The 230,686-nt window shown below is 71.8% G+C and carries 215 protein-coding genes and 6 tRNA genes (1 of these 221 cut by a window edge); 174 read left to right on the top strand and 47 right to left on the bottom strand.

Annotation, left to right across the window (positions count from 1 at the left end):
- The 4 genes from B207_RS0121305 to B207_RS0121290 all read left to right on the top strand — a co-directional run.
- Window positions 1-554, top strand: partial view of a bifunctional DNA primase/polymerase gene (locus B207_RS0121305; protein ID WP_018638622.1) — the 3' portion only. The gene continues 388 nt to the left of window position 1, outside the view; the window shows 554 of its 942 coding nt (coding positions 389-942); the start codon falls outside the window, past its left edge; the stop codon is at window positions 552-554.
- Complete coding sequence (locus B207_RS0121300) at window positions 551-1,810, top strand: DUF3631 domain-containing protein (RefSeq protein ID WP_026311291.1); 1,260 nt, start codon at window positions 551-553, stop codon at window positions 1,808-1,810. The genes B207_RS0121305 and B207_RS0121300 overlap by 4 nt, the downstream gene beginning before the upstream one ends.
- A gap of 88 nt (window positions 1,811-1,898) precedes the next feature.
- Window positions 1,899-2,081 (top strand): helix-turn-helix domain-containing protein, encoded by a 183-nt coding sequence (locus B207_RS0121295; RefSeq protein ID WP_018638621.1) that lies wholly within the window; start codon window positions 1,899-1,901, stop codon window positions 2,079-2,081.
- A 79-nt stretch (window positions 2,082-2,160) separates the two neighbouring features.
- Window positions 2,161-3,456 carry a tyrosine-type recombinase/integrase gene (locus tag B207_RS0121290; protein WP_018638620.1) on the top strand — a complete coding sequence of 432 codons (1,296 nt, stop codon included), beginning with the start codon at window positions 2,161-2,163 and terminating at the stop codon, window positions 3,454-3,456.
- Window positions 3,457-3,616: 160 nt separating this feature from the next.
- Here the strand turns inward: B207_RS0121290 and B207_RS0121285 are convergent.
- Both B207_RS0121285 and B207_RS0121280 read right to left on the bottom strand, forming a co-directional pair.
- Window positions 3,617-3,689, bottom strand: a tRNA-Arg gene (locus B207_RS0121285).
- Window positions 3,690-3,955: 266 nt separating this feature from the next.
- Window positions 3,956-4,180, bottom strand: a complete 225-nt coding sequence (locus B207_RS0121280) for a DUF3039 domain-containing protein (protein WP_018638619.1) — start codon at window positions 4,178-4,180, stop codon at window positions 3,956-3,958.
- Window positions 4,181-4,610: 430 nt separating this feature from the next.
- On the opposite strand from B207_RS0121280, the gene B207_RS0121275 reads away from it, so the two are divergent.
- Window positions 4,611-5,294, top strand: a complete 684-nt coding sequence (locus tag B207_RS0121275; protein ID WP_018638618.1) for a metal-dependent transcriptional regulator — start codon at window positions 4,611-4,613, stop codon at window positions 5,292-5,294.
- Window positions 5,295-5,645: 351 nt separating this feature from the next.
- Here the strand turns inward: B207_RS0121275 and B207_RS0121270 are convergent, their stop codons facing one another.
- Window positions 5,646-6,899: a C40 family peptidase gene (locus tag B207_RS0121270; RefSeq protein WP_018638617.1), complete on the bottom strand. Its 1,254-nt coding sequence runs from the start codon at window positions 6,897-6,899 to the stop codon at window positions 5,646-5,648.
- A 471-nt stretch (window positions 6,900-7,370) separates the two neighbouring features.
- Here B207_RS0121270 and B207_RS0121265 point away from each other — a divergent pair, with 471 nt between their 5' ends.
- From B207_RS0121265 to B207_RS0121245, 5 genes are all read left to right on the top strand, one after another.
- The gene (locus B207_RS0121265) at window positions 7,371-8,657 is read left to right on the top strand and encodes an ammonium transporter (protein ID WP_018638616.1); all 1,287 of its coding nucleotides are present in this window, start codon (window positions 7,371-7,373) and stop codon (window positions 8,655-8,657) included.
- Window positions 8,654-8,992 carry a P-II family nitrogen regulator gene (locus B207_RS0121260; protein WP_018638615.1) on the top strand — a complete coding sequence of 113 codons (339 nt, stop codon included), beginning with the start codon at window positions 8,654-8,656 and terminating at the stop codon, window positions 8,990-8,992. The genes B207_RS0121265 and B207_RS0121260 overlap by 4 nt, the downstream gene beginning before the upstream one ends.
- A gap of 247 nt (window positions 8,993-9,239) precedes the next feature.
- Entirely contained in the window at window positions 9,240-11,633 is a 2,394-nt protein-coding gene (locus B207_RS0121255) for a [protein-PII] uridylyltransferase (RefSeq protein ID WP_018638614.1), read from the top strand.
- Window positions 11,634-11,859: 226 nt separating this feature from the next.
- A tRNA-Ser gene (locus tag B207_RS0121250) sits at window positions 11,860-11,949 on the top strand.
- 799 nt (window positions 11,950-12,748) lie between these two features.
- Window positions 12,749-13,801, top strand: a complete 1,053-nt coding sequence (locus B207_RS0121245; protein ID WP_230205146.1) for a septum formation family protein — start codon at window positions 12,749-12,751, stop codon at window positions 13,799-13,801.
- Window positions 13,802-14,182: 381 nt separating this feature from the next.
- Here B207_RS0121245 and B207_RS0121240 read toward each other — a convergent pair whose 3' ends face one another.
- Window positions 14,183-14,842 carry a nucleotidyltransferase family protein gene (locus B207_RS0121240; protein WP_018638612.1) on the bottom strand — a complete coding sequence of 220 codons (660 nt, stop codon included), beginning with the start codon at window positions 14,840-14,842 and terminating at the stop codon, window positions 14,183-14,185.
- 149 nt (window positions 14,843-14,991) lie between these two features.
- Between B207_RS0121240 and B207_RS0121235 the strand changes: the two genes are divergently transcribed.
- Window positions 14,992-15,963, top strand: coding sequence for an LLM class flavin-dependent oxidoreductase (locus tag B207_RS0121235; RefSeq protein ID WP_026311290.1), 972 nt, complete (start codon window positions 14,992-14,994; stop codon window positions 15,961-15,963).
- 189 nt (window positions 15,964-16,152) lie between these two features.
- Here the strand turns inward: B207_RS0121235 and B207_RS39960 are convergent, their stop codons facing one another.
- Together B207_RS39960 and B207_RS39955 are read right to left on the bottom strand one after the other, a co-directional pair.
- Window positions 16,153-16,311: a hypothetical protein gene (locus B207_RS39960; protein ID WP_154675513.1), complete on the bottom strand. Its 159-nt coding sequence runs from the start codon at window positions 16,309-16,311 to the stop codon at window positions 16,153-16,155.
- A gap of 167 nt (window positions 16,312-16,478) precedes the next feature.
- On the bottom strand, window positions 16,479-16,718 hold the full coding sequence (locus B207_RS39955) for a hypothetical protein (RefSeq protein ID WP_026311289.1): 240 nt from the start codon (window positions 16,716-16,718) through the stop codon (window positions 16,479-16,481).
- A 413-nt stretch (window positions 16,719-17,131) separates the two neighbouring features.
- Between B207_RS39955 and B207_RS0121220 the strand changes: the two genes are divergently transcribed.
- A complete protein-coding gene (locus tag B207_RS0121220; RefSeq protein WP_230205145.1) occupies window positions 17,132-17,980 on the top strand; it encodes a helix-turn-helix domain-containing protein in 849 nt (282 codons plus the stop codon).
- 120 nt (window positions 17,981-18,100) lie between these two features.
- Here B207_RS0121220 and hpnH read toward each other — a convergent pair whose 3' ends face one another.
- The 3 genes from hpnH to B207_RS0121205 form a co-directional block, all read right to left on the bottom strand.
- Window positions 18,101-19,099 (bottom strand): adenosyl-hopene transferase HpnH, encoded by a 999-nt coding sequence (gene hpnH / locus B207_RS0121215; RefSeq protein ID WP_018638608.1) that lies wholly within the window; start codon window positions 19,097-19,099, stop codon window positions 18,101-18,103.
- A gap of 745 nt (window positions 19,100-19,844) precedes the next feature.
- Window positions 19,845-20,216 carry a hypothetical protein gene (locus B207_RS0121210; RefSeq protein ID WP_018638607.1) on the bottom strand — a complete coding sequence of 124 codons (372 nt, stop codon included), beginning with the start codon at window positions 20,214-20,216 and terminating at the stop codon, window positions 19,845-19,847.
- Window positions 20,217-21,780: 1,564 nt separating this feature from the next.
- Entirely contained in the window at window positions 21,781-23,430 is a 1,650-nt protein-coding gene (locus B207_RS0121205; RefSeq protein WP_018638606.1) for an NAD(P)/FAD-dependent oxidoreductase, read from the bottom strand.
- A gap of 480 nt (window positions 23,431-23,910) precedes the next feature.
- Between B207_RS0121205 and B207_RS0121200 the strand changes: the two genes are divergently transcribed.
- Together B207_RS0121200 and B207_RS0121195 are read left to right on the top strand one after the other, a co-directional pair.
- Entirely contained in the window at window positions 23,911-25,665 is a 1,755-nt protein-coding gene (locus B207_RS0121200) for a hydantoinase B/oxoprolinase family protein (protein WP_018638605.1), read from the top strand.
- Window positions 25,666-25,784: 119 nt separating this feature from the next.
- Complete coding sequence (locus B207_RS0121195; RefSeq protein ID WP_035741607.1) at window positions 25,785-26,444, top strand: HD domain-containing protein; 660 nt, start codon at window positions 25,785-25,787, stop codon at window positions 26,442-26,444.
- Here B207_RS0121195 and B207_RS0121190 read toward each other — a convergent pair.
- Window positions 26,410-27,048, bottom strand: a complete 639-nt coding sequence (locus tag B207_RS0121190; RefSeq protein ID WP_018638603.1) for a hypothetical protein — start codon at window positions 27,046-27,048, stop codon at window positions 26,410-26,412. The genes B207_RS0121195 and B207_RS0121190 overlap by 35 nt on opposite strands.
- 82 nt (window positions 27,049-27,130) lie before the next feature.
- A complete protein-coding gene (gene selA / locus B207_RS0121185) occupies window positions 27,131-28,759 on the bottom strand; it encodes an L-seryl-tRNA(Sec) selenium transferase (RefSeq protein ID WP_230205144.1) in 1,629 nt (542 codons plus the stop codon).
- Between the two features lie 470 nt (window positions 28,760-29,229).
- On the opposite strand from selA, the gene B207_RS0121180 reads away from it, so the two are divergent.
- The 3 genes from B207_RS0121180 (at window position 29,230) to B207_RS0121170 (ending at window position 31,438) form a co-directional block, all read left to right on the top strand.
- Window positions 29,230-29,937 carry a TMEM165/GDT1 family protein gene (locus tag B207_RS0121180; protein ID WP_018638601.1) on the top strand — a complete coding sequence of 236 codons (708 nt, stop codon included), beginning with the start codon at window positions 29,230-29,232 and terminating at the stop codon, window positions 29,935-29,937.
- A gap of 249 nt (window positions 29,938-30,186) precedes the next feature.
- Window positions 30,187-30,765, top strand: coding sequence for a pentapeptide repeat-containing protein (locus tag B207_RS0121175; RefSeq protein WP_018638600.1), 579 nt, complete (start codon window positions 30,187-30,189; stop codon window positions 30,763-30,765).
- A 298-nt stretch (window positions 30,766-31,063) separates the two neighbouring features.
- Window positions 31,064-31,438: a hypothetical protein gene (locus B207_RS0121170; RefSeq protein ID WP_018638599.1), complete on the top strand. Its 375-nt coding sequence runs from the start codon at window positions 31,064-31,066 to the stop codon at window positions 31,436-31,438.
- A 33-nt stretch (window positions 31,439-31,471) separates the two neighbouring features.
- On the opposite strand, the gene B207_RS37060 is transcribed toward B207_RS0121170, so the two are convergent.
- Window positions 31,472-32,326, bottom strand: coding sequence for a hypothetical protein (locus tag B207_RS37060; protein ID WP_230205143.1), 855 nt, complete (start codon window positions 32,324-32,326; stop codon window positions 31,472-31,474).
- 536 nt (window positions 32,327-32,862) lie between these two features.
- Here B207_RS37060 and B207_RS34810 point away from each other — a divergent pair.
- Window positions 32,863-33,252: an STAS domain-containing protein gene (locus B207_RS34810; protein ID WP_051102601.1), complete on the top strand. Its 390-nt coding sequence runs from the start codon at window positions 32,863-32,865 to the stop codon at window positions 33,250-33,252.
- On the opposite strand, the gene mshD is transcribed toward B207_RS34810, so the two are convergent.
- Together mshD and B207_RS0121150 are read right to left on the bottom strand one after the other, a co-directional pair.
- Window positions 33,216-34,223, bottom strand: a complete 1,008-nt coding sequence (gene mshD / locus B207_RS0121155; RefSeq protein WP_018638596.1) for a mycothiol synthase — start codon at window positions 34,221-34,223, stop codon at window positions 33,216-33,218. The genes B207_RS34810 and mshD overlap by 37 nt on opposite strands.
- Before the next feature lie 474 nt (window positions 34,224-34,697).
- Window positions 34,698-35,438, bottom strand: a complete 741-nt coding sequence (locus B207_RS0121150; RefSeq protein ID WP_026311287.1) for a response regulator transcription factor — start codon at window positions 35,436-35,438, stop codon at window positions 34,698-34,700.
- 85 nt (window positions 35,439-35,523) lie between these two features.
- Between B207_RS0121150 and B207_RS0121145 the strand changes: the two genes are divergently transcribed.
- From B207_RS0121145 to shc, 9 genes are all read left to right on the top strand, one after another.
- A complete protein-coding gene (locus B207_RS0121145; RefSeq protein ID WP_326828702.1) occupies window positions 35,524-36,522 on the top strand; it encodes an alpha/beta hydrolase in 999 nt (332 codons plus the stop codon).
- A 9-nt stretch (window positions 36,523-36,531) separates the two neighbouring features.
- Window positions 36,532-36,786, top strand: a complete 255-nt coding sequence (locus B207_RS0121140; RefSeq protein WP_018638593.1) for a MoaD/ThiS family protein — start codon at window positions 36,532-36,534, stop codon at window positions 36,784-36,786.
- A gap of 105 nt (window positions 36,787-36,891) precedes the next feature.
- Entirely contained in the window at window positions 36,892-38,148 is a 1,257-nt protein-coding gene (locus B207_RS0121135) for a hypothetical protein (RefSeq protein ID WP_026311286.1), read from the top strand.
- Entirely contained in the window at window positions 38,145-38,912 is a 768-nt protein-coding gene (locus tag B207_RS0121130) for an LmeA family phospholipid-binding protein (protein WP_018638591.1), read from the top strand. The genes B207_RS0121135 and B207_RS0121130 overlap by 4 nt, the downstream gene beginning before the upstream one ends.
- Before the next feature lie 67 nt (window positions 38,913-38,979).
- Complete coding sequence (locus tag B207_RS0121125) at window positions 38,980-39,375, top strand: TlpA family protein disulfide reductase (protein ID WP_018638590.1); 396 nt, start codon at window positions 38,980-38,982, stop codon at window positions 39,373-39,375.
- A gap of 254 nt (window positions 39,376-39,629) precedes the next feature.
- On the top strand, window positions 39,630-40,463 hold the full coding sequence (locus tag B207_RS0121120) for a sulfurtransferase (RefSeq protein ID WP_018638589.1): 834 nt from the start codon (window positions 39,630-39,632) through the stop codon (window positions 40,461-40,463).
- Between the two features lie 2 nt (window positions 40,464-40,465).
- Window positions 40,466-40,765 (top strand): DUF1416 domain-containing protein, encoded by a 300-nt coding sequence (locus tag B207_RS0121115; RefSeq protein ID WP_026311285.1) that lies wholly within the window; start codon window positions 40,466-40,468, stop codon window positions 40,763-40,765.
- Between the two features lie 338 nt (window positions 40,766-41,103).
- Window positions 41,104-41,832, top strand: coding sequence for a TetR/AcrR family transcriptional regulator (locus B207_RS0121110; RefSeq protein WP_018638587.1), 729 nt, complete (start codon window positions 41,104-41,106; stop codon window positions 41,830-41,832).
- Window positions 41,833-42,000: 168 nt separating this feature from the next.
- A complete protein-coding gene (gene shc / locus B207_RS34805) occupies window positions 42,001-44,094 on the top strand; it encodes a squalene--hopene cyclase (RefSeq protein WP_018638586.1) in 2,094 nt (697 codons plus the stop codon).
- Between the two features lie 18 nt (window positions 44,095-44,112).
- Here the strand turns inward: shc and B207_RS0121100 are convergent, their stop codons facing one another.
- Both B207_RS0121100 and B207_RS0121095 read right to left on the bottom strand, forming a co-directional pair.
- Window positions 44,113-44,361: a hypothetical protein gene (locus B207_RS0121100; RefSeq protein ID WP_018638585.1), complete on the bottom strand. Its 249-nt coding sequence runs from the start codon at window positions 44,359-44,361 to the stop codon at window positions 44,113-44,115.
- Between the two features lie 183 nt (window positions 44,362-44,544).
- Window positions 44,545-44,907, bottom strand: coding sequence for a DsrE family protein (locus tag B207_RS0121095; protein ID WP_018638584.1), 363 nt, complete (start codon window positions 44,905-44,907; stop codon window positions 44,545-44,547).
- A gap of 252 nt (window positions 44,908-45,159) precedes the next feature.
- Between B207_RS0121095 and B207_RS0121085 the strand changes: the two genes are divergently transcribed.
- Complete coding sequence (locus B207_RS0121085; RefSeq protein ID WP_018638582.1) at window positions 45,160-45,744, top strand: nitrobindin family protein; 585 nt, start codon at window positions 45,160-45,162, stop codon at window positions 45,742-45,744.
- Window positions 45,745-45,757: 13 nt separating this feature from the next.
- On the opposite strand, the gene B207_RS0121080 is transcribed toward B207_RS0121085, so the two are convergent.
- A complete protein-coding gene (locus B207_RS0121080) occupies window positions 45,758-46,252 on the bottom strand; it encodes a type III secretion system chaperone family protein (protein WP_018638581.1) in 495 nt (164 codons plus the stop codon).
- Window positions 46,253-46,338: 86 nt separating this feature from the next.
- The gene (locus B207_RS0121075; protein ID WP_026311283.1) at window positions 46,339-47,718 is read right to left on the bottom strand and encodes a glycosyltransferase; all 1,380 of its coding nucleotides are present in this window, start codon (window positions 47,716-47,718) and stop codon (window positions 46,339-46,341) included.
- Window positions 47,719-47,932: 214 nt separating this feature from the next.
- Here B207_RS0121075 and B207_RS0121070 point away from each other — a divergent pair, with 214 nt between their 5' ends.
- On the top strand, window positions 47,933-48,751 hold the full coding sequence (locus B207_RS0121070) for a class I SAM-dependent methyltransferase (protein ID WP_154675522.1): 819 nt from the start codon (window positions 47,933-47,935) through the stop codon (window positions 48,749-48,751).
- On the opposite strand, the gene B207_RS0121065 is transcribed toward B207_RS0121070, so the two are convergent.
- Entirely contained in the window at window positions 48,720-49,241 is a 522-nt protein-coding gene (locus tag B207_RS0121065) for an O-acetyl-ADP-ribose deacetylase (protein WP_018638578.1), read from the bottom strand. The genes B207_RS0121070 and B207_RS0121065 overlap by 32 nt on opposite strands.
- A 129-nt stretch (window positions 49,242-49,370) precedes the next feature.
- On the opposite strand from B207_RS0121065, the gene B207_RS34800 reads away from it, so the two are divergent.
- A complete protein-coding gene (locus B207_RS34800; protein ID WP_018638577.1) occupies window positions 49,371-50,015 on the top strand; it encodes a DUF1269 domain-containing protein in 645 nt (214 codons plus the stop codon).
- Here B207_RS34800 and B207_RS0121055 read toward each other — a convergent pair.
- From B207_RS0121055 to B207_RS0121040, 4 genes are all read right to left on the bottom strand, one after another.
- Entirely contained in the window at window positions 49,969-50,889 is a 921-nt protein-coding gene (locus tag B207_RS0121055) for an aldo/keto reductase (protein WP_018638576.1), read from the bottom strand. The genes B207_RS34800 and B207_RS0121055 overlap by 47 nt on opposite strands.
- Window positions 50,890-51,018: 129 nt before the next feature.
- A complete protein-coding gene (locus tag B207_RS0121050) occupies window positions 51,019-51,486 on the bottom strand; it encodes a hypothetical protein (RefSeq protein WP_018638575.1) in 468 nt (155 codons plus the stop codon).
- A gap of 41 nt (window positions 51,487-51,527) precedes the next feature.
- Window positions 51,528-52,385 carry a helix-turn-helix domain-containing protein gene (locus B207_RS42595; protein ID WP_154675510.1) on the bottom strand — a complete coding sequence of 286 codons (858 nt, stop codon included), beginning with the start codon at window positions 52,383-52,385 and terminating at the stop codon, window positions 51,528-51,530.
- Between the two features lie 107 nt (window positions 52,386-52,492).
- Window positions 52,493-53,851 (bottom strand): DUF349 domain-containing protein, encoded by a 1,359-nt coding sequence (locus tag B207_RS0121040; protein WP_018638573.1) that lies wholly within the window; start codon window positions 53,849-53,851, stop codon window positions 52,493-52,495.
- A 320-nt stretch (window positions 53,852-54,171) separates the two neighbouring features.
- Here B207_RS0121040 and B207_RS34790 point away from each other — a divergent pair, with 320 nt between their 5' ends.
- From B207_RS34790 to B207_RS0121015, 5 genes are all read left to right on the top strand, one after another.
- Window positions 54,172-55,149, top strand: coding sequence for a carbohydrate ABC transporter permease (locus B207_RS34790; protein WP_051102600.1), 978 nt, complete (start codon window positions 54,172-54,174; stop codon window positions 55,147-55,149).
- Window positions 55,146-56,036 carry a carbohydrate ABC transporter permease gene (locus B207_RS0121030; RefSeq protein ID WP_018638571.1) on the top strand — a complete coding sequence of 297 codons (891 nt, stop codon included), beginning with the start codon at window positions 55,146-55,148 and terminating at the stop codon, window positions 56,034-56,036. The genes B207_RS34790 and B207_RS0121030 overlap by 4 nt, the downstream gene beginning before the upstream one ends.
- 105 nt (window positions 56,037-56,141) lie before the next feature.
- Window positions 56,142-57,491: an extracellular solute-binding protein gene (locus B207_RS0121025; RefSeq protein WP_026311281.1), complete on the top strand. Its 1,350-nt coding sequence runs from the start codon at window positions 56,142-56,144 to the stop codon at window positions 57,489-57,491.
- Between the two features lie 40 nt (window positions 57,492-57,531).
- On the top strand, window positions 57,532-58,647 hold the full coding sequence (locus B207_RS0121020) for an ABC transporter ATP-binding protein (RefSeq protein WP_018638569.1): 1,116 nt from the start codon (window positions 57,532-57,534) through the stop codon (window positions 58,645-58,647).
- A gap of 420 nt (window positions 58,648-59,067) precedes the next feature.
- Window positions 59,068-60,417 carry a hypothetical protein gene (locus tag B207_RS0121015; RefSeq protein ID WP_018638568.1) on the top strand — a complete coding sequence of 450 codons (1,350 nt, stop codon included), beginning with the start codon at window positions 59,068-59,070 and terminating at the stop codon, window positions 60,415-60,417.
- Window positions 60,418-60,606: 189 nt separating this feature from the next.
- Here the strand turns inward: B207_RS0121015 and ygfZ are convergent, their stop codons facing one another.
- Together ygfZ and B207_RS0121005 are read right to left on the bottom strand one after the other, a co-directional pair.
- The gene (ygfZ, locus tag B207_RS0121010; RefSeq protein WP_026311280.1) at window positions 60,607-61,785 is read right to left on the bottom strand and encodes a CAF17-like 4Fe-4S cluster assembly/insertion protein YgfZ; all 1,179 of its coding nucleotides are present in this window, start codon (window positions 61,783-61,785) and stop codon (window positions 60,607-60,609) included.
- A gap of 7 nt (window positions 61,786-61,792) precedes the next feature.
- Window positions 61,793-62,227: a Fur family transcriptional regulator gene (locus B207_RS0121005; protein ID WP_018638566.1), complete on the bottom strand. Its 435-nt coding sequence runs from the start codon at window positions 62,225-62,227 to the stop codon at window positions 61,793-61,795.
- 429 nt (window positions 62,228-62,656) lie between these two features.
- Here B207_RS0121005 and B207_RS0121000 point away from each other — a divergent pair, with 429 nt between their 5' ends.
- Window positions 62,657-63,394, top strand: coding sequence for a phosphoglyceromutase (locus B207_RS0121000; RefSeq protein ID WP_018638565.1), 738 nt, complete (start codon window positions 62,657-62,659; stop codon window positions 63,392-63,394).
- 104 nt (window positions 63,395-63,498) lie between these two features.
- Here the strand turns inward: B207_RS0121000 and phoU are convergent, their stop codons facing one another.
- Entirely contained in the window at window positions 63,499-64,143 is a 645-nt protein-coding gene (gene phoU, locus B207_RS0120995) for a phosphate signaling complex protein PhoU (RefSeq protein WP_018638564.1), read from the bottom strand.
- A gap of 423 nt (window positions 64,144-64,566) precedes the next feature.
- Here phoU and B207_RS0120990 point away from each other — a divergent pair, with 423 nt between their 5' ends.
- The 11 genes from B207_RS0120990 (at window position 64,567) to B207_RS0120940 (ending at window position 77,505) form a co-directional block, all read left to right on the top strand.
- A complete protein-coding gene (locus B207_RS0120990; protein ID WP_407671441.1) occupies window positions 64,567-65,931 on the top strand; it encodes a sensor histidine kinase in 1,365 nt (454 codons plus the stop codon).
- A gap of 160 nt (window positions 65,932-66,091) precedes the next feature.
- Complete coding sequence (locus B207_RS0120985) at window positions 66,092-66,772, top strand: response regulator transcription factor (protein WP_026311279.1); 681 nt, start codon at window positions 66,092-66,094, stop codon at window positions 66,770-66,772.
- 278 nt (window positions 66,773-67,050) lie between these two features.
- Window positions 67,051-68,298 carry a Ppx/GppA phosphatase family protein gene (locus tag B207_RS34785; RefSeq protein ID WP_018638561.1) on the top strand — a complete coding sequence of 416 codons (1,248 nt, stop codon included), beginning with the start codon at window positions 67,051-67,053 and terminating at the stop codon, window positions 68,296-68,298.
- Window positions 68,299-68,599: 301 nt separating this feature from the next.
- Entirely contained in the window at window positions 68,600-69,475 is an 876-nt protein-coding gene (locus B207_RS0120975) for a sugar phosphate isomerase/epimerase family protein (protein ID WP_407671440.1), read from the top strand.
- Between the two features lie 32 nt (window positions 69,476-69,507).
- Window positions 69,508-70,257, top strand: a complete 750-nt coding sequence (locus B207_RS0120970; protein ID WP_018638559.1) for a class I SAM-dependent methyltransferase — start codon at window positions 69,508-69,510, stop codon at window positions 70,255-70,257.
- Window positions 70,258-70,709: 452 nt separating this feature from the next.
- Complete coding sequence (locus B207_RS0120965; RefSeq protein WP_230205139.1) at window positions 70,710-72,638, top strand: acyltransferase family protein; 1,929 nt, start codon at window positions 70,710-70,712, stop codon at window positions 72,636-72,638.
- A 101-nt stretch (window positions 72,639-72,739) separates the two neighbouring features.
- Complete coding sequence (proC, locus tag B207_RS0120960) at window positions 72,740-73,636, top strand: pyrroline-5-carboxylate reductase (RefSeq protein WP_018638557.1); 897 nt, start codon at window positions 72,740-72,742, stop codon at window positions 73,634-73,636.
- Between the two features lie 113 nt (window positions 73,637-73,749).
- Window positions 73,750-73,848, top strand: coding sequence for a 30S ribosomal protein bS22 (locus tag B207_RS38625; protein WP_003948845.1), 99 nt, complete (start codon window positions 73,750-73,752; stop codon window positions 73,846-73,848).
- A gap of 276 nt (window positions 73,849-74,124) precedes the next feature.
- Window positions 74,125-74,994: an SAM hydrolase/SAM-dependent halogenase family protein gene (locus B207_RS0120955; protein WP_018638556.1), complete on the top strand. Its 870-nt coding sequence runs from the start codon at window positions 74,125-74,127 to the stop codon at window positions 74,992-74,994.
- Between the two features lie 175 nt (window positions 74,995-75,169).
- Complete coding sequence (locus B207_RS0120950; protein ID WP_026311278.1) at window positions 75,170-76,210, top strand: NAD-dependent epimerase/dehydratase family protein; 1,041 nt, start codon at window positions 75,170-75,172, stop codon at window positions 76,208-76,210.
- 257 nt (window positions 76,211-76,467) lie between these two features.
- Window positions 76,468-77,505, top strand: coding sequence for a lysophospholipid acyltransferase family protein (locus tag B207_RS0120940; RefSeq protein ID WP_018638554.1), 1,038 nt, complete (start codon window positions 76,468-76,470; stop codon window positions 77,503-77,505).
- 1,174 nt (window positions 77,506-78,679) lie between these two features.
- Here the strand turns inward: B207_RS0120940 and B207_RS0120935 are convergent.
- Entirely contained in the window at window positions 78,680-79,564 is an 885-nt protein-coding gene (locus B207_RS0120935) for an HAD family hydrolase (RefSeq protein WP_026311276.1), read from the bottom strand.
- Window positions 79,565-79,768: 204 nt separating this feature from the next.
- The gene (locus B207_RS0120930) at window positions 79,769-80,704 is read right to left on the bottom strand and encodes a sigma-70 family RNA polymerase sigma factor (RefSeq protein ID WP_230205138.1); all 936 of its coding nucleotides are present in this window, start codon (window positions 80,702-80,704) and stop codon (window positions 79,769-79,771) included.
- Between the two features lie 389 nt (window positions 80,705-81,093).
- On the opposite strand from B207_RS0120930, the gene B207_RS34780 reads away from it, so the two are divergent.
- From B207_RS34780 to ccsB, 14 genes are all read left to right on the top strand, one after another.
- Window positions 81,094-81,492: a glutaredoxin family protein gene (locus tag B207_RS34780; RefSeq protein ID WP_018638552.1), complete on the top strand. Its 399-nt coding sequence runs from the start codon at window positions 81,094-81,096 to the stop codon at window positions 81,490-81,492.
- Window positions 81,493-81,842: 350 nt separating this feature from the next.
- Window positions 81,843-82,634 (top strand): redox-sensing transcriptional repressor Rex, encoded by a 792-nt coding sequence (locus tag B207_RS0120920; protein ID WP_018638551.1) that lies wholly within the window; start codon window positions 81,843-81,845, stop codon window positions 82,632-82,634.
- Window positions 82,631-84,064, top strand: coding sequence for a glutamyl-tRNA reductase (locus B207_RS0120915; protein WP_018638550.1), 1,434 nt, complete (start codon window positions 82,631-82,633; stop codon window positions 84,062-84,064). The genes B207_RS0120920 and B207_RS0120915 overlap by 4 nt, the downstream gene beginning before the upstream one ends.
- Window positions 84,061-85,134 carry a hydroxymethylbilane synthase gene (hemC, locus tag B207_RS0120910; protein WP_018638549.1) on the top strand — a complete coding sequence of 358 codons (1,074 nt, stop codon included), beginning with the start codon at window positions 84,061-84,063 and terminating at the stop codon, window positions 85,132-85,134. Before B207_RS0120915 ends, hemC begins: the two co-directional genes overlap by 4 nt.
- 2 nt (window positions 85,135-85,136) lie before the next feature.
- On the top strand, window positions 85,137-86,951 hold the full coding sequence (locus B207_RS0120905) for a bifunctional uroporphyrinogen-III C-methyltransferase/uroporphyrinogen-III synthase (protein ID WP_018638548.1): 1,815 nt from the start codon (window positions 85,137-85,139) through the stop codon (window positions 86,949-86,951).
- Window positions 86,948-88,012 (top strand): porphobilinogen synthase, encoded by a 1,065-nt coding sequence (gene hemB, locus B207_RS0120900; protein WP_018638547.1) that lies wholly within the window; start codon window positions 86,948-86,950, stop codon window positions 88,010-88,012. The genes B207_RS0120905 and hemB overlap by 4 nt, the downstream gene beginning before the upstream one ends.
- A gap of 227 nt (window positions 88,013-88,239) precedes the next feature.
- Complete coding sequence (locus tag B207_RS0120895) at window positions 88,240-88,464, top strand: heavy-metal-associated domain-containing protein (protein WP_018638546.1); 225 nt, start codon at window positions 88,240-88,242, stop codon at window positions 88,462-88,464.
- 672 nt (window positions 88,465-89,136) lie between these two features.
- Complete coding sequence (hemL, locus tag B207_RS0120890) at window positions 89,137-90,489, top strand: glutamate-1-semialdehyde 2,1-aminomutase (RefSeq protein ID WP_018638545.1); 1,353 nt, start codon at window positions 89,137-89,139, stop codon at window positions 90,487-90,489.
- Entirely contained in the window at window positions 90,486-91,130 is a 645-nt protein-coding gene (locus B207_RS0120885) for a histidine phosphatase family protein (RefSeq protein WP_018638544.1), read from the top strand. The genes hemL and B207_RS0120885 overlap by 4 nt, the downstream gene beginning before the upstream one ends.
- A gap of 23 nt (window positions 91,131-91,153) precedes the next feature.
- Window positions 91,154-92,095 (top strand): methyltransferase domain-containing protein, encoded by a 942-nt coding sequence (locus B207_RS0120880; protein ID WP_018638543.1) that lies wholly within the window; start codon window positions 91,154-91,156, stop codon window positions 92,093-92,095.
- A 290-nt stretch (window positions 92,096-92,385) separates the two neighbouring features.
- Complete coding sequence (locus tag B207_RS0120875) at window positions 92,386-92,976, top strand: TlpA family protein disulfide reductase (protein WP_063820951.1); 591 nt, start codon at window positions 92,386-92,388, stop codon at window positions 92,974-92,976.
- A gap of 7 nt (window positions 92,977-92,983) precedes the next feature.
- The gene (locus tag B207_RS0120870) at window positions 92,984-93,994 is read left to right on the top strand and encodes a cytochrome c biogenesis CcdA family protein (RefSeq protein WP_018638541.1); all 1,011 of its coding nucleotides are present in this window, start codon (window positions 92,984-92,986) and stop codon (window positions 93,992-93,994) included.
- Window positions 93,991-96,132: a cytochrome c biogenesis protein ResB gene (resB, locus tag B207_RS0120865; protein ID WP_026311273.1), complete on the top strand. Its 2,142-nt coding sequence runs from the start codon at window positions 93,991-93,993 to the stop codon at window positions 96,130-96,132. The genes B207_RS0120870 and resB overlap by 4 nt, the downstream gene beginning before the upstream one ends.
- On the top strand, window positions 96,132-97,289 hold the full coding sequence (ccsB, locus tag B207_RS0120860) for a c-type cytochrome biogenesis protein CcsB (protein WP_018638540.1): 1,158 nt from the start codon (window positions 96,132-96,134) through the stop codon (window positions 97,287-97,289). The genes resB and ccsB overlap by 1 nt, the downstream gene beginning before the upstream one ends.
- 72 nt (window positions 97,290-97,361) lie before the next feature.
- Here ccsB and B207_RS0120855 read toward each other — a convergent pair whose 3' ends face one another.
- Complete coding sequence (locus B207_RS0120855; protein WP_018638539.1) at window positions 97,362-97,781, bottom strand: PLD nuclease N-terminal domain-containing protein; 420 nt, start codon at window positions 97,779-97,781, stop codon at window positions 97,362-97,364.
- Between the two features lie 349 nt (window positions 97,782-98,130).
- Here B207_RS0120855 and B207_RS0120850 point away from each other — a divergent pair, with 349 nt between their 5' ends.
- The 8 genes from B207_RS0120850 to B207_RS0120815 all read left to right on the top strand — a co-directional run bounded on the left by B207_RS0120850 (window position 98,131) and on the right by B207_RS0120815 (window position 104,987).
- Window positions 98,131-99,582, top strand: a complete 1,452-nt coding sequence (locus tag B207_RS0120850) for a menaquinone biosynthesis decarboxylase (protein WP_026311272.1) — start codon at window positions 98,131-98,133, stop codon at window positions 99,580-99,582.
- Window positions 99,579-100,508 carry a menaquinone biosynthesis prenyltransferase MqnP gene (gene mqnP / locus B207_RS0120845; protein ID WP_018638537.1) on the top strand — a complete coding sequence of 310 codons (930 nt, stop codon included), beginning with the start codon at window positions 99,579-99,581 and terminating at the stop codon, window positions 100,506-100,508. The genes B207_RS0120850 and mqnP overlap by 4 nt, the downstream gene beginning before the upstream one ends.
- A gap of 31 nt (window positions 100,509-100,539) precedes the next feature.
- Complete coding sequence (locus B207_RS0120840) at window positions 100,540-101,328, top strand: UbiX family flavin prenyltransferase (protein WP_018638536.1); 789 nt, start codon at window positions 100,540-100,542, stop codon at window positions 101,326-101,328.
- Window positions 101,316-101,894, top strand: a complete 579-nt coding sequence (locus B207_RS41720; RefSeq protein WP_230205137.1) for a hypothetical protein — start codon at window positions 101,316-101,318, stop codon at window positions 101,892-101,894. Before B207_RS0120840 ends, B207_RS41720 begins: the two co-directional genes overlap by 13 nt.
- A 70-nt stretch (window positions 101,895-101,964) precedes the next feature.
- Window positions 101,965-103,113: an aminofutalosine synthase MqnE gene (gene mqnE / locus B207_RS0120830; protein ID WP_018638534.1), complete on the top strand. Its 1,149-nt coding sequence runs from the start codon at window positions 101,965-101,967 to the stop codon at window positions 103,111-103,113.
- A gap of 13 nt (window positions 103,114-103,126) precedes the next feature.
- A complete protein-coding gene (locus tag B207_RS41715) occupies window positions 103,127-103,630 on the top strand; it encodes a hypothetical protein (RefSeq protein WP_230205136.1) in 504 nt (167 codons plus the stop codon).
- Entirely contained in the window at window positions 103,630-103,938 is a 309-nt protein-coding gene (locus B207_RS0120820) for a hypothetical protein (RefSeq protein WP_018638532.1), read from the top strand. Before B207_RS41715 ends, B207_RS0120820 begins: the two co-directional genes overlap by 1 nt.
- Before the next feature lie 179 nt (window positions 103,939-104,117).
- Window positions 104,118-104,987, top strand: a complete 870-nt coding sequence (locus B207_RS0120815; RefSeq protein WP_018638531.1) for a menaquinone biosynthetic enzyme MqnA/MqnD family protein — start codon at window positions 104,118-104,120, stop codon at window positions 104,985-104,987.
- Between the two features lie 38 nt (window positions 104,988-105,025).
- On the opposite strand, the gene B207_RS0120810 is transcribed toward B207_RS0120815, so the two are convergent.
- Window positions 105,026-106,195 carry a helix-turn-helix domain-containing protein gene (locus tag B207_RS0120810; protein WP_026311270.1) on the bottom strand — a complete coding sequence of 390 codons (1,170 nt, stop codon included), beginning with the start codon at window positions 106,193-106,195 and terminating at the stop codon, window positions 105,026-105,028.
- 757 nt (window positions 106,196-106,952) lie between these two features.
- Between B207_RS0120810 and B207_RS34770 the strand changes: the two genes are divergently transcribed.
- From B207_RS34770 to cobA, 5 genes are all read left to right on the top strand, one after another.
- On the top strand, window positions 106,953-107,540 hold the full coding sequence (locus B207_RS34770; protein WP_018638529.1) for a response regulator transcription factor: 588 nt from the start codon (window positions 106,953-106,955) through the stop codon (window positions 107,538-107,540).
- Between the two features lie 452 nt (window positions 107,541-107,992).
- Complete coding sequence (locus tag B207_RS34765; RefSeq protein WP_035741536.1) at window positions 107,993-109,729, top strand: nitrite/sulfite reductase; 1,737 nt, start codon at window positions 107,993-107,995, stop codon at window positions 109,727-109,729.
- Window positions 109,726-110,052 (top strand): hypothetical protein, encoded by a 327-nt coding sequence (locus tag B207_RS38615; protein ID WP_035741533.1) that lies wholly within the window; start codon window positions 109,726-109,728, stop codon window positions 110,050-110,052. The genes B207_RS34765 and B207_RS38615 overlap by 4 nt, the downstream gene beginning before the upstream one ends.
- Window positions 110,052-110,723, top strand: coding sequence for a phosphoadenylyl-sulfate reductase (locus B207_RS0120795; RefSeq protein ID WP_018638526.1), 672 nt, complete (start codon window positions 110,052-110,054; stop codon window positions 110,721-110,723). The genes B207_RS38615 and B207_RS0120795 overlap by 1 nt, the downstream gene beginning before the upstream one ends.
- A 177-nt stretch (window positions 110,724-110,900) precedes the next feature.
- Entirely contained in the window at window positions 110,901-112,556 is a 1,656-nt protein-coding gene (cobA, locus tag B207_RS0120790) for a uroporphyrinogen-III C-methyltransferase (RefSeq protein WP_018638525.1), read from the top strand.
- On the opposite strand, the gene B207_RS34755 is transcribed toward cobA, so the two are convergent.
- Window positions 112,496-113,002: a sirohydrochlorin chelatase gene (locus tag B207_RS34755; protein ID WP_018638524.1), complete on the bottom strand. Its 507-nt coding sequence runs from the start codon at window positions 113,000-113,002 to the stop codon at window positions 112,496-112,498. The two genes, cobA and B207_RS34755, sit on opposite strands and share 61 nt — an antisense overlap.
- A gap of 549 nt (window positions 113,003-113,551) precedes the next feature.
- Between B207_RS34755 and B207_RS0120780 the strand changes: the two genes are divergently transcribed.
- The 5 genes from B207_RS0120780 (at window position 113,552) to B207_RS0120760 (ending at window position 119,142) form a co-directional block, all read left to right on the top strand.
- A complete protein-coding gene (locus B207_RS0120780) occupies window positions 113,552-115,459 on the top strand; it encodes a serine/threonine-protein kinase (RefSeq protein WP_018638523.1) in 1,908 nt (635 codons plus the stop codon).
- Window positions 115,460-115,509: 50 nt separating this feature from the next.
- Window positions 115,510-115,860, top strand: coding sequence for a hypothetical protein (locus B207_RS40735; RefSeq protein ID WP_195905328.1), 351 nt, complete (start codon window positions 115,510-115,512; stop codon window positions 115,858-115,860).
- A 150-nt stretch (window positions 115,861-116,010) separates the two neighbouring features.
- Window positions 116,011-117,216 carry a cyclic dehypoxanthinyl futalosine synthase gene (gene mqnC, locus B207_RS0120770; protein WP_018638521.1) on the top strand — a complete coding sequence of 402 codons (1,206 nt, stop codon included), beginning with the start codon at window positions 116,011-116,013 and terminating at the stop codon, window positions 117,214-117,216.
- Between the two features lie 71 nt (window positions 117,217-117,287).
- Window positions 117,288-118,358, top strand: a complete 1,071-nt coding sequence (gene add / locus B207_RS0120765) for an adenosine deaminase (protein WP_018638520.1) — start codon at window positions 117,288-117,290, stop codon at window positions 118,356-118,358.
- Window positions 118,359-118,362: 4 nt separating this feature from the next.
- Window positions 118,363-119,142: a demethylmenaquinone methyltransferase gene (locus tag B207_RS0120760; RefSeq protein ID WP_018638519.1), complete on the top strand. Its 780-nt coding sequence runs from the start codon at window positions 118,363-118,365 to the stop codon at window positions 119,140-119,142.
- Window positions 119,143-119,188: 46 nt separating this feature from the next.
- Here the strand turns inward: B207_RS0120760 and B207_RS0120755 are convergent, their stop codons facing one another.
- Complete coding sequence (locus B207_RS0120755; protein ID WP_035741528.1) at window positions 119,189-119,926, bottom strand: dienelactone hydrolase family protein; 738 nt, start codon at window positions 119,924-119,926, stop codon at window positions 119,189-119,191.
- Window positions 119,927-120,364: 438 nt separating this feature from the next.
- Between B207_RS0120755 and B207_RS0120750 the strand changes: the two genes are divergently transcribed.
- The 16 genes from B207_RS0120750 (at window position 120,365) to B207_RS0120675 (ending at window position 139,757) form a co-directional block, all read left to right on the top strand.
- On the top strand, window positions 120,365-121,663 hold the full coding sequence (locus B207_RS0120750) for a geranylgeranyl reductase family protein (protein WP_018638517.1): 1,299 nt from the start codon (window positions 120,365-120,367) through the stop codon (window positions 121,661-121,663).
- A gap of 377 nt (window positions 121,664-122,040) precedes the next feature.
- On the top strand, window positions 122,041-122,403 hold the full coding sequence (locus B207_RS0120745) for an NADH-quinone oxidoreductase subunit A (protein ID WP_018638516.1): 363 nt from the start codon (window positions 122,041-122,043) through the stop codon (window positions 122,401-122,403).
- Entirely contained in the window at window positions 122,394-123,188 is a 795-nt protein-coding gene (locus tag B207_RS42940) for a NuoB/complex I 20 kDa subunit family protein (RefSeq protein WP_018638515.1), read from the top strand. Before B207_RS0120745 ends, B207_RS42940 begins: the two co-directional genes overlap by 10 nt.
- Window positions 123,181-123,870, top strand: a complete 690-nt coding sequence (locus tag B207_RS0120735) for an NADH-quinone oxidoreductase subunit C (protein ID WP_018638514.1) — start codon at window positions 123,181-123,183, stop codon at window positions 123,868-123,870. Before B207_RS42940 ends, B207_RS0120735 begins: the two co-directional genes overlap by 8 nt.
- Window positions 123,871-123,976: 106 nt before the next feature.
- Window positions 123,977-125,374, top strand: a complete 1,398-nt coding sequence (locus tag B207_RS0120730) for an NADH-quinone oxidoreductase subunit D (protein ID WP_018638513.1) — start codon at window positions 123,977-123,979, stop codon at window positions 125,372-125,374.
- Window positions 125,374-126,159, top strand: a complete 786-nt coding sequence (gene nuoE / locus B207_RS0120725) for an NADH-quinone oxidoreductase subunit NuoE (RefSeq protein ID WP_018638512.1) — start codon at window positions 125,374-125,376, stop codon at window positions 126,157-126,159. The genes B207_RS0120730 and nuoE overlap by 1 nt, the downstream gene beginning before the upstream one ends.
- A gap of 2 nt (window positions 126,160-126,161) precedes the next feature.
- Window positions 126,162-127,505, top strand: a complete 1,344-nt coding sequence (gene nuoF / locus B207_RS0120720; RefSeq protein WP_018638511.1) for an NADH-quinone oxidoreductase subunit NuoF — start codon at window positions 126,162-126,164, stop codon at window positions 127,503-127,505.
- A gap of 1 nt (window position 127,506) precedes the next feature.
- Window positions 127,507-130,086 carry an NADH-quinone oxidoreductase subunit G gene (locus B207_RS0120715; protein WP_035741525.1) on the top strand — a complete coding sequence of 860 codons (2,580 nt, stop codon included), beginning with the start codon at window positions 127,507-127,509 and terminating at the stop codon, window positions 130,084-130,086.
- Window positions 130,083-131,420: an NADH-quinone oxidoreductase subunit NuoH gene (nuoH, locus tag B207_RS0120710; protein ID WP_018638509.1), complete on the top strand. Its 1,338-nt coding sequence runs from the start codon at window positions 130,083-130,085 to the stop codon at window positions 131,418-131,420. Before B207_RS0120715 ends, nuoH begins: the two co-directional genes overlap by 4 nt.
- A gap of 3 nt (window positions 131,421-131,423) precedes the next feature.
- The gene (nuoI, locus tag B207_RS0120705; RefSeq protein ID WP_018638508.1) at window positions 131,424-132,083 is read left to right on the top strand and encodes an NADH-quinone oxidoreductase subunit NuoI; all 660 of its coding nucleotides are present in this window, start codon (window positions 131,424-131,426) and stop codon (window positions 132,081-132,083) included.
- On the top strand, window positions 132,080-133,042 hold the full coding sequence (locus B207_RS0120700) for an NADH-quinone oxidoreductase subunit J (protein WP_018638507.1): 963 nt from the start codon (window positions 132,080-132,082) through the stop codon (window positions 133,040-133,042). Before nuoI ends, B207_RS0120700 begins: the two co-directional genes overlap by 4 nt.
- Window positions 133,039-133,338: an NADH-quinone oxidoreductase subunit NuoK gene (gene nuoK / locus B207_RS0120695; RefSeq protein ID WP_018638506.1), complete on the top strand. Its 300-nt coding sequence runs from the start codon at window positions 133,039-133,041 to the stop codon at window positions 133,336-133,338. The genes B207_RS0120700 and nuoK overlap by 4 nt, the downstream gene beginning before the upstream one ends.
- A gap of 256 nt (window positions 133,339-133,594) precedes the next feature.
- A complete protein-coding gene (nuoL, locus tag B207_RS0120690) occupies window positions 133,595-135,580 on the top strand; it encodes an NADH-quinone oxidoreductase subunit L (protein WP_018638505.1) in 1,986 nt (661 codons plus the stop codon).
- 1 nt (window position 135,581) lies between these two features.
- The gene (locus B207_RS0120685) at window positions 135,582-137,141 is read left to right on the top strand and encodes an NADH-quinone oxidoreductase subunit M (RefSeq protein WP_018638504.1); all 1,560 of its coding nucleotides are present in this window, start codon (window positions 135,582-135,584) and stop codon (window positions 137,139-137,141) included.
- Window positions 137,142-137,155: 14 nt separating this feature from the next.
- Window positions 137,156-138,733, top strand: a complete 1,578-nt coding sequence (gene nuoN, locus B207_RS0120680; protein ID WP_018638503.1) for an NADH-quinone oxidoreductase subunit NuoN — start codon at window positions 137,156-137,158, stop codon at window positions 138,731-138,733.
- A gap of 7 nt (window positions 138,734-138,740) precedes the next feature.
- Window positions 138,741-139,757: a polyprenyl synthetase family protein gene (locus B207_RS0120675; RefSeq protein ID WP_026311265.1), complete on the top strand. Its 1,017-nt coding sequence runs from the start codon at window positions 138,741-138,743 to the stop codon at window positions 139,755-139,757.
- Window positions 139,758-139,856: 99 nt separating this feature from the next.
- On the opposite strand, the gene B207_RS34750 is transcribed toward B207_RS0120675, so the two are convergent.
- From B207_RS34750 to B207_RS0120660, 3 genes are all read right to left on the bottom strand, one after another.
- Window positions 139,857-141,368, bottom strand: coding sequence for a hypothetical protein (locus B207_RS34750; protein ID WP_084692237.1), 1,512 nt, complete (start codon window positions 141,366-141,368; stop codon window positions 139,857-139,859).
- A 403-nt stretch (window positions 141,369-141,771) separates the two neighbouring features.
- Window positions 141,772-142,833, bottom strand: coding sequence for a 2-oxoacid:ferredoxin oxidoreductase subunit beta (locus B207_RS0120665; RefSeq protein WP_018638500.1), 1,062 nt, complete (start codon window positions 142,831-142,833; stop codon window positions 141,772-141,774).
- Window positions 142,830-144,716, bottom strand: a complete 1,887-nt coding sequence (locus tag B207_RS0120660) for a 2-oxoacid:acceptor oxidoreductase subunit alpha (protein ID WP_018638499.1) — start codon at window positions 144,714-144,716, stop codon at window positions 142,830-142,832. Before B207_RS0120660 ends, B207_RS0120665 begins: the two co-directional genes overlap by 4 nt.
- A 1,055-nt stretch (window positions 144,717-145,771) precedes the next feature.
- On the opposite strand from B207_RS0120660, the gene B207_RS0120655 reads away from it, so the two are divergent.
- The gene (locus B207_RS0120655; RefSeq protein ID WP_230205135.1) at window positions 145,772-146,761 is read left to right on the top strand and encodes a Rossmann-like and DUF2520 domain-containing protein; all 990 of its coding nucleotides are present in this window, start codon (window positions 145,772-145,774) and stop codon (window positions 146,759-146,761) included.
- 83 nt (window positions 146,762-146,844) lie between these two features.
- A complete protein-coding gene (htpX, locus tag B207_RS0120650) occupies window positions 146,845-147,717 on the top strand; it encodes a zinc metalloprotease HtpX (protein WP_018638497.1) in 873 nt (290 codons plus the stop codon).
- Between the two features lie 542 nt (window positions 147,718-148,259).
- On the opposite strand, the gene B207_RS0120645 is transcribed toward htpX, so the two are convergent.
- Complete coding sequence (locus tag B207_RS0120645; protein WP_018638496.1) at window positions 148,260-148,748, bottom strand: YajQ family cyclic di-GMP-binding protein; 489 nt, start codon at window positions 148,746-148,748, stop codon at window positions 148,260-148,262.
- Between the two features lie 132 nt (window positions 148,749-148,880).
- Here B207_RS0120645 and B207_RS0120640 point away from each other — a divergent pair.
- From B207_RS0120640 to B207_RS0120630, 3 genes are all read left to right on the top strand, one after another.
- Window positions 148,881-148,965: transfer RNA gene (locus B207_RS0120640), tRNA-Tyr, on the top strand.
- Between the two features lie 217 nt (window positions 148,966-149,182).
- On the top strand, window positions 149,183-149,710 hold the full coding sequence (gene pyrE, locus B207_RS0120635) for an orotate phosphoribosyltransferase (protein WP_026311264.1): 528 nt from the start codon (window positions 149,183-149,185) through the stop codon (window positions 149,708-149,710).
- A gap of 2 nt (window positions 149,711-149,712) precedes the next feature.
- On the top strand, window positions 149,713-150,171 hold the full coding sequence (locus B207_RS0120630; protein ID WP_018638494.1) for a gamma-glutamylcyclotransferase family protein: 459 nt from the start codon (window positions 149,713-149,715) through the stop codon (window positions 150,169-150,171).
- A 34-nt stretch (window positions 150,172-150,205) separates the two neighbouring features.
- Here the strand turns inward: B207_RS0120630 and B207_RS34745 are convergent, their stop codons facing one another.
- Together B207_RS34745 and B207_RS0120620 are read right to left on the bottom strand one after the other, a co-directional pair.
- Window positions 150,206-151,066, bottom strand: coding sequence for a DUF7144 family membrane protein (locus tag B207_RS34745; RefSeq protein WP_018638493.1), 861 nt, complete (start codon window positions 151,064-151,066; stop codon window positions 150,206-150,208).
- 111 nt (window positions 151,067-151,177) lie between these two features.
- Window positions 151,178-152,872 (bottom strand): GH25 family lysozyme, encoded by a 1,695-nt coding sequence (locus B207_RS0120620; protein WP_230205134.1) that lies wholly within the window; start codon window positions 152,870-152,872, stop codon window positions 151,178-151,180.
- Window positions 152,873-153,413: 541 nt separating this feature from the next.
- On the opposite strand from B207_RS0120620, the gene B207_RS0120615 reads away from it, so the two are divergent.
- The 5 genes from B207_RS0120615 to B207_RS0120595 all read left to right on the top strand — a co-directional run bounded on the left by B207_RS0120615 (window position 153,414) and on the right by B207_RS0120595 (window position 155,075).
- A tRNA-Thr gene (locus tag B207_RS0120615) sits at window positions 153,414-153,486 on the top strand.
- A gap of 95 nt (window positions 153,487-153,581) precedes the next feature.
- Window positions 153,582-153,658 (top strand) — tRNA-Met (locus B207_RS0120610).
- Between the two features lie 95 nt (window positions 153,659-153,753).
- Window positions 153,754-153,918: a 50S ribosomal protein L33 gene (gene rpmG, locus B207_RS0120605; RefSeq protein ID WP_018638491.1), complete on the top strand. Its 165-nt coding sequence runs from the start codon at window positions 153,754-153,756 to the stop codon at window positions 153,916-153,918.
- Window positions 153,919-154,169: 251 nt separating this feature from the next.
- Window positions 154,170-154,625, top strand: coding sequence for a MaoC family dehydratase N-terminal domain-containing protein (locus B207_RS0120600; RefSeq protein ID WP_018638490.1), 456 nt, complete (start codon window positions 154,170-154,172; stop codon window positions 154,623-154,625).
- A 21-nt stretch (window positions 154,626-154,646) separates the two neighbouring features.
- Complete coding sequence (locus B207_RS0120595; RefSeq protein WP_018638489.1) at window positions 154,647-155,075, top strand: MaoC/PaaZ C-terminal domain-containing protein; 429 nt, start codon at window positions 154,647-154,649, stop codon at window positions 155,073-155,075.
- Between the two features lie 178 nt (window positions 155,076-155,253).
- On the opposite strand, the gene B207_RS0120590 is transcribed toward B207_RS0120595, so the two are convergent.
- Window positions 155,254-156,462: a pyridoxal phosphate-dependent aminotransferase gene (locus B207_RS0120590; protein WP_018638488.1), complete on the bottom strand. Its 1,209-nt coding sequence runs from the start codon at window positions 156,460-156,462 to the stop codon at window positions 155,254-155,256.
- A gap of 261 nt (window positions 156,463-156,723) precedes the next feature.
- Here B207_RS0120590 and B207_RS0120585 point away from each other — a divergent pair.
- From B207_RS0120585 to B207_RS0120535, 11 genes are all read left to right on the top strand, one after another.
- Window positions 156,724-156,796, top strand: a tRNA-Trp gene (locus B207_RS0120585).
- 32 nt (window positions 156,797-156,828) lie between these two features.
- Window positions 156,829-157,092: a preprotein translocase subunit SecE gene (gene secE / locus B207_RS0120580; RefSeq protein WP_018638487.1), complete on the top strand. Its 264-nt coding sequence runs from the start codon at window positions 156,829-156,831 to the stop codon at window positions 157,090-157,092.
- A 248-nt stretch (window positions 157,093-157,340) separates the two neighbouring features.
- Window positions 157,341-158,120: a transcription termination/antitermination protein NusG gene (gene nusG / locus B207_RS0120575; RefSeq protein ID WP_018638486.1), complete on the top strand. Its 780-nt coding sequence runs from the start codon at window positions 157,341-157,343 to the stop codon at window positions 158,118-158,120.
- 35 nt (window positions 158,121-158,155) lie between these two features.
- Entirely contained in the window at window positions 158,156-158,590 is a 435-nt protein-coding gene (gene rplK, locus B207_RS0120570; RefSeq protein WP_018638485.1) for a 50S ribosomal protein L11, read from the top strand.
- 161 nt (window positions 158,591-158,751) lie between these two features.
- Window positions 158,752-159,465, top strand: a complete 714-nt coding sequence (rplA, locus tag B207_RS0120565; RefSeq protein WP_018638484.1) for a 50S ribosomal protein L1 — start codon at window positions 158,752-158,754, stop codon at window positions 159,463-159,465.
- A 477-nt stretch (window positions 159,466-159,942) separates the two neighbouring features.
- Window positions 159,943-160,509: a 50S ribosomal protein L10 gene (gene rplJ / locus B207_RS0120560; protein ID WP_018638483.1), complete on the top strand. Its 567-nt coding sequence runs from the start codon at window positions 159,943-159,945 to the stop codon at window positions 160,507-160,509.
- Window positions 160,510-160,689: 180 nt separating this feature from the next.
- Window positions 160,690-161,082 carry a 50S ribosomal protein L7/L12 gene (rplL, locus tag B207_RS0120555; RefSeq protein WP_018638482.1) on the top strand — a complete coding sequence of 131 codons (393 nt, stop codon included), beginning with the start codon at window positions 160,690-160,692 and terminating at the stop codon, window positions 161,080-161,082.
- A 1,223-nt stretch (window positions 161,083-162,305) separates the two neighbouring features.
- Entirely contained in the window at window positions 162,306-165,731 is a 3,426-nt protein-coding gene (rpoB, locus tag B207_RS0120550; protein ID WP_018638481.1) for a DNA-directed RNA polymerase subunit beta, read from the top strand.
- 129 nt (window positions 165,732-165,860) lie between these two features.
- Window positions 165,861-169,751: a DNA-directed RNA polymerase subunit beta' gene (locus B207_RS0120545; RefSeq protein ID WP_018638480.1), complete on the top strand. Its 3,891-nt coding sequence runs from the start codon at window positions 165,861-165,863 to the stop codon at window positions 169,749-169,751.
- Between the two features lie 174 nt (window positions 169,752-169,925).
- Complete coding sequence (locus tag B207_RS0120540; protein WP_018638479.1) at window positions 169,926-170,225, top strand: type II toxin-antitoxin system CcdA family antitoxin; 300 nt, start codon at window positions 169,926-169,928, stop codon at window positions 170,223-170,225.
- A gap of 5 nt (window positions 170,226-170,230) precedes the next feature.
- Complete coding sequence (locus B207_RS0120535; protein ID WP_230205133.1) at window positions 170,231-170,659, top strand: PIN domain-containing protein; 429 nt, start codon at window positions 170,231-170,233, stop codon at window positions 170,657-170,659.
- 92 nt (window positions 170,660-170,751) lie between these two features.
- Here the strand turns inward: B207_RS0120535 and mug are convergent, their stop codons facing one another.
- A complete protein-coding gene (mug, locus tag B207_RS0120530) occupies window positions 170,752-171,474 on the bottom strand; it encodes a G/U mismatch-specific DNA glycosylase (protein ID WP_018638477.1) in 723 nt (240 codons plus the stop codon).
- Window positions 171,475-172,111: 637 nt separating this feature from the next.
- On the opposite strand from mug, the gene rpsL reads away from it, so the two are divergent.
- The 36 genes from rpsL (at window position 172,112) to truA (ending at window position 195,533) form a co-directional block, all read left to right on the top strand.
- Window positions 172,112-172,486, top strand: a complete 375-nt coding sequence (rpsL, locus tag B207_RS0120525; protein ID WP_009740532.1) for a 30S ribosomal protein S12 — start codon at window positions 172,112-172,114, stop codon at window positions 172,484-172,486.
- Window positions 172,486-172,956 (top strand): 30S ribosomal protein S7, encoded by a 471-nt coding sequence (gene rpsG / locus B207_RS0120520; protein WP_018638476.1) that lies wholly within the window; start codon window positions 172,486-172,488, stop codon window positions 172,954-172,956. Before rpsL ends, rpsG begins: the two co-directional genes overlap by 1 nt.
- Before the next feature lie 6 nt (window positions 172,957-172,962).
- Window positions 172,963-175,059, top strand: coding sequence for an elongation factor G (gene fusA / locus B207_RS0120515; RefSeq protein ID WP_018638475.1), 2,097 nt, complete (start codon window positions 172,963-172,965; stop codon window positions 175,057-175,059).
- 101 nt (window positions 175,060-175,160) lie between these two features.
- Window positions 175,161-176,354, top strand: a complete 1,194-nt coding sequence (gene tuf, locus B207_RS0120510; protein WP_018505133.1) for an elongation factor Tu — start codon at window positions 175,161-175,163, stop codon at window positions 176,352-176,354.
- A gap of 300 nt (window positions 176,355-176,654) precedes the next feature.
- Window positions 176,655-176,963, top strand: coding sequence for a 30S ribosomal protein S10 (gene rpsJ, locus B207_RS0120505; protein WP_006539131.1), 309 nt, complete (start codon window positions 176,655-176,657; stop codon window positions 176,961-176,963).
- Between the two features lie 18 nt (window positions 176,964-176,981).
- Window positions 176,982-177,695: a 50S ribosomal protein L3 gene (gene rplC / locus B207_RS0120500; RefSeq protein ID WP_018638474.1), complete on the top strand. Its 714-nt coding sequence runs from the start codon at window positions 176,982-176,984 to the stop codon at window positions 177,693-177,695.
- A complete protein-coding gene (gene rplD / locus B207_RS0120495) occupies window positions 177,692-178,423 on the top strand; it encodes a 50S ribosomal protein L4 (RefSeq protein ID WP_035741518.1) in 732 nt (243 codons plus the stop codon). Before rplC ends, rplD begins: the two co-directional genes overlap by 4 nt.
- Window positions 178,420-178,716, top strand: a complete 297-nt coding sequence (rplW, locus tag B207_RS0120490) for a 50S ribosomal protein L23 (protein WP_018505130.1) — start codon at window positions 178,420-178,422, stop codon at window positions 178,714-178,716. Before rplD ends, rplW begins: the two co-directional genes overlap by 4 nt.
- Before the next feature lie 58 nt (window positions 178,717-178,774).
- Window positions 178,775-179,608: a 50S ribosomal protein L2 gene (gene rplB / locus B207_RS0120485; protein WP_018638472.1), complete on the top strand. Its 834-nt coding sequence runs from the start codon at window positions 178,775-178,777 to the stop codon at window positions 179,606-179,608.
- 75 nt (window positions 179,609-179,683) lie between these two features.
- Window positions 179,684-179,965, top strand: a complete 282-nt coding sequence (rpsS, locus tag B207_RS0120480) for a 30S ribosomal protein S19 (protein ID WP_018505128.1) — start codon at window positions 179,684-179,686, stop codon at window positions 179,963-179,965.
- Window positions 179,958-180,380 carry a 50S ribosomal protein L22 gene (gene rplV, locus B207_RS0120475; protein WP_018638471.1) on the top strand — a complete coding sequence of 141 codons (423 nt, stop codon included), beginning with the start codon at window positions 179,958-179,960 and terminating at the stop codon, window positions 180,378-180,380. The genes rpsS and rplV overlap by 8 nt, the downstream gene beginning before the upstream one ends.
- The gene (rpsC, locus tag B207_RS0120470; RefSeq protein WP_018638470.1) at window positions 180,380-181,333 is read left to right on the top strand and encodes a 30S ribosomal protein S3; all 954 of its coding nucleotides are present in this window, start codon (window positions 180,380-180,382) and stop codon (window positions 181,331-181,333) included. The genes rplV and rpsC overlap by 1 nt, the downstream gene beginning before the upstream one ends.
- A 5-nt stretch (window positions 181,334-181,338) precedes the next feature.
- The gene (gene rplP, locus B207_RS0120465) at window positions 181,339-181,755 is read left to right on the top strand and encodes a 50S ribosomal protein L16 (protein WP_018638469.1); all 417 of its coding nucleotides are present in this window, start codon (window positions 181,339-181,341) and stop codon (window positions 181,753-181,755) included.
- Window positions 181,755-182,003 (top strand): 50S ribosomal protein L29, encoded by a 249-nt coding sequence (gene rpmC / locus B207_RS0120460; protein WP_018638468.1) that lies wholly within the window; start codon window positions 181,755-181,757, stop codon window positions 182,001-182,003. Before rplP ends, rpmC begins: the two co-directional genes overlap by 1 nt.
- A gap of 20 nt (window positions 182,004-182,023) precedes the next feature.
- The gene (gene rpsQ, locus B207_RS0120455; protein ID WP_018638467.1) at window positions 182,024-182,332 is read left to right on the top strand and encodes a 30S ribosomal protein S17; all 309 of its coding nucleotides are present in this window, start codon (window positions 182,024-182,026) and stop codon (window positions 182,330-182,332) included.
- A gap of 139 nt (window positions 182,333-182,471) precedes the next feature.
- Window positions 182,472-182,840, top strand: a complete 369-nt coding sequence (rplN, locus tag B207_RS0120450) for a 50S ribosomal protein L14 (RefSeq protein WP_006539142.1) — start codon at window positions 182,472-182,474, stop codon at window positions 182,838-182,840.
- Between the two features lie 12 nt (window positions 182,841-182,852).
- Window positions 182,853-183,170: a 50S ribosomal protein L24 gene (gene rplX, locus B207_RS0120445; protein ID WP_026311263.1), complete on the top strand. Its 318-nt coding sequence runs from the start codon at window positions 182,853-182,855 to the stop codon at window positions 183,168-183,170.
- 30 nt (window positions 183,171-183,200) lie between these two features.
- Window positions 183,201-183,770, top strand: coding sequence for a 50S ribosomal protein L5 (rplE, locus tag B207_RS0120440; protein ID WP_018638465.1), 570 nt, complete (start codon window positions 183,201-183,203; stop codon window positions 183,768-183,770).
- Window positions 183,771-183,773: 3 nt separating this feature from the next.
- Entirely contained in the window at window positions 183,774-183,959 is a 186-nt protein-coding gene (locus B207_RS0120435) for a type Z 30S ribosomal protein S14 (RefSeq protein ID WP_006539145.1), read from the top strand.
- Window positions 183,960-184,054: 95 nt separating this feature from the next.
- Complete coding sequence (gene rpsH, locus B207_RS0120430) at window positions 184,055-184,462, top strand: 30S ribosomal protein S8 (protein ID WP_018638464.1); 408 nt, start codon at window positions 184,055-184,057, stop codon at window positions 184,460-184,462.
- Window positions 184,463-184,475: 13 nt separating this feature from the next.
- On the top strand, window positions 184,476-185,012 hold the full coding sequence (rplF, locus tag B207_RS0120425) for a 50S ribosomal protein L6 (protein WP_018638463.1): 537 nt from the start codon (window positions 184,476-184,478) through the stop codon (window positions 185,010-185,012).
- A 10-nt stretch (window positions 185,013-185,022) separates the two neighbouring features.
- On the top strand, window positions 185,023-185,397 hold the full coding sequence (gene rplR / locus B207_RS0120420) for a 50S ribosomal protein L18 (protein ID WP_018638462.1): 375 nt from the start codon (window positions 185,023-185,025) through the stop codon (window positions 185,395-185,397).
- A gap of 29 nt (window positions 185,398-185,426) precedes the next feature.
- On the top strand, window positions 185,427-186,035 hold the full coding sequence (gene rpsE / locus B207_RS0120415; RefSeq protein WP_006539149.1) for a 30S ribosomal protein S5: 609 nt from the start codon (window positions 185,427-185,429) through the stop codon (window positions 186,033-186,035).
- The gene (gene rpmD, locus B207_RS0120410) at window positions 186,035-186,220 is read left to right on the top strand and encodes a 50S ribosomal protein L30 (RefSeq protein WP_018638461.1); all 186 of its coding nucleotides are present in this window, start codon (window positions 186,035-186,037) and stop codon (window positions 186,218-186,220) included. Before rpsE ends, rpmD begins: the two co-directional genes overlap by 1 nt.
- A complete protein-coding gene (rplO, locus tag B207_RS0120405) occupies window positions 186,220-186,717 on the top strand; it encodes a 50S ribosomal protein L15 (RefSeq protein WP_018638460.1) in 498 nt (165 codons plus the stop codon). The genes rpmD and rplO overlap by 1 nt, the downstream gene beginning before the upstream one ends.
- Window positions 186,718-187,070: 353 nt before the next feature.
- Complete coding sequence (gene secY / locus B207_RS0120400) at window positions 187,071-188,363, top strand: preprotein translocase subunit SecY (RefSeq protein ID WP_018638459.1); 1,293 nt, start codon at window positions 187,071-187,073, stop codon at window positions 188,361-188,363.
- A complete protein-coding gene (locus B207_RS0120395; protein ID WP_018638458.1) occupies window positions 188,363-189,016 on the top strand; it encodes an adenylate kinase in 654 nt (217 codons plus the stop codon). The genes secY and B207_RS0120395 overlap by 1 nt, the downstream gene beginning before the upstream one ends.
- 255 nt (window positions 189,017-189,271) lie before the next feature.
- A complete protein-coding gene (gene map / locus B207_RS0120390) occupies window positions 189,272-190,114 on the top strand; it encodes a type I methionyl aminopeptidase (protein WP_018638457.1) in 843 nt (280 codons plus the stop codon).
- A 217-nt stretch (window positions 190,115-190,331) separates the two neighbouring features.
- Complete coding sequence (gene infA, locus B207_RS0120385) at window positions 190,332-190,553, top strand: translation initiation factor IF-1 (RefSeq protein ID WP_006541558.1); 222 nt, start codon at window positions 190,332-190,334, stop codon at window positions 190,551-190,553.
- A 55-nt stretch (window positions 190,554-190,608) separates the two neighbouring features.
- Window positions 190,609-190,722: a 50S ribosomal protein L36 gene (gene rpmJ / locus B207_RS0120380; RefSeq protein ID WP_003956441.1), complete on the top strand. Its 114-nt coding sequence runs from the start codon at window positions 190,609-190,611 to the stop codon at window positions 190,720-190,722.
- Window positions 190,723-190,940: 218 nt separating this feature from the next.
- Window positions 190,941-191,321: a 30S ribosomal protein S13 gene (gene rpsM / locus B207_RS0120375; RefSeq protein WP_018638456.1), complete on the top strand. Its 381-nt coding sequence runs from the start codon at window positions 190,941-190,943 to the stop codon at window positions 191,319-191,321.
- Window positions 191,322-191,399: 78 nt separating this feature from the next.
- On the top strand, window positions 191,400-191,804 hold the full coding sequence (rpsK, locus tag B207_RS0120370) for a 30S ribosomal protein S11 (RefSeq protein ID WP_018638455.1): 405 nt from the start codon (window positions 191,400-191,402) through the stop codon (window positions 191,802-191,804).
- Between the two features lie 35 nt (window positions 191,805-191,839).
- Complete coding sequence (gene rpsD / locus B207_RS0120365) at window positions 191,840-192,469, top strand: 30S ribosomal protein S4 (RefSeq protein ID WP_018638454.1); 630 nt, start codon at window positions 191,840-191,842, stop codon at window positions 192,467-192,469.
- Window positions 192,470-192,651: 182 nt separating this feature from the next.
- Window positions 192,652-193,689, top strand: a complete 1,038-nt coding sequence (locus B207_RS0120360; protein ID WP_018638453.1) for a DNA-directed RNA polymerase subunit alpha — start codon at window positions 192,652-192,654, stop codon at window positions 193,687-193,689.
- A gap of 120 nt (window positions 193,690-193,809) precedes the next feature.
- Entirely contained in the window at window positions 193,810-194,430 is a 621-nt protein-coding gene (gene rplQ, locus B207_RS0120355; RefSeq protein ID WP_018638452.1) for a 50S ribosomal protein L17, read from the top strand.
- A gap of 242 nt (window positions 194,431-194,672) precedes the next feature.
- Window positions 194,673-195,533 carry a tRNA pseudouridine(38-40) synthase TruA gene (gene truA / locus B207_RS0120350; RefSeq protein WP_230205132.1) on the top strand — a complete coding sequence of 287 codons (861 nt, stop codon included), beginning with the start codon at window positions 194,673-194,675 and terminating at the stop codon, window positions 195,531-195,533.
- Between the two features lie 63 nt (window positions 195,534-195,596).
- Here truA and B207_RS42370 read toward each other — a convergent pair whose 3' ends face one another.
- Window positions 195,597-197,177, bottom strand: coding sequence for a hypothetical protein (locus B207_RS42370; RefSeq protein ID WP_018638450.1), 1,581 nt, complete (start codon window positions 197,175-197,177; stop codon window positions 195,597-195,599).
- A 636-nt stretch (window positions 197,178-197,813) separates the two neighbouring features.
- On the opposite strand from B207_RS42370, the gene rplM reads away from it, so the two are divergent.
- The 4 genes from rplM (at window position 197,814) to glmS (ending at window position 202,510) form a co-directional block, all read left to right on the top strand.
- Window positions 197,814-198,257: a 50S ribosomal protein L13 gene (gene rplM / locus B207_RS0120340; protein WP_018638449.1), complete on the top strand. Its 444-nt coding sequence runs from the start codon at window positions 197,814-197,816 to the stop codon at window positions 198,255-198,257.
- 132 nt (window positions 198,258-198,389) lie between these two features.
- On the top strand, window positions 198,390-198,797 hold the full coding sequence (gene rpsI, locus B207_RS0120335; protein ID WP_018638448.1) for a 30S ribosomal protein S9: 408 nt from the start codon (window positions 198,390-198,392) through the stop codon (window positions 198,795-198,797).
- 141 nt (window positions 198,798-198,938) lie between these two features.
- Window positions 198,939-200,345: a phosphoglucosamine mutase gene (gene glmM, locus B207_RS0120330; protein WP_018638447.1), complete on the top strand. Its 1,407-nt coding sequence runs from the start codon at window positions 198,939-198,941 to the stop codon at window positions 200,343-200,345.
- A gap of 122 nt (window positions 200,346-200,467) precedes the next feature.
- Entirely contained in the window at window positions 200,468-202,510 is a 2,043-nt protein-coding gene (gene glmS, locus B207_RS0120325; RefSeq protein WP_026311261.1) for a glutamine--fructose-6-phosphate transaminase (isomerizing), read from the top strand.
- Between the two features lie 111 nt (window positions 202,511-202,621).
- Here the strand turns inward: glmS and B207_RS0120320 are convergent, their stop codons facing one another.
- Window positions 202,622-203,527 (bottom strand): PadR family transcriptional regulator, encoded by a 906-nt coding sequence (locus B207_RS0120320; RefSeq protein ID WP_018638445.1) that lies wholly within the window; start codon window positions 203,525-203,527, stop codon window positions 202,622-202,624.
- 128 nt (window positions 203,528-203,655) lie between these two features.
- Here B207_RS0120320 and B207_RS0120315 point away from each other — a divergent pair, with 128 nt between their 5' ends.
- The 3 genes from B207_RS0120315 (at window position 203,656) to alr (ending at window position 206,994) form a co-directional block, all read left to right on the top strand.
- On the top strand, window positions 203,656-204,201 hold the full coding sequence (locus B207_RS0120315; protein ID WP_018638444.1) for an SWIM zinc finger family protein: 546 nt from the start codon (window positions 203,656-203,658) through the stop codon (window positions 204,199-204,201).
- Between the two features lie 85 nt (window positions 204,202-204,286).
- Window positions 204,287-205,864, top strand: a complete 1,578-nt coding sequence (locus tag B207_RS0120310) for an NAD(P)H-hydrate dehydratase (RefSeq protein WP_018638443.1) — start codon at window positions 204,287-204,289, stop codon at window positions 205,862-205,864.
- Window positions 205,861-206,994: an alanine racemase gene (gene alr / locus B207_RS0120305; RefSeq protein ID WP_018638442.1), complete on the top strand. Its 1,134-nt coding sequence runs from the start codon at window positions 205,861-205,863 to the stop codon at window positions 206,992-206,994. The genes B207_RS0120310 and alr overlap by 4 nt, the downstream gene beginning before the upstream one ends.
- Window positions 206,995-207,059: 65 nt before the next feature.
- Here the strand turns inward: alr and B207_RS0120300 are convergent, their stop codons facing one another.
- The gene (locus B207_RS0120300; RefSeq protein WP_018638441.1) at window positions 207,060-207,395 is read right to left on the bottom strand and encodes a hypothetical protein; all 336 of its coding nucleotides are present in this window, start codon (window positions 207,393-207,395) and stop codon (window positions 207,060-207,062) included.
- A 414-nt stretch (window positions 207,396-207,809) separates the two neighbouring features.
- Here B207_RS0120300 and B207_RS0120295 point away from each other — a divergent pair, with 414 nt between their 5' ends.
- The 3 genes from B207_RS0120295 (at window position 207,810) to B207_RS0120285 (ending at window position 211,265) form a co-directional block, all read left to right on the top strand.
- A complete protein-coding gene (locus B207_RS0120295) occupies window positions 207,810-209,060 on the top strand; it encodes an alpha/beta fold hydrolase (protein WP_018638440.1) in 1,251 nt (416 codons plus the stop codon).
- Window positions 209,061-209,079: 19 nt separating this feature from the next.
- A complete protein-coding gene (gene tsaE, locus B207_RS0120290; RefSeq protein ID WP_018638439.1) occupies window positions 209,080-209,571 on the top strand; it encodes a tRNA (adenosine(37)-N6)-threonylcarbamoyltransferase complex ATPase subunit type 1 TsaE in 492 nt (163 codons plus the stop codon).
- Between the two features lie 797 nt (window positions 209,572-210,368).
- Window positions 210,369-211,265, top strand: coding sequence for a TetR/AcrR family transcriptional regulator (locus tag B207_RS0120285; protein WP_018638438.1), 897 nt, complete (start codon window positions 210,369-210,371; stop codon window positions 211,263-211,265).
- On the opposite strand, the gene B207_RS0120280 is transcribed toward B207_RS0120285, so the two are convergent.
- Window positions 211,262-211,462 carry a hypothetical protein gene (locus B207_RS0120280; RefSeq protein ID WP_018638437.1) on the bottom strand — a complete coding sequence of 67 codons (201 nt, stop codon included), beginning with the start codon at window positions 211,460-211,462 and terminating at the stop codon, window positions 211,262-211,264. The genes B207_RS0120285 and B207_RS0120280 overlap by 4 nt on opposite strands.
- 329 nt (window positions 211,463-211,791) lie before the next feature.
- Here B207_RS0120280 and tsaB point away from each other — a divergent pair, with 329 nt between their 5' ends.
- From tsaB to tsaD, 3 genes are all read left to right on the top strand, one after another.
- A complete protein-coding gene (gene tsaB / locus B207_RS0120275) occupies window positions 211,792-212,613 on the top strand; it encodes a tRNA (adenosine(37)-N6)-threonylcarbamoyltransferase complex dimerization subunit type 1 TsaB (protein ID WP_018638436.1) in 822 nt (273 codons plus the stop codon).
- A 58-nt stretch (window positions 212,614-212,671) separates the two neighbouring features.
- A complete protein-coding gene (rimI, locus tag B207_RS0120270; protein ID WP_051102603.1) occupies window positions 212,672-213,172 on the top strand; it encodes a ribosomal protein S18-alanine N-acetyltransferase in 501 nt (166 codons plus the stop codon).
- Between the two features lie 93 nt (window positions 213,173-213,265).
- Window positions 213,266-214,282 (top strand): tRNA (adenosine(37)-N6)-threonylcarbamoyltransferase complex transferase subunit TsaD, encoded by a 1,017-nt coding sequence (gene tsaD, locus B207_RS0120265; protein ID WP_018638434.1) that lies wholly within the window; start codon window positions 213,266-213,268, stop codon window positions 214,280-214,282.
- Window positions 214,283-214,367: 85 nt separating this feature from the next.
- Here the strand turns inward: tsaD and B207_RS0120260 are convergent, their stop codons facing one another.
- Window positions 214,368-215,003 carry an FMN-dependent NADH-azoreductase gene (locus B207_RS0120260; protein WP_018638433.1) on the bottom strand — a complete coding sequence of 212 codons (636 nt, stop codon included), beginning with the start codon at window positions 215,001-215,003 and terminating at the stop codon, window positions 214,368-214,370.
- A gap of 178 nt (window positions 215,004-215,181) precedes the next feature.
- Here B207_RS0120260 and B207_RS0120255 point away from each other — a divergent pair, with 178 nt between their 5' ends.
- The 4 genes from B207_RS0120255 to groL all read left to right on the top strand — a co-directional run bounded on the left by B207_RS0120255 (window position 215,182) and on the right by groL (window position 218,527).
- Entirely contained in the window at window positions 215,182-216,006 is an 825-nt protein-coding gene (locus B207_RS0120255; RefSeq protein WP_018638432.1) for a MarR family winged helix-turn-helix transcriptional regulator, read from the top strand.
- A gap of 20 nt (window positions 216,007-216,026) precedes the next feature.
- The gene (locus tag B207_RS0120250) at window positions 216,027-216,317 is read left to right on the top strand and encodes a hypothetical protein (RefSeq protein WP_018638431.1); all 291 of its coding nucleotides are present in this window, start codon (window positions 216,027-216,029) and stop codon (window positions 216,315-216,317) included.
- A 127-nt stretch (window positions 216,318-216,444) separates the two neighbouring features.
- Entirely contained in the window at window positions 216,445-216,753 is a 309-nt protein-coding gene (gene groES / locus B207_RS0120245; RefSeq protein WP_018638430.1) for a co-chaperone GroES, read from the top strand.
- 124 nt (window positions 216,754-216,877) lie between these two features.
- Window positions 216,878-218,527, top strand: a complete 1,650-nt coding sequence (gene groL / locus B207_RS0120240) for a chaperonin GroEL (RefSeq protein WP_018638429.1) — start codon at window positions 216,878-216,880, stop codon at window positions 218,525-218,527.
- 439 nt (window positions 218,528-218,966) lie between these two features.
- Here the strand turns inward: groL and B207_RS38610 are convergent, their stop codons facing one another.
- Window positions 218,967-219,299: a WhiB family transcriptional regulator gene (locus B207_RS38610; protein WP_035741549.1), complete on the bottom strand. Its 333-nt coding sequence runs from the start codon at window positions 219,297-219,299 to the stop codon at window positions 218,967-218,969.
- A 606-nt stretch (window positions 219,300-219,905) separates the two neighbouring features.
- Entirely contained in the window at window positions 219,906-220,322 is a 417-nt protein-coding gene (locus B207_RS0120235; RefSeq protein ID WP_018638427.1) for a DUF5319 domain-containing protein, read from the bottom strand.
- A 732-nt stretch (window positions 220,323-221,054) separates the two neighbouring features.
- Between B207_RS0120235 and guaB the strand changes: the two genes are divergently transcribed.
- The 5 genes from guaB (at window position 221,055) to B207_RS0120210 (ending at window position 230,470) form a co-directional block, all read left to right on the top strand.
- Window positions 221,055-222,536 (top strand): IMP dehydrogenase, encoded by a 1,482-nt coding sequence (guaB, locus tag B207_RS0120230; protein ID WP_230205147.1) that lies wholly within the window; start codon window positions 221,055-221,057, stop codon window positions 222,534-222,536.
- Between the two features lie 90 nt (window positions 222,537-222,626).
- Window positions 222,627-223,757, top strand: a complete 1,131-nt coding sequence (locus B207_RS0120225; protein ID WP_018638425.1) for a GuaB3 family IMP dehydrogenase-related protein — start codon at window positions 222,627-222,629, stop codon at window positions 223,755-223,757.
- A 119-nt stretch (window positions 223,758-223,876) separates the two neighbouring features.
- Window positions 223,877-225,427: a hypothetical protein gene (locus tag B207_RS0120220; protein WP_026311258.1), complete on the top strand. Its 1,551-nt coding sequence runs from the start codon at window positions 223,877-223,879 to the stop codon at window positions 225,425-225,427.
- 2,248 nt (window positions 225,428-227,675) lie between these two features.
- Entirely contained in the window at window positions 227,676-228,971 is a 1,296-nt protein-coding gene (locus B207_RS40730) for a hypothetical protein (protein WP_195905327.1), read from the top strand.
- A gap of 344 nt (window positions 228,972-229,315) precedes the next feature.
- On the top strand, window positions 229,316-230,470 hold the full coding sequence (locus B207_RS0120210) for an ABC transporter substrate-binding protein (protein ID WP_018638424.1): 1,155 nt from the start codon (window positions 229,316-229,318) through the stop codon (window positions 230,468-230,470).
- Window positions 230,471-230,686 lie beyond the last annotated feature (216 nt).

Raw genomic sequence — 230,686 nt, 5'->3', positions numbered from 1 at the left:
CGTACATGGTGCGCACCGGCCGCGGGGGCTGGCACCTGTACTACGCCGCCCCGGCCGGCGCCCGGATCGGCAACACCAGCCGGACTCTCGGCCCGTGGATCGACACCCGCGGATGGGGCGGACAGGTCGTCGCCGCCGGCACGGCCGTGGCCGGACGCACCTACACGACCGTCCGGGACCTTCCCATCGCCCCGCTGCCCCCCGCCCTGTTTCAGCCCTTGGTCACCCCGCCCCGACCCGCGCCTCGGCCGGTACGGGTGGCCCTGCCCGCCGGGCGCCGTACTGCCTATCTCCGGGCCGCGGTCGGCCGCCAACTCGCCTACATCACCGACGCCAGCACCGGCACCCGGAACACCGCCCTCTACCGCTCCGCCGTGGCCCTGGGCCAACTCGCCGCCGGTGGCGCGCTCACCGACACCGAGGTCACCGACATGCTGAAACAGGCTGCCGAAATCCACATCGGCACCGACGGATTCACCTGGGCCAGCGCCGACGCGACGATCCGTTCCGGTCTGCGCGCCGGTGCGGCCCGACCCCGGCGGATACCCGCATGACCCCCCGCCCGCCGGCCGACGGTGCCGCCATCCTCGACGCGCTCCGGGCCGCGCTCGTGCGGTACGTCGTCCTGCCCTCGCTGCAGGCCACCGATGCCGTGGTGCTGTGGATTGCCGCCACCCATGCCCAACCCGCGTGGGCGCACGCGCCCCGCCTGGTCATCCGGGCACCGGAGAAGCGGTGCGGGAAATCCCGGCTGCTCGACGTCGTCGAAGCCACCTGCCACAACCCGCTCATCACCGTGAACGCCTCCACTGCCGCCATCTACCGGTCGATCGACGACGACCCACCGACGCTGCTCGTGGACGAAGCCGACACGGTTTTCGGCGGGAAGTCCGCGGACACCAACGAGGATCTGCGTGGACTGCTCAATGCCGGTCACCAGCGCAACCGGCCCGCTCTGCGGTGGGACAACGTCGGCCGCCAACTGGAACGCTGCCCGACGTTCGCCATGGCCGCACTCGCCGGAATCGGCGCCATGCCCGACACCATCGAAGACCGCGCCGTCGTCATCCGCATGCGCCGCCGCATGCCTGGAGAGACCGTCTCCCCCTACCGGCACCGCCGCGACCGGCCGACCCTGCGCACCATCGCCGAAAGCCTCTCCGCCTGGCTCCGCCCCGACCTCGCCGCACTGGAACAAGCCGAACCCGCCATGCCCGTTGAGGACCGGGCCGCCGACACCTGGGAACCACTGTTCGCCGTCGCCGAGCACGCCGGTGGCCCCTGGCCCGACCGGGCACGCCGCGCGGTCGACGTCCTGACCGCCGAAGCGGACGAGGGGGAGGAGACCTCCCTACGGGTCCGGCTCCTGCTCGACTGCCGCCGCGCGTTCGGCCCGGACACCGAACTGCCCACCGCCCGACTACTCCAGCGGCTCAACGGCGACCCGGAAGCGCCCTGGGCGGAACAGGGCCCGGCCGGTCTGACCGGCCGCCGGTTGGCTGTCCTGCTCCGCGACTACGGCATCCGCTCCGCGAACATCCGCTTCCCGGACGGCAGTCAGGCCAAGGGCTACGAACGCGCCGCGTTCATCGACGCATGGGCCCGCTACTGCCCACCCGAAGACCTCCCGGCGGACGTCACGTCCCATCCGTCCCAAGCGTCCCCGCGCTGGTCAGGCCGGGACGGATACCCGCCCTGGGACGGATCGATCCGTCCCACCACCGCCATCCGTCCCGGCCTGACCAGCGTCGGGACGCTTGGGACGAGTGGGACGGATACCCCGCCGGCACCCACCACGGCGCCGGTATGACCGGCCACCCGATCCCGGCGCGCGCTCCGCCTGACGGCAGGCCAGACCCGCCGCCCTCCGTCGCCGCTCTGCCCCGGGAGCCCAGACCATGCCCGCCGCCCCGACCACGGTCCTCCTCACCGTCGAACAGGCCGCCGCACAGCTCACGATCGGCCGCACCACCCTCTACGCCCTCATCCGCACCGGCGCGATCACGTCCGTCCGGATCGGCAAGCTCCGCCGCCTGCGCCCCGCCGACCTCGCCGCCTACACCGCCCGACTCAGCGCCTGACCCGACCCCGGGGCGCGGTGACCGTCTCGCCAACGCCACCCGCCGCGCCCCGGGGCCTCACCCCAAGGAGCCACCCGCCATGCCCCGCAAGCGCAAGGAAGGCACCCGCGCGCCGAACGGCGCCGCATCCATCTACCTCGGAACGGACGGCCGCTGGCACGGCAGGGTCACGATGGGTGTCCGCGACGACGGGCGCCCCGACCGCCGGCACGTGAACGCCAAGACCGAAGCCGAGGTTCGCCGCAAGGTCCGCGACCTGGAGAACGACCGCGACACCGGCCGCACCAACCGCCCCGGCCGGAAGCCGACGGTGGAGTCGTGGCTGTCGCACTGGCTGGAGAACATCGCCGCGCCGTCCGTCCGGCCGAAGACCTACGCCGGGTACCGGACCGCCGTCCGCCAGTACCTCATTCCCGGGTTGGGGGCACACCGCCTTGACCGGCTGGAGCCGGAGCACATCGAGAAGCTGTGGGCCAAGCTGCTGGGCAGGCTCAAGCCCGCGACCGTCCACCAGGCCCACCGGACTCTCCGTACCGCGCTGGACGAAGCGCTCAGGCGGGGACAGATCGTCAAGAATCCGGCCACGCTCGCCAAAGCGCCACGGCTGGTCGAAGAGGAGATCGAGCCGTTCACGGTGGACGAGGCGAAGCGCATCCTCGCCGTCGCGGCGGACCGCCGGAACGGCGTGCGCTTCGCGCTGGCTCTCGCACTCGGTATCCGTCAGGGCGAGGCACTCGGTCTCCAGTGGCGCGACCTCGACGCCGCGGCGGGCACGATCACCATCCGCCGGGCGATCCAGCGTCACACCTGGCGGCACGGCTGCGAAACGGCCTGCGGCAGGAAGCGGGGGGCCGACTGCCCGATGCGGCGTGGTGGCGGTCTGGTCGTGGTGGAGACGAAGTCGCGTTCCGGTCGCCGCACCATCGGCCTTCCGGCGCCGCTGGTGGCCTGGCTCAAGCTGCACCGGCAGAAACAGCAGGTGGAGCAGGAGACGGCCGCCGATCTGTGGGCCGGCGGGGGTTGGATCTTCGCTCAGCCGACCGGCCGCCCCATCGATCCGCGCGCCGACTACCAGGAATGGCGCGACCTGCTCACCGTCGCGGAGGTCCGCGCGGCGCGGTTGCACGACGCGCGACACACCGCGGCGACCATGTTGCTCGTCTTGAAGGTGCCCACCCGCGCCGTCATGGACGTCATGGGCTGGTCGCAGGCGAGCATGGCCACCCGCTACCAACACGTGCCCGCCGAGGTCCTGACCGGCATCGCCGATCTGGTCGGCGGACTGCTCTGGCTCCCGTCCGACTTGGACCGGGACGAGGGGGGCCAGGGCGAGGGAGACGACGGGCCCGGCGGAGTGCCCGTTCCGGCGCGGTAGGGAGGTACAACGAGACCAGGACTGAGACCACGTGGGCCGTCGGACATCCGGCGGCCCGCGAGGTTCGGCGTGGGGTCCGGGGCTCGGCCCCGGGGCAATATGGCGCGGGAGCTGGGGAGTAGATCCAAAAGGATCTACGAACAGGAAGATCCCGATCGCGTGCCCCCGGTAGGAATCGAACCTACGACCTACCGCTTAGGAGGCGGTCGCTCTATCCACTGAGCTACGGGGGCGTCGCCCGGCGATGTTACAAGGGCGCGGGGTGGGGTCTGACGCCAGGTGGGCGAGCCTCGACGGGCGCACGAGATCGCTCCGTGGGCCCCGGGGCCGCCCAGAAGCGGATCACGGAACCACGCAAGCCTACGCATCGGGACGCCCCGGCGGAAGTGCCATCGGCCCCCAAGGCCGGCGGGGCTGCTGGTCGGTGGCCCGGACGAGGTGAGGCGTACCAGCTGACCCGCCCGGGCGCTGCGGCTCGGGGTGGTGCGGCCGGGGGTGTTCAGCCGATCTGCTCGGCCATCTCCACGAGCTCCTTGCAGCGGGGGCAGATCGGGTAGCGCTGCGGGTCCCGCACCGGCTCGAACTTGTACCCGCACAGGGCAGTCACGCGACCCCCTTCGATGGAGGCGCGGACGATCTCCTCGCGGCGCGCGTAATGGGAGTGGTCGTCCCCCTCGTCAGTGCGGGTGTCCGACGTCTCCGGCGCGATCTGAGTGGTGCTCATACTCTTGAGTGTAGGTAATCGCTCCGGTCTCGCCGACGCACCCGCGTGGTGGAGGCCGGGCGCCGCGGGAGCGCGCGGCGCCCCGTATCGACTGGCGCCGCGGTGGCGGCACCGGGTGGCGATGCGGCGATGATGTTGGCGATGCCTGATGATGCTCGCTGTACCCCGCAGGGGGCTGGTCGTGTGCTGCTTTGGGACGGATGTCGGCTACATCACTGGTAGGTGTTGCCCGGCTACAACCCGAAGGGCCAGGTCAGAGCCTTGGTCAACAGTAGGTGCCCGAGCGGGTACCCTGGGTCGATGAGGAGTGGTTGGGCCCGTTGGTGACGGCGGGGATCAGCCATACCACACACCGACACCAGGACGCAGAGGAATGTGGCTCCTCCTGTAGGGCGTTACAGCGTACTCTGGTTGCGGACGAAGGAGACCGGTGACTGGACTGATCGACAGTACCGAGATGTACCTCCGGACCCTGTACGAGCTACGGGAGGAGGGCATCACCCCGCTGCGCGCGCGCCTGGTCGAGCGCCTTCATGTGAGTGCGCCGGCGGCCAGTGAATCGACCGCGCGGCTGGCGAACGAGGGGCTCGTGGCCCTCGCGGATGACCGGACCGTGCAGTTCACGGAGAAGGGCCTGGTCAGGGCGACCGCCGTCATGCGTAAGCACCGCCTCGCGGAGCTGCTGCTGACGAAGATCATTGGCCTTGACTGGGCACTGGTTCACAACGAGGCGTGTCGCTGGGAGCATGTGATCTCGGACGAGGTCGAGGCCCGACTGACCGTCCTTCTGGGTGATCCGAAGCGGTGCCCGTTCGGCAACGAGATCCCCACCTCGCTGGAGACGGCGGAGCCGCCAGGCGCGGCCCCGGTGAGCATGCTCACCTCCGCCGAGCGGAACGGGGGCGGTCGCAAGGCCGTCAAGGTGAGCTGGATCTCCGAGCGCCTTCAGACTGACGAGAACGCGATGCGCACGCTTCGCGACGCGTCGGTTGTTCCCGGCGCCGAGCTCTCGCTGGACGCCCGAGGTGACCGGCTGTACATCGCCAGGCCGGGCGGTGAGGCGGAGGCGGAGATCACGCGGAACACCGCGGCCCTCGTCTACGTCGACCGCTGACCTGACGGCAGGGCCCTGGCGCGCGTCTCCTCACAGCGGCCGCGCCAGGTGGCAAGTGATGTGATCACTGGTTCTGCGTCGCCGAGGTGGCCACAGCATCGTCGATCGTCAGTCGTCCTCTCAGCCTTCGCAGTCAGCTCCACCATCGGGCCGGGCCTTCGGGTTCGGCCCGATGGTTTTTCCGCAGAGGACCGTGAGATGCAGGATCTGCCTACGGAGCTCCCAGACCAGCCGGGCGCCCGGCGCGCCGGGCCCTGACCGCGAGGGTTTCCTGGGCCCGGCAGCCCGGCAGCCCGGCAGCGGCCCCTGGCACACCCGGACCGGGTGTGCCAGGGGCCGCTGCGGAGGGGATCAGGCTCCGGGGCGTACGCCGCCCTGGAAGGACGACCACCAGACGTCCTCGATGCGGATGACCTCACCGGTCCGCGGCGCGTGGATCATCTGGCCGCCGCCGATGTAGAGGCCCACGTGGTACAGGTCCGCGCCGAAGAAGACCAGGTCGCCGGGGATCAGCTCGGCGCGGGAGACGCGGCGGCCGGCCGTCCACTGGTCGCCGGTGTAGTGCGGGATCCCGACGCCGGCCTTGCCCCAGACCCACTGGGTGAGGCCGGAGCAGTCGAAGCTGTTCGGGCCTTCGCCGCCCCAGACGTAGGGCTTCCCGAGCTGGGCGTGCGCTTCCTGGACCGCGCGGGCGGCACCGCCGCTGCCCCCGGTGGGGGGTGGTGCGGCGGGCAGGACGGGGGCCGCGGCGAAGGCGGAACCTGCTGTCGCGACGAGGCCGGCCTCGCGGGTGAGACGTTCCCGTTCGGCGGCCGCCTCGCGGGCGGCCTGGGCGGCGGCGGCGGCTTCGGCGGCCTGGCGGGCCCGCAGCGCGGCCGCCTCCCGTTCGCGGGCCTCGCGTTCCAGTTCGGCATGCCGGTCGATCAGCGTGTCCAACAGGCCGTGCTGCTCGGCCGCGGAGGCCTCGAGGGCCCGGCGCTGCCCGGCCAGTGAGTCGACGAGGCGCTGGCGGCTGGCGCGGGTCTCGTCGGCGGTGTCCTTCGCTTCGGTCTGGTCGTGGCGGGCGAGGCGCAGATCGGCCTGGGCGGCCCGCTGCCGCCGGGACAGCGCGTCGACGGCGCCGGCGCGGTCGAGGGCGGTGCGGGGATCACCGGTGAGCAGGATGGAGAGCTGCTCGAGGCCGCGTGAGCGGTAGGCGGAGGTTGCGAGCCCGCGGTGCCGGGCGGCCGCGGTGCGGACGGCCGTGTCGGCGGCTTCGAGGCGTTCGCGGGCCGCGGCGGCGGCGCGGTCAGCCTCGGCGAGGCGGATGCGTTCGGCGTTGTAGCGCTCGGCGGCCACGGACATCTGGTGGCCGAGTTCGTCGATGCGTTCCCGGGTCGCCGCGATCTGCGCGGTGACGGCTCCGAGGTCGTCGTCCTGGCCACCGCTGCCCCCGCCCCCGCCGTTGCCGCTGTCGCCGCTGTCGCCACTGTCGCCGCGGGGCTGCGGGCCGGGCTCGGCCCGGGCGATTCCTGCCCCGAGCCCGGGGGCGGGCCCGGGGCCGATCCCGGTCAGGGAGGGCCCGACGGCCAGGATGCCGACCAGAGCGACGAGCGCCGGGCGCACGCTCCGTGAACCCCCGGCCGGTGTTACGGGCGCGCCGCGAGGATTCCTGCCGGTCGTAGGATTGTGCGCACTCCCGTCCTCAATACCCGATATGCCACCTGACATGGATGAATCAGGTGTAGATATACCCGATTGGGGGATAGTGCTGGTCTCGTGGGGCGGGCTGCCGGCGCTATGCCAGCCCTCCGCCGGAACACCCGTCACGACGCCGCACCGTAACTCTGTGCAGTTGTACAGTCACGGAAGCACGCCGAACGACACGGAGGGTCTCGGAACGCCCACTGGGAGCCCATGCCTGGCGCGCATGAACCGCCCAATTAATCGATTTCACATGTCGGAAACAGGATAGACACTAGGACGGAACAGATCTTATCGACCCTTCGGCCGGAGGGTCCGGGACGAGCGCAGCGTGGCCGGGGACCGGGTAGCGCAGGTCCGCGCGGTGGGCGCGGGGGGAATGACAGGAGAGACATGGACGAATTGAGCTCGGGCGATACCGCGTGGGTGCTGATCAGTGCCGCGATCGTGCTCTTCATGACGCCCGGCCTGGCGTTCTTCTACGGCGGCATGGTCCGTGCGAAGAATGTGCTCGGCATGCTGATGCAGAACTTCTTCTGCATGGGCATGATCAGCCTGGTGTGGTCGGTCATCGGCTTCAGTCTCGCCTTCGGCGAGGGTAACGGCTTCTGGGGCGGTTTCGACTTCTTCGCGCTCCAGGACCTGTCGGCCGGTGACGGCGCGATCCCCTACGTCGCGTTCGTCGCCTTCCAGATGATGTTCGCGATCATCACCCCGGCGCTGATCACCGGGTCGAGCGCGGACCGGATGAAGTTCAGCGCCTTCGCCGCCTTCGTGACGCTGTGGTCGATCTTCGTCTACTCGCCGATCGCGCACTGGGTGTGGGCCGGCTCCGGCTGGCTGTTCGAGCGGGGCGCACTCGACTTCGCCGGCGGCACCGTCGTCCACGCGAACGCCGGTATCGCCGCGATCGTGCTCGCGGTGTTCCTCGGCAAGCGGCGCGGCTGGCCGGGCGGTGACTTCCGTCCGCACAACGTGCCGTTCGTGCTGCTGGGCACCGGCATCCTGTGGGTCGGCTGGTTCGGGTTCAACGCCGGCTCGGCGCTCGGCGCGAACAAGGTCGCGGCCTACGCGCTGATCAACACCCAGATCGCGGCGGGCGTGGCCATCCTCGGCTGGATCGCGATCGAGGTGCTGCGGGACGGCAAGGCCACCACCCTCGGCGCTGCCTCGGGCGCGGTCGCCGGCCTCGTGGCCATCACCCCTGCCTGCGGTTTCGTCTCCCCGATGGGCTCGATCGCCATCGGTCTGATCGCCGGCGCGGTCTGTGCTCTGGCCACCTCGATCAAGGGCAGGGTCGGCATCGACGACTCGCTCGACGTCGGCGCCGTCCACCTCGTCGGCGGTGTGCTCGGTGCGCTGCTCACGGGCTTCTTCGCCACCCTCGACACCAACGAGGCGGGCAAGGACGGCGTCTTCTACGGCGGCCCCTGGAGCGTCGTCGGCGAGCAGGCGCTGGCCATCGGCGCGACTCTCGGCTACTCCGCGGTCGTGACCGCGCTGATCGCCCTGGCCATCAAGTACACGATCGGCCTGCGGATCTCCGAGGAAGAGGAGGAGCAGGGCCTCGACGAGGCGCTACACGGCGAGACGGCCTACCGGCTCACCTCCATCGGCGGCAGCAGCAGCGGCCACAAGACCGTCGCCGCGGCCCGGGTCCCTGAGGAGGTCCAGGCATGAAACTCGTCACCGCAGTGATCAAGCCGTTCAAGGTCGACGACGTGAAGACCGCGCTGGAGGGTCTCGGCGTCCATGGCCTGACCATCTCCGAGGTGCAGGGATACGGGCGGCAGAAGGGCCACACCGAGGTCTACCGCGGTGCGGAGTACAAGGTCGATTTCGTCCCGAAAATCAAGATCGAGGTTGTCGTGGACGACGAGGCCGTGGACGACCTCGTCCGCGCGATCACGACGTCCGCGCAGACCGGCAAGATCGGTGACGGGAAAGTCTGGGTGGTACCCGTCGAGGCAGTTGTCCGCGTACGGACCGGTGAACGGGGCTCGGACGCTCTGTAAACCGTCGAAAACAATCTGGGGGCGCGCCTGTCACGGCGCGCCCCCTTTTGTTTCGGCGCAGTCACCAGAGGCCGCGCCCGACCGTTCGCTGGTCGTGGCGACGGTCCTGTCGTCAGGATCGGCTTCGGCTGGTCTCAGCCGGGAGTTCTCGGCTGCATATCTGCGGACAGCGCGCCGGAAAGCGTGCGGGAGTGCCAGGCTGGGGGCCGGGGGGCGACCAGAGGACCAGAACGGACAGGGGTGGCCGGTGGACGCGAGACTCCAGGCCCTGCGGGGCCGCGCGGATGCCCTTCCCGGAGTGACCGGGCCGGCGCTGCGGGCCGGCCTGACCGACCTCGCCGACGCCGCGCTCGCCGAGCTCGTCGGTGAACCAGGTCCCGGAACCGCTCTGATCGCCGTCGGCGGCTACGGGAGGTGCGAGCCCGCGTTCGGCAGCGACCTCGACCTCGTGCTCCTCCACGATGGCCGCCGGCGGGACATCTCGGCGCTCGCCGACGCCATCTGGTACCCCCTGTGGGACGCCGGAGTCGGCCTGGACCACAGCGTTCGCACCGTCGACGAGGCGGTGTCCGTCGCCGACTCCGATCTGAAGGCGGCGATGGGCCTGCTCGACGCCCGCCTGGTCCGCGGTGACGCGGCCCTCGCCGAGAAGCTTGTCGAACGGGTTCGGTCCCGCTGGCGGTCCCGGGCGCCGCGCCGGCTGCCCGAGCTCGCCGCATCGGTCGCGGAGCGCGCCCGCCGCAACGGGGAGGTCGCCTTCCTTCTCGAGCCGGACCTGAAGGACTCCCGGGGCGGCATGCGTGACGTCCACGCGCTGCACGCGCTCGCCGCCGCCTGGGTCGCCGAGGAACCGCCGGAGCGGGTGCGGGAGGCCTACCGGGTGCTGCTCGACGTCCGGGGGGAGGTGCGCCGGCTCGGCCAGGGCCGCGGGCAGGATCGGCTTCTCCTCCAGGACGGCGAGACGATCGCCGCCGCACTGGGCTACCCGGACTCCGTCGCGCTCTCCCGGGCCGTCGCCGAGGCGGGCCGCGCGATCTCCTGGACCTGGGACACGACGTGGTACCGGGTGGCGTCGGCGCAGCGGTCGAAGATCGGGGCGCGGCTGCGCAGACCGGTCCGCCGCCCGCTGGACGAGGGCGTCGTCGAGCAGGACGGGGAGATCCAGCTGGCCCGGGACGCCGACCCCGCCAGTGACCCCGGCCTCGTACTGCGCGCGGCGGCCGCCGCGGCGCGCACCGGCATCCCGTTCGGCCGCTACGCGATCGACCGGCTCGGTCAGGAAGCACCCCAGATGCCGGTGCCGTGGCCGGAGGCGGCGCGGGACGACCTGGTCAGCCTGCTGGCGACCGGTGACGCGGCGATCGGGGTGCTGGAGTCCCTCGACCAGGTCGGGCTGCTCGTCCGGCTGATCCCCGAGTGGGCGGCGGTGCGCAGCCGGCCGCAGCGCAATCCCTACCACCGCTACACCGTCGACCGGCACCTGATCGAGGCCGCCGCGCGGGCCGCCACCCACACCCGGGACGTCGACCGCCCGGACCTCCTGCTGCTCGGCGCCCTCCTGCACGATATCGGCAAGGGATACCCGGGAGACCACACCGACGCCGGCATCGTGGTCGTGCGGGAGCTGGCACCCCGGCTGGGCCTCCCCCCGGAGGACACCGAGGTCCTCCTCGCGATGATCCGCCACCACCTGCTGCTCACCGAGGCCGCCACCCGGCGGGACATCGACGACCCCGTCACGATCGAATCAGTCGCCACCGCGGCGGGCAGCGTCCGCGTCCTCACGCTGCTGCACCGGCTCACCGAAGCCGACGCGCAGGCCACCGGCCCGACCGCCTGGAACGCCTGGAAGGCGCGCCTCGTCTCCGATCTCGTGCACCGCGCCACCGCTGTGCTCGATGGCCGGGAACCACCCTGCCCGCCGGCGCTCAGCGAGCGCCAGGCCGCCCTGCTCGCCCTCCCGGGGGACCTCACGGTGCAGGTCAACCCACTCCCGGACGACGCCATGTTCGAGATCGTGGTCGTCACCGCCGACGACCGGGTCGGCCTCCTGGCCACCACCGCCGGCGTGCTCGCGCTCAGCCGGCTGGACGTCCGCCGCGCCTCGGCCCGAAGCTCCGGCGGGCGTTCCCTGCTCCAGGCGGCCGTCGCCGCGCCGCACGGGGAGCGTCCGGACCAGCGGCGCCTCCAGGAGGACCTGCGCAGCGCCCTCACCGGCGGCCTCGACGTCACGGCGCGCCTCGCGGGACGGGAACAGGACTATGCCGCGGCTCGCCGGAGGAACACACCCGGCCCACCGCAGGTCATCTTCGACGACTCGGGCTCGGTGACCGTCGTCGAGGTGCGGGCCCCTGACCGCGCGGGCGTGCTGCACCGGATCGCCCGTGCGCTCGCAGAGGTCGGCCTGGACGTCCGCACCGCCATCGTCGCCACCCTCGGGCTGGACGTCGTCGACGCCTTCTACATTGAGGACCCGGCTACCGCGGCGGGCCAACCGGCAGGGCCGGATCTCGTCACCGGAACAGGCCCCGCCACCCGAACGGGCCAGTCGGCGTCGAGGCTGAGCATCGAGCGGCGGGCCGAGGTGTCGTCCGCGATCCTGGTCGCCCTCACGGCGAACGAGGCCAGCGTGGCCTCGTAGCCCAGCGTGGCCTCGTAGCACGGTCGGGGCACGCCGTGGAGGCCGGAACGGGCACTGACCGACGACCGTGCAGACTGCCGTTGGCCAGCGAGGATGGCCGGCGTGCCCCGAGGCGAGTGGGTCGACGGCCGCCCCTGGCCGCCCTCGGCCAGGTGTGTCGCGCTCGGCACGGGAGGGCTGGGGTCAGGTCCGCTGGCCGGGGCGCTATGATTGGGACGCACCTTCAGGAGGCTTCGCCTAGTCCGGTCTATGGCGCCGCACTGCTAATGCGGTTTGGGTCTACAGCCCATCCGGGGTTCAAATCCCCGAGCCTCCGCCCTTCGCGGTCGGGCCCGTCCACGTCGGACGGGCCGCCGACCAGACACTCCTCTTACGCCCGCTGAGATGCGAGCTGGTGGCCCTCACGTCACGTCGGCGACCATCCACAATGCCGGGAGATGGCCGCGGCGGCCCGCCGGCGGGCGCTGTTGAGCATGTACGCGATCATGCCGACCGGCTGGGCGTCAGCAGCAGAAAGCCGCCCTCGACGGCTGCACCCCGTCAGCACCGCGCTCCCGCGGCTGTAGGGCACGGGGACGTCCGCGACTCGCGAACCCGCAGTCCCCCCTCAAAGCGAGCGGCCTGATCCAACCGGTGGTCCCGCTCAGGTGGCGACGGCGCCGCGGCCTCGTCGTCACCGCGGAAGGCCGTCGGCACCCCGACCGAGCCGATCGTGATCGTGGGAAGACCGGGAGATGCCTGGCCCAGCCGGCAGGAGTGCGCGGTGAGCCGTCGAACGCGGGCAGCCAGTAACAGCGGCTCGAGACGTGGAGCGCGGTGATCCCGGCGGCGGTGAGCGAAGTGAGCGGCGCGTCGAGGCCAGCCCGGTGAGAACTGGCGGGTCAGGGGCGCCATCACGAACCGGTTGGCCACCTCGCCGTTCCGGTGCGGACGACCGTGACTGCCTGCCGAATTGGGAATTTCTTTGCAGTTCGCCATAAGGTAGCCAGCTGCGCATTTCTTGGTAGCCGACTCGTCGCGTTGTGTGAAAATCGAGTCGAGTGTCCGGATTGTTGTGGGCGTCCGTGACCAGTTGGGACGTATTCCGATTCTGTGTGTCCGAAGGAGTAACCGGCGTGCCCGGAAGCAACAACCGCAACAGGTTCACTCGCGCAGGCAGGCGGGTGCCCCGGCTCGGCCGGCGGCTCGCACGGATGCGGGCGGCCGAGTGGCGTGATCACCTCACGACCGTCGCGATCAACGCCGTCCTTCTCGCCGCCGTGATCTACGGGCTGGTCGCGCTGCTCGGCGAGCGCGCCGCGGACGACGGGTCCGGCGACTCGGAGCAGCCCGTTTCGGGAGCCGCCGACCCTGCCGACCCTGCCGGGCCGTCGAGGACGGCCTCTCCGAGCACCGGCGCAGTCGTCGAGTTCCCGCAGGAGGACTACCAGCCTGGCCGGTGCTACTCCTGGCGGCAGCACGTCGACTCGACCTCGACCCAGGTCGTTCCCTGCGCGGGTGTCCACTACTTCGAGGCGGTCGGCGACACCGATATCCGGCCGGATGACGTGAGGGCCGGCGCCTATCCCACTCCCGAGCAGTGGGATGCCCTCACGCAGCAGTACTGCCTGCCCATGATCGAAAAATTTCTGGGTCACCCGCTCGACCCCGCCGGGCGCTTCTCCGCCGGACTGATCCGGCCTCAGGAACCCGGCTGGGATATCGGTCAGCGTGCGATCACCTGCGGCATCACCGCCGGTATGATCGAGTTCGATCCGCCTGCGTTCCGGCCGTTCGAAGGCAGTGCCCGTGGCGCTGACCAGGCCGTCATACACACGGCCGGAACCTGTTTTCGTCAGACCGACGAAGGCAGGCTCGTCGAGGTTCCCTGCGACACGCCTCATCACACGCAGAGCATGGGAGCCGTGAGCGCGCCGGAGACCCCGGACGGCTCGGTGCCGTCCGACGCATGGCTCGACGAGGTGCTCGGAACGCAGTGCGCCGACCTCGTCGAGCCCTACCTGAAGATCGGCCGTTTCGGCGACGCACTTGTGGAGCCGCAGTGGAACCCGATCGCGCCGGAGAGCTGGCGTGCGGGAAGTCGCCGCACGACCTGCTTCATCGGATTCGCTGACAAGACCGGCTCCCCCATGGCGGTCAACGGAGCCATGACCGCGCCGGCCACCTGAGACGCCGTGCCGTCTCAGATCCGAGGCTCCGAAACCAACGTCGGCCTACCCGAAACCAACGCCGGCCTACCTGAAACCAACGTCGGCTTACCCGGAGACGGCGGCCGACCTCATGTGGTGGTGCATTCCGGCCCTGGGTACCAGTTCAGTCTCGACAGCTTGGAGAAAGCGTGACGGGGCTCGTCGCGGATCCCTGGAAGAGGCCGGTCCGAGTCGGCCGGCCCTCGGGCCCAGGCCGCCCCAGCAGACGCTGGCAGGCCAGCGGGCGACCCCGCCTCCCCGACAAGGGAAACCCCTGTCACAACCCGTTCTCCGAGGCCCGGGACGGCGGTGGCACGGTGGCGGAAGGACGTGGTGACAGGCAGCCATCACTTTCGCGCCTCATACGGACGTCCAACGGGCGAGATCGTCGGGGGTGTCCAGGTCGGCTGGGTCACCGCGGACGGGTACGGCGTCGACCAGGTCGGTGTGGGCGTCGAGGAAGCGGCGGGCACCCTCGTCAGGGCTGGCGAGGGCGATGGCCGCGTGCCACTGGTCCGATGCCATGACGATCGGGTGGCCGCGGCGGTCGCCATACCGGCCGATGGCGATGCGGCCGGGCCGCCAGGCGGCGGCGACGGCACGGATCGCGTCGCCGCTGACGCCGGGCATGTCGACCAGGAGGAGGGCGATCGCGTCGAACGGGGGCGGGTGGGGGTCGGTGGCGGCGGCGAGTTCCAGCGCCAGGGCGAGGGAGCTGCGCAGCCCGCGCTCGGGGGCCGGGTTCACGACGCACTCGGCGCCCGGCACCGCCGTCCCGGCGCGGACGACCGCGATGATCCGTGCGCAACCTGCGTCCCGGGCTGCCTCGACGGCCCGGTCCACCAACCGCGCGCCGCCGATCCGCAGCTCCGCCTTGGGCGTGCCCATCCGGCTGCCGCTGCCCGCCGCGAGCACGGCCGCGACGACCCGGGCGCCGGTGCGTGGGCCGCTGCGTGGCCCGGCACCTGGGCCGGGACGGGGCGGCCCGGATCCGGCGACGCCGGGAAGGTGGCCGGTCATGCCGGCAGGGTAGCGCTGTGACGCCAGGCGGCGCCGGCTGCGGGCGGCTGCGGGTGGCTGGCGGGCCGATCCGCCACGGCACGGTTGAGCTGCTGCTGCGGTCCGGTGATCTTCAATCGTGTGGACCTGATTCCTGTTAGTCTCCGGCCGTGCTGTTCGCCTTACGCTTTGACTTCCGTAATCCGGATCTAGCCGGTACATCCATGGCCGACCGTTACGCGGCGGCCCTTGACATGGCCGAGTGGGCAGACCAGCTCGGCTGCGTGACCATCGCGGTCTCGGAGCACCACTCCTCGCCGGACGGCTATCTCCCGAGCCCGATCCCGATGCTCGCCGCGATGGCCGCCCGCACGAAGAACGTCCGCTTCCTCGTCGCGGCACTGATCGCGCCCTTCTACGACCCGCTGCGGCTCGCCGAGGACCTGATTGTTCTCGACAACATCAGCAAGGGCCGGGTGGACCTCATTGTCGGAGCGGGGTACGTCCGCGAGGAGTTCGCGATGTACGACGTTCCGATGAACGAGCGCGCGAAGCGTGTGACAGAGACGATCAAAACGCTGAAGGCTGCCTTCAGCGGGGAGCCGTTCGAGCACCGCGGCCGGACCGTCCACGTCACGCCCTCGCCGCACCGCCCCGGCGGCCCGTCCCTCCTGCTCGGTGGCAGCAGTGAGGCGGCGGCCCGCCGCGCCGCGCGTATCGCCGACGGTTTCATCCCGGCGCTTCCGGAGATCTGGGAGTTCTACCGCGACGAGGTCCAGAAACTCGGCCGTCCGGATCCTGGTACGTCTCCGGTCGGGATGAACAAGGTGGTGGCGCTGGCCGAGGATCCGGAGGACGGCTGGCAGCAGATGGCGCCGTACTTCTTCCATGAGACGAACGCGTACGGCGCCTGGCAGGCCGAGAACAACGTCGCCTCGCCCTTCCACTCGAAGTCCGGGCTGGAGCAGCTGCGTGCCAGCGGGCAGTACCGGGTGCTCACTCCTGACCAGCTGGTAGCCGAACAGAAGGAGGCGCCGTTCCCCTTCGTGCAGTTCCATCCGCTCTGCGGCGGTATACCGCCGGAAGCCGCCTGGTCGAGCCTGCGCCTTTTCGAGCGTGAGGTTCTGCCGAAGTTCTCCTAGAAGTTCTCCCGGCGTCGCCGCGCCGGGTTTCGTGCCCCGAAACCCGGCGGCCGGTCGGACGACATCGGTTCCGTCGTGCCGCATGCCATCGCCGTGGGGGCTTACCCGCGGCTGGCGCCGGTCGCGGTCATGACGGGCCGGGCCGGCGCCGGGGCCGGGGCGCGGCACCCGGCCCGGCTCGGTGTCGCGTCACTCGGCGCCGTGCTTCCTGGCGTCGGGCTGGTCGCTGTCGCGCGTCCCGGTGCCGTCTCGCTCGGCGTCGGCGTCGGCACTCAGGTGAGTGGCCGCGTCGATGTCCGAGCGGCAGCCGTGGTTGTGGCCTCTGTCGTGGCCCGAGAGGTCGGGCATGGCGTCAGGCCCCGTCCGGGCGCAGCGCACCTCGCCGGGGTGGGCCACCCGGCCTCTCGCCCGGTTCCGCCGGGCCGGGCTCCGCCCGACCTCACCCCGGGTCACGCGCGGGTCGGACAGGCCACGTAGCCGTCCTGCCTGGTAGGAGTGGCACAGGTCGCGGCGGCTCACAGCGGCGCGCCCGCCGGTGTCACGCGGACGACCCGGAAATCGTTTCCGACGATCCGCCCGTACATCTCCGCCGACATCGGCCCGGGGAAGGTTCCCACCACGGATGTGGGAGCGCCCGCCTCGTCGAGCAGAACGACCGCGTAGGCGACCGGCGTCGACCATCTCACCCGTGGGTCGTGTCGGGCCTCGCTCCAGCTTTCCTCGGACGGCGGATGAAGTGGGCTCGGCGTGGTCACTTCCGCCTCGCCAGGGCGAGAAATGATTCAGCTTCTTTGGAGAAATCAAGCCGTTTCTTGTCGACGTTGCCGGCGGGGCCGGCGACCTGCCTGTTCCCTGTCATGTCCTGTGCTCCGGTTCGGCGCGGTGACTGCTGGACGACGTCCTCCCTCCCTGCGTTGACGGTCCCTGAAGACCGACCGAAAAGGGAGGGTGTGAGAGGCGTCATACTGCGGAGGGAAGATGCGACACAGAGCCACAGGAAGGCCGAATGCGGCTCAGGCGACGGAACCGGGTCGCATGGCACCATCAAAGCAGGAGATCAGCGGACGAACGGCGGCGGAGCGGGGGCTCGGTGTTGCGGATGCAGGGGTGTGACAGCAGTCAGACCGGTTGGACACAGTCGGCGGCGAACCAGAACCGGGGATCCCGGGTGGACGATGTGAGGGACATGCAACCTCGTCTCGCCAGCCTGCTGGACGCCATCGTCCAGTACAGGAAGGCTGCTGGGCTCAGCCAGGCCCAGCTCGCCAACCGGGTGCGTTACCAACCGAGTTACCTCTCGAAGGCCGAGCGCGGCCTGCTGGGCGTGCCGTCTCAGTCGCTCGTGAGCGCGATTGACGCGGAGCTGAAGGCAGGCGGCGCGCTCGTCGAGCTGCGGCGGCACGCCTGGCTGGAGGACAAGGGAGGTCAGGCGGGCGTGACCTGGATGGAGGTCTCCAAGGAGGTGGACATCACGGATCGCCGACAACTCATCGTCGGAGGCAGCGCCGCGGCGGTGGTGCCCGTCGCCGTCGCGTCCGCGACGATGTCGAGCGCGTCGGCCGTGCCTGCCCCCCAGCCCGCGGCCCCGGTGGCTCCCGGAGCCCAGGCGCGGGTGCGCAACGAGCTGGCCGGGCGGTGGTGGACGTCCTGGCAGACCTTCCGGGACGGCGAGGAGATCCACTCCTCGCAGGAGGTCGCGGTGAGCCACACCGGCGACCATCTCACCATCGAGGCGGTCTCCCGCGGGCTGGCCCTGGAGTCCGGCGGGTATCTGTGGTCGGGGGAGCTGAGGCTCTTCGACAACGAGATCCTCATGGGCTGGTACGCCGCCGCGGACGGGCCGGTGCGGTCGAAGGGCACGCTGTTCCTGTCGCTGCACCCGCACGGCGACCGACTGACCGGGCGCTGGGTGGGGCTCAGCTACGACGGGTTGTTCATCGAGGGCTGGGGAACGATGGCGCGCTCGGAGGAGGTCTCGATCTCCCTGCTCGAACGCCTGCGGAAGCAGCACTCGTGACTGTCCCGGCGCGGTCGCACCGGGTGCGGACGGGCCTCGGTGCGACGGCTGCCGGTCTCCGGGGGAGGAGCCGGGCCGCCGTCACCGAGGTCGTCCGGCCACAGCCGTCCGCCGGGCGGCTCAGCGTGACGCGCGGATCGACTCCCGCAGCGAGCTCAGTGTCGCCGCAATCGCCGTGGGCTCGTAGCCACAGTGCGCCATGCAGTTGTCGCAGCGTGGGTCACGACCCCGGCCGTACGACTCCCAGTCGGTCGTTTCCAGCAGCTCCTTGTAGGAGCTGGCGTAGCCGTCACCCATCAGATAGCACGGCTTCTGCCAGCCGTACAGGGAGTACGAGGGAATCCCCCAGGCGGTGCAGGCAAAGTCGACCTTGCCCTCGAGGAAGTCCAGGAAAAGCGGCGAGTGACTGATGTTCCAGCGCTCGCGCCGTCCGTCGGCGAACGCCTTGCGGAAAAGCTCCTGGGTCTCCTTGACCCCGAGGAACCTGTCCTGCTCGGGCGCCTTCTCGTAGGCGTAGGCGGGCGAGAGCATCATCCCGTCGACGTTGAGGTCGTTGTTCAGGAAGTCCAGCACCTCGATGACGGTCTGCGGGGTGTCGGTGTTGAAGAAGGTGGTGTTGGTGGTCACCCGGAAGCCGCGGCGCTGCGCATCCTTGATGGCGTCCACCGCCTGGGCGAACACGCCCTTCTTCGCCACGGACTCGTCGTGCCGCTCCTCGAGGCCGTCGATGTGGACGGCGAGCGACAGGTACGGCGACGGGGTCAGCTTGTCGATCTTGCGTGGCAGCAGCAGCGCGTTGGTGCAGAGGTAGATGAACTTCTTGCGCTTGACCAGGCCTTCCACGATTTTTTCGATCTCTGGGTGCATGAGCGGCTCGCCGCCAGCCAGGCAGACGACGGGGGCTCCGCACTCGTCGGCGGCGGCGAGTGCCTGCTCGACCGGCATCCGCTGCCGGAGGACATCCGCAGGGTGCTGGATCTTGCCGCAACCCTCGCAGGAGAGGTTGCACGCGAAGAGCGGCTCCAGCTCCAGGGAAATCGGGAACTTGTCCCGACGTGCGATTTTCTGCTTCAGCAGATACATGCCGACCTTGATCGCCTGACGCCGCGGAATGCTCATGTTCACCCTTCCGGTGTTGATCTATGTTCGCCTTGTGGGTGGAGTCGCGATGCCGTGCCGCTCCCTGTCAGTGTAAGTAGCCGACTTATCTGATCCAGGAAAAATCCTTCGATGAGACTTACTTAACCGGCCGGCGAAGGATCTTCTTTCCGTCCTGTTATCCCGCAAGCCGCCCGGTCATCGGTTCGAGGCATCACGTACATCCACCCGGCAGGCGTCACGGCTGTATTTCGTCTCGGGTCGCGGCCCGCCGGAAGTCGGTCAGGAGCGTCGAGCCCGTCGAATCGACGGACGTCCGACCTGCCTGCGTGCGGACCGGTGGAAGACCGTTTCCCGGCCGACCGGGCCGCCCGAAGCATGTCGCCTGCAACGACCGTAACAAGGCGATGGAGAAGCGGTGGCGCTCGATGGTGCCGGGTCATCGGGCCGAGGGGGCACCGTGCCATCCGGCGGCGGGTCGCGGGCGGGCGATCGTCCGGTGCCGCTGGTCTGAAGTGCCCGGTCACAAGGCGCGTGGGTCACCGTCGGGGCAGAGGCGTCCGGCTGTGGACCGGTGCTGTCCAACCAGCCAGCGCGGCCGTCGTCGATACCTTTCCAGGGGGGCCCGACAGAGCAGGCTCAGGCGACGGCGAGAGGGCTGCGGGGTGTATGCAGTTCGGCCCCGCAAATGCGACGGCTGCCGTCGGGGCGGGCCCTCGTGTGGGCCGTCCCGACGGCAGCCGGCCGTCACAGGGATGCGGTGGCGTCACATGTCGAGGCGGGACTCGATGGAGCGCAGGCGGTGGCGAGCCATCGCGAGGTTCGCGCGGCCCTTGTCGAGCACCAGGTAGATGAACAGGCCGCGGCCGGTGTGGCTGCTGAGCAGCCTGATCAGGTGATACTGCCGGCCGAGCGTGATGAGGATGTCCTCGATGGTGTCCTGCAGGCCCAGGTTCTCCATGGTGCGGATCTTCGACCGGATGACCTCGGTGTTGCCCGCGGCCGCGATCTCCAGGTCGAAGTTGTGGATGTTGCTGAGCTTGCCGAGGGTCATCCCGCTGGTGAAGTCGACGAGCGCGACCCCGGTCGCCCCCTCGATCTCCAGTGATTCCTTCAGCGCGATGTCAACGCTGTTCATGTCGCCTCCTGCTTGGTCGCTGGCTTCGTCCTTGGCGGTCTTTCCGCTGTCCCCGTTGTCTTCGGCAGGTCGGTCCTCTCGTGCGAACCACCAGGTCCCGAGCCTTCTTCGCATTTCGCCCCACTTGAAAATGGGAGCACTCTCCGGGTCCTCGAGCGCCATGACGTGACGGCCCTCTCTCCCGGCAATGCCAACGCGCTGGTACCTGTCAGTGCCATCTCACCAGGATTCGGGCGGATCCGACCTGTGCAGTTATGGAGCACTTCGCACAGTAGTCGTTGGCTGGGTTGACCAGGTAACACGAGTGTGCATATTGAGAGCTCTGTGGGATTGCTGTCCGAGATTCATAAGCGCAGGTCAGAGCAGTACCCGGATGTCGCTGGGCCTTCTGTTGAACCGCTGGTCCAGGCCTGCTCCGGGCCGGCGGGTCCTTCCGTATGACGCCCGGCGGGGCAGGTTCGGTGACATCCCGCCACGGGCTGTCGGGCGTATGGGCCGTGGGCGGTCGATGAGGACCACGTGCGGCCCACATCGTTCCAGAACGCGGCGAGCTGCGCGGCGATCGTGTCGACACCGGAATAGGCGACGCCGATGAGTCCGACCTGTTTCCAGCGGGTGAGGCCCTCATGGTCGTCCAGATCCTGCGGGCGGATTCCCCGCACCGGTGCACCGAGGCCGCGAAACATCTCGATGTCGGCGGCACAGGAGCACGGCTGCTTCCTGCGTACACCGGAGTGTCGTCACCGGGGTGGAAGGCCCGGGCCGCCGGGTGGCCCCGTGCCGGGGAGAGTACGAAGCCGGAGCGGGCTGCCGTTCCGTCGGCCAGGGTCAGGCCGGTCAGTGGCCGGGCGGATCCGATCGGCCGGGGATCCGGGAGGTCCGGCGGAGACCGCCCACAGACATGACATCTTGCTCCTTACAGGTTGCGCTGCGCCCGGATCCGCCGTGCTGCGGCCGTGGACATTCTGCCGGGGGCGGGTCGGGATACCCGCCGCGGGGCCGACATTGTCCTCCAGTTGGGGGACCAAAGGCCCGGTGGTCGCGGCGAATGTCCCCGGTCTGACCACGGAGATGCGGTCCGACTCATGTTTCTGAAAGAATCGCTGGTCGGCCTTCATCCGGCGCGCCTGCAGGCCCCGAAGCCGGCGGGATTCGGCGCCTGCAGGAAGGCGGAGACACCGGCACCGGAGAGCGGCAACCGGCCCATCGTATTCAGGTCATGTTTCCGGGCCGACCTGGGTGACCGCGGCCTTCGGCCGCCGCCGTTCTGGTTCAGTGCTTTCCCGGCGGTGGGATCTCAGCCGGTTGCGATGGTGTGCGAGTGTTCCGCGTCACGGCGTGCCCGTGCCCGTGCGCGTCGGCAGAGGCGTCGGGTTTCGGTGCTCCGGCCCCGGTCGAGTGCGGCCTCCGGGGCCGGAGAGATCTGTCGCGTTTCTGGATTCGCGGCGATGCGGGTGATATCCGCCGCAGCGGCCGAAGCCGCTGGAGGCGCCAGTGGCACACCGAACCGGGCACCACTGGCGCTACTTTCCGTCACAGAAGGTGGTGGTCGTTCCCGCCTGGCTCAGCGCGCGGCCGGCTCCGGCACGCCGCCGGTGCGGCTCAGGAGAGCGTCGAGATCGTAGTCGTACCAGCGGCGCAGCGGCGCCGGTGAGGTCGAGCGGCCCCACTCGTACATCCGGCGCTGTGCCTCGAACGAGCCGTCGTGCCACCGGCGCAGGACGTCGCCGAGCCGCAGCGGCGCGGGCAGGAAGGCCGCCGAGCCGAGGAGCCGCGCCAGCTGGTCCACAGCCTGGCCGGGCGCCGTCCGGCCGCCGTCGACCTGCTCCATGATGGTGCCGAGCTGACGGAACAGGTCCTGGAACTCGGGCAGGTCCGGGCAGAAGGTCCCCGGGAAGGGCGCGTCGGACAGCTGCTCGAACAGCGCCGGGTCGCCGCTCTCCTCGAAGGTGAAGTAGGTGCCGACGATGCGCGAGATCCCCAGGTTCCAGGCCATGAACCACACCTTCGACCAGGCCCGCCACAGGTCGAAGTCCCGGAACGAGACGTAGGAGCCGGCCACCAGCTGGTCGTTGACATCCAGAATGGTCTGGTTGAGCTGCTCGATGGGCGCGAAGCGCTCGGCGGAGAGGTCGCCGTCGGCGAGCGCCTCCATGAGCAGCGGTGCGAAGGCGTAGATGACCTGCATCGTGTTGGCCATGCCGCGGGAGAACAGCGCGTCGACAGCGCCGGCGGCATGGCTCATCATCGCCCAGCGGTCGCCCACCGTCCGGGTGCTGGAGTACTGGGTGCGCCCGGTGGAGACCCACTCCCAGGTCGGCCGCGCGCCCTCGAACTGACGGGCCACGCTGGGGAACCGGTCGAGGAACGCCTGCCACTCCTCGTCCGCGCGGGCCCCCGGCTGCTTCGGGAACCGGCGGGTGTCGAGGTTGAGCCCGACACTGCACAGCGGGTTGGTGGCGCGCTGGTGGTTGTCGAAGGGAATCACCCACAGCCAGCCACCGTCGAACAGGTGGTGCAGGGTGCCCTGATACCAGGGCGACGGCTGCCCGCTGGGTCGGGTGACCTCGTCGAACGGGGTGACGCCGACCATGTGGGTGAACAGCGTCCGCGAGTGCGTCCGGAACCGGCAGGGGTCGTCGCGCAGGCCGTACTGGTTCGCCAGCACGGAGTTCCGCCCGGACGCGTCGACGACGTAGCGGACGCGTATCCGTTCGTTGCTCTTCGTCACCAGGGTGGCCGCGGTGTCGGTGAACTCGACGTGGTCCACGAAGGTCCGCTGCCGCGGGTGCGCGCCGTGGCGGACGGCGGAGTAGAAGAGGTACGAGTCGATGTCCTGGCGGTGCATGTGCATCTCGGGTCCGTTCGGGAACTCCGAGACGCTACACTGCGTCACCTCGTCAGGGTTCTGGATCTCGCCCTCGCGGTGGTAGACGAAGCCGAAGTTGCGTTTCACACCACAGGCCGAGGAGACGTGCTCACGCACTCCGTCGAAGCTGCTCACATGACCGAGCTCCGGTACGTCGAAGCGTTTGGACAGTAGTTTGAGGAGATAGGTCGTCTCCCCGATCGTCGATTCCCCCAGGGCGAATCTCGGGTGGGTGCCGCTGTCGACGAGTACCACGCTGTGGCCATGGCGGGCGAGGATGTTCGCCAGCGTCGAGCCGGCGATACCGCTGCCAAGAATGGCGACCGAAAAGTCGTACTCGCTCATTGCGCTACTCCCTGGACGCAGCCATTCGGAGATGATCAGGCATCTCGTTCCGTCTGCGGGTGGAACGAGGGCCCGATCCCTTCATGATTGCGTACTGAACCACTCATCCGTCCGTTGGTCTAGATAAATGGGATATCAACACCAGGTTGTCGGATGCCTTGCGGCTTTTGTGTAAAAATATGGCGATTTGCACTTGAAGGGTAAATTATTGAACTCTGTCAGGATGTTGTCCTTTCTCTGTCCTTTCTCTGTCCTTTCCCTGCCCTGGATCTGTCCGCCTGGCGCCGGCTGTCCTCACCCGCCGCTGGTTCGCGGCTGACCGGCCGCTGACCCGCCGCCGACCGGCCGTCGACCGGCCACGGGCCTGGCGCCCCGGCTGGCTGCGGCGTTGTGCGCTCGCTGCCTGCCTCGCTGTGCGGGGCCCGGACGGCCTCTCCCGGACAACTCCGCCCGGCAGGGGGTGAGTGGGAAAGTGGAGGGATGGATCCGGTGACCCTTGCGGTGCTGTCGAGCGCGATCGGGGGCGTGGCCGAGGAGATGGGGACCCTGCTGGTCCGCAGTGCCTACTCGTCCAACATCAAGGAACGTCGGGACTGCTCGGCGGCGCTGTTCGACCTCGACGGCCTGATGATCGCCCAGGCGGCCCATGTGCCCGTGCACCTCGGCGCGATGTACGAGTCGGTACGGGTCGTCGCCGCTCGCGGCCCGGTACCCGGCGACGTCTGGGTGCTCAACGACCCCTTCTCCGGCGGGAACCACCTGCCGGACGTCACCCTGATCTCCCCGCTCGCTCTCGACGGTGAGGTGATCGGCTACGCGGCGACCCGCGCACACCACTCCGACATGGGTGGGATGCGCCCGGGCTCGATGCCGGCGGACTCGACCGAGATCTTCGCCGAAGGTCTGATCATTCCCCCGATCCGTCTGGTCCGCGCAGGGGAGTGGCAGGCGGACATCCTCGATCTCATCTGCGCCAACTCGCGGACGCCGGATCTGCGCCGTGGGGATCTGCGTGCGCAGGCGGCCGCGGGCGGCCTGGCCGCCACCCGGCTGACTGAACTCGCCCGCCGGCACGGGGCGTCGGTGGTGCTGGAATCGTTCGCCGAGGTGCTCCGCTACGGCGAACGGCGCAGCCGTGCGGTGATCGCGAGCCTGCCCGACGGCGTGTACCGGGTGGACAGCGAGCTGGAGGGGGACGGCGTCGATGACCGGGACATCCCCCTGCGGGTCGCGGTCGTCATCGTCGGCGACAGCATGACCGTGGACTTCACGGGCACCTCCCCGGCGGTGCGTGGCAACGTCAACTGCCCGCGTGCCGTGACCCGCTCGGCCTGCTGCTTCGCGCTGCGGGTGCTGCTGCCCGACGACGTCCCGAGTGGGGACGGCACCTATGCGCCGCTGTCCGTGCTGACCGAGCCCGGGTCGCTGGTGGACGCCCGCCGCCCCTCCGCCGTGGTGGCGGGCAACGTCGAGACGTCCCAGCGGATCGCCGACACCGTCCTCGCCGCCCTGCGTCTGGCCGTCGGCGCCGGACAGGCCGGGCAGGCCGGACAGGAGGGACAGGAGGGCCCGCCCCTCGTCGGGGAGCGGCCGGGCGCAATGGCGGAGATGATCCTGCCGGCGCCCGGGCAGGGAACCATGAACAACCTGATCATCGGCGGGGCCACCTGGACCTACTACGAGACGCTGGGGGGCGGCCAGGGTGCGTCAGCCCGCGGGCCCGGCTCCTCCGGGGTGCACGTGGGGATGACGAACACGCTGAACACGCCGATCGAGGCGCTGGAACTGGAGTACCCGATGCGGGTCGAGCGGTACGAGCTCGCCGACGGCACGGGTGGGCGTGGTAGGCACCCGGGCGGTGCGGGGCTCGTGCGTTCGGTGCGGGTTCTGGAAGCGGCGACACTGTCCGTCCTGACGGACCGGCGTCGGCATGCGCCCGGCGGGGTCGAGGGAGGGGATGCAGGCGCGGTCGGCCACAACGACGTCGACGGGGCCCCGCTCCCGCCGAAGGCGAGCCGTGACCTGCCCGCCGGTGCGGTGGTCACTCTCCGTACCCCCGGTGGTGGGGGGTGGGGATCGCCGCCGGTGCCGACATCGCCCGGTGCCGGCGATGTCGTCCGCAGTGGAATCGACGCCTTCCGTGACGCTGGTGGTGCCCGAGGTGGTGGTACCGACCTGGACGAAACGGACGGCTCGCCAGCTGGCGAGGGGCCGCTGCCCGCCCGCGGGAGGTAGCTGCCCGACCTCGCAAGGTGTGATCGATAGATCCGTGCAATCGGCTGCGCAAGAGGCACACAGCGTTCACGATCGAGGGTGTGACCGACTCCGTCGCGGCCGGCGCCATCGCGGGTGGGATGGCGTCCGTGCGCTCGCCACTCGCCCGGGCGTTCGACGGCGCGCTGGTCGCTGCCGGCGCCACAGCCGACGCCGGGGACCGGGTGGCGGCCTTCGTGGATCTCGTCCGGCGCTACCGGGAACCCGGCCGCCACTACCACACGCTCCGTCACGTGGCGGAGACGACCGCCGCCTTCCATCTGCTGATCGCCGCCGACCGGGCGCCGGCCGCCGGTGTGAACGTGCCGGTCTGCCTGCTCGCGGTGCACTTCCACGACGCGGTGTACGACTCACGTGCGCGCGACAACGAGAGTAGATCCGCGGACCTGGCCGGTGATGTCCTCGGCGGTCTCGGCTGCCCGGCGGCTGTGATCGCCGACGTGCGCCGGCTGGTGGAGGCCACAGCCGGCCACCACTCCCAGGCAGCAGACGAGACCTTCGTGAACGATGCCGACCTGCGGGTGCTGGCCCGCCCGGCGCCGTCCTACGACAGGTACGTCCGCCGGGTGCGCCTCGAGTACGCCTGGGTCGGCGGCGGCACCTGGGCCGCCGGGCGGGGTGCCGTCCTCCGGAACCTTCTGGACGGGCCGATCTACGCGACGGCCTGGGCTCGCAGGCTCTGGGAGCCGGCCGCCCGGGCCAACCTCAACCGTGAGCTGTCGGCCCTGTCTCTGGCCTGAGCAGTGTCCCTGGCCTGGACGGCGTTGTCCCTGGCCTGGACGGCGTTCCTGAGCCGGACGGACTCCCCGACCGCACGGTGTCCCCGGCCTGATGGTGGTCCTGGTCGTCCTGGCCTGGTGGATCTGCGCCCCCCGGTCCGGCGGGGCAGCCCGGGTCTGCCGGGGAGCTGGAACGGCGCCTCCATCTGCGCGCCAGCAGGGTGAGACAGACCCCGGCGAGCAGTGCCGCGCTCAGGACCGCCCCGGCGGTGAACTCGGCGGGGTCCGGTTCGAGGCCCGGCCAGCTCAGTGCGAACAGCAGCAGTGAGCAGACGGCGCCGGTGCCGGCGGCCGACAGGGGGAACCGGCGTGCCACCGGCAGTCCGAGCAGGGCGAGACCACCGAAGAGGCAACTGAGAACGGTAGCGGCGAGCAGCGTCCCGCCCACGGCACTGACCGCCGCGGGCGGCATCCAGCCCGGTACCCAGGACCAGGACGTGCCGTTCCAGCGCAGCCGGGTGGCGCCGCCGGACGTCCCGAGGGGCGCACCCGGCCAGATCAGCAGGTGCACCAGGCCGTGGGTGCCGAGGACGAACCCACCGGCCCAACGCAGGCCGCGGGTCACCGCGGTGGCTGCACGGCCGGCCGCACCGTCGGTCTCGCCGCCGAGGTCGCCGCCGACCTCACTGCTGAGGTCGCCGCCGATCTCACTGCAGCGTTACCTCGTCGACGTCCGCCGGTGTCCAGCCCGCGGACGGGGAGCGGTCGGTGGGCCGCGCCCAGCCCGGCGCATGCGCCCAGCCCGTCGGTTCAGCACCACTGGCTCCGGGCCCTCTGGGCCCACCGGGGTACTCGGGCGTGTCGGTGGGTTCGGGCGTGTCGGTGGGTTCGGGCGGTGCGGCCGGGATGTCGCCGGCGCCGGGTCCTGCTCCGGTGGCGGCCGCGAGGACCGTCGCGGCGAGAACCGGATCCAGATCCGGCGGCACCGATCGCAGGTCGAGCAGGCAGCAACCCTGCTCGACCCGTCCCAGTACGGACGGGCGGCCCTGGCGCAGCAGCGCGGCGAGGCTGGCGTCGAGCGCGACGGCCGCGCTGGGCAGGCCAGCGCCGTGACCGCCGAGGCCCGTCCCCGTCCCGGCCGTGGCCGTGGCCGTGGCCCGGCGGGCGGCACCGGGGGATCGGTTGGTGTCGTCGACGCCGTCCGAGCTGACCACCGCCCGGCTGCTCACCGCCGACGCGGGGACCCCGGACCCGCGCAGCCAGGACGCCAGGCGCTCGGCGCGGCTCCGCAGTGCAGCGGCGTCCGCGTGCAGGAAGTGGCGCACGGGACTGTCGCCGAAGCGCAGGGTTGCTTCCAGCGCGGCCAGTGTCAGCTTGTCGACCCGCAGGGCCCGGGCCATCGGATGGCGGCGCATCCGGTCGACGAGGTCGGCCCGGCCGAGAACGAGACCGCACTGCGGACCGCCGAGCAGCTTGTCGCCGCAGGTGGTCACGAGGCTGACGCCGTCGCGCAGCCAGGTCGAGGCGTCCGGTTCGCCGGGGAGCGCCTGGTCCGGGGTCAGCAGCCCCGAGCCGGGATCCCCGATCAGGGGCACGCCCCGGCGGGCGCACAGCTCGGCGAGATCGGTCAGCGTCGGTGCGGCGGTGAGCCCGACCATCTGGAAACTGGGCGGGTGCATCCGGAGCACGAAGCCGGTACGTGGTCCGATGGCGTCCGCGTAGTCGCCCAGGGTCGTCCGGTTGGTGGTCCCCACCTCCCGCAGCCGGGCGCCGGTGGACGTCAGCAGCTCGGGCAGCCGGAACCCGTCGGCGGTCTCGACGATCTCGCCACGGCTGACGACGATCTCCCGGCCGCCGGCCAGGGCCAGGGCCGCGAGCATGAGGGCACCGGCGTTGTTGTTGACGACATGGACGGAACGGGCAGCCGGCACTGTCGCGGCGAGCACCGTCAGCGCGGCGCTTCCGCGGCGACCGCGCCGGCCGGTCGCCAGGTCGAGCTCGAGGTCGCAGGTCGCCGCGGCCGCGTCGACCGCTGCCCGTGCCGCGGGCGAGAGCGGTGCCCGACCCAGACCGTCATGCAGCAGGATCCCCGTCGCGTTGATCACTGGGCGCAGGCGGGCCGGGACCCGGCCCGCTGTGGTGAGGGCGGCGCCGGGGACGGAACCGCTCGCGCGTGCCGCTGTGGTGCCGGGAAGCCCGCCGGACCTGCCGGGAAGCCCGCCGGACCGCCCGGCGGGTCCGGTCTGCTCGGTGGGTCTCGGGCGGTTCGGGGCTGGTTCTCTCGGGGCGAGGCGGCCAGCGGTCGGGTCACCTGGGACCGCGCGCGCCGTGATCACCCTGCTCGGTGTGGCGGGAAGGGTGAGGAACCGTGTGGGTTCGACGGACGGTCGGCCAGGATCGGCGATCACCTTGAGTGATGCTAGTCGTATCTGTCTGTAAATGAATGATGGCGCTCCGTGGGGGGTGGGTCAGGTGTGGCCTGGTTGTTGTCCTCTGGACGGTTGCGAATCCGACGTCACGGACGGGTGCGGGGTACTGTCCGAAGAGAAGGGGAGTAGCCCCGCCGTGGCACCCGGGTGTTCCCCGGTCGAGGTGTACCGCCGCCCAGTGATGGGCGGGTGGGCCTGGGCCGGTGATGATCCCGGGTCGTGCACGGTCCGGCGTGTCGACATACTGGCCCGTTTTTCGGGCCCGGCCGTCGGGCCCGACCTCTGTCGGGTGGGCGAGACCTTCGATCTGGCTGTCATGCCGGGTCGAAGGTGGTTCCCGTCACCGGCCCGGCCTCTGAGGAGAGGGATCCGAGCCCGTGAGTCTCACCGCCGTCCTCGTCACCTTCGCAGTGATCTTCCTTGCAGAGCTCCCGGACAAGACGATGGTGGCGAGTCTCGTCCTGGGCAGCCGCTTCCGTCCGCTGTATGTCTGGGTCGGTGTCGCCGCGGCCTTCGCCGTGCAGGTGACGCTGGCCGTGGCGGCGGGAAGCGCGCTGTCGCTGCTGCCGTCCCGGGCCGTCGACGGGGTCGCGGCGCTGCTCTTCGCCCTCGGCGCCGTGCTCGTCCTGCGGGAGGGCCGGGAGAGCGGGGGAGACGGCCCTGGTGCTGAGCCGGACCAGCCGGAGGCGTCCCGAGAGCCCGGTGCCGGTGTCGGTGCGGGCGCGAGGGCCGAGGTCGGCGAGGCTGCCGTGGGTTCGAAGGCGAAGGGCGTCGCCGGATCCGTGGGCGGCGGCGCTGACCGCTCGGGGTTCCTGCGCGTGGCCGCGACATCGTTCGCGGTGGTGTTCATCGCGGAACTCGGTGACCTCACCCAGTTCTCGACCGCGAACCTCGCTGCCCGCTACTCCGCGCCGGTGGCGGTGTGGCTTGGCGCCGTCCTCGCGCTGTGGACCGTCGCGGCCATGGCCATCGCCGGCGGGCGTGGGCTCCTTCGTGTCCTGTCAGTGCGCCTGATCACGCGGATCGCGGCGGTTGCCTTCACGGTGCTGGCGTTGATCTCGCTGGTCGACGCCATCCGAGGCTGACAGGGCTGGGGCAGGGCTGGGCAGAGCTGGCAGGGGTAGGCAGGGCTGACCCGGCGTCGCTCTGACCCGGCGTCGCTCTGAGCCGGCTGCGGGCCTGTCGGCAGAATCGGGCCATGACCCCGCGCAGACGAATCGGCCCGTGGCAGCCGGCGACACCGGATTTCGACATGTCGGTGCTGGCGATCGATCAGTCCGGCCGGGGCACCGGCGGCCGGCGGCCGGCGGCCGGCGGGTCGGCAGCCACGGGTCGTGCGCGGAACCGTCGAGGACCTGAGCGCGGCCCTCGCCGCCGGCGATCCGGACGGGGGCGGCCTGGCCGGTGCGACGATCGATTCCACCGTTCTCGCCGGCACGCGCGTCCTGGGAGGTGAAGCCGCGGGCCTGCGCCTGCGGGACATCCTGATCGATCAGGGGGTTCTGGCCGGTGTCGTGATCGACGGCGGCGGTGGCACCCGCATTCAGATCACGGGCGGCCGGGTGTCCGGCACGGTGTGGATCCGGGGCGAGTTCCACGACCTCGTCCTGGACCAGGTCCGCGCGGACGGAGTCACCCTCCGGTCGTGCCGGCTGCACCGGGCCCGCTTCACCGGCTGCGATCTGTCCGGTCTCGACCTGACCGGGACACGGCTGGATCACGTCCGGTTCGAGGGCTGCAACCTCAACGGGGCGGTGTTCACGGGGGTCACGATCACGGCGGCCGCCTTCCACGGCTGTCGCTTCGACGGTGCCGTGGGGGTGGCCGGGCTCGCCGGCGCGGAGGTCGATGCGGACAGCGTGATGACTCTCGTCGGGCCGATGGCGGCCGCCCTGGCAATTTCCGTGGTCTGACTGTTACCGGCCATACCTGCGCGGGGGCGCAGGATGCCCGCCGCCGTGCCGCCGTGCCGCCGCCGGGGTGGCAGCACGGAAACGGGCGGTGTACCAGGAAAGTAGAACGGAGCAACGGAGCGTCTCCGTAGAAAAGGGATGATTCCTCCCTGCTGGGAGGCCTCCCGACGGTCCGTGCTTATATCGGTGCGTCGATCGCGCATGTGACGATGCGGACACGAACAGTGTCTATCTTGCCCCTTTTTGGGTGAGTGGTGACGGGTCCGTCGGTGGCGACAGTGGAGGGAACGGCAACGGAATGATCATGGAGGAGGGTGGCTGCGGGGCCTGGCAGCGCGTGCCCGAGGACATTGTCATGCGGCTCGACGATGTGCCGGGAGCCGCGTACGAGGTGCCCAGTGAGGTGACCTGCGGGCTGCAGGAGGGTCACCCTGACAGCCACATGGCCGTCCTGCAGGGCTGGGGGAACGAGGAGGTGTGGCTGTCCTGGTCCGCCCCGAGGACGGTCACGGCCCCCGGATGCCGGGCGGAGGGGATGACCTGCCTCCTGCCCGCCGGGCACCAGGGACATCACCACGTGATCATGACGGACATGGTGGAGGACGAGGGGCCCTACTGGGTCGCCGACCGGGCCGATCTGGATGCTCGGCGGGCCGGTGTGGCGAAGGGCTGACCGGTCGGGCCCGCCTCCGGAGCGGCCGCTGCGCTACGAAGGCTCGTCGAACACGAGGACGACCTCCGTGTCGCTGGTGAAGTCCCGCAGGCGGGCGTCGGCCGGCACGGAGGCGAGGGCATGCCGGAGGCCGCCCGCCGTGGTCCCCTCGGCGGTGATGACCGTGATCCGCGTTCCGTCCGCGCCCCCGGGCCGGGCTGGCGGCCTGAACGGGCCGCTCTCGTCGCCGGGGCCAGCAGGGTCAGCCTGGCCGGCGAAGCCTGCTTCGGCGTCGAGGAGCGCTGATCGCCGGGCGGCGTCGAGTGTGAACAGGTGTTCGATGATCCGGTGGACCTCGTCCGCGCCGAGATCGGTGGCGGCGGAGATCCCGGGCCCGGCCGGGGTGATCCGGAGCCGTACCACCGGCCCTTCCTCCAATCCGTCCGCCCGCTCCGCCCGCTCCGCCCGCTCCGCCCGCTCCGCCCGCTCCTCCCGCTCACCCGGCCCGGCTGGCTCGTCCAGCCGGTCTGGCTCGTTCGGACCGTAGGTGGCGAAAGCGCGGTGAGGACTGTTCTCCGGCTCGCTGCGCAGCAGGTCGTCCGTGGTGTGGATGTCATGCGCGTTGCGGGTGGCGCCGCCGTACGTGTCGGATCGTCCGGCGCGGTACCACTCCGCGTCGGGCTGTCCCCCGGTCGGTGCCTCGCGAGCGTGGGGCTGCCCGGTCGAGGGGGTGTGCATGGCCCAGTGCCGCTCGTGGCCGGGGGGGCGGGGAGCGGCGGCAACGGTGACGGCAGCGCCGTCCACGCGCCCGACGAAGATCGTTACCTCGCGGGGCAGGGGCGCCGGGTGACGCGGGGCCAGGTCGGCAAGATCGTCACTCGGTGTGGTGTCCGGGGTCGGTCGGGACATCGCGTGGTCCTCCTCCGCGGCGGGGAGATTGCTCGATCGCTGTTTGCGGGATGACGGTCTCACGGTGATTCCGGAGGTAACACCCCGCGCGGCGGGGAGTTTCTCGTCGAAGAGCTCCTTCATTCCTCCGGGTATGTCGTGGTGATCCGGCCCGACGGTGGAGAAGAAGCTGGGCAGAATTCGACCCGGGCACGGTTTCGACCACCTGGTTCGGCTATCCCGTCGCCCCACGTAAACCAGGCTGCTGCAGGTGGCGGGTCCGCGCCATTGCGTCGGCCGCGGAGCCCGATTGCGCAGGAGCGACCCGCCGCCGAGCGCCGCCTGTCGTGCGCGGTCTGAGACGGCGCATGATCGGGGAAGGGTCGGCGGGCGGGCGGAAAGCCCGATGCCGGAAAAACCGTGACCTGGGTTCGGTGTGAGTTCGATACCCCCTGGGTAGAGGCTGCATTACCGCGCTTGTCCGGAGCGCGTGGCGCCGCGGGAGGCAGGCCGGCCGGGCTTCCCGCCTCGCACCGTCGTCGCGGCCGACCGGAGCCATGGTCCCCAGCGTGCGTGTGGAAGTGACAGGTCGAGACGCCGTCGTCGTGCACCCGGAAGGCGAGATCGACTACTCGTCCCTGGAGCCGCTGCGGGAGGCGTTGCTTGATGCGCGGATCGCCGGAGTCCGCGAGATCATCGTCGATCTCCGGCAGGTCAGCTTCCTCGACTCACAGGGGCTGGCCGTGATCCTTTACGCGCATCAGCGGCAGCGGTCCGCCGGCGGGCGGCTGGTGCTGCGCAACCTCAACGAGAACGCCTACCGCCTGCTCGACGTGACGAACCTGACCACCGTGATCGATATCGACCACGGTTCGGTCGCGCCCGTCCAGGCCCGCGGAGATCTCACGGGTCAGGCAGGTCCGCGGCCCGGGGTCGCCCGCCGGTAGGAGACGTCGGTGATGTGCCGGTGGAAGCCCAGGCCGGTGTACAGCCGGACGGCGGGCGCGTTGTCCTCGTCCACGAAGAGCATCACCGTGCCGAGGCCGCGCCCGCGCAGGTGTCGCAGGCCGGCGACGGTGAGAAGCCGGCCCAGGCCGGTTCCCGTCGCGCCCGGGGCCACTCCGACCACGTAGACCTCGCCGATCGGGCCGGTGGATCCCTGCCCGGCCCCGGGCGGCTGGTCACCGGGCACCGGCGTCGGGTCGTCGGGGTGCACCTTCGTCCAGTGGAACCCGACCAGCTCTCCGTCCCGCTCCGCGAGGAAGAAGCCGGCTGGGTCGAACCACGGCTCCGCCTCGCGCGCACGCAGGTCATCGGGCGTCCAGCGGCCCTGCTCGGGGTGGGTGGCGAACGCCGCGGCGTTGACCGCCAGCCAGGCCGCCTCGTCCCGGCCCACCTCGAATGTGCGAAGCGTCACCCCAGCCGGCAGGACCGGTTCGGGGAGATCATCTTCCCTGGCCAGGGCCTCGTGCCCCGCTCCCGGGGCGGCGGTCGGGAGCAGGGGCCGGCGCAGCTGGAGGAGTACCCGCGCCCGCTCGAAACCGGTACGCCCGGCCAGCGCGGCGGCGGCCGGCGAGTCCCCGTGGGCCCAGATGTTCAGGTGGGACGGGCCATCCGTCGCCCGGGAAAGCTCGCGGACGAGCGCCGTCCCGACTCCGGCACGCCGGTGGTCCGGGTGGACGACCACTTCGGCCTGGCGCTCCGCCGCCTCACCGACCACGGCGGCGAACCCCACCACGGACGATCCCTCCCACGCGACCAGATGCCCCGCGCCACTGTTCGCCGCCCCCGGGCGGAGGGTGAGCCGGACATCCTCGGAGACGCCGTTCCCGTCCGCGCGCTCGGCGGCGGCCAGCAGGTCGTTGATGGCGGCCACATCGTTCGCGTCGAGTGCGCGGAGCCAGCTCAGCGAGGTCATCCGTCGACGTTAGTGCGTCCGGTGGGGTCGTTCGGCGCGGTTCGGGGACGTCCGCGTGCGCTCATCTGACGCGGCGGGCATCCGGGCGCGGCTCCGGGGCCGCGCCAGCCATCAGCCCCCGCCCCCCGCACAGCCCTGCGGACGGACGTCAAGGTGACGAGCGCGGGCGAGGGGTTGCCCCGGAGATGCCGTGGGACCTGCGTGCCCAGGGCCGGATCGATCTCGCCAGGTGACCGGCAGGTTTCGCGGCGGCCGGCGCCCCGGCGCGTGTCGCTGTGCGTGACGGACACGTGGGTCCCGGGCGGCCGGCCCGTCCAGGCCCGGACATGCCGGGAGGGCCCGGCAACCGTTCTCGACGGCCACCGGACCCTCCAGGTACGCGCATCCGGGGGGAAACCTCGGATACGCCGCCGTACTGTCCGTGCGGGGTGCGCGCCGCGTGTGGTGGGAACCGCGACGCGAGGTGCGGACCGGTCAGACGCGCTCGGGGGAGCGGATGTCGTCGCGGTCCATGCGGCTGGCGGACTCGGGCAGCGGCGAGATCGGCGGAGCCACGAACTTGTAGCCGACGTGGCGGACGGTTCCGATCATCGCCTCGTGCTCGGGGCCCAGCTTCGCGCGCAGCCGGCGGACGTGCACGTCCACCGTCCGCGTGCCTCCGTAGTAGTCGTAGCCCCAGACCTCCTGCAGGAGCTGCGCCCGGGTGAAGACCCGCCCCGGGTGCTGCGCGAGGTACTTGAGCAGCTCGAACTCCTTGAAGGTGAGCTCGAGGGGACGCCCCCGCAGCTTGGCGGAGTAGGTGGTCTCGTCGACGGAGAGGTCACCCGACCGGATCACTCCGGCCTCGGCGGTGCCGCCCGCCGCCGCGACCCGGCCGATGGCCAGCCGCAGCCGGGCCTCGACCTCGGCCGGCCCGGCACTGTCGAGCACCACGTCGTCGACGCCCCAGTCCGCGGAGACCGCGGCGAGGCCGCCCTCGGTGACGAGGGCGAGCAGCGGCGTGGTGAGCCCGGTGGTGCGCAGCAGGCGGCACAGGCCCCGCGCGATGACGAGCTCGCGGCGGCCGTCGACGACGATCACATCGACCGGGGGTGCGTCGAGCAGTGCACTTGCCTCCAGCGGCGCGACACGGACCGTGTGTGTGAGGAGGCCAAGGGACGGGAAGGACTCGGCCGACGGACCGGGGGCGTTGGTGAGCAAAAGGACGACGCTCAAGACGGCTCCTCCAGGTGCGGTGTGTGTTGGGGCAGCGTCGACCCAGGCGATCCTTGTCTCCGGTGTCCCACGTTCCACGACCGTCATGGGCATGAAACGAGTACCGGTCTGTGGGGAGGATAGCGGAGTGCCCTACTCCGCTCCTACTGTCTATCGACTTCTTCCCACCGCAGACGCTGAGATCCTGGCCACGGAGCTGCGGAATCGTGTTCCTGTGGTGACAGACCCGGACGCCGTCTGCGCCGTCGTCGCCCACGGCTTCTCCGGATCGATCGGGCGGCCGGCGCCGCGTGCTGTAACAGAGGAATTGCGTCGGCACGTGAGTGTGCTGTCGATGGACCTGCGTGGTCACGGTCGATCGACCGGCACGTGCACTTTCGGGGACCGTGAGGTCCTCGACGTGGATGCTGCGGTGGGTGAGGCACGTCGCCTCGGCTACCGGAAGGTGGTCACTCTCGGGTGGTCCATGGGTGGTGCCGCGGTGGTCCGGCATGCCGGATTGGCCTGCGCCGGGGCGGCGGTGCACGGGCATCGGCTCCGGCATCGTCCTGACGCGGTTGTCTCCGTCAGCGCGGCCAGCCGGTGGTTCGTCCGCGACACGGCGCCGATGCGGCGGGTGCACTGGTTCGCCGAGACGGCGTCCGGACGGGTCGCCGCCCGCCTCGCCCTCGGGGTCCGCATCGCGGCGCGGGCGTGGCCGGCCGTCCCGCCCTCGCCCGTCGAGGTGATCGGGCGGATCGCACCGACTCCTCTCCTCATCGTGCACGGTGACCGGGATACGTACTTCACTGAGGAACACCCGCGTGCGCTCGCCGCGGCGGCGGGCCCGTCCGCGCAGCTGTGGCTGGTTCCCGGCTTCGGGCACGCCGAGGCCGGGGTCGTCCCGGGCCTGGTCGACCGGATCGGGGCGCACCTGCCCGATCTGCTCGCCGGACGTCCGGAATGGGCCGACTGCGCGCGGCGGTGGGCGGGGGAGACCCGGTGGGCGGGGGAGACAGGGCTCCCGCCGGCCGGGCGGGGCAGGCCGGCGCCGGGCCGGGTGCTCCAGGCGGGGCACGAGGAGCACGACGAACGCGAGGAGTGAGGTCGGGCCGTGGCACGCGTGGTGGTCAGGTACTGGGCCGGGGCCCGTGAGGCGGCCGGTGTCGAACAGGAGCCGGTGGACGCCGCCACCCTCGCCGGCGCACTGGACGAGGTCACCCACCGGCGTGGCGAGAGGCTCGCCACGGTGCTGCGCAGGTGCGCGTTCCTGCTGGACGACGAGCCGGTGGGCCGCCGTGACCCGGCCACCGTGCCGCTGCGGGAGGGCGCGGTGGTCGAGGTCCTGCCCCCCTTCGCGGGGGGATGACCATGAGGTGCCGGCGGACGCCGGCGCGAAGCGGTCGACGACGGGACACGTGCGGGTACACCGGGCCCTGGTTCCGCGGACGATCGCCCGTGGCAGCATGGTGCCGTGCCTAGACCCGAGCCCGGTTCGCCCGGAGTGTCCGGCCCGCCGGACACGGCCCGGCCGGCCGGCGCGGCCACGCCCCCGGTCCCTGGTGGGCCCGGTCCCGCGTTGCCGGGCTCGGCGGCGGTGGGTGCGGCGGCGGTGGGTGCGGCGATCGCCGCGCTCGTCACCGGCGCTTCGTTCGCCGCGGTCGCGGGCCCGTGGGCGCTTGCGGGTGTGCTGCTCGCGGCCCAGTCCTCGCTCGCCTGGGCCTGGGCGCGGGCGCTCGGGGCCTCGGCGGGCACCGTGGTCCTCGTGGCGGCGAGCGCGCTCGCGGGCGATCTCGCGGTGCTCTGGCCCGGTGGCGATGACGACGGGCGCGGCGGCCACGGCTACGACGACAACGGCATCGGCACGGTGGCCGGGGTGGTCGGGGTGTCCCTCGCGGTCACCGTGCTCTACCAGCTGGCCCGGCGCCAGCGCCCGGGCGGGGCTGGTCCGCCCGGCGGGAGCGCCGCCGCGGTGCCGGCGCACCGTGGCACGGTTCCGGCGCATCCGACCCTCGTGCCTCCGCATCCGGCCGCGCAGGCGGCCATCCGGCCCCTGCGGGCGGCTGACCGGGTGAGCGGCGACATGGCGGCCGCCCTGGGCGGAGTCACCATCGCCGCGTTCCTCACCGGCTTCCTCGTGCTGCGGGCCGAGGCGGGTGCCGAGCATCCGCCCGACAGCATGGTGATCGCGGGTCTGCTCGGTGCCGGCACCGCTGTCCTGGTCGGCCGCGCGGTGATCGCCCTCCTCGGCCCCGTCGCCTCCGAGCCCGTTGCCTCCGAGCCCGTTGCCTCCGGACCTGCCACGTCCGGACCTGCCACGTCCGTGGGCCGGTTCCGGTTCCGCGCTCTGGCGGGCGCGATGCTCGGGGCGGTGGCAGGCACCGGTGCGGGCGCCGTCTTCGGCGGCCTGACAGATCTCGGCGCCCCCGCCGCCGCCGCGCTCGCCGCGGCCGGAGCGGTCGCGGCCGCCTGTGCGATCCCGGTCGGGCCGGTGTTGCCGGCCGGGTCCCCGCCCGTCGTGCCGGCGGCCGTTTCGTTGTCCGTGTCCGCGTCGGGTGCGTCGGCCTCGGCAGCCGGTCTGCCGGCCGGTTTCCCGGCGGGTTCCGGGGCGGTCGGTGTCCCCGCCGGGCGTTGGTCGGGTGCCGGGGCGGGGCTGCTGCTCGGCGTCCTGATCCCGCTCGCGTTGGCCGCGCCGATGGTGTACCTCGTCGGCCGGCAGCTCCCCGGATGAGCCGGGGTGCACGGCGCGGCCTCGTGATCTTCCTCGTGACCATCCTTCTGGCGCTGATCGTGTTCGGGGTCCTCGACCGGGTGGCGGCCCGGGTGGTCGCCGACCAGATCGCGACCCGGGCGCAGACCTCGCAGAACCTGGCCGAGCGCCCGGATGTGTCCCTGGGGGGCTTCCCGTTCCTGACCCAGGTCGCCGCCGGCCGGTACCGCGACGTCGACATCGAGGTCCGCGGCTACGAGCAGGACGGCGTCCGCATCGACCGTGTCGGCGCCCAGCTCGCCGGCGTGCGGCTCCCGCTGTCGGACGTCCTGCGTGACCAGGTGGATCAGGTGCCGGTCGACCGGGTCGACGCCCAGGTCGACCTGACCTTCGCCGACCTGAACGCCTACCTGGCGACCCAGGAGCCCCAGGTCCAGGTCAGCGCGGCCGACCAGGGGATCCAGGTCGCCGGGACGGCGGAGGTGCTGGGCACGAGGTACCCGGTGTCCGGCACCGCCGACATCGGCGTCGCGGCGGACTCGGTCACCTTCACCCCGCGGGACCTCACCGCGAGCCTCGGGGTGGTGATCCCGCCGCAGCTGCTGGAGCCCGTCCGCGCCCTGCTGACCATTCGCGTGCCGATCACCGGGTTGCCGTTCAACATGGCGCTGCGGTCCGCCGTGGTCGGGCCCGACCGGCTCACCTTCACGGCGGGCGGCCGTGACGTCCTGCTCGACCCCGACCTGGCGACGGGCGTGACAACCGGCGGGTCCGTCGCACCCTGACGTCCCGGCGGGCGATCCGCTGTCACGTCTTCTTCCCTGGCGGCGCGGTGCGGCGGAGGATGATCCCATGAGTGCGGACGGGCGGGACCTCACCGGCGAACTGGCCGCGCTCGGCGAGGTGCCCGGCGAGGTCGCGACGCTGCTGCAGTTCTCCACGGCTTTCTGCGCACCGTGCCGGAGCACCCGGCGCATGCTGGCGGAGGTCGCCGCGGTCGTACCCGGGGTACGGCATGTGGAGGTGGACGCGGAGTCGCACCTGGAACTGGTGCGGCGCCTCGCGGTCCGCAGCACGCCGACGGTGCTCGTCCTCGACAGCTCGGGCACCGAGGTGCGCCGGGCAAGCGGCGCGCCGCCGACGCGGGCGGCGGTGATCGCCACCCTGGCCTCGTTGGGCGAGATCTTTCCCGGAGATCCACAGTCGGGTCCGGATGGTGATTCGGTGGATCTGTCGCGTAAGGGTTAACACGGCTGTGACGTTCGCTGCTACCGTGACACGCATCATGTGCGACACCCAGCTGGTCAGACGCCGCGCGGTCGATCTCTGCCGCGTCCGCAGCTGCCTGTGTTGCGTTTCCTGACCGTGTGCTGACGTAGGTCCCCGCCCTCGTCCACCGTGTCCACAGCCGTTCCGGGGCGTGCCCGGTCCCGTCCGGCTGCCCGAAACCGCCGCAGGCCCGATCTCGTCCCACGTTCCATCACCGCGAAGGGAGTACGCGCATGAGCCGCGAGACCGCGCTGGTCAACGCGACCTGGGTGGAAGAGCACGCAGGCGACCCCAAGGTCGTCCTCGTCGAGGTCGACGAGGACGTGTCGGCCTACGACCGGGGCCATATCCCCGGCGCCGTGCGGCTGGACTGGAAGTCCGAGCTGCAGGATCCGGTGATCCGTGACTTCGTGAACAAGGAGCAGTTCGAGAAGCTCCTGTCCGGCAAGGGCATCGCGAACGACGACACCGTCGTGCTGTACGGCGGCAACAACAACTGGTTCGCCGCCTACGCCTACTGGTACTTCGTCCTGTACGGCCACGAGCAGGTGCGGCTGCTGGACGGTGGCCGCAAGAAGTGGGAGCTGGACGGCCGCGAGCTGACCGCCGAGGTCACCCCGCGCCCGGCGACCAGCTACGCCGCCGCGGAGGCGCGCACCGACATCCGAGCGTTCCGCGACGAGGTCATCTCCGCCATCGGCGAGAAGAACCTGGTGGACGTCCGCTCGCCCGACGAGTTCTCCGGCCGTCTGCTCGCCCCGGCGCACCTGCCGCAGGAGCAGTCGCAGCGGCCCGGGCACGTACCGACGGCGAAGAACATCCCGTGGGCGAGGACGGCGAACGAGGACGGCACCTTCCGCTCGAACGACGAGCTGACAGCCCTCTACTCCGGGGCCGGCGTGGACCTCGAGAAGGACACCATCGCCTACTGCCGGATCGGGGAGCGTTCCGCCCACACCTGGTTCGCGCTGCACGAGCTGCTGGGCCTGGCGAACGTCAAGAACTACGACGGTTCGTGGACGGAGTACGGCTCGCTCGTCGGCGTGCCGATCGAGAAGGGCGCCTGATCATGTGTGGTGCTACCCGTGGTGGACCATCGGTGGAGGGAATCGACATGGCCAGGGAGACCGTGATCCAGGGGGTCGTCGTCCGGGACGGTGAGCCGGTGTCGACCGGTTACGCCCGCCTGCTCGACTCCGGCGGTGACTTCACCGCCGAGGTGCCGCTGTCGGCCACCGGCCAGTTCCGGTTCTTCGCGCGTCCCGGCGAGTGGACGGTGCGCGCGCTCGTTCCCGGCGCGACCGGGGAGCGCAGGGTCGTCGCCCGCCAGGGTGAGCCGGTCGACACCCAGGTCGACGTGGCCGCCTGATCAGCACGCGGGCCTGAGCGCCCGACGACGGCCGGGTTCCGGGGAGAGCGCTCTCCCTGGAACCCGGCCGTTTCGCTCTCCCGCCCCACCTGGTCTCCGCTCCGCCCCACCTCCGTCGCGGGACCGTCTCCAACGCCCAGGACTCGTCGCCTCCGGGCTGCCGGATCGCTGGGTCGCCCGGCAGCCGGGTCACAGTCGGGAAACTGTCACAAGGTGACATTTGTCCATCGCAGGCGTATATTCGTCCTGGACGGAGATGTCCGGATGGTCGTAATCCTCCCGATATCAGACAGGTGTCGGGAGGGGGGCTGTCCGGACCGGCCTGAGGGGAAGGCGGCGTGGTGGCGGATCGGGCTGAGGGTCTGCGCGAACGGAAGAAACGGCGCACCCGCCAGACGATCATCGAGGTGGCGCACGAGTTGTTCCACGCGAAGGGCTTCGAGGCCACGACCCTGGAGGAGATCGCCGCCGGCGCGGACGTGTCGGTGCGCACGCTGTTCCGCTACTTCACCGGGAAGGAAGCGATCGCGCTCGCACCGCTGGACGAGATGGGCGATCTGACGGTCGCGGCACTGCGCCGCCGGCCGGCGGACGAACCACCTCTGGCCGCCCTGCGCGCCGCGGCCATGAGCGCCTGGGCGCTGATGTCCCCCGACGGCCAGGCGCTGCGGCACTACGCCGACCAGCTTCTGCCGAGCGAGCAGGCCTCACCGCTCGCCGGTGCGGTGCTGAGCAGGCTCATCGTCATCGGTGACCGACTGGCGATGGAGCTCGTCGACAACGACGAGGCGGTCGACGAGCCCCGTGCCTGTGTCGAGCCGCCGCCTGACATACCTGACATACCTGACATACCTGACACGCCCGAAGCGCTCGCCGCGTCCGCGACGGGGCCGGCGGCGCGGTTTCCGGCGCCCATCGCCGAGCTGGACGCTCAGCTGACCGTCGTCCGCTTTCTCAGTGCCATCCAGGTCGCCATCCGTTTCTGGTGCGGCTCGGGCAGTACGGATCTGTCGGTGCTTCTCGTCGTCGTCGAGACATGTCTCGACCGGATCTGTTCGAGCCCCTGAGTCTCCCGTAGCCGACCCCTCCTTATCGATCCGTTTCGAGGCGGCCACGAACCGAGGCGGACGTGCCGTCGTCCGGGTCGGTGGGCCCGCCGGGCGGCGCCGGCGTTCAACTCAAGATGCAGGCTGGTTCCGCAGCCGCATTCACAGGAAAGGGTGCGCGAACTTCCCATGTCCATTTCCGTGCCAGCGTCCGAGTCCGCCACGAGGTCCCGGCACTCCATTCCCGCGCAGGCTGTCGGCGGCACCGCCCCCAGGCGCGCCGCCGCGGGCACCGAGGCCCACGGCAGCGGGGATCCGTTGGTCGGAACCCTGCATCGGGCCGTTGACCACCTGCTTTCCCGCCAGGACGAGGCGGGCTGGTGGAAGTTCGACCTGGAAAGCAACACCACGATGGACGCCGAGGACCTGCTGTTGCGCGAGTTCCTCGGTATCCGCACGGAGTCGGTCACCGACGCCTCAGCCCGTTTCATCCGTTCCCGTCAGCTGCCGGACGGCACGTGGCCGCAGTATTTCGGCGGCCCCGGTGAGCTTTCCATCACGGTTGAGTCCTACATAGCGCTGCGCCTGGCCGGTGACGAACCGTCCGCCCCGCATATGGAACGTTGCGCGGACTGGATTCGCCAGCACGGCGGAATTCCCGCGACGCGGGTCTTCACCCGGGTCTGGCTGGCGCTTTTCGGCTGGTGGCGCTGGGAGGATCTGCCGGTGCTGCCGCCCGAGATGCTGCTCCTGCCGGCCCGTGCGCCGCTCAGCATCTACGCGTTCGGGTCCTGGGCCCGGCAGACGATCGTTCCGCTCACGGTCGTGTTCGCGCTGCGCCCCGTGCGTCCGGCACCGTTCGACCTGGCGGAGCTCTACCTCGAGGAGGCCGCGCCCGACCGGCCGGGGACCGTTCCGACGCCGTCCACCGCGTCCTCCACCGCGTCCTCCACCGCGTCCTCCACCCCGTCATCCACCACGCCGACCCGGGCGCGGATCGGGAGAATCGGCTGGAAGGACGTCTTCCGCTGGGTCGACGCCGGGCTGCACCGCTACCACCACCGGCCGATCGGCCCGCTGCGCCGGCACGCGTTGCGGACAGCCGAACGCTGGATCATCGAGCGCCAGGAGGCGGACGGCTGCTTCGGGGGAATCCAGCCGCCGGCCGTGTACTCGATCATCGCGCTGCGGCTGCTCGGCTATGACCTGACACACCCGGTGCTGGCGGCCGCGCTCGACGCGCTGGAGGCCTACACGGTCACCCTGCCCGACGGCGCGCGGATGGTCGAGGCCTCGCAGTCCCCGGTCTGGGACACGGCGCTGGCCGTGAACGCGCTCGCGGAGGCGGGCGCCGTGGCGGGGATCGGGGCGGACGACCCGGCCCTGCTCCGCTCGGTCGACTGGCTGCTCGGCCAGGAGATCCGGGAGCGGCGCGGCGACTGGCGGGTCAACCACCCGGATCTGCCCGCGGGCGGCTGGGCGTTCGAGTTCGAGAACGACACCTACCCGGACACCGACGACACGGCCGAGGTGCTCCTCGCCCTGCGCCGGGTGAGCCATCCCGAGCCGGAGCGGGTCGAGGCCGCCGCCGACCGCACCGTGGCCTGGCTGTTCGGTCTGCAGTCCGGCGACGGGGGCTGGGGGGCCTACGACTCGGACAACACCGGCACGCTCGTCTACCAGATCCCGTTCGGTGACTTCGGCGCGCTGACCGATCCGCCGTCGGCGGATGTGACCGCGCACATCGTCGAGGCCCTCGCCGACCTGGGCCTCGCCGACGACCCCCGGACCCAGCGTGGGGTGGCCTGGCTGCTGGATCACCAGGAAGCGGGTGGGTCGTGGTTCGGCCGCTGGGGGGTGAACCACCTTTACGGCACCGGTGCGGTGCTGCCCGCGCTGGTCGCCGCCGGTGTGGCCCCGGCCCACCCGGCCGTGCGCCGGGGGGCGCGATGGCTGCTGTCCCACCAGAACCCCGACGGCGGCTGGGGCGAGGACCTGCTGTCCTATGGTGATCCGGAGTGGGTCGGCCGGGGGACGTCCACCGCCTCGCAGACGGCGTGGGCGATGCTCGGGCTCCTCGCGGCGGAACCGGGTGCCGAGATCTCCGCGGCACTCGGCCGGGCGGCCGGCTGGCTCTCCGACCGGCAGCGGCCGGACGGCAGCTGGGACGAGGACGAGTTCACCGGCACCGGCTTCCCGGGGGACTTCTACCTCAACTACAACGGCTACCGGCTGCTCTGGCCGGTTCTCGCCCTCGGCCGTTACCTGCGCACGAGCCGGTAGGGGCCCCAGGGCCCGGATCTACCGCGGTGCCTCCCGGGGGGCGGGCAGGTCGCCGGCGGGGGCGGCGCCGGCCGCCACGTCGAACGGAATGCTGGTGGGGACAGCGAAGGCCATCGGGCCCACGGTGAAGTGCCGCAGGTCGTTGTCGGTGGCGTAGGTCGCCGCGGCGCTGCGGTCCGGAAACGGTGCGACCACCCGGCGGACCGTGCGCCGGCCCGCTCCCTCGAACTGCACCACGGCGAAGAGCATCTCGGACTCCGGCATCATGCGATCATGAAAGCGCATCCCGATGGCCGGGAGAACGTGCCAGGTCGTGTGCTGTCAGTGGTCCGCTGTGTACGTGCAGCAGGACGTCCCGCGCTTCGCGCATGTGCGTCGGGTGTGTGCAACCCGGAGTGATGTCCGGGTGACCGGAGTGATGTCCGGGTGAAGTGTGGTGTCCGGCTGATGTCAGTACACGAGTGCCTGGGCGCCGTCGGCTAGTGCCTCGCTGACGAACACCGCCGCACCGGCGATGCGCACGCCCTCGATCACGTCGTCCGGGCCGATCGAGCGCCGCGCGGCGCACTGCGTGCAGAGCGTGACCCGGCCGCCGGCCAGGACGGCGTCGAGCAGGTCGGTGAGCGGGGCCGACTCCGGCAGCGTGAACTCGGCGGCCCGGCCGGGGAGAGCGAACCAGGCGGATTCGCCGGTGAGCCACAGGGAGACGTCCACCCCCGAGGCCACGGCGATGGAGGCCACGGTGAAGGCCTGGGAGCAGCGCTCCGGGGCGTCGGAGCCGGCGGTCACCTTGACGACAAGCGATCGTGTCACGCGCCCAGTGTGCCCGTCCCACGCGCGTCGTGCGGCCGGGCCCACCCGCGACGGACCTGCCCGGCCGGGCACTTCCGGGACGGTGGCGGCAGAACGCGGCCGTGGTCGTCCTAGGCTGTGCTCCGTGCTGCACTACTTCATGAGCGGCCTGCTGGTGGCAATGGCGATGCTCATCGCCTGGTTCTCCGGCTACGCGGTCTACAAGTTGTACGGGGGCCGGCGCTGAGCCGGCGGGCGAGGAGCGGAGCACCGATGGGAACGGACCGGAGCGGCGACACGGGCACGGTTGCGGCGGCGCCCCCGCCCGACCTGCACGCGAGCCTGCTGCCGCTGGCTTTCCTGGTCGGCACCTGGCGTGGCGAGGGCGTCGGAGGCTACGAGGGCCTGGAGTCGTTCCGCTACGGGCAGGAGATCACCTTCGCCGCCGACGGGCGTCCGGCGCTGGGCTACGTGTCGCACACCTGGTGGGCCGACGAGCCGCGGGACGGGCGCGAGCCGGGCAGCCCGCTCGCCACCGAGACCGGGTTCTGGCGGGTGCAGCCGCCGTCCGGCGATCCCGGACCGGACGGCGGCGCCGATCGCCGCCCGGTCGTCGAGGTGACGCTGGCGCACCCGTTCGGCATCGCCGAGCTCTATGTCGGAACGGTCGCCGGCACCCGGATCGACCTTGACTCGAACGTCCTGATCAGGACGGCCACCGCTCGGGAGGTCACCCGGTCGGTACGGCTGTACGGCCTGGTCGAGGGTGGTGACCTGGCCTACGCGATCGACATGGAGGCCGGCGGCAGGCCGCTGCAGTCGCACCTGTCGGCCCGCCTGCAGCGGGTCAAGGGCTGAGCGCGGCCCGGACTCAGGTGGGGCGGGCGGCGCTGCCCGCGTCGGCGGCGAGCTTGGCCCGCCACGCCCGCTCACGCTCGATGGCGCCGGCGAAGCCGAGCGCGATGGCCGGGTCGAAGTTGTCGTCGGCGTACGAGCCGACGCAGCCCAGCAGCCGGTCGATCTCCTCGGCGCTGACCGCCGTGAGCGGGACCTGCCCGGTCAGGAAGATGTCGCCCACCCGGTCGATGGAGAAGTGCACTCCGTAGGTGCGCGCGTTGCGGCCCAGCAGGAAGCCGTAGGTGCCGGCGGCGTTCTCCGCCGGGGCCCGCATGAAGAACGCCTCCACGAGCAGGGTGTGGTCCTGCACCACCAGCCAGGTCATGGTGCGCAGCTTGTGCTCGCCCTCCAGGGCCACCAGGAAGGCACCGGTGTCGGCGTGCTCGTAGGACACGCCGAGATCGTCCAGCGCGGCCCTGATCACGTCGTCGAGCCGGGTACGTTCGGAAACGTCTATGGGTGCCGTCATGGGCAGGGATCTCCCCGGATGCGGTGCGGGTCAAGCCGGCGGGTGGCGGGCAGCGGGCGGTGGGGCCGGCGGCCCCATCGCTGACGTTAGCCGGCCAGCGCCCTCGGCACAGCCGTGGCCGCCGCCTGGTAGCTCGCGAGGACGCCCCGGGCGGTGGCGCTCCAACCGAAACCGGCGGCCCGTGCCCGGGCACCGGCTGACAGGTGCCGCCGCCACCGCTCCTCGGTGAGGATGCGTTCCAGCGCGTCGGCGTAGTCCGCCGGGTTCCAGCCGTGGACGAGGACACCGGACGTCCCGTGCTCGACGGCGGTGCACAGCCCGCCGACAGCGGCGGCGACAACCGGGGTGCCGCAAGCCTGAGCCTCCACCGCGACCAGGCCGAAGCTCTCGCTGTGGCTGGGCACGACGACCGCGGTGGCCGCCCGGTACCAGTCGGCGAGCTGCTCCTGCGGGACCGGGGGCTGGAAGTGGACGATGTCGGCGATGCCGAGTTCCGCGGCGAGCTTGACCAGGGAGTCGGGGCGTTCGAGGCCGGAGCCGCTGGGCCCGCCCACGACGACGACCGCGAGCCGCCCGCGGCGGCGCGGGTCGCGGCGGACGAGGTCGGCCGCGGCGGCGAGCAGGACGTCCGGTGCCTTCAGCGGCTGGATCCGCCCGACGAACAGCAGGATCTGGGTGTCGGGGTCGAAACCCAGCCGCGCGCGGGCGGCCCGCGCTCCACCGTCCGGCTCGCGGTCGGGCCCGCCGTCCGACGAGCCCCTGTCGTCTCCGCCGGGCGGCCGGGGCCCGTCGGGGCGGAAGACGTCCAGGTCGACGCCGGGGGCGACGACGTCCACCTGGCTCGGCGCGGCGCCGTAGAGATCGGTCAGGTGCCGGCGCTCGGTCTGCGTCGAGGCGATGAGGCGGCTGGCGCTGTCGATCACCGCCTGCTCGCCGCGAAGCCGCAGGTCGGGTTCCGGGCGGTCGCCGTCCGCGAGCGAGGCGTTCTTGACCTTCGCCAGGGTGTGCGAGGTGTGCACCAGCGGGACGCCCCACCGCCGGGCCACCGAACGGCCGACCTGCCCGGAAAGCCAGTAGTGCGAGTGGACGACGTCGAACCAGCCGGCCTCGTACCCGGCCTCGGTGCGCAGGACGTCCGCCGTGAACGCGCACAGCCAGGCGGGGAGCTCGGCGCGGCCGATGTCCTCGTACGGGCCGGCCGGGACGTGGCGTACCGTCACACCAGGAACGATCTCCGCGGTGGGTGGGAGACGGCTGCTCACGGCACGGGTGAACACCTCGACCTCGGTACCGAGAGCGGCGAGCTGGCGCGCGAGTTCGATGATGTAGACGTTCATTCCGCCCGCATCACCGGTTCCCGGCTGTTCCAGCGGTGACGTGTGCATCGAGAGCATCGCCACCCGCGACGGCCTCCTCGGCCGGACGCCCTCACCACGGGCCGGCGGCATGCCATCGACCAGGTGCACCAACCACCTCCAGAACGGGACCGACGCGACAGACCAATATGAACCGGACGTGACAGTCGTCGCCAACGTCGACAACGTCGGGCGGTGTCCGTCCTATGCCCGCCCGGCACACTCGACACCAGCTGTTTGTGCCCGCGCCGAGTGGGTGCCATTCCGACCGACCCTGCGTGACCAGGGGATTCGCGGCCGGTGTTTTGCGGAGGGTGTGAGCGGAGTGACAGTGGCGCGGCGTCGACCCCGCCTTGCCGCCGGCCGGGCGCGGGCGCTGGGGGTGCCCACCAGGGGCACCACGGCACCCAACCGGCTGCGGCGGGTCGACCGGTGGCTGGCCGCCGCAGCCTGGTCGCCGCTGCGCCGCGCCGCCGACCCGCTGGTCGTGGACGTCGGCTTCGGGGCATCACCGGTCACCACGGTCGAGATGTACGAACGGCTGCGCCCGGTGCGGCCCGACGTGCGGGTCGTCGGCCTCGAGCTCGCCCCCGAACGGGTCGTCGTCGCGCAGGCTGCCGCCCGCCCGCCCGGGCTGCTGTTCGCCCTCGGCGGGTTCGAGCTGGCCGGGCACCGCCCGGTCGTGATCCGGGCGATGAACGTGCTGCGTCAGTACGACGAGCGGGCTGTGGGATCGGCCTGGGCGGCCATGGCGGGACGGCTGTCGACCGGCGGGATGCTGGTCGAGGGCACCTGCGACGAGATCGGCCGCCGGGCCTGCTGGTTCGCCCTCGGGGCGGGCGGGGTCCCGGCGACCCTGACGTTCTCGGCGCACCTGCCGAGCCTGCTCCGCCCCTCCGACCTGGCGCCGCGGCTGCCCAAGGCGCTGATCGCCCGCAACGTGCCCGGTGAGGACGTCCACGCGCTGCTCGCCGCGTTCGACCTGGCCTGGGAGCGAGCGGCACCGCGGGGGACGTTCGGACCGCGCCAGCGCTGGATCGCCGCCGCCGCGCTGCTGCGGCGGGAGGGTTGGCCCGTCCTCGACGGCCCGCGCCGGTGGCGGCTGGGGGAGCTCACCGTCGCCTGGCCACCAGGGCCTCGGTGAAGACGTCCAGCATGCGCCGGTCGAACAGGACGAACCTGGCCTCCGTGACGGCGGTGGTGGTGGTCAGGACGGCGTCGAGCGCGAGGTCGGCGGCGTCGCGGGCCGGCCAGCCGTAGACGCCGGCGCTGACCGCGGGCAGGGCGAGGCTTCGGGCACCCAGCTCGTCCGCCACCGCGAGGGCCCGCGTGTAGCACGAGCGGAGCAGCCCGGACCGGCCCTCCCCGGTGGTGTACACCGGACCGACGACGTGGATCACGTGGCGGGCCCGCAGGCGCCCGGCCGTGGTGGCGACCGCCTCGCCGGTCGGCAGGCCACCGGGGAGCGTGGTGGCGCGCAGTTCGCGGCAGGCCGCGAGGATCTCCGGACCACCGGCGGCGTGGATCGCGCCGTCGACCCCGCCCCCGCTGAGCAGCGACGAGTTCGCGGCGTTGACGACGGCGTCCACCTCCTGGTCGGTGATGTCACCCTGGACGAGCCGGACGGTGATCATGCGGCCACTGTACCGAGGGGCCCGCGGGGCGCGTGGCCGTTCGGCCTGGCCTGCCGGCCTGGCCTGTCGGTGTGGCCTGTCGGTCGGTGTGGCCTGTCGGTTTGCCAGCGGTCAGCTGTCTGCGATGCGATGGGGGACGTGGCAGAACTTGTCGTGCTCGGGTTCGGCAGCAGGAACCAGGCGGAGCGGGTCCGGCAGCTGGGCCGCAGGCTGTCGCGGGCGGGCATGATCGAGCTCGCGGACGAGGCCGTCGCCTGGCGCGACGAGGCGGGCCGGGTCCGGGTGCGGCATCCGGCCAGCCGGTTGAGACCCGCGGCCGTCAGCGGAGCGGTCTGTGGCGCCGCGGTCGGCGCCGCCTTCCTGGCGCCGGTGGCGGGCCTGCTGGTCGGCGCGGCGGGCGGCGCCGTCACCGGCCGCCTGGTCGCGGGCGAGACGATGGACACCGCCATGGTGCGGCGCGTCGCTGGATGTCTGCAGCCCGGTCGTGCCGCCGTCTTCGTCCTGGTCAGCGGGTCACAGCCGGGTGTCGTCGAAGCCCTGCGGCACTACCAGCCGATGGTGATCAGAACCTCGATGCCCCGGGACCGTGAGGAGGCGCTGATCCGCGCGCTGCGCGGCCAGGAACTCCGGACCGAGCGCGGACCCGAAGCCGAGCGCCGGACCGAGGCCGAGCGTCGAGCCGGGACCCCGGGACCCCGGGACCCCGGGAGCCAGACCGCCGCGGGAGTCAGGCGAGCGGGCGGCGGGTGGGGGCGATCTTGTCGAGGACGCTGAGGTCGTCCGGGCGCGGCTGCCACTGACCGGCGGCCGCGTTCGCCCGCACCTGCGCCGCGCTCGTCGCGCCGGCGATCACCGAGGCCACCGCGGGCTGGGCGGCGAGCCCGCCGATCGCGACGTCGAGCAGTGAGCGGTCCCGCTCCCGGGCGAAGGTCTCGAGCGTCTCGATCCGGTCGAACAGCTCGTCGGTGAGCTCGTCCTGCCGTCCGGCGAGCCGCGTGCCGGGCGGGGGGACCTCGTCGCGCTGGTACTTGCCGCTCAGGACACCGTTGGCCAGCGGGAAGTACGGGATCACCCCGATGCCGTACTTGAGCGTGGCGGGGACGAGCTCGGCCTCGACGTCCCGGGTGAGCAGGTTGTAGTGGTTCTGGGCCGAGATGAAGCGGGTCGTCCCGGACGCGCGGGCGGTCCACTCGGCGTCCGACACCTGCCAGGCGTCGAGGTTGCACGAGCCGACGTAGCGGACCTTGCCCTCCTGGACGAGCTCGCCGAGCGCCTCCAGCGTCTCCTCGATCGGGGTGAACGCGTCGAGGTTGTGTAGCTGGTAGAGATCGAGGTAGTCGGTCTGCAGGCGGCTGAGCGACCCCTCGACGGCCTTGCGGATGTAGCGGCGCGAGGCGCGCGCGTTGAAGTCCTGGCCGTACATGCCGCCCATGTCGTTACCCACCTTGGTGGCGAGGACGACCTCGTCGCGGCGGCCGCGCAGCACATGCCCCAGCAGGGTCTCCGAGCCGCCCTTGTTCCCGTAGGTGTCGGCGGTGTCGAAGAAGTTGATGCCGGCGTCCAGGGCGGCGTCGACGACGGAGCGGGTACCGGCCAGGTCCACCCGCGAGCCGAAGTTGTTGCAGCCGAGCCCGACGACGGAGACCATCAGACCCGAAGATCCCAGGGGGCGATAACGCATGCCCTGATAACAACACGCGCGTCGCGGGCCGGTTCCTGCCAGGGGCCCGGCCCGCGACGCGCGGAGTCGGCGCGTTGTTTCGTTGTCGCTCCGTCGTCAGCGGGGTGTTGTCGCGTCGCTGACGGCGCGGGCGGTGGCACTGGCCGCCTTGCGGGTCGAGGTGCGCGCGGCCCGCGTCTTGCTGGTCGCGGTGCGCGTCTGCTTCACGGCCTCCTCCGTCGCCGGGCTGCGCCGGATGCCCGCCACCCGCTTCTCCCCGCGGCTCGCGAAGGAGTTGTACAGGTCGGTCGCGCGGCCCTGCAGATCCGAGATCTGCGAGCCCACCGTGACCGGCAGCGCGAGAACTGCCGAGCTGACCTGGACGGGGACCCGTGCGGCCTGCGCCGGGATCTGGCTGACCCGGTCCGAGATGCGGCGGACCTCCGTCCCGTAGGCCGCGGGGATCGTCAGGAGCTTCTCGACCGCGAGGTCGGCGGCGCCCACGGAGGCGTACAGCGGCTTGCGGACGTCGGACGTGGACGCGGCTTCGCTCTTCGCCTTCGCGCTGGTTCGGGCGGTGGCCATGTGATCTCCTAGTGATCTCCGGTGGTTGTGGCGGTGTTGGGTCAGGTGGTGCCGTCGTCGGCGGACGGTGGCTGCGCCGGCGCGGCCGGCCCTGCCGTGCCGTCGCCGGGCTCCGTGGCGGCCTTCGTACCGCTGCTACGCGGCGCCCGGCGCCCGTCCCCCGACTTGCGGGCGGTGCGCCTGGGCGCGGCGGTCGTGCCGCCTCCGCCCGCGGTCGCCCCGGCTGTGCCGTTGGGCGTTCCGCCGGTGCTGGTGGACGTGGTCCTCGACGGTGAACGCGTGGACCTGGTGGCACGCCGGGTGCCGGTGGCCCGCGGCCGCGCACCCGCCCCGCCCGGGGAACCCGCGGCGGCGGCTGGGGCAGTCGGGGCGGTGGTGACATCGGGAACCGCATCCGCCTCGGCGGCGGGCTCCGCGGCAGTGGCGGGCTCCGCAGCAGCGGGAGGTTCCGTGGCAGCGGGAGGTTCCGCGTCGATGACGGGATGCTCGTCGGCGTGCCCGGCGTCGGTGCCCGCGGGCCGCATCGCGGCCGGGCGTGCCGACAAGCCCGCTCCGGCGAGCGCGTTCTCCCGGCGGAAGGCGTCGTAGATGTCGACGATGACCTGCTTCTGACGCTCGGTCAGGGTGTCGTCGGCGTGGACGGCGGCGAGGAGGTCCTCGCCGCCCTCACGTTCCTCCAGAATGCCGGCCTGCACGTAGAGGACCTCCGCGGAGATCCGCAGCGCCTTCGCGATCTGCTGGAGGATCTCGGCCGACGGCCGGCGCAGCCCGCGCTCGATCTGGCTCAGGTACGGGTTGCTCACCCCGGCCTGCCGGGCGAGCTGACGCAGCGAGATCTGGGCGCCGCGACGCTGCTCCCGGATGAAGTCGCCGACATCCCGCACATGAATAGCTGCCACCCGTTACCGACCTCCGCAGGTACGCCGCATCACCAGACGAACGTACGACGCAATGCTAGCTTCGGCAAGCGGGCAGTTAGCACACCGGGCGTTCCGGGCGTGCCCGGTCAGCCCTGTTTCTCGGCCTGGGCCAGCCACGCCCGCTGGGTCGCCAGCGCCGTCTCGGTCTCCGCGATCTCGCGGGCCCGCCCGTTCGACCGGGCCCGCTCCAGCTTCGTCTCCAGCTTCGCGATCGATTCCCGCAGTCGGCGCAGGAACGGCGACTCGTTGATCTCGCGCTGGTCCCAGCGGGCGTCCGAGGCCTCGCGCAGCTTGTCGCCGATCGAGCTGAGCTGACGCTCCAGGCTGTTCACGACCTCACGGGGCACGTGCCCGATGGCGTCCCACCGGCCCTGGATCTCGCGGTAGCGGCGCAGCGACCGCTCGACGTCCGCCGGGTCGAGCGCGGTGGCTTCGGCGAGCAGTTCCTCCTTGCGGGCCTGGTTCTCCCGCAGCTCCGCGTCGCGCTCGGCGTTCACGGCGTTGCGCCGGCTGAAGAAGGCGTCCTGCGCGGCACGGAAACGGGCCCACAGCTCGTCGTCGACGTCCTTCGCGGCCCGGCCGGCCGACTTCCACTCGGTCATGAGCGCCCGGTAACGCGCGGTCGTCGGGCCCCAGTCGGACGAGTCCGACAGAGTGACGGCCTCGGCGATGATCGCTTCCTTGCGCTCCCGGGAACGGGAGCGCTGGGTGTCGAGGGCGGCGAAGTGGGCGGTACGCCGGCGGGTGAACTCGTCCCGCGCCGCGGCGATCCGCCGCCACAGCGCCGAGTCGGTCCGCTTGTCGACCCCGGTGATCGCGCGGAACTCGTCGCCGATCGTGCGGAAGCGCTCGCTGGTCGCCTTCCACTCGGAGCTGCGGGTGAGCTGCTCCGCCTCGGTGACCAGCTCCTCCTTGGCAGCGACCGCGACGGCCACCCGGCGGGCGCGCTCGGCCGCCAGCTCGGTGCGGCGGGTGTCCGTCGCGGCCATGACGGCGTCGAGACGGGTGGCGAGTGCCTCCACATCACCGACGACCGCGGCCTGGGAGAGGCCCTCACGCAGTCGGCGTGCGCTGCCGGCGATGCCGGACGGGTCCACACCGCTGACGGTAAGCCGCCGTTCCAGCAGCTCGACCTCGGCGGCCAGATCGTCGTACCGGCGCCGGAAGTGGGCGAGGCCCTCCTCCGGGCCGCCCGCGCGCCAGGAGCCGACGGCCCGCTCGCCGTCAGCGGTACGCAGATACACCGTGCCGTCGGAGGAGACCCGGCCCCAGGGGGGCTGGTCGTCGCTCTCCCGGCCGGCGCTGCGCGCGCTGGGAGGCCCGCTCCCGTCGGGGCGGGGGGCAGACCCGCCAGGTCCGGTGCCCAGGCGTGCGCTGTCGTCGCGTCCGCCGTCGCTGCGGTCACTCATCGCGTTCCCGAAGATCGACATCAAGATGCCTGCCATTGTTGCAGGCATCGGCCCGGAAGGGGACCGTCCGCGGGTATCGGATCTGGTGGGAAGTCCGCGGCCCCCCGGTGGGTGCCCGGTGCGCCGATGTGGCCCGTCCGTCGGCGCGGCGCCCGGCAGCGCAGCCCACTGTCCGACGGCCTGGCTGTACCGGCCCGGCGGTGCGGGCCGGAGGGGGGCACAGTCGCGAGAAGCGTCACGTCGTCGGCACCTCGCCGGACGGTCACCAGCAATTGGTTCGGAAATGACCCGCCTGGTCACCTTTTCCCGCACCCGGTGCGTGCGTACGCGTCCCTGCGGGGCCAAGATGCGTAACCGTGGCGGAGCGTACGAGGGCCGGGCGTGACGGCTGGCGCGCAGCCGCTCTGGTGACCCCGGCTCTGGTCGGGTTGTGCGTGTTCGTCATCGGGCCGGCTGCGGTGTCGGCCTTTGTCGCGGGAACGGACAAGAAGCTCACCGGTGTCGACTTTCACTGGGTGGGCACCGCGAACCTGCGGGAGGCGCTGTCCGACCCGGATCTCGGCCGGGCCGTCCGCAACACGCTCGTCTACTGCCTGTTGACGGTCATTCCGTCCGTTGTGCTCGGCCTGCTGCTCGCGCTGGCCGCGAACAGCGTCACCCGCGGCCGGCCTGCGGTCCGCTTCGCGTTGTTCCTGCCGGCAAGCGCGAACATCGTGGCCATGGCGGTCGTCTTCCGGTACATCTTCGACGCCAGCCCGGACGGCCTGGCGAACACCCTGGTCGGAGTCGTGGGTGTCGACCCGCAGAACTGGCTGGGCGACAGTGACACGGCGCTGCCGGTCGTCGCGCTGGTCGGGGGTTGGCGGCTGACGAGCTTCGTGTTCGTGGTCTACCTCGCCGGGCTCACCGCCATCCCGCCCTCCGTCTACGAGGCGGCGGAGGTCGACGGCGTCCGCGGGCTGGCGCGGCTGCGCCACATCACGCTGCCGCTGCTGGGCCCGACGACCGTCTTCCTCGCCGTCTTCGTCACGGTTCTGACGCTGCAGACCTTCGAGACGGTCGCGGTGCTGACCGACGGCGGCCCGCTCGACTCCAGCACGACGATCATCTACTACATCTACCAGGTCGGCTTCACCGGTTCCTTCCGGATCGGCTACGCATCCATGATCGCTTTGCTGCTGCTGGTCACCGTGGTGCTCATCGGTGCCGCCGGTGCGCTGCTCGGCCGGCGCCTGCGGGTGGCCCGCGAGGACGCGGACGCGCCTGCCGGGGCAACGCCTGCCAACGAGGTGCCTGCCGGGGGAGCACCCGCGCTGGAAGGAGCCCGGCGGTGACGGGGGCGGCGGAGAGCGTGCCGCCGGTGGCCTCCGGTGGAGCCCGGGCAGGCCTGCGGCCGGCCCGGGCCCTGTCCGGGACGGTGCGTTTCGCGTTTCTCGCAGTGGGTGTCACCACGGCACTTCTGCCGTTCGTCTGGATGCTGCGCACGGCCCTCGGGCCGCCGCAGAACGCGCTCGGGATGTCGGCCAGCCCGCTCCCCTCCTCGGTGAGCTTCCAGGCCTTCGAAAGCGCCTGGCGGGCGGCCGATCTCGGGCCGGCGCTGCTGACCGGTGTGGCTGTCAGTCTCGCGATCCTGGCGCTCCAGCTGCTCACGGCGATCCCGGCGGCCTACGCGTTCGCCTGGGTGCCGTTCCGCGGGCGGTCGGTGCTCTTCGGGGTGGTGCTTGCCACGCTGCTCGTCCCGCCGCAGGTCACGGCGGTGCCGAACTACGTGACGATCTCGGCGCTCGGGCTTGCCGACACCCGCGTCGGCCTGGTGCTGCCGTTCATGACCCACGCGGCGATGATCTTTCTGCTGCGTCAGTACATGACCACGATCCCGGCGTCGGTGCTGGAGGCGGCGCGGATGGACGGTCTCGGGACGCCGCGCACCCTGCGCCGGGTCGTCGTCCCGCTGTGCGCCCCGGCGATCGCGACCGTGAGCGTGTTCAGCTTCCTGCTCTCGTTCAACGAGTACCTGTGGCCGCTGCTCGTGGCGCGGTCGCCGGACATCGCCACCCCGCCGCTCGCCCTGGCCGGGCTGACCAGCAGGAGCTCCGCCCTGCCCGACTTCGCCCAGCTCGCCGCGGGATCACTCATCATCAGCCTGCCGACCCTGCTCGTGTTCATCGTGGCCCAGCGCCGGCTGGCAGCCGGCATCTCGGGCACCGGTCAGGGGGACTGACGGGACGATGAGTGAGTGCGCAGGTCCGGTCTGTCGGGAGGAAAAACCGTGATCCGTATCCGGTGGGCAGTGTCCGTCCGGCAGGCAGTGTCCGCCCGGCGGGCAGTGTCCGTCCGGCGGGCAGTGCCCGCGGCCCTCGCGGCAGCCCTGGTCACCCTGGCAGGGTGCAGTGGGGGCGGTTCGACGCCCGACCCGTCCGAGAGCCTGCGCCCGACCGCCCGGCCGGCCACCGCCGGTGTCGACGACGTCGCCGGGGCGATGGCCTCGCCCCGGTGCGCCGCCCAGGTGAAGACACTGCGGATGTACGCGGTGGCGAATCTGAACGACGTGGCCCGGTCCGGCAAGGCCTACCTGGAGAAGGCGCATCCCGGCCTCAGCGTGGAGATCGTCGCCACCGCGCCCACCTACACGGCGCTGGTCCAGCAGCTGAGTGCGGACCGGTCCGCCGGCCAGCAGGCCGACGTCGCCGTCGCCGGCTTCGACGTGCTGCCGACCTTCGCCACCCAGCTCGGCGCCCAGGAGCTGTCCCCGCGCCTGCTGCGGGCGTCCTACGACCAGCGGATGACACCGCTCGGCCAGGTCGGCGGGCGTCAGATCGGCATCCCCCAGCAGGTCTCGACGCTCGCGCTCGCCTACAACCTCGACGTCCTGGAGGCGGCCGGGGTCGACCCGGCGACGCTGACCACGACCGACGGTGTGATCGCCGCGGCGGAGAAGATCCGCGCCTCCGGGCAGGACATCCAGCCGATCGACATTCCGACCGGCCAGGGGTTCGCGCAGTGGGCGCTGAACAACCTCGCCTCGTCGGGGGGCGCGCCCCTCCAGGACGACGCCGGCCGGCCGCGGCTGAACACCCCGCAGGCCCGGGCTGCCGCGCAGTTCCTGGCTCGGGTCGCGAGCTTCGGGCCACAGTCGGACAACCCGACCAGCCAGGGGCTGCCCCGGTTCGGGATCCGCAAGGAGACCGCGATGACGATGGTGACGGTGGCGACGCTCGCCGGCGGCCTGCGGTTCATCCAGGACCAGGGCGAGAGCGGGTTCCGTGCCGGTGCGGTGCCGTTCCCCACCCTGGCGGGCGGCACCCAGGCGCCGGTCGCCGGCGGGAACGCGCTGACCGTGCTCGCCGAGGACCAGTGCCAGCGGGAGATGGCGACCGAGCTGGTCGTCTCCCTGCTGGCACCGGACGTCATCGTGGCGAGCACCGAATCGCTGAGCTACCTGCCCGTCGACACCGAGGCGTTGGCCCGACTGGAGCCGCTGTACCGGCAGTACCCTCAGCTCCGGGCGTTCAACGACCTCGCACCGTCGCTGGTGGCGCCCCCCTCCTGGGGCGGCGCGCGTGGCGGCGAGCTGCCGCAGGCCATGTCCGACCAGGTGGTGCGGATCATGGGTGGCGCTGACATCGACCAGACCCTGGCCGCGGCCCAGGCCGAGGCGGAGGCACTGACCCGATGAGCTCCGATGACGGGCGTGGCCCGATGACGGGCGTGGCCCGGTGACGGCGGGCGAGGTCACCGCGGTCGCGGGGGCGCGGATCGAGGCCGTGGGCATCGGGCGGACCTTCGGCCCGGTGCACGCCCTCGCCGGGGTCGATCTCACCATCGCCGCGGGCGAGATCGTCGCGCTGCTGGGGCCGTCCGGTTCGGGAAAGTCGACGCTGCTGCGCATCGTCGCCGGCCTCGACCAGCCGACCGCCGGCGACCTGCGGTTCGACGATCGCAGCCAGGTGGGCGTCCCACCGCACCGGCGGGACGTCTCCATGGTCTTCCAGCACTTCGCCCTCTACCCGCACCTGTCCGCGACGGACAACCTGGTGCTGGCCCTGCGGTACGGGCGCGGGATGTCCCGGGCGGACGCGCGCGACCGCGCCGCCGAGACCCTGCGGATGCTCGGCATCGCCGACCTGGCCCGGCGGCGGCCGGCCCAGATGTCCGGCGGGCAGCGCCAGCGGGTGGCCATCGGCCGGGCGATCGCGACCCGCGCCCGGGTCGTGCTCCTCGACGAGCCGATGTCCGGGCTGGACGCGAAGCTGCGGGTCGAGCTGCGGGTGGAGATCGTCGACCTGCTCCGCCGGCTCGGCACCACCGCGGTGTTCGTGACGCACGACCAGGCCGAGGCGATGGCGGTCGGCGACCGGGTCGCCGTCATGAACCACGGGGCCATCGAACAGATCGGGACCCCGGACGCGATCTACGACCTGCCGGCGACCCGCTTCGTGGCGACCTTCGTCGGCAGCCCGCCGATGAACGTCTTCGAGGGCGTCTGGTCGGACGGCCGGCTGCGCGGCCCCGGCTTCGCCGCCCCGGCGCCGGCCACCGCCACCGCCGTCGGTGTCCGGCCGGAGCACCTGCGCCTCGTCCGTGGCACGGGCGGCTCCTCCGCGGGCGGCGAGTTCAGCCTGCAGGGGCACGTGGTCGTCGCCGAGCGCCTCGGGGCCGAGCGGACCATGTACGTGCGAACGGCCGCGGGAATGATCGGCGTCCGGGTGGACGCGGCCGTCCCGGTGGTGCCCGACGAACCGGTGACGGTGACGGCGCCCGCGACGGCGCTGCTCTGCTTCGGCCCGGACGGCCGGGCGCTCACTGTCCCGCGGGCCCGCCAGCCCTCCTGACCGCAGGCCCGGCGTCCGGTCTCGGTCCGGAGGTGTGCTGTTGGCTTCGGCGTCTGCTCATGGGCGCAGCGATGGACCTTGGTCCCTGGTCGGGCGTGCCTCCGATGGTGAATGCTCATTCCAGGGCATTCGCGGCGTAACCCGGACGGGGTTCCCGCTGGCGGTCTGCGTCGGCCGACCGCGTGACACTGCCGGGCTTGCCCCTTCCTGTGCCGCATCTGGCTTCTGCGGGGCAATGCCGGGGATGGTCGCACGCGCGTAGGTGCGCGAACCGTGCAATCAGCGCTGTGAAGTGGTCCGTGCGTTACCTCTCCGCACACATCGCACTCTCCTCTTGCCTGGGACACGAAGATGTCGCGACATAGCGTTGCGAGCTGGTCACGCAATCGACTGTGTCAGCGACTCAGAGGAGATACGCCGATGCTGACGGACAATGCCCACGCCTGCACCCACCCACTCGCCTTCGTCCGCGCCCAGCGGGGGTGGTCCTACCAACGGCTGGCACGCGTCGTCGCGCGGCGTGCCCGAGACCTCGGCGTCGCGAACATGGCCGCGGAACGGCAGAAGGTCTGGCGCTGGGAACACCGCGGGGTGGTGCCGGACCGGGTCTCCCAGCTGGCCCTCGCCGCCGAGCTCGGCGTCCCGGCCGACCGGCTCGAGTCGCATCCCTGGCCGGCGTGGCTCCCGACGGGCGACGCCGTCCGCACCGAGTACCCGTGGTCGTCCACCGGCAGCGTCACCGCGCTGATGGACGTCGTCGAGGACGCGCTGACCGACCGGCGCGGCTTCCTGACCATCACCGGGCCGGGCGTCGCCGCGCTGTCGTCGGAGTGGCTCAGCCTGGAGCCGGCACGACTGCACGCGGCCCTCGCCGGCGGGCGGGTGGACGAGCAGATCGTCAACCGGATCGAGCACAACATCCCGGGCCTGCGGGTGATGGACGAGCGCCTCGGCGGCGAGAGTGTCCGCCGCCTCGTCGACGCCGAGCTGGGCGTCGTCGCCGAGCTGCTCGCGCGCGGCTCCTACACCGAGGCGATCGGCCGCCACCTGCACCTGGTGGCCGCCGAGCTTGCCCGCTTCGCCGGCTGGGTCTCCTTCGACTCCGGCTACCAGACGGCGGCGCAGCGGTACTGGGTGACCGCCCTGCACGCCGCGCACGCGGCCGGTGACCGGATGCTCGGCGCCAACGTCCTGAAGAACATGTCCCTGCAGTGCGTCGACTTCGCCCGCCCGCGGGAGGCCGTCGACCTGGCGGAGGCCGCCGTCGCCAGCGCCCGGCGCGCGGGCGGGCGGGTCGCGGCGATGCTGCAGATGCGCCGCGCCCGCGCCCACGCGGCGCTCGGCGAGTCCAGCCTGTGCGCGCAGGCCCTGGCCTGTGCCGAGGCGGCGTTCGTCGAGGCCCGCTCCGAGGACCCGGCCTGGTCGGCCTACTTCGACGACGCGGAGTACCAGGCGCAGGTCGGCAGCTGCTACATCGACCTCGGCCATCTCGTGCAGGCCGACCGGTGGCTGGAGCGGTCGCTGGCGATCCGCACCAACGAGCGGACCCGTGACCGGGCCACCTACATGCTGCGGCGGGCGGCTGTCCAGATGGACCTCGGCAACCTCGACGCCGGCTGCTCGATCGCCCGGGAGGCCCTGCCGATGCTGGAGTCGACCCGGTCGAAGCGCAACAGCCGGCGGGCCGACGAGCTCCGGCGCCGGCTGCGCCGACACTCGTCGGCCTCGTTCGCCCGGGAGCTGGACCAGGCCCTCGCCCGGATCGCCTGAGCGGTCCAGGCCCGGACGACCCGACCGTGGACGGGTCGTCCGCTGGCCCTGGCCGCCCTTCCCACTGGCCCGGCCGGCCTGTCCGCGGGCCCGGCTGGCCTGTCCGCGGGCCCGGCTGGCCTGTCCGCGGGCCCGGCTGGCCTGTCCGCGGGCCCGGCTGGCCTGTCCGCGGGCCCGGCTGGCCCGAGGTCAGCCCTCGGTGCCCGGGCGGTGCAGTCGACCGGCGGGCCGGGCCGGCGCGGCCAGTTCCGCCTCGGGGTCGATCGTCGCCGCGACCTGCGCCCCGTCCGGATCCGTCACGACCAGTGGGACGCCCGCGTCGGTCGACCGCTTCACCATGGCCAGCGCGATCGGGCCCAGCTCGTGGTGCATCTCGGACGAGCCGACGAAGCCGACGGCCCGCCCGCCCGCGGTGACCGCGCAGCCCGGGGCCGCGACCATGCCGTCCAGGTGCAGGAGCACCAGGCGGCGGGGCGGGCGGCCGAGGTTGTGCACCCGTGCCACGGTCTCCTGGCCGCGGTAGCAGCCCTTGTCGAGGTGAACGGCGTTCGTCAGCCAGCCGACCTCGTGCGGGATCGTGCGGTGGTCGGTCTCCCGGTTCAGCCGGGGCCGCCGGTCGGCTATCCGCAGCGCATCGAAGGCGCCCAGGCCGGCGGGGGTGGTGCCGGCGGCCCGCAGCCGGTCGGCGGTGGCGGCGAGGTCGGCACGGGGCACGAGCAGGTCCAGGCCGTACGGCATCCGCCGCAGCAGCGGGCGCTGGCCCTCGCCCGCGGCCCCGGCCTGGCCGACCGGGTAGGGGCCGGTGGTCACCGCACCGGCACCCGTGGCCGTGCCGGCTCCGCCCCCGGCAGCGGGGACGGCACCGGCGCCGAACACGGCGGCGGCGACCTCGTCCGCCCGCGGCCCGACCAGCGAGAGCACGGCGACGCCGTCGGTCACCTCGATCGGCTCGACGCGGAGCATGAACTGCATCGACCTCAGGAACGACAGCAGCCGCCCGGAGGTGGTGGGCTCGACGTCGATCCAGACGGCCGCGCCGTCGTCCGCGAGCACGAGGTGGTGTTCGACGTGGCCGTGCGGGGAGAGCACCAGCGCCTCGGTACCGCGCATCGGGGCGAGCTGGGACAGGTGCTGGGAGGTGATGCTGTGCAGCCAGCTCAGCCGGTCCGGGCCGGTGATCCGCACCACCTCGCGGTTGGAACGGTCGACCAGCGCGGCCCCGGTCGTGGCCAGGCGCTGCTCGCGCAGCGGGTCGCCGTAATGGGCCGCGACCGGGGCATCCGGCTCGGCGGCGGCGACGGCGCCCGGCCACCCGAGCAGCGGGGAGGGGGCCGGAGCGGTGCGGAGGGCCTCGGTGTCGGTGCTCATGACCGGTTCAACGCCGGCCGAGGGCCAGGCACTCCGCACACCGGCCCGCCAGTGTCAGGTGGTCCATGTCGACCACGAAGCCGAGCTCGGCGCGCAGCTCGCCGACGATGCCGGCGAGCCGCTCCGGCGAGATCTCCTGGATTGCGCCGCACGCGCCGCAGACCAGGTGCACATGGGGATCAACTCCGGTGACATGGTAGGTCGGCGCGCCGTGCCCGAGATGTGCGTGGGAGACAAGCTCGAGCTCCTCGAGCAGGTCGAGGGTGCGGTACACGGTGGAGATGTTCACCGCGCTCGCCGTCTGCCGGACCTCGTGGACGATCGCCTCCGGAGTGGCGTGCCCGAGTTTCGCGACGGCCTCCAGCACGAGCTGCCGTTGCGGCGTGAGCCGGTGCCCGCTCGCGCGCAGCCGGGTGTGCCAGTTGTCGACGTCGGCCGCCATGAAGTGAGTCTAGGCCGTGCCGCGCGGTTGCCGTGCCATGCGGCTGCCGTTCGACCGGGCCACAACGGGCGACCGCGAACAGGCCGTGACGAGTGACGCGGGTGGCCCGCCGAAAAACAGATTGCGGCGCCCCCCATGGCGCGCGTAGCGTTCCCAGTACACGAGAAGGGAGGTGGTCCGCGCTTTGTATGCACATAGGACTCGTGAGGTGACTGTCCGCTAGCCGGTCTCGTGGTCCTCACCCTTGCCGGGTGGCCCTCGGGCACCGGCGCCGGCGAGAACCAGGCAGTTACCGGGCCCCCGGGTGCCGTCGATCAGTCCCGACGGCCCACTCCGCCTACCAGGCAGAGTGGAAACCCGGGGGTTTTGCGTTGCGGGACGACGCCGTGACACTGGCCGAGGACCGGCCCGAGCGGGCAGGATTCACCTATGCCGACGCTCGTCCTGCTCCGCCACGGCGAGAGCACGTGGAACCGTGAGAACCTGTTCACCGGCTGGGTGGACGTCGATCTTTCCGAGAAGGGCCTCAAGGAGGCGACGCGGGGCGGTGAGCTGCTCCGGGAGGTTGGGGTGCTGCCGGATGTCGTGCACACCTCACTGCTCACCCGGGCGATCCGCACCGCCTGGCTCGCCCTCGACGCCGCCGGGCGCGGCTGGGTGCCGGTGCGGCGCCACTGGCGGTTGAACGAACGGCACTACGGCGGCCTGCAGGGGCTGAACAAGGCCGAGACGCTGGAGAAGTTCGGCGAGGAGCAGTTCACGCTCTGGCGCCGCTCCTACGACACCCCGCCCCCGCCCATCGAGCCGGGCCAGGCCAGCGGCGTGGACGAGCGCTACGCCGACCTGGCTCCCGACGTCATCCCGCTGACCGAGTGCCTGCGGGACGTTGTGATCCGGATGTTGCCCTACTGGTATGACGCCATCGTCCCGGACCTGCGGGCCGGCCGGACGGTGCTGGTCGCCGCGCACGGCAACTCGCTGCGTGCGCTGGTCAAGCACCTGGACGGGATCTCCGACACGGACATCGCCGGCCTGAACATCCCGACCGGCATCCCGCTGCGCTACGAGCTCGGCGACGATCTGAAGGTGGTGGACTCGGGCTATCTGGACCCTGACGCGGCCGAGGCCGCCGCCGCCGCGGTCGCGGCGCAGGGAAAGAAGAAGTAGCGAACAGCAGAAGACAGAAGGCATCGGAGGGTTACGGAGCTGGCCCGCCCCTGGCTGGTCAGCTCAGCCTCGCTGACGGCCGGTTTCGGGTAGGCCGGTTTCGGTCAGGCCGGCTTCTCTCCGGTGACCAGGTAGATGACCCGGCGGGCCACCGACACGGCGTGGTCGGCGTACCGCTCGTAGTAGCGCCCGCAGAGGGTGATGTCGATCGCCGCCTCCATGCCGTGTGTCCAGGGCTTCTCGATCAGCACGTGGAACAGGGCGCGGTGCAGGCTGTCCATCGCGTCGTCGTCGGCCTCGAGCTCCTTGGCGAGCTCGGCGTCGCTGCTGGCGATCACCGATCCGGCCTTGGCGACGATGCGCTGGGCGACCTGGCCCATCTGCAGGATCGTGGAGTGCAGCTCCGGCGGGACCGCACGCCCGGGGTAGCGGCGGCGCGCGACCTTGGCCACGTGGAGGGCGAGGTCGCCCATCCGCTCCAGATCAGCCACGATGCGCAGAGTGGTGACCATCATCCGCAGGTCGGTCGCGACCGGCGCCTGGCGCGCCATCACATCGAACGCGCGCTCCTCGATCTCGTTGCGGAGCAGGTCGACGGTCTCGTCCGCGCTGATCACGTTCTCGGCCAGCTGCAGATCGGCGTCGAGGAGTGAGGTCGTGGCGCGGGCCATGGCGGAGGCAACCATGTTGGTCATCTCTATGAGTGACCGGTTGATGCTCTCCAGTTCTTCCTGAAAGACGTCCCGCACAGACAGCTCCTTACATCTCGGGGAGGTTCGGAGCACCATTCGATCACAGTCGTTCGGTGGTCCTCGGGGGTTGACGTCCGACGATGAAGCGCAGCCGTCGCCGCCCGGTGAACATCGACGATAGGCCGGATGAACAGCTGGCGACCATCGGCGGTGAAACATTGCGTGGCAAAGCGCGGACGACCTGGTGGGGCCTAGCATTCGGCACGTGGCGGACAGGTCGGGTGTTGTGCTGACTCCTGGTCATCTTTCGTTTCCCGGTGGTTGTGCTGCCGGTGACCGGTCGGGCACCCCCCATAGTGCTGCCCGTCACTGTGAAACGGTCGTGGCGTGGGGTGGCGCAGCGGCGAGGCAGGCCGGCACGGCGAAACGGACCGGCACGGATCGGACCGGCACGGATCTGGCCGGCGGGGAGCGGACACGGTGACCGCGCAGCGGCCTGACCAGGACCTGCATGACGACCAGGCGGAGGGGAGCGGCTCGGCTCCGGCATCGGGGCGCCGTATGGCGGCGGGGATGACCGGCCCGCACTCGCTGCCACCCGCGCTTGTCCGGCAGGTCATCGCGGGGCTGCCCTCCGGGCTGGTCGTGGTGGACACCGAGGACGTCGTCGTGCTGGTCAACTCGGCCGCGCGACGGATGGGCGTCGTGGACGGGGACCGGCTCGGCGTCATGGAGGTGGCGGACCTCGTCATCGCCTGCCGTCTGGCCGGTGCGGAGCGCAACCGCCAGCTCGATCTGCCGCCGGTGCCGGAACCGCCACTCACCAGGGCGCGACCGGACCAGACCACGCTCGCGGTGTGGGCCTACGCGCGGCCGCTCGGCGACAGTGGGTACGTCTCGGTGCTCCTCGACGACATCACCGACTCCCGGCGGGTCGAGGCCGTGCGGCGTGATTTCGTCGCCAATGTGAGCCACGAGCTCAAGACGCCCGTCGGAGCACTCCACATCCTCGCGGAGGCGGTGGGCGCGGCCAGCGAGGACCCTGTCGCGGTCCGCCGCTTCGCCTCGCGGATGACGCACGAGTCGGCCCGGCTGGCCCGCCTGGTCCAGGAGATCATCGACCTGTCCCGGCTGCAGGGCGCCGACCCCATGCCGGAGCTCGCGCCGGTGCCGGTGTCCGTCGTCCTCGCCGAGGCTGTCGACCGGAACCGCTTCAACGCCCAGGCCCAGGAGATCTCCGTAGCCGTCATCGGCGCAGGTGGGCTGCGGGTGCGCGGCGACGAGGGCCAGCTGGTGACCGCGGTCGCCAACCTGCTCGACAACGCGATCAGCTACTCACCCCGCGGTACCCGCGTCGTGCTCGGTGTCCGGCGGGTGGCGGAAACAATCGAGATCTCCGTCGCCGACGAAGGCATCGGCATTGCCGAGAAGGATCTCGAAAGGGTTTTCGAGCGTTTCTATCGGGCCGACCCGGCCCGTTCCCGGGCGACCGGCGGAACCGGTCTCGGTCTGGCGATCGTCAAGCACATCGCGACCAATCACGGTGGTTCGGTGAGTGTGTGGAGCGCGGAGGGCCGCGGCTCGACCTTCACGCTCCGGCTGCCGTCCGGCGTGGACGAGCCCGTGACCCGCGGCGGCGGCTCCGACCGTGCGGTGCGCGCTGACCGCTTCGGTAACGCTGATCGCGTCGGTAACAGTGATCGTGCTGATTCGGGGTACAGCGGCGCCGCGGTGCTGGACACTGTGCGCGGACCGTCCGGGAGCAACCGGACGTCACAGACAGGTCGGCCGGCGGCGCCGGACGTCTCCTCGGCCGGTCGCGGCGGCGGCAGCAACGCGGGCTGACCTGACTGCCGGTTCCGGCCGGCCTTCTCGCGGTGGCCCCTGTTCCCGGCGCCGAGCCGTTCCGACGGCTGACGCCGCGCGGCGTGACACCGCGTGGCACGTCGATGTCGTCCCCGGAGATCCCGGTGGGCGAGGGAAAGCAAAGACAGGGAGCGTGACGGTGACCAGGCTGCTCGTGGTCGAGGACGAGGAGTCCTTCTCCGATGCGTTGTCGTTCATGTTGGAGCGGGAGGGCTTCGAGGTCGCGGTCGTCGGCGACGGGCCGAGCGCGCTGGCCGAGTTCGACCGCCGTGGTGCCGACCTCATCCTGCTCGACCTGATGCTGCCGGGCCTTTCCGGTACCGAGGTCTGCCGGACCCTGCGGGCCCGCTCGACCGTCCCGGTGATCATGCTCACCGCGCGGGACAGCGAGATCGACAAGGTGGTCGGCCTCGAGCTGGGCGCGGACGACTACGTCACCAAGCCGTTCTCGGCGCGCGAGCTCGTCGCGCGGATCCGCGCGGTGCTGCGACGCCGGGTCGAGACCGAGGAGGTCTCCGACACCACGCTGGAGGTCGGCCGGGTGCGGATGGACGTCGAGCGCCACGTCGTGACGGTCGACGGCGACCAGGTGGCGCTGCCGCTCAAGGAGTTCGAGCTGCTGGAGATGTTCCTGCGCAACGCCGGCCGGGTCCTCACCCGCGGACAGCTGATCGACCGGGTCTGGGGGTCGGACTACGTGGGAGACACCAAGACGCTGGACGTCCACGTGAAGCGGCTACGGACCAAGATCGAGGCGGAGCCGGGGGTGCCGCGCCATCTGGTGACCGTACGTGGGCTTGGTTACAAGTTCGAGCCCTGATCCCCTCCCTCTCCCGGGCGGTCGCGGCAGCGGCACTACCGTCGACGGATGCCCCGGAGCGGTCGGGATTCCGGGGCTGACCCGCTGCGCGGCGTACTGGTCACGGGACGCCGGCAAGGGCATACACAGGGGGTGACCAGCTCGGTGGCACAGGGTCGTGGGGCAGCAGGTCGTGGGGTGACGGGTCGAGGGGCAGCGGGTCGAGGGGCAGCGGATCGCAGCGGCGCCGCAGGTTGCAGCGGCGCCGCGGCCATGGCTGTCCGGGCAGGTGGTCGGCAGTGCGGTTGAGGCCCACCCTGATCCGCCGGGGTTCCGGCGCCGGTGACATCGACCTGCCCGAGCCCCCGGAACCGCGCTGGGGCGCGCCCGCGGCGGACGCCGAGATCCCGGCCGCGGCCGCGGTTCCGGCTGTGGTTCCGGTCGCGGTTCCGGTCGACTTTCCGGCCACGGCCCCCAAGCAGCCCGACGCGGTCGAGGCGGTCGAGGCGGGGCAGGTGGGGGAGTTGGACAGGACCAGCACGCGGGGGGCGTCCGCGCACACCCATGGCCCGATGCGACTCGGCGTCATCGACATCGGCTCGAACACCGTCCACCTGCTGGTGGTCGACGCGCACCGTGGTGGCCAGCCGCAGCCGGCCGCGAGCGTGCGGGTGCCGTTGCGGCTCGTCGAGCTGCTCGACAGCGAAGGCCGTCTGTCGGACAACGGTGAACGCGCGCTGACCGACTGCATCCACGAGCTGCGGACGCACGCCCAGGACCTGAATGTGGTCGACCTTGTGGCGTTCGCCACGTCGGCGGTCCGCGAGGCGCCGGACGGGGACGCCGTCCTCGCCCGCCTGCGGGCCGACACCGGGCTGTCGGTCACGGTGCTGCCGGGCGAGGCCGAGGCGCGCCTCACCTTCCTGGCGGTCCGCCGGTGGTTGGGCTGGAGCGCGGGACGCCTGCTCGCCCTCGACATCGGCGGCGGCTCGCTGGAGATCGGCGCCGGCATGCACGAGGACCCGGACGTCGTCGCCTCCCTACCGCTCGGCGCGAGCCGGCTGGCCAGGAACTGGCTGGGGGAGAACGACCCACCCAAACGGGCCGAGCTGAGCGAGCTGCGGCGCTACGTCCGCGCGCAGATCGCCCCGGTCGTCGGCTCGCTCTACAGCGTCGGGGAGCCGACCCGGGCCGTGGCGACGTCGAAGACGTTCCGCTCGCTGGCCCGGATCGCCGGCGCGGAGCCGTACGGGCGGGGCCCGTACGTGCGGCGGGTGCTGCGCCGGGCCGACCTGGTGGACGTCACCGCCCGGGTGTGCCGGATGTCGGTGGCGGAACGCGCGGCCCTGCCCGGGGTGTCGGTGTCGCGGGCCGGCCAGCTGATCGCCGGTGCCGTCGTCGCCTCCGAGGCCCTTGACCTGCTCAACCTGGACGAGGTGGAGATCTGCCCCTGGGCCCTGCGCGAGGGGGTGATCCTGCGTCGGCTCGACCTGCTGACGTCCGGCCTGGACGGCCCGCGAGCGCTCCCGCCGGTCGCGGGGGGATGACTCTCACCGACGGCGGTCCGCGGGGTATGGCCTAGCCTGGATGGAGGGACCGGTTCCTCACCGGTCCGGGGCGGGCCCCGTGCGGCGAGCCGTCCGGCAGCCTGCGCCCAGGTTCTGACAGGGAGTCGACGTGCAGCCACGCGGTGCCAGGAGGCGGTCGGCGCCGGTGGCACCGACGGCGGAGACAACCCCGCCGCCGGCGCCACCAGCCGGCCTCGTCACGCCACGGCAGGAGACCACGCCAGGTGTGACATCAGGTCCGACGCCAGGTGTTCCGACGCCAGGTGTTCCGACGTCAGGCATGTGGACGCCAGGTGGGCCACCAGGTGTGAGATCGGGTCCGGTGCCCGGCGGGTCGGCCGCCCGGCCGGGGCCCGGTGGGCTGATCGCGCTGTCCACGGCGTCCACGTACCCGGAGTCGACGGCCACCTCGTTCGAGATGGCGGCCCGGCTCGGCTACGACGGCGTCGAGATCATGGTCTGGACGGACCCGGTCAGCCAGGACCCGCAGGCGCTGCGGCGGCTCCGTGATTACCATGGCATCCCGATCCTGGCGATACACGCCCCGTGTCTGCTGTTGACGCAGCGGGTGTGGGGTACCGACCCGTGGGCCAAGCTGCAGCGTGCGCGCACCGTGGCGGAGGCCCTCGAGGCGCCCACGGTCGTCGTGCACCCGCCGTTCCGCTGGCAGCGGGACTACGCCCGCGAGTTCATCGCGGGCATCGAGCGGATGGCGGGGGAGACCGACGTCCGCTTCGCGGTGGAGAACATGTTCCCGCTGCGCGCGCGGGGCCGCGAGGTCTCGGCCTACGCGCCCGACTGGTCCCCCGTCGACGACGACTACCGCCACGTCACGCTCGACCTCTCCCACACCAGCGTCTCCCGGTCGGATGCGATCGCGATGGCGGACCACCTCGGCGACCGGCTCGCCCACATCCACATGGCCGACGGCACCGGGCTGGCCAAGGACGAGCACCTGGTCCCCGGCCGCGGCACGCAGCCGTGCGCCGCGCTGCTGGAGCGGCTCGCCGTGAACGGTTTCGACGGCACCGTCGTCGTCGAGATCAACACCCGCCGGGCGGAGTCGCGTGACCAGCGGGAGGCCGACCTCGCGGAGGCACTGGCCTTCACCCGGCTCAACCTGGCCGCCCCGGCCGGCGTCCCGTCGGCGACGTGACGCGGGCCGCCGGATAGGTCCACTATCGGTGCGTGAGTCCCGGATCACTCTTCGACCCGCTGGCCGACGCCTATGACCAGGCTCGGCCGAGCTATCCCGACCAGCTCTTCGTCGACCTGGAGATGCTGGCCGGGCGTCCCGTCGCCGGGGCCGGCGTCGTCGACGTCGGCGCCGGGACGGGGATAGCCACCCGTGCGATGCTCGCCCGCGGCGCCCAGGTCCTGCCCGTCGACCTGGGCCCGGTGATGCTCGACCGGCTGCGGCGGCACAGCCCCGATCTGCCCGTGGTCCGGGGGGACGGGGAGGCGCTGCCGCTGCGTGCCGCCTGCGCCGACCTGGTCACCTACGCCCAGGCCTGGCACTGGGTGGGGGTGCCCGCCGCCGCGGCGGAGGCGGCCCGGGTGCTGCGTCCGGGCGGCTCGCTCGCCGTGTGGTGGAACGACGTCGACGCCGAGGACTTCCACTGGTACCAGCGCCAGCAGGACAGGCTGGAGGCGATGAGCCCCGGCTACACCCGGGACTACCGCAGCCGTCCCTTCGCCGAGGAGCTGCGCTGGACCGGGCTGTTCGCCGAGGTTGTCACCGTGACCTGCCGGTGGTACCGGGAGATCGACCTCGACCGGTACGAGACGTGGCTGCGCTCGAAGTCGTTCGTCGCCGCGATCGGTGACCGGGTCGAGGACTTCCTCGCCGCCGAGCGCCGTTCGCTGCTGCGCTCCTTCCCGGACGGCCTGATCATCGAGCCCTTCCGCACGGTGCTGGTGGTCGCCCGGCTCCCCTGACGGCCGCGCTGCCTGCACTCGCCCGCCCGTGTCCGCCCGTGTCTGCCCGTGCCTGTGCCCGCCCGCGCCCGACCGCTGGTGGCCGCCAGATGTCGAGGTCCTGGCGTTCCGGTGTGGCGGTCTGGCAGGCACGTAGGTGAATGTCTGATAAAGGGCATCCGCTATCGTTTTGTGGGTTCGTGGGTTTCTGGCCGACTTGTCGGTCGTGACCTTGTCCGCGGATGGCGGGGCGGTCGACTCCTCCCCGGCCGTGGACGGACGACGGTCCAGGGATGGCCGGGTGCCCATGCCCGGTTCGCCGCGGTCTCCCTGGCTGGACGAGGAGACACGCGATCGTGAGAGCCGGTTCCCGGTCTGTGACCGACGGCCCGCCGGGCTCTGGGCGTCCTGGTGGCCGGCGCCGCGCTGTGCCCGAAATGTCTGGAGTATCCGGAGTGTCGCGGGTTCCCGGGGTGCCGGCGGCGAGGCGCGCGAGCGCCGCGGAGGCGACCGCCGCGGCGAAGTTCGCCTACAACCCGGCGCTCGACGGCCTGCGCGTCGTCTGCATCTTCATCATCCTCGCCGGCCACATGGGCGCGATCCGCGCCAGCAACGTCGCCGTGGACATGTTCTGCGTGCTGAGCGGCTTCCTGATCACCACCCTGCTGGTGGCCGAGCGGGCCCGGACGGGCACCGTCTCGATCGGGCGCTTCCTGGTGCGGCGGGCGTTCCGGCTGATGCCGGGGATGTGGTTCTACCTGCTCGTCGGCCTCGCCGTGACGGTCGTCTTCAAGTGGGACGACATCGCCTACCGCGACGAGTACGTCAAAAGCGCGCTGAGCGCCTTCTTCAACGTCAACAACTGGTACAAGGTCGCCCACCCGGAGGGCGGCGGCCGCTGGCTGGCCCACGTCTGGTCGCTGTCGATGGAGGAGCAGTTCTACCTGGTCTGGCCGTTCGCGTTCGTGCTGTTCGCACGGTCGGCACGACTGCGGCCCTACCTGCTCGTGTTCCTGATCGCGTCGATCGGCCTCGTCCTGGGCTGGACGTACGTCCTCGCCGTGAACGGCGCCCCGCGCACCCGGATCTACCTGGCGGCCGACACCCACATCGCGCCGCTGCTCATCGGTGCCCTGCTCGCGGTCTGGCGGGACAACCGCCTGCGGGCCCTTGCCGGCCCGGCCAGCCGGGACGACCCCGCCGCAGGGAAGCCCGGTACGGACGGGCAGAGCGCGGCGGCCGACCGCTCCGGTGGCGACCGGAGCCGCGGTGCCTCCTCCGCGGCCACCCGCGCCGCGGTCGGGCGCTGGACGACGGGCCGCCGGCTCGGCGCCCTCGGCCTGCCGGCCGCGATCGTGATGCTGCTCCTCTGTTTCCTTGGGCCGACCAAGGATGCGCACGACCCGAACTGGATCGACTACACCGCCTACGTGCCGACCGCCGTACTCGGCGCCATCCTGATCATCGGCGCCGACGTGAACCGGGACGCCACCTGGGTGCGCCTGCTCGGCCATCCGAAGATGGCCTGGCTCGGGAAGATGACCTACACCATCTACCTGTGGCACTACCCCTTCATCTCGGCCGCGGCCGGCCAGCTCGTGCCCCGGATCGGGCTGTGGCCAGCGGTTTTCGTCGCCGCCGTGGCCACCACCATCACCGCCTACGTGGTGAACCGCTTCGTCGAGAAGCCCATCCAGGCCCGCCGGCCGAAGTGGTCGGACACCCCGCGCGGCCCGGTGCGTCCCGCCGCCGACGAGGCTGCCCGCCCGCCCGTCAGCCTCGGTGACGGCGACCGGCCGGGCCGGGACGACCTGCCGGACCTGCCGGACCTGCCGGACCTGTCAGACCTGCCGGATCAGAGGGAGCCGCGCCAACCGGAGCCGGTGGGCACGCAGTCCTGGGCCGAGGCGGACGTCGACTGGGTGGATGAGGGCTACCCCCTGCGCGATCGGGATCCCCGCCAGGTGCCGCCGCAGGCCGACCGCCGCGACCGGGTGGGCGCGCCCGGTGCCACCGGCTTCGGCGGGCCGCGTCCCGGCTCGGTCACCTACGACCGCCCGGACGGTCCACCGGTGTACGAGCACGGGCCCGCCGTGGGCTCCGGTCGCCCGGGCAGCTGGAGTGAGCCGACACCCGTGCCGGACTGGGCCGCCTACCCGGCGCTGCACCGCGGGCCGGACACCCGCGTCGGCGTCGGCGCGACCCCGGCTCCGGCCGACCCGCGGGCGGCCGGAGCCACCATGGTCGGCGAGACCATGAACCTGCGCCTGCCCGCGATCGCCGACCCCGGCGCCGAGGCAGGGCGCCGCCCGAGCCCGCCTCCCGGGCACGAGCCCGGCCGCCCGGCAGCCGAGTCCGACCCGCTGTTCGGGCCGATGCCCGGCGCGGGCGAGAGCTGGTAGGGACGCTGGAGGAACGCGCGGGTCGGGGAGGTCGTAACCTGCACCGGCGGCGCCGCTGCCCGGCTGGCAGGTGGCGGGCGGTGGAGCTGAGGGAGTGATCTGTGCAGGGCAGGAGCGTTCTCGCGATCGTCGGGGTGGGTCGGCTCGGCGGCGCGCTGCTGTCCGGCCTGCTGCGGGCCGGGCGGACGCCGTCCGACGTGCTTGCGGCGGAGCGGGACGAGCGGCGGGCCGCCCAGATCGCCGCGTCGTTCGGGGTGAAGGTGGTCGACCCGCCGGCCGCGGTGGCCGAGGCCGAGGTCGTCGTCCTGGCCGTCAAGCCGCAGGACATGGGTTCCGTGCTGGCGGAGATCCGCGACCATGTGCGGCCCGGGGCGCTGGTCGTCTCGGTGGCCGCCGGCGTGACGTCCGCCTTCGTCGCCGAGCGGATGCCGCCGGGGACCGCCGTCGTGCGGGTCATGACGAACACCCCGCTGCTCGTGGACGAGGCGATGTCGGCCCTGTGCGCCGGCCCGGGGGCCGGCGACGAGCACCTCGCCACCGTCGAGGAGATGCTGCGCCCGGTCGGGCGGGTCGTGCGGGTGAGCGAGGCCCAGCTCGACGCGGTCACGGCACTCTCCGGCAGCGGCCCGGCCTACTTCTTCTACCTGATCGAGGCGATGATCGAGGGCGGGGTGCTGCTGGGACTCCCGCGGGCACTCGCGGCCGAGCTGGTGGTGCAGACCGCCGCCGGCTCCGCGCGGATGCTGCGCGACGCGCCCGGTCCCAGCGGTGCGGGTGGTCCCGGTGGTCCCGGTGGTCCCGGTGGTGCGGGCGGTGCGGGCGGTGCCGGTGGTGCTGGTGGGGGCGAGCATCCGTCCCTGCTGCGCGAGGCGGTCACCTCGCCGGGCGGCACCACGATCGCGGCGCTGCGCCAGCTGGACCGGGGCGGTGTCCGGGCGGCGGTCCTGGACGCGGTGGAGGCGGCGTGCGCCCGCTCCCGCGAGCTCGGCGCCTCCTGACATGTGCCAGCTCGGCATCGACGTCCGCTGCGAAGGTGCACCGGTTGCCGGGCAGCAGGGTTCCGGCGGGTAGGCTCGCTCGGAAAAACTTCGTCAACAGATCGGTCGGGTTCGTGGGTTCAGTAATCAAGAAGCGTCGCAAGCGTATGGCCAAGAAGAAGCACCGCAAGCTGCTCAAGCGCACACGGGTTCAGCGCCGCAACAAGAAGTAGCGGGCCGCGGGCGGCGGGGGCGGGCGAGTACCGGGTGCCGGGTGATGCCGGGTGCCGGTCACCGCCGACGCCGCCGGCCGCTGCTGCGCGGAATGTTCTGATCGTCGGGCTCGACCTCGTCCTGCGGGTGCCCGCGCACCCTCCATGTAACATCTCCGTTTCACTCTGTGTGCTCCTTCGTGCTTGCTCCGTGACTGTATGGCACGCTGGTCGGGTGGCCGGCAACGGCGCCGGCCAGGCACAGGGGGTTCGATGGCCAGCGCGTGGATCACATTCATGTCGGACTACGGGGTGGACGGCGCCTGCGTCGGCGTCTGCCACGGCATCATCGCCAGGCACGCGCCGGAGGCCAGGGTCCTCGACCTGTGCCACTCGATCGAGCCGCAGGACGTCGGCCAGGCCGCGGTGACCCTCGTCGGTGCCATCGGCTACCTCCCGTCCGGCATTCATCTGGTCGTGGTCGAGCAGCTCGACGCCAGCGGCTACACCCGCGGCATCGTCGTCCGCTCCGCGGACGGATCGCTGTTCGTCGTGCCGGACAACGGCGTCGCCTCGCTCGGCTGGGAGCTTCTCGGCGGGACCGAGGAGGCCTACGAGATCTCCAACCCGGACCTGTGGCTGCCGCTGCCGACCGCGGTGTTCCGCGGCCGCGACGTGTACGCGCCGGTCGCCGCACGGCTCGCCACCGGGCTCTCCCCGGCGGACGTCGGCCCGCGGCTCGACGTCGCCGAGCTCGTCTCGGTCGAGCCGCGCACCTGCCGGGTGGACGACGACCACGTCCACGGCGAGGTGGTGTCGGTGGACCACTTCGGGAATCTTTCCCTGAACATGACCCGCGCCGAGCTCGAGGCGGCCGGCATCCTGCTCGGCGACCGCGTCGAGGTGCGGGCCGACGCGCGGCTCAACACGATGCCCTTCGCCCACACCTACGGCGAGGTCGGCGCCGGCGAGCTGGCGCTCTGCGAGGACGCCCTGCGCCAGGTCATGATCGCGGTGAACTGCGGGCGGGCGGCGGAGGTGCTCCGGCTGCGGCGCGGAGACGCCGTCGTGGTCGCGCAGGTGCCCCGCACCGGCCCGCGGACGGCCACCGCCGTCGCCGGCGGCGCGAGGCCTGCGGTGAGGTCCCAGGCGGTCCAGCGGTTCTGACATCCGTGGGTGCAGGGGGGTGGTTCGGGCACCTCGATCGGCCTTCGGCTACGCTAAGTAGCGCTTCGGGTGGTTGGATGTGACGCTGTGCAGCTAAGAGGGTCGCGCGCGGCGTACGATGACCCGCAGGGCCAGCCGCTGGCCGACCTCGGAGAGTTCTGCGCGGGAGGTGTCCATGAGGCCACGTCGCGTGCTTGTGACGGGGGTGTCGCGTCCCCTGGGAGCTCAGGTCGCGGCGGCGCTCGCCGCTGACCCGGAGATCGTCGACATCGTCGGGGTCGACACGATCGCCCCGACGGAGGATCTCGGGCGCACCCAGTTCGTCCGGGTGGACATCCGCAACCCGCTGATCGCGAAGGTGGTCTCGACCGCGGAGATCGACACCGTGCTGCACCTGAGCGTGCTGGCGACACCGCTCGGCGCCGGCGGGCGGACGGCGATGAAGGAGATCAACGTCATCGGGACGATGCAGCTCCTCGCCGCCTGCCAGAAGGCCCCCGGGGTCCGCAAGCTGGTGGTCAAGTCGACGACGTCCATCTACGGCTCGTCGCCGCGGGACCCGGCGCTGTTCACCGAGGAGATGGAGCCGCGCGGACTCCCCGGCGGTGGGTACGCGAAGGACGCCGTCGAGGTCGAGGGGTACGTCCGTGGCTTCGGGCGGCGGCGTCCCGACATCGCGGTGACAGTGCTGCGGCTGGCGAACGTGCTGGGCCCCGGCGTCGACACACCGCTTGCCCGGTATCTCGACCTGCCGGTGGTGCCCACCGTTCTCGGATTCGACCCGCGCATCCAGCTTCTGCACGCCGACGATGCGATGGCCGTCCTGCTGAAGGCCGCCGGCGAGGACCATGCCGGGACATTCAACGTGGCGGGCGACGGTGTCCTGCTGTTGTCCCAGGCGATCCGGCGGGCCGGTCGACCGCCGCTGCCGGTCCCCTTCCCGGCCGTCGGCTCGCTGGGCAACATCGCGCGCCGGCTGCGGCTTGTCGACTTCTCCTCCGAACAGCTGGGCTTCCTCGCGCACGGGCGCGCGGTGGACACCACCAGGCTCAAGGAGGTTTTCGGGTACGTTCCGCGGTATTCGACCGTCGCGACGTTCGACAGTTTCGTGCGGCACCGGCAGTTGCGGTTCACCATTGACCACGACCTGGTCACACGGGTGGAGCACGGCCTGCGCGGCGCGCTCGCCGGTCGCCGGTCCGCCGGGGCGTCCTGATGGGCGGCCAGCCCGGAGGGCCGGGGAGAGAGGCCGATGTGCCGATGCCGCCGCAGGGACGTACCGGCCCGGCGACGCCGGGGAGCCCCGGCCCGCCCGCCGGTGGCGCGGGCCAGTCGGACCAGCCCAGATCGCCGAGATCGAACGGGTCGGCCGGGTCGGCCGGGTCGGCCGGGTCGAACGGCTCGCGTCGGGCCAACGGCTCCCGCATCGCACGCGGTGGGAAGGGCAGGACCACGGCCCGGCCCGCTGCCGCGGTGACGGCGGAGCCACCGCCCCGCCCTGCACCCGAGCTCGGGTCGGAGTTCGAGTTCGGGACGGAGAGCGGTGTCGGTGCCGAGGACGGATTCGACACCGGCACCGGCACCGACACCGGCACCGGCGCCGATATCGCCGCGGCTGGCGGATTCGAGGCCGAGGCCGATGCTGACGCCGAGGAACGGGCCGCCGGTCCCGGGGATCTGGAGCGGGCGCTGGCCGAAATGCTGGCCTTCCTCCGCCGCCGCATCACCGGCGAGTACACCGTGGACGAGCACGGCTTCGACGTCGATCTGACCGAGCATGTCGTGGCGCCGCTGCTGCGGCCGATCTACCGCAGCTACTTCCGGGTCGAGACCCGGGGGCTGGAGAACATTCCGGACCAGGGCGGGGCACTCGTGGTCTCGAACCACTCCGGCGCGATCCCGATGGACGCGCTGATGACCGCCGTGGCCATCCTCGACCACCATCCGGCCCACCGACACCTGCGGATGCTCGCCGCCGATCTGGTCTTCGCGGTGCCGTTCCTCGCGCCGCTGGCCCGCAAGACCGGCAACACCCTGGCCTGTCAGGCGGACGCCGAGCGGCTGCTCGGTGCCGGCCATCTCGTCGGGGTGTGGCCGGAGGGCTTCAAGGGCATCGGCAAGCCGTTCAGTGAACGGTACAAACTGCAGCGGTTCGGCCGCGGCGGTTTCGTCTCGGCTGCGCTGCGGGCCGGGGCGCCGATCGTGCCGTGCACCGTGGTGGGCGCGGAGGAGATCTACCCGATGATCGGCAACTCCCGGACACTGGCGCGGGTGCTGGGGCTGCCGTACCTGCCGATCACGCCGACGTTCCCGTGGCTGGGCCTGCTCGGCCTTGTCCCGCTGCCGAGCAAGTGGATCATCGAGTTCGGTGAGCCGGTGGACACGGCTGGCTACACGCCGGCCGCGGCCGACGACCCGATGCTCGTCTTCGAGCTGACCGACCGCATCCGGGAGACGATCCAGCACACGTTGTACGGCCTGCTGATGCAGCGCCGCTCGGTGTTCTTCTGAACCACTCGCCCGGCGGGGCCGGGCGGAGGCCGTGCCGGCGGACCCCAGGCGGTGTCGGCAAAGGTGGCAACCGTGTTGGAAAACGGCTCCACGCTGCCTGCCGGACGTGCCGCCGAAAGTCATGATCGCTGGGCTGGGGAGCGGTCCGGGCGCTGGTCGCCCCGCCGCCGAAGCCGGTGGATGTCGTTCGGACCGCGACGGTGGTGGACGGCGCGTCGGCGACCCGTCGAGACGTGCCGTCCACTCGTGACCGTGGGCTCCGGTAGCGCCGTCAAGCCGCTGAACAGCCATTCTCCGATGCGCGACCGAGATTCCCACGGCGTGGGCGGCGGCGGGCAGATGTGTCGACGATGGAAACTAAAGACCTTTCCGTGGCCTTTCACTCTTGAGGCCTTGCAAAACATCGACCTTGGTCGACGTCAAGACATTCTCGGGAAAGGCCACGCGAAGGAAGTCGATCATTTGAGGGGAGGGCCTGAACTCGAGGCGAAAGGTGTCAGTGGTGCCAGATTCTCGCGTGCCGATCCCCGGTTTCGGGTCGCCCAGCCGAAGGTGGAACCCGATGGTCTGGCCTGGTGATGCGGCGGCGCCGATCCGGTGACGGCTGGGATCTGACATCGCTGGACACAATAGCGGAGGGGTCGGGCGGACCGTTTGCCTGGCGAAATGACCTTCCTGTGGTCTTTCTGGGGGATACCTTGACGGCGGCTGAGGTGGGAATTCTGCAAGCCCTCGGAAAGTAGAGGCCACGGCGAGCCCTTTAGTTTCCATCGTCAATACAACTGCCCGCCACCGCCGATGCTCGGCGCGACCCTGCTCCGGAGTGTGGAGAACGGCTGGTCAGTCGTCTGGCGGCATCCCTGAGGGCCGCCGCCGACGCGGTGGGACCGGTTCGGCGGGCCGCCGTCCGTCCGGCAGGTGGGTGCGGACGTTCCGTTGACGGCTGCCGGTGCGCGCCAGATGCGTTCGCCGTGTCCGGGAGCAGTTCTGGTCCGGCTGGCGTGACGGTCGTCGGGACGTCCCGGTCGATGGCTGGGGCTGGTTTCCGACACTGGTGTCACCCACATTGGTGTTACCCATCGGCCGGACACCCATCGTAAGTGGCCAGCTCGAGCGCCAGCCCCGGCCCGGCCCGAGCCCCGGCTTCGCCCGAGCCGCCCGGCGGGCAGCCCCGTCAGGTTCCGCCGTAGCGGCGGCGTAGTGCCATACCGGCGGCCACGCCGCCGCCGAGGGCGCCGAGCCCGGCGGCCGTCGGGATGCCGATCCTGGCCGCCTTGCGGGCGGTGCGGAAGTCCTTGATCAGCCAGCCCCGCTCCCTGGCGACCGCGCGCAGGTCGGGATCCGGGTTGATGGCCACCGGATGCCCGACAAGCGAGAGCATCGGCAGATCGTTGATCGAGTCCGAGTAGGCCCAGCACCGGGCCAGGTCGAGTCCCTCGCGTTCGGCCAGTGCCTGCACGGCCGCGCCCTTGGCCGGCCCGTGCAGCGGCTCGCCGACGAGGCGCCCGGTGTAACAGCCGTCCGCGACCTCGCTGACGGTGCCCAGCGCGCCGGTGAGGTTCAGCCGCCGGGCGACGATGGACGCCAGCTCGACGGGGGTCGCGGTGACGAGCCAGACCCGCTGCCCGGCATCGAGGTGCTGCTGGGCCAGGGCGTGCGTGCCCGAGTAGATCTGCTGTGCCATCCGCTCGTCGTAGATCTCCTCGCCGTAGCGGACGATGTCGGTGACGTTGCGCCCGGCGACGAAGGCGAGCGCGGCCTCACGGGCGTCCCGCATGCCGTTCGGGTCCTCGAGGCCACGTACCCGGTAGCTGATGTGCTGCCAGCCGAACTTGAGCAGGTCCCGGGAGTCGAAGAAGTCGCGGGCGGCCAGGCCGCGGGCGAAGTAGAAGATCGAGGCGCCGGCCATCATGGTGTTGTCGACGTCGAAGAAGGCCGCGGCGGACTCGTCCGGCGGGGGCTTCGCCACCTCTTCGGCGGCAACTTTCAGCGCGGCGGTGGCAGCCGCCTCCGCCGCCTCGCGGCCGTGCAGATGGTCCTTGCGCCGTCGCACCCTCATGTCATCGGGCTCGCGGCATGGAGGCCCCGGCGTTCAGGCCGGGAAGGAGACGGCGTTCGACGCTGGAACGCATGTTCGATCCTTTCGGTGGAATCGTGGCATGCCCGCCCGCGGGCGCCGGAGGAGATCCGGCTGCCCGGGCCCGTGGGCGGCGCCGTCAGCCTACGACCCCGGCGGCCCCGGGAAGCCGGCACCGGCCCGCCGTCAGTCTCCACGTGACGTGGGCAGGCTGCGGGCAAGGGCACGCACGGCCCGTAGCTGCAGTGCCCGCACCGCCCCCTCCTTCTTGTTCATCGCCTGTGCGGTCTCGCGCACCGACAACCCCTCGAGGAACCGCAGCGTGACGCATTCCCGCTGCTCCGAGCCCAGTGAGCTGACGGCCTGGAGCAGGTCGCGCAGGCTGAGCGCGGACAGGACGGTGTCCTCCGGACCCGGGACGGACGTGCGCAGGCCCACACCACTCTCGGCGGTGGTGAACAGGTCGGCGGCCGGGAACTCCAGCCGGGCCCGGCCCGAGCGGGCGAGGTCGACGATGTGGTTGCGGGCGATGGTGACCAGCCACGCGCCGATGTCCCGGCCCTGCCATTCGAAGGTCGAGATCCTGGTCAGCGCGCGCAGGAACGTCTCGGAGACCACGTCCTCGGCGACCGCGCGGTTGCCGCCGACACGGTAGAAGGCAAAGCGGTAGACGAAGTCGGCGTAGCGGTCGTAGATCTGACCGAACGCCTCCCGCTCCCCGCGGCGGGCCCGCTGGACGAGGTCGGCGTCCACCCGTGGATCCGGCGGGCGCGCCACGGCCGCCGGCTGCGGCCGGTCCATCAGGTCCGGCAGTCCCCGCAGGCCCGGCCGATCAGACCGGTTCGACCGGTCAGTCGGCTCCGGCGGGTGCTGCGGCTCCGACGCGTCGATGCGGGTGGCATTCCCGGCGGTTGCGCGGGACATGACAGCGGCGGTACCGAGCAGCGGTAGCAGGGCGAGGAGGCGTCCCAGGACGGGTGTGGCGCGTGGGACGTGGCCGCCGACGCCACCGGCGATCCCGCCGCGCGCGCTCGCCGGTGTGATCAGCAGGCGCACGGTGTCCCCGCCGGCCGGATGCCCACGTGCCCGGCCGGTCGCGCCGCCGTCCGTCGGGCGGCCCACCCGCCCGTGGGCGCCGCGGTGACGGTTCCGGCAGGGACAGCTCCGGCGGGATCGGTTCCGGCGGGATCGGTTCCGGTGGGATCGGTTCCGGTGGGAGGGGTTCCGGTGGGATCGGTTTCCGGGGAAGCAGCCCTGGCAGGAACGATGCCGGTTGCGCCGTGCCGCGACCGTCGACGAGTGGGGCGCGTCGTGGTGCGCATACGGGCTCCCGGCAAGGACGTCGCGGGCGGTGATGGGCGCCACCACCATAGCCGTCGGGTAGCTGAGTGTAGCCAGGAGGCCCGTCCAGGGAGACCAGGTACCGTAACCCGCCGCCAGTCGCCGACGGACAGTGGGTTGTCACCCGATGGTAGGTATCCGCTCGCCGCGGAAGCATTATCGTCGCTGGGGTGATCGACGCCCGCGCAGCGAACTCCGAACGGCAGCACCCTCCCGGGTCCGGTGATCCCGCCCCGGGCGCCGGGCCGAGCCACCGCGGCGCCGGTTCCGGCACCGGTTCCGGCGACGAGGCGGCCGCGACCCGGATCGAGCTGGTGACCAGGGCCGGCTGTCACCTGTGCGACGACGCGCGGCAGGTGATCGCGCGGGTCGGTGCGGAGCTGGGTGTCAGCTGGCGGGAGACCGATGTCGATGCCGACCCGGCCGCCGTCGATGCCTACGGGGACCGGGTGCCGGTCATTCTCGTGGACGGTCGGGAGCACGGCTACTGGCGGGTCGAGGAGGAGCGGCTGCGCCGGGCGCTGGCCGGCGACCGGTGGTCCTGGCGGTCGGGGCGTTCCGCCCGGTAGGGGGCGACCTGGGCTGCCGGCCGGGGTGGGGGTCGCACGGGCCTCAGTACTTCGTGAATCCCTTCACGAAGTCGTAGACTCTGTGGGTCCGCAGATCTGTGGGTCCGCAGACGCAGACGCGGTCGTCGGCCGCACGGAGCGCCGGGCCGGCCGCGCCCGCTGCTCGGGCGTGACCACCGGGCCGGGCGTGACCGCGCGGAGCAGACCCGTGCAGGCCGGCGGGGCCGTCTCGCATGGCACGGCCACCGGTCCACGGGGCCGAGTAGCCGGCCCGCACTGTCGAACGATGTCGGGAGCCGCGGATGCGTCAACCACGGCGGGGGGCCGGGCGGCTGTCGGGCAGATCGTCGATGCCCGAGGCCACGGTCGCCAGGCTGCCCCTCTACCTACGTGTGCTGACCGCGCTCGGCGAGAGTGGGGTGCACACCGTGTCCTCGGACACTCTGGCCGCCGCCGCCGGGGTGACCTCGGCGAAGGTCCGCAAGGACCTCTCGCAGCTCGGCTCGTTCGGGACGCGTGGGGTCGGGTACGAGGTGGGCATCCTGCTGGAGTGCATTTCGGCCGAGCTCGGCCTGACCGAAGACCGTTCGGTGGTGCTTGTGGGGGTGGGTAACCTCGGGCATGCACTTGCCGGGTACGGCGGTTTCCACGCCCGTGGGTTCCGCATCGCGGCGCTGGTCGACGCGGATCCGTCCCGTGTGGGTGAGCGGGTCGGCGAGGTGGTCGTCCGCCCGGTCGACGAGCTGGAAGCGGTCATCGAGGACTGTCAGGTGACCATCGGCGTGATCTGCACGCCGGCGGCGGCGGCCCAGCATGTCTGCGACCGTCTCGTCGCAGCGGGCGTGACCAGCATCCTGAACTTCGCCCCCACGGTGCTTTCGGTGCCGGAGGGAGTAGATGTGCGTAAGGTCGACCTTGCCCTGGAACTGCAGATTCTCTCCTTTCACGAGGCTCGCAAACGTCCGTCGCCCGGCCCGCCCGCCGGAGCCGTGGCGGGCGGTCGCGGGCCGGGGCCGGGCGCAACCGTGGATGACGAGGCTGGTGAGGTCGTGCGGATGACCCGTCGGGTGGTGCCACCGCCGTCACGGGTGGCGCCGGATGTGCCGCTACCCGCGGTGGCGCGTGGGGGTGACTCCGAGTGAGCCTGCTGGCGGTGGGGCTCAACCACCGGACCGCACCGACCTCGCTGCTGGAGCTCGCCGCGGTCTCCGCGGACGAGACGACGAAGGTCCTCCACGATCTGGTGGCGGCCGACCAGATCAGCGAGGCGGTGGTCCTCTCGACCTGCAACCGCACCGAGATCTACGCCGAGGTGGAGACCTTCCACGGCGGGCTGGCCGATATCTCCGACCAGCTCAGCCGGGTGTGCGGGGTGCCGCTGAACGACCTCGCGAACCACCTCTACGTGCACCACGAGGCGCGGGCGGTCAGCCACCTGTTCTCGGTGGTGTGCGGTCTGGACTCGATGCTGGTCGGCGAGTCGCAGATCCTCGGCCAGGTGCGGGTGGCGTTCCGGGCGGCCCAGGCGGCCGAGGTGACCAGCGGGATCCTCGGCGGGCTGTTCCAGACCGCCCTGCGGGTCGGTAAGCGTGCGCACACCGAGACGTCCATCGACGCGGCGGGAGCCTCGATCGTCGCGGTCGGCGTGCGGATGGCGGCCTTCGACCTGCAGGCCCGCAGCCCGGACGCGCTGGCCGTGCCCGTCGCGGGTCCGGGAACCGACCCGGCGGACGCGGTCGAGGAGATGCTGCGCCCCGGTCTCACCGCACCGGCCGCCCCGGGTGATGACGCAGCCCCCCTCGCCGGCGCCCGTGTGCTGATCATCGGTGCGGGCGCGGTGGGCTCGCTGGCGGCCCAGACCGTGCGCCGGGCCGGTGCCGGCGAGGTCGTCGTCGCGAACCGGACGCCGGCCCACGCGGCCCGCGTCGCGCAGACCCACGACGCTCGGGCGGTCGGCCTGGCCGACGTCGCCCACGAGATCGGCCGGGCTGATCTGGTCCTCTCCTCGACCGGTGCGTCCGGTCTCGTGGTGGGTCACGATGTGGTCCGGTCGGCCATGGCGGGCCGTGGCGGCCGCCCACTGGTCTTTCTCGACCTCGCGCTCCCGCGTGACATCGATCCCGCCGTGCGGGAGTTGCCCGGGGTCACTCTGATCGACATCGAGGCCCTCCGGGTCGCCCTGGACGGGGCACAGGTGTCCCACGACGTGGAGGCCGTCCGGTCGCTGGTCGCCGCTGAGGTGGCCGGCTTCCTCGACCGGCGGCGCGCGGAGCGGGTCGCCCCGACCGTGGTGGCTCTGCGGGCGCACGCGGCGGCGGTGGTGCGCGACGAGCTCGACCGGCTGCGCAGCCGCATGCCCGATCTTGACAACCGTGAGTGGGACATGGTCTCCGGCACGGTCCGCAGGGTGGTCGACAAGCTGCTGCACGCACCGACGGTGCGGGTGCAGCAGCTCGCGGAGGCGCCGGGCGGTGATTCCTATGCGGAGGCCCTTCGCGAACTGTTCGACCTGCCCCGGGACGTGCCAGCCATCGTCTCCGCCCCTGACCTGGATCTGGTGGAGAGAACGTGACTGAGACCCGAGGGCAGACCCCAGCGCCCGACGCGCCGGAGCACGCCTGGCTGGCGCGCCGGCCACTGCGGCTGGGCACACGTCGCTCGGCGCTGGCACTGGCGCAGTCGGGGCAGATCGCCGAGACGCTGCGGGCCCGGCTCGGCCGGCCGGTGGAGCTCGTCGAGATCGTCACCGAGGGCGACCGGTCCCAGGTGGCGATCAGTCAGATCGGCGGTACGGGTGTCTTCGTGAGCGCCCTGCGCGACGCGCTGCTGGCCGGTGAGATCGACCTCGCCGTCCACTCGCTCAAGGACCTCCCCACCGCCACGCCGGACGGGCTGGTGATCGCCGCCGTCCCGCCCCGGGCCGACACCCGGGATGTCCTGGTGTCGCCCGGCGGGCGCACGCTGGCGGAGCTCGGCCCCGACGCGCGGGTGGGCACCGGGTCGCCGCGGCGGGCGGCGCAGCTGCGCGCGCTCGGCCACGGCTTCGAGGTCGTGCCGATCCGGGGCAACGTGGACACCCGGATCAAGAAGGCGATCGACGGCGAGGTGGACGCCGTCGTCCTCGCACACGCGGGCTTGGCGCGCCTCGACCGGCTCGACGCCGTGACCGAGGTGATCCCGCCCGAGGTGATCCTGCCCGCTCCCGGTCAGGGCGCGCTGGCGATCGAGTGTGCCCGGACGCCGGCCGCCGGACCGGCATCCGATCAGGCCGGACCAGATCGGGGCCGGGGCGTCGATGGAGGACTCGCCGAGCTGCTACGGTTTGTGCTCGACGACGCATCGTCCTCTGTCGCGGTCAGAGCCGAGCGTGCTTTCCTGGCAGGAATCGAAGCCGGTTGCACCGCTCCGGTGGGTGCCTTGGCCCAGGTCCTTCCAGGAGCCGGCTCGCATCCGGACACGCGCGGCGACGGTGCGCCCGCCGTGGGTGGCATCCGCCTGCGGGCGGTGGTCTCGGCGCCGGATGGAGGCAGGGTCCTGCGGCGCGAACTCACCGGTTCTGCCGTCGACCCGGAGGCGCTCGGGCAGCGCCTCGCGGACGAGCTGTTGTCCGCCGGAGCACACACGCTGATGGGAACAAGCTGAGCATGGCCACCCGACGTACCAAGAAGCCCGTGTCCCCGGTTGCGCTGGTGGGCGCCGGACCCCGTGATCCGGGGCTGCTGACCGTCCTCGCCGTGGAGACCCTCGCCGCCGCGGACGTCGTCGTCGCCGATCCGGACGTCCCGCCCGCCGTGGTCGAGTCGCTGTCGGCGGAGGTGCTGCGGATCGGTGACCTCGACGCCCCGAAGCCGGTCCGCGACGCCGAGGCCGCGACCGCCGCGGTCGTCAGCCGGGCTCGGGCCGGGGAGAAGGTCGTCCGCCTCTACGCGTCGGACCCGTGGCTGACCCGGATCGGAGCCGCGGACGCCCAGTCGCTGGCGAAGGCCCGGATCCCCTACCGGGTGGTGCCCGGTGTCTCCACGTCGGCCGCCGTGGCCACCTACGCCGGCGTGGCCCCCGGCTCCCCGGTCACCTTCGCGAGCACGTCGGGTGTCTTCTCGTCCTCGGGTTCGGTCAACAGCGGGTCGCCGTTCGGCGCCGGCGACCCGGTCGGCCCGCTCACCGCGCCGCCGTTCGGCGCGCCGCGGCTCGGCAGCCGGTCGATGTCCGGCCTGGGCACCGGCCCGCTGGGGGTCGGCGGCGGCTTCGGCGCGCCGCTGGGCCTGGGCAACCCGACCGGCTTCGGCGGGCTCGGCCTGCCCACCACGCACGGGGACGTCGACTGGGGCGCCCTGGCCCAGGCGCCCGGCACCCTGATCATCACCGCTGGTCCCACCGAGATCGGCAAGGTGGCCACCGCGCTGGTCGAGCACGGCCGCCCCGGTGACACCCCGATCGCGGTCACGGTCGACGGCACCACCACCGACCAGCGCACCGTCACCTCGACGCTGGACCGGATCGAGGCCGACGCCGCCCCCATGCTCGGCGCGACCGCCACCCCGCCGCACGAGGTCGTCATCTCGGTCGGCCAGGTCGTCGGGACCCGCTCCAAGCTGTCCTGGTGGGAGACCCGCGCCCTGTTCGGCTGGACGGTGCTGGTGCCGCGGACGAAGGAGCAGGCCGCGATCCTCTCCGACTCCCTGCGCGCGCACGGGGCGAGCCCGCTGGAGGTGCCCACGATCGCTGTGGAGCCGCCCCGCACCGCCGCCCCGATGGAGCGGGCCATCACCGGCCTGGTCTCCGGGCGGTACCAGTGGGTCGCGTTCACCTCGGTGAACGCGGTGAAGGCGGTGCAGGAGAAGGTCGAGGAGCGCAGCCTTGACGCCCGCGCCTTCGCCGGGGTCAAGGTCGCCGCGATCGGCGAGGCCACCGCGGACGCGCTGCGCGCCTTCGGTATCCGGCCCGACCTGGTGCCCGCCGGCCAGCAGTCCAGCGAGGGCCTGCTGGAGGAGTGGCCCGAGTTCGACGACTCGCTCGACCTGCTCGACCGCGTCCTGCTGCCGCGGGCCGACATCGCCACCGACACGCTCGTCGCCGGGGTGAAGGACCGCGGCTGGCAGGTCGACGACGTCACCGCCTACCGCACGGTGCGGGCGGCCCCGCCGCCCGCGCCGATCCGCGAGGCACTCAAGGGCGGGCGGGTCGACGCGGTCGTCTTCACGTCCTCCTCCACCGTGCGCAACCTGGTCGGCATCGCCGGCAAGCCACACGAGACGACCGTCATCGCGGTGATCGGCCCGGCGACCGCGGCCACCGCGGTCGAACTCGGGCTGCGGGTGGACGTCCAGGCCACCGAGGCGTCGATCCCGTCGCTGGTGACGGCGCTGGCCGAGTTCGCCGCCGAGCACCGCGAGGAGCTCGGCAAGGTCGGCCCGCTGGCCGCCCGGCTACCCAAGCCGCGACGGGGCTCCCGGCGGTGACCGGGACGCCCGGCCGCCCCGCCGGCAGCACCACGGCCGGCTCGCCGGCGGCGGCGCGGCCGGCGGCCCAGCCGGGGTTCCCGCTGGCGCGCCCGCGGCGGCTGCGTCGCGGTGCGCCGCTGCGCCGGCTGGTGGCCGACGTGCGGCTGCACCCGGCTGACCTCGTCCTGCCGATGTTCGTCCGGGAGGGTGTGACCGACCCGGTGCCGATCTCGTCGATGCCGGGAGTCGTCCAGCACACACGGTCGACGCTGCGCAAGGCCGCGGCCGAGGCCGCGGCGGCCGGTGTCGGCGGGATCATCCTGTTCGGCGTGCCCGAGCACAAGGACAGCCGCGGCTCGGCTGCCGACGACCCGGCCGGCATCGTCCAGCTCGCCCTCGCGGACCTGGCGTCCGAGGTCGGCGGCGACGTGGTGATCATGGCCGATCTCTGCCTTGACGAGTACACCGACCACGGTCACTGTGGCCTGCTGACCCCCGCGGGCGACGTTGACAACGACGCCACGCTCGGGCGCTACGCGCAGATCGCGTTGGCCCAGGCCGCCGCCGGCGTCGAGGTGATCGCCCCCAGTGGCATGATGGACGGGCAGGTCGCGGCCATCCGGGCCGCGCTCGACAGCGCCGGCCACACCGAGCTGCCTGTCCTCGCCTACTCCGCCAAGTACGCCTCGGCCTTCTACGGGCCGTTCCGGGAGGCGGCGCTGTGCGCGCCGCAGTTCGGTGACCGGGCCGGCTACCAGCAGGACCCGGCCCGGTCGGTGGGGGAGGCGCTGCGCGAGGTGGCGCTCGACCTCGCCGAGGGCGCCGACGCGGTGATGGTGAAGCCGGCGCTGGCCTACCTGGACATCCTGCGCGCGGTCGCCGACAGCGTGGACGTCCCGGTCGCGGCCTACCAGGTCTCCGGCGAGTACGCGATGGTCGAGGCGGCGGCGGCCAACGGGTGGCTCGACCGGGACAGGATCATCCTGGAGACACTGACGGCCGTCCGGCGGGCCGGCGCGGACATCATCCTCACGTACTGGGCGGCCGAGGTCGCCGAACTCCTGCGCTCCCGCGGCTGACCTGCGCCGACCGTGGCTGTCGAGGCAGCCGCGGGCTGCCTCCGACCCGCTCGCGTCCTCGGGGCCCTGCCAGCGCCGTGTCTCGTTGTGGCCCATGTGGCCGGGTCGACCCCGGGACGGAACCCTACGGGGGGAGGGTATGGGCGTAGGGTGCTGACCGTCGGAATCTTCGGGCTCCGCGCGCAGTTCGCCCCGGGGCCCATGATCACATCACGGGAGGCGTCGTCATGTCCGTCACCAGCATCGTGACCACCTTCAGCGTCACCGGGATGACCTGCGGCCACTGCGCCGCGGCCGTCAGCGAGGAGATCTCGCGGCTGCCCGCCGTGAGCGCGGTCGACGTCGACGCCGCGACCGGGCGGGTCACCGTGACGAGCGCCAGCGAGATCGACGACGCCGCCGTCGACGAGGCCGTCAAAGAGGCCGGTTACACCCTCGCCGGCCGCCTCTGACGACCGGCTGACCGGTTGACTGGCTGGTCGGCTGGTCGGCTGGTCGGCTGTCGGCCTGCGCTGGGTCCGGCCCGGCCGGACCCGCGGTTCCGTGAGCTTCCGGGCCCGCGGGACCGCGGAGTCCGGAGCGCTGGAGCGCGCGAAACGCCGGCCTCCGGACTGCCCTCGAGGGCGAGCCGGCCGTCCCGGATGATCGCGATTCTGGCCGCGAGGCGATCGCGGCGGGACCGGGCGGACCGGAGGGGGAGTTGTGCGCAGGACAACTGCGCCTATTGATCATGGTCTTTCGGGTGGTCTCCCAGAAGGAGATGCGCTCTGCCAGCATGTCCGTCGGGTAAGGGACCACGGGCGGGACTGTGCCGGTGGGCGGCCGGCTTGCGGCGGCGGCATATCATCGACATGGCAGCCAGGCAAGACCCCGGGTGGCGGCGAGACGCGGGAGCGTGACAGGGCCCCGCGGGCCGGCGTCGGCCATCCGCGGGCGGCGAGCGCCTGGTGGCCGTGAGCCGCCGCCGGTGGGCGGCCGGGGCAGACCCCCGTCCGCCGGCGGCCTTCGTCGTGTCAGGTACGTCACGGGCCCGGCGGGCCGGCCGGGCGGCCCCGAGCGGCGGTACCGGATCCGGGTGGCCGCGCCGGGCGCCGGCCCCGGGCGAGACCTGCAAGGATCGGGGCATGGTGGTTCCGTCTGCCGCACCGGCGTCCGAGGATCTTTTCCAGCGCGCCCAGCGGGTTGTTCCGGGCGGAGTGAACTCTCCGGTGCGCGCGTTCCGCGCCGTCGGCGGCACTCCCCGTTTCATGGTCGGCGGTGAGGGGCCGCGGCTCGTCGACGCCGACGGCCGTTCCTACGTCGATCTCGTCTGCTCCTGGGGCCCGATGATCCTCGGGCACGCGCATCCGGACGTCGTCGCGGCGATCACGGCCGCCGCGGCCCGGGGGACGAGCTTCGGTACCCCGACTCCCGGCGAGGTGGAGCTGGCCGAGCTCATCGTCGATCGGATCCGCCCGGTGGAGCAGGTGCGCCTGGTCAACTCCGGCACCGAGGCGACGATGAGCGCGATCCGGCTGGCCCGTGGGTTCACCGGCCGCTCCACGGTGGTGAAGTTCGCCGGCTGCTACCACGGGCATGTCGACGCGCTGCTCGCCTCGGCCGGTTCCGGCGTGGCGACCCTCGGGCTGCCCGACACCCCCGGTGTGACCGGTGCGGCCACCGCCGACACCATCGTCCTGCCCTACAACGATCTTGATCTGGTGGAGGCGACCTTCGCCGAGCGCGGCGACAGCATCGCGGCGGTCATCACCGAGGCCGTCGCGGCGAACATGGGCGTCGTCCCGCCGCTGCCCGGCTTCAACGCCGGCCTGCGGCGCCTGTGCGACTCCTACGGCGCGCTGCTGGTGTTCGACGAGGTGATGACCGGCTTCCGCGTCTCCTCGACCGGCTGGTGGGGCCTGGAGGGCGCGGAGGAGGGCTGGGCGCCGGACCTGTTCACCTTCGGCAAGGTGATGGGCGGCGGCCTGCCCGCCGCGGCGTTCGGCGGCCGCGCCGACGTGATGGCCCGGCTGGCCCCCGCGGGCCCGGTTTACCAGGCCGGCACCCTCTCCGGGAACCCGCTCGCGGTCGCCGCCGGACTGGCCACCCTGCGCGCCTGCACCGACGAGGTCTACGCGACCGTCGACGCGCGGGCGGCGGACGTCGCCGGCATCGTCTCCACCGCGCTCACCGAGCAGGGCGTGCCGCACCTGCTGAACAGCGCCGGGTCGCTGTTCAGCGTGTTCTTCACCGAGGCCGCGGCGGTCGTCGACTACGCCGGAGCGAAGCAGCAGACCAGCGAGCGGTACGCGGCGTTCTTCCACACCATGCTCGACGGCGGCGTCTACCTGCCGCCGTCGGCGTTCGAGGCCTGGTTCGTCTCGGCGGCGCACGACGACGAGGCGGTCGAGCGGATCGCCGCCGTCGCGCCGGCGGCGGCTCGGGCGGCCGCGGCGGTCGAGGCCGGCTCCGAGCTGGTCGGTGGGGGCGCGGCGTGACCGGGGCGGACCTGACCACGGTGCACCTCGTCCGGCACGGGGAGGTCTTCAATCCCGAGAAGGTGCTGTACGGCCGGCTGCCCGGCTACCGGCTCTCCGAGACCGGCGAGCGGCAGGCGAAGGTCACCGCCGAGTACCTCGCCGGGCTGGACGTCGCCGCGGTCGTCTCCAGCCCGCTGGACCGCGCCCGGCAGACGGCCACCCCGATCGCCGAGGCCCACGGCGTGGAGCTCCAGGTCGACCCGCGGCTGATCGAGAGCCGCAACGCCTTCGAGGGGCGGCCGTTCGAGGCCGGGCCGGCCGTCCTGCGCTACCCGCGGATGTGGAAGCTGCTGCGCAACCCGCTGACCCCGTCCTGGGGAGAGCCGTACGTCGAGATCGCGAACCGGATGCTCACCAGCGTCGCGGAGTGGCGGGACACCTTCCCCGGGCGGCATGTCGTCCTGGTCAGCCACCAGCTCCCGGTCTGGACCGCCCGGCGGGCGCTGGAGGGGCAGCATCTGTGGCACCGCCCGGACCGGCGGCAGTGCTCCCTCGCCAGCGTCACCTCCGCGGTCTACCGGGGCGACCGGCTGGTCCGGGTGGACTACGCCGAGCCCAACGGGCCGACCGCGAACGCGGCCGGCTCCGTCGGCGCCTGACCCGGCGCACGCCCGAGCTGGCCGTGGCTGTGATCCACCCGGCGCTGCGGCTGCTGCGGTGCCCGGTGTGCGCGGCGCCGCTGGACAGGCCCGCCGGGCCCGCCGGGCCACCCGGGCCAGGGTCCGCCGGCCTGCGCTGTGGCGGTGGGCACGCGTTCGACGTCGAGCGTTCCGGCTACCTGAACCTGCGGACGGGGCAGGCCCGGCGGGTGACCGGTGACACCGCGGAGATGGTCCAGGCCCGGGTCGACTTCCTCGGGCGCGGCCACTACGCACCGCTCACCGCCCGCCTCGCCCGGCTGGCCGGCCTCGCCCTGGCCCGCCCGGGGGGTGCCGGCCCGGCAGTGGCCGAAGCGGCGGAGCCTGAGCTGGTGCTGGAGATCGGGGCCGGTACGGCCCATTACCTGTCCGCCGTGGTCGACGCCCGGCCGCGGGCACTCGGCCTCGCGGTCGACGTGTCGAAGCCGGCGCTGCGCCGGGCGGCCCGGTCGCATGCCCGGGTCGGCGCGGTGGCCTTCGACGTCGCCCGGCCCTGGCCGCTGCCCGACAGGTCGGTGGACGTCCTGCTCGACGTTTTCGCCCCGCGCAACCTGCCGGAGATGCGCCGCCTGCTCCGGCCGGGCGGGGTGCTGCTGCTGGTGACCCCGGGCGATGACCACCTGGCGGAGCTGCGGGGGCCGCTCGGTCTGGTCGGTATTCACCCGGGCAAGCGGGCACGGCTCGCCGAGGAGCTGGCCGGCCGGTTCACCCGGCTGTCGTCGGAGACCCTGACCCGCACCCTCCGGCTGGGGGTGGACGAGCTGGTCGAACTGGCCCTGATGGGCCCCACCGGCCACCACACCGGCGCGGCCGAGCTCCGGCGGCGGCTGGAGGCGGTGCTGCCGGCCGGGGGTACCGCGATGGAGGTCACAGCGTCCTTCGTCATCGACCGTGCCCAGGGGGCGGCGGAGCTGGCGGTGGACTGACCTGCGCCACCGCCGGACCCGCCGGACCTGCTGCGACCGCGCGGCGGACGCACGCCACGGCCGAGGTCGCGCTCCTGCCCGCGACGGGCCGGCACGGGGGCGGTGCCCGCCGCGCCGCGGGAGTGCGGCGAAGCCTCAGGGCCGGACGTCCCAGGGCCGAACGGCCCAGCCCCGGCGCACACGACTCTCGGGGCACCTACTCTGGAGGTCGTAGTTCTACAGTTGGTCGTAGACGGCCACTGCGGCAGGGGCACGGCAGCATCGAAGGGAGCGGGCTCATCCTGGGCGCGATGCGGGACAGAGGGCGGACTCGCGGCGCGGTGGCCGGAGTCGCCGCCGCCATGCTGCTGGCCGGGGGCGGGCTCGCGGCCTGCTCCGCCGACGCGAACAGCGTGGACGCCACCGGTGGCGGGGGCTATGGCTTCGTCCAACAGGCGCCCGGGCAGGACTTCGTGGAGCCCGCGAACCGTCGGGAACCGCCCAGGATGGCGGGGGAGACCCTGGACGGTGAGCAGCTGGACGTGGCCTCCCTGCGGGGCCGCCCGGTCGTGCTGAACTTCTGGGCCTCCTGGTGCGCCCCGTGCCGCGCCGAGACCGACGGCCTGGTCACCCTGGCGAAGGACAACCCGGACGTCGCCTTCGTCGGCGTGAACGAGAAGGACGAGCCGTCCAGCGCCCGGGCGTTCGTCCGCACCTATGCGGTCACCTACCCCAGCATCATTGACGAGACCGGCGTCCTGGCCGCCGGCTGGCCGATCTCCATCGGGCTCCCGTCGACCGTCGTCCTGGACGACCAGGGGCGGCTCGCCGCCCGCTTCACCGGCGGTGTCGTGCCCGAGGAGCTCACCGCCGTTCTCGGCAGGCTCCGGACGGAGGCCTGAGCTCCCGATGGGTGTCGTGGACGTCGTCACGGACGGCCCGTTGCTGCTCGCCGCACCCGTGGCCGCCGCGGCCGGGCTGTTGTCCTTTCTGTCGCCCTGCGTCCTGCCGCTGGTTCCCGGCTACCTGTCCTTCATCACCGGCCTGTCCGGCGAGGACCTCCAGCGGCGTGCCGAGCAGCCCGAGCCGGTCGCCGCCGCGCCCGAGCAGGCGCCGGTACCGGTTCCTGCCGCGGTCGGCGGGCCGGTCACGTCCCTGGCCGTTCCGGACGTGGCGGGCGTTCCCGACGCGCTGGCGCCAACCGCGGACGCCGTGGCTGCCGCCCCCGCAACCGGTCCACAGCCGGCCGTCGGCGAGCCCGGAGCCGGAGCCGGAGCCGGTGAGCGTGCCGGGCGGGCCTGGTGGGGCGAGCGGCTGGGTGACATCCGCCGGGCGGGGCGGGTGACCGCCGGCACCGGCCTGTTCATCCTCGGGTTCACCGTCGTGTTCGTCTCCTACGGGGCGGCGTTCGGCGGGCTGGGCCAGTGGCTGCGGGTTCACCAGGTGGGGCTGAGTCAGGTACTGGGCGCGGTGACCATCCTGATGGGGCTCAGCTTCGCCGGTGTGTTCTCCCGGACGTCCTGGGCCAACCGCGAATGGCGGTTCCACCGGCTGCCGTCCCCGGGCCTGCTCGGCGCCCCCGCCCTCGGGGTGCTCTTCGGCATCGGCTGGACGCCCTGTATCGGCCCGACCCTGACCGCCGTGCTCGGGCTCGCGACCCAGAGCGCCACCGTCGGCCGTGGCGCGTTCCTGTCCGCCGTGTACTGCCTGGGCCTGGGACTGCCGTTCCTCGTCGTCGGGCTGGCGTTCCGCCGCGTCGCGGGCGCGCTGCTCGCGGTGCGCCGTCACGCGAGGCTCCTGGCGCTCACGGGCGGCGCCCTGCTGGTGGTCGTCGGCGTCCTGCAGCTCACCGGTGCCTGGACGGATCTCATCGCCGAGCTCCGCCCGTACGCGCCCGGATTCTCGGAGACCCCGCTGTGACCACACGCCCCACCGCCCCGTCCGGCCATGTCGACGGGCTGATGCCGGACGATCCGACGATCCTGGAGGATCCGGAGGCGTTCGACCCGCCGGCTCCGCGGCGCGCGACGGACCGGACCGACCAGACCGAGCGCCCGGAGCGGCAGAGCGAGAAGGGCCGGACGTCCACGACCGGGGCTGCCGGCGGCAGCGCCAGCCCCGGCGGAATCGGGAGCCCCGGCGGAACCGCCAGCACCGCCGCCGCGGAGACCTCCGGAGCGGGCGCCGCCGGCGCGGGAGACGGCCGCGCAGAAGCGGGTGAAGCTGCGGCTGACGGGAGTTCGGCGGCTGACGGGAGTTCGGCGGCTGACGGGAGTTCGGCGGCTGACGGGAGTTCGGCCGGCGGTGGCAGCCCCCACGCCCCGTCCTCCGGCCCGACCCGGCCCGCCGGTGCCGGGGGCCGCGCCGGCGCGCTGGCGCTGATCGCCCGGTCGTGGCGGCAGCTCACCAGCATGCGGACGGCCCTCGTGCTGCTCTTCATGCTGGCCGTGGCGGCTGTGCCGGGGTCCCTCCTCCCGCAGCGCAACGTCAACCCCATGAAGGTCGAGGAGTACCTCGCCGACCATGGTTCGCTCGCCTCCTGGCTGGATCGGTTCTCCTTCTTCGACGTCTTCGGCGCCCCCTGGTTCGCCGCGATCTACCTGCTGCTGTTCATCTCGCTGATCGGCTGCCTGTGGTCGCGGGTCCGCTGGCACGCGCGCGCCCTGTTCACCGCGCCGCCGAAGGCACCGTCGCGGCCGGGCCGACTGCCCGGCGGCAGCACCTGGACCAGCCCGTTCGAGGCCGACGAGGCGGTGCTCCGGGCCCGCGGCGTGCTGCGCGGACGGCGGTTCCGGGTCGCGGTCGCGCCCGCCGACGCCCGCCGGCCGGACGGCACCCCCGACCACTCCGCCGCCGCCGAGAAGGGCTACCTGCGCGAGACCGGCAACCTGGTGTTCCATCTCGCGCTGGTCGCGCTGCTCGCCGGCATGGGGTTCGGCTCCTGGTTCGGCTACCAGGGCACGGTGCTGGTGATCACCGGCAACGGTTTCGCGAACACCCTGATCTCCTATGACCAGTACAACGGCGGCGAGCTCGTCGACCCGGTGGACCTGCCGCCGTTCTCGGTGATGCTGGACCGGTTCGAGGCGACCTACCAGGACAACGGCCAGCCCGCCGACTTCCGGGCCGACGTCCGGTACGCCGAGGATCGTGACGCGCCGACCAGGACCGAGACGGTGCGGGTCAACCATCCGCTGGCGATCGGCAACGCCAAGATCTATCTGATCGGGCACGGCTACGCCCCGCACTTCGTGCTGCGCGACCCGGCCGGGGAGATCGTCTGGGAGTCGTACGTCCCCTGCACCCCCCGCGACGGCATGTTCACCTCGACCTGCACCGTGAAGATCCCGGACACCGGCCTGCCGCCGCTCGGCGAACTCCGGGCGCCGCAGCAGCTCGCGTTCAGCGGGGTGTTCACCCCGACGACGGTGCTCGACCCGGGGCACGGCTACGTCTCGGTCTTCCCGGCGGCTCGCGCGCCGGGCCTCACCCTCACCGGGTTCGTCGGCAACCTGCACCTCAACGAGGGCATCCCGCAGAACGTCTACACCGTCGACACCCGCGACATGACCCAGTTCACGATGACCGGGCCGGCTGGCGCGGACCGGATCGCCCAGGTCGTCGCGCCGAACAACCCGCGGCAGCGGACGCTGACCGGCCTGCCGGGCGGCCTGTCGCTCGAGGTCGACGGGGTCCGCGAGTTCGCGACCTTCCAGACGAAGTCCGATCCCTTCAAGGGGTTGGTGCTCGTCGCCTCGGTGGTGATCATCGCGGGACTGATCGCGAGCCTGCGGGTGCGGCGCCGGCGGGTGTGGGTCCGGGCGACGCCGCTCGACGGCGGCGGGAGCACCGTCGAGATCGGCGGCCTCTCCCGCTCCGACGCCCAGGGCTTCGCCGCCGAGCTGACCGCCCTCACCCGCCGGATCAGGGACGACACGGCACCGGAGGACGTCCCCCCGGGTGCCGAGACCCCGGGTGCCGCCATCCCGACCACCCCGACCACCACGTCCAGCAGCACCTCCAGCACCACCAGCGCCACCAGCGAACGGGAGCCTTGATGCCGGTCAACGAAGGCATGGCAGAACTGTCCGATCTGCTGTTCAGGACCTCGATCGGCGTCTACGCCGTGAGCATGCTCGGCTTCGGCGCCGAGTTCGCGTTCAGCCGGCTCGGCCGGGTCGCGGGCAGCGCCTCGGCGGTCGACGAGGCAGCAGCCGAGGCAGAGGCCGTGGACGCCGCGGGCGAGACCGCCGCGAAGCAGGCCGTGCTGGTCGGCGCGGCTCCGGCCATCGGCGGGGAGGCCGGGATCACCGGCCCCTCCGGCGGCGTGCCGGGGCGGACCGACGCCGGCACCGGCCCGGCCGGTGACGGCTCCCCGCGGAAGGGGGCCGGTTCCGCCGGCGCGGACGGAATGACGCCGCGCACCTCGGTCTGGATCGGCCGCCTCGCGGTCGTGCTGACCATCGTCGGCTGGGCGACCCATGTGGGATCGGTCGTGACGCGGGCGATCGCGGCCGACCGCGTCCCCTGGGGCAACATGTACGAGTTCTCGTCCATGATCTGCCTCATCGCGGTCACGACGTTCCTCGTCCTGATCACGAGGCAGCCACTCCGGTGGCTCGGGGTCTTCGTGATGGTCCCCGTCGTGCTCTCGATGGGGTTCGCCGGGACGGTGCTCTACGTCGCCGCGGGGCCGCTGGTCCCGGCGCTGGACTCGTACTGGCTCAAGATCCACGTGGCCGGTGCGATCATCTCGAGCGGTGTCTTCCTGGTCTCCGCCGTCACGACGGTGCTGTTCCTGCTCAAGGACAGGTGGGAGAGCAGGCTGGCCGAGGTGGCGTCGGGCCGGGCGGAGGCTTCCCGGGCGATGCGCAGCCGCGGCGGCATCGTGATGCGGCTGCCCTCCTCCGCGACGCTTGACACGATCACCTACCGGATCATCGCGTTCGCGTTCCCGATCTGGACCTTCGCCATCATCGCCGGAGCGATCTGGGCCGAGGCGGCCTGGGGCCGCTACTGGGGGTGGGACCCGAAGGAGACCTGGTCGTTCATCACCTGGGTCATCTACGCGGCCTACCTGCACGCGCGGGCGACGGCCGGCTGGCGGGGGCGGCGGGCGGCAGCGGTCTCGCTGCTGGCGTTCAGCGCCCTGTTCATCGACTACTACCTGGTGAATCTGGTGATCAACGGCCTGCACTCGTACGCGGGGATCTGAGTCGGCTCGGCGGGCCGCTCGCGTGGACGGTGCCGCGGAAGGCGGTGCGGCGGAAACCGGTGCCGCGGAAGGTCAGTCGCGCGCGGCGGGGGGCTCGGTCTCCCCGCCGCGGATGCGGTCGGTCAGCTGGCGCAGGAACTCGGGGTCGTCGTCCGGCCCGACGGGGCGCACGGCCTGGCGGCGCATCCCTGCCCGGGGCGCACTCGAGCGGCTGTAACCGGCGGTGCGTCGCTCGGTGCCCCACTGGCCGCGACCGCCGAAGGCGGGATGGTCCGACGCGTGGTGGCGCTCGTAGCCAGCGGTGCCGTAGACCGTCCGCGGGCGCCCGAAGACGAACCAGCAGATGGATCCGAGGAAGAAGAAGACGATCAGGACGATGAGCCAGATCGGCTTCGGCGCGACCTTCACCGCGTCCGCAGGTGTGCCGATCACATCGATGACCGAGAACACCCAGACACCGATGATCAGGAATGTCAGCGCGAGACCCAGCAAGGCCGACCGCTCCTCTCTGCTCGCCGTGAGCGGCGTACCGCGGCGCGGCCGCCATGAGCACCCCGGGTTGGCGTGCCCTTGGTCGAAGACCACCAGCCTGCCGCGCGACCGCCGGTGCCGGCACCGGCCGCCCCCGTCGTTTCCGATCCGCCCGTGTTCCGGGGCAGATCCGCGCAGTCTGGGTCGGACGTCTGATGTGCCCCTAGTCTGCCTCTCCCACGGACGGCGTGTCCCGGCGGTCCGTGAAGGGGATGTTCACTGGTCGCGAAGATGAGGCGGCGGGTGGTTCACGTGCCTCCAACCAGGGTACGTCCGGCGGCCGCCACCGGACGCTGCAAAGATGGACGTCATGGCCTGGGCCGATCTCCGCGCGTTTCTGACGCACCTCGACCGCGCTGGTGACCTGCACCGGGTGCGGGTCCCTGTCGACCCCCGCCTGGAGGTGACGGAAATCGTCACCCGGGTGGTCCGCGCCGGCGGGCCCGCGCTGCTGTTCGAGCGGCCCGAAGGGGCCGACATGCCGCTGGCCATCAACGTCTTCGGCACCGAGGCGCGGATGGCGGCCGCGCTCGGCGTCGAGCGCCTCGACGACATCGGCACCCGGATCGGCGAGATGCTGCGCCCCGAGCTGCCCGTCGGCTTCGGTGGCGTCCGCTCCGCGCTCGGCAAGGCGGCGCAGCTCACCTCGCTGCCGCCGCGGCGCGTCCGCACCGCGCCCTGCCAGGACGTCGTCCTGAAGGGTTCGGACGTCGACCTGAACCTGCTCCCCGGCGTGCACGCCTGGCCCCACGACGGCGGGAAGTTCCTGAACCTGGGGCTCACCCACACGAAGCACCCGGAGACCGGCGCCCGCAACCTGGGGATGTACCGGCTGCAGCAGCACGACGCGCGCACCGTGGGCATGCACTGGCAGATCCACAAGGACTCCAACGCCCACCACGCGGTCGCCGAGCGGCGCGGTGAGCGGCTGCCGGTCGCCATCGCCTTCGGCTGCGACCCCGCCGTGACCTACGCGTCGTCGGCGCCGCTGCCCGCCGAGATCGACGAGTACCTGTTCGCCGGTTTCCTGCGCCGGGAACGGGTCGAGATGGTCGACTGCCTCACCGTGCCGCTGCAGGTCCCGGCGAACGCCCAGGTCGTGCTGGAGGGCTGGCTGGAGCCGGGGGAGCGGATCCCGGAGGGCCCGTTCGGCGACCACACCGGCTTCTACACCCCGGTCGAGCCGTTCCCCGCCCTGCACATCGACGTGATGACCATGCAGCGCGACCCGGTCTTCCAGGGCATCGTCGTCGGGCGTCCCCCGCAGGAGGACGGGCCGATGGGCAAGGCGACCGAGCGCATCTTCCTGCCGCTGATCCGGATGATGATCCCGGAGATCGTCGACTACGACCTTCCCGAGGCCGGCGTCTTCCACAACTGCGCGATCGTCTCGATCGAGAAGCGCTTCCCCAAACACGCGCAGAAGGTCATGAACGCCGTCTGGGGCGCGGGCCTGCTCTCGCTGTCGAAACTGATCATCGTCGTGGACGCCGACTGTGACGTCCACGACTACCACGAGGTCGCCTGGCGGGCGTTCGGCAATGTGGACTACGCACACGACCTGGTCACCATGATCGGCCCGGTGGACCACCTCGACCACGCCTCCTACGAGCAGTTCTACGGCGGCAAGGTCGGGGTCGACGCGACCCGCAAGCTGCCGACCGAGGGGTACCGCCGCGAGGGCGGCTGGCCCGAGGAGATCGTGATGGACCCCGACATCCGGGACAGGGTGACCCGGCGTTGGAAGGAGTACGGCCTTTGAGCGGCGCCGCCGTCGCCCCCGGGATGCCCGGCCGGGCATCCGGCGAGCCCGCGCACGGCCGGGTGCGCGCCTTCCTGCGGCTCGTCGTCATCGAGCACTCGGTGTTCGCGCTGCCCTTCGCCTACGTCGCGGCGCTCGCCGCCTGCTTCGACGTCTCGCGGACGACGCACTGGCGCGACCTCGCGCTGATCACGGTGGCGATGGTGGCGGCCCGCACGTTCGCGATGGCGACCAACCGCATCATCGACCGGGCGATCGACGCCCGGAACCCGCGGACGGCCGGCCGGGAGCTCGTCACCGGGGTGGTGTCGGTCCGCACCGCGGTCGTCGGCTCGATCGTCGCGCTCGCGGTGTTCCTCGGCTCGGCCGCGGTGCTGGGCTGGCTGTGTCTGGTACTGGCCCCGGTCGCGGTCGCGCCCCTGATCGTCTACTCCTACGCCAAGCGGTTCACCGACTTCCCGCACGCGGTGCTCGCGTTCGCGCAGGCGGTCGCACCGGTCGGCGCGTGGATCGCGATCACCGGGGAGTGGTCCTGGGCGGCGGTCGTGCTCGGCCTGGCGGTGGGCACCTGGATCGGCGGCTTCGACCTGATCTACTCCTGCCAGGACGCCGAGGTCGACCGCCGGATCGGGGTGCGCTCCGTCCCCGCCCGCTTCGGGGTCCGGGCGGCACTCGCGGCCTCGATCGTCACCCACGTCGTGACGTTCGCGTTGTTCGTCCTCTTCGGTCTGCTCGAGGACTTCGGCGCCTGGTGGTGGGCCGGCCTCGCCCTCACCGCCGCCGCCTTCTGCTACGAGCACGCCATCGTCTCGCCGACCGACCTCTCCCGGGTGAACCGCGCGTTCCTCACCGCGAACGGGTTCGTCGGCATCGCGCTGTTCGCGTTCGCCCTGATCGACCTGATCAACCGCGGCCTCGGCGCCTGAGCGCCCGAGCGCCCGAGTCCGAGTCCACGCCGTGCCCGACGATCCCGCGCCCCAGCCCCAGCCCCGGCCGGAGTCGGCCGAGCCGCGGGTGCCCTGGGTCGTCGGGGTCAGCGGTGCCAGCGGCACTCCGTACGCCGCGTCGGTGCTGCGCGGGCTGCTCGCCGCGGACCTGCCGGTCGATCTGGTGGTCTCCCGCGCCGCCCGCCTCACCCTGCTGGACGAGACCGGTGTCGGCTGGCGCGACGGGGCGTGGCGCGAACCGCTGACGTCCTGGCTGACGACCCGGGCCGACGGGCGTCGCCGCGCCGACGCGGACGACCTGGCCGACCGGATCGGCCGCCTCGTCACCGTGTATCCCCCCGCGGACCTGGGCGCGCGCCCCAGCAGCGGCTCCTATCCGACCCGGGGCATGATCGTCGTGCCGGCCAGCACCGCGTCGGTCGCGGGCATCACTCTCGGGCTGTCCAAGGACCTGCTCCAGCGCGCCGCGGACGTCACCCTCAAGGAGGGGCGGCGCCTCGTCGTGGTCCCTCGCGAGATGCCCTACACCCGGGCGACCCTGCGCCACATGCTCGACCTGGACGCCGCCGGCGCCGTGGTCGCCGCGGCCAGCCCCGGGTTCTACGCCGGCGCGCACGACGTCGAGGATCTCGCCGACTTCGTCGCCGGCCGGGTCCTGGACGCCGCGGGCGTCCCCAACGCTCTCTTCCGGCGGTGGACGGGAACCCTCGGCGACGCCCGTGGGGCCCGTGCTGCCGACGCTGTGGGCGGGCCGGGCGGCGGTCGGGATGCCGAACGGGATGCCGAATGGGAGCTGTGACGAGGCGGCTCGCGGGTGCGGCGCGTACAACAGACCTGGTGGACGAGCAGGCAGACCTGGTGGACGAGCAGGCGGGACCTGCTCGAAAGGCGGGCGGCGCGGTCCGGCGGCGGGCCGGTGCCCGCCGTGGTGAGGGGCGGGCGGACGGCATGGCGCGGAAGCGGAACCGGAGCTCGTCGAGCACGCCGTCGACAGGCCAGGACGCCCCGACGGCGGCGACCGGCCACGGCGGGCAGCCTGGGCCGCCACGCCGGACCGGGCGGCCAGGAGAACCAGGAGAACCAGGGGCGCCGGGTCGGGCCCGGCGGCCGGGCCGACCGCCGGAGACAGCCCCTGATCTGCGGGTGCAGCTGCCGTACTTCCTCGCACGGCTCGCCGTCCTGGTGATCCTCACGGTGGTCCTGGTGGTGGTTGACGTTCCGCTGCTGCTCGCCCTGCTCATCGGCTTCGCGGCCGCGGGCCTGGCCACCTGGCCGATCGGCCGTATGCAGCGCCGGGCCGCGGCGCGCTCCCGGGCGGCGGGCTCCGCGGCGGCGGACGCCCCGCCGAAAGCACCCGGCCCCTGAGTGGAGTCCGGGTGCGGTGTGACGGATGTGACCGGCCTGGCTCGGCCGTCCGCGGGTCTAATCTGGACGCATGGATGCCGGCCTCAAGCGCGAGATCGAAGCCAAGGTCCACGACGGCGTCCGGCTGAGCCGGGCCGACGGCGAGGCGCTCTACGCCAGCGATGACCTCGTCTGGCTCGGCGAGCTCGCCCACGAGGTGCGCACCCGCAAGAACGGCGACCGGACCTTCTTCAACGTGAACCGGCACCTGAACCTCACGAACGTCTGCTCGGCGTCGTGCGCCTACTGTTCGTTCCAGCGCAAGCCCGGCGAGCAGGACGCCTACACGATGCGCATCGAGGAGGCCGTCCGGCTGGCGAAGGAGATGGAGCCGGCGGGGATCACCGAGCTGCACATCGTCAACGGCCTGCACCCGACACTGCCGTGGCGCTACTACCCGCGGTCGTTGCGGGAGCTGGGCAAGGCCCTGCCGGGAGTGGCGCTCAAGGCGTTCACCGCCACCGAGATCCACTGGTTCGAGAAGATCAGCGGGCTGCCCGCCGACGAGATCCTGGACGAGCTGATCGACGCCGGGCTGGAGTCGCTGACCGGCGGCGGCGCGGAGATCTTCGACTGGGAGGTCCGCCAGCAGATCGTCGGCCACGAAACCCACTGGGAGGACTGGTCGCGGATCCACCGGTTGGCGCACAGCAAGGGCCTGCGGACGCCGTGCACCATGCTCTACGGGCACGTCGAGGAGCCCCGGCACCGCGTCGACCATGTGCTGCGCCTGCGCGAGCTGCAGGACGAGACCGGCGGTTTCTCGGTGTTCATCCCGCTGCGGTTCCAGCACGACTCGGTCGGGGATCCGCGTAACCGCCTGATGAACCAGCCGATGGCGACCGGCGCCGAGGCGCTGAAGACCTTCGCGGTCTCGCGCCTGCTGTTCGACAACGTCGACCACATCAAGTGCTTCTGGGTGATGCACGGCCTGACCACCGCCCAGCTCTCGCTGAACTTCGGCGTGGACGACCTCGACGGCTCGGTCGTCGAGTACAAGATCACGCACGATGCGGACGGGTTCGGCACTCCCGGCACGATGACCCGAGATGATCTCCTGGCCGTGATCCGGGACGCCGGGTTCCGCCCTGTCGAGCGGGACACCCGCTACCGGACGATCCGTACCTACGACGGCCCGGACACCACCCGGCGGGACATCCCCGCCGCGATCGACGCCTAGGCCGGGCGCTGTCATGGCAACTGACGAGACCACTCCTCGGGTGACGTCCGGGGCTGTCGGCGGTGTTCCGCGGCCCGGCCCCGAGACGGGAGTCGCGGGCAGCCCCGCCCTCGGTGCCGGGCAGCCCTCTGCCTCGGGCACGCCGGGCGGCGATGCTGCTCCGGGTACGCCAACCGCCTCCGCCTCGGGCGCGGTCCCGGCGGGCGCGGTCCCGGCGGGCGCGGTCCCGGCGGGCGCGGCCCCGGTGGGTGCGGCCCCGGTGGGTGCCGGCCGGCCGGTCCGCCCACCGGGCGCACCCGGGATGGGCTCGATCTTCGTGCTCGCGTTTCTGGTGATCCTGGTCCCGGGGCTCGTCGCCTACAGTCTGCTGCGGTGGGCCGGCCTCGCGATCGGCCCGGCAGGGCTGCTGGGCCTGCTGATCATCATGGTCGGGCTGGGTATCTATCCGTCACTGCTGCAACGTCTCGGTTGGGTACGCCGCCGCGGGCGCCGTCCCGCCAGAAACCGGAGTGCATGATGTCCGCTGGCGATGTCCCGCCGGCCGGTGGAGGCTTCCGACCGGCACGCCGCGGCCGGCTGCGGGTGAGCGCCGCGGGCGAGACCGGTGACCCAGGCCTGATGGGGCTGAACCTGCGGTACTTCGCGATCCGGGCTGTCCTCTTCGGCGGGGTCCTCGCAGTGCTGCTGCTGCTCGGCCTCGACGGGCTGTTCGGCTTCGCGCTCGCGCTCGTCATCAGTGGGCTGCTCAGCTACCCGTTGGCGTTGCGGCAGCGCCGCGCGGTGCTGAACACCATCGCCGTGCGCCGCGCCGGCGAGCACCGGTGACGGCGGCGGGCGGCGAGGCCGGGCAGGAGCGCCCGTCGTCACCCGGGCCGGCATCCGCGCCGGCCCCGTCGCCCCCGGCCGGGACCGGCACAGCCGGCGTTCCCGCCGCCCGATCCGGTCGTCCCGGAGAGCTTGGCGGTCCCGGGTGGCCCGGCGTTGTCGGCACTCCCGCTGCCTGCGTGCCGGGCGTGCCCGAGCAGCCCACCCGGCAGGGGCGGCCCAGGGTCGGGCACATCCAGTTTCTGAACTGCCTGCCGCTGTACTGGGGCCTGGTCCACTCCGGGGCGCTGCTCGACCTGGAACTGACCAAGGACTCCCCGGACCGGCTCAACGAGGCGCTGATCGCCGGCGATCTCGACATCGGCCCGATCAGCCTGGTCGAGTACCTGCGCCATGCCGACGAGCTGGCGGTCCTGCCGGACCTCGCGGTCGGGTCGGACGGCCCGGTGCTGTCCGTCGTCGTCACGAGCGCCGTGCCGTTCGAGCAGATCCGCACTGTCGCGCTCGGGTCGACGTCCCGGACGAGCGTGCTGCTGGCCCGGATGCTGTTCGAGCAGCGCTGGGGCCTGCGGCCGGACTACGTCACGATGCCGCCCGAGATTCCGCTGATGCTGCGGGAGGCCGACGCGGCGGTGACCATCGGCGACGTGGCGCTGCGAGCGACCTACGACGCCGAGCGGGCCGGTGACGGCCATCCGCTGCGGATCGCCGATCTGGGCTCCGAGTGGCGTGACTGGACGGGTCTGCCGATGGTGTTCGCCGTCTGGGCCGCGCGGCGTTCCTTCGCTGCCGCACACCCCGGTGTGGTCAAGGAGGTGCACGGGGCCTTCAGGTCCAGCCTCGACGCGGCACTGCGTGAGGTGGACGAGGTTGCCCGGCGGGCGGCGAGGTTCGAGGTGTTCGATCCCGCGACGCTCGCGCGCTACTTCAGGACATTGGACTTCCGGCTGGGCCCGCGACAGCAGGCGGGGATACTCGAGTTCGCCCGGCGGGCGGCGGCCCGTGGGGACGCGCCGCCGCTGAGCGAGATCGTCTTCGCCGCTGTGTAACCCGGCCGCGAGGTGCCGAGCGTTGCGCGGCAGGGACTTCAGACCGGCGGGCGGAATGCCTGGGAGATACCTACCGGAGGCGTCGCCCGCTGCGCGGAGGCCGTCGCGAAGCGCGCAATCCGTCGTTTGACGAGAGCCACCAGCCGGGGCGGGGTGGCCCGGCCGCCCGGGGCGATCAGAATCTCGTCCAGGCCGGGGGCGGCTTCGGCCTGGCCGCCGCCCGAGCTGGATGCGGACAGTGACGAGAAGCCGTCCGTCGACCGGTGCTGCAGACCCGGACGGGGATCGATTCCTCCACTCGTAGGTGTGGTTTCAGGGCCGCGAACCTGGTCTTCCGTATACCCAGCGTGATGGAGCGCCGCGTCAAGGGCGAGCTCGAAGGCGTCATCACCGGAGCCCGGCGCGGGGCGGCCCGGGCGCTCTCCGGCCGGGATCTCGGGGTTCGGGATGGAACGTACCGGTGCCAGGCGCTTCCCGGACCGCGCCGGGCCACTGGCGGCCGTGCCCACGGGGCGCCTGGCATCTGCCTGGCGGGCAGCGGCGTCGATGAGGCTGTTGACGGCGAGAGTCCAGGCCCGCAGGCCCTCGTGGCCGGTCAGCTCGGTGAACACGGCTGCTTCGAGGCAGCAGGTGCTCGCCTTCGCCAGTTCGTCCATGTCGAGCATGGAGATGGCGAGCAGGCCGGCGAGATGACCGGCGATCATGAAGAGCCGGAACTGCTGGTGCGGCAGCATCGGCGTGCGCAGGAGCTGGTCGACGAAGGTCTGCTGGTCGAGGACCCGGGCCGTGACGTCGGCGGGCTCCAGCGTGTCCGCGGCGGCGATGAGGTCGGCGGCGAGCCGGTCGAGGTAGTCCAGCTCCCGGTCGGACCGGCGATGGTCGAGCAGCTCACCGATCCGCCGCCGGGACTCGGCCTCCGCGTCGGGCTGCCGGCCGCGCCGCTCGGCACGTTCCGCGATGGCTGTCTCCCGCAGGTCGACGAGCGCCCCACCGGCCTCGAGAGCCGCGTCTACGGCGGCCAGGACCGGTCGCGCGGGAATGCCGCGGCTCGGCTGCTCCAACTGGCTGATGTACTGACGGCTGTAGCCGGTACGTACGGCGAGGTCCGCACGGCTGAGCCCGCTCTCACAGCGGCGCCGCCGGATCTCTGCTGGAAGCATGTCCTCAGCAGTGCTCAGACCCTGCCGGCCCCGGCTCCGTTGCCGCATGCGCGCCGATCCTTCCGCTGCCCGGAGGCTCCCGAGGGTGACCGATCGACCCCGCTCCGTGGGAGGGTGGGCGGGGGTTGGATCTTCGGTCGCGTGCACCATCGGCTGCCTGTTCACTGTCGTGGGGGCGTGGTTGCACCGTTGTGCCGAGGGTGTGGAGTGCGCCTGGGCTGGTCACGCGCCCACCCTCGTCGCCTCGGTGCCTGCCACCGTGTGCGTGCTGGGTTTCCAAGGGTGCGGTCTGCCCGCGTTGCGAGCGTCGAGCATCACCTGGAGTGATGACCATACTCCTCCTGGCACAAGGTACGCCTGGGGTCAAAGGTCCCGGACACGGAGAGTTGTCGGCGCCGCGTAAGCGTGTGGTAGCGGTGTGGTGTTGAAGTCGATTACTCTTCGTGTTCAAAGGGTTGTTCTGTGGCGGGGGGCCTTGCCTCGCCCACCCGGTTGCCGCTCTCCGCGGCGGAGCGGGTCGCCTGTGCGGCCAAGCTTCGGCGCGGTGGGTGAAAAGCGCTCAGTCCGTGGGTCGCGGTTGTGTGTCCGGCGATTTGTTTGGTGGATCGGAAATGGCGCGGGAAATGCGGTGAGTGTCGTCGGGTCGCCATAATTCACCGCACCGGCGACTATCCGGCGGGGATAGTCCCGGTGGCCCTCCGAGCGGGGGCGAACGGGGGGTGTCCAGCGCGTTTGGGTCATACCGCGAAACCATCCCGAATGACGATGGGCGGGGATCCCGCGCGGCGCGTACAAATGACGGGTGATGGACCGCTGGCCGTCGACGGATGAGGATGTCGGCGTCGTTGGCGCCGACACCGGCATCTCCGGTGCGGGCGTCGTCGGCGTCACGGGTACGGGTGTCACCGGTGCTCCTGGCGTCAGTGCTCCCGGCATCGGCGCGGCGGGGGTCGGTGTGGCGGGGGTCGGCGTCGCCGAGCGCGCCTCGCCCGCCCGCGGCCGAGGCCGGCCCGGCCCGTATCGGGTGGTCGTCGCGGACGATGCCGACGGGCTGCGTGAGCTGCTCTGCCTGCTCTTCGACACCGAGCCCGACTTCACCGTGGTAGGCCGTGCCACCAACGGGGCGGAGGCCGTCGAGGTCGTGAGCCGGACGGGGCCCGACCTCGTCCTGCTCGACGTGGCGATGCCCGTCCTCGACGGGATCGGCGCGCTGCCCCGGGTGCGCAGAGCCGCTCCCGAGGCCCATGTCGTGATCTTCACCGGGTTCTCGGGTGGGAGTCTGCGGGAGCAGGTCCTGGCGCTCGGCGCCGACGAGCTGATGGAGAAGGACCTTTCCACCGGAGTGCTGCTCGACCGGCTGCGCCAGATGTGTCGGCGTCCGCGCCCGCTCTGAACCCGCCCGGCGCGGCCTGCTCCGGCTGGTTCGTTCTGGTTCGGCCTGACATGGCCCGTTCCGTGGTTTGTCGCGTGTTGTGATCGTGCCGTGACCGGGATGGGGTGTGACGACGCATCCACGACGTCGGCGGCAGATCTGTGGGAACATGGCCAGCGTGACTGCCCGGGCCCACCTGTTGGAGCCGTCGGGCGGGCGTCTGATCGTCGCCCGCCGTCGGCGCGCTGAGGTGTTCCCATCGGCCAAGTCGTCACGTTCCGGGGCCCCGGTGGCCTCGCCGGGTACGCCCGTCGCACGGCCAACTGACGTGAGCCCCGTCGACCCCTGCCTGGTCGCGCGTCTGCACGTCGACCTGTTGCGCGTCTCCAGCGCCGGCTGTCGCCGCTCCCGCTGACTCCGCCCACCTTCCGGCCGTACGACGCCGCGGTGGACCCTGCTCACCGAGAGATCCGATGACTTCTCCTGCTCGAAACCCGCGTGCCGCGCGCCCGCAGAGCCCGTCCCGACCCAAGGGACAGGGCCAATGGGCGCTGGGCCACTCCGAACCGCTCAACGCCAACGAGCGGATGAAGAAGGATCAGAACGGTCTCGCCGTGCGAGACCGCATCCTGAACCAGTACCCGCACACGGGTTTCGACAGCATCGACCCGCAGGACCTGCGCGGTCGGTTCCGCTGGTGGGGCCTCTACACACAGCGCCGGCCGGGGATCAGCGGTGGCCGCACGGCCGTGCTGGAGCCCGAGGAGCTCGACGACAGCTACTTCATGCAGCGGATTCGCCTCGACGGCGGCCGGATGACATCGGACCAGCTGCGGGTGATCGCCGACATCTCCACCCGGTACGGGCGGGACGTCGCCGACGTGACCGACCGGCAGAACATCCAGCTGCACTGGATCCGCATCGAGGACGTCCCCGCCATCTGGGGGGCGCTCGAGGCGGCGGGCATGACCACCGCCGAGGCGTGCGGGGACACGCCGCGGGTCATCCTCGGCTGCCCGCTGGCGGGGGTGGACGCCGACGAGGTCCTCGACGCCACCGGTGTGATCGACGAGGTCGTCGAGCGGTTCGTCGGGGACCCGGAGCTGGCGAACCTGCCCCGCAAGTTCAAGAGCGCGATGTCCGGCTGCGCGGACCAGTGCACCCTGCACGAGATCAACGACATCGCCTTCGTCGGTGTGGTGCACCCCGATCTCGGCCCGGGCTACGACCTGTGGGTCGGGGGCGGCCTGTCGACGAACCCGAAGCTCGGTGTGCGCCTCGGTGCCTTCGTGCCGCCCGAGCGGGTCGCCGAGGTGTGGCACGGCGTCATCCAGCTGTTCCGTGACTACGGCTACCGGCGGATGCGCACCCGTGCCCGGCTGAAGTTCCTCGTGGCGGACATGGGCGTCGAGTGGGTCCGCTCGACGCTGGAGAAGGAGTACCTCTCGGCGGCCCTGCCGGACGGCCCGGCGCCGCTCCCGCCCCGCAACGAGGGGCGGGACCACATCGGAGTGCACCAGCAGCGGGACGGCAGCTTCGCGGTCGGGTTCGCGCCGCGCGCCGGCCGGCTGACCGGGACGACACTGGCCGCCGTCGCGAACCTCGCGGACCGCCACGGCCAGGGCCGGATCCGGGCGACCACGATGCAGAAGCTCGTGATCCTCGACGTCCCGGGCAGCGAGCTCGACGCGCTGGAGGCGGAGCTGGCGAAGCTCGACCTCGTCGTGAAGCCCAGCGTGTTCCGCCGCGGCACGATGGCCTGCACCGGGATCGAGTTCTGCAAGCTCGCGATCGTCGAGACCAAGGGCAACGCCCGCGATCTCATCACCGAGCTGGAGAGCCGGCTGCCGGACTTCACGGAGCCGATCGGCATCAACATCAACGGGTGCCCGAACGCCTGCGCCCGTTTCCAGGTGGCGGACATCGGCCTGAAGGGCTCGCTCGTCCCGGACGACAGCGGCGCGATGGTCGAGGGGTTCCAGGTCCACCTCGGCGGGCACCTGGGGACGCGTTCCCGGCTCGGGCGCAAGTCACGCGGGCTCAAGGTCACCGCCGACGGCCTCGTCGACTATGTCGTCGGGCTCCTGGAGACGTACCAGGCGAACCGGGCCGACGGCGACACCTTCGCCGACTGGGCGGAACGCGCCGACGAGTCGCTGCTCATCGGCGCCGCGCCGGCGGCGGACGCGGATGGGGGCGGGGCGACGTGAGCGCCCGCGCCGTCCCCTTCTACTGCCCGTACTGCGGCGACGAGGACCTGGTACCCGAGCCCGCTCCGGGCGGGTCGGGGGAGGGCCACGGGCACTGGGCCTGCCGGGCGTGCCAGCGGGCCTTCCGGCTCAGCCTCACAGCGCTCGTCGCAGCGACAGAACCAGACGCCGCAGGACCAGGCGCCGCAGGACCAGGCGCCGCGGCATCGGTGGCCAGTGGGGTGGAGTCCTCCGGGGGGGTCCGCGCCGGGACGACGCCAGGGGTATCGGGTTCGGCGAACGGCACCGCCGTCGCGCCGTTGGACGTGGAGGAGAGCGACTGATGGATGCCGCGCTGAAGGCCCGGGCACTGCGGGCCGGTGACGAGCTCGAGGGCGCACCGGCGGAGGAGATCCTCCGCTGGGCGGCCGAGGAGTTCGGTACCGGGCTTGCTGTCGCGGCGTCCATGGCCGAGGCGGTGCTCGTCGACATGCTGTCGCGGATCCGCACGGACATCCCGGTCGTCTTCATCGACACCGGTTACCACTTCGCCGAGACCATCGGCACGCGGGACGCGGTCGCGCACACCTACTCACTGCCCATCATCAGTGCGAGCCCGCAGCTCACCGTGGCCGGACAGGACGCCGTGCACGGTCCGCGGCTGTACGAGACCGACCCGGACCTGTGCTGCCGGATGCGCAAGATCGTTCCGCTGGACCGGGCGCTGGCGCCCTACCGGGCCTGGGCCGCCGGCTCCCGGCGCGCCGAGTCGGCCGGGCGGCGCAACCTGCCCGTGGTCGGCTGGGACCAGCGCCGCGGCAAGGTGAAGGTGCACCCGCTGGCCACCTGGACGGACGAGGACGTCGAGCGTTACGTCCAGGAGCACAACGTGATCGTCAACCCGTTGCTCTCGGACGGCTACGACTCGGTCGGCTGCTGGCCGTGCACTCGCCGCGGCGCCGGCCGGGAGGGCCGCTGGGCCGGCACGAGCAAGTCCGAGTGCGGCATTCACTGACTCGGGCCTGACTACGGCCTGTCCTCGGCCCGGCACCGGCCCGGCAGTCGGCCACCGCCGGCGTGGCTCCCGGCCCGCGCCGGCCTGGCCAGGGCTGTCACCAGCAACGGGCTCCCGGCCGGGGGCGATGCCGACGCCGCCACGAACCAGGGCAGGCTGCGCTCACCAGGCTGTACCGTGCACGCCGTGGTAGTCGCGACGACCGGGCCCGGCAGCCGGCGGCCCGAGCCTGACCCGGCTCCGGTGGCCCTCGGCCGCAGCGGAACCGGCGAGGTATGGCTGGTGGGGGCTGGTCCCGGTGATCCCGGGCTGCTGACGGTGCGCGGGCGGGAGCTGCTTGCCCGGGCCGACGTGGTCGTCACCGACCGCCTGGCCGCGGCGGTGCTGCTTGACGCGGCGCGGCCGGAGGCGCGGGTGATCCACGTCGGCAAGAGCCCGACGCTGTCGCGCAGCCAGGAGGAAGTGAACCAGATCCTGGTCGAGGAGGCCCGCGCCGGGGCGATGGTGGTGCGTCTCAAGGGCGGGGACCCGTTCCTGTTCGGCCGCGGCGGCGAGGAGGCCGAGGCCTGCGCCGCCGCCGGGATTCCCTGCACCGTGGTCCCCGGTGTGAGCTCTGCGATCGCCGCCCCCGCCTACGCGGGCATCCCCGTCACCCACCGCGGGGTGGCGCAGGACATCGCGATCGTCTCCGGCCACCTGCCACCCGGCCACCCGCAGTCGACGGTGGACTGGGCGGCCCTCGCGGCCAGCCGGGCCACGATCGTCGTGCTCATGGGCGTCGCCCGGCTGATCGACATCGTCGAGGCGCTGATGCGCGGCGGCCGCCCGCCGACGACGCCGGCCGCGGTCATCGAGCGCGGCACCACCCCCGCGCAGCGGGTGCTCCGCACCACCCTCGACGCTCTCGCCGTCGACGCCGTCGCGTTCCAGCTGCGTTCGCCCGCGGTGCTGGTGGTCGGCGCGGTCGCCGCCCGCCGCGACGCCGCCGTCCTCCCCGACCTGGCACCCGACCTCACACCCGACCCGGCGTCTGCCGGGCAGGACCCGGCCGGGGCCGTGGGGCAGGCCGGGGCCGTGGGGCAGGTCGGGAGCGCGGCCGCGCCGCTTGCCGGGCTCCGGGTCCTCGTGCCGCGGACCAGGGCGCGCCAGGGCCTGCTGGCTCGCCGGCTGCGTGAGCTCGGCGCGGAGGTCGTCGAGACGGTGGTCAGCCAGCTCGTCCCGGTCGCCGACGGCTCGGCCCTGCGTGCGGCGCTGCCCGGTGCGGACGGGCTGGTGCTGGCCGATGCGGACGAGGTCGCCGCCACCGTCACGCTCCTGCGTGCCCAGGGCACGGACGTCCGCGCGCTGGCCGGTCTGACGCTGGTCGCGGCGTCCGACTCCGCGGCGGCGGCGCTGGCCGGGCTCGGGCTGACGGCGGTCCGCTCGTCGGCCGAGGTCCAGGTCGCGAACCGGATGGTCACCGAGGTACCGGTGTCAGGGCTGCGGGTGGTGGTCTGCGGGGACGCGCCGCCGCCGGCCGGCATCCGGACGATGCGCCGGGTCCGGCTGCTGACCGACGCGGCGACCGAGGCCGACCCGCGGATCGCGCAGGAGCTGCGCCACGGTGACATCGACGCCGTCGCGCTCGCCTCGTCAACCGCGGCCCGCTGCCTGGCCGAGCTGTACGGGCCGCTGCCCGAGTCCGTCCTCGTGGCAGCGATGGGGCGGCGCACCGTCCAGGCCTGTGAGGCCGCGGGCCTGCGGGTGGACGCCGTCCCGCCCGAGCCGGGGATCTACCCGCTCGCCGCGGTGGTCGCCGAGCTGGTGGCCGCCCGCCGCGCACCGACCGCCTGAGCCTCGCCCCTGCTTCCGCCCGCGCTCCCACCGTCGGCCGCGGTGTCCGGCCCGGGGTGCTCTGGCCCGGGGTGCTCCAGCGCGTCCTCGATGCGGGCCCGGACCGCGTGGACGACTCCCGGGTGCAGGCCGAGCGGCAGGGTGATCGTCCACCGCGTACCGGGGTGCGCGGACTGCGCCGCCGCCAGCGCGTCGGGGATGTCACGGGCGGTGTGGTTTCCCTCGAACAGGAAGAAGGGGTGCGCGATGATCTCCGAGCAGCCGGCGTCGACCAGCGCGGCATAGCCCTGGGCGATGTCCGGGTGGGCGAGGTCGAGGAAGGCCGGCTCCACGGCGTCCCATTCCGGCAGGTCCACGCAGGGCGCGAGCGCGCGGGAGAGCTCGACCACCATGGCGTTCGCCTCATCCCGACGGGAGCCGTGTCCGATCACCAGCAGACCGCGCATGTGTCCAGTCTGCCGCCGCCCGCACCTTCCCGCCGGCAGCACCCCCATGGCCCCGGCAGCACAGGCACCCCATACACGACCGCCGGGGTGGCTGGCACGCCCGTGCGGCACGCTCGGGTGGTCCTGCCGCCCCGGGGCCGTCCGCGGCCGGCATGACCCCCCGATGGTGTGAACAGGCGTTCGACATCAGGTCCGTGGCGATGGTGTGCTGTGTCGCGTACCTGCAACCGCCGGCCCTGACCCGTCGGCGGTCGCAGGTGAGTTCCCCTCCTCCACCCTGGCTGACCGCCGGCAGTGCCCTCGGCTGATCGTCGGCAGCCCGCCCCGCCCCGACGGCGGACCCTCCCGCAGGCCGTCGGAAGGCGGACACGACGCGGCCCCCGGACCCCGGGCGCGTTAGCGTCACATTCGGCGCCGCTGTTGTCGATCTGGACGTCTGGTCTGTCGCGGCCGCCGCCGAAGCGTGATGATGGAGGTGCCCGCGGGCTCGCGGGCACGCAGGTGGTGTGTCCCGGCGGCCGCCGGGACAGGCGGGAGAGCGGGCGAGACGTGGCGGACCGATCGGCACGCCGGACGCACGGGGAACCTCTGCACCCGGACGATCCGACGTCGATCGGGCGCTACGAGGTCATCGGCCGCCTCGGCGCGGGCGGTATGGGCCGGGTGTACCTCGCCCTCGACTCCCAGGGCCGGCAGGTCGCGATCAAGGTGATCCGGTCGGATCTCGCGATCGACCCCGAGTTCCGCGACCGGTTCGCCGACGAGGTCGCCGCCGCGCGCCGGGTGGCGCCGTTCTGCACCGCCCAGGTCCTGGACGCGGACCCGCACGCACGGCGTCCCTACCTGGTCACCGAGTTCATCGACGGCGCCCGGCTCGACGAGGTCGTCGCGGAGTCGGGCCCGCTGCCGCTGTCCACCCTGCAGGGGGTGGCGGTCGGGGTCGCCTCGGCGCTGACCGCGATCCACGGCGCCGGGATCGTGCACCGTGACCTCAAGCCGAGCAACGTCCTGCTGTCGTACTCCGGCCCGCGGGTGATCGACTTCGGGATCGCCCGGGCGCTGGACGCGGTGGGCGGGCGCACCCAGTCCGGCCTGGTGCTGGGCTCCGTCGGCTGGATGGCGCCGGAACAGATGGAGGGCACCGCGCCGGTGGGCCCGGCGACCGACATCTACGCCTGGGGCCTGCTCGTGGCCTTCGCCGCGGCGGGGGAGCACCCGTACGGCGACGGCACCTACCTCGAGATGTCGGAGCGGATGCTCCTGCACGAGCCCGATCTGCGGCAGGTCCCGGCACCGCTGCTCGACATCGTCGTCGCCGCGCTGCAACGGGATCCGCGGCGCCGGCCGTCGGCCGAGCAGCTGCTGCTGCGCCTGCTCGGCGACCGCGGCCGGGAGGGCGCCGGCAGCACCCGCGCCGTTGCCAGTGAGGTCCTGGACACCACGTGGCCGCGCGGCCGGTCCGCCGCCGCCGCCGCGGCGGCCGGGTTCGGCCTGGGGGCGGCGGCGGGTGCCGGGGCGGCGGGTGCCGCGGCGGGCGGTTCCGCCGGTGCCGGTGCGCGCGCCGGAGCCGAGGCGGGCCTGCCCCGCACCCGGCTCGACAGGCCGCCCGGCGGCGCTGCTGGTGCTGGCGCAGGTGGCGCAGGCCCGGCCGGGCGGCCCGCGCCGACCCGGGTCGCGGGCCCGGCCGATGCCGGCAACCACTGGTGGGAGGCCCCGCCGGGCGCCCGGCAGGCTCCCTCTCCGTCGCGGCCACCAGGGCCCGTGGGGCCGCAGGGCCCGGGTGGCCCGCAACCCGCGCGACGGCGCCGCAAGGGCGGATTCGTCCAGTACGGCGACGAGCCGGAGCCGGTGCGCGCCGGCCCTGATCCCCGGGGATACGGCGGTCCTCCGCCGGGGCCGGTGCCCGCCGCACCCGCTCCGGCCCCGCGGCGCCCCGCTGCCCGGCAGGCCCCACCGCCCATGCCAGCCGCGCCGCCCGCGCCGTACTACGGCGACCCGCGCCAGCGCCCGCAGGGCGGCGCGCGCCGCCCCGCCGCACCTCCGCCGGCACCGCCGGCACCGCCCGTGCCGCCGGCACCGGCGCCCTATCGGCCTGAGCGCCGGCCCCGCCCCCGGCGCCGCTGGCGGTTGCGGATCCCGTTCAAGCGGACGATCATCTTCGTCCTGCTCGTGCTGTTCCTGCTCTCCGCCGCCGACCAGATCGCGACGATGGTCGACGAGCAGCGCCAGCAGATCTGGAACCGGATCGTCACCTCGGTGCAGGATTCGATCGACAACCAGGTCGACCGGCTGCGCGGCGGCGCTGACGACCTGCGCGAGCAGGTCCCGGACCTGGGGGGCCAGGGTGCGGACCAGAACGGCGCCCAGGATCCCGCCAGCGGGGATTCGAGCCTGCCCGGGCGGATCGAAAACCTGCCGGATGATCTCAACGACCTGCTGGGCAGCCCGAACAGCTGACCGGAGGGGCCGCGCCCGCCTGCCCGCCGCGCGCCCCCGCGGACCGGGCCATGATCGTCGGCATGAACGAGCCCCGACCCAGGTACACCAGGGTTATGGCGAACTTCACCAGCAAGGTTCAGGAGCTGCTGCACAGCCCCAAGGCCCGCGAGATGGTCGACAAGGCGAAAATGGCCGCGAACAAGCCGGAGAACCGGGAGAAGTTCCGGCATCTGTCCAGCAAGTTCACCAGCCGCGGCCGTGGGCCCGGCGGTGGCCACACCCCGCACGCCTCCACGACGTCCAGCACCTCGAGCACGTCCGGGGTCGGCGGAGCACCCGGCTCCCCGACATCCGGCTCCTTCGGCGGGGACAGCCGCAGTGATGCCGAGCGCGAGCGGTCGGACTACGGCCCCTTCTGAGGCTCCCCTCGCCGCTGTCCCGCTGTCCCGCTGTCCCGCTGTCCCGCTGTCCCGCTGTCCCGCGGTCCCGCGGTCCCGCGGTGCCCTCGTCCCGGTCGCCGTGACGCGTACGGGCCGGGGGTCGGGGGCGCAGGTCGTACGATCTGACGGGTGAGCCTTCTTGATGCGGACGGCGAGCCCCCGGCCGGTTCGGCCCGGGTGGCCGATGCCGAGATGCGCACGCTGCTGGACCGTGCGGCCGAGGGCGGGCGGATCTCGCCGGAAGAGGCCCTCCTGCTCTACACCTCCGCGCCCCTGCACGCCCTCGGCCGGGCGGCGGACCTGGTGCGCCGCCGCAGATACCCGGACGGCATCGCCACCTACATCATCGATCGGAACATCAACTACACGAACGTCTGCGTGACGGCGTGCCGTTTCTGTGCCTTCTACCGGTCGCCCAAGCACCCCGAGGGCTGGGTGCGTGACGTCGACGACATCGTGGCCAGGTGCGGCGAGGCCGTGGAACTGGGCGCGACGCAGATCATGCTCCAGGGCGGCCACCATCCCGAGTTCGGGATCGAGTGGTACGAGGGCACCTTCGCGGCCATCAAGGCGGCGTACCCCCAGCTCGCGCTGCACTCGCTCGGTGCCAGTGAGGTCGTGCACATCGGGCGGACGTCGGGCCTGGGCCATGCCGAGGTCATCACCCGCCTGCGCGACGCCGGGCTGGACAGCTTCGCCGGCGCCGGCGCCGAGATCCTCACCGAGCGGCCGCGCCACGCCATCGCCCCGCTCAAGGAGCCCGGCCACGTCTGGCTGTCGGTGATGGAGACCGCCCACGGCCTCGGCCTGGAGTCGACGGCGACGTTCATGATGGGCACCGGGGAGACGAACGCCGAGCGCATCGAGCACATGCGCATGATCCGCGACGTCCAGGACCGCACCGGGGGCTTCCGGTCGTTCATCCCGTGGACGTACCAGCCGGAGAACAACCACCTCGGCGGCCGGACGCAGGCGACCACCCTGGAGTACCTGCGGCTGGTCGCCGTCGCGCGGCTGTTCTTCGACAACGTCGCGCACCTGCAGGGCTCGTGGCTGACGACCGGCAAGGAGGTCGGCCAGCTCACCCTGCACATGGGCGCCGACGACCTCGGCTCGGTCATGCTCGAGGAGAACGTCGTCTCCTCCGCCGGGGCCCGGCACCGAACGAACCGCACCGAGCTGATCCACCTGATCCGCGCGGCCGGCCGGATCCCCGCCCAGCGCGACACCCTGTACCGGCACCTGGTGGTGCACCGTGATCCGGCGCAGGACCCGGTCGACGAGCGGGTGGCCTCCCACTTCTCCTCGACAGCGCTGCCGCTGGTGACGACCTGAGCGGTGACGATCTGAGCCGCGAGCCCACGCCGGTACCCGCTTCGCCGACCGGTCCGAAGATCGAGCTGCATGTGCACCTCGAAGGGACGGTACGGCCCGAGATCCTGCTCGACATGGCCCGCCGCAACGACGAGGCGCTGCCTGCCCGCACCGTGGAGGGCCTCCGCGACCTGTACCGGTTCCGGGACTTCGACCACTTCATCAAGGTCTGGGTGCTCACCACCCACGTGATGCGCACCGCGGAGGACTTCCGCGAGGTTGTCGTCGACTACGCGAGCCGCGCCGCCGCGGACGGAGCCGTCTACCTGGAGGGGATCTTCTCGCCCTGGTACCGCGTGCACCGCGGCGTCCCGTGGCAGGAGATCTTCACCGGTTACACCGAGGGCGCCGTGGAGGCCCGGGAGCGTTTCGGTGTCGAGATCCGGCTCACCCCGGACATCGACCGGGTGCTCCCCCCGGAGGTCGCGATGGACGTCGTGGGCTGGTCGTCGCACTTCGCCGACCGTGGGGTCGTCGGGATCGGGCTGGGCGGCCCCGAGGTGGGTCACCCGCCGGAGCCGTACGCGCAGGTCTTCGCGGCCGCGGCGGACGCCGGCCTGGCCGCTGTGCCGCATGCGGGGGAGACATCCGGGCCGGCGTCGGTGCGTGGAGCGCTGGACGCGCTCGGCGCCCGGCGGATCCGGCACGGCATCCGCGCGCTGGAGGACCCTGAACTGGTCGCCGAGCTGGTCGAGCGGAACATCGTGCTGGACGTTTGCCCGGTGTCCAACCTGCGGACCGGAGTGATCCGGGAGCTGGCCGCGCACCCGTTGGCGGCAATGCTCGCGGCCGGCCTGCGCTGCTCACTCGGGACGGACGACCCGGCGATGTTCGGCACCGACCTGGCGCGGGAGTACGCGATCGCGGCAGGCCTGGGCGCACCGCTGCGGGACCTGTTCGCCGCCGGTGTCGACGGCGCGTTGTGCGACGACGGCACGAGGGCCCGGCTGGCGGCGATCGGCGCCGGCGCCGACTGGGACGCCGCCCAGGCCAACGCCTTCGCCGAGGCCGCGACCGCAACGGCAACCGCAACCGCAACCGCAACGGCAACCGCGACCGCAACTGCCACCGCGACCGCCGCCGGCACGAACGCAGAAGGATGATCTGGTGAGCCGAGCGGGTCTCGACAAGAAGCCCGAGCAGGTCGCAGCGATGTTCGATCAGGTCGCGCGCCGCTACGACGTGACGAACGCGATCCTGTCCGCCGGCCTGGACCGCACCTGGCGGACCGCCACCGCGCGGGCGCTCGACCTGGCGCCGGGCCTGCGTGTCCTCGACGTCGCCGCCGGCACGGCGACGTCCTCGCGCGCGTTCGCCGCCAGTGGCGCTGACGTCGTGGCCTGCGACTTCTCGCTCGGCATGCTGGAGGTCGGCCGCCACCGGCTCGCCGGCACCACCGGCGTCGGCGCGCCCCGCGGCGGTACCGGGGGCGTGCCGGGACGGGTGCTGCTCACCGCCGGGGACGCCCTGCGGCTGCCCTTCGTCGACGCCTCCTTCGACCGGGTGACGATCTCGTTCGGGCTCCGCAACGTCGCCGCCGTGGATGTCTGCCTCGGCGAGCTGCTGCGGGTGACCCGGCCGGGCGGCGTACTCGCGATCTGTGAGTTCAGCCGGCCGGTGTGGGGGCCGGTCCGCACGGTCTACCTGGAGTACCTGATGCGTGCGCTGCCGGCCGTGGCCCGCGGGGTCAGCAGCAGCCCCGACTCGTACGTGTACCTGGCGGAATCCATCCGCGCCTGGCCGGGGCAGGCGGAGCTGGCCGATCTCGTCCGCGGGGCCGGCTGGACGCGGGTGAACTGGCGCAACCTCAGCGGCGGCATCGTGGCGGTGCACCGGGCTGTGCGCCCCTTGGAGCAGGAACCCGGTGCGGTGGGAACCGCGCGGTAGGGGCGGCCTCGCGGCAGGAACGCCGCGTGGGGGGACAGGCGCGTTCCTACGTGGCGGGGACGTGCGACTCGAGCCAGGCGACGGTGCGGGCCCATGCGTCGCGGGCCGCCTGCGGGTCGTACGAGTCGGGGCGCGCGTCGTTGTGGAACGCATGGCCGGCCCCGGGGTAGCGCACGATCTCGGTGTCGACGTCGGCGCGGGCGGCGGCGGCCCGCAGGTGCTCCACCTGCTCGACCGGCGCCGCCGGGTCGAGGTCGCCGTACAGGCCGAGCCACGGACTCTGCAGGCGGGCGGCGACCTCCAGCTGGGAGGGCTCACCGAACCGGCCGTCCTCGATGCCGCCGCCGTAGAACGTGACCGCGGCACCCAGCGGCCGCCGGACGGCGGCGTGGAAGGCGATGCTGCCGCCCATGCAGAAACCGACGACCGCGCAGCGGTCGACCGCCGTTCCCGACTCGGCCAGCACCATCAGCCCGGAGTCCAGGTCATCGAGGAGGTCGTCGCCGGCGAGCCAGCCGTGTACGGCGAGGGCGGCCGGGGCGTCCCCGTAGTCGAAGACGGGCGAGCCGACCCGGTGGTAGAGGTCGGGCGCGACGGCCCGCCAGCCGAGATCCGCGAAGCGGCGGCAGACGTCGGTGATGTGGTCGGTGAGGCCGAACGCCTCGTGGACCACCAGCACACCGCCGCGGGCGGTCCGGCGCGGTTCGGCGATGACGGCGGGTGTCGGGCCGTCCGCCGTGGTGAGGACCACGGTCTCTGATGTCGTGACAGTGTCTGAGCTCATGGCCGTCGATCTCCGAGGTCGGGGGGGCCGGAGGTCGATCCGGGTCGGAGACGATCGGCCGGCTCCAGGTCAGCTGGGGGGCGTCAGCTGCGGCGCGCCCGCCACCTACCGGTCGGCCCGCCTCGTACCCGGTCGGGATGTACCCGGCTCGGGCGGCCATGTCACCTCATCGGGCACCCGGACCGGCACCGGCCGCCCGGACGGGCCACCACGGTGGTGCCATGGGTTGCCGAGGGATAGCGCTGAGTTGCTCCTCCAGGGGCTGGGTTGACTCGTCTTCGGTTCTGGAGGTCCTGGTTGGTGCCTCCGGCGCGGCCAAGGCCTACACTTCGGCGTGGCGCTCGTGAAGAATTTCACGAGCGCGCAAGCAGGGGTCTGGAATGGGGCCGGCGATCGGCCGACAGCGTGGGGAATCCGGAGCAGCGCGTGACCACAGGGATGACGGAACGAGACGGCGCCCGCACGGACGACCGTCCCGATGCCGACGTCATCGTGGTGGGCGCCGGGCCCGGCGGCTCGGCGACCGCCTACCACCTGGCGCGAACGGGCCTGGACGTCCTGCTGCTGGAGAAGAGCACCTTCCCGCGCGAGAAGGTCTGCGGCGACGGGCTGACCCCCCGGGCGGTGCGAAGCCTGGTCGAGATGGGTATCGACACCTCGGCGGAGGCCGGCTGGCTGCGCAACAGGGGGCTGCGCATCATCGGCGGCGGCCTGCGGCTCGAGCTGCCCTGGCCGGAGCTGGCGAGCTGGCCGGACTACGGGCTGGTCCGCCCGCGCGCCGACTTCGACGAGATGCTCGCCCGGCACGCGGTCAAGGCCGGAGCACGGCTGCGCGAGGGCACCACGGTTACCGGGCCGCTGCGTGACGACCGCACCGGGCGGGTCGTGGGCGTGACCGCGCGGGCCGGGGTCGACCGGGCGCCGGTCGACTTCCGCGCCCCGGTGGTCGTCGCGGCAGACGGGAACAGCGCGCGGATCGCGCTGGCGCTGGGGATCCGCCGGCGGGAGGACCGCCCGCTCGGCGTCGCGGTGCGGCGCTACTACCGCAGCCCCCGCTCGGGCGACGACTTCCTGGAGTCGCATCTGGAGCTGTGGGAGGGTCCGCCCCGGCAGAGCCGGCTGCTGCCCGGGTACGGCTGGATCTTCGGTATGGGCGACGGCACGAGCAATGTCGGCCTCGGGATGCTGAACACCACCAGCGCCTTCCAGAACACCGACTACCGGGATCTTCTGCACCGGTGGCTGGCGGCGCTGCCGCCGGAGTGGGGATACGCCGAGGAGAACGCGCTCGGCCCGGTCCGGGGGAGCGCGCTGCCGATGGCGTTCAACCGCACCCCGCACTACCAGGACGGGGTTCTCCTCGTCGGCGATGCCGGCGGGATGGTGAACCCGTTCAATGGTGAGGGCATCGCGTATGCGATGGAATCGGGCCGGATTGCCGCGGAGGCGATCGTGCTCGCGCTCGCCCGCGGCTCCGGGCCGGCGCGGGAGCGTGCGCTGGAGCGTTATCCGGAGATCATCCGAGAGACATACGGCGGGTATTACACCCTGGGTCGCCTGTTCGTACAGCTGATCGGGAATCCGACCGTGATGGGTCTGGGCACGCGGTACGGGCTGCCCCGGCCCATGCTGATGCGTTTCGTCCTGAAGATCATGGCGAACCTGACCGACCCGCGGGGAGGTGATGCCTCGGACCGGCTGATCAACGCGTTGACCCGGCTGGCGCCCACCACCTGACCGGCAGGCCCCGCGGGCCCGGCATGGCCGAGACCCGGTTCCGGGGGTGGACGACGCACCGTCCGGCGGCGAACGATCGGGACATCGGCGCACCTGCCCGTGCGGCGCGGATATTCGTCCGGTCACCCGTACCGGCAGCGAAAGAACGTTTCGGCGTCCTTCGGCCGGCCAACAGGCAGCCGCCTGGTGACGGGCCGGAGCGAACAATCCCGGTGCGACCGGGAAAACAGCGGTCGCGTAGGCTGCATGCGCGCTCCGCCCCGTCCGGGGGCCGGGGCGGGAAGTACACCGGTTGGCCCGGGCGGGCGGTAACGGTCGCCCCCGGCGAACCGCCACCAAGACGTCCGCACCAAACATTCGAAGGAGAGGAGTTCGGCATGCTTGACAGTTATGTGCCGATCCTCGTTCTGCTCGCGATCGCGATGCTGTTCGCGGTCGGTTCCGTGGCGGTGAGCGCGCTGGTCGGCCCGAAACGGTTCAACCGTGCCAAGGTCGACATCTACGAGTGCGGTATCGAACCCGAGCCGGTGCCGGCCGGGCCGCATCGCTTCCCGGTGAAGTACTACAACACCGCGATGCTCTTCATCGTCTTCGACATCGAGATCATCTTCCTGTTCCCGTGGGCGGTCGCGTTCGACAGTCTCGCGGTTTTCGGTCTCGGCGCGATGGCGTTGTTCATGGCGACGATCTTCGTCGCCTACGCCTACGAGTGGCGCCGGGGGGGTCTGGAATGGGACTAGAGGAAAAGCTGCCCGGCGGGGTCCTGCTGACCACCGTCGAGAAGCTGGCGAACTGGTCGCGGCGCTCCTCGCTGTGGCCGGCCACGTTCGGCCTGGCCTGCTGCGCCATCGAGATGATGTCCACCGGTGCCGGCCGCTACGACCTCTCCCGCTTCGGGATGGAGGTCTTCCGCGCCAGCCCGCGCCAGGCCGACCTCATGATCGTCGCTGGCCGGGTGAGCCAGAAGATGGCCCCGGTGCTGCGCCAGATCTACGACCAGATGCCCGAGCCCAAGTGGGTGCTGTCGATGGGCGTCTGCGCGAGCAGCGGCGGCATGTTCAACAACTACGCCATCGTGCAGGGCGTCGACCACATCGTCCCGGTCGACATGTACCTGCCCGGCTGTCCGCCGCGTCCGGAGATGCTGATGGACGCGATCATCAAGCTGCACGAGAAGATCCTCGCCGGTCCGGTGTCGGGCAAGACCGAGCACACCGAGGTCGGCGCCGCGCCGTACGCGAAGCCCATCGAGGTGGCCACGGCGTGGTCCGGCCTGCCGGCCGGGGCGGTCGACACCCGCACCCTGTCGGTCAACGACCGCAAGCGCTTCAGCCTCCCGGAGGGGGCGCCGGCTCCGGCTGGTCGCGGTGCCGTCGAGCCGTCGCTGGACACCCGCCGCCCGGCCGCGATCGCCCCGCCGTCGGTGTTCGGGCGCGGCAAGCGGGTGCCGGTCGACGCCAAGCCGACCGACGAGTCCCGGGCCGGCGGCCCCGGACCGAGCACGGAGACGCTGACCGATGACTGACCTGGTACCGGGTAACGCCGGGGTCCCGGGCGGCCCGGGTGGCCGCCGCCGCGACGCGTTCGGCGCCCGCGGCAGCGGCGACACCTCCGGCTTCGGCGGGCTGGTGCCGCCGGTCCCGACACTGGAGTCGAGCTCCCGGCCGTTCGGAGACGAGGCGGCGGACTCGGTGTACGACACCCTGGAGCGGGTCTTCCCGGAGCTGGGTGACGCCGTCGAGCGGGTCGTGTTCGCCTACGGCGAGCTGACGATCCACGTCCGCCGCGAGCGGCTGCTCGAGGTCGCCTGGAAGCTGCGCGACGACCCGGGCCTGCGGTTCGAGCTGCTGTCCTCCTCGTCCGGGGTCGACTACCCCGACGATCTGACGGGCCGGCGCCTGCACACGGTCATCCACCTGACGTCGATGACCCACCGCCGCCGCCTGCGTGTCGAGGTCTCGGTGCCGGACGCCGACCCGCACCTGCCGAGCCTGACGCCGGTCTGGCCGACCGCCGACTGGCACGAGCGGGAGACCTACGACCTGTTCGGCATCGTCTACGACGGCCACCCGGGCCTCGCGCGGATCATGATGCCGGACGACTGGGTCGGGCATCCGCAGCGCAAGGACTATCCGCTGGGCGGCATCGCCGTCGAGTACAAGGGCGCGCAGATCCCGCCCCCCGACACGCGCCGGAGCTACTCGTGACGGCCCGTCGTCGCGCTGTCGGGGCGCGCCAGACCGCCGGGACTGTCGGTACCGCCGCGTACAACAGTGCCGCCGCGTACATCCGAGCAGACCTCCGAGGTTCGCTATGAGCACGCACACCGAGACCCCTGTCGACGCCGCGGGTGGCACGGCGGCCGGCGATCCGGCCGAGACCGTCACCGGTGCCCAGCCCTATGAGGCCGGCTTCACCGAGTCGTCCGCCGGCCGGGTCTACACCGTCACCGGGGGGGACTGGGAGCAGGTCCTCGGTTCCGGTGAGGACGACGGCGAGCGCATCGTCGTCAACATGGGCCCGCAGCACCCGTCCACCCACGGGGTGCTCCGGCTGGTGCTGGAGATCGAGGGCGAGACGGTCACCGAGACCCGTCTCGTCATCGGCTACCTGCACACCGGCATCGAGAAGAGCTGCGAGTACCGCACCTGGACGCAGGCGGTCACCTTCCTCACCCGGGCGGATTACCTCTCCCCGCTGTACAACGAGGCGGCCTACTGCCTGTCGGTGGAGAAGCTGCTGGGCATCACCGACGAGGTGCCCGAGCGGGCGACCGTCATCCGGGTGCTGGTCATGGAGCTGCAGCGGATCGCCTCGCACCTGGTGTGGCTGGCGACCGGCGGCATGGAGCTCGGCGCGACGACCGGCATGATCTTCGGCTTCCGTGAGCGGGAGAAGATCCTCGACCTGCTCGAGCTGATCACCGGCCTGCGGATGAACCACGCCTACATCCGCCCCGGCGGCCTCGCCCAGGATCTCCCGGACGAGGCGGTGCCGAGGATCCGCGAGTTCCTCGTCGACATGCCGAAGCGGATCCGCGAGTACCACGCGCTGCTGACCGGCCAGCCGATCTGGAAGGCGCGGATGGTCGACGTCAACTTCCTCGACGCGGCCGCCTGCATCGCGCTGGGCACGACCGGCCCGGTGCTCCGCGCCGCCGGCCTGCCCTGGGACCTGCGCAAGACCATGCCGTACTGCGGCTACGAGACCTACGAGTTCGACGTCCCGACGGCACTGGAGGCCGACTCCTACGCCCGGTACCTGGTGCGGCTGGAGGAGATGGGCGAGTCCCTCAAGATCATCGAGCAGTGCCTGGACCGGCTGCGCCCCGGCCCGGTCATGGTCGCCGACAAGAAGATCGCCTGGCCGTCGCAGCTGTCGATCGGGTCGGACGGCATGGGCAACTCGCTCGAGCACATCCGCAAGATCATGGGCACCTCGATGGAGGCCCTGATCCACCACTTCAAGCTCGTCACCGAGGGCTTCCGGGTGCCGGCCGGCCAGGTGTACACGCAGATCGAGTCGCCCCGCGGCGAGCTCGGCTACCACGTCGTCAGCGACGGCGGCACCAGGCCGTTCCGCGTCCACGTGCGCGACCCAAGCTTCGTCAACCTGCAGGCCGTGCCCGCGATGACGGAGGGCGGGCAGGTGGCGGACGTGATCGTCGGAGTAGCCTCCGTGGACCCGGTGCTCGGGGGAGTTGACCGCTGATGGCACTGACCGAACAGACACGGGATGCCGCCCGCGAGATCATCGCGCGTTACCCGGCGGGACATTCCCGCTCGGCGCTGCTGCCGATGCTGCACCTGGTGCAGTCGGCCGAGGGCGCCGTCACCGCGGAGGGTGTCGAGTTCTGCGCCGAACAGCTCGGCATCACCCACGCCGAGGTCGGCGCGGTCGCGACCTTCTACACGATGTACAAGCGCCGCCCGGTCGGGGACTGGCTGGTCTCGGTGTGCACGAACCTCTCCTGCCTGCTCCGTGGCGGTGAGGACGTCTACCAGCGGCTGTCGGGCACGCTCGGGGTCGGGCATGATCAGACCACCGAGGACGGCACGATCACGCTGGAGCACGCCGAGTGCCTCGCGGCCTGCGACTACGCCCCGGTCATGACCGTGAACTACGAGTTCTACGACCAGGTGACCCCGGACTCCGCCGAGGAGATCGTCGACGCCCTCCGGCGCGGCGAGCGCCCGGCCCCCACCCGCGGTGGTCCGCTGTGCACGTTCGGTGAGACCTCCTTCCAGCTTGCCGGGTTCGCCGACCCGCGGCCGGAGGGCGTCGCGGGCCCGGGGGTGGGCGACCCGTCGCTCGCCGGCGTGCTGATCGCGGAGGCCGGCGGCTGGAAGCCGGAGGACGGTGTCGCCGGCGCCCCGCCGCTGACGCCGCTCCCGTCGACCGCGCCGCCGTCCGCCCCCGCGGGCGCGACCGGCGCGGCGGACCAGGCACCGCCGCCCGCCTCGGCGACCGGCGCCACGCAGACGAAGGTGAACTGACCATGCCTGTCACCCCGGTCCTCACCCGGCGCTGGAGCGCGCCCGAGTCGTGGACACTGGCGACCTACGAGCGCCTCGACGGTTACCAGGGCCTGCGCCGGGCGCTCGCCCAGGGCCCCGATGACCTCATCAAACTGATCAAGGACTCCGGCCTGCGCGGCCGTGGCGGAGCCGGCTTCCCCACCGGCATGAAGTGGGGCTTCATCCCGCAGGGCGACGGCAAGCCGCACTACCTCGTCATCAACGCCGACGAGGGCGAGCCGGGCACGTGCAAGGACGCCCCGCTGATGAAGGCGGACCCGCACTCGCTCATCGAGGGCATCGTCATCGCCGCCTACGCGGTGCGGGCCAGCCGGGCCTTCGTCTACCTGCGCGGCGAGCTGATCCACGCCGCGCGACGGCTGCGCGCCGCCGTCGCCGAGGCCTACCAGGCCGGCTACCTGGGGCGGGACATCCTCGGGAGCGGCTTCGACCTCGACCTGGTGATCCACTCGGGGGCCGGTGCCTATATCTGCGGCGAGGAGACGGCCCTGCTCGACTCGCTGGAGGGCCGCCGCGGCCAGCCGCGGCTGCGCCCGCCGTTCCCGGCGACGCACGGCCTGTACGCATCCCCCACGGTCGTGAACAACGTCGAGACGATCGCCACGGTTCCCTTCATCGTCAACTACGGCGTCGACTGGTTCCGCTCGATGGGCCGGGAGCGCTCGCCGGGCCCGAAGATCTACAGCCTCTCCGGGCACGTGACCCGCCCCGGGCAGTACGAGGCCCCGATGGGCACCACCCTGCGCGAGCTGCTGGACCTGGCCGGCGGCGTGCTCGGCGGCCGCAAGCTGAAGGCGTGGACGCCGGGCGGCTCCTCCACCCCGCTGCTGACCGCCGACCACCTGGACGCCCCGCTGGACTTCGAGGGCGTGCAGGAGGCCGGCTCGCTGCTCGGCACGGCCGCGCTCATGATCATGGACGAGACCGTGGACATGCTGCCGGTCGTCCGCCGGCTCACCCAGTTCTACGCACACGAGTCGTGCGGCAAGTGCACCCCCTGCCGGGAGGGCACCACCTGGATGGTGCAGATCCTCTCCCGGATGGAGCGCGGCCAGGGCGACCCGGACGACGTCGACACCCTCGTCGACGCCTGCGACAACATCTTCGGACGCGCCTTCTGCGCGCTCGCGGACGGCGCCACCTCGCCGATCGTCTCCGGGATCAAGTTCTTCCGGAACGAGTTCCTCCCGATCACCCCGGCGAACCCGTCGGGCTCCACCACGTCGGTAGCCGGCTCGGCGAACGGCGCGACCGCGGGTGGCGCGGCCGCGGGCACGCCGGGCGCCTACGCGGGAGCGCACTGACATGACCGTCGCCCCAGAGAAGCCGGCCGCGCCGGCCGCCCCCGACCACGTCACGCTCACCATCGACGGCGTGGCGGTGAGCGTGCCGAAGGGCACCCTGATCATCCGGGCCGCGGAGCAGCTGGGCATCGAGATCCCGCGCTTCTGCGACCACCCGCTGCTGGACCCGGTCGGGGCCTGCCGGCAGTGCATCGTGGAGGTGGAGGGCCAGCGCAAGCCGGTCGCCTCCTGTACCACCACGGTCGCCGCGGACATGGTGGTCAGGACCCAGATCTCCTCGCCGGTCGCGAAGAAGGCACAGGCCGGGAACCTGGAGTTCCTGCTGCTCAACCACCCCCTCGACTGCCCGATCTGCGACAAGGGCGGCGAGTGCCCGCTGCAGAACCAGTCGATGGCGAACGGCGCCGCCACGTCCCGGTTCAAGGAGACCAAGCGGGCCTACCCCAAGCCGCTGGCCATCTCCACCCAGATCCTGCTGGACCGCGAGCGCTGCGTGCTCTGCGCGCGGTGCACCCGGTTCTCCGCGCAGATCGCCGGCGACCCGTTCATCGAGCTGTTCGAGCGCGGTGCCGCCGAGCAGGTCGCGGTCAGCGACGGGCAGCCGTTCTCGTCCTACTTCTCCGGCAACACGGTGCAGATCTGCCCGGTCGGCGCGCTCACCAGCGCCGCCTACCGGTTCCGGGCCCGGCCGTTCGACCTGGTGTCGACGCCGACGTCCTGCGAGCACTGCGCCGCCGGCTGCTCGCTGCGCACCGACCACCGGCGCGGCAAGGTGACCCGTCGCCTCGCCGCCGAGGACCCGGCGGTCAACGAGGAGTGGAACTGCGACAAGGGCCGCTTCGCGTTCACCTACGCCCGCCAGGCCGACCGTCTCACCACCCCGCTGATCCGCGACGACAGCACCGGTGAGCTGGTCGAGGCGAGCTGGTCGGAGGCGCTGGAGTACGCCGCCCGCGGGCTCGCCGAGTGCCGGGACCGCCGCGGTGTCGGTGTGCTGGCCGGGGGCCGGCTCACCCGTGAGGACGCCTACGCCTACGCCAAGTTCGCCCGGGTGGCTCTGCGCACCAACGACGTGGACTTCCGGGCCCGTCCGCACTCCGCCGAGGAGGAGGCGTTCCTCGGCAGCGAGGTCGCCGGCACCGGCATCGGCGTCACCTACGCCGACCTGGAAGCCGCCCCCGCTGTCCTGCTCGTGGCCTTCGAGCCCGAGGAGGAGTCCGGCATCGTCTTCCTGCGGCTGCGCAAGGCGGCCAGCAAGCACGGGACCGTGGTGCATGCGCTCGCTCCGCTGGTCACCCGTGGACTGCGGAAGCTCGCCGGCACCCTGATCCCGATCGTGCCCGGTGGCGAGGCCGCCGCGCTCGACGAGCTGGCCACCGGGACGACCGGCGCCGCCACGACCGAGGCACTGCGCGCACCCGGCGCGGTGATCCTGGTCGGTTCGCGCGCCGCCGAGTCGCCCGGGGCCCTGTCAGCGGCCCTGCGACTGGCCGAGACGACCGGCGCCGCGCTGGCCTGGGTGCCGCGCCGCGCCGGCGAGCGTGGCGCGGTGTCCGCCGGCCTGCTGCCGTCACTGCTTCCCGGCGGGCGCCCGGTGGCTGACATCGGAGCCCGCGCCGAGGTGGAGTCCTTCTGGGGCGCCAACCTGCTCGGCGCCCCCGGCCGCGACACCGCCGGCATCCTGGCCGCCGCCGAGGCGGGCCGCCTCGACGCGGTCGTCGTCGCCGGCGTGGACGCCGAGGACCTGCCCGACCCGGCCGCCGCACTGGCCGCGCTGGCGCGGGTGCCGTTCTGCGTCTCGCTGGAGATCCGCCGCTCGTCGATCGCCGAGGTCGCCGACGTGGTCTTCCCGGTGGCCCCGGTCGCGGAGAAGGCGGGCACGTTCGTGAACTGGGAGGGCCGGCTGCGTCCCTTCCAGCGGGCGCTCGACACCCCCGCACTGCCCGACCTGCGGGTCCTGCACCTGCTCGCCGCCGAGATGGGCGTCGACCTGCGCGTCCCGGACGCCGGGGCGGCCGCGCGCGAGCTGAGCGAGCTCGGCCGGGCCGGCGACGAGACGGGCCGCGGGCCGGCGCCGACGGAGGTCCCGTCCGAGCCGGTGGCCGCCGGGGCGGGTGAGGCACTGCTCGCCACCTGGCACCTCAACATCGACGACGGCGCGCTGCAGGCCGGCGAGCCCTACCTCGCCGGCACCGCCCGCCCGCCGCGGCTGCTGCTCTCGGCGGCCACCGCGGACGAGATCGGCGCGGTCGAGGGCCAGCCGGTCACCGTCAGCACGTCCCGCGGCTCGGTCACCCTGCCGCTGGAGATCAGCGAGATGCCCTTCCGGGTGGTCTGGGTCCCGACGCACTCGCCCGGCTCGCACGTGCGCCGCTCGCTGGCGGAGCACGCGGGGGTCCGGGTACGCCTCACCCCCGGCGGCCCGCTGCCGGCCGAGACCGCGCCCGGCGGGGGCGTCGACACCTTCCCGGTCGACGAGCGGCGCGGCACCGCACTGGGCTCGCAGCTCGCCGAAGCCAGTGACACCGCCGTGACCGTGGCCCCGCTCGGCCGGAACGACACCACCGGAGGCCGGGCATGACCGGGACCTCGACGCTCCTGATCGCCGCGAACATGGGCGACCCGGACACGTCCGTCCTCACCGACGACCCGTTCTGGCTCATCCTGATCAAGGCCGTCGCGGTCTTCGCCTTCCTGCTCGTGATGACGCTGTTCGCGATCGTCTTCGAGCGCAAGGTCGTCGCGAAGATGCAGCAGCGGGTCGGGCCGAACCGGCACGGCCCGCGCGGCTGGCTGCAGAGCCTCGCCGACGGCGTCAAGCTCATGCTCAAGGAGGACATCGTCCCGGCGCTGGCCGACAAGCCGATCTTCATCCTGGCGCCGGTCATCTCCGCGGTACCCGCGTTCCTCGCGTTCGCCTGCATCCCGTTCGGGCCCGAGGTGTCGATCTTCGGTGAGCGGACCCTGCTGCAGCTCGCCGACCTGCCGGTCAGCGTCCTGTACCTGCTGGCGGCGGCGTCGCTGGGCGTCTACGGGCTGATCCTCGCCGGCTGGTCCAGCGGGTCGACGTACCCGCTGCTCGGCTCGCTGCGCTCGGCCGCGCAGATCATCTCCTACGAGGTCGCGATGGGCCTCGCCTTCGTGGCGGTGTTCATCTACGCCGGGACGCTGAGCACGGCCGGCATCGTGCAGAGCCAGCACGACTGGTGGTACGTCGCGCTGCTGCCCTCCTTCGTCCTGTACGTGATCGCGATGGTCGGCGAGACGAACCGGACGCCCTTCGACCTCCCCGAGGCCGAGGGCGAGCTGGTCGGCGGCTTCCACACCGAGTACAGCTCGATCAAGTTCGCCTTCTTCTTCCTCGCCGAGTACATCAACATGGTCACCGTCTCGGCGATCGCGACGACGCTGTTCCTCGGCGGATGGCAGCCGCCGCCCATCCCCGGCCTGTCCGGGCTGGACCACGGCTGGTTCCCGCTGATCTGGTTCGTCGCCAAGCTGCTGCTGTTCATCTTCGTCTTCATCTGGCTGCGGGGAACGCTCCCGCGGCTGCGTTACGACCAGTTCATGGCCTTCGGCTGGAAGGTCCTCATCCCGGTCGGCCTGGTCTGGGTGCTCGCGGTCGCCACCTTCCGCGCCTACCAGGAGCACGTCACCGACCGCACGCCCTGGCTCATCGGCTTCGGGGTCGTGGTGGGCATCCTGCTCATCGTCGCGATCATCGATCCGGGTGCGGGCAGGGCCCAACGGGAGCAGGAGGAGGCCGAGCGGGAACGGGCCGAATCCGCCCCGAGCCTCGACCGGATCCCCTGGCCCCCGCCGTCCGGCGGCCCGGCCGCGGGTGTGCTGGCGGGGCGCGACAAGGGAAACACCACCGTCATCCCCGCGGGCTCCGGCCCGCGTCAGGAGAGCTGAACCATGGGGATCCTCGACCCCTACAAGGGATTCGGCGTCACCTTCTCGACGATGTTCAAGAAGCCGACGACCGAGCAGTACCCGGAGTACAAGAAGGAGACGGCGCCGCGGTTCCACGGCCGGCACCAGCTCAACCGACACCCCGACGGTCTCGAGAAGTGCGTCGGGTGCGAGCTGTGCGCCTGGGCGTGCCCCGCGGACGCGATCTACGTCGAGGGCGCGGACAACACCGACGAGGAGCGCTACTCCCCGGGTGAGCGCTACGGCAGCGTCTACCAGATCAACTACCTGCGCTGCATCCTGTGCGGGCTGTGCATCGAGGCGTGCCCGACCCGGGCGCTCACCATGTCGAACGACTACGAGCTCGCCGACGACAGCCGCGCCGACCTGATCTTCACCAAGGAGCAGCTCCTCGCCCCGCTGCGGGAGGGGATGGAGAACCCGCCGCACCCGATGCGGCTGGGTGAGAGCGAGACCGACTACTACACCCGCGATCCGGACGCCCCCCTGCCCTGGCAGGTGGGCAGTACCTCGGGTGAGGGTGCGCCGGCCGGGGAGACCCAGGCCGAGGCGGAGAGCGTCATCGCCCGCCGGGTCGCCGGCGAGCACTCCCGGGCGGACGAGGTTCCCGCCCACGGCGCCGGTTCGGAGCAGCCGCGATGAATCCGCAGATCCTCGCCCAGGCGGCGGAGATGACCAGCACGTCGAACGGCGAGGCCTGGACCTTCTGGCTCCTCGCGCCCGTCGCGGTCATCGCCGCCCTCGGGCTGGTGCTGGTGCGCAGCGCGGTGCACTCGGCGCTGCTGCTGGTCGTGAACCTGTTCTGCGTCGCGGTGTTCTACCTGATCCAGGACGCGCCCTTCCTCGGGTTCGTCCAGATCATCGTCTACACCGGCGCGATCATGGTCCTGTTCCTGTTCGTGCTGATGTTGGTCGGCGTGGACTCGTCCGACTCGCTCGTCGAGACCCTGCGCGGCCAGCGGATCGCCGCGGTGATCCTCGGTCTGGGCTTCGCCGGTCTGCTGGTCTTCCCGATCGGCCAGGCGATCGACGGTGGCACGGCGGCGGGTCTGGAGGCGGCGAACAGCGGGGGCAACGTCCACGCCATCGGGCGCCTGCTCTTCACCGAGTACGTGTTCGTCTTCGAGGCGATCTCGGCCCTGCTGGTCGTGGCCGCCATCGGGACGATGGTGCTGGGTCACCGTGAGCACACCGGCGAGAAGCTCACGCAGAAGGAGCAGATGCGCCGGCGCTTCACCGCGGGCGGGCCGGTCACGCCGCGACCCGGGCCGAAGGTCTTCGCGCTCAATCCAGATCTGGAGCAGGCTGTCCGCGGCACCGGCGAGCCTCCGGCCGTCGGCGGGACGTCCACCGGCGACGGGCCCGGCGCCAGCGGCCCGGGACCGGGCAGCGCGGGCCCGGGTGGATCCGGTCCGGGCCCGAGCGGTCCGGGTGATTCCGGTGGTGGCAACGGTGGTCCCGGCGGCGCGGGTGGTACGGGTGGTGACGGCGGGCCGGGCACCGGCGGCCACGGCGTGAACGGCACAGCGGAGGGCTCCGACAGCGGGAGCGCCGTGGGCGAGTCGGCGCCGGTCGGCGCGGGCAGGGGGAGTGGTCGGTGAACCCGGCGAACTATCTGATCCTGTCGGGACTCCTGTTCACCATCGGGGCGACCGGCGTACTGGTCCGGCGCAACGCGATCGTCGTGTTCATGTCGATCGAGCTGATGCTCAACTCGGTGAACCTGACGCTGGTGACCTTCTCCCGCATCCACGGCACGCTGGAGGGCCAGATCATGGCGTTCTTCGTCATGGTGGTGGCCGCCGCCGAGGTGGTCATCGGCCTCGCCATCATCCTGGCGATCTTCCGGACGCGCAGATCCGCGTCAGTCGACGACGTGAACCTCCTCAAGTACTGAACCGCCTGAAGTGCTGAGTCGCTCGATGTCCTGAGCAACCTCGATGTCCTGAGCACCTCGACGCACTGAGCAACCTCGACGTACCCGGGCCTCCTCCAGGCCTGTCCCCGGCCGCTCACGACGCGGCCGCGACCGGGACCTCCGGTCACGGAAGAACGGACGACACTGCAGTGACGCTTTGCGCAACAGGGGCGGCGCAGCCCGGACCACCTCCGGTGGCCCTGGCGCTGGCGCACGTACCCGGAACCGGACCGCGATGAGCGCGCCAGGGGCCCTCCTCGCGGCCGAGGAGCACGGCGGTGGGGCCGTGCACTACGCCGCCGCGTCCGGGGCGTTCTCGCTGACCTGGCTGCTCATCGCGCTGCCGCTGGCCGGGGCGGCCGTTCTCCTGCTCGGCGGCCGGCGCACCGACCGGTGGGGCCACCTGCTCGGAACGCTCACGGCGGCGGCCTCGTTCGTCGTCGGCCTGGTGCTGTTCTTCGGGCTGCTCGACCGGGAGGGCGACGACCGCGCGGTCTCCCAGCACCTGTTCAGCTGGGTGCCGGTCAACAGCTTCCAGGTGGACGTCGGCCTGCTGGTGGACCAGCTCTCCATCCTGTTCGTACTGCTGATCACCGGTGTGGGAACGCTGATCCACATCTACTCGATCGGCTACATGGCGCACGACCCGGGGCGCCGACGCTTCTTCGCCTACATGAACCTGTTCCTGGCGTCGATGCTGCTGCTGGTCCTGGGGAACAACTTCCTGGTCCTGTACGGCGGCTGGGAGCTGGTCGGTCTCTCGTCCTACCTGCTCATCAAGTTCTGGGAGTACAAGCCCGCCGCGGCCACCGCCGCGAACAAGGCCTTCTACATGAACCGGGTCGGTGACGTCGGGCTGGCGCTCGCCATCATGTTCATGTTCGCCACCGTCGGCAGCACCAACTACGACGACGTGTTCGGCGCGGCCGCCGCGGACGTGATCGGCTACGGCACCATCAGCGCGGTCGCGCTGCTGCTCCTGCTCGGCGCGTGCGGCAAGTCCGGCCAGTTCCCGCTGCAGGCCTGGCTGCCGGACGCCATGGAGGGCCCCACCCCGATCTCCGCGCTGATCCACGCCGCGACGATGGTCACCGCCGGCGTCTACCTGATCGTCCGCTCGGCGCCGATCTTCAACGAGACGCAGGCCGCCCGCACCGTCGTCCTGATCATCGGGGCGGTCACCATCCTGATCGGGTGCGTCATCGGCTGCGCCTACGACGACATCAAGAAGGTCCTGGCGTACTCGACGGTCAGCCAGATCGGCTACATGTTCCTGGCGGTGGGCCTCGGGCCCGCCGGCTACGCGCTCGGCATCATGCACCTGCTGGCGCACGGCTTCTTCAAGGCCGGCCTCTTCCTCGGCTCCGGCTCCGTCATCCACGCGATGGACGACGAGCAGGACATGCGCCGCTACGGCGGGCTGCGGAAGTACATGCCGATCACCTGGATCACCTTCGGGCTCGGCTACCTGGCGATCATCGGCTTCCCGGGCCTGTCCGGCTTCTTCACCAAGGACCGCATCATCGAGACCGCGCTGGCCAAGGGCGGGACGAGCGGCTACGTCCTCGGCGGAGTGGCACTGCTCGGCGCCGGTATCACCGCGTTCTACATGACCCGGCTGTTCCTCATGACCTTCCACGGCAAGGAACGCTGGGAGCACGAGGGCCCGAAGGCAAAGCACCCGCACGAGTCGCCGACCACGATGACCGGCCCGATGCTGCTGCTCGCGGTCGGCTCGGTGTTCGCCGGTGGCCTGTTCGTCCTCGGCAACTCGATGCAGAACTGGCTGGCGCCGGTCGTCGGTGAGCACGGCGAGGCGCACCACGACATCTCGCCCGCCGTCGTCACCGCGCTGGTGCTGGTCGTCTCCGCCGGTGGTTTCGCCGGTGCCTACCTGCGCTACGCGCTGCGCCCCGTCGAGGCCGTCGCCCGGCCGGACGCCGAGGTCAGCGTGGTCACCGTCGCCGCGCGGCACGACCTCTACGCGAACACCGTCAACGAGGCCGTCGCCATGCGGCCCGGGCAGTACCTGACCCGCTTCCTGGTCTGGGCGGACAACGTCGGGATCGACGGATTCGTGCGCGGCAGCGCCGCGGCCGTCGGCGGGCTGTCCGGCCGGCTGCGACGCACCCAGACCGGTTTCGTCCGGTCCTACGCACTGTCGATGTTGGGAGGTGCCGTCCTCGTGGTCGGTGCTCTGCTGCTGACCAGGGCCGGCTGACGTGAGTACGGCTCCCTGGCTGACGATCCTGCTGATCGTCCCCGCGGTCGGATCGCTCGTGGTCGCGGGTCTTCCGCGCCGGTCCGTCGCGCTCGCCAAGCAGCTCACGCTGGCGATCTCGCTCGCGGTGCTGGTGCTGGCCGTGCTGGCCACCGCCGCCTACGACCCGGACAAGGCCGGTTTCCAGTTCGGCCAGTCCTACGACTGGATCAAGGAGTTCGGCGTCTCCTACTCGGTGGGCGCCGACGGCATCTCGCTGGTGCTGATGCTGCTCGCCGCGCTGCTCGTGCCGGTGGTCGTGCTGGCCTCGTGGGACGAGGTCGAGGAGGGCAAGCGGTCGGTCCCGGCGTTCTTCGCGCTGCTGCTGGCGCTGGAGACGGGCATGATCGGGGTCTTCGCGGCCACCGACGTGTTCCTCTTCTACGTCTTCTTCGAGGCCATGCTCATCCCGATGTACTTCCTCATCGGGAGCTACGGGCCGGCCGAGGAGAAGGCACAGCGTTCCTACGCGGCGGTGAAGTTCCTGCTCTACAGCCTGTTCGGCGGGCTGCTGATGCTGGCCGCGGTGATCGGTCTCTACGTGGTCTCCGCCGACCAGCTCGGTACCGGCACCTTCGACTTCGCCACCCTGCGCCAGCTGGAGATCACCCCCGGCGTGCAGAAGCTGCTGTTCCTCGGCTTCTTCGTCGCCTTCGCGATCAAGGCGCCGCTGTTCCCGTTCCACACCTGGCTGCCCGACGCCGGCGCGCAGTCGCCCACCGGCGGCGCCGTGCTGCTGGTCGGCGTCCTGGACAAGGTCGGCACCTTCGGCCTCATCCGGTACTGCATCCCGCTGTTCCCGGACGCCGCCGAGTACTTCGCGCCGATGGTGCTGGCCCTGGCGGTGATCGGCATCTTCTACGGCGCACTGCTGGCCATCGGCCAGCGGGACATGAAACGCCTGGTCGCCTACACCTCGCTGGCGCACTTCGGCTTCATCGCCCTGGGGACGTTCGCCTTCACCTCGCAGGCCGGCACCGGCGCCGTGCTCTACATGGTCAACCACGGACTGTCGACGGGCCTGCTGTTCCTGGTGGTCGGCATCCTGGTCAGCCGGCGGGGCAGCCGGGACGTCAGCGCCTACGGCGGCATGGCCCAGGTGACGCCGATACTCGCCGGGGTCTTCCTGATCGCCGGCCTGTCCTCGCTGGCGCTGCCGGGCACGAACAGCTTCGTCAGCGAGTTCCTGGTGCTGGTCGGCACCTTCACCGAGTACCGGGCGCTGGCGATCGTGGCGACCTGCGGCATCGTGCTCGCCGCGGTCTACATCCTTTACCTGTACCAGCGCACGATGACCGGTCCGATCAAGGACGAGAAGATGCGCCTCGTCAAGGACCTCAGCACGCGGGAGCGGCTGGTGGTCGCGCCGATGGTCGCGCTGATCATCGGGCTCGGCGTGTACCCCAAGCCGCTGCTCGACATCATCACGCCCACGGTCACCGCCACCTTCGAGGACATCGGGAAGTCTGACCCGGCGCCGACGGCCCCGGTGGCCGCGCCGGAATCCGGAGGCCATTCGTGAGCGCAGTACCCACTGTGCTGGCACAGAACGTCCCGCTGGCACAGGACGTCACACAGAAGATCACACCGCCGTCGATCGAGTACTCGGCGCTCAGCCCGATGCTCATCCTCTTCGGCGTCGCCCTGGCCGGTGTCCTCGTCGACGCCTTCGCGCCGCCGAAGGCCCGGCGGGTGCTGCAGCCGCTGCTCGCGGGCGGCGGCTTCATCGCCGCCTTCGTCGCCGTCGTGCTCCTGCACACCCGGCGCGAGATCCTCGCCGCCGGCGCGGTGGCCATCGACGGGCCCACCCTGTTCATGCAGGGCACCATCCTGGTGTTCGCGGCGCTGGCCGTCCTGCTCGTCGCCGAGCGCCGGCTGGACTCGTCCGGTGGCGCGCTCGTCGCCTCCGCGGCCGTCGTGCCCGGCTCCAAGGGCTCCACGGCGCAGCGCACCTCCCCGGAGGTGCAGACCGAGGCCTACCCGCTGATGGTCTTCTCGGTCAGCGGCATGCTGCTCTTCGTCGCCTCGAACAACCTGCTGGTCATGTTCGTCGCGCTGGAGATCCTGTCGCTGCCGCTGTACCTGCTGGCCGGGCTCGCCCGCCGGCGGCGCCTGCTGTCGCAGGAAGCCGCGATGAAGTACTTCCTGCTCGGGGCGTTCTCGTCGGCGTTCTTCCTCTACGGTGTCGCGTTCGCCTACGGTTACGCCGGCAGCGTCGAGCTGGGGCGGGTCGCCGACGCGGTCGGCACGGTCGGCCAGAACGACACCTATCTCTACCTGTCGCTCGCCCTGCTCGGCGTCGGTCTGTTCTTCAAGATCGGTGCCGCTCCGTTCCACTCCTGGACGCCGGACGTCTACCAGGGCTCCCCGACGCCGATCACCGCGTTCATGGCGGCCGGCACCAAGGTGGCCGCCTTCGGCGCGCTGCTCCGGGTCTTCTACGTGGCCTTCGGCGGCATGCGCTGGGACTGGCGTCCCGTGGTCTGGGCCGTCGCGATCCTCACCATGGTCGTCGGGGCGGTGCTGGCGCTGACCCAGCGCGACATCAAGCGGATGCTCGCCTACTCGGCCGTCGCCCACGCCGGCTTCCTGCTGGTCGGCATGGCCGGCTCGAACACCGACGGCCTGCGCGGCGCGATGTTCTACCTGGTGACCTACGGCTTCACCACCATCGCCGCGTTCGGTGTCGTCTCGCTCGTCCGCACCGGAGACGGGGAGGCCAGCGACCTGTCCCAGTGGCAGGGCCTGGGCCGCACCTCGCCGGTGGTCGCGGGCACGTTCGCGTTCCTGCTGCTCGCACTGGCCGGTATTCCGCTGACCAGCGGATTCACCGGCAAGTTCGCGGTCTTCCAGGCTGCGATCGCCGGTGACGCCACCCCGCTCGTCATCGTCGCTCTCGTCTGCAGCGCCATCGCCGCGTTCTTCTACGTCCGCGTGATTGTGCTGATGTTCTTCTCCGAGCCGTTGGCAGACGGCCCGGTGGTGGTCACCCGCCCGACGCTGACCTTCGCCACGGTGGGTATAGGTGCACTCATGACTCTGCTTCTGGGCGTGATTCCCCAGCCACTTCTCGACCTTGCGACCACCGCGGCGACCTCCGGCTTCGTACGCTGATGGCGGTATGAGCGCTATCGGGCTGGACGTGATGGGGATCAGGGCCGACCCTGATCTTGAGAAGGCTGTCCGGGTCGGGCTCGCCGCGGTCGAGGACCAGCTGCGGGTGTCCGTCCGCAGCGAGTTCTCGTTCGTCACCGAGGCGTCCCGGCACCTCGTCGACGCGGGCGGCAAGCGGTTCCGGCCCATGGTCGTGCTGCTTGCGGCGCAGTTCGCCGACCCCGACGCTGTCGGCGTGGTGCCGGCCGCCGTCGCGATCGAGCTGACGCACCTGTCGACGCTGTACCACGACGACGTGATGGACGAGGCACCGCTGCGGCGTGGCGCGGCGTCGGCCAACGCCCGCTGGACGAACACGGTCGCGATTCTCACCGGCGACTTCCTGTTCGCCCGCGCCTCCGAGATCACGGCTGACCTGGGGCCGGAGGCCACCCGCATCCTGGCCCGCACCATCGCCGCACTGTGCGAGGGACAGATCCGTGAGACCGTCGGCCCCACACCCGGCCAGGATCCGATCGAGCACTACCTGCGGGTCATCACCGACAAGACCGCGTCGCTGATCGCCACCTCCGGCCGGCTCGGGGCGATGCTCGCCGGCGCCGACCCGGTGACGTCCGACATCCTCGCCGCGTTCGGCGAGCGGTTCGGGGTGGCCTTCCAGCTCTCCGACGACCTCATCGACGTCGCGTCACCGACCGAGGCGTCCGGGAAGACCCCCGGTACCGATCTGCGTGAGGGCATCCCGACGCTTCCCGTCCTGTACGCCCTGGAGGGCGACGACGCGGGTGCGCGGCGGCTGCGTGATCTGCTCGGCGAAAACCCCTGGGCGCAGGAGGGAGTCGCGGAGCCCGCCGTCGCGGAGGCGTTGGAGGTACTGCGGGAGCACCCGGCCATGGGCCGGGCACGTGCCGAGCTGATCCGCTGGTCGAACGAGGCCCGCGCCTGCCTGGCTCCGCTCCCCGACAGCTCCGCGAAGGTGGCTCTGGAGTCACTGGCCGACTTCGTCGTCGACCGCACGGGCTGACCCGCGGGCTGACCACGAACTGCCAGCGGCCGCCCACCCGCCAGCGGCGGTGGGCGGCCGCGGCCGCGGGGATCTTCCCGGCCCTGTGGCCGAGCGCCTTTACCTGGTGGCGGAGCTGCTCGTCGCCGTGGAGCCGGAGGCCGCCGGCGGGAAGAGCGAGTCCCAGATCGGGGTGACCTGTACCGGCTCCGGGTTGAACGGCAGCGAGCCCTCCTCCTCGTCCTCCGGCGTCGTGCTCGGCGGCGGGGTCGTCGAGGCCGAGCTGGACGGGCGCGGAGTAGTGGGCGTGGTCGTGCCGCCGGAGGCCGGCTTCGTCGCCGGGGTTGTCGGCTGCGGCGTGGCGGTGCCCCCGGGCGTGGCGGTGCCCGGCGCGGTGGTCGTGCCGCCGGTGGTCGTGCCGCCGGGTGTTGCACCAGGGGTTGTGCCGGGTGCGGCTCCGCCGGTGGCCGGGTCGGACGTCGTGCCCGCCGGCGGGGTGGTCCCGGCCGGTGTCGGTGCCGCGCTGGTCTGCGGGGTCAGCGGTACGAACGGGATCTCGTAGCCGGAGAGACCCTCCTCGCCCGTGGTGCCCGGGTTCGCCGGCGGCGCCGGGGTGTTCTGGCGGGTGTAGTGCTGGTACCCGTACTCCTGGCCGATCGGGCCCGTGCTGGTGCTCGGGCCGGAACCGGTGGGCAGGGTGTCGCCGGTGGGGTCGGAGACCTGCGGAGGCAGCAGTGGTTCGCGGCTGCCCCGGGAGGCCTGCGCGTCGTCCGAACCGAACGCCTGGCGGGCCTCGTCCACCTGGATGAGCGGCGTGGCGCCGGTCGTCGGCCCGGCATTGGTGACCGCGTGCTCGCCCGTGAGCGCGACGCCGGTCACGATCGCGGAGAGACCGGCGAGGGAAGCGGTGCCCGCCACCACCATCCTGGTGCGGCCGGGTGCGCGGCGGGGGGCTGGTGCACGGTGCGCTCCGCGGCCGGCGGTGGTGGAACCCGACCGGCTGCCTCCCGGGCGCGGCGCCCGATCCTGGGGAACGAGCCGCGTGCCGGTCGCGCGCAGGCCCTTCCCCCGGGCGGCTGGAGTGTCCGGATCGATGTCCTCGGCGTGCCCGAGGCCGAGAGAGCCGACCGGGCGCACCGGCTCGAACAGCGAGGAGCGCGTGCTGCGGGCGGGCCGGGCCGGCCGTGCGGTGTCGGCACCGGAGCTCATCGACAGCGGCCCGGTGAGCGTGTCGATCTCTCCGGGGGGTCGGCTGGTTGGCCGGGGCGGCGGGAAACGCCTCGGCAGCGGGGACATCCCCGCGGAGGGGCTGCTGCTCCACTCGCTGGTGACCCAGGTGGAACGGGCCGGGGCCGCGCTCTGCTGCCGGCTCTGCGCCTGGGACGTCCGTGGGAGGGGCTCGGCGCGCCGCTGGGCGTAGAGCGGCGGCTCGCGATGCTGTGACGGCTCGCGGCGCGGTGTCGGGTAGCGGTGCGGCAGCGGCTCACGGGGGCCGCGCTCGGAGGGCTGCGCCGGACGGCCGTCCGGAGGTGTGTGGACGGAGGCCTGGCCCAAAGCCTCGGCCCGCGCCTCGGGGCGCCGACCGCTGCTGGGAGCTCCCCGGCTGTGCCGACCCGCGGAGTGGCTACCCATGCTGCGCTCCCGCGGCCGGCAGGCCCTGGAACCGGGCACTGGTGGGCGGCGGCGAGCCTCGGTGATGGGCTCGGTGACCTCGCGCTGCGTGAACCCGCACTACGCCTCCGGCTGTTCTGGTGTTGTGAGCCCCCCCGGGCCGCACGGCACCCCCACCGGCAGTCACCTTACCGCACACTGATCAGAAAGCGGCAAGTGCAACATGTGCCGCCAACAGGGACAAAAGTAAGTAGATAGCACCTTATGGCGGCGCGCCGGGGTCCGGAAACGATGCGCAGGGCCGAAAGGCGAAGGCCGGGGTGGTGTTGTTCCACCACCCCGGCCTTCACGGTCGTGCTGCCGGCCGACCTGAGCCGTCAGCCGATCTCCGCGGCCGCTCGACGCACGGTCAGTCGACGCACGGTCAGTCGATCGTCCAGGTCTCGCTGCCCGAGATGAGGCCGATCAGGTCGCCGGTGCCGTTCTTGGCGCGGGCCTGCTCGACCTGCCCGTTGAGGGCCTCGTCGTAGGTCGGTACGTCGACGTTGCGGAACACCCCGATCGGGGTGACTCCGTGGTCGTCGCCGGTCAGCCGCGACAGGGCGAAGGCCTGGCTCGGGTCCCGGTTCGCCGCGTCGTGCACGAGGACGCCCTCGTCGGTCGCCGCGCAGACCTCCAGACCGCCCGACGCGGACCGCCGGATGCCCTTGTCCCGCTCGGCGCCGAACAGCAGCGGCTCGCCGTCGACCAGCTTCAGGGTGACGTCGTCCCGCGTCGTCCGGTCCTTGAGGGGCTCGAACGCGCCGTCGTTGAAGATGTTGCAGTTCTGGAAGATCTCGACGAACGCGGTGCCCGGGTGCTCCGCCGCGGCGCGCAGCACCGACGTCAGGTGGGCGCGGTCCGAGTCGATCGACCGGGCGACGAAGGTGGCCTCCGCGCCCAGCGCCAGCGACGCCGGGTTGTACGGGCGGTCCAGCGAGCCGAACGGTGTCGACTTCGTGATCTTCCCGACCTCGGAGGTCGGCGAGTACTGCCCCTTGGTCAGGCCGTAGATCCGGTTGTTGAACATCAGGATCTTGAGGTTGACGTTGCGGCGCATCGCGTGGAGCAGGTGGTTCCCGCCGATGGACAGGGCGTCACCGTCGCCGGTGACGACCCACACCGACAGGTCCGGGCGGGAGGTGGCCAGCCCGGTCGCGATCGCCGGCGCACGCCCGTGGATCGAGTGCATCCCGTAGGTCTGCAGGTAGTACGGGAAACGGGAGGAGCACCCGATGCCCGAGATGAAGGCGACGTTCTCCCGGGCGATGCCGAGCTCCGGCAGGAAGCCCTGCACGGTCGCCAGGATGGCGTAGTCGCCGCAACCCGGGCACCACCGGACCTCCTGGTCGGAGGTGAAGTCCTTGCGGGTCAGCTGGGTCGGGGCGGCGGGCACCAGGTCCAGGAGTCGGTTGGTAATCCCGTTGCCGTTCGTCGTGACGGTCACTGGTTGATCACATCCTCCAAGACGCCCGCGAGTTCCGCAGCCTTGAACGGCAGCCCACGGACCTGGTTGTAGCCGATCGCGTCCACCAGGAACTGCGACCTGATCAGAGTGCGGAGCTGGCCGAGGTTCATCTCGGGGATCAGCACCTTGTCGTAGGAGCGCAGCACCTCGGCGGTGTTCGCCGGGAACGGGTTGAGGTGGCGCAGGTGCGCCTGGGCCACGTGCAGGCCCTTGGCCCGGACCCGCCGGCAGCCGGCGGCGATCGGCCCGAAGGTCGACCCCCAGCCGAGCACGAGCACGTCCGCCATGCCGGACGGGTCGTCGACCTCCAGCGGGGCGATGTCGCGGGCGATGCCGTCGACCTTCGCCTGCCGCAGCCGCACCATGCGGTCGTGGTTCGCCGGGTCGTAGGAGATGTTGCCCGACCCGTCGGCCTTCTCCAGACCACCGATCCGGTGCTCGAGGCCCGGGGTGCCGGGGACAGCCCACGGCCGGGCGAGTGTCTCCGGGTCGCGCTGGTACGGCCAGAACTCGGGACCCTTGGGACCGGTGTGGTTCGGCTCGGTCGTGAAGGTCACCGTGAGGTCCGGCAGCTCCTCGCTGGTCGGCAGCAGCCACGGCTCGGAGCCGTTCGCCAGGTAGCCGTCCGAGAGCAGGAACACCGGCGTGCGGTACTTCGTCGCGATCCGGGCGGCCTCGATGGCGGCGTGGAAACAGTCCGCCGGTGACTGCGGCGCCACGATCGGCACCGGGGCCTCACCGTTGCGGCCGAACATCGCCTGCAGGAGGTCGGCCTGCTCGGTCTTGGTCGGCAGGCCGGTCGACGGGCCACCGCGCTGGATGTCCACGATCAGCAGCGGCAGCTCCAGGCTGACCGCCAGACCGATCGTCTCGCTCTTCAGCGCGACTCCCGGCCCGGACGTCGTCGTCACACCCAGCGAGCCGCCGAACGAGGCGCCGAGCGCCGCACCGACACCGGCGATCTCGTCCTCGGCCTGGAACGTCCGGATGCCGAACTGCTTGTGCTTGCTCAGCTCGTGCAGGATGTCCGACGCCGGGGTGATCGGGTAGGTGCCGAGGAACAGCGGCAGCTTCGTGAGCTCACCGGCGGCGATCAGCCCGTAGGAGAGGGCGATGTTCCCGGTGATGCGCCGGTAGGTGCCGGACCGCATACGGGCCGGGGCGACCTCGTAGGTGACCGAGAAGGACTCGGTGGTCTCGCCGTAGTTGAAACCGGCCCGGAACGCGGCGATGTTGGCCGCCGCGATCTCCGGCCGCTTGGCGAACTTCTTCTTGAGGAAGCCCTCGGTGCCGCCGGTCGGCCGGTGGTACAGCCAGCTCATCAGGCCGAGCGCGAACATGTTCTTCGCCCGCTCGGCTTCCTTCTTGTTCACCGCCCCGCCGACGCCCTCGGCGGCGTGGACCGCGTTGATCGTCATCGACGTCAGCGGCACGCGGTGGACGGTGTAGTTGTCCAGGGTCCCGTCCGTCAGCGGGTCGGCGGCGTAGCCGGCCTTCTTCAGGTTGCCGCCGGTGAACGCATCGGTGTTGACGATCAGGTCCGCACCGGGCGGCAGGTCCTTGAGATTCGCCTTCAGCGCGGCCGGGTTCATGGCGACCAGGACGTCCGGGGCATCGCCCGGGGTCAGAATATCGTGATCGGAAAAATGGAGCTGGAAGCCAGAAACTCCGGCAGGCGTGCCGGCTGGCGCCCGAATTTCCGCGGGAAAGTCCGGAAGCGTGGACAGATCGTTGCCGAATGCCGCCGTCTCGCTCGTGAACTGTTCCCCGGTGAGCTGCATACCGTCGCCGGAGTCGCCGGCGAACCGCACGACGACCCGGTCGAGCCGGCGGGTCTCCCTCTCCCTGACCTGCTCAGACACCTTTAGTAACCTCCTCAGGTACCACCCCAGCGTACCGGGCAGCTCAATAGGGCACGAGGATGCCGCCACCCGGCGCCGCCGGGAAGAGCGGGGTGCCGCGGCTTCCGGCCGGATTATCCCGACCGCCGACCCCTTGCTGGCCGTGCGTGACTGGTTGCAGTATGCGTTTTCTGGTATTGGTCGCGGGGGTCCGGGAACAGGGGGCCGGGCCGCCTCCGGTGGGCCGTGCGGACATGGCGCGAGCGGCCCGGACTCCCGCGGGCGACACGCCGGCCGCGTGTCGCCGCGAGCGCGGAGCTGTGCCCACACCGGGACCCGCCGTCCCCTCGGGGCCACCGCGACATACGACGTCACCCGCCTGCGGGAACCCTGACGGGTGTCCGCAGGCGGACAGCCGGACCTGGCCGGTCGGCCAGGCGCCAGAGCCTCGTGCGCAGGCGCCGACGGCACGTGTGGGCAGCCCGCCGGTGGCCTGTGCCCCGACCGCGGCAGGTATGTGCGGCGCGCGAGTATTCAGCTGGCCTCCGATCCGCGGCGGCTATGGCGGCGTAGTCGGCTAAACGACCGCTCGGCACCCCGGTGGTAACGCTGGCCCGCCTCGGCGGCCGCGCGGCCTGTCACAGTATGACTGTATTCCAGGAGTGGGCCGGATAGGGTCGACGGTGGCCGACGCAACCGTCGTCTATAGGTGGATCTCAGTGGTTCGCTGGGCTGCCAATTCGTATCGCTCGATAACGATGGCCGTGACCCGGTTGCGCCGCCGCCGGTACCAACCGTGCACGGAACGCCGTATGTAGGCAGCGGCAACGTGTCGGCCGTCACGGTGCGGAGGGCAGGCCGGTGCCCGGCGGCTTCGCGGCCGGCCGGCATCACCCGAAACAGCCTCGCCGAGAAGGCCGCCACGGCAGTGCTGACGCCTGGCCCGGCATCCCGGGCACCACCCGAACACGGCCTGTTCCTTTGCGCTGTGGCGTTCGGGTTTACCGGCGTGAGCGCGCCGGACGGATGGTGGACGCGCCGGACGGATGGTGGATGGCGTGTACGAGGAGGGTCACATGCGGCCGCAGTCCCCCGACGCCGGACCGGCGGACGATCCGTCGGATCCGATGGATCCGGCAGGGTGCTCCGTGGCGATCATCGGGCCGGGCCGGGCCGGCATGGCGATGGGCCGGGCGCTCGTGGCTGCCGGATACGAGGTGAGCGCGTTGTACAGCCGGAGCGGTGCTGGCCGGGAACGGGCCGCGGCTGTGTTCTCCGCCGCCGAGGTCTGCGCCGCCCCCGCCGCGGCCGCGGCCCGAGCAGAAGTGATCATTCTGGGTGTGCCGGACGACCGGATCGCCGAGGTGGCCCGGCAGGCCGCTCCCGGCGCGGCCCGCACGCCAGCTCCCCTCGTCGCGCATCTGAGCGGGCGGCACGGGATCCTGCCGCTGCGCGCGGTGACCGCAGTCGGTGCCCGGGCCGCCGCGATCCATCCGATCATGACCCTGACCGGTGCACCGGACGACGCGGCTCGGCTGGTCGGCGCGACGTTCGGCATCACCACCGCGCCCGGGGACGACGCCGCGGCTGCCCGCGCCCGTCGTCTCGTCGAGAGTGTCGGTGGGCGGCCGGCGATCATCCCCGAGGAGCGGCGGGCGATCTACCACGCCGCCCTGGTGCTCGGCGGCAACTTCCTTGCCACCCTCGTCACCGCGGCCGGGCAGCTGGTGGCTGCGGCCGGCGTCGAGGACCAGGCGGCAGCGCTCGGCCCACTGCTGCGGATGTCGCTGGAGAACGCGCTCGCCGCCGGCGAACACGCGATGACCGGTCCGGTCCGGCGTGGCGATGTCGGGACCGTCACAGTCCAGTCGGCGGAGCTGGCACGGCTGGACCCCCATCTCGCCGATGCCTACGCCGCGCTGGCCGTCCTGACGGCCGACCGCCTCGAGAGCGCAGGCCTGCTGACCTCGGACGTCGCCGCCTCCGTGCGCGCCGCCGCGGGGGAGCGGGGCCGCGATCCGGATACACCCGGAGGTGCCGGGCAGGGCGGTGGCGCTCCGGCGTAGGGCAGCCGCCGCCGGGAACGAGGAGTGTCAGCTCCTTCGTTGATGAAGTCGCAACAGGCCAACAGGACGGATGCGCGACAGCCATGCCTCATCGCAGTCTCAACGGGCTGAAGACGGCTCTTCTCCTCGGCGTGCTCTCGGCGGTCATCGTGGCGGTCGGTTCGCTGTTCGGCAGGGGCGGCATCGTGATCGCGGCCGTGCTCGCCCTCGGGATGAACGGCTTCTCCTACTTCTTTTCGGATCGGCTCGCGCTGCGCTCGATGCGCGCATACCCGGTCAGTCAGGTCCAGCAGCCTCGGCTGTACGCCATCGTGCAGGAACTCGCCACCCGGGCGCGGATGCCGATGCCGAGGCTCTATCTCAGCCCCACCTCGTCTCCGAACGCCTTCGCGACCGGCCGGAACCCGCGTAATGCGGCAGTGTGCTGCACCGAGGGAATTCTGGAGATCATGGACGACCGCGAGCTGCGCGGCGTCCTGGGCCACGAACTGAGTCACGTGTACAACCGCGACATCCTGATCGCCTCGGTTGCGGGCGCGCTGGCGGGCATCATCGTCTATTTCGCGAACATGATGCAGGTCTTCGCCTTCTTCGGAGGTGGCCGGGACGAGGACGGCCCCGGCCTGGTGGAGATGCTCGCCCTGATCGTCGTCGGCCCGATTGCCGCCACCATCATCCAGCTGGCAATCAGCCGCGCCCGTGAGTACCAGGCCGACGAGTCCGGGGCGACGCTGACGGGCGATCCGCTCGGGCTGGCCAGCGCTCTGCGCAAGCTGGAGGCTGGAACTGCGGCACGCCCGCTGCCGGCCAGCTCCCGGCTCGGCCCGGCATCCGCGATGATGATCGCCAACCCGTTCCGCGGCGGTGGCGTCTCCCGGTTCTTCTCGACCCACCCGCCGATCGCCGAGCGAGTCGCCCGGCTGGAAGAGCGCGCCCGGATGAACCCCTACCAGTAGGCTCCGCCGGGGCCGTGGCGGAGCCATGGCGAGGACCACGTAGGCGTACGGTTTCGGCGGGTACAAGTCGGGCGCAGGGAGTTCACTGCGGTGAAATAAGAAGACCCGCGGAAGGCACACCGTGGCGCCCGAACACGAGTACGCTTAATCCTCACGGACCGCGGCGGAGCGTACCCCCCAGGTTCCGCCGCGCGCACCCCGCCCGAAACCCCCCATCGGGCGGGGTGCACCTTTTCCGGGGTATGTCTCCCGGTCCGGGGGTCGGCTTGCTTTCCGTACGAGAATCGGCGACCGTGCAGCATCCTGTGCGCCTGCATGCGAATCCGGCCGCTGCCGGCGGTCCGTCTTCGTTGCCAGGGGCAATGCCATTTCGCCGGCAGCGGATGTCCTATGTCCTACGCCAGACATCCGTGCTTCGGGCGGCGGTCACGCAACGGTCGGAGAGCGGCGGATGTTGCGGATCGGCCTCGTTTGCGGGCTGACCGGGGCCGCCGGGCCACATCGGGCCGGCAGGACCCCGGCCGGGCAGCCGAGGTGGGGCGTCAGCGGTAGTTGACGAACTGCAGCGGAACCTCGAAGTCCTCCGCCTTGAGTAGTGCGATGACGCGCTGCAGGTCGTCCCGCTTCTTGCCGGTCACCCGCAACTGGTCGCCCTGGATCTGCGCCTGCACGCCCTTAGGTCCGTCGGCGCGGATCTTCTTGGCGATCGCCTTGGCCTTCTCGTCCGCGATGCCCTGCTGCACGGTGACCGTCAGCCGGTACTCCTTGCCGGACTGCCGCGGCTCGCCGTACTCGAGGGACTTCAGCGAGATGCCGCGCTTCACGCACTTCTCCTGCAGGACGTCCAGGACTGCCTTCACCCGCTCCTCGCTGCTGGCCTGCAGCTGGATCGCCTCGCCGCTCAGCTCCGCGGAGGCGCCGGTGTCCCGGAAGTCGAACCGGGTCCGGATCTCCTTCGCGGTCTGGTTGACGGCGTTGTCGATCTCCTGGGTGTCGACCTTGCTCACGATGTCGAAGGACGGGTCTGCCACGGGCACGGACCTCCTGGGTCGGGTCGCTCGGTGCGGTCTGGCGCACCGAGACGTGGATCGGGCATCGGCCGGGGATGTTCGGGGGCCCCTCCCGTCGTACTGCTCCGGGCAACCGGTATGCTTGCCGAACACGGCAGGTTGCCCGAGCGGCCAAAGGGAGCGGTCTGTAAAACCGTCGGCTGAGCCTACGATGGTTCGAATCCATCACCTGCCACCACCCCGGTTCGTCCGGGGGACACGCGTCGACGAAGGCCCGGAAGATTTCTCTCCGGGCCTTCGTCATGTCCGGGGGCCTTCGTCATGTCCGGGGGCCTTCGTCATGTCCGGCGGTCGTCATGCCCGCAGGTTCGCGCGGTATGCGTGCCGGCGGGCCGGACCTGTCGGGCCGGCCGGCCCGGGGAACCAGGGACGGGCGGCCCGTAGAGTCGGTCGATGTGGCCGACATCGACACGCTGGCCGTCCGGGTCCGGGCGGCATCTCATCTGACCGGCACCTTCGTGTTGCGGTCAGGTCGCACCAGTACGGAGTACTTCGACAAGTACCTCTTCGAGGCCGAGCCCGCCCTGCTCGCCGACATCGTGGCCGCGATGACCGTCCAGCTGCCTCCCGGCACGGATCTGCTGGCGGGCCTGGAGCTGGGCGGCGTCCCGCTCGCGACGCTGCTCTCCGCCCGGACCGGCCTGCCGGCGCGGTTCGTCCGGAAGAAGGCGAAGGAGTACGGCACCCGCCGGATCGCCGAGGGCGGTGAGGTCGAAGGGCGCCGCATCGTCCTGGTCGAGGACGTCGTGACCAGCGGCGGCGCGGTCCTGGACGCCACCCGCGTGCTGCGGGAGGAGGGCGCGGTCGTCGAGGACGTCCTGTGCGTGATCGACCGGCAGGAGGGCGGCCGGGAGCGCCTGGCCGAGGTCGGTCTGACCCTGCGCCCGGTGCTGACCCGGGCCGACCTCGACGCGGCGGGATAGTCGTGCCCGCGCTCTCCCCGGACGGCGGCGAGCCGGCGGAGCCGGTGCTGTTCGCCTACGGAACGCTGCGCTTCGCCGAGGTCGTCGAGGCGCTGCTCGGGCGGCGTCCGGCCATGACTTCCGGGGCGGTCCGGGGATGGCGGGCCGCGGCACTGCGGGGACGGAGCTACCCGGGTCTGGTCCCGGCCGCCGCGGATGTGCACTGCCCGGGGACCTGCCTGCGCGGTCTCACCCGAGCGGAGCGGGAGCTGCTCGACCTGTTCGAAGGCGAGCCCTACGAGCCGCGGGACCTCCCGCTGGCCGGGGGCGGACGGGCCGTCGCCTACCTGTGGCGGAGTCCGGCCGAGGCGGAGATGTGGGACTGGGACATCGCCGTCTTCGAGGCCGAGCACCTTGTCGGGTTCATCGACCACTGCCTGGAGTGGCGCCGGCGGGTGGGCGTGCCGAGGCCGCCGCGGTGACAGGTCCGCGACGGCCTCGGCGGTCAGGGGCCTGCTAGCGGTCCGTGGGCGGTGGGCGCTCGTTGCTCCAGCGACCGGAACCGGAGTCCGGCCCGGTGCCGCCCATCCCCCCGGGAGCAGATCGGTAGCCGGACTCGGGGCGTCGCGTTCCGGCGCTCGGGTCGGTCGTCCCCGTCGGGAAGCGCCCGCCGGCGTTGCCGGCCATACCGGCTCCCCGGTCGTCCCCGGTGCCACCGGTGTTTCCGACCGCCCGGTCACGGCCGCCCGGCCGGTTGCCCGCGGCGCCCGGCCGGTCCGAGGTCGGCTCGAAGAAGTCGTCGCCGGAGTCCGCCGAACGGCCCGCGCCGGAGGCATCGCCGCCGGCGCGCATGCCGCCACCGCCGGGCCCCGTGGTGCTGCCCGCGTAGGCGCCTGTCCGTGACCGCGTCGACGCGCCGCGGGCCACGCCGGGCCGGTCACCCGGGTAGGGCTCGACCGCGCCGCCCGGACGTCCCCGCGTCTGGTATGTGGCCAGTGCGTAGATCACCAGGATGTCGATCGCGATGATGATGACCGACCACACCGGGAACGCGGCGAGGAAGGCCAGCTGGCCGATCGCGTTCAGCGCGGCGATTCCGATGCCGACCCAGCGGGCGAGCTCGTTGCCGGCCGCGATACCGGCCGCGATGACCATCTGGACGACGCCGAACGCGATCCACAGCCAGCCCCAGAACGAGGTGCTGGCGTAGATCACCCCGGTGCCGGTCGAGGTGGAGTAGAGGTTGTCGACCACCACGACGTAGTCGCGCAGTGCTGCTATGCCGTAGATGAGGTTGTGGAAACCGACGATGAACATGATGACGGCGGCAAAGAGCAGCCATCCATCGGTGTTGCGTGCCTGCCGCAGATCTACCATCTGGTCCTCCCGGCTGCGCGGCAACGCTGCTTGTAGCCGAGCGGCCACACACCGCCGCACCCGGGCCAGATACCCCCGTGAGCCGACGTCACTCCCCTCCCGGCCGGGGCCTCAGGGCGCCGTGGCGGGGAGGAGGGTCACCGCGTTGGTGGCGGCCGTCCACCGCAGCTTCCCGAACTGGAAGGTGCTCTCCCGCCCGCCCGGTACCGAGTACTCGTCCGTCACCGGCAGACCCAGCGCGGACGTCGAGCCGCCGAGCTCCAGGTAACGGCGCAGGATCAGGCCGTGGACCTCGTGCGCGCCGGTCGTCGGGTGCCAGTAGATCCAGCCGCCCTGGAACATCGCCTGGTGCGCCCCGGGTGCGGTGGCCCACTCGACGTCGCTCAGCGGGCGCTGCAGGAAGCCGTCGCTGCCGCCCAGCTCCAGGTACTTCCTGGCCACCTCCCCGTGCAGCACGCGCGGCCCGGTCGTGACGGACCAGAAGATGAGGCCGTTCGCGAACGGCCGCCAGCGCCCGCCGCCGCCGGCCCGTAGCTCGACACCCGTCGGCGCGCCCAGGGAGTACTGAAGGAGGCCGGCCGAGGCGAAGCGGCGGTCGATCTCGGAGAGCGTGCCGTCCGCGAGACCGGCAAGTTCGGCCGGCGAACAGCATGCGACGTTCATGTCGACGTTTCCGCTGATGCCTGGCACCGTCCCGGACGAGGTGTACTGCCACATGGCCCACCCGGGCCAGCCGCCGGGCAGCCACCCCGGCGTCGTCTCGTTGTTGTAGATGGCGAACCAGAACGGGTAGTGCGCGAAGTCGCGGGTGTCCGCCATGTGGTCTGTCCAGAAGGACCGGTAGGTGTAGATGATCGGTGCGCGGCCGGTCTGGGACTCGACCTCCTCCAGGAAGGCCCGTGTCCAGGCGGTGAGAGCCACCGGGTCCAGGCCGCCCGTCGTCTCGATGTCGAGGACCGGCGCCAGGTGCCCCGCCATGCGGGTGAGACCGGTCACCGCCAGGAAGTGCCGGGCCTGGTCGACGGCGGTGGAGATCGGGGCCGCCGGGCGGGCGTAGTGGTAGGCACCCACGGTGAGGCCGGCCTGCCGGGCCGCGGTGCGGTCACCGGTGAAATACGGGTTGGTGTAGTTGGTGCCCTCCGTCGCCTTCACGATCGCGAAGCTCACCCCGGAGCCCTTGACCGCGTTCCAGTCGATCGGGGCCGATCCGGGGTGCTGCCAGGAGGCGATGTCGATGCCCCGCGGCCAGGCGGGGGACGGTTCGGCCAGCAGGATCCGGTCCGGCCCACCGTCAGCTGGAGCCGGTGCCGAAGCTGCCGCGCCGGGAGCAGGCGGGGTGGGCGTGACCGGCTGCGTGGACGGGGTGGGCTGCCCGGTCGCGGTCGGCTCGCCGACGGCCTGCGCCGTGCCCGCGGACAGCGCGACGGCGGTGACGGCCACCGTCGCTGCGCCCAGGACGCGCGCGGAGAACCGGCCCGTGTTGCGCAGCCGCCACGTCGCCACCGAGGAGTCGACAGCGGCGCGGGTAGCCCCGCCGGGGGACTGCGACCGGGCGTGGGCGGCGGCGGGGGCAGGACGTACGAGGCGCGGCGGAGCTGTCCGGGTCCGCTGTCGGCTCTGGAAGGCGGCGTGCAGCGTCGCAAAGGAGGTCCCCGCCGGCAGGGAGGCGCCGGCCGGGACAGGTACTCCGGTCAGCGGAGGTAGAGCCCGCGACGCGGCGGGGAGCCCCGCCTGCTGGGTGTGCGGGACGACGGATGCCGCGTCCGGGGTTCCGGAGTCTCGGGCGGCATGGTGCGAGAGCGGCATGAGCAAACCTCGATGCTGGGCGGCGCGGCTGCTTCGTTAGCACCCGGTGGGCGCGCGTCTGTGGCCAGGCCACACGCTAGGCACTCATGTGATTACTTACAGCTATCAACGGAGGGTGCGTGTCGGCCCCGCCGTCACTGAAGTCCACTGTGGTGCGCCTTTGATACGCCTTCGCCCAGTCCAACCATCACTGCGTGTTGCCCATGAGTCTGAGTTGGCCGTCGCTTTTCGTTACCAGCTGGCTTCATCTGGCGTCGGTGACGGTGGCGGCCGCGGGAACCACGGATCCCCGGCCGGCGCGGGATCCCGTGTGCCGGCAAGGCCGGAGGCCTCCGCGCATCCGTCGCTGTCGGCGTGCCGGACTCGGGCGGCGGGCCCCATGGGCGTTCCGGCCTGGGATGCGACCTGCCCGCCGGGGTCGGCGGGCAGGCGCCCGGGTCGGTCGCGGCTCGTGGTCGCTCCGTGCCGGCTGCCGCAAAATTTGGTGGGGGGCGCCCGTCACGATGCCGTCGGCGTCGTGTAACGTGAGTCCCGCGAACACGCCCCTTTAGCTCAGTCGGCAGAGCGTCTCCATGGTAAGGAGAAGGTCTACGGTTCGATTCCGTAAAGGGGCTCGGGCGGTCCGGTGCCGGGTGGGATCGTGATCGGCAGTGGGTGGTACGTCCGCTTATACTGTCTCTCGGGTCCTCGCTCGCCGGTGATCCGTCATGGCGGTGTAGCTCAGTCTGGCAGAGCAAGCGGCTCATAATCGCTGTGTCGCCGGTTCAAGTCCGGCCACCGCTACCATCGGGTCGCGGCACACCGTAGTGACCCCTGCGGGGTCCGGTGAGTCGCGGCCCCTTTGGTCTGTAAGCATTCGAGACAGGAAGAGGCCTCTCGCCGTGGCTGCCACCGACGTTCGTCCCAAGATCACACTGGCGTGCCAGGTGTGCAAGCACCGCAACTACATCACGCGGAAGAACCGGCGGAACGACCCCGACCGTCTCGAACTCCGCAAGTTCTGCCCGAACTGCCGTTCGCACACGGAGCACCGCGAAACCCGCTGACCGCGCGGGCACGTGACTGCGCCGGCCGGGCCTCGGCAGTACATACCCAGGCCCTGCAGCGCCGGGCAGGTCGTGCTTTCCGGTTGGCTGCTCCTGACGTAGACCGGGTGGGTCCGGAATCACACGGACCCACCCGGTTTCGTCGTTCCCGCAGGCGGCTGCCCGGACTTCGCCCGCCGGGCGGGTGCCACTCCCGGTAAGGTGCTGCCCGGTAAGGTGCTGAACCGGCCAGGTCGAGATCGGAGCGCGCGGTGCCGCTGAACCAGGACTTCGTCGGTCGTAGCTACACCTCCGACGTCCCGTTCCAGATCGGCCGAGAGCACATCCGCCAGTTCGCCCGCGCGATCGGCGACGACAATCCGCTTTACCACGATGTGGAGGCAGCCAAGGCGGCCGGTCACGCCGACCTGCCCGCGCCGCCCACCTTCCTGGTCACCGCGATTCCCGGGAACCTGGGCCTGCCCACCGACGACCCGGCGCTGGGCCTGGACTACACGCTCGTGGTGCACGGGGAGCAGCGCTTCACCCTGCACCGGCCGGTCGTGGCCGGCGACGAGCTGGTGGTGCGGTCCACGCTGGCGTCGATCCGTTCCGTCGGCCGCAACGAGCTGCTGGTGACGTCCTACGAGTTCACCTCGACGAGCGGGGAGCTCGTCGCCGAGGGAACGTGCAGCCTGGTATCCCGCGGCACGGCGCCGCCGAGGTGACCGGGCAGATCGGAGCTGGGAATGCCGCCCGCCATCACCTATGACGACGTCGATGTCGGCACCGTGATCGGTGACCGGAGCTTTTCTCTGCGGCGGGCCGATCTGGTGCGCTATGCCGGCGCTTCCGGCGATTTCAATCCGATTCACTGGAACGAGCGTGCGGCGCGGGAGGCCGGGCTACCCGGTGTTCTCGCCCACGGCATGCTGACAATGGCCACGGCCGGCCGCCTGGTCACCGACTGGGCTGGCGATCCCGGCGCGGTCGTCGAGTACGGCGTGAAGTTTTCCTCACTGGTCGTCGTGCCCGACGACGACGAGGGCGCCGAGATCTCTGTCCAGGGCGTTGTGGAGAAGAAGCTCGATGGCGGACGGGTGGTGGTGAACCTCACAGTCCGCCACCAGGGTGCCAAGGTACTCATGGCGGCGCGGGCCACCGTCCAGCTCGGCTGAGCGCTGCCGCCGCGCTGCGGCGCGCTCCGTCGTCCTCGGCGCCCCCCGGCGGCGCACGAGCTCGCACGACGGACCGGCACAGAACCGGACCGGCACAGAACCGGAGACACGGCCACCGAACGGACACGGGCCCCGCGGCAGGTCGCCGCGGGGCCCGTGTGCGGGTAGGGGTTGTCGGTCAGGAGGCTTCGGCCAGCAGGGCCGCGAGCCGCCGGACACCCTCGACCAGGTCGTCGTCCCCAAGCGCATAGGACAACCGGGCGAAACGCGGAGTGCCGAAGGCCTCGCCGGGGACGATCGCGACCCCGGCCTCCTCCAGGATGAGCTGGCACAGGTCGGCGGATGTCGCCGGAGTGCGCCCGCGCAGGGTCCGGCCGATCACGCCCTCCAACGAGGGGTACGCGTAGAACGCCCCGTCGGGCAGCGGGCACTGCACACCGGGGATCTGGACGAGCAGCCCGTGCATGGTCTGCCGCCGCCGGTCGAACGCCTTGCGCATCTCGTAGACGGCGTCGAGCGGGCCCGCGACGGCGGCGAGCGCCGCGGCCTGGGCCACGTTCGAGACGTTCGAGGTGGCGTGCGACTGCAGGTTGGTGGCCGCCTTGACGACGTCCAGCGGGGCGATCAGCCAGCCGACCCGCCAGCCGGTCATCGCGTACGTCTTGGCGACGCCGTTGACGACGATCCAGCGGTCCGCCAGCTCGGGGGCCTCGACGGGCATCGAGGCGAAGCGGGCGCCACCGTAGACCAGGTGCTCGTAGATCTCGTCGCTGATGACCCAGATGCCGGCGTCGGCGGCCCACCGGCCGATGGCCCTGACCTCCTCCGGGGTGTGGACTGCGCCGGTCGGGTTCGAGGGGGAACAGAAGAGGAGAACCTTGGTGCGGGGGGTGCGGGCCGCCTCCAGCTGCTCGACGGTCACCCGGTAGCCGGACTCCGGGCCCGTCACGACGTCGACGGGGACGCCCCCGGCGAGCCGGATCGCCTCGGGGTAGGTCGTCCAGTAGGGAGCCGGCAGAAGGACCTCGTCGCCGGGGTCGAGCAGCGTCGCGAACGCCTGGTAGACCGCCTGCTTGCCACCGTTGGTGATGAGGACCTGGCTCGGCTCGACGACCAGACCGGAATCCCGTCTGGTCTTCTCCGCGACGGCCTCACGCAGCTCGGGCAGGCCCGCGGCGGGGGTGTAGCGGTGCATGCGCGGCTCGCGGCACGCCTTCTCGGCGGCCGCGACGATGTGCTCGGGCGTGGGGAAATCGGGCTCGCCAGCACCGAAGCCGATCACGTCCCTGCCCGCGGCGCGCATCGCCTTGGCGGTCGCGTCGACGGCTAGGGTCGCGGATGGCGCGATGCCCGCGATGCGGTGGGAGATCCTGCTCATGGTCGCCATGCTGCCACGGGAGAGCGTCCACGGGCTGGCCCGTCCGGCCCGTCCTGGGGCGACCTGCGGACGTCTGGGAGTACCGTGCGGCGAGCTTCCCGGCGATGAAGGGGTATGCTCGATCCGCTCGGCCTGTCGGCCCCGCTTACGGCTCATCCCGGCGGAACGATGGTCCCGGGAGGATCGGCGCGCGAGTATGGCGCGGCATCCTCGGAGGATCCGTTCGGGAGGTGTTCAGTAGTGGAACTGTCAGGGCTCCGGGTACGTCTAAGGGGCGTGGCTCAATTGGTAGAGCACCGGTCTCCAAAACCGGCGGTTGCAGGTTCGAGTCCTGTCGCCCCTGCGTTGGACCGACGAACGAGTGGGTGGAGCTGAGTGGCGACCGATACGCGTGACGCGGCACCGCGGGCCAACCGGTCCGCGCGGGCCGACCGTCGTCGGTCGCCGTTCTCGATTCTCCGCAGGATTCGTCAGTTCGTCCGCGAGGTCATCGGGGAGCTTCGCAAGGTCGTCTACCCGGGTCGGAGCGAGCTGATCACCTACGTGGTCGTGGTGCTTGTCTTCGTCACGGTCATGACGGCCTTCGTGGCCAGCCTCGACTTCGGCCTGACGAAGGCGGTCATCGCGGTCTTCGGCTGACACCTGAGCCGTCACGGGTACCGGGGCCGGGCCGACGTCACCGTCGGCGAGGTTCGGCGCCTGGCTCGGGTCCGGATTCGTCCGGTCCGGGTTCGTCCGGTCGCCGGTGTGGCGATGGTCCGTCCCGGTGGGGTGGGCCGGGTGCCGTGGGCGGTTGTGACTCACAGCCGTACCGTCCCCCCGGGCCAAGGGCCGCCGATGAGAGAACCACCCACAGTCGCACTGTCCACGAGAGAAGGATCGGCCGCGTGTCCCAGTCTCCCGAGCACGCCTCCTCCGAGCAGGGGGAGGCCCTCGACCGTCTCGACCCCATTGCGGCGTTCGAGCGTGACGAGGTCGCGAGCACGGATGCCGCGGCCGCACCCGACACCGACGAGGAGTCGGCGGACGACGCCGGCTCGGCGCCCTCCCCGGCCCGGCCCGAGCCGCTCGCGGCAACCGGCCCGGACACCGACGACGATGCGGACGACCTGCTCCGCGCGTTGGAGGAGGCCCCCGGCGAGTGGTACGTGGTGCACTCCTACGCCGGCTACGAGAACAAGGTCAAGACCAACCTCGAGACCCGGATCTCCAGCCTCAACATGGAGGACTACATCTTCCAGATCGAGGTGCCGACCGAGGAGGTCCCGGTCGTCAAGAACGGCAAGCGTCAGCTTGTCCAGCAGAAGAAGTACCCCGGGTACATCTACGTCCGGATGGATCTCACCGACCAGTCCTGGTCGGCGGTCCGGAACACGCCGGGTGTGACCGGGTTCGTCGGCCTGACGAACCGGCCGTCGCCGCTGCGCCGCGAAGAGGTGGTCTCCATCCTCGCGCCGGCTGCGCCGAAGGAGAAGAAGGTCGAGACGGTCAAGGCCCAGGAGTTCGAGGTCGGGGAGTCCGTCACGGTCATGGACGGCCCGTTCGCCACCCTGCCTGCCACCATCAGCGAGATCAACCTCGACGCGCAGCGCCTGAAGGTGCTCGTCTCCATCTTTGGTCGGGAGACGCCGGTCGAGCTGCAGTTCAACCAGGTCGCGAAGATCTGATCCGCTCCGTAGAACTCCGGTAGGAAGACGAACAGATGCCTCCCAAGAAGAAGAAGATCACTGCGCTGATCAAGCTCCAGATCAACGCCGGCAAGGCAACCCCGGCGCCGCCGGTCGGCCCCGCGCTGGGCCAGCACGGCGTCAACATCATGGAGTTCTGCAAGCAGTACAACGCGGCCACCGAGTCGCAGGCCGGCAACGTCGTGCCGGTCGAGATCACGGTGTACGACGACCGCTCGTTCACCTTCGTCACCAAGACCCCGCCCGCCGCGCGGCTGATCCTCAAGGCTGCCGGCGTCGACAAGGGCAGCGGCACGCCGCACCGGGTGAAGGTCGCGAAGCTGACTCCGGCGCAGGTTCGGGAGATCGCGCAGACGAAGCTCCCGGATCTCAACGCCAACACCCTCGAGGCGGCGGAGAAGATCATCGCGGGCACCGCCCGGTCGATGGGTATCACCGTCGGCGAGTGAGGTCCTCCGCGCGGCAGCGCGGAGTGGAGCACGGCACCGCGGCGTCTCGCCGCGGTCAGGCCTGCACAGATGTGGGAGGGCCGGCTGACGGCCCGAGGCGGGGTGGACCCGGCTCGGCGACGGACCGGACCCGCCAACACCACAGGGAGAACTGAGAACTCATGAAGCGCAGCAAGGCATACCGCGCCGCGGCCGAGAAGATCGATCTGACTGCTCTGTACAGCCCGCTGGATGCCGCTCGGCTGGCCCGGGAGACGTCCTCGACGAAGTACGACGCGACCGTCGAGGTCGCGATCCGCCTCGGTGTGGACCCGCGCAAGGCCGACCAGATGGTCCGCGGCACGGTGAACCTGCCGCACGGCACCGGCAAGTCGCCGCGGGTCGCCGTCTTCGCGGCCGGTGAGAAGGCCGCGGAGGCCACCGCCGCCGGCGCCGACGTCGTCGGCAGCGACGACCTCGTCGCGCGGATCCAGGAGGGCTTCCTGGACTTCGACGCCACCGTCGCGACGCCCGACCAGATGGCGAAGGTCGGCCGGATCGCCCGTATCCTCGGCCCGCGCGGTCTCATGCCCAACCCGAAGACCGGCACGGTCACCCTCGACGTCGCCAAGGTCGTCGGCGACATCAAGGGCGGTAAGATCAACTTCCGGGTCGACAAGCAGGGCAACCTGCACATCGTCATCGGCAAGGTCAGCTTCTCGGAGAGCCAGCTGATCGAGAACTACACCGTGGCGCTGGACGAGATCGTCCGGGTGAAGCCGTCTGCCGCCAAGGGGCGGTACCTGAAGAAGGTCACTTTCGCCACCACGATGGGCCCGGGCATCCCGGTGGACCCGAACCGGACCCGTAACCTCCTGGAGGAGACCCCGGCCTGACCGGCCCGGGAGGCGGGACCTGCTCTCGCCCCATGACGGGCAGGGCATGAACTGACAACGTAAGGGGCCGTACCGTTCGCCGGTACGGCCCCTTACGCGTTCGCTGGTGCTGGTGCTGGTGCTGGTGCTGGTGCTGGTGCTGGCTCGTGCTGGTAGGCCGCCGCCGATCCGCCTACGGAGCCTGCTAGGATGACCAACAGTTCCACACCGAAGACCGCTGGTCGTTCTCCACCTCTCCAGGATCCCGGCAGCTGCCGAGCCCGGAAGGCTGGAGGCCGAAGGCTCGGGATTCCGAGCGGCCCGCGCAGGTGGCGAACGGGAAGTCGCCATGAAGACCGTCAGGATCGTTGTCTCCCACCAGAGTGGTCGGCAGCCTTCAGGACGCCGTCGGATCTCTGACGCCCCGCGCCTCTGCGCCGGGGCGTTCGTTGTTTCCGAGGCCTGTCGGCATGGCCGGCCGACCCCTGAAGGAGCCCGATGGCGAACTCGGAGAAGACCGCCGCCGTGGCGGAGATCGCCGAGGAGTTCCGTGGTTCGACCGCCGCGGTGCTGACGGAGTACCGCGGCCTCACGGTGAGCCAGCTCACCGAGCTGCGTCGCGCGCTCGGCGAGACCACCCGGTACGCGGTGGTCAAGAACACCCTCACCAAGATCGCTGCAGCGCAGGCCGGCGTGTCCGGCCTCGACGACCTGCTCGTCGGCCCGACGGCCGTCGCCTTCGTCGGCGGCGACCCGGTCGAGGCGGCGAAGGGCCTGCGGGACTTCGCCCGCGCCAACCCGGCCCTGATCGTCAAGGGCGGTGTCGTCGAGGGCAAGGCACTGTCGGCGGAGGAGATCCGCAAGCTCGCAGACCTGGAGTCCCGCGAGGTCCTGCTGGCCAAGCTGGCCGGCGCGATGAACGGCTCCCTGGCGAAGGCTGTCGGCCTGTTCGCGGCCCCGCTGTCCCAGGTCGCCCGGCTCAGCGAGGCGCTGCGCGCGCAGCGGCAGGAGGAGGCTGGCGCGGAGCCGGCTGCCGCCGAGCCGGCCGTCGCCGTCGACGCCTGAGCGATCTCCGCTCGACGCGCCGGATCCGATCGATCCCAGGAATCCGGCGCGGGCGACCTGATCTGCACCGGGTGGCCTGACCCACCTCGGGCCGCCCACCACGGACCACCCCTCTGACGAATGCCCGGCCGACCGGGCGCCGGTTCATCTGACCGGTATGACAAGGAAGGAACCGCCACCATGGCGAAGCTTTCGACCACCGAGCTGCTCGACGCGTTCAAGGAGATGACCCTCCTGGAGCTCTCCGAGTTCGTGAAGCAGTTCGAGGACACCTTCGGCGTGACCGCGGCCGCGCCGGTCGCCGTCGCGGCCGCCCCGGCTGCCGGTGGCGCCGGCGGCGAGGCCGCCGCCGCCGAGGAGCAGGACGAGTTCGACGTGATCCTGGAGTCCGTCGGCGACAAGAAGATCCAGGTCATCAAGGAGGTCCGCGCGCTCACGAGCCTGGGCCTCAAGGAGGCCAAGGACCTCGTCGACGGCGCGCCCAAGCCCGTCCTGGAGAAGGTCGCCAAGGAGGCCGCGGAGAAGGCCAAGGCGGCCCTCGAGGGCGCTGGCGCCTCGGTCACCGTCAAGTAGTTCCCCCTGGGTGCCGATCGCGGCACCCAGGCCCGGCAGGGAGCACCTTCGGAGCGGGCGCAGAGACGCGCGCACCTCGGCTCCCGCGCCGGGCCGCCCGGCCGGGCTCCGGCTGCCCGGCCAGAACGCATCGAAGCCCCGTCCCGGCTCTCCGGGGCGGGGCTTCGTCGTCGCTTCGTCATTGCCGGCAGGCCGCGTCAGAGCCCGGCACGGGGCGCCATGGGTGGTAAGACCTAGGTGACGTCCGCCGGTCGGCCGCCGGGCCCGTGCGGCCGAAGGTGCGGATCATCGGCACGTGCCGCCGGGCGCTGCGCCCGCCCGTCCGAGCTGTCCGGACCACCGGGCTCATGCACGAATGGCCTTTTCACACCGCATGTTCGTGATCGGCCGAGGCGCTGTCGCGGGGCGGGGTGGCCGGGCTGGCGAGGGAGCCGGGGGCGGGGGATCCTGCCGAGCAGGGAATCGCGCTCGTGACGATGTTGCCTCTGAGACCTTGACGAGCTCCCGGGCAACGGAGTTCCATCATTTCGCGAACCTTCGTAGGGAAGCAGCGCGCGACGTACCGGTGCCTCGTCCTTGCCAGCAGTGAAGCCTTCGGCTACACTGCTAGTTTGCGCTGTCTTTCTCGTTGCATCGGGCTCGTCGGTAACACGTTCGACATCGGGATCCGGCCCCTTCGGGTGATCGGGTTCGCGCCGCGGGGCGGTCCGCGGTCCTCTGGCCACTGGCCGAGCACCTGCCGCCTCAGCGGGTTCGGGGTGACGCGAGAGCGGCGTGGTCGTGCCTCGTCAGTGAGCACGGCGGCCCGGCTGTCCGCATCGAGACCCGAACGAGACTTCTCGCCCTTGCACCGACACGTCGATCTGAGATCGCCGCGCCGGCGGCGCGTGGACGCTCCCCGCGCCTGCCGATCAGACCCGCGGCGGCTTCGTCGCGCCCGGATCCGGCCCCGTGCGGTCGGAACGGGCCCCGCGTGGACGCCTGCCCCGCCCGTTCCGCACGGCTCGACCGCACGGCCGCGTCGGCGTCCGCCAGGGCGAGCGCCGTCCGGCGGATCACCGCACCGGCGAAGGAGTCCTCACCTCGGGATCCTCGCATTGCCGGGGTACCCCCCGCCGATGTTCCGCATAACCGTAGCGAGACACTGATCACCTGACCACCCCCAAACGGATCCTTGACATCCGCGACGCCAGCCCCACGATCAGGCCACCGGAAGGACCACCTTGGCCGCCTCGCGTTCCGCCCCCCGCATCTCGTTCGCAAAGATCATCGAGCCTCTCGAGGTCCCGGATCTTCTCGCCCTGCAGACGCAGTCCTTTGATTGGCTGATCGGTAACGACGTCTGGGCGGAGCGGGTCCAGGAGGCTATCGACGCCGGTAGGGACGACGTCCCCATCACCTCCGGGCTTGAGGAGGTCTTCGAGGAGATCTCCCCGATCGAGGACTTCTCCGGCTCGATGTCCCTGTCCTTCCGGGATCACAGGTTCGAGCCTCCCAAGTACTCCGTCGAGGAGTGCAAGGACAAGGACATGACCTTCTCGGCGCCGCTGTTCGTCACCGCCGAGTTCACCAACAACACCACCGGTGAGATCAAGAGCCAGACGGTGTTCATGGGCGACTTCCCGCTCATGACCCCGAAGGGCACGTTCGTCATCAACGGCACCGAGCGCGTGGTGGTCAGCCAGCTCGTCCGGTCCCCGGGTGTCTACTTCGAGAAGGCCATCGACAAGGCGTCCGACAAGGATCTGTTCTCCTGCAAGGTGATCCCCTCGCGAGGCGCCTGGCTCGAGTTCGAGATCGACAAGCGCGACACCGTCGGCGTGCGCATCGACCGCAAGCGCCGCCAGTCGGTCACCGTGCTGCTCAAGGCGCTCGGCTGGGACGAGGCCCGCATCCTGGAGCGGTTCGGCGACTTCCCGTCGATGCGGGTCACCCTGGAGAAGGACCACACCTCCAGCCAGGACGACGCCCTGCTCGACATCTACCGCAAGCTCCGCCCCGGCGAGCCGCCGACGCGGGAGTCGGCGCAGACCCTGCTGGAGAACCTCTTCTTCAACCCGAAGCGCTACGACCTGGCGAAGGTCGGCCGCTACAAGGTGAACAAGAAGCTGACTCTCGAGGTCGCGCACGACGTCGGCGTCCTCACCGAGGACGACGTGGTCCGGACGATCGAGTACATCGTCAAGCTGCACGCCGGCCAGGACCAGGACAACTACGAGGTCGACGACATCGACCACTTCGGCAACCGGCGGCTGCGCACCGTCGGCGAGCTCATCCAGAACCAGGTCCGCCTCGGCCTGGCCCGGATGGAGCGCGTCGTCCGCGAGCGCATGACCACGCAGGACGTCGAGGCGATCACGCCGCAGACCCTGATCAACATCCGGCCGGTCGTCGCCTCCATCAAGGAGTTCTTCGGCACCAGCCAGCTCTCCCAGTTCATGGACCAGACCAACCCGCTGGCGGGTCTGACCCACAAGCGCCGCCTGTCGGCGCTGGGCCCCGGCGGTCTGTCCCGGGAGCGGGCCGGCTTCGAGGTCCGCGACGTGCACCCCAGCCACTACGGCCGGATGTGCCCGATCGAGACGCCGGAAGGCCCGAACATCGGCCTGATCGGCTCGCTGTCGACGTTCGCGCGGGTCAACCCGTTCGGCTTCGTCGAGACCCCGTACCGCAAGGTGGAGAACGGCCGGGTCACCGGCCAGATCGACTACCTGACCGCGGACGAGGAGGACCGGCACGTCAAGGCGCAGGCGAACACCCCGCTGAACGCGGACGGCACGTTCGCCGAGGACCGCGTCCTGGTCCGACGCAAGGGCGGTGAGGTCGAGTTCATCCCGCCGGACGAGGTCGACTACATGGACGTCTCGCCGCGGCAGATGGTGTCCGTGGCGACGGCCATGATCCCGTTCCTCGAGCACGACGACGCCAACCGGGCCCTGATGGGCTCGAACATGCAGCGGCAGTCGGTTCCGCTGCTGCGTTCCGAGGCCCCGCTGGTCGGCACCGGCATGGAGGCCCGCGCGGCCAAGGACGCCGGCGACGTCGTCGTCTGCGCACAGGCCGGCGTGGTCGAGGACCTGTCGGCCGACTACATCACCGTCATGCACGACGACGGCACCCGGCGCACCTACCGGCTGGCGAAGTTCCGCCGGTCGAACCAGGGCACCTGCATCAACCAGAAGCCGATCGTGTTCGAGGGCGACAGGGTCGAGGCCGGCCAGGTCATCGCGGACGGCCCGTGCACCGACAACGGCGAGATGGCGCTGGGCAAGAACCTGCTCGTCGCCTTCATGCCGTGGGAGGGGCACAACTACGAGGACGCGATCATCCTCTCCCAGCGCCTCGTCCAGGACGACGTCCTCTCCTCGATCCACATCGAGGAGCACGAGGTCGACGCCCGGGACACCAAGCTGGGCCCGGAGGAGATCACCCGGGACATCCCGAACGTCGCCGAGGAGGTCCTGGCGGACCTCGACGAGCGCGGCATCATCCGGATCGGCGCCGAGGTGTCGCCCGGTGACGTGCTGGTCGGCAAGGTCACCCCGAAGGGCGAGACCGAGCTGACTCCGGAGGAGCGCCTGCTCCGCGCGATCTTCGGCGAGAAGGCCCGGGAGGTCCGCGACACCTCGCTGAAGGTGCCGCACGGCGAGTCCGGCAAGGTCATCGGTGTCCGGGTGTTCTCCCGCGAGGACGGCGACGAGCTGCCTCCGGGCGTGAACGAGCTGGTCCGCGTCTACGTGGCCCAGAAGCGGAAGATCACCGACGGTGACAAGCTCGCCGGCCGGCACGGCAACAAGGGCGTCATCGCCAAGATCCTGCCGGTCGAGGACATGCCCTTCCTCCCCGACGGCACCGCGGTGGACGTCGTCCTGAACCCGCACGGTGTGCCGCGCCGGATGAACATCGGCCAGATCCTGGAGACCCACCTCGGGTGGGTCGCCAAGACCGGCTGGCAGGTCGACTCGGGCGACGAGGGCTGGAAGGAGCGCCTGCGCGGTATCGGCGCCGACGCCGCCCCGCCCGGGACGAACGTGGCGACGCCGGTGTTCGACGGCGCCCGCGAGGAGGAGATCACCGGCCTGCTCGACGCCACCCTCCCCAACCGGGACGGTCAGCAGATGATCGGTTCCTCCGGCAAGGCCGAGCTGTACGACGGCCGGACCGGCGAGCCGTACCCGTACCCGGTGGCGGTCGGCTACATCTACATCCTCAAGCTCCTGCACCTGGTCGACGACAAGATCCACGCCCGGTCGACCGGGCCCTACTCGATGATCACGCAGCAGCCGCTCGGTGGTAAGGCGCAGTTCGGCGGCCAGCGGTTCGGCGAGATGGAGGTGTGGGCGCTGGAGGCGTACGGCGCCGCCTACGCCCTGCAGGAACTGCTGACGATCAAGTCCGACGACGTCGTGGGCCGTGTGAAGGTCTACGAGGCCATCGTCAAGGGCGAGAACATCCCGGAACCCGGTATCCCGGAGTCGTTCAAGGTCCTCATCAAGGAGATGCAGTCGCTGTGCCTCAACGTCGAGGTGTTGTCCAGCGACGGCGTCTCGATCGAGATGCGGGACACCGACGAGGACGTCTTCCGCGCGGCGGAGGAGCTCGGTATCGATCTGTCGCGGCGTGAGCCGAGCAGCGTCGAAGAGGTCTGACGTGACGGGGGGCCTGGCCCTGCCAGGCCCCCGACCCCGTCCACTCGTGCCATCCGGCCCGGCGCCCACCGGCGCCGACCGGGGGCCCCGGCAGCGTCCCGACTGAGAAAGAGAGAGCAGGCGACAGTCTTGCTGGACGTCAACTTCTTCGACGAGCTGCGCATCGGCCTGGCCACCGCGGACGACATCCGCCAGTGGTCGTTCGGTGAGGTCAAGAAGCCGGAGACGATCAACTACCGCACCCTCAAGCCGGAGAAGGACGGACTCTTCTGCGAGAAGATCTTCGGTCCCACCCGGGACTGGGAGTGCTACTGCGGGAAGTACAAGCGGGTCCGGTTCAAGGGCATCATCTGTGAGCGCTGTGGCGTCGAGGTCACGCGCGCCAAGGTGCGCCGCGAGCGGATGGGCCACATCGAGCTCGCCGCTCCCGTCACCCACATCTGGTACTTCAAGGGTGTTCCGAGCCGTCTCGGCTACCTGCTCGACCTCGCGCCGAAGGACCTCGAGAAGGTCATCTACTTCGCCGCGTACATGATCACCAAGGTCGACATCGACTCCCGGCACCGCGATCTGCCGACGCTCGAGGCCCGGATCGGGGTCGAGAAGCAGCAGCTCGAGGACAAGAAGAACGCCGATGTCGAGACCCGCCAGCGCAAGCTGGAGGAGGACCTCGCGCAGCTCGAGGCCGAAGGGGCCAAGGGCGACGCCCGCCGCAAGGTGCGTGAGTCGGCGGAGCGCGAGATGCGCCAGATCCGCGACCGCTCCCAGCGCAAGATCGACGACCTCGAGCGGGTCTTCGACCGCTTCAAGGGCATGAAGGTCCAGGACCTGGAGCCAGACGAGCTGCTCTTCCGCGAGCTGCGCGACCGGTTCGGCCAGTACTTCGAGGGCGGCATGGGAGCCGAGGCGCTGCAGCGCCGGCTCGCCGACTTCGACCTGGCCGCCGAGGCGGAGTCGCTGCGGGAGACCATCCGCAGCGGCAAGGGGCAGAAGAAGGCCCGTGCGCTCAAGCGGCTCAAGGTCGTCTCGGCGTTCCTGAACACCCGCAACTCCCCGATGGGGATGGTGCTCGACTGCGTCCCGGTCATCCCGCCGGACCTGCGCCCGATGGTGCAGCTCGACGGTGGCCGCTTCGCGACGTCCGACCTGAACGACCTGTACCGCCGGGTGATCAACCGGAACAACCGGCTGAAGCGGCTGCTCGACCTCGGCGCGCCCGAGATCATCGTCAACAACGAGAAGCGGATGCTGCAGGAGGCCGTCGACGCGCTGTTCGACAACGGCCGCCGCGGCCGGCCCGTCACCGGGCCCGGCAACCGCCCGCTCAAGTCGCTGTCCGACATGCTCAAGGGCAAGCAGGGCCGGTTCCGCCAGAACCTGCTCGGCAAGCGCGTCGACTACTCCGGCCGTTCGGTCATCGTCGTCGGCCCGCAGCTCAAGCTGCATCAGTGCGGGCTGCCGAAGCAGATGGCGCTGGAGCTGTTCAAGCCGTTCGTGATGAAGCGGCTGGTCGACCTCAACCACGCGCAGAACATCAAGTCGGCCAAGCGCATGGTCGAGCGGGCCCGCCCCGTCGTGTGGGACGTGCTCGAGGAGGTCATCACCGAGCACCCCGTGCTGCTCAACCGGGCGCCGACCCTGCACCGCCTCGGCATCCAGGCGTTCGAGCCGCAGCTGGTCGAGGGCAAGGCCATCCAGATCCACCCGCTGGTCTGCACCGCCTTCAACGCCGACTTCGACGGTGACCAGATGGCCGTGCACCTTCCGCTGTCCGCGGAGGCGCAGGCCGAGGCCCGGATCCTGATGCTGTCGAGCAACAACATCCTCTCGCCGGCGTCGGGGCGTCCGCTGGCCATGCCGAGCCTCGACATGGTGACCGGGGTGTTCCACCTGTCCCGGATCACCGATGACGAGCTCGGCCAGGGCCGCTACTTCTCCAGCGTGGCCGAGGCGCAGATGGCCTTCGACGCGCGTGAGATCGGGCTGCAGGCCCTGATCAAGGTCCGGCTGCGGGAGAGCACGCCGCCGACCGAGTGGACGCCGCCCGCCGACTGGCTGCCGGGGGACCCGTTCACCCTGGAGACCACGTTCGGGCGCTGCCTGCTCAACGAGGCGCTGCCGGAGGGCTACCCCTTCATCAACGCCCAGCTGAACAAGAAGGCCCAGGCGGCGATCGTCAACGACCTCGCCGAGCGGTACCCGAAGATCCAGGTCGCGGCGACGCTGGACGCCCTCAAGAGCGCCGGTTTCTACTGGGCCACCCGGTCCGGTGTGACGGTCGCGATCGAGGACGTCGTGGCACCGCCGAACAAGGCCCAGATCCTCGACGAGTACGAGCAGCGGGCCGAGCGGGTCGAGAAGCAGTTCGGCCGCGGTTTCCTCTCCGACGAGGAGCGCCGCAGCGAACTGGTGCAGATCTGGACCGAGGCGACGAACAAGATCGCCGAGGCCATGGAGGCGAACTTCCCGGAGACCAACCCGGTCTACACACTGGTCAACTCCGGGGCCGCCGGAAACATGATGCAGATCCGGCAGCTCGCCGGCATGCGTGGACTGGTCTCCAACCCCAAGGGCGAGATCATCCCGCGGCCGATCAAGGCGAACTTCCGTGAGGGCCTCACCGTCGTCGAGTACTTCATCTCCACGCACGGTGCCCGTAAGGGGCTCGCCGACACCGCCCTGCGGACCGCCGACTCGGGTTACCTGACCCGTCGTCTGGTGGACGTCAGCCAGGACGTCATCGTCCGCGAGGAGGACTGCGGAACCGAGCGCGGCATCCTCACCCGGATCGCCCGCAAGGGGCCGGACGGGGTGCTGGTGCGGGACCGCTACGCGGAGACCTCCGCGTACGCCCGCTCGCTCGCCTCCGACGCCGTCGACGCCCAGGGCGAGGTCGTCGTCCCGGGCGGCGCCGATGCGGGCGACGTGGTCATCGGCCAGATCATCGAGGCCGGGATCGAGTCGGTGCGGGTGCGCTCGGCGCTCACCTGCGAGTCGCGGATGGGTGTCTGCGCGCAGTGCTACGGCCGTTCGCTGGCCACCGGCAAGCTGGTGGACGTCGGTGAGGCCGTCGGCATCGTCGCCGCGCAGTCGATCGGTGAGCCGGGTACGCAGCTGACGATGCGTACCTTCCACAGCGGTGGTGTCGCCGGTGACGACATCACCCAGGGTCTGCCCCGTGTCGTCGAGCTTTTCGAGGCCCGTAGCCCGAAGGGCAAGGCCCCGATCAGCGAGGTGGTCGGCCGGGTCAAGATCGAGGAGACGGAGAAGACCTTCAAGGTCGTCATCGTCCCCGACGACGGCAGCGAGGAGATCGCCTACCCGGTGTCCCGCCGCTCCCGGCTGCGGGTCCGCGAGGGCGAGCGGGTCGACGTCGGCGCCCAGCTGATCGACGGCGCGGTCGACCCGCACGAGGTGCTGCGCATCCTCGGCCCGCGCCAGGTGCAGCTGCACCTGGTCGACCAGGTGCAGGAGGTGTACCGGTCGCAGGGTGTGTCGATCCACGACAAGCACATCGAGATCATCATCCGCCAGATGCTCAAGCGGGTGAACGTGCTGGAGTCGGGGGAGACCGCGCTGCTGCCCGGCGAGCTCGTCGAGCGCGCCCGGTTCGAGGCCGAGAACCGCCGCGTGGTGGAGACCGGCGGCCAGCCGGCCTCGGCCCGCCCGGTGCTCATGGGCATCACCAAGGCCTCGCTGGCCACCGAGTCGTGGCTGTCGGCGGCGTCCTTCCAGGAGACGACCAGGGTGCTCACCGACGCGGCTATCAACGCCCGCTCGGACTCGCTGGTCGGTCTCAAGGAGAACGTCATCATCGGCAAGCTCATCCCGGCCGGTACCGGCATCTCCCGGTACCGCAACATCCGGGTGGAGCCGACCGACGAGGCACGGGCGGCGATGTACTCGGTCAGTGGCTACGAGGACGGCGGCTCGGTCGAGTACGGCGCGTTCGGTACCGGCTCCGGCCAGGCCGTTCCGCTGGACGAGTTCGACTACCGCAGCTCGGGCGACTACCGCTGACCCGGCCGCGCCGGGTGGGTCGACCGACCCACCCGGCGCGACAGTCCTGGTTGGTCTGATCTCGCCACGGCCCGGTGTGTCCGCCGCATGCGGACACACCGGGCCGTTCGCGTTGCCGGGAAGGGGGAGTGATCGGCCGGTGGGATCACAGTAGGATCACAGTAGGATTGATCCATGACTCTGGCGGTGATGACGGTGGGCAGGCTCCCGCCAGGCGGCTCCGGTTTGCCGGCGAAGCGCAAGGTGTCGATCACGCTGGACGCCGACCTGGTCGCCGAGCTGGAAGCCGCGGGGGAGAACCTCTCCGCCCAGGTGAACCTCGCCCTGCGCGGCGAGCTCGACCGTCGCCGGCGTCAGCGGGCCCTCGAGGCGCTCGTCGACCGTCTCGACGCCGAGGCTCCCGGGCGCGACCCGGCCGCGGACGAGGAGGAGACCGAGCGGTACATGCGCCTGCTCGGCGGGCCTTCGGCGTGAGGCTCGTGCTGGACGCGGAGGCGGTCAACGCACTGCTCCACCGTGACCATCACAGCCGTGGCCAGGTTCGTAACTCGATGCGGGCCGCCATCCGGCTGCAGCGCGACGTCGTGGTGCCCACCATCGTGCTGGCCGAGCTCTACCGCGGCGCGGGCCGCGGCGCCGCCGTGGACGCCCTGCTGGCCCGGGATGCCGACGCGCTGAGCCTGCGGGACACCGACCGGTCGATGGCCCGGCTTGCCGGCGCGGTGCTCGCCCAGGCCGGCCTCGGCTCCCGGTATCTCGCCGACGCCCACGCGGTGGCCGTGGCGGTGGAGGGCGGCGGCGGGGTGATCCTCACCGGCGACCCGGCCGATCTGGCCCGGCTCGCGGGTCCCTATCCGACCGTCGCCGTCGAGCCTCTCGCCAGCCCCGGTGGCCGAGACAGGTCCTGACCGTGCCGGTCAGCCCGCGATCGGGCGTCGCGCAGCCCGGGATCGGGCGCCGCGCCCCTGGGGCGGGTGGCAGGAGGGGTGGCGATGGTCCTTCAGATGGCCTCTGGAGGCCCCGAGACGCCAGACCCTGTTCCGCCGGACGGTGACCGGGTGCCCGGTCCGTACGCCGCCTCGTGGAGCTCGCCGTAGACCCTCACCAGGTCGGGGAGCTGATAGTGGGCGTTGAGGCCGCTGGGGTTGGGTAGCAGCCAGACGCCGGCCGGTCCGAGGCGCTCCGGCTGTCGGCCCACCTTCGCCGTCCTGCGACCGAAGCCGATCCGGTAGGCGGCGAGGCCCAGGAACGCGACCCAGTCGGGCCGGATCCGCTCGACCAGCGCGGTGAGCACCGGGACGCCCGCGCGCACCTCGTCGTCGTCGATCTCGTCCGCCCGCGCGGTGGCCCGGCGCACCAGGTTGGTGATCCCGATGCCGCGGGCCCGCAGCTCGTCGGTCTCCGAGGGGTGCAGCCGGCGGGAGGTGAACCCGGCCAGGTGCAGGACCGGCCAGAGACGGTTGCTCGGTGTCCCGAAGTGGAATCCGGTCGCCCCGGACTCCAGGGACGGGTTGATACCACACAGCAGCAGCCGGGTCTCGGACCCGACCAGATCGGGGACGGTCGTGCCGTAGGCGGCCAGCAGTTCCGCGCGGCCGGGCCGGGTCGGGCGGCCGCGTCCATCGCGAAGGTCGGAGCCGGCCCGGGTCGCGACCGCCGGCCGGGCAGTCGCCGGCGGGGACGGCCGCAGGGAACTGGACACGGACACATTCTTCTCCATCATCGGTACCGGGCTCGACGGGACCCTCGAAACCCGCTGCACCCGGGCGTACGTGGCTGCCGGGGCGGTTCGCGGGCGTTCGGCGCGAAGGGCGTCCGGTGCTACCAGCCGGCGTCGCTCATGGGCAGCACGGCGGAAACACGCCGGCAGCACGCCTGCGGCACGCCGAGTGGGCGCCGGTCGCGCAGCTCGGTGGGAAGGCGCAGGCAGGCCGTCTGTTGCCGAGCGCGGGGTGTCGTGGTCGTCGGGTGATACCCCGTTCGACACTTGACGCGGGCGTGGAGTAATGTTGGCACCTGTGGCTGGAGCCCACGTGGCTCTGGCGTGTGTCCTGCGCCTAGATGTGGCGCCGTGGCGCCGGGAGTCGGCCTTTCAGGTCAGGCACCCAGGCTGCCGTCGGTGACTGTCAGGTTCGAGCCGGCTGATGGTCGGGTGGGCGCGCTCCTTACCGGGACGGTTCGGATCTTTCGAGCAGTCCTGAAGGGCGCGACACGCCCGACCGCGTGGGTCGGAAGGGAGCGCTCCGGCGCCCGTTCCGTGCCGACCGGTGGGGCCGCACCGCGACACAGCAGGCAGACAGGCCGGCCATCCGGGATGGCTGCCGAGGAGTACGACGAGGCACGAAGGAACGGGAGCGGCGTTGCCCACGATCCAGCAGTTGGTCCGCAAGGGCCGGCAGGACAAGGTCGAGAAGACCAAGACCCCGGCACTCAAGGGGAGCCCGCAGCGTCGTGGCGTGTGCACCCGCGTCTACACGACCACGCCCAAGAAGCCGAACTCGGCGCTGCGCAAGGTCGCCCGCGTCCGGCTCAACAGCGGGATCGAGGTCACCGCCTACATCCCGGGCGTTGGCCACAACCTGCAGGAGCACTCGATCGTGCTGGTGCGTGGCGGCCGAGTGAAGGACCTCCCGGGCGTCCGCTACAAGATCGTCCGGGGCGCCCTCGACACGCAGGGCGTCCGTAACCGGAAGCAGGCTCGCAGCCGCTACGGCGCGAAGAAGGAGAAGGGCTGATGCCGCGCAAGGGGCCAGCACCCAAGCACGCCGTCGTCGTCGACCCGGTCTACGGCTCGCCGCTGGTGACCGCTCTGGTCAACAAGGTGCTGCTGAGCGGCAAGAAGTCGGTGGCGGAGCGCATCGTGTACGGCGCGCTCGAGGGCGCCAAGAACAAGACCGGCAACGACCCGGTCGTCACGCTCAAGCGTGCGTTGGACAACGTCAAGCCGACCCTCGAGGTGCGTCCCCGCCGTGTCGGTGGTGCCACCTACCAGGTGCCGGTCGAGGTCCGCGCGGGCCGCAGCACGACGCTGGCGCTGCGCTGGATCGTCGGGTACTCCCGCGGTCGTCGTGAGAAGACGATGACGGAGCGCCTGATGAACGAGCTGATCGATGCGAGCAACGGCCTCGGCGCGAGCGTGAAGCGCCGGGAGGACACCCACAAGATGGCGGAGTCCAACAAGGCCTTCGCCCACTACCGCTGGTAACTCATCATGGCTGCTGACGTACGTTCCGCCCTGGCCTCGACCCGCAACATCGGGATCATGGCCCACATCGACGCGGGCAAGACCACCACCACCGAGCGCATCCTCTTCTACACCGGTGTGAACTACAAGATCGGTGAAGTCCACGAGGGCGGCGCCACGATGGACTGGATGGAGCAGGAGCAGGAGCGGGGGATCACCATCACCTCCGCCGCCACCACCTGTTCCTGGCGCGATCACACCATCAACATCATCGACACTCCGGGCCACGTCGACTTCACCGTCGAGGTGGAGCGCTCGCTGCGCGTCCTCGACGGCGCGGTCGCGGTGTTCGACGCCGTCGCCGGTGTCGAGCCGCAGAGCGAGACGGTGTGGAAGCAGGCCGACCGCTACGACGTCCCGCGGATCGCGTTCGTCAACAAGATGGACCGGGTCGGCGCCGAGTTCCACCGCTGCGTCGACATGATGGTCGACCGGCTGGACGCGACGCCCGCCGTCATCCAGCTCCCCTGGGGTGTCGAGGCCGACTTCCGTGGCGTGATCGATCTGATCCGCATGAAGGGCCTGCTCTGGCACACCGAGGACAAGGGCGCCTCCTACGAGACGGTCGACATCCCTGAGGACCACGCCGAGGCCGCGCAGGAATGGCGGGAGAAGCTGGTCGAGACCGTCGCCGAGAACGACGACGACCTCATGGAGCTGTACCTGGAGGGCGTGGAGCCCACCGAGGAGCAGCTCATGGCGGCGCTGCGGCGGGCCACGGTGGCCAGCAAGGTCAACCCGGTGCTCTGCGGCTCGGCTTTCAAGAACAAGGGCGTCCAGCCCATGCTCGACGCGGTGGTCGACTTCCTCCCCTCGCCGACCGACATCGGCGCGGTCACCGGCCACGCGGTCGGCAACGAGGAGACCGAGGTCATCCGCGAGGCTGAGGAGGACGCGCCGTTCTCCGCACTGGCCTTCAAGATCATGTCGGACCCGTACGTCGGCAAGCTGACCTACATCCGGGTGTACTCCGGCAAGATCACAAGCGGTACCGCGGTGCTCAACTCCACCAAGGACCGCAAGGAGCGGATCGGCCGCATCCTGCAGATGCACGCCAACCACCGGGAGGACCGGGAAGGCGTGGGAGCGGGCCAGATCGTCGCCGTGGTGGGTCTGAAGAACACCACGACCGGTGACACGCTCTGCGACCCGGCCTCGCCGGTCATCCTCGAGTCGATGATCTTCCCCGCTCCGGTGATCGACGTCGCCATCGAGCCGAAGACCAAGGCTGACCAGCAGAAGCTGGGCACCGCGATCCAGCGGCTCACCGAAGAGGACCCGACCTTCCAGGTCCGCACCGACGAGGAGACCGGTCAGACGGTCATCGCCGGTATGGGTGAGCTGCACCTCGAGGTCTTCGTCGACCGGATGCGCCGTGAGTACGGCGTCGAGGCGAACGTCGGCAAGCCGCAGGTGGCCTACCGCGAGACCATCCGCCGCAAGGTGGAGAAGGTCGACTACACCCACAAGAAGCAGACGGGTGGCTCCGGCCAGTACGCTCGCGTGATCATCGACCTCGAGCCCTCCGGCGGCGACGGCGGCGGCTACGAGTTCCAGAACAAGGTCACGGGCGGGCGCATCCCCAAGGAGTTCATCCCCTCGGTGGACGCCGGCTGCCAGGAGGCCATGGAGTTCGGTGTCCTGGCCGGGTACCAGCTGGTGGACGTCAAGGTCACCCTGCGGGACGGCCAGTTCCACGACGTGGACTCCTCCGAGCTCGCCTTCAAGATCGCCGGTTCGATGGCGTTCAAGGAGGCCGCGCGGAAGGCCGACCCGGTCATTCTCGAGCCGTTGATGTCGGTCGAGGTCACGACGCCCGAGGACCACATGGGTGACGTGATCGGCGACCTGAACTCGCGTCGCGGGCAGATCCAGGCGATGGACGAACGGGGCGGTTCCCGCATCATCAGGGCCCTGGTGCCGCTGTCGGAGATGTTCGGGTACGTCGGTGACCTGCGGTCGAAGACCTCCGGTCGGGCGAGTTACTCGATGCAGTTCGACTCCTACGCCGAGGTTCCGCAGAACGTCGCCAAGGAGATCATCGCGAAGGCGCGAGGCGAGTAGTCAGGTCTCCCAGCGGGCCGGGGTGCCGGCACCACTGACGACAGCGCCGGCCCAGTGACCACGACACAAGCACGACACCACCCGTCCTTGGAGGGACACCAGTGGCGAAGCAGAAGTTCGAGCGGACCAAGCCGCACGTCAACATCGGCACCATCGGTCACATCGACCATGGCAAGACGACGCTGACGGCAGCCATCACCAAGGTTCTGCACGACGCGCACCCGGACCTCAACCCCTTCACGCCGTTCGACCAGATCGACAAGGCGCCGGAGGAGAAGGCCCGCGGTATCACGATCTCGATCGCGCACGTCGAGTACCAGACCGACGCCCGGCACTACGCCCACGTCGACTGCCCCGGCCACGCGGACTACATCAAGAACATGATCACCGGTGCCGCGCAGATGGACGGCGCGATCCTGGTGGTCTCGGCGACCGACGGCCCGATGCCGCAGACGAAGGAGCACGTGCTCCTCGCCCGCCAGGTCGGCGTGCCCTACATCGTCGTCGCGCTCAACAAGGCCGACATGGTCGACGACGAGGAGATCCTCGAGCTCGTCGAGCTCGAGGTCCGGGAGCTCCTGAACACCTACGAGTTCCCCGGCGACGACGTCCCCGTGATCCGCGTCTCCGCGCTGAAGGCGCTGGAGGGCGACAAGGAGTGGGGCGCGAAGCTCCTCGAGCTCATGGCCGCGGTCGACGCGTCCATCCCCGAGCCCGAGCGTGACATCGACCGGCCGTTCCTCATGCCGATCGAGGACGTCTTCACGATCACTGGTCGTGGCACCGTCGTCACCGGTCGTATCGAGCGTGGAATCGTCAAGGTCAACGAGACCGTCGAGATCGTCGGCATCAAGCCGGAGACCACGACGACGACCGTGACCGGCGTCGAGATGTTCCGCAAGCTGCTCGACGAGGGCCAGGCCGGTGACAACGTCGGTCTGCTCCTGCGTGGCATCAAGCGCGAGGACGTCGAGCGCGGCCAGGTCATCGTGAAGCCGAAGTCGATCACCCCGCACACGGTGTTCGAGGCGCGCGTCTACATCCTCAACAAGGACGAGGGTGGCCGGCACACGCCGTTCTTCAAGAACTACCGGCCGCAGTTCTACTTCCGCACCACCGACGTGACCGGCGTCGTGACCCTCCCCGAGGGCACCGAGATGGTCATGCCGGGCGACAACACCGAGATGACGGTCGAGCTGATCCAGCCGATCGCCATGGAGGAGGGCCTGCGGTTCGCCATCCGTGAGGGTGGCCGGACCGTCGGTGCGGGCCAGGTTCTCAAGGTCATCAAGTAGTAGCCGCGGGCGGCGGGTGCCTCACAGGGCCCGCCGCCCGCTGTTGCTGCCCGGCGGCACGCCGGGGCGCCTGGTGCGTCCCGGCCGGCGTGCGACCGGGAGTGGAGCAGGTAGCTGCCCGGGGGCTCGCGATGTGCGTGCCGACGGGCGTCAGACAAGGCGGTACACCCGGCACGAACCCGGCCCCGCCGGGTCGCCCGTCCTCATGGCGGCGACCCGCGCCGCGGAGCTTGGAGAGGTCGACGGGGACCCGGTAGTAATACCGGCCGGACGAGACAGACAGGACAGGCGAAGCCCACCATGGCGGCACAGAAGATCCGCATCCGGCTCAAGGCCTATGACCACGAGGTCATCGACAGCTCGGCGCGGAAGATCGTCGAGACCGTGACGCGTACCGGTGCGCAGGTCGCGGGTCCGGTGCCGCTGCCGACGGAGAAGAACGTCTACTGCGTCATCCGGTCGCCGCACAAGTACAAGGACAGCCGCGAGCACTTCGAGATGCGGACGCACAAGCGGCTGATCGACATTCTTGACCCGACGCCGAAGACGGTCGACTCGCTGATGCGCCTCGACCTGCCCGCCGGCGTGGACATCGAGATCAAGCTGTAAGAGGGGCCGGCGCCAGTCATGCTCAACCGCAACTACAGAGGGCTCCTGGGCACCAAGCTCGGGATGACCCAGGTATGGGACGCGAACAACCGCGTCGTGCCGGTCACCGTCATTCAGGCCGGCCCCAACGTCGTGACCCAGGTCAAGACACCCGACTCCGACGGCTATTCGGCCGTCCAGCTCGGCTACGGCGAGATCGACCCGCGGCGGATCAACAAGCCGCTGCGTGGCCACTTCGAGACCTCGGGTGTCACTCCCCGGCGGCATCTGGTGGAGCTGCGTACCGCCGACGCCGGTAACTACCGCCCCGGCCAGCAGTTGACCGGTGAGGTGTTCGACGCCGGCCAGGTGGTCGACGTCACCGGTACCTCCAAGGGCAAGGGCTTCGCCGGCGTCATGAAGCGGCACGGCTTCAAGGGCCTGGGCGCCGGTCACGGCGTCGAGCGCAAGCACCGCTCCCCGGGTTCCGTCGGCGGCTGCGCCACTCCGGGACGGGTCTTCAAGGGCCTGCGGATGGCCGGCCGGATGGGGCACGACCGCGTGACCGTGGCCGGGCTGACCATCCACGCCGTCGACACCGAGCGCGGCTTCCTGCTGATCAAGGGCGCGATTCCCGGCCCCGACGGCGGTCTGGTCTTCGTTCGCAGCGCGGCCAAGCGCCCCGCTCCGGAGCCGGCCGCTCCGGTCGCGGCCACCGCGGCCGCCGGCACCGGTGAGGAGGCCTCGGCATGAGCCCGACGGCATCGATGACGAAGGAAGCCCCCGCCGAGGCGGATGCGCCCACGGACCGCACGGTCCCGGTGCACGCCCCCGCGGGCGGCGACGCAGGCAGCGTCGAGCTGCCCGGCGCGGTGTTCGACGTGCCGGTGAACGTGCCGCTGATCCACCAGGTGGTCGTGGCGCAGCTCGCCGCGGCCCGGCAGGGCACGCACTCGACGAAGACCCGTGGCGAGGTCCGCGGCGGTGGGCGCAAGCCCTACCGCCAGAAGGGCACCGGCCGGGCTCGGCAGGGCTCGCTGCGCGCGCCGCAGTTCACCGGCGGTGGCATCGTCCACGGCCCGACGCCGCGCAACTACGACCAGCGGACACCCAAGAAGATGAAGGCCGCCGCGCTGCGCGGGGCCCTGTCGGACCGGGCCCGCAACAACCGGGTGCACGTGGTCTCGTCGCTGGTCGCCGGGGACGCCCCGTCGACGAAGTCGGCGGTGGCCGCGCTGACCAGCCTGGTCGACGCGCGCCGTGTCCTGGTCGTGGCCTCCCGCTCGGACGAGCTGACCTGGCTCAGCCTGCGCAACGTGGCCGAGGTCCACCTGCTCGACCCGGGCCAGCTCAACACCTATGACGTGCTGGTGAGTGACGACGTGGTCTTCACCGAGGGCGCGCTCACCGCGTTCCTCGGCCGCGGCTCACGTCCGGCGGCCTCGGCTGGCACCTCGGCCAGCGAGGAGGAGGACAAGTGATCCCCGACCCGCGAGACATCATTCTCCGGCCGGTCGTCTCCGAGAAGAGCTACGGCCTGCTCGACGAGAACGTCTACACGTTCATCGTTCGCCCCGACGCGAACAAGACCCAGATCAAGCTCGCCGTGCAGAAGATCTTCAACGTGCGGGTCACCCGGGTCAACACGATCAACCGGGCGGGCAAGCGCAAGCGGACCAAGCACGGCTGGGGACACCGCTCGGCCACCAAGCGGGCGCTCGTCAGCCTCGCGCCCGGTGACAGCATTGAGATCTTCGGAGGCCCCGGTGCCTGACACCCGCGTGGGGCGTACCCGGGTGCCGCTCGGCCCGGCGTCGGATCGGAAGTAGAACATGGGTATTCGCAGGTACAAGCCGACGACGCCGGGGCGTCGTGGGTCGAGCGTCGCGGACTTCGTCGAGATCACCCGTGATCACCCGGAGAAGTCGCTCGTCCGCCCGCTGCACTCCAAGGGCGGCCGCAACGTCCACGGGCGGATCACGACCCGGCACCAGGGCGGCGGTCACAAGCGCGCCTACCGGATCATCGACTTCCGGCGGGACAAGGACGGTGTGCCGGCCAAGGTCGCGCACATCGAGTACGACCCGAACCGCACCGCGCGGATCGCTCTGCTGCACTACCTCGACGGCGAGAAGCGCTACATCCTCGCCCCGGTGAAGCTGCGCCAGGGCGACATGGTCAGCTCGGGCGTCGGCGCGGACATCAAGCCGGGCAACGCCCTGCCGCTGCGCAACATCCCGACCGGCACCGTGGTCCATGCCATCGAGCTGCGTCCCGGCGGCGGCGCCAAGATCGCTCGCAGCGCCGGCACCAGTGTGCAGCTCGTCGCCAAGGACGGCCCGTACGCGCAGCTCCGGATGCCCTCCGGCGAGATCCGTAACGTCGACGTGCGCTGCCGCGCCACCGTCGGCGAGGTCGGCAACGCCGAGCAGAGCAACATCAACTGGGGCAAGGCCGGCCGGATGCGCTGGAAGGGCCGTCGTCCCACCGTCCGCGGTGTCGCGATGAACCCGGTCGACCACCCGCACGGTGGTGGTGAGGGCAAGACCTCCGGTGGCCGCCACCCGGTCAACCCGAAGGGCCGCCCCGAGGGCCGGACCCGGCGCACCAAGAAGTCGAGCGACGCGCTGATCGTCCGGCGTCGCAAGCAGAACAGGCGGCGGTAGCAATGGCTCTGTTCGCCCGGTCATCGGTCACCCTGACCCACCCCCACCACTGAGCAGGAAGGAGGAGACACAGCCATGCCACGCAGTCTTAAGAAGGGCCCGTTCGTCGACGACCACCTGCTCAAGAAGGTGGACGTTCAGAACGAGAAGGGCACCAAGCACGTCATCCGGACCTGGTCGCGTCGTTCGACCGTGATCCCCGACATGCTGGGTCACACCATCGCGGTGCACGACGGGCGCAAGCACGTCCCCGTGTTCATCACCGAGGGAATGGTCGGGCACAAGCTCGGCGAGTTCGCGCCCACGCGCACCTTCCGCGGGCACGTCAAGGAGGACCGGAGGTCACGCCGTGGCTGACGACCTCGTCGATGGCCTGACCCGCGCCGGCCTGCCCGGCGCCAGGGCGACCGCCCGGTACGTGCACACCTCCCCGACGAAGGCCCGCCGGGTCATCGACCTGGTCCGTGGCCGGGCTGCCGGCGAGGCGCTCGACATCCTGCGGTTCGCGCCGCAGGCGGCGAGCACGGATGTCTACAAGGTCGTGGCGAGCGCGGTGGCGAACGCCGAGAACAACCACGATCTCGACCCGGCGACGCTGTGGATCGCATCCGCCTTCGTCGACGAGGGACCCACGCTCAAGCGCATCCGGCCCCGCGCCCAGGGCCGGGCGTACCGGATCCGCAAGCGCACCAGCCACATCACGATCGTGGTGGAGAGCCGGGAACCGGTCGCGACGGGCGCCGGCGCCAGGACGACTAGGAGGGCCCGGTAGTGGGGCAGAAGGTAAACCCGCACGGGTTCCGACTTGGCATCACGTCGGAGTTCACCTCCCGTTGGTACGCCGACAAGCAGTACAAGGCGTACGTCGGTGAGGACGTCAAGATCCGCAAGATGATGTCCAAGGGCATGGAGCGGGCCGGCATCAGCAGGGTCGACATCGAGCGCACCCAGGGCCGGCTGCGGGTGGACATCCACACCGCCCGCCCGGGCATCGTGATCGGCCGGCGTGGCGCCGAGGCCGACCGCATCCGCGGTGACCTCGAGAAGCTCACCGGCAAGCAGGTGCAGCTCAACATCCTCGAGGTGAAGAACCCCGAGGTCGACGCGCAGCTTGTGGCACAGGGCGTCGCCGAGCAGCTCTCCAGCCGGGTCAGCTTTCGCCGCGCGATGCGCAAGGCCATGCAGTCGGCGATGAAGAGCGGCGCCAAGGGCATCCGGGTGCAGTGCTCGGGTCGCCTCGGCGGCGCCGAGATGAGCCGGTCCGAGTTCTACCGCGAGGGCCGGGTGCCGCTGCACACGCTGCGCGCGGACATCGACTACGGCTTTTACGAGGCCCGGACGAACTTCGGCCGTATCGGCGTGAAGGTCTGGATCTACAAGGGCGACATCGTCCAGAGCCGCGCGGAGCGGGAGGCCCAGGAGGCGCTCCTGCGCCAGCAGCGCCGGGAGCGGCCGCGACGCGGGCCGCGCTCGGGTTCCTCGGGCACCACGCAGGGCGGAACGGACGCGGGCCGCGCGGCGGCTCGTGCCGGCGACCGGCGCGGTCGCGGTGGTAGCGGTGGCGGCGGTGGCGGTGCGGAGAAGGCCGCGGCTGACAAGGCCACGGCCGAGACCACGCCGGCCAGCACTGCGCCGGCTGAGACCGCCGCGCCTGCCGCGCCCGAAGCGACGTCGGCCCCGGCGGTCACCGAGACCCAGGGCACGCCGGAGAAGGCGGAGGGTTAGGAAACATGCTTATTCCCCGGAAGGTCGCGCACCGCAAGCAGCACCACCCCAAGCGGGCGGGCGCTGCCAAGGGCGGCACCAGGATCGCCTTCGGCGAATACGCGATCCAGGCCCTGGAGCCGGCCTACGTGACGAACCGGCAGATCGAGTCGGCGCGTATCGCGATGACCCGGCACATCCGGCGTGGTGGAAAGGTCTGGATCAACATCTACCCGGACCGTCCGCTCACCAAGAAGCCCGCTGAGACCCGAATGGGTTCCGGTAAGGGCTCCCCGGAGTGGTGGGTGGCGAACGTGAAGCCCGGACGCATCATGTTCGAGCTCTCCGGCGTGGCCGAGCCCGTCGCCCGCGAGGCGATGCGCCGCGCCATCCACAAGCTGCCGATGAAGTGCCGTTTCGTGACCCGTGAGGGTGGTGCCTGATGGCTGTCACGACTGCGGACGACCTGCGCGCGCTGTCCAGCACCGAGCTGGTGGACAAGCTGCGGGAGGCCAAGGAGGAGCTGTTCAACCTCCGTTTCCAGGGCGCGACCGGGCAGCTGCGCAACAACCGGCGGCTGCGTGACGTCCGCCGGGACATCGCCCGGATCTACACGGTCATGCGCGAGCGCGAGCTCGGCCTGAGCGATGACCCGGCCGTCGCGGCGGATGCCGCCGGTTCGGACGCGTGAGTGCAGTGAGCGGAGACGAAGTGAGCGACACCAGCACGGACAGCACGACCACCACCGCTGCTGCGGACGCGTCCACCGAGCGTGGCTTCCGCAAGGTGCGGGAGGGACTGGTCATCAGCGAGAAGATGCAGAAGACGGTCGTCGTCGCGGTGGAGGACCGGGTCCAGCACCCGCTCTACGGCAAGACGATCCGCCGCACCAAGCGGGTCAAGGCGCACGACGAGAGCGGCAACGTGGGTGTCGGTGACCGCGTCCTGCTGATGGAGACCCGGCCGTTGTCGGCCACCAAGCGCTGGCGGGTCGTCCAGGTCCTCGAGAAGGCGAAGTAGGTCCTTCGGGACCTCGGGGGCTCGCGTGCTGCGCGGGCCCCCGGCCGGCCGGGCGCGGTGACCTCGCGGTCGTCACCGGTGGCAGGGGAGAGAGCCGGCCGGCGGCGGTCGGGCGGCAACGGGTGATCAGGAGCAGAAAGTGATTCAGCAGGAGTCGCGACTTCGGGTCGCCGACAACACCGGAGCCAGGGAAATTCTGTGCATCCGCGTGCTCGGCGGCTCTGGGCGTCGTTACGCGGGGATCGGCGACATCATCGTCGGAACGGTGAAGGACGCCCTGCCCGGCGCCGGCGTGAAGCGCGGCGACGTGGTCAAGGCGGTCGTGGTGCGCACCACCAAGGAGCGGCGGCGCCCGGACGGCTCCTACATCCGGTTCGACGAGAACGCGGCGGTCCTCATCCGCGATGGCGGAGACCCCCGCGGTACCCGCATCTTCGGCCCGGTCGGCCGTGAGCTGCGGGACAAGCGTTTCATGAAGATCATTTCGCTGGCGCCGGAGGTGCTGTAGACCGTGGCCGGTATGAAGATCAAGAAGGGCGACACGGTCCAGATCGTCACAGGTAAGGACCGGGGCCTGAAGGGCAAGGTCATCCGGGCCATCCCCGACCAGAACAAGGTCGTGGTCGAGGGCGCGAACCGGGTCACCCGGCACACCCGCGTCCAGCAGAGCCAGCGCGGCTCGCAGTCCGGCGGGATCGTCACCCAGGAGGCGCCGATCCACGTCAGCAACGTGATGATCGTCGATCCGTCTGACGGCCGGCCGACCCGCATCGGCTACCGCTTCAACGAGGACGGCACCAAGGTCCGGATCTCGCGCCGCACCGGTGCCGAGCTCTAGGCCCCCGGCGCAAGGCTAGGAAACGAGACAATGAGTGTGACCACGGAAGCCCGGCCGGTCCCTCGGCTGAAGCAGCGGTACCGCGCCGAGATCGCCCCGGCGTTGCGGGAGGAGTTCTCCTACAGCAACGTCATGCAGATCCCCGGCGTGGTGAAGGTCGTCGTCAACATGGGTGTCGGCGACGCCGCCCGGGACGCGAAGCTGATCGACGGCGCCACCCGCGACCTGGCGGCCATCACTGGCCAGAAGCCCGCGGTGCGTCGGGCCAAGAAGTCGATCGCCCAGTTCAAGCTGCGGGAGGGTCAGCCCATCGGGGCGAAGGTGACTCTGCGCGGCGACCGCATGTGGGAGTTCCTCGACCGGCTGGTCTCGATCGCGCTGCCCCGTATCCGCGATTTCCGCGGACTGTCGCCGAAGCAGTTCGACGGCGCGGGGAACTACACGTTCGGTGTGACCGAGCAGTCGATCTTCCATGAGATCGACATCGACAGGATCGACCGGGTCCGGGGCATGGACATCACGGTCGTCACGACCGCGACCAACGACGACGAGGGCCGGGCGCTGCTGAGGGCGCTGGGCTTCCCGTTCCGGGAGAGCTGAGAGATGGCGAAGAAGGCGCTGGTCGAAAAGGCCGCCCGTAAGCCGAAGTACGCCGTGCGCGGCTACACCCGCTGCCAGCGGTGTGGCCGTCCGCGCTCGGTGTACCGCGTGTTCGGACTGTGCCGGGTGTGCCTGCGGCAGATGGCCCACCGCGGCGAACTGCCTGGCGTGACAAAGAGCTCCTGGTAGTCCCGGAGCTCCTGGTAGTACCCACACGATCGCGGTAGGCCCGCGCGCCCCTGGGGCGCGAGGAGCGGGAACCGCCGTGAGAAAGGCGCCAAGCCATGACGATGACCGATCCGATCGCGGACATGCTCACCCGTGTCCGCAACGCCAACCGGGCTTATCACGACCGGGTGGTGATGCCGCACAGCAAGATCAAGACCCACATCGCCGAGATCCTCCAGCAGGAGGGCTACATCCTCGGCTGGCACGTCGAGGACCCCGCCGAAGGCGCGGTCGGCCGTTCGCTGATCGTCGACCTGAAGTACGGCCCGAACCGGGAGCGTTCCATCGCGGGCGTGAAGCGGATCAGCAAGCCCGGTCTGCGCGTCTACGCGAAGTCGACGGGTCTGCCGAAGGTTCTTGGCGGCCTGGGTGTCGCGATCATCTCCACCTCGTCGGGGCTGCTGACCGACAGGCAGGCCGGCAAGCGGGGCGTGGGCGGAGAAGTCCTCGCCTACGTCTGGTAAGGAAGGCGCAACGATGTCACGGATCGGGCGCCAGCCCATCAGTGTTCCCAGCGGCGTCGAGGTGAGCCTCGACGGCCTGACGGTGACGGTGAAGGGGCCCAAGGGCACTCTGAGCCACACTGTCGTGGAGCCGATCGAGGTCGCCCGCGAGGACGGTCAGATCGTCGTCAGCCGGCCGAACGACGAGCGGCGCAGCCGCTCGCTGCACGGCCTCACCCGCACCCTGGTCTCCAACATGGTCGTCGGGGTCACCAACGGATACTCGAAGACCCTGGAGATCGTCGGGGTCGGTTACCGTGTCCAGGCCCGGGGCTCGGACCTGGAGTTCGCACTCGGCTACAGCCACCCGGTCCCCGTGAAGGCCCCCGAGGGCATCCGGTTCGAGGTGCAGACCCCGACCCGCTTTGTCGTGCACGGCATCGACAAGCAGCAGGTCGGCGAGGTCGCAGCCAAGATCCGCGGACTGCGCAAGCCCGACCCGTACAAGGGCAAGGGTGTGCGCTACCAGGGCGAGGTCGTTCGCCGCAAGGTCGGGAAGACCGGGAAGTAGGTAGACAGACATGGCAGTGAGCCTCAGCGCCAGCGCGCGCCGGCGGACGGCCAAGCTCCGCCGCCACGTTCGCGTGCGCAAGAAGGTGGCGGGAACGCCGACCCGGCCGCGTCTCGTCGTCACCCGGTCCTCGCGGCACATCTATGCCCAGGTCATCGACGACGTCGCCGGCCACACCCTGGCCTCGGCGTCCACGCTGGAGGTCGACCTGCGTGCCTCCGACGGGGACAAGAGCGCCAAGGCCCGCGAGGTCGGCCGCATCGTCGCGGAGCGTGCCCGCGCCGCCGGTGTCGACGCCGTGGTCTTCGACCGTGGCGGTCGCACCTACCACGGCCGTATCGCCGCTCTGGCGGACGCGGCCCGCGAGGGCGGGCTGAACTTCTGATGACCACAGTTACTAGGGAGATGTTCTAGATGCCAGGCCAGCAGCGCCGCGGAGGCGGCTCCGGCGGTTCCGACCGCCGCGAGCGCCGCGACCGTTCGGGCGGTGGCCCGGCGCAGGAGAAGACCGCTTACGTCGAGCGGGTCGTCGCCATCAACCGGGTGGCGAAGGTCGTCAAGGGCGGTCGCCGCTTCAGCTTCACCGCGCTTGTCGTCGTGGGTGACGCGGACGGCACCGTCGGCGTCGGCTACGGCAAGGCCAAGGAGGTCCCGGCGGCCATCGCCAAGGGCGTCGAAGAGGCCAAGAAGCACTTCTTCAAGGTGCCGCGTATCGGCTCCACCATCCCGCACCCGGTGCAGGGTGAGGATGCCGCCGGCGTCGTGCTCCTCAAGCCGGCGTCGCCCGGTACCGGCGTCATCGCCGGTGGCCCGGTGCGTGCGGTGCTGGAGTGCGCCGGAGTGCACGACGTCCTGTCGAAGTCCCTCGGGTCGTCCAACCCGATCAACATCGTGCACGCCACTGTGGCGGCGCTGCGCGGGCTGATGCGGCCGGAGGAGATCGCGGCCCGTCGCGGCCTGCCGCTGGAGGACGTCGCTCCGCCGGCCATGCTGCGCGCCCGGGCGGCCGGGGTCGGTGCCTGATGTCGAAGCTGCGCATCACCCAGATCCGCTCCGAGATCGGCGGCACCCGCAACCAGCGTGAGACGCTGCGGACGCTGGGCCTGCGCCGCATCAACGGCAGCACCGTCCGTGACGATCGTCCCGAGGTGCGTGGGATGATCGCGACCGTGACCCATCTCGTGCGGGTCGAGGAGGTGGACTCCTGATGGTCGAGAAGACGCTGGAGAAGAAGGATTCCGCCACCGCGGAGGAGCCCCGCGGCCGTGGGCTGAAGGTTCACCACCTTCACCCCGCGCCGGGCGCCCACAAGAAGAAGCAGCGGGTGGGCCGCGGTGAGGGTTCCAAGGGCAAGACGGCGGGGCGTGGCACCAAGGGCTCCAAGGCCCGCAAGCAGGTGCCGATCCGCTTCGAGGGCGGTCAGATGCCGCTGCACATGCGGGTCCCCAAGCTCAAGGGGTTCCGCAACCGGTTCCGCACCGAGTACCAGGTGGTGAACGTCGCCACCCTCGGCGAGCTCTTCCCGGACGGCGGCACCGTCGGTGTCGACGACCTGGTGGCCGCCGGTGCTGTCCGGTCGAAGTCTCTGGTCAAGGTGCTCGGCGACGGCGAGATCGGCGTGGCGGTCCAGGTGACCGCACATGCCTTCTCCGGTTCGGCGAAGCAGAAGATCGAGGCTGCCGGAGGCACCGTCACCCAGGCATGACCGTTCGCCTCGGGACGGGCGTGACCACGCCCGTCCCGAGGCGTTTGCTTTGTGCCGGTGGCATCCGGCCGGGCGCCGGTGGACACCTGTCGTCGCCGAGTTCGGCCGTGGTTGCTGGCACCTGTGCTGGACGTCTGACACTCTGGGGGTGGTCCGTCCGAACGTCGGTGGTGCCACCCCGCCGCTCCAGCTGCCCGGTACACCAGTGCCTACCGCGCGTGATGTCCGGACGAGTAAGCCTCAGGTGCTGTTAGAGTCGCCTCACCGCGTACGGTCCGGCTTCGAGGGCCGGCGGGGATCCGTACCAAACACCGCGCCTGTCCCGTCAGCCGTATGGATCAGCAGGAGGAGTCGTGCTCACCGCCTTCACGCGGGCCTTCCGCACGCCCGACCTGCGGAAGAAACTGCTCTTCACCCTGGGCGTGGTCGTCCTGTTCCGCCTGGGCAGCGTCATGCCGTCGCCCGGCGTCTCCACGGCGGCGGTGAACGCGTGTCTCGACTCGGCGAGTGAGGACAGCAACAACGTCTACTCGCTGATCAACCTCTTCAGCGGTGGCGCGCTCCTGCAGCTGTCGGTGTTCGCGCTCGGCATCATGCCGTACATCACGGCGAGCATCATCATCCAGCTTCTCGTGGTGGTCATCCCGCGACTGGAACAGCTGAAGAAGGAAGGCAGTTCGGGTGAGCAGAAACTCACCCAGTACACCCGATATCTGACGATCGCACTGGGAGTCCTGCAGGCCACCGGCATCGTCGCCCTCGCGCGCAGCGGCCGGCTCTTTCCCGGCTGCACCGCCGCGATTATCCCGGACACGAGCCTCTTCCGGATCATCACCATCGTGATCACGATGACCGCGGGGACCGCCGTCATCATGTGGATGGGTGAGCTGATCACGGCTCGGGGTGTCGGTAACGGCATGTCGCTGCTGATCTTCACCTCGATCGCGGCCCAGCTCCCCTCGCAGGGCGGCCGCATCCTGCAGGTCGCCGGCGGCGTCGTCTTCGGTCTGGTGATCCTGCTGGGCCTGGCGATCCTGGTGTTCGTCGTCTTCGTCGAGCAGTCGCAGCGACGTATCCCGGTCCAGTACGCCAAGCGGCTCATCGGCCGCCGGATGTACGGCGGGACGTCCACCTATCTGCCGATCAAGGTGAACCAGGCCGGCATCATCCCGGTCATCTTCGCCTCGTCACTGCTCCAACTCCCGCAGCTACTGGGTCAGGTGTGGAGCAACGCGACATTCCAGGACTTCGAACAGCGCTATCTCTCCCGAGGTGACCACCCGCTCTATCTGGCGGCCTACTTCGCGCTGATCATCTTTTTCACGTACTTCTATGTCGCGATCACCTTCAACCCGACGGAGGTGGCCGACAACATGAAGAAGTACGGCGGGTTCATCCCGGGGATCCGGCCCGGCCGTCCAACGGCCGAGTACCTGGACCACGTGCTGTCCCGCATCACCCTCCCTGGCTCGTTGTTCCTGGGGGTCATCACGGTGTTGCCGTTGGCGCTTCTCAACCTGACCAAGGACCAGCCCTTCCCGTTCGCTGGTACATCGGTGCTGATCATGGTGGGAGTGGGGCTGGAGACCGTGAAACAGATTGAAAGCCAGCTCATGCTGCGCAACTACGAAGGTTTCCTCCGGTAGTGCGCCTCGTACTGGTCGGACCGCCCGGAGCAGGTAAGGGGACGCAGGCCGCCTTCATCGCCCAGGCGCGGTCCATTCCGAAGATCTCCACTGGTGACATCTTCCGGGCAAACGTCCGCGAAGGCACCGAGTTGGGCGTCAAGGCGAAAACCTACATGGATGCCGGTGACCTCGTTCCCGACGAGATAACCATCGGCATGGTGCGCAACCGGCTCGCCGAGGACGACGCGGTCAAGGGCTTCCTGCTCGACGGCTTCCCGCGTAACGTCCCGCAGGCGGAAGTGCTCGGCGGCATGCTCGACGCGTTGAGTACGCGGCTGGATGTCGTGCTCGAGCTGGTCGTGGACGACGACGAGGTCGTCCGCCGGCTCTCCGGCCGCCGGACCTGCCGAAGCTGTGGCCACATCTGGCACCTCGACTTCGATCCGCCGCGCGTCGAGGACGTCTGCGACCGCTGTTCGGGCGAGCTGTTCCAGCGTGACGACGATCGCTCCGAGACCGTCCGCCACCGTCTGGAGGTGTACGCGGAGCAGACCTCTCCGCTCGTCGCCTACTACGCGGCCAAGGGCATCCTCATCGGCATCGACGCCACCGGACCGGTGGACAACGTGACCGACCGGGCGCTGGACGCGCTGCGCCACTACGGCGACTGAGGGCGGGCGGCGGGCGCTCGTGCCGGGTTGCTGAGTTCCCCTGCCGGCACGAGGCGCCGCGGTGGCCTCCCTGAACGAGAGAGCCGTTCCAGGAGGCGGGTGGTCGGGCACCGTGTTCGTCGACCCTGCGCCAGGCAGCTATCGTCGATGGGGCGGAAGTGCCCTGGTCTCGGTGTTCCGGACGCTTGCCCCTGTCCGGTGACCACACCGGACACCTGCGCGGGCGAAAACTACTGAGGACGGGACCGAACCAGCGTGGCACGTCGAGAGCACGTCCAGATCAAGACGGCAGCTGAGATCGCCAGGATGCGGGTGGCCGGGCTGCTCGTCGCGAAGACCCTGGCCAAGCTGCGGGAGGCGGTCGCGCCCGGCGTGACCACCGCGGACCTGGACGCGCTCGCGGAGAAGACGATCCGCGATGACGGCGGCATTCCGTCCTTCAAGGGCTACGCCCATCCTCCGTACCCCGCGTCGATCTGCAGCTCGGTGAACAACGAGGTGGTGCACGCGATCCCCAGCCGGCGCCGGGTGCTGCGTGAGGGCGACATCATCTCCATCGACTGCGGCGCGATCGTCGAGGGCTGGCACGGCGACGCCGCGATCACCGTCCCGGTGGGCGAGGTCCCGCAGGAGGTTCTCGACATGCTGCGGGTCTGCGACGAGGCGCTGTGGCGTGGTCTGGCGGCGGCCCAGCTCGGTGGCCGGCTGACCGACATCAGCAACGCGGTGGAGCGGCACATCACGCCGCACGGCTACGGCATCGTCGACCACTACGGAGGCCACGGGATCGGCTCCGAGATGCACCAGCCTCCGCACGTGTTGAACTACGGACGGCCTGGCCGCGGCCTGAAGCTGGTCGAGGGTGTCGCACTTGCCATCGAGCCGATGATCACTCTGGGTTCGGCGGAGACGGTCGTGCTTGCGGACGAGTGGACGGTCGCGACGAAGGACGGCTCGCTCGCGGCTCACACCGAGCACTCGGTGGCTGTGACTCCGCGTGGTCCGTGGGTCCTCACCGAGCCGGATGGCGGAGTCGCGCGGTTTGCCGAGCTCGGAGTGGTCTGCGGGCAGCCCGCAGACGCGCCGACCGCCCCGTGAGGATGCGTGCCGTGAGAATGTGCAGGGCCCCTGTTGGCCCTTGACGGAGCCGGCACGTACACTCATGAGTTGACGGTCTCCAGCGTCGTCGGGCACCGCCGTTGAGGCGGTGATTCGGTGCGGTGGTGTTGCGTGAGCGCCCTGCCAGGGCTGTGTGGGTGCCCGCCATGCGCGTCCGGGCCGTCATCCCAGCGTCGACGTCAGGACAGCGGAGGACATGCCGAAGAAGGACGGGGCCATCGAGATCGAGGGCCGAGTGGTGGAGCCGCTCCCGAACGCCATGTTCCGGGTGGAGCTCCAGAACGGTCATCGAGTGCTCGCCCACATCAGTGGCAAGATGCGTCAGCACTACATCCGGATCCTTCCCGAGGACCGCGTGGTGGTGGAGCTCTCGCCCTACGACCTGTCCCGCGGTCGCATCGTCTACCGCTACAAGTAGTCGTCATTCCATCATCGAGCGCGGCCCACGGCTGCGTGTGGAGGTTCGTGCGGCCGTGAAGGTCAAGCCGAGCGTGAAGAAGATCTGCGACAAGTGCAAGGTGATCCGCCGTCACGGGCGTGTCATGGTCATCTGCGACAACCTGCGTCACAAGCAGCGCCAGGGCTGATGACGGGTGGTGGGCCATCGGCCCGCCGCCGACCCGGTGGGCCATCGGCCCGCCGTCAGGAGCGACGCCAGACCGCGTCCAGCGGTTCCACCCCCGGTCGGAGGCCGGGGCCTCGTCTGTTATCGGGTCGATGTCCGCCGTGAGGGCGGCCTCGTCACCGGGCAGGGCGGGGGCGGTGTCGTCCGAGACCTCCGGATGCAGGAAGGAACCACCGTTTCATGGCACGCCTGTCCGGCGTAGATCTTCCCCGCGAGAAGCGGGTCGAGATCGCGCTGACCTACATCTTCGGGATCGGCCGCAGCCGCTCTCGGGACACCCTCGCCGCCACCGGCGTCAACCCCGACACCCGGGTCCGTGACCTCACCGACGAAGAGGTCCAGAAGCTCCGGGAGTGGATCGACGCCAACTACCGCGTCGAGGGCGATCTCAACCGCGAGATCAAGCAGGACATTCGCCGCAAGATGGAGATCGGCTGCTACCAGGGTCTCCGTCACCGCCGCAACCTTCCGGTCCACGGCCAGCGCACGCACACCAACGCGCGCACCCGCAAGGGCCCGCGCCGTGCCATCGCCGGGAAGAAGAAGGCCGGCAAGAAGTAGTCATCGGCTCCGCCCGGGCCACGCGTACCCGGGTGCCGACCGCTGACCGACGACCTCACAGACGGAGACCACGGGTTTATGCCTCCCAAGACACGCACTGCCGGCGTCAAGAAGGTCCGGCGCAAAGAAAAGAAGAACGTCGCCCACGGGCACGCTCACATCAAGAGCACGTTCAACAACACGATCGTCTCGATCACCGACCCGAGCGGTAACGTGATCTCCTGGGCCTCGGCCGGGCACGTCGGCTTCAAGGGCTCCCGCAAGTCGACCCCGTACGCCGCGCAGATGGCCGCGGAGAACGCGGCCCGCAAGGCGCAGGAGCACGGGATGCGCAAGGTCGATGTCTTCGTCAAGGGTCCCGGCTCCGGCCGGGAGACGGCGATCCGCTCGCTGCAGGCCGCCGGCCTCGAGGTCGGTGCCATCCAGGACGTCACACCCACCCCGCACAACGGCTGCCGCCCGCCGAAGCGTCGCCGGGTCTGAAGTCCGCGCCAGGGATACGAGAGAGAAGGACGAGCATGGCCCGTTACACCGGCGCGGACTGCAAGCGTTGCCGCCGCGAGAAGACGAAGCTGTTCCTCAAGGGCAGCAAGTGCGAGACCCCGAAGTGCCCGATCGAGATCCGGCCCTACCCGCCGGGCGAGCACGGCCGGGGCCGTACGAAGGACTCCGAGTACCTGCTGCAGAAGCGCGAGAAGCAGAAGTGCGCGCGCATCTACGGCATCCTCGAGAAGCAGTTCCGGGGCTACTACGACGAGGCGAACCGCCGCGCCGGCAAGACCGGTGACGAGCTGCTGAAGATCCTCGAGTCGCGCCTGGACAACGTGGTCTACCGGGGTGGCTTCGCGCCGTCCCGGGACGCCGCCCGCCAGGCGGTCCGGCACGGTCACGTGCAGGTCAACGGCCGCAAGGTCGACATCCCGAGCTACCGGGTCACCGAGAACGACATCGTGGAGATCGCGCCGAAGTCGCGCGAGCTCACCCCGTTCATCGTGGCCCGCGAGACCGCGGGGACCGGCCGCACCGTCCCGCCGTGGATCGAGGCCATCCCCAGCCAGATGCGCCTGCTCGTCCACTCGCTGCCCGCTCGCCAGGTGATCGACACCCAGGTGCAGGAGCAGCTGATCGTCGAGCTCTACTCGAAGTAGGCGTTGCCCGGCTGCCGGCCACGCCGGCCGGCAGCCGGTTTCACCAGTGGCGCGTCGGGCCGGATCGTGGCTCGGCGTACTGTTGGGGGGTACGGGGATGGACGGATGTCCCTGTGCCGGCCCCGCGTTCCGGGGCATTCACGGCGTCATATGGCGGTCGCCGTGTGCGGAAGGAAGATCTCATGCTGATCGCTCAGCGTCCCACCCTCGCCGAGGACCCGATCACCGAGTTCCGGTCGCGTTTCGTGATCGAGCCGCTCGAGCCGGGTTTCGGCTACACCCTCGGAAACTCGCTGCGTCGCACCCTGCTGTCGTCGATTCCGGGCGCGGCCGTGACGAGTATCCGGGTGGACGGCGTCCTCCACGAGTTCTCCACGGTTCCCGGGGTCAAGGAGGACGTGACCGACCTGATCCTGAACCTCAAGGAACTGGTCGTCAGCTCCGACAACGACGAGCCGACCGTGATGTACCTGCGCAAGCAGGGCCCCGGTGAGGTCACCGCGGCGGACATCGCACCGCCGGCCGGCGTCGAGGTGCACAACCCCGACCTGCACCTGGCGACCCTTAACGACAAGGGCAAGCTCGAGATCGAGCTGACCGTCGAGCGGGGCCGCGGTTACGTGAGCGCCGCGCAGAACAAGCAGCCCGGCCAGGAGATCGGCCGTATCCCGATCGACTCCATCTACTCGCCGGTGCTGAAGGTGACCTACAAGGTCGAGGCGACCCGTGTCGAGCAGCGGACGGACTTCGACCGGCTGATCGTGGACGTCGAGACGAAGCAGTCGATCTCGCCGCGGGACGCGATGGCCAGCGCGGGCAAGACCCTCGTCGGCCTGTTCGGCCTGGCCCAGGAGCTCAACGCCGAGGCGGAGGGTGTCGACATCGGCCCGTCCGCGGCGGACGCCGCCCTGGCGCTGCCGATCGAGGAGATGGACCTGACCGTCCGCTCCTACAACTGCCTCAAGCGCGAGGGCATCCACACCATCGGTGAGCTGGTGTCCCGCAGCGAGGCCGATCTGCTCGACATCCGCAACTTCGGGCAGAAGTCGATCGACGAGGTCAAGACCAAGCTGGGTGCCATGGGCCTGCAGCTCAAGGACTCCCCGCCCGGGTTCGACCCGCGTCAGGCGGTCGACACCTACGGCACCGACACGTACAACCCGTCGTTCTCCGACCCGTCCGACGACGGTCGCGAGTTCGTCGAGACCGAACAGTACTGATCCGACCGTGTGGCCCGGGCCCCCGGATGACCGGGGGCCCGAGGCGCACGTCCACCGGGGGCCCAGCCGTGCTTCCCGGCAGCGCCCGGAGTACAGCGAGAGGAACGAGGAGCACCCATCATGCCCACGCCAACCAAGGGCGCCCGGCTCGGCGGCAGCCCCGCACATGAGCGACTGCTGCTGGCCAACCTCGCCACCGCGCTGTTCGAGCACGGTGGCATCACGACCACCGAGGCGAAGGCGCGTCGGCTGCGTCCCTACGCCGAGCGCCTGGTCACCCACGCGAAGCGTGGTGACCTGCACGCGCGGCGGAGGGTGATGCGGGTCGTCCGGAACAACTCGGTCGTGCACACGCTCTTCACCGAGATCGGGCCGCGGTACGCGGATCGTAGCGGTGGTTACACGCGCATCGTGAAGCTCGGCCCGCGCCGCGGCGACGCCGCTCCGATGGCTCGCATCGAGCTCGTCGAGGCGCTGACCGTCGGCCAGTCGGCTGTCGCGGAGGCGGAGCGTGCCCGCGGGACACGGTTCGCCGCCCGCAAGGCTCCGACCGGCGCCACGGCCGAGGCCGCCGACGACCTCCGCAAGGAGTCGCCGACGGCTGCCGGGGTCGCCGCCGAGGCCGAGGCCGCGAAGGCCGCCGACGCCACCAGCGCCGACGCCACCAGCAGCGAGGCCGTGAGCAGCGAGGCCGTGAGCAGCGAGAACGAGACCGGCGCCGAGACCAAGCCGGAGAGCTGAGCGGTTCCGACTGTCGTGGCGGCCTGGTTCGTGGCCGGCTGCGGAGTCGGTGCATCTGATCGACCAGGAGCCCGTCGCCCATGGTGGGGTGGCGGGCTCCTGCGTGTGCGCCCGGAGTTCGCCACGATGGTCCGGGTAGATCCCCCTGTAGTGCGAGGGTCCAGGTAGGTCCCCGCGGGGGACGAGGGCCGTGCCGGGCGTCAGGGCTCCGGGACTGCCGTGTTGCGGTGTGGGAGGTCCTGATGGCTGGCCAGATGGCAGTGGTGACCCCGACAGCCCCGATCGAGGGGCTGCTCCGCCTGCGACTGGATCTGTCCTATGACGGCACCCCGTTTGCCGGGTGGGCCCGTCAGCCAGGGCAGCGCACGGTCCAGGGCGACGTCGAGGACGCACTGATGAGGGTGGCCCGGCTGTCGGCGGTGCGCCTCACCGTGGCCGGCCGCACCGACTCGGGCGTGCACGCCATCGGCCAGGTGGCGCATGTCGACCTTCCTGCCGGTACCCCGGTCGGGGGGCTGGCCCGCCGGCTCAACGGGGTGCTCGACCGCGCTGTCCGCGTCACCGGCCTCGCACCCGCCCCGGCCGGGTTCGACGCCCGCTTCTCGGCGCTGTCCCGCCGGTACGTCTACCGGATCACGGATGCGCCCTACGGGGCGGCCCCGCTGCGCCGCTTCGACACGCTGGCCTCCCCGCGCCCGCTGGACACCGCCGCGATGGCCCAGGCCGCACTGCTGCTGCTCGGGGAGCATGACTTCGCCGCCTTCTGCCGTCGGCGCGAGGGCGCCACGACGGTACGGACACTGCTGCGCCTGGATGTCTCCCGCAGCGCGGGCGGCGTGATCCTGGCCGACGTCGAGGCTGACGCGTTCTGCCATTCGATGGTGCGCGCCCTGGTCGGCGCGCTCGTAGCGGTGGGGGAAGGGCGCCACCGACCGGAATGGGCCGCCGGTGTGCTCGGCCGCGGTGTGCGCGACCCCGCCGTCACCGTGCTCCCCGCGCATGGCCTGACGCTCGTCGAGGTCCGCTATCCCCCCGACGCGCTGCTGGCCGCCCGCGCCCAGGTGACCCGGGCGGTACGGGTTCCGACGACCTCCTCCGGCTGACCGGGCGGCACGCCAGGGAGCCCTTGGCGGCCAGCCTTTCCGTGCGTCGGGATGCGGGCTGGCTCAGCGGTCGGCCGGGCTGGCCGCGGGGGAGGAGCCGCCGCCGGCGGTACCGGTCCCACCAGCGACCATGCGCTGGGCGATCGGCTCGACGGCGATCAGCCCCAGATCGGTGATCGTGTCGCGCAGCGCCGGGTCGTCGGGACCGCCCTGGCTGCCGTCGACATAGGCGAGCTGCGTGAGGATCATGTAGTGCCCGCGGGCGATGGCAGCTCGCCAGGAGTTGTCCCCGGCCGGGCCGAGGACCTGTGCGTTCTCGATCGAGCCCGCGGGGATCGGCAGTGCGGTCACGCCGCCCCGGCCCTGGGCGGCGATCGTCGCGGCTGCCTGTGCGGTGCTCTGCGTATCCGTGACGAACACCGAGACACCGGCGAGCACCTGCGGGCCGCCCCCGGCCGGCGCTGTCAGGTACAGCGCGCGGACAAGTTGGGTGCATGAGTCGTCGTTGAGGGCGGTGACGAGCTCACCGCTGCGGTCCGGGCAGCCGGACACCACGCTGGAGCTGAGCCGGGTGTACCGGTGGCCCTGGACGGTGATCTCGCGGTCGGGGAAGAACTCGTTCGCCGCCACCGGCCTTGAGTCGGAGGCCGCGCTGTTGATGAAGTTCGGGTCCACCGACGGTGCCGCGGCTGTGGGCGCCGGGGTGCCCGAGGTGCCGTCGCCGCCACCCCGGGCGAGGACGATGACGGCTCCCGCGGCAACCAGGGTCAGCACTACCGCGGCCGCAACCGCGATCAGCCGCCGTGTGCCTGGCCGCCCCGGGGCCCCTTCCTCCTCGGGGACCTCGAAACGCCTGACGTCTCCACCGAAACGGGCCCGCTCGCCGGGACCGTCCCCGCCGCTCTCCGCAGCTTCGCGGCGGTCGGCGTGGTCGAGGTCGGTCTGCTGACGACTCATCGCGACCCGGGTCCTGGCCGGCTTCGCGAGGTTCGCCGAACGGGCCCGCGGCTCGCTACCGATCAGACCCGGCCGCGACTGCGCGGCGTCCTCCTCGGGATAGGGCGTGGCGATCGGACCGGTGGGTGGCTCCTGCGGCCCCTGCGCCCCAGCCGGTGTCGTGGCCGAAGGCGGCCTGCCGGCAGCTGCCTGGCCTACGGCCGGGGCCTCGGGACGTGGCGCGAGGACCGGAAGCGGGGTGGTCGCGGTGCGCAGGTGGAAGGAGAAGCCTCCGGTCTGCTCAGGACCGAGCTCCGCCGGAGAAGCCTGGCCGCCCGCACCGACCGCCTGGTCCCGATCACCCGCCCAGTCGGCCGGCTGGGCGCCGTGGGCACCGCCGGCGGCATCGCCGTGCGCGCCGGGCCCGGGCAGTGGGCCGGTCGGCAGGTGGCCGGCGATCGGATAGCCGCCCTGCTGGTGGCCGGCGAGCGGGTAGGCGCCGGTGACGTAGGTGGGGAGCGGACCGAACAGTGGATCCTCGACCGGCGGGGTCCATCCGCCGGCCGGCAGTTCCTCGGGCGTGCCACCCGAGCCGCCCGGACCCGAGCCGCCCGGACCCCGGTCACCCGGACCCCGGTCACCCGAGCCCCGGTCACCCGAGCCCGAGCGGACCTCGAAGGGCAGGTCGTCCGCGGGTTCGGATGGCATGGGCTCCTCCTCGCTCATCCCACGCCCCGCTGCCGAGATGCCCGCCCCGCCGCGGTGTGCCTGCGGCGAGGTGGGAGCCCACGGCCGGCGCGGTCTGTGGCGCGGTATGTCGTGTCAGGCTTGGCGGAGCGCCTCGCGGTCTGCTGCGAAGGCGACGCGTCCGGATGTCTGCGAGAGAATAGCCGAACGCGGCATATGCCCCGGTCAGTCGGCGTGTCGGGGTCGATGGTCCGGGCTGGGCGCGTCGGGCGCGCGCCGGCCGGGAACAGCGGGTCGGGAGCGGTGGGTCGGGACCGGCGGGTCGGGTGGTCGGCGTGTCAGCTCCGGGTTCTCGGGGCCGGGCGGGTCTGGTGCCGGGCCGGCCGCACGGTGCGTCCGTGGGGCGGAGAGGTGACGCCGGTCCCGCCGGTCGCGAGGGCCGTCGGTCCTGCCGCGGCGATCGCCTGGTAACCTCAAAGACTGCTGCGGACCTTCAGCTCCGTGTGGCGGCCTGGTATGGCCAGCTCTGCGCGCTGAGGTCGGCCCCATACCTCTGGCAGTGCATCTCGCCCCGCGGTTCTCCACGTCCCGCTGGGCACTTGCTGGCGACACATGACGAGGCTCCCCGCGAGTTCGTCCGAACGAGAAGGCAGACCTGTGCGCACGTACCAGCCCAAGCCCGCGGACGTACAGCGCGCGTGGCACGTCATCGATGCCACCGACATCGTGCTCGGTCGGCTGGCCAGCCAGGCTGCCCAGCTCCTGCGTGGCAAGAACAAGCCGTACTTCGCCCCGCACATCGACACGGGCGACTTCGTCATCGTCATCAACGCCGGCAAGGTGGCGATGACGGGCAACAAGCGTCAGCAGGCCCAGTTCCACCGGCACTCGGGCTACCCGGGCGGTCTGCGCAGCACCTCCTACGGTGAGCTGCTCGACACCCGCCCCCACGTGATCGTCGAGCGGGCGATCCGTGGGATGCTCCCGCACAACCGGCTCGGCCGGGCACAGGGCAGCAAGCTGAAGGTGTACGCGGGCCCGATTCACCCGCACCAGGCCCAGCAGCCCGTCCCGTACGAGATCAAGCAGGTCGCGCAGTAGTCGCGGCTCGATGGGCATCCCGAAGCACGCGGACGGGCGCACGGCGTCCGTCCGACTGACGGCCCGACATGACCGATCGAGCCGTTTCGGGTGGCCTCGAGCAATCTGTTTCAGACAAGGAAGGAACGCGACGTGGCTGTCGTGACCGACGCCCAGGGCAATCCCCGTGCCACTGGCCGGCGCAAAGAGGCTGTTGTCCGGGTGCGGCTGCTCCCGGGTACGGGTAAGTGGACCCTCAACGGGCGCACGCTCGAGGAGTATTTCCCCAACAAGGTGCACCAGCAGCTGGTGAACGAGCCGCTGAAGATCCTGGAGAAGGCCGAGTCGTATGACATGGTCGCCCTCCTGCACGGTGGCGGCGTGTCGGGGCAGGCGGGCGCGCTGCGCCTGGCGATCGCCCGCGCGCTGATCATCGCCGAGGAGGAATCCCGGCCGACGCTGAAGAAGGCCGGCTTCCTGACCCGGGATTCGCGGATCAAGGAGCGGAAGAAGTACGGCCTGAAGAAGGCCCGTAAGGCGCCTCAGTACAGCAAGCGCTGATTCGCCGCCCACCGGTTCGGTGGGTGCGGCCCGACAGGCCAGGCCTGTCGGGCCGTCAGGCGTGCGATGGTTTTCTGTCGATCTCCGCGCGGCGTGCCAACGGCGCCCGCCGGTGCCGCCGCGACTGCAGGGGAGGCCTCAATGGCGAGGCTTTTCGGTACCGACGGTGTGCGCGGTGTCGCGAACGCCGATCTGACGGCGGAGCAGGCGCTCGCGTTGGCCTCGGCCGCTGTCGAGGAGGTCGCGGGCCAGGGCACGCCGCCCCGGCAGCCCGTGGACGGGGTACCGGTGGCCCGGTCGGCTTCGGCGGCCGACCACCGCCCGCTGGTGATCGTCGGGCGGGACACGCGGCCGTCGGGGGAGTTCCTGGAGGCCGCGGTCGTCGCCGGCCTCGCCCGGTCCGGGGCGGACGTCGTCCGGATCGGGGTCGTGCCGACACCCGCGGTGTCCTACGTGGTCGCTTCGACCGGTGCCGATCTGGGCGTGATGCTCTCGGCCAGCCACAATCCGATGCCCGACAACGGGATCAAGCTGTTCGCGGCCGGTGGTCTCAAACTGCCCGACGAGGTCGAGGACGCGATCGAACGCCGGATGTCCGGCGCGGCTGCCGGCCACCGACCCGTCGGGGCCGCGGTCGGCCGGGTCCGTGACGACCGCGCGCTCGTCGACGGCTACGTCGACCATCTGCTCACCAGCCTGCCGGCCGGCCGGGGCAGCCTCAACGGCCTGAAGGTCGTCGTCGACTGCGCCCAGGGCGCCGCCTTCGACCTCGCTCCGCGGGTGCTGCGCGCCGCCGGAGCAGAGGTCGTTCCGCTGCATGCCGACGGCGACGGGCTGCGTATCAACGACCGCTCCGGGGCGACCCACCTCGACAGCCTGCGGGACGCGGTCCGCCTGCACGGTGCCGACGCTGGCATCGCCCACGACGGCGACGCCGACCGCTGCCTGGCTGTCGACGCGACCGGCGAGATCGTCGACGGTGACCAGATCCTCGCCCTCTGCGCGCTGGCGCTCGCCGAGCGCGGCGAGCTGGCGCACCGCACCGTCGTCGTCACCGTCATGTCGAACCTGGGCTTCCACCACGCGATGCGGGAGGCCGGCATCTCCGTGGTCACCACCCCGGTCGGTGATCGGTACGTGCTGGAGGCCATGCGCGCGGGCCCCTACTCGCTGGGCGGGGAGCAGAGCGGGCACGTGCTCTTCCTGCGGTATGCGGGGACGGGCGACGGGCTGCTGACGGCGCTGCAGATTCTCGGCCGGATGGCGGAGAAGGGCCAGCCACTCGACGAGCTGGCGAAGGTGATGACCCGCCTGCCGCAGGTGCTGGTGAACGTGCGTGGGGTCGACCGGGCCCGCGCGGGGACGTCCGAAGAACTGCGGGCGGCGGTCGCCGAGGCGGAGGCGGAGCTCGGCGGCTCGGGTCGCGTGCTGCTGCGGCCGTCGGGCACCGAGCCGCTGGTCCGCGTGATGGTCGAGGCACCCACCGACCAGCTCGCCCGTGCGGTCGCGGGCAGGCTGGCGGACGTCGTCCAGCGCGCCTTGCGCTGACCTGGCAGGCGGCGGGTGAAAAGCACCCGCTGTGACGAAACGGGCGCGGCTGCGCGCCGACATCTTTGGCATCCGAGTGGTCCGTGCTCGGGACCCGGACCGGACTGCGTACGCTGAGCAACATGTGCGGGATCATTGGGTACGTCGGTGCACAGCCGGCCCTCGAGGTCGTGCTGAGCGGGCTGCGCCGGTTGGAGTACCGCGGCTACGACTCTGCGGGTGTCGCCGTCGTCGGCGCCGGGGTGCTACGCACCGAGCGGCGCGCCGGGCGGCTGGCGAACCTGGAGAAGGTCCTCGACGAGGGCAGTGACGCCATGCCGGGAACGACCGGCATGGGACACACCCGGTGGGCGACGCACGGTGGTCCCACCGACGTCAACGCCCATCCGCACACCGACTGCACCGGTACGGTCGCGGTGATCCATAACGGGATCATCGAGAACTTCGCCGAGCTGCGGGCGGAGCTGGAGAACAGCGGCCACGAACTGACCAGCGAGACCGACACCGAGGTCGTCGCACACCTGCTGGAGATCGAGATCGCCCGGTCCCGCGCTGCGTCCGGCGAGACCGCCGGCACCGGCAGGATTGGCAGGACCGGCAGCACCGCCGGTACGGCCACCGCCACCGCCACCGCCGCCACCGCCGCCACCGCCGCCACCGCCGCCGCTGCCGCTGCCGCTGCCGCTGCCGGCACGGCGGGCGGCTCCGGCGCCGAGGGTGGTGCTGCCGGCGCCGGGCCGCATCCGTTGACCGAGGCTCTGCGCGCGGTCTGCCGCCGGCTCCAGGGCGCCTTCACACTCGTCGTCCTGCACCAGGACCATCCCGAGGTCGTCGTCGGCGCGCGGCGCAACAGCCCGCTGGTCGTCGGCCTCGGAGTCGGCGAGGCGTTCCTCGCCAGCGACGTCTCCGCCTTCATCGCGCACACGCGGGAGGCCCTGGAGATCGGGCAGGACCAGGTCGTCGAGGCCCGCCGCGACGGCGTGACCGTCTACGACTTCGCCGGTACCCCGATCGAGGGCCGTCGCTACCACGTGGACTGGGACGCGAGCGCCGCCGAGAAGGGCGGCTTCCCCTACTTCATGCTGAAGGAGATCAGCGAGCAGCCGGCTGCGCTCGCCGACACGCTGCGCGGGCGGCTCTCGCCGGAGGGCGCCATCGTCCTGGACGAGGAGCGCCTCTCAGACCAGGACTTCCGTGACATCGACAAGGTCTTCATCGTGGCCTGCGGGACGGCGTACCACGCCGGCCTGATCGCCAAGTACGCCATCGAGCACTGGACGCGGCTGCCCTGCGAGGTCGAGATGGCCTCGGAGTTCCGCTACCGCGACCCGGTGCTGGACCGGTCGACGCTGGTGGTCGCGATCAGTCAGAGCGGGGAGACGCTCGACACCCTGATGGCGGTCAAGCACGCCCGGGAGCAGAAGGCGCGTGTCCTGGCGATCTGCAACACCAACGGCTCGACGATCCCGCGTGAGTCGGATGCCGTCCTCTACACCCGCTGTGGTCCCGAGGTGGGCGTCGCCGCGACCAAGACGTTCCTCGGGCAGGTCGCGGCCTGCCTGCTTGTCGGCCTGTTCCTGGCACAGACCCGCGGTGTCCTGTACGGCGACGAGGTCGCGGCCTATGTGGACAGGTTGCAGCGCATGCCGGAGCTGGTGCGGCGCACCCTCGGGACGGTCGAGCCGGTGCGCGAGCTGGCCCGCAGCCTCGCGGGCGCGAAGGCGGTGCTGTTCCTCGGCCGGCATGTCGGCTACCCGGTGGCGCTGGAAGGTGCGCTGAAGCTGAAGGAACTGGCCTACATGCACGCCGAGGGCTTCCCCGCCGGCGAGCTGAAGCACGGACCCATCGCGCTCATCGAGCCCGGCCTGCCCGTGGTGGTGATCGTCCCGTCCCCACGCGGGCGGGCGAACCTGCACGGCAAGGTGGTGTCCAACATCCAGGAGGTGCGGGCTCGCGGCGCCCGCACGATCGTGATCGCGGAGGAGGGCGACACTGCGGTCGAGCCCTACGCCGATCATCTGATCAGGGTGCCGGCCACGTCTTCTCTGCTCGCACCGCTGGTTACGACGCTGCCGCTGCAGGTGTTCGCCTGTGAGCTGGCGCTGGCGCGCGGCCTGGACGTCGACCAGCCCCGCAACCTGGCCAAGTCCGTCACGGTCGAATAACCGACCGCTCCGGCGTGGCCCCCGCCGCTCCGGCGTGGCCCGGAGCGGCGGCTGGCGTCCCGCTCCGGGCTGTCGGGCCCGGCGTCACCGGGCGGTGGCGCCGGAGGCGGTTCAGCCGAGGTCCTTCGCCGGGCCGCTGGCGGCGGGCGCGTCATCGCCGGTGGCACCCGTGGTGCCGGTTGTCCGGCCGGCCTCGTCGTCCTGGCCGCCTTCCGCGGCTTCCGACGTCGCGCCGGAATGGTCCAGGTCGCCGGCCAGGATCCGGTACAGGCCCCGGCGTGCCTCGACGAGCAGCTCGCGTGCCGCGGCGATCTGGTCGGTGTCACCCGCCTGGGCGACCTGGATCACGGCGGCGCCCACTCCGAACGCGAGGGTGCGCAGTGCGGCGGTGCCGTCGTCGGCCGCGCTCGCAGCCGCGGTCTCCCACGGCTTCGCGGCGCCGGCCCGGGCGGTGACATGGGCCTGGCCCGCCTCGGTGAGGTGGAAGACCCGCCGCCCGTCGCGTTCCTCGGCCCGGACGAGGCCTTCGTCGGCCAGCATCGACAGCACCGGGTAGACGGAACCGGGACTCGGTCGCCACGTGCCGCCGCTGCGGGTGGCCAGCTCGCCGATCATCTGGTATCCGTGCATGGGCTCCTCGGCCAGCAGGGCCAGCAGGGCCTCACGGACGTCGCCGCGAGCGACCCGCGCTCCGCGCCCGAAACCCGGACCCGAGGGAAACCCGCGGCCGAACGGCCAGCCTCCCGGCCCGAACGGAACGTTCTGGCGGCTGCCGCGCCCACCGCCCCGGCCTCCGCCGCGCCCCGCGGGCCCGCCGTGGCCGTGCTGCCCGTGCTCGCCGTGGCCGTGCTCGCCGTGCATCCGGCTGTGGCGGTCACGGGTGCGGTCGGCACCTCTGGTGGCCTCGGCGAACGCCGCCTGGCGGGCAGCCTCGACAACTCGGGATGGGTCGAAGGGGAAGAAACGGGTCCAACCCTCCCAGCGGGCATCCCAGTCAGGAATGGCATGTGAACTCATGGTGATCTCCTTGGATCAAGGTTCGCGTTGCTTCGCGTACGCTCACGATATATCGCGATGGAGCGGTCGGCTAGTCCAACTCGGCACCTAGCCAGCGCGTTCCCGCGCTGGTTCCGTAGGATTAGAGAATGATCATTTCGGCGTCCGAGGGCGACGGGCACGGCGACGAGGCGGTCACCCCGCTCGAGGCCGCCTTCGAGGAGCGTGCCTGCGCACAGCGGGCGGGCACAGCCGTCTTCATGGAGGGCGTCAGCCTGGCGCTGCTCGGCCGGGTGGAGCAGCTCCGGATCCGTCCCACCAACGCTTCGGGAACCGTCGACGACGACGGCCACCAGCAGGTCCGGCTCGTGGCGGGCGACGATGGGCCGGGTTCCACCTGTACCTGTACGGACAGTGTCGGCGGCGCCTTCTGCCGGCACGCCGTCGCGGTGGCGCTGGTCGCCACCGGCTCGGCCGGCATGGCCGACGACGACGAGGACGACGAACAAGGCAGTACCGAGGACCTCTTCGCCGACGACCCCGTGCACGCGGCGATCAGGGTCTTCCTGAGCCGCGTCCCGCGGGCGGAGCTGGTGGAGACACTGCTCGACGCCGCCGACGAGAACGAGGCGGTCGCCGACGTTCTGTGGGAGGCCACCGTCGCCTGGCACGGCCGCCAGCACGGGGCGGTCTGACCGGCGGCCCGACCGCCCCGAACCCGCCGGGCGTGCCACGGGGTGGCCGCGGGCACGCGGGCGGCCGAGCCGGGAGCATGGCGACATGATCGAAGCTCACACCGTGGCCGAGGTCCGGGCCGCCGAGGCGCCGCTGCTCGCGGCCCTGCCTCCGGGCGCGCTCATGCAGCGTGCCGTGTCCGGGCTGGTCACCCATGCCGTCGGCCGCCTCGGCCGGGTGTACGGAGCCCGCGTGGTCGTCCTCGCCGGCGGGGGTGACAACGGTGGGGACGCCCTGTGGGCCGGTGCGCGGCTGGCCGCCCGCGGCGCCACCGTGCACGCACTGGCACCGGGGCGGACCCATCCGGCGGCGACGGCCGCCCTGCTCGCCGCCGGTGGCCGCCTGCACCGCACCGGCCCCGGCCCGGCGCCGGACCAGCGGATCGACCCAGTCGTGGGTACCGCCCAGGGGACGGGCGGCGACGCGGCTGCCGACCTCCTGGACTCGGCCGACCTCGTCCTGGACGGGCTGCTCGGTATCGGCGGCCGAGGCCCGCTGCGGGAGCCGCACGCGCTGCTGGCCCGGCTGGCACCGCCAGCGCGCACCGTGGCCGTCGACGTCCCCAGCGGCGTCGACGCAGACACCGGTGCGGTGGCCGACGGCGCGGTGCGGGCCAGCAGCACCGTCACCTTCGGCACGTACAAGCGGGGCCTGCTGGTCGGACCCGGCTCCACCCGCACGGGGCGGGTCGAGCTGGTCGACATCGGGCTGGCTCTGCCCACGGCCGACCTGCGTGCTCTCGGCAGTGAGGACGTCGCCCGCCTCCTGCCGGTGCCGTCCGCCGCGGACTCGAAGTACTCCCGGGGCGTGCTCGGCCTCGTCGGTGGGAGCGACCGCTACCCCGGCGCGGGCGTGCTGGCCGTCGGCGGCGCGCTCCGGGGCGGCGCAGGCTACCTGCGGGTCGTCGCCGAGGAACAGGCCGCCGCCCACATCCGCCGGGCGCATCCCGAAACGGTGGTGACGGTGATCGCGCCCGGCGACGCCGACGCGGCTCTGGCCGCCGGCCGCGTGCAGGCGTGGGCGATCGGACCGGGGCTCCCCCCGGACGAAGCGACCGGGCGGCTCGTCGCCGCCCTGCTCGACCAGGCCGGCACCGGCCTGCTCGCTGACGCGGGTGCGCTGCAGCCGCTGGCCGAGCTCATCGCCGCCCGGCCCCGCCTGCTGCACGACCGCGCCGGCCCGGGCAGCGCCTCCGAGGTCGTCCTCACCCCGCACGAAGGCGAGTTCGCCCGGCTCGTCGCGACGGCTCTGGGCTGGGACGCCGCCGACCTGCCGGCCCGTCTCGCGACGGACCGCCTGGGCACGGTTCGCCAGGCGGCCGCGGGGCTGGGCGCGACCATCCTGCTCAAGGGCAATCGGACCATCGTCGCCGGCTCCGGCGGCGCGGCGTTCGTCAACCTGACCGGGACGCCCTGGCTGGGCACAGCCGGGACCGGGGACGTTCTCACCGGCCTGGTCGGGTCGCTGCTCGCCGCGGGGCTGCCGCCGGCGCTCGCCGCCGCGGCAGGCGCCTTCCTGCACGGCTCGGCGGCCGAGCGCGGTCCGCGCCCGCTGGCCGCCGGAGACCTGCCGGCCCTGCTACCGGAAGTGATCGCGGACCTGCTTGCTAGCGTCAGGGGGTGAGCCTGCCGCATCCGCCGCGCGCCTACGCGGCCATCGAACTGGACGCTGTGCGCGACTCGGTCGCGGCTCTGGTGGCCCGGGCACGCAACGCCGTCACCATGGCCGTGGTCAAGGCCGACGGCTACGGGCACGGCATGGTGCCCTGCGCCCAGGCCGCGCTGGAGGCCGGCGCCACCTGGCTGGGCACCGCCTTCCTGGAGGAGGCCCTGGGCCTGCGCGCCGCCGGGATCACCGCGCCGGTCTTCTCCTGGCTGGCCGTGCCCGGTGAGCGGCTGGCCGCCGGGGTGGCGGCTGACATCGATCTCTCCGCCTCGGCGGGCTGGGCGCTCGATGAGCTCGCCGCCGCCGCGCGGCAGGTCGGTCGGCCGGCCCGGGTGCACCTCAAGATCGATACTGGTCTCGGTCGGGCCGGCGCCACCGGTGAGGTCTGGCCGGATCTGTGCGAGTCCGCGGCGGCGCTGGAAGCCGAGGGGCTGCTCGAGGTCGTCGGGGTGTGGAGCCACTTCGCCTTCGCCGACAGCCCAGGCCACCCGACCGTCCAGTCGCAGATCGGGCGGTTCGGTGACGCGGTGGACGCCGCCCGCAAGGCCGGCCTGACCCCACGCCTGCGACACCTCGCGAACTCGGCCGCGACCCTGGTCAGCCCGGAGGCCCACTTCGACATGGTCCGGCCCGGGGTGTCGGTGTACGGGCTGTCGCCGGGCCCCGAGGTCGGGCCGCCCTCGACCTTCGGCCTGCGCCCGGCGATGACACTGCGCGCCGGCACGGCCCTGGTGAAGCGGGTTCCGGAAGGCACCGGCGTCTCCTACGCGCACCGGTACACGACGCGGGCCGAGACCAACCTCGCCGTCGTCCCGCTCGGCTACGCGGACGGCATCCCGCGCACGGCGACCAACACCGCCGAGGTGCTGCTCGGCGGGCGCCGCCGCCGAATCGCCGGAACGGTGTGCATGGACCAGTTCGTCGTGGACGTCGGCGTCGACCCGGTCGCCGCCGGGGACGAGGTCATCCTCTTCGGCCCGGGCGACCACGGTGAGCCGACCGCCGACGACTGGGCGCGTGCGCTGGACACCATCAACTACGAGATCGTCACCCGCATCGGTGCCAGGGTGCCGCGCGTCTACGTCTGAGACCCGTCCACCACTGGGACCCGGGTGAGGGGCTGACCGACCAGCCGGTCAGCCCCGCCACCCGTTCAGCAGCCGCAGCCTCCACTGCCGCAGCCGCCGCCGCCCCCGTCGCCCTCGGCGCCGTGGGAGTGACCGGTGGCGGCACCGCCGAACATGCCGCGTTCCATCCGACGGCGCACCGGCTGTGGGTTCGCCGCGCGCTCGGCGGCCTTCTCCAGCTCGGTGCGGGTGGTCAGCGTCAGCATGACCGGCCCCCCGGCCGCGGGCGCGCGCCCGGCCGGTTCCGCGACGCCGAGCTCTCCGCCCAGCTGGTCCAGCTCGTCGAGGTCGTCCTCGACGTCGACAGCGCCGCTGTGGACCGGCGACGCGGCCGGCCTGCTCTTCCGCCACCGCAGTTTCACGACGCCTCCCCTTGTCGCAACCGCACGGCTCGACCCGTTCAACGCTAGCGGAGGATCCGGACCGGGACCCGGTGGATCTCCGGGAGCCCCTGTCGGTTATCCGCCTGTGCCCGCGCCCACGGGTGCCCTCCGGCCGTCCCTGCGGTGGTCGGTGGTCTCTGGCGTGGCCCACCGAGGCGAGGACGGGCCGGTCACCGGCTGCCGCCGAGGGCGTCCTGCCCACCATGGTGGCACCATCGGGCATTATCGGTACGTCGCGTGCTTTTTGGCGACTGTTGTCCTTTCGTCGTCCGCCGTCGTCTCGGTGGGGGTCGGTGGGGGCTGGCTCGGCCGCTCGACAGGAACGCTCGGCAGGAATCTGCAGGAACAGGAACCGGCAGGAAGAGGTGGCTGGCGATGGCGGGTGCTCCATCTGTGGGCGGCGCTGCTCGCGCCGTCGCCCGCGCTGCCGGCACGGTGGTGGGCTCGCAGGCAGCCCGACGAGGCGGCACCGTCGGCCTGGTCGGGGCGGTCGTCGCCGCGGGCCTGATCGCCGAACGCCGCGTCGTGCGGCGCCACCGCGACCTGCCCGACCTGCCGGCCGAGGAGGGCGTCGGCCCGATCGGCGGGCGTGTCTCGACGGTCGTCACCACGGTGGACGCGGTCCCGCTGTACGTGGAGGAGACCGCGCAGGAGCCCGGTCCGGCGCCGGGCACCGCTGCCGACGACGGCGCGGCCGTTCCGACTCTGGTCTTCGTGCACGGCTTCTGCGTCAACGGCGACTCGTGGGTGTTCCAGTACCGCGCCCTGCGGGATCTGGGGCCGATGGTCTTCTACGACCAGCGGGCGCACGGGCGCTCCGGCCCCTCCGAGGCGGGGAACTGCACGATCGACCAGCTTGCCGCCGACCTTCACCAGGTGCTGGCCGAGCGGGTCCCCGAAGGGCCGATCGTGCTGGTCGGCCACTCGATGGGCGGTATGACGATCATCGCCCTGGCGGGGACCCATCCGGAGCTGTTCCGGGACAGGGTCGCCGGCGTGGTGCTCCTGTCGACCAGCGCGGGGGACCTGGCCCGGTTGACTCTGGGCCTGCCAGCGGTGATCACGAGTGGGGTGCGCCGGGTCCTGCCGACCCTGACGGTCGGGATGCAGCGTGCCCCGTCGCTGTTCGAGCGGGCCCGCCGCCGCGGCAGCGACTTCTCCTGGGAGATCACCCGGCGGATCGCTTTCGGAGGAAGCGATGTGCCACCATCCGTGGTCTCCTTCCTGGAGACCATGGTGGGGGACACGCCGATCCCGGTGATGGCCGCGTTCATGTCAACGCTGCTCGACCATGACAAGGTGAGCGCCGTGGCCGGCCTGCGGGAGGTTCCGACGATGATCCTCGTCGGCGACGGTGACCTCATGACGCCGCTCGAGCACAGCCGCGAGCTCGCCGAGCTCCTGCCAGACGCCGAGCTGCGGGTCGAGGCCGGAGCCGGCCACGCGATCATGCTCGAGCGTCCGGCTGCGGCGAACACCGCCATCCGTGACCTTGTCGCGCGTGCCAGGCCCCTCGGGCGCGGGAACGGGCGCCGAAGCGGCAGTGCCGGGCCGCGTCGTACCGCCGTCCCCTCGCCCGCCCAGCCCGCCTCGCCCGCCCAGCCCGCCTCGTCGGCCCAGGCGGCCCAGGCGACCCCGTCATGAACCGGACGGACACGAACGGATGACCATGCCCGCCGTCGCGGAGATCGAGGTCGAGGATCCGGAGCAGATGCGTGCGATCGGCGCGCGGCTCGCGCTGGTGCTGCGGGCCGGGGATCTGATCGTCCTCGGCGGGCCGCTCGGCGCGGGGAAGACCGTCTTCGTCCAGGGGCTGGCACGCGGCCTGGGGATCGGCGGGGCGGTCACCTCACCGACGTTCGTCCTCGCTCGCGTCCACACCGACGGCCGCCTGCCACTGGTCCATGTGGACGCCTACCGTCTCGGCGGGGTGGCGGAGGTCGACGACCTCGATCTCGATGCCGACGTCGACCGGTCCGTCTGCGTCGTGGAGTGGGGCGCGGGGCTGGTGGAGCAGTTGGCGGGTGCCCATCTGCGGGTGGAGATCCGCCGCCCGGCGGGCGACGAGGAGGGTGAGGTGCGGCGCGTCCTCCTCCGCCCGGTCGGGGCGGACTGGGCGGAGCGGCTGGCCGCGGCCGACCTGCCGGCGAGCTGACCGGCACGGTGCGCCCACCCCGTCCTGATACCGGGGGCCCGCGGGAGCGCTAGCCGAGTGGTGCCCCTGAGCAGGCTTTCTGTAGTCGGTTGGGCGCACGGCTGCCCGCCTCGCGGGGTGTGCGGGTGCCAGGCCCGGCGGGTCAATCCGTCGACGTGTTCTGCCCGGCCCGGCTCGCGCTGCCGGACCTGCTCCGCGGTCAGGCCGGGCGGGCCGTCGCCAGCAGCGTCGCTCCGGTGATCCGGACGTGCCGGGTCACCGGAGCCCTCGATCCGATCCATGCCGGGCCGTCCTGTGGGCCCGGCGGCATGGAGCGCGGCCGGCCGACCTGCGGGGGAGCCCAACGCCGGCCGGACGTCCGGCCGGCGCGGACTGGCGAGGACCGGTGCCCGCCGGGGCTGCGTGGCCGTTCTAGCACCTCTTCGGGTGGGCATGTTCGGGTAATCGAGAAAGTGATTCCAGGAACATTGCGCCACCGATGGCAGTTAATTGGTGACGGGGTCTGGAAAGGGTTGGTGTGCGGGAAGTGAACCGCGACACGCTGCCGGGGGCCTCCTAGATCATGTTAAGCTGAGATGTCCCCCTGTTAATGCGCTGTCCCGGCGCCCGCCCATACCGCGTCGCGGGGTGGCGTGCCATGCCAAGTCGCCCTTGAGGACAAATAGTCAACGTTCCGTAGTTGATGAGTTGTTCCGCTATATTGGCGGCGTAGGCGCGAAGTTCATGCATGCGGCGGCCCAGCCGCGTCATGGCCGCGGAGAACCGTGATGGCCTTTGGGGCCGGGAGAGGGGAGCGCGTGCGCAGCAGCACCGCTGTCGACCTTGTAGACGCTCCGGCAGAGCGCTCGACCCGGTCCCGCCGGACACGTAGTGACTTCCTTGCCAGCCGGCGGGACCTGCTCGACGCCGTCGGGCGGCTCCTCGCCCGCAACGGGCGCCGGTTCAGCCTGGTGGACCTCGCCGCCGAGGCCGGCGTCTCCACGGCGACCGCCTACCGGCACTTCGTCGACGTCCACGACGCGCTCGACGTCTACTACCTTCAGCTCATCGACGGGCTGGTGACCGACATCCGGGCGCTGGCCACCGGTGACGACCACCTGGGCAACTTCGAGGTGGTCTGCGAGGTGTGGGTCCGCTCGGTGGCCCGCTGGGGCCGCGCGGCGGTTCACGTACGGTCCGCACAGGGTTACCTCGCCCGGCTGCGCGGCCAGGACGACCTGGTCTCCCGGCTGCACGAGGTGCTGTCGCCGGTCGTCCTGGGCCTGGTGGAGGGGGGTCTACTGCCTCCGCAGGAGCCCGACTACGCGGTGCTGCTGTGGGCGTCGGTCTTCGACGAGCGCGTGATCGTCGACCTGCTGGACACCCTGGGCTGGTCGGCCGAACAGGCGGCGCAGAAGCTCACCGCCTCGGCGCTGCGGATGCTCGGCTTCACCGGCTGGTCTCCGATGCGCGCGGGGTTCCCCCCGCTCGCCGGGGGTGCGATGACCTCCGTGGCGGCCCCGTTCCCGCCCGTTCCCGCGGCTCCCGCCGGTGCCCCGGCGGGCCTGCCGTTGCCACCTCGGGGCCCCCGTCCGACGCGGACCACGGGGAGTGCCAGCGCGGTGGTCCACGGCCGTGCAGGTCTGCCGGCGATCAGTGTCGACCCGCGGCTGCGTCACCGCCCCTCCGGTGCGGTGGGTCGGCGTACCCACTAGCTCACTGCCAGCGCACTGCGTCGCAGCGGCGCGAACGGCCCGGCCACCGACTCCCGGTGCCGGCCCGGGTTGTGTTCCCGGGGGGCGTCCTGCGCCGGCGAGCCGTTCTGGCCACGGTGCATCTGTTGTGATTTCCCGGCGGCGCCGGGGCTGCCCGCGGGCAGCCCCGGCGCCGCCTCGTGTTGCGCGGTGTTCACATCCCGCCCGGTGGCGGGCGATCGTTCTGGCGCACCCTTTTCGCATTCGCGTTGTTATTCCATCCGGTCATACTGCAGGTATTACCTCCGGGAGTCTTCCGCGAGAATTCCGCCTGGTTCGCGGACGGGCCGTCGGAAATCCCGGGGACCGCTCCGGCCGGCGCATTCCGCTGTTCGCCCCTGACGGCGGCACCGACACGGGCACCCCATGCACGGCGCTGATGGTTCGTCTACGGAGCGATAGCCCCGGGAACGGGTGGCGTCCCGGCGTGCGGGCGGGCTGGCGTGCCGCCCACGGGCGCCGTGCGGCGGATCCGTAGGCTGGGCGGGTGCTTGTCCTGGCGCTTGACACCTCGACCCCGGCGTGCGCGGTCGCGCTGGTCGAACTGGGTGCGTTCCCCGCCGACCCTCGGCGGCAGGCAGGCCAGGCGACGCAGGACCAGGCCGCGGCGGGCCGGGCACCGTTCGAGCAGCAGGCACCGTTCGAGCAGCAGGCACGGTCCGAGCAGCACGCACGGTCCGAGCAGCAGGCACTGTTCGAGCGGGCGGTGTGGGACGCCCGGCGTCACGGCGAACTGCTTGCGCCACTGGTCGCCGAGGCGCTGGCCGCTGCCGGCATCCGGCCGCTGGACCTGGCCGCTGTCGTCGTCGGTGCCGGCCCCGGGCCCTTCACCAGTCTGCGGGTCGGCATGGTGACGGGGGCCGCGTTCGGCGCCGCGCTCGGCATCCCGGTGTACGGCGTCTGTTCCCTGGACGGGATCGGTGCCGTTACCGACGGCCCGGTCGGTGTCATCACGGACGCCCGCCGCCGAGAGGTCTTCTGGGCCCGCTACCAGGACGGGACGCGTGTCGGTGAGCCCGGTGTCGGTGCCCCGGCCGCGGTCGCGGCGCAGCTGCGAGCGTCCGGTGTCACGCGGGTGACCGGCCCCGGAATCGCCCTCTACCCCGAGGTCTTCGCGGAGTTCGGCCACAGCGCGGGCGGGGCGGCTGGGCGGCCCGTGCCTGGTTCGCCGGCGCCGCCTGTCCTCGTGCGCTGCGTGGCGGCGGACATCCTCGGCGGCCGTGCGCCGGCGCCGCTGGCGCCGCTCTACCTGCGCCGGCCCGATGCCGCGGAACCCCGGCCTCCCAAGACCGTCACCGTGGCGGGCTGACGTGGCCGGTGGTGGTCCGGCCTCGGGGCCGGCGGTGGGCGGCGTCGAGCTGGTTCCCATGCGCTGGTGGCATCTGGGCGGGGTCGCGGTGCTGGAGCGGCAGGTCTTCACCCTCGATCCGTGGTCGGCCGAGCTGTTCTGGTCCGAGCTGGCCCAGGGCGACAGCAGGAACTATCTGATCGCCATGTCGGCCGGCTCGATCGTCGGCTACGCCGGGCTGGCGATGCAGGGGGACGAGTCCTACATCCAGACGATCGGTGTGGTGCCGGCCATGCGGGGCCGTCACGTCGGGTGCCGACTGATGATCGCGCAGCTGCGGGAGGCACGCCGCCGCGGCGCGCGCAGCTGCGGGCTGGAGGTCCGGACGGACAACCGTCCGGCCCGGGCCCTCTACGCCCGGCTCGGTTTCGTCGACCTCGGCGTCCGCCGTGGGTACTACCAGCCGTCGGGTGGCGACGCCTATGTGATGCGGGCCCGGCCGATCGACACGGTCGGGTACGGGTCGATGCTCGACCAGACCGAAGCGGCGATCGACCGGGACGCGAGGGCAGCGTCGTGAGGGCAGTCGTCGTGAGGGCCGCGCCGTGAGAGCGAGACGCGGAGGCAACGTCGTGCGGACGGAACGTGGGGGCGACGTCGTGAAGGTGGCACCGTGACCGACCGCCCACTGGTGCTCGGGATCGAGACGTCCTGTGACGAGACCGGCGTCGGCCTGGTCCGCGGTGGCACGCTGATCGCCGACGCGCTCGCGTCGTCCGTCGACGAGCACGCCCGCTACGGCGGTGTCGTCCCCGAGATCGCGGCCCGCGCGCATCTGGAAGCGATGGTCCCCACCATCGAGCGTGCGCTGGACCGGGCGGGCCTGCGGCACCGCGACGTGGACGCAGTGGCGGTGACAGCGGGCCCCGGGCTCGCCGGTGCTCTGCTGGTGGGTGTCGCGGCGGCGAAGGCCTACGCCCTCGCGCTCGGCGTTCCGCTGCACGGTGTTCATCACCTGGCCGCCCACGTCGCCGTGGACACCCTGGAGCACGGGCCGCTGCCGCGCCCCTCGGTGGCGCTGCTGGTCTCCGGGGGGCACAGCTCGCTGCTGCTGGTGCCCGATCTGGCGACCGAGCCGGTGGTCCCGCTGGGGGCCACCGTGGACGACGCCGCGGGCGAGGCCTACGACAAGGTCGCGCGCCTGCTCGGGATGCCCTTCCCGGGCGGTCCGCCGATCGACGCGGCGGCCCGCGAGGGGCGGGCGGACATCGCGTTCCCCCGTGCCAAGGCGGGAGACGGAACCTTCGACTTCTCCTTTTCCGGTCTCAAGACCGCGGTGGCCCGCTGGGTGGAGGCACGGCAGCGCTCCGGTGAGCCGGTGCCGGTGGCGGACGTTGCCGCGTCCTTCCAGGAGGCGGTCGCGGACGTCCTGACCGCGAAGGCGGTCGCGGCGTGCCGGGCGCAGGGGGTCGACACCCTGGTGATCGGTGGCGGTGTCGCGGCGAACAGCAGACTGCGGGCACTGGCCGCGCTCCGGTGCGAGGCGGCCGGCATCCAGCTGAGGGTGCCGCGGCCGGGGCTGTGCACCGACAACGGAGCCATGGTGGCCGCCCTCGGCTCGCTGCGCGTGGAGGCCGGGGTGGCTCCGTCCCCGTGGGACCTGCCCGCGACCTCCACGCTGCCGTTGTAGACCCTCCGCCGCGAGACCCTCCGCCCGCGCGAGATCCGCCGCCCGCGGGAGACCCTCCTGTCCGGTGCGTTCCGCCGCGGCGCCGTCAGGCCGCCGCGCGTTCCCGGGCGGACAGCTCCGCAGCCTCGAGAGAGGCCTGGAAGACGTCCTTGAACTCGGCGAGCGCGGGGTTCACCGTCGACAAGGTCATCACGACGGTGATGAACTCGATGTCGTCCGCTCCGAGGACCTCGAAGGCGTGGCGCAGGTAGGGGACCTGGTGGTCCCAGCCCTCCTTGGGCGTGCCGGGGGCGTACGAGCCGCCCTGGGCCGTCACGACCGTGACCTTGCGGCCGGCCAGCACCCCGTCGCCGGCCGCGCCGCCCGCCGTCCGCCCCATGACGATGATCTGGTCCAGCCATGCCTTGATCGTCGACGGGTGCGAGTAGTTGTACATCGGCACGCTGATCACGTACTCGTCGGCCTTCTCGACCTCGGCGAGGTACTCCTCGCGGATCCGCACCGCCTCAGCCTGCTCGGCGGTGAACTGCTCGGGGTCGGCGTAGCCGCTCGAGACCAGCGTCCAGCTCAGGTGCGGGGGCGGGGCGGCGGCCAGGTCCCGGTGGGTGACGGTTCCCTGCGGGTTGCGGTCGTGCCAGGCCTCGACGTACGCCGCGGCGATCCCGCGGGAGACCGATCCTTCGGGCGCGATGCTGGAGTCGACGTGCAGCAGGTGGGACATCGCGGCTCTCCTTGATCCGTGGGCTGACGGCTGGTGGCCCGGCCCACGGTCCGATTTCGTGGTCAAGCAGATAGTCGACCTCGAAGATAATCTGTGTCAACACCTATCTGTGGGGAAGACCTGTTCTGATGATCGGATTCCGAGGTGATCGGGGTACTGTGTGAGCGTGGAGGGGTCGTTGGGAGAGATCTCGGCGCTGCCGTCGCGGGCCGCGGCGTCGGTCGACGCGCGCCCGGCTGGTGACGACGGCTCCTGTGGGCTCGTTGTGCCTGCCGCCTGCGATCCCGACTCCGCCTGCGATCCCGACTCCGCTCGTGATCCCGCCACCGACTCCGGCTGCGAGCCGGCTGTCGACGCCGCGTGCGGCGCCGCCGCCGATGCGGATCTCGACCTGCCCGACCATGTCCGCGCCGACCTGGGCTGGATCGTCGGCCAGATCCACCACGGTTACCTGGTCGCGTCGCTCGCCGCGATGGGTGGGCTTCCAGGCGGGCTGAAGGGCTTCTACGTTCTCGGCGCGGCGGTCGAGGGTGCCGCGCACAACCAGATCGAGGTCGCCCGCCGGTTCAACATCGACCGTACGGTCATGGTCCGGCTCGTCGACGAGATGGAGCAGGCTGGTCTCGTCGAGCGGCGCCCTGTCCCGACCGACCGGCGGGCCCGAATGATCATCGCCACGGAGCGCGGCGTGCGGGCGCACGAGCGGGCGCGGTCCGCGCTGCGGGCCGTCGACGACCATGTGCTGGCACCGCTGCCGCCCGCGGAGCGGGAGACCTTCACAGCGCTCGCGCGTGTCGTCTCGGAACATCTGGTCGCGATGGATCCGACGAAGGGTGCCGCGGCGTGCGTGGCCGTCGAGGCGACGCTGAGCCCGGAGGTGCCGCCGGCCGTCGGTCCCGGTCGGCCGGGCGTGGCTCGTGCCGACGCCGGTGCCGGGGATGGCGCCGGTGGTGGTGGCGCGCGGCGCGCCCGGGGCGGTGGCCGCGCCGCGCCGCGCGGCTGATCCCGGCGGCGGTCGCGCTGATGACGACCTGGATGTGGGAGGCCCGGGCGGCCCCGGGGCGGGTCGGTGAGCTGGAGCGCTGGGTCCGCTCCGCGGTGGCGGGCCGGGTCGCCGAGATCTACCTCGGGCGAGGCGAGTCAGCAGGCCTGGTCGTGGTCCTCCTGCACATCGGTGGTGGTGTCGAGGAGTCTTCCGGTGCCGCCGGGCAGCCGCTGCCAGCCCCGCCTGACGAGCTCACGGCGGGGTCGGCGCACGCCTGGCAGTTCGAACGCGCCGATGCCGGTCTTGACAGATCCGACCGTCTTGGTTGACGTCCGTGGTGCGGGTGCTAGGTTGGCACTCGGCACTCGCGAGTGCCAGCGACAGGCGCCTGTTCACCCGCGACGGCAGGCCGCCAGGGTCGCTCTCTCATCCAGCGAAGGAAGGGGGAGGTCGATCGTGACGACCACCGCCACCAAGGTTGCAATCAAGCCGCTCGAGGACCGGATCGTGGTCCAGCCCTCGGACGCCGAGACGACCACCGCGTCCGGCATCGTGATCCCGGACACGGCGAAGGAGAAGCCGCAGGAGGGCACCGTTCTCGCTGTCGGCCCGGGTCGTTTCGAGGACGGCAAGCGCGTCCCGCTCGACGTCAAGGTCGGCGACGTCGTGCTTTACAGCAAGTACGGCGGCACCGAGGTCAAGTACGCGGGCGAGGAGTACCTGGTGCTCTCCGCTCGGGACGTTCTCGCGATCATCGAGAAGTAGCCGGACGCCGGCAAGTAGCAGGCGGGGCGTGTCCCACCGGTGGTCCCCGGTCTCCACCGGGTACCACGGCGGGGCGCGCCCTTCCTGTTCCGCCAGGTAGCGGTGTCGGAGGGACACAACAGGTATGCCGAAGATTCTGACGTTCAACGAGGACGCTCGCCGCTCGCTCGAGCGGGGTGTCAACGCCCTCGCTGACGCGGTCAAGGTGACGATCGGCCCCCGCGGTCGCAATGTCGTCATCAGCAAGTCGTACGGCGCGCCGACGATCACCAACGACGGTGTGACGATCGCGCGTGAGGTCGAGCTGGACGACCCCTACCAGAACCTGGGGGCGCAGCTGGCCAAGGAGGTCGCCACCAAGACCAACGACGTGGCCGGAGACGGCACGACGACGGCGACGGTGCTGGCCCAGGAGATGGTCCGCCAGGGCCTCAAGCAGGTGACGGCGGGCGCTTCCCCGCTCTCGCTCAAGGCCGGCATCGAGGCGGCCGTCCAGGCCGTGTCGTCGGCGCTGCTGGAAGCGGCGATCGAGGTCGACAAGAAGGAAACGATCGCCCAGGTCGCGGCCATCTCGGCGCAGGACAACCAGGTCGGTGAGCTCATCGCCGAGGCGATGGACAAGATCGGCAAGGACGGTGTGATCACCGTCGAGGAGAGCCAGACCATGGGTCTGGACCTCGAGCTCACCGAGGGCATGCAGTTCGACAAGGGCTACATCTCGCCGTACTTCGTGACCGACGCCGAGAGCATGGAGGCCGTCCTCGAGGACGCCTACGTGCTGCTGTACCCCGGCAAGATCGGCGCGCTCACCGAGATCCTGCCGATCCTCGAGCAGGTCGTGCAGGAGCGCAAGCCACTGCTGATCGTCGCCGAAGACGTCGAGGGCGAGGCGCTGTCCACTCTCGTGGTCAACGCGGTCCGCAAGACCTTCCAGGTCGTCGCGGTGAAGGCCCCCGGCTTCGGGGACCGTCGCAAGGCGATGCTGCAGGACATCGCGGCCCTCACCGGTGGCCAGGTCGTCGCCGCCGAGGTGGGTCTCAAGCTCGACTCGATCACGCTCGCAGAGCTCGGTCGCGCCCGCCGGATCGTCGTCGACAAGGACGTCACCACCATCGTCGACGGCGGTGGCGAGGCCGGCGCCGTCAGCGAGCGGGTGCGGCAGATCAAGCAGGAGATCGAGCTCTCGGATTCCGACTGGGACCGGGAGAAGCTCCAGGAGCGCCTGGCCAAGCTCGCCGGCGGTGTCGCGGTCATCCGCGTCGGCGCCGCGACCGAGGTCGAGCTCAAGGAGAAGAAGCACCGCCTCGAGGACGCCGTCTCGGCGACCCGGGCCGCGGTCGAGGAAGGCATCGTGGCGGGCGGCGGCAGCGCCCTTGTCCACGCCGCCACGGCCCTCGACGGCGACCTCGGTCGTACCGGTGACGAGCGGTCCGGGGTGCGGATCGTGCGCGCCGCGCTCGACGCGCCGCTGACCTGGATCGCGCGCAACGCCGGGCTGGAGGGCGCGGTGATCGTGTCCAAGGTGCGCGAAGGCGTGACCGGTCACGGTTTCAACGCGGCGACCGGCGAGTACGGCGACCTGGTGGCCGCCGGTGTGGTCGACCCGGTGAAGGTCACCCGTTCCGCGGTGGCGAACGCGGCCTCGATCGCCGCGCTGCTGATCACCACCGAGGGTCTGGTGGCGGAGAAGCCGGCCGAGGCCGAGGCCGGCGACGGCCATGGCCACTCGCACGGTGGGCACGGGCACTCCCACTCGCACGGCCCGGGCTTCTGATCCGTCCGGGTAGCCGTGCGGCCGGTCGCGCAGCAGCGCGCCGGCCGCACGGAGCATCACGGTGACAGAGGCGCGGGGGACGAGGCCCGGTCGGTACCAGTCGGACTGGTACCGACCGGGCCTCGTCCGCTTTCCGCCCGGTGGTCGGTGCGCCGTCCGTCGGTACCGATGCCGGTGGCCTGCCGGTCGGCTGGACGGGCGGGGCGCCACCCGAGGTCGTGCACCTGACAGCTGATCGCGGGCCGCTCACCCGTCGCGGGTGGTCGCCGGGGTTGGGGCGACATGTCCCCGCAAGGAGCACCGAAGCGGTCGGCTGCCAGGCGCCCCGCGCGATCTCCGTGGGTCGTCGGTGTCGACGATCCGGAAACGCGAGATCCCCGGGTCCGTCCCGTTCGACGGGGATGGACCCGGGGATCTCGTCATCCGACGGCCCGGCCGTCTAGCAGGCCGGGGCGAGACCTGGCCTCGCCGGTGCATGGCGGGCAGCACCCCGGCGGGTGCGTCCGGTCAGGACCGCCTCCCGCTCGGACTCACTCATCCCGCCCCATACTCCGTAGGGCTCCCGGGCGGCTAGGGCATGTTCCCCGCAGGCCCGGACAACCGGACAACGCGCGCAGATGGCCTTCGCTGCGGCTTCCCTGGCGGCACGGGCCGGGCCGCGCTCCCCCTCCGGATGGAAGAAGAGCTCGGTGCTCTCGCCTCGGCAGGCACCGTGGAGCTGCCACTCCCACTTCTCCGCGCCGGGGCCTGGAAGTCGTCGGACGTCGGTCATAGGCCTGACCCCCCTTTCGACCTGAGCGGCTGGCGCCGCGACTACCCGGTCACCGTAGCCGCCCGCCATCGACTCGAGATCTTGGAATTTCACCCGGTCGACCGGCGCCGTCTCCCTGCTGGCGGACCGCGCCCCCGACGCGGATCGGGTCGGGAGCGGGCGGGACGGCGCGACCAGGGGCAACCGTGGACGTCCGACCACGCCGGGTACCGACACCGCGCAGGTCGCCGCCAACCAGTCGACAGCTGGCGGATGCGCGCGCCGCCGGCAGTTGACGCCTACCCGTCGCCAGGGTCGTAACACGAATCAGCATCCGAATTCCCGGCGCAGACGAAAATGATCACCGGGCGTAGGGTGAGGCCGCGATCCGGTGGCCTACGCAGCGGCGCGGCAAGGGGTGCGCGGCAAGGGGTGCGCGGCAAGGGGTGCGCGGCAAGGGGTGCGCGGCGCGGGAACAGGCCCAGGGCGGCGCGGTGCACCGCGGGGACAGGCCCAAGAAAGATGGGCACGCGCAGCGTCGCGCGTGCCCGGAATCAGTGACCTTCGAACGGCGGCCGGGTGGACCGGTCGGCCGGGGGGCGGGGGCGGCGGTGGGCCGCCCGGGGGTCAGCGGGTGTCCGCCTCGGAGGCCGCCGACGCCTCGTACGCGCCGTCGGCGAAGCCGCGCGCATAGTCCCAGCTCACGTAGCAGGCTGGGTCCGGGGCGTAGGCGGGCTCGTGCACCCGGGTGCGCCCCTCGTCGAGGAGATGGCGCAGATTCCCGGCCAGCAGGTCCCAGTCGAAGTAGTGCGGCTCGGCGCACCCCTCGCAGTCGACCACCAGGCCCCGGTAGCCACGTGGTTCGAGCAGCGTCCGGAAGACGTCGAGGTCGCCCAGCTCGGCTAGGATCTCTTCCCGCTCCCGGAGGGACAGCGGTTCGAGCAGGTCCAGATCCTCGGCGGAATCGAGCTGCGCGAGCTCGGCCGCCGGGTCCTCGGGGTCGCCCGCGAAGGGGTCGAGGGGCTCGTTGCTCACGAGGAACACGCTACGCTTGTAGCCACAGCTTAGTGGTCCCGATACCGAGTCCGGCACTGACGTGCGGGGCATTCGTTCCAGATGCCCGAATCTGTCCCAGCCTGGATGGCTTCCCGTGGTGCCTACGCTGCTCTCAGGGTGTGTCCCGGAGATCCCGGCGCCCCTGGTCCGTGCCCGGTCTGCCTGTTGTCGGCATCCCTTCCGCCCGATTCCGGTGACAGGTTCGCGGTCTTTGTGCTAGTGAGCCAGTATTCCGCTTTGGGTGGGCAGTAGCCGGGCCGGTTGAGTACGGAGCAGGGTGCGATCCGCGGTCGGGAGGCTCGTCCGTGGCCTGTGTGGTGCTCTCGGTCACGCGGGGCAGTTCGGGGCCGATGTCGGGCCTCTACGATGGGGGCATCACCGTCGCCCGACCGGCGGGCCGCGCACGAAGCCGCATGCGCGACAGGTCCTTCCCGACCTGCGTCTGCTGCTCCTGACCTGCGTCTGCCCCTGACATGTCCACCGAGCGTGGGCCGGCTCGCCCGGTAGCCGGGTGCGGGATCCCCACGCGCCGCGGGGTAGCCACCGCAGGCGCGGGGCCGACGCGAACGGAAAGGTGCCATGGACGGTTCCGCCGCCACTCCGACGACCTCGACCACGCGTGCGGCCGGAGAACCCCGCATCGACCCGGCACCCGGCCCGGCGGCCGACGTCCGGTCCGCGCCCGGGGCTGAGGGGGCAGCCCTTCCCCCGAAGCTGGCGATGCTCGGCCTCACCTACGACGATGTGCTCCTCCTTCCGGCCGCCTCCGAGGTGGTTCCGTCCTCGGTGGACACATCCACCCGGCTGTCCCGCAACATCTCCCTGGCCGTGCCGCTGGTCTCCTCCGCGATGGACACGGTGACCGAGGCGCGGATGGCGATCGCGATGGCGCGCCAGGGCGGTGTCGGCGTCCTGCACCGCAACCTGTCGGTTGACGAGCAGGCACAGCAGGTCGACATGGTGAAGCGGTCCGAGTCGGGCATGATCACCGCGCCGATCACCTGCGGCCCGGACGCGACGATCGAGGACGCGAACGTCCTGATGGCGCGGTACCGCATCTCAGGCGTCCCGGTGACCCAGCCGGACGGTCTGCTCCTCGGCATCGTGACCAACCGCGACATCCGCTTCGAGCGTGACTACACCCGCCGGGTCCGCGACGTGATGACCCCGATGCCGCTGGTCACCGCTCCGGTGGGTGTGTCGGCGGACGACGCCCTGGGTCTGCTGCAACGCCACAAGGTGGAGAAGCTGCCCATCGTCGACGACGCCGGCCGCCTGCGCGGGCTGATCACGGTGAAGGACTTCACCAAGCGCGAGCAGTACCCGCACGCCACGAAGGACGCCGACGGGCGCCTCGTGGTGGGAGCCGCCATCGGCGTCGGTGAGGACGCCCTCAAGCGTGCCCAGGTCCTCGTCGCGGCCGGGGTCGACTTCCTCGTCGTCGACACGGCGCACGGCCACCACCGTGCCGTGCCGGACATGATCGCCCGGCTCAAGGTCGAGATGCCCACCGGCGCCAACGGCCGGCCGCTGGACATCATCGGCGGCAACGTGGCCACCGCCGCCGGCGCCGCCGCTCTCGTCGCCGCCGGTGCCGACGCGGTCAAGGTGGGGGTCGGGCCCGGCTCCATCTGCACCACCCGGGTCGTGTCCGGTGTCGGGGTGCCGCAGGTGACCGCGATCTACGAGGCGGCGCGCGCGGCGCGGGCGGCCGGCGTCCCGGTCATCGGCGACGGCGGCCTGCAGTACTCCGGCGACATCGCCAAGGCGATCGCGGTCGGGGCCGACACGGTGATGCTCGGCAGCCTGCTCGCCGGCGTCGACGAGAGCCCGGGGGAGCTCATCTTCATCAACGGCAAGCAGTACAAGTCCTACCGCGGGATGGGTTCGCTCGGCGCCATGCGCAGCCGCGGGGGTAACCGGTCCTACTCGAAGGACCGGTACTTCCAGGACGACGTCCTGTCGGACGACAAGCTCGTCCCGGAGGGCGTCGAGGGCCAGGTGCCCTACCGGGGCTCGCTCGCGGGCATGGCCCACCAGCTCATCGGCGGCCTGCGGGCGGCGATGGGGTACACCGGCTCGGCGACGATCCGCGACCTGCAGGAGTACAGCCAGCTGGTGCGGATCACCTCCGCCGGCCTCACCGAGAGCCACGCGCACGACGTCCAGATGACCGTCGAGGCGCCGAACTACACCCGGTGAGCCCGGCTGCCTCTCGTCACGGCCTGCCGCCGGCCGGACGGGCAGGATGGTCGGCGGAACTAGCCAAGGTTGACCAGGAGGCCGGACACGGTGGCTGACGTCGAGATCGGTATCGGGAAGAGTGCGCGGCTGGCCTATGGGCTGGACGCCGTGGGCATCGTCCCCTCGCGGCGTACCCGCGACCCAGCCGACGTGTCGCTCGGCTGGGAGATCGACGCCTACCGCTTCGACCTGCCGATCGTCGCCGCGGCGGCCGACGCGGTGACCTCGCCGACGTCGGCGATCGCGCTCGGGCGTCTCGGCGGGCTCGGTGTCCTGCACCTGGAAGGGCTGTGGACCCGGCACGAGGAGCCCGAGCCGCTGCTGGCGGAGGTGGCGGCGCTCGGCGCCGAGGCCGGCGCGCTCGCGGCGGCCGGGCGGCTGCGCGAGCTGTACACCGCTCCGGTGCAGCCGGACCTGATCGGCGCCCGGCTGCTCGAGATGCGGGAGGCGGGCATCGTCACCGCCGCCGCGCTGCGACCGCAGAAGGTCCGGTCGCTGTGTCCGTACGTCGTCGCGGCCGGCGTCGACCTCCTGGTCATCCATGGCACGGCGGTGTCGGCGGAGCACCAGTCCCGGCGGACCGAGCCGCTCAATCTCAAGCAGTTCATAGGACAGCTCGACATTCCGGTCATCGTCGGCGGCTGTGCCTCCTTCTCCACCGCACTGCACCTGATGCGGACGGGGGCCGCCGGCGTGATCGTCGGCGTCGGCGGCGGCCTGGGTGACGACACGGCCGCAACCCTCGGAATCGGTGTGCCGCTGGCGACGGCCATCGCCGACGCCGCAGGCGCGCGAATGCGCTACCTCGACGAGTCCGGTGGCCGCTACGTGCACGTCATCGCGCATGGCGACCTGCGCAGTGGGGGGGACGTGGCGAAGGCCGTGGCGTGCGGTGCCGACGCGGTGATGGTGGATTCGCTGCTGGCGCAGGCAGTGGACGCCCCGGGTCAGGGCGCGGTCTGGTCGATGGAGATGCTCCACTCCGATCTGCCGCGAGGGCAGTGGGCACAGCTGCCGGCATCCCGCTCCGTGGCGGAGATCCTCACCGGAGCCGGGGGGGACGCCGTGGACGGTGTGGCGAACATCGCCGGAGCGCTGCGCGCGGCCATGGCCACTACGGGCTACGCGACGTTGAAGGAGTTCCAGAAGGCCGAGATCATGGTCGCCGCCGGCGGCTGACGGGGCGGTGCCTGACCGGCCCGCGGCATGCGGATGCCACGGCGCCGACCCGGGCGCCGTGGGTGCCGATCCGTCGTGGCACTCTGGGAGCCGTCCGTCTCCGGAGTGAAGGACGGCTGATGCGCCTCGACGAGAACGGCCGCTGGGTCAGCGACGACGGCGCCTATGTCTGGGACGAACCCGCCCAGACCTGGCGGCTCGCGAACGTCGCGTCGCGTTCCGACCCGCCCATGGCGAGCTCCGCTGCCTCAGGTCCCGCTGTCACGGGCTCCGCTGCCACGGGCTCCGCCGCGGCGGTCTCCGCCGGGCCGGCACGCCCGGGCCAGGGGAGTGGGGTGGAGAGCCCCCGGCGCGGCGGCTACTGGGTGGGTGCCCCGGCCTCGACTGGCGAGAACACGACGGATTTCCGGGTCGGCGCGCCGGACGCGGCCTCGCCCGGCGAGGCCGCCCGCCAGGCCGGCGGCTGGACGCCGCCAGACGGTGGCTCCGGTGGCCCCGCCCCGACCGGCCCGATCTTCACCGGCGAGGCCTACACCGGGCCCACGCCCACGGCGGGCACTTTCGTCGGCTACCAGACCGGCCCGCAGGCGACCCGGCCGGGCCCGTCCCGTCCCGGCCCGGCCCGCACCGGGCCGGGAGCAGCAGACCTGGCCGGCACCGGCCCGTTCGACCACGCCACACCGGCTGGCCGCGGCGTCGACCGCGCCGGCCCGACCGCCGATCCGCCGGGTGCCGATCAGCTCGGGAGCGGTGCCCATCCTTTGGTCTCCGTCCCGAAGAACCGGGCACCTGGCAACGCCGATCCCGGGACCGCCGACCTGGGGACCAGGAACCCGGAGCACACGGATCCGCTCGCACCCCGCGTGCCGGGAGGGCCCGCCGCTCCCGTGCTCCAGAAGGATCCACAGAGCGGATCCGAGCCGCCCGAGCACACCGAGGGCATTCCTCGGCGGACAGTCCAGCCCCGGCAGCCATCCGCCGGGCGTCCCGCCTTCGGGGCCGAGGGCTCGCCCGGCGGCGCCGGGTCGCGCGCGGGGTCCGGGCCGCGGGCCGCCCTGGGCTCGGGCGCGGATCTGGATGACGCCGACGCCGATACCGACCAGGACGATGACGAGGACGCCTGGTACAACGCCCCGGCATCCGCGCGCCGCCCGCCGGTGCGCCGGATGCGTGGGCAGCGCCAGCCGGGGATGTTGGACGACCCGTCCGCGGACTGGAACGACGACCCCGACGACCCCGACGGCGCCGGCTCTGCTGACGGCGACTCCGGCGGCGGCGATGCCGGGGTCGCGGCGGACCGTGGGGGGCTGCCGGGCCGGCTCGTCGCGACGTTGCGCCGGCCGGTCGTGGCCGCGGTCGCGCTCGCGGTCGCGCTCGTGGCGGCACTCGGAGTCGCCGGCTTCATCGTCCTGGGCGGCGACGACGCGCCCGCGGTGACCGGCCCGGTGGCTGCGGGCGAAGGCCGGTACGACCCGAAGCTCCGCCAGACCTACATCAACGAATGCCTCAACGTCAGCGACGGCAACGAGCGCTTCTGCACCTGCACCCTGACGAAACTGGAGGGCCAGTACACCCAGGACCAGTACCTGGCCCTCAATCGGGACGTCAGTTCCGACAGCTCCCAGCGCATCGTGCGCGAGATCTACACGGCCTGCCGCAATCTCCGATGAGAGCGTCCGTGTACAGTGTGATGATCCCGTTTGCGACCGATTCGCGTTCGTCTCGGTCGATTCCGTGGTCCGTTTCGGGCGTGCGGGACGGTCGTGGCCACATGCGCGGTCGCAGTCATGAGCCTCGTCGGCGAGAGCGGTCGACGAGCGGAGTCGACGAGGCTGCGACAGCGCGGTGCGGGCCTGGTGCCGGGCGACGCGGGCCCAACCATCGCGGTGGCAGGCGGGTGATTGATCCGTGACAACAGACAGCACGGACCGACCCTCCGGCGGCCGTCGCGACGACGACTTCTTTGCCGTCGAGCGGGTCGGTGAACCCGAGGAGGCGGCTCCGCCCTACCGCCCGGCACCGACGTCCGGCGGCGGGTGGGACACAACCCCGTGGCCGTCATCCGGTCCTGATGTCGGCGGCGGTCCGGCAGGCGGCCCCGTGATCGTCGGTGGCGGCCCTGTGGTCAGCGGTGGCGGCCCGGTCGTCAGTGGTGGTCCGGTCATGGGCGGGGCTGGTGGTGTCGTCGTTGGCGCGCCGAGCAGCGACCCGTTCGACGTCAGTTCGACGTGGAGCGGCCCGTCGCCGCTGGCTGCCGGTCCGGCGGTCGAGGTCGAAACCTCCCGTGGTGTTCCTGACGGCCGTGGCGCGACCCCCGCTCCGTCCAACGCGGTTCCCCTGCCGCCAGGCCTGCCGGCCGTTGCGAGGCCTGAACCCGGGCCACCGGTCACCGATGTGTTCGGCTCACCTTCCGGCTACGGCACGGAGCAGCGGGGCTACGTTGAGTCCACACCCCCGCCGCGCTATCCGACCGAGCGTTCGCCCCTTCTGCCGGCCCACCCGGTCACTCCCGCCGGCCCGACCGGTCCTGTCGGTCCGGCAACCGGATCGGTGCGTATCGGAGGCGAGCAGAGCGGCTATCCGGGCTACGGCGCGGCCGTTCCGCAGGAGACGCCGCAGCCGCAGCGGCAGCCGCATCCCGACACGGACCGGCCGCGCAGCGGTGGCCCGCTCCGCCCGGACCAGACCGGCGGATTCCCCCGGCCCTACCAGACCGGCGGGTTCCGCCGACCGGCGGCCGGGTACTCCGGTCAGCCCGAAGGAACCGGGCCGGCGGCCGTCGACCCCTGGAACGGTGCAGGTTCGGGCACCGGGCAGCAGATGGGCGCCTCGCTACCGCCCCGGCAGGGTCCGCCGACCGGCGGGCTGCCGCGGGTCGCGCGACCGCCGCAGGACGGATACCCGACCCGCTCCGATCCGCCGCCCGGCCCCGGCCCCGGCCCGGCCAGCGGCCCCTATGTTCTGGGCGGCACTGGTCTGGGTGGGACGGACACCGGTGGATACCGCATCGGTGGCCCGGGTGGGTACGGCGTCGAATCCGGCCCTGCCCACGGCTCGTCCGCCCCGCCCCCCGGTGGATCTTTGCGTCCCGCCGGCGCCCTGCCGCCCGGCACGCCGTCACCGGCGAGCCTGCCGCCAGGGAATTCGCCGCCAGCGAGTCCGTACCCGTCCGGCGGCCCGGCGGTCACGGGCGGGATGCCCATCGGAGGCGGGTTCGGGCCGCGGGCTGGCACGACCGGCGCTGCTGGCACGACCGGCGCTGCTGGCACGGCCGGCACCGCCGGATCGGGCAGTGCGATGCCACTCGGCGCCGCCGGCGGGCACAGCGCACTCGCACCGGGCGCCAACGGAGGAGCCCCCGGCGGTACGGGCCCGGCGCCGGTGCGCACGCGGGCCTCGCTTCCGTCCGGTTCCTGGTCCACCCCGTCGTCACCGGGCCTGCCGATGGCGGATCGGGCTGGTGAGTCACGTGGCGGTGAGGCGTCGGGCCCATGGCGCGCCCCGGGTCGGGATGGGCCCCAGGACTACCTTCCCGCGCGGCGCCGCGGTGCTGAGCCACTGCCGCCCGGTATGGATCCACTGTCCGGGCCGCTGCCGAACGGGGTACCGGCCCGGGTGGACGGGCCAGGCTCGGGCCGCCCGGGCGCAGGTGCTCTGGGCCCAGGTGCCCCGGGCACCGGTCCCGGCGCCCTGTCGGGGCCGTCCGGGCCCTGGCGTGCGCTGCCGGCCGGCACGCCGGTAGAGGACACGATTCTCACCGCGCGGCCGTCCTTCCGGCCGGGCACGGACATCCCTGCGCTGCCCCCGGGCCGGTCCGGTGAGCCGGGCACCGGCGGTGCCGTCGGTGCCACGGGTCCGGGAGGTCTGGGAGGCCCGGGAACGGCCCCATCGGGTGCCGGACCGGGTTCCGGATCCGGGATGGGTCCGCAGGGCGCCGCGAGTCCCGCTGTCACCACGACCGGTCCGGGCCGCGGGAGGCGTCCCGAGAGCGCGGTCGAGATGACGTCGCTGGTGACCCGCCGGGGCCGCGGGCGGAGCGGGGTCGACCGGGAGGAGGACCCGGGCTGGCAGCCGTCCCGCTCGGTGCGCCGCACCGGGCAGCGAGGCGTGCCGGCCGACCGTCGGCGCACCCCGAACCCGGTGACCGACACGGACAGTCTGCAGGCCGTCTCGACACCGGCGCCACGGCGCGGGTCGCCCCGGCCGGGCGAGGCACGGGACGACGCCGGCCTGGACGAGACGGGGACCGCCGGGCGCATCCGCACGCCGCGCCGGGACCGGTCCGCCGCCGGCGCGCCGGACATTGAGGATCTGCGCCCGGAGAACCGCCGGTCGGCGGCGCGCGGCGCGGGCCGTGCGGGGCGCCGCGGCCGGGACACGGGTGCCACCGACGTGGCAGGTCTGGACCGTGCGGAGGCGGCGGACGGGCTCGACGGGCTCGACAGCCGCGGTACCGGCAGCCGCGGGACGGGTACTCGTGGCACCGGCAGCCGTGGGTCCGCGGCTCGCGGCGCTGGTGGCCGTGGCGACAGCGGCCGTGGCGACAGCGGCCGTGGTGACGGCGGCCGCGGCAGCGGCGGGACCGGTCCGCGCGGCGGTGCCGCGGCGGAACGCCGGGGGACCCGTGCGGTCGGTGTGCTCGAACCCGCGGATCTCCACGACGAGCCGGACGAGAACTCCGCGTCGCCGGAGGCCGACCGGTTCGCCTGGCTCAAGCATGGCTGGATCGGCCCGCTGGGAATTGCCCTGGTGGTGTCGCTGCTCGTGGTCGGGCTGTACACGGTGCTGATGGGCGGGGACAGCAACGAGCAGTCATCGCCCGAGCCGACGTCGCCGCAGACCAGCCAGGTCGCCCAGGAGCCGACCACGCAGGAGGCCCTGCAGGGCAGGGCCCTGGTCAACGGGACCTGGCGCTGCCGCCTGATGATCGATGTGAACTCCGCCGGTGAGCCGCTGCCGGATGTGTTCGTCGTCGAGCCGACGGGGCTGACGTACCGGTGGAACAACACCCCGGGGGAGTACAGGATGGATCCCTCGCAGGGCGATAATCCGGACACCACGGTCGCCGCCGTTCAGTTCACCAGCGGCCCGCTCGCGGGAGTGTCCGGGGACAGCCTCGTTTCCCCCGGTCGCGGAGCGGGCGGCAGGGCGGAGGGAACCCTCTTCCTCCGCGCGGCGCAGAACCAGCCGGACCGGGCCTGCTACGTGAACTGATCCGCCTCCGTACTCCTCCTCCGTACTCCTCCGCCACGCGGGCGGGGTTCTCCCTCATGAAGTGCGCCCTTTGTGGAATGCGGGTGCAGTGGTGAGAGCCGGGCGCGGGCGGTGAGTGCCGGACGCGATCGCCGTCAGCGCCGCGGATCGACCTCGCTGCGCTGCGTGAGGGCTTACCGGAGAAGCCCGACAAATGGGATCGGCACGCTATCCGATGTTCCTGGCGGCCCGCCAGTCCGCGGACCCGGTGAATTGCATTTTCCGGTCATGGGGCAGGATCGTGTGTCATGTTCTGGTCTGACCGTGTTGCTGGTACCAGGCGGCGGCACGCCGCTCAGGAAATCTTGAACCACGGAGGTTCTGGCCTCCCTGATCCCGGCGGAGCGGACCTGGTCACGGCGCCGGAGAGCCCGGCCGGCCCCCGCGTCGAGATGCGTCCGGAGGGCTGGCGGCTGGTCGACCGTCGGGGCCTTCTCAAGGCGGCGGGAATGGCCGCGGCTGCGGTTCCCTCGGCTGCCCTGCTGGCTGCCTGCGGCGGCGGTTCGAGCGGCAGCGGCAGTCGTGCGGTGCGTATCGGCATGGTCAGCCCGCAAACCGGTGCACTGCGGAACTACGCCGATGTCGACAATCATGTTGTCGAGCGGATGCGGAACCACTTCAAGGACGGCATCCGGGTCGGCAGGAACACGCTGCCGGTGGAGATCTTTGTCCGGGACGGGCAGTCCGACCGCAACAGGGCCGCCTCCGCCGCCGCCGACCTCATTTTCACCGACCGCGTCGACGTCGTCCTGGTCGGTGGCACCGCGGACAACGTGAACCCGGTGTCCGACATCTGCGAGGCGCAGGGAGTTCCCTGTATCTCGTCCGCGGTGCCGTGGGAGGCCTGGTTCTATGCTCGCGGCGGTGATCCGCAGCGACCGTTCGTCTGGACCTACCACCTCAACTGGGGCATGGCCGATCTGCGGGCGGCCTACCGGGGCCTGTGGAGCCCGCTGGAGGTCCCCCGCAGCGTGGCGCTGCTGCTACCGCGGGACCAGGAGGGCGACGCGTTCGCCAATGTCGACTACGGTCTGCCCAAACTGGGGGAGGAAGGCTTCCAGATCGTCGGGAACCCGGCGGATTACCGTTACAACGTGGACGCCCGCTCCTACTCGTCGATAGTGCAGAACATCGTCGAGAACGAGGTATCCATTATCGCCGGCGTGCCCAATGTGACGGACTTCTCCGCGTTCTGGCGTGAGCTGAACGCGGAGAACTACCGGCCGCACATCGTGTGCCTGTCGCGGGCGCTTCTCTTCCGCGACGACCTGCAGGCCTTCGGTACCGCTGCGAAGGGATTCTCGACCGAGGTGGGCTGGTCCCCGCGGCACCAGTTCCGCAGCTATCTCACCCAGCGTACGGCGGAGGAGATCGCGGCCGAGTACAACGACGACAAAGGGCGGCCCTGGCCCAGGGCTGCGCAGAGATCGCACCAGGTTGTGATCAGTGACGTTCCGTAGCCACGTTGTGGGGCGCCTCAAGGTGCCTTGCGCGGAGCGGAGCGAGTTGGATGCGATCCCGCCACGCTCGCCCGGGATGGGCCGCACAAATCAAGGCCACGCACACCCGGATCAAATTCCGAGGAAACGACGCAGAGCTTCACCGGAGAAACTCCGGCAGCCGAATTACCGAAAACGTGGCCAGCCGTAGTGACGGAAGTGGCCTTCCAGTCGGAT

The organism is Parafrankia elaeagni, assembly GCF_000374165.1.
Classification (GTDB): Bacteria; Actinomycetota; Actinomycetes; order Frankiales; family Frankiaceae; genus Parafrankia; species Parafrankia elaeagni.
The sequence above is the reverse complement of the archived record's forward strand: the minus strand, read 5'-3'. Positions and strand labels throughout refer to the sequence as shown.

Coding starts and splice junctions, on each gene's coding strand:
- B207_RS0121300 (WP_026311291.1), top strand. CDS start 551: ATGACCCCCCGCCCGCCGGCCGACGGTGCCGCCATCCTCGACGCGCTC.
- B207_RS0121295 (WP_018638621.1), top strand. CDS start 1,899: ATGCCCGCCGCCCCGACCACGGTCCTCCTCACCGTCGAACAGGCCGCC.
- B207_RS0121290 (WP_018638620.1), top strand. CDS start 2,161: ATGCCCCGCAAGCGCAAGGAAGGCACCCGCGCGCCGAACGGCGCCGCA.
- B207_RS0121280 (WP_018638619.1), bottom strand. CDS start 4,180: ATGAGCACCACTCAGATCGCGCCGGAGACGTCGGACACCCGCACTGAC.
- B207_RS0121265 (WP_018638616.1), top strand. CDS start 7,371: ATGGACGAATTGAGCTCGGGCGATACCGCGTGGGTGCTGATCAGTGCC.
- B207_RS0121260 (WP_018638615.1), top strand. CDS start 8,654: ATGAAACTCGTCACCGCAGTGATCAAGCCGTTCAAGGTCGACGACGTG.
- B207_RS0121240 (WP_018638612.1), bottom strand. CDS start 14,842: ATGACCGGCCACCTTCCCGGCGTCGCCGGATCCGGGCCGCCCCGTCCC.
- B207_RS39960 (WP_154675513.1), bottom strand. CDS start 16,311: ATGCCCGACCTCTCGGGCCACGACAGAGGCCACAACCACGGCTGCCGC.
- hpnH (WP_018638608.1), bottom strand. CDS start 19,099: ATGAGCATTCCGCGGCGTCAGGCGATCAAGGTCGGCATGTATCTGCTG.
- B207_RS0121210 (WP_018638607.1), bottom strand. CDS start 20,216: ATGAACAGCGTTGACATCGCGCTGAAGGAATCACTGGAGATCGAGGGG.
- B207_RS0121205 (WP_018638606.1), bottom strand. CDS start 23,430: ATGAGCGAGTACGACTTTTCGGTCGCCATTCTTGGCAGCGGTATCGCC.
- B207_RS0121200 (WP_018638605.1), top strand. CDS start 23,911: ATGGATCCGGTGACCCTTGCGGTGCTGTCGAGCGCGATCGGGGGCGTG.
- B207_RS0121195 (WP_035741607.1), top strand. CDS start 25,785: ATGGCGTCCGTGCGCTCGCCACTCGCCCGGGCGTTCGACGGCGCGCTG.
- B207_RS0121170 (WP_018638599.1), top strand. CDS start 31,064: ATGATCATGGAGGAGGGTGGCTGCGGGGCCTGGCAGCGCGTGCCCGAG.
- B207_RS37060 (WP_230205143.1), bottom strand. CDS start 32,326: ATGTCCCGACCGACCCCGGACACCACACCGAGTGACGATCTTGCCGAC.
- B207_RS34810 (WP_051102601.1), top strand. CDS start 32,863: ATGGTCCCCAGCGTGCGTGTGGAAGTGACAGGTCGAGACGCCGTCGTC.
- mshD (WP_018638596.1), bottom strand. CDS start 34,223: ATGACCTCGCTGAGCTGGCTCCGCGCACTCGACGCGAACGATGTGGCC.
- B207_RS0121145 (WP_326828702.1), top strand. CDS start 35,524: ATGGGCATGAAACGAGTACCGGTCTGTGGGGAGGATAGCGGAGTGCCC.
- B207_RS0121130 (WP_018638591.1), top strand. CDS start 38,145: ATGAGCCGGGGTGCACGGCGCGGCCTCGTGATCTTCCTCGTGACCATC.
- B207_RS0121125 (WP_018638590.1), top strand. CDS start 38,980: ATGAGTGCGGACGGGCGGGACCTCACCGGCGAACTGGCCGCGCTCGGC.
- B207_RS0121120 (WP_018638589.1), top strand. CDS start 39,630: ATGAGCCGCGAGACCGCGCTGGTCAACGCGACCTGGGTGGAAGAGCAC.
- B207_RS0121115 (WP_026311285.1), top strand. CDS start 40,466: ATGTGTGGTGCTACCCGTGGTGGACCATCGGTGGAGGGAATCGACATG.
- shc (WP_018638586.1), top strand. CDS start 42,001: ATGTCCATTTCCGTGCCAGCGTCCGAGTCCGCCACGAGGTCCCGGCAC.
- B207_RS0121100 (WP_018638585.1), bottom strand. CDS start 44,361: ATGATGCCGGAGTCCGAGATGCTCTTCGCCGTGGTGCAGTTCGAGGGA.
- B207_RS0121085 (WP_018638582.1), top strand. CDS start 45,160: ATGGGAACGGACCGGAGCGGCGACACGGGCACGGTTGCGGCGGCGCCC.
- B207_RS0121080 (WP_018638581.1), bottom strand. CDS start 46,252: ATGACGGCACCCATAGACGTTTCCGAACGTACCCGGCTCGACGACGTG.
- B207_RS0121065 (WP_018638578.1), bottom strand. CDS start 49,241: ATGATCACCGTCCGGCTCGTCCAGGGTGACATCACCGACCAGGAGGTG.
- B207_RS34800 (WP_018638577.1), top strand. CDS start 49,371: ATGGGGGACGTGGCAGAACTTGTCGTGCTCGGGTTCGGCAGCAGGAAC.
- B207_RS0121055 (WP_018638576.1), bottom strand. CDS start 50,889: ATGGTCTCCGTCGTCGGGCTCGGCTGCAACAACTTCGGCTCGCGGGTG.
- B207_RS0121050 (WP_018638575.1), bottom strand. CDS start 51,486: ATGGCCACCGCCCGAACCAGCGCGAAGGCGAAGAGCGAAGCCGCGTCC.
- B207_RS0121040 (WP_018638573.1), bottom strand. CDS start 53,851: ATGGCAGGCATCTTGATGTCGATCTTCGGGAACGCGATGAGTGACCGC.
- B207_RS0121015 (WP_018638568.1), top strand. CDS start 59,068: ATGCTGACGGACAATGCCCACGCCTGCACCCACCCACTCGCCTTCGTC.
- ygfZ (WP_026311280.1), bottom strand. CDS start 61,785: ATGAGCACCGACACCGAGGCCCTCCGCACCGCTCCGGCCCCCTCCCCG.
- B207_RS0121005 (WP_018638566.1), bottom strand. CDS start 62,227: ATGGCGGCCGACGTCGACAACTGGCACACCCGGCTGCGCGCGAGCGGG.
- B207_RS0121000 (WP_018638565.1), top strand. CDS start 62,657: ATGCCGACGCTCGTCCTGCTCCGCCACGGCGAGAGCACGTGGAACCGT.
- B207_RS0120975 (WP_407671440.1), top strand. CDS start 68,600: ATGTGGACGCCAGGTGGGCCACCAGGTGTGAGATCGGGTCCGGTGCCC.
- B207_RS0120955 (WP_018638556.1), top strand. CDS start 74,125: ATGTCGGACTACGGGGTGGACGGCGCCTGCGTCGGCGTCTGCCACGGC.
- B207_RS0120950 (WP_026311278.1), top strand. CDS start 75,170: ATGAGGCCACGTCGCGTGCTTGTGACGGGGGTGTCGCGTCCCCTGGGA.
- B207_RS0120935 (WP_026311276.1), bottom strand. CDS start 79,564: ATGAGGGTGCGACGGCGCAAGGACCATCTGCACGGCCGCGAGGCGGCG.
- B207_RS0120920 (WP_018638551.1), top strand. CDS start 81,843: ATGCCCGAGGCCACGGTCGCCAGGCTGCCCCTCTACCTACGTGTGCTG.
- B207_RS0120905 (WP_018638548.1), top strand. CDS start 85,137: ATGGCCACCCGACGTACCAAGAAGCCCGTGTCCCCGGTTGCGCTGGTG.
- B207_RS0120895 (WP_018638546.1), top strand. CDS start 88,240: ATGTCCGTCACCAGCATCGTGACCACCTTCAGCGTCACCGGGATGACC.
- hemL (WP_018638545.1), top strand. CDS start 89,137: ATGGTGGTTCCGTCTGCCGCACCGGCGTCCGAGGATCTTTTCCAGCGC.
- B207_RS0120875 (WP_063820951.1), top strand. CDS start 92,386: ATGCGGGACAGAGGGCGGACTCGCGGCGCGGTGGCCGGAGTCGCCGCC.
- B207_RS0120870 (WP_018638541.1), top strand. CDS start 92,984: ATGGGTGTCGTGGACGTCGTCACGGACGGCCCGTTGCTGCTCGCCGCA.
- ccsB (WP_018638540.1), top strand. CDS start 96,132: ATGCCGGTCAACGAAGGCATGGCAGAACTGTCCGATCTGCTGTTCAGG.
- B207_RS0120850 (WP_026311272.1), top strand. CDS start 98,131: ATGGCCTGGGCCGATCTCCGCGCGTTTCTGACGCACCTCGACCGCGCT.
- B207_RS41720 (WP_230205137.1), top strand. CDS start 101,316: ATGGGAGCTGTGACGAGGCGGCTCGCGGGTGCGGCGCGTACAACAGAC.
- mqnE (WP_018638534.1), top strand. CDS start 101,965: ATGGATGCCGGCCTCAAGCGCGAGATCGAAGCCAAGGTCCACGACGGC.
- B207_RS41715 (WP_230205136.1), top strand. CDS start 103,127: ATGGCAACTGACGAGACCACTCCTCGGGTGACGTCCGGGGCTGTCGGC.
- B207_RS0120820 (WP_018638532.1), top strand. CDS start 103,630: ATGTCCGCTGGCGATGTCCCGCCGGCCGGTGGAGGCTTCCGACCGGCA.
- B207_RS0120810 (WP_026311270.1), bottom strand. CDS start 106,195: ATGCGGCAACGGAGCCGGGGCCGGCAGGGTCTGAGCACTGCTGAGGAC.
- B207_RS34770 (WP_018638529.1), top strand. CDS start 106,953: ATGGACCGCTGGCCGTCGACGGATGAGGATGTCGGCGTCGTTGGCGCC.
- B207_RS34765 (WP_035741536.1), top strand. CDS start 107,993: ATGACTTCTCCTGCTCGAAACCCGCGTGCCGCGCGCCCGCAGAGCCCG.
- B207_RS0120795 (WP_018638526.1), top strand. CDS start 110,052: ATGGATGCCGCGCTGAAGGCCCGGGCACTGCGGGCCGGTGACGAGCTC.
- B207_RS34755 (WP_018638524.1), bottom strand. CDS start 113,002: ATGCGCGGTCTGCTGGTGATCGGACACGGCTCCCGTCGGGATGAGGCG.
- B207_RS40735 (WP_195905328.1), top strand. CDS start 115,510: ATGATCGTCGGCATGAACGAGCCCCGACCCAGGTACACCAGGGTTATG.
- B207_RS0120755 (WP_035741528.1), bottom strand. CDS start 119,926: ATGAGCTCAGACACTGTCACGACATCAGAGACCGTGGTCCTCACCACG.
- B207_RS0120750 (WP_018638517.1), top strand. CDS start 120,365: ATGACGGAACGAGACGGCGCCCGCACGGACGACCGTCCCGATGCCGAC.
- B207_RS0120745 (WP_018638516.1), top strand. CDS start 122,041: ATGCTTGACAGTTATGTGCCGATCCTCGTTCTGCTCGCGATCGCGATG.
- B207_RS42940 (WP_018638515.1), top strand. CDS start 122,394: ATGGGACTAGAGGAAAAGCTGCCCGGCGGGGTCCTGCTGACCACCGTC.
- B207_RS0120735 (WP_018638514.1), top strand. CDS start 123,181: ATGACTGACCTGGTACCGGGTAACGCCGGGGTCCCGGGCGGCCCGGGT.
- B207_RS0120730 (WP_018638513.1), top strand. CDS start 123,977: ATGAGCACGCACACCGAGACCCCTGTCGACGCCGCGGGTGGCACGGCG.
- nuoE (WP_018638512.1), top strand. CDS start 125,374: ATGGCACTGACCGAACAGACACGGGATGCCGCCCGCGAGATCATCGCG.
- nuoF (WP_018638511.1), top strand. CDS start 126,162: ATGCCTGTCACCCCGGTCCTCACCCGGCGCTGGAGCGCGCCCGAGTCG.
- B207_RS0120715 (WP_035741525.1), top strand. CDS start 127,507: ATGACCGTCGCCCCAGAGAAGCCGGCCGCGCCGGCCGCCCCCGACCAC.
- nuoH (WP_018638509.1), top strand. CDS start 130,083: ATGACCGGGACCTCGACGCTCCTGATCGCCGCGAACATGGGCGACCCG.
- nuoI (WP_018638508.1), top strand. CDS start 131,424: ATGGGGATCCTCGACCCCTACAAGGGATTCGGCGTCACCTTCTCGACG.
- B207_RS0120700 (WP_018638507.1), top strand. CDS start 132,080: ATGAATCCGCAGATCCTCGCCCAGGCGGCGGAGATGACCAGCACGTCG.
- nuoL (WP_018638505.1), top strand. CDS start 133,595: ATGAGCGCGCCAGGGGCCCTCCTCGCGGCCGAGGAGCACGGCGGTGGG.
- B207_RS0120675 (WP_026311265.1), top strand. CDS start 138,741: ATGAGCGCTATCGGGCTGGACGTGATGGGGATCAGGGCCGACCCTGAT.
- B207_RS34750 (WP_084692237.1), bottom strand. CDS start 141,368: ATGGGTAGCCACTCCGCGGGTCGGCACAGCCGGGGAGCTCCCAGCAGC.
- B207_RS0120655 (WP_230205135.1), top strand. CDS start 145,772: ATGCGGCCGCAGTCCCCCGACGCCGGACCGGCGGACGATCCGTCGGAT.
- htpX (WP_018638497.1), top strand. CDS start 146,845: ATGCCTCATCGCAGTCTCAACGGGCTGAAGACGGCTCTTCTCCTCGGC.
- B207_RS34745 (WP_018638493.1), bottom strand. CDS start 151,066: ATGGTAGATCTGCGGCAGGCACGCAACACCGATGGATGGCTGCTCTTT.
- B207_RS0120620 (WP_230205134.1), bottom strand. CDS start 152,872: ATGCCGCTCTCGCACCATGCCGCCCGAGACTCCGGAACCCCGGACGCG.
- B207_RS0120595 (WP_018638489.1), top strand. CDS start 154,647: ATGCCGCCCGCCATCACCTATGACGACGTCGATGTCGGCACCGTGATC.
- B207_RS0120590 (WP_018638488.1), bottom strand. CDS start 156,462: ATGGCGACCATGAGCAGGATCTCCCACCGCATCGCGGGCATCGCGCCA.
- rplK (WP_018638485.1), top strand. CDS start 158,156: ATGCCTCCCAAGAAGAAGAAGATCACTGCGCTGATCAAGCTCCAGATC.
- rplA (WP_018638484.1), top strand. CDS start 158,752: ATGAAGCGCAGCAAGGCATACCGCGCCGCGGCCGAGAAGATCGATCTG.
- rplJ (WP_018638483.1), top strand. CDS start 159,943: ATGGCGAACTCGGAGAAGACCGCCGCCGTGGCGGAGATCGCCGAGGAG.
- rplL (WP_018638482.1), top strand. CDS start 160,690: ATGGCGAAGCTTTCGACCACCGAGCTGCTCGACGCGTTCAAGGAGATG.
- B207_RS0120540 (WP_018638479.1), top strand. CDS start 169,926: ATGACTCTGGCGGTGATGACGGTGGGCAGGCTCCCGCCAGGCGGCTCC.
- mug (WP_018638477.1), bottom strand. CDS start 171,474: ATGATGGAGAAGAATGTGTCCGTGTCCAGTTCCCTGCGGCCGTCCCCG.
- rpsG (WP_018638476.1), top strand. CDS start 172,486: ATGCCGCGCAAGGGGCCAGCACCCAAGCACGCCGTCGTCGTCGACCCG.
- fusA (WP_018638475.1), top strand. CDS start 172,963: ATGGCTGCTGACGTACGTTCCGCCCTGGCCTCGACCCGCAACATCGGG.
- rpsJ (WP_006539131.1), top strand. CDS start 176,655: ATGGCGGCACAGAAGATCCGCATCCGGCTCAAGGCCTATGACCACGAG.
- rplC (WP_018638474.1), top strand. CDS start 176,982: ATGCTCAACCGCAACTACAGAGGGCTCCTGGGCACCAAGCTCGGGATG.
- rplD (WP_035741518.1), top strand. CDS start 177,692: ATGAGCCCGACGGCATCGATGACGAAGGAAGCCCCCGCCGAGGCGGAT.
- rplB (WP_018638472.1), top strand. CDS start 178,775: ATGGGTATTCGCAGGTACAAGCCGACGACGCCGGGGCGTCGTGGGTCG.
- rpsS (WP_018505128.1), top strand. CDS start 179,684: ATGCCACGCAGTCTTAAGAAGGGCCCGTTCGTCGACGACCACCTGCTC.
- rplP (WP_018638469.1), top strand. CDS start 181,339: ATGCTTATTCCCCGGAAGGTCGCGCACCGCAAGCAGCACCACCCCAAG.
- rpmC (WP_018638468.1), top strand. CDS start 181,755: ATGGCTGTCACGACTGCGGACGACCTGCGCGCGCTGTCCAGCACCGAG.
- rplX (WP_026311263.1), top strand. CDS start 182,853: ATGAAGATCAAGAAGGGCGACACGGTCCAGATCGTCACAGGTAAGGAC.
- rplE (WP_018638465.1), top strand. CDS start 183,201: ATGAGTGTGACCACGGAAGCCCGGCCGGTCCCTCGGCTGAAGCAGCGG.
- B207_RS0120435 (WP_006539145.1), top strand. CDS start 183,774: ATGGCGAAGAAGGCGCTGGTCGAAAAGGCCGCCCGTAAGCCGAAGTAC.
- rpsH (WP_018638464.1), top strand. CDS start 184,055: ATGACGATGACCGATCCGATCGCGGACATGCTCACCCGTGTCCGCAAC.
- rplF (WP_018638463.1), top strand. CDS start 184,476: ATGTCACGGATCGGGCGCCAGCCCATCAGTGTTCCCAGCGGCGTCGAG.
- rplR (WP_018638462.1), top strand. CDS start 185,023: ATGGCAGTGAGCCTCAGCGCCAGCGCGCGCCGGCGGACGGCCAAGCTC.
- rpsE (WP_006539149.1), top strand. CDS start 185,427: ATGCCAGGCCAGCAGCGCCGCGGAGGCGGCTCCGGCGGTTCCGACCGC.
- rpmD (WP_018638461.1), top strand. CDS start 186,035: ATGTCGAAGCTGCGCATCACCCAGATCCGCTCCGAGATCGGCGGCACC.
- rplO (WP_018638460.1), top strand. CDS start 186,220: ATGGTCGAGAAGACGCTGGAGAAGAAGGATTCCGCCACCGCGGAGGAG.
- infA (WP_006541558.1), top strand. CDS start 190,332: ATGCCGAAGAAGGACGGGGCCATCGAGATCGAGGGCCGAGTGGTGGAG.
- rpsM (WP_018638456.1), top strand. CDS start 190,941: ATGGCACGCCTGTCCGGCGTAGATCTTCCCCGCGAGAAGCGGGTCGAG.
- rpsK (WP_018638455.1), top strand. CDS start 191,400: ATGCCTCCCAAGACACGCACTGCCGGCGTCAAGAAGGTCCGGCGCAAA.
- rpsD (WP_018638454.1), top strand. CDS start 191,840: ATGGCCCGTTACACCGGCGCGGACTGCAAGCGTTGCCGCCGCGAGAAG.
- B207_RS0120360 (WP_018638453.1), top strand. CDS start 192,652: ATGCTGATCGCTCAGCGTCCCACCCTCGCCGAGGACCCGATCACCGAG.
- rplQ (WP_018638452.1), top strand. CDS start 193,810: ATGCCCACGCCAACCAAGGGCGCCCGGCTCGGCGGCAGCCCCGCACAT.
- truA (WP_230205132.1), top strand. CDS start 194,673: ATGGCTGGCCAGATGGCAGTGGTGACCCCGACAGCCCCGATCGAGGGG.
- B207_RS42370 (WP_018638450.1), bottom strand. CDS start 197,177: ATGCCATCCGAACCCGCGGACGACCTGCCCTTCGAGGTCCGCTCGGGC.
- glmM (WP_018638447.1), top strand. CDS start 198,939: ATGGCGAGGCTTTTCGGTACCGACGGTGTGCGCGGTGTCGCGAACGCC.
- glmS (WP_026311261.1), top strand. CDS start 200,468: ATGTGCGGGATCATTGGGTACGTCGGTGCACAGCCGGCCCTCGAGGTC.
- B207_RS0120320 (WP_018638445.1), bottom strand. CDS start 203,527: ATGAGTTCACATGCCATTCCTGACTGGGATGCCCGCTGGGAGGGTTGG.
- B207_RS0120315 (WP_018638444.1), top strand. CDS start 203,656: ATGATCATTTCGGCGTCCGAGGGCGACGGGCACGGCGACGAGGCGGTC.
- B207_RS0120310 (WP_018638443.1), top strand. CDS start 204,287: ATGATCGAAGCTCACACCGTGGCCGAGGTCCGGGCCGCCGAGGCGCCG.
- tsaE (WP_018638439.1), top strand. CDS start 209,080: ATGACCATGCCCGCCGTCGCGGAGATCGAGGTCGAGGATCCGGAGCAG.
- rimI (WP_051102603.1), top strand. CDS start 212,672: ATGCGCTGGTGGCATCTGGGCGGGGTCGCGGTGCTGGAGCGGCAGGTC.
- B207_RS0120260 (WP_018638433.1), bottom strand. CDS start 215,003: ATGTCCCACCTGCTGCACGTCGACTCCAGCATCGCGCCCGAAGGATCG.
- B207_RS0120250 (WP_018638431.1), top strand. CDS start 216,027: ATGACGACCTGGATGTGGGAGGCCCGGGCGGCCCCGGGGCGGGTCGGT.
- groL (WP_018638429.1), top strand. CDS start 216,878: ATGCCGAAGATTCTGACGTTCAACGAGGACGCTCGCCGCTCGCTCGAG.
- B207_RS38610 (WP_035741549.1), bottom strand. CDS start 219,299: ATGACCGACGTCCGACGACTTCCAGGCCCCGGCGCGGAGAAGTGGGAG.
- guaB (WP_230205147.1), top strand. CDS start 221,055: ATGCTCGGCCTCACCTACGACGATGTGCTCCTCCTTCCGGCCGCCTCC.
- B207_RS0120220 (WP_026311258.1), top strand. CDS start 223,877: ATGCGCCTCGACGAGAACGGCCGCTGGGTCAGCGACGACGGCGCCTAT.
- B207_RS40730 (WP_195905327.1), top strand. CDS start 227,676: ATGGGTCCGCAGGGCGCCGCGAGTCCCGCTGTCACCACGACCGGTCCG.